Below are 229,144 nucleotides of genomic sequence, written 5' to 3'. Positions count from 1 at the left end.
GCGCTGTACAGCGGCCTGCTGGCGGCGGGCGTGGCGGCGCTGCTGTACGCCCTGGCCGAGCGCGGTTTAAACCATCTGTTCGTGCAGGCGCCGGGCGAATACGCCAGCCGCCTGTTGCCTGTGCATTACGCCATCGCCCTGGCCGCCGTGCTCGGCGCCAGCGCCTGCGCCGCGGCCTTGGGCGGCTGGCGCGTGGCGCGTATCGACCCTTCGCAAGGAATCCGAGATGTCTGAATGCCGTTTGCGGGCCATGGCCCTGCTGCTCACCGCCTTGGGTTTGGGCGCCTGCTCGCCGGGCGACGAGGCCCAAGCGCCGAAGGTCAAGGCTGCGGCCGCCACGCCGTCGGCCTCGGCGGCAACGCCTGGCGCCGCATCGCCGGCGGCGCCGGCCGTGGACGGCGAAAAGCTCGACAACCCCAAGCCCCTGGCCGACGACATCAGCCTGCCGCTGCCGTGTGGCGGGCAAATGGTGTTCCGTCACGTCTACGTATTGGCCGAAGGCACCCTGGACGACCGTGAGGTCAACCTGGGCTACCCGTTCAGCGAAGGCGAGCCTGGCTACAAACAGTCGTTCATTTCCGGCTACCGGCGCGACTTCATCAACGGCCAGTTCAGCCTCGACGACCTGGCGCCGCAGTGGCGCAAGCGCATCGGCGCCAGCTTGCCGAGCCTGGAGGCCGGCAGCCCGCTCAAGCCGATGATGTACTTCATCGGCAAGTACGAAGTGACCGCCCGCCAGTACGCCCAGGTCATGGGCCAGGCGCAGTCGCTGGCCAGCGGCGCGCCGGCCCCGGCCTGCGAGGCCGACGGCGGCATGGCCGGGCGCCTGCCCAAGGTCGATCTGTCGCGCTTCGAGGCCGAGCGTTTCTCGGCGGTCTACAGCGCCTGGCTGCTCAAGCACCACCGCGACCTGCTGCCGGTCAGCGGTCGCGGGCAGAACGCCGAGGAGGGCGGCATCGGCTTCGTCCGCCTGCCCACCGAAGTGGAGTGGGAGTTCGCCGCCCGCGGCGGTTCGGCGGTCAGCCGCCAGGACCTGGAAGGGCGGCTGTTCCCGCGCAGGCTCGAAGGCAGCGACAGCGACGGACCGCTGGCCGACTGGGCGGTGTTCAACCAGGTGGCCGGTGGTAGCGGCCAGGCCGCGCGGCTGATGCCGATCGGCACGCGCCAGCCCAACCCGCTGGGGCTGTTCGACGTCATCGGCAACGCCGCCGAAATGGTCCAGGAGTCGTTCCAGCTGGTGCATGCCGGGCGTCGCCAAGGCGCCTATGGCGGTTTTGTGGTCAAGGGCGGCAATTACCTCGAAGGCGAGGGCACGCTGTTCACCGGCATGCGCCGCGAGTACCCGCTGTTCGCCGCCGACGGCAGCGAGCAGCACAACGCCACCACCGGTTTCCGCGTCGCCATCGGTGCGCTGTCGGCGCCGCGCTCGCGCTACCCGGAGCTGTTCGAGCAGTGGCAGAAGGAGGGCCGGCTGGCCAACCTGACCGACGACATCCAGGCCGCCGACGATCCCACCCAGCGTCTGGACAGCATCATCGCCACCACCACCGACCCGCGCTTGCAGGCCGAGCTGGGCGTGGTCAACGAAGAGCTCAAACGCACCGTGTCGCTGATCGCCCGCCAGCGCGAGGACGCCGCCGGCAACCTGATCCAGTCGGCTGCCCTGGTGGCCGAAACCATCAACAACTACAACATCCGCCTGAGCAACATGCGCAAGAGCCAGGCCGATGCCCAGGCCGCCGGCGACCAGCCCACCGCACGCATGTTCGGCCTGGCCATGAGCAACGGGCAGACGGCACTCAACGGCGCCGTCGCGATCTACATCGACAACCTGGCCAGCGGCACACGCTACACCGATGCCGTGATCCAGGCGCAGTTCCAGCGGGTCAAGGCGGAGTTGGCCCGCAACCCGGTGCTGGGCAAGAGCCTGACCGCGCGCGCGACGCTGTTCGTCAAGCACGTGGGCGAGTATCGGCAGAACCGCCGCGCAGACCCGGCGACGGTGCTCAAGGAGCTGTTGGCGTCGGCCACCCGCTGACGTGCAGGGACCGTGTCATTGAAAGGAACACCGGTCGGCATGAGGCTGACCGGGCATCTAAAAACCCAAGAGAGAACTGACCATGCTTTTCACCCGTAACCCGCTGTTCAACGTCACTCACGCCCGCAGCGCACTGCTGCTGGCTGCTGGCTTCAGCACCGTGTTGTTGTCGGGCTGCGCCACGTCGGCCGCCGACAAGGTCGGCGCCACCACCAAGGTCGAGTACTACCCCAGCTGCTACGAGCCGGTGCAGCACCTGCGCTCCACCGATGGCGACATGACCAAGTCGGTCGCCACCGGCGCCATGCTCGGTGCCGTCGGCGGTGCCCTGGCCGGCGCGTTGACCGACAAGGACAACCGTGGCCGCAATGCCGCCATCGGCGCCGCCGGTGGCGCGTTGGCCGGTGGCGCGGCGGGTTACTACACCGAGCGTCAGAAGCAGATCAGCGACGACAAGCAGCGCATCGCTTCGTACGCCGTGGACATCGACAAGAGCAGCGCCGACCTGGACCGCACCAGCGCCTACGCCCAGGCTTCGCAAACCTGCTACCAGCGCGAGTTCACCAACCTGATCCAGGGCCGCAAGGCCAACCGCATCGACGCCGCCGAAGGCCGCAAGCGCCTGGCCGAGATCGTCTCGGGCCTGCAGGAGTCGAACAACCTGCTGGCAGCCGTCAATGGCCGGGTCGGCGAAGACCTGAACAACTACACCCAGGCCTACGAGCAGGACCTCAAGCAGGTCGGCGTGCAGCGCACCGACGTGGCCCAGGTCGCCAAGACCAACAAGGCCACCACAGCCAAGGCCAAGGCCGTGCCGAAAGAGGCGGTGAATACCGAGAAGACCCTGCAGCAGGCCAGCACCAAGAAAGCCCAGGCCACCGCCGTGGCCAAGGCCGGCCAGAGCAAGGTCGAAGGCATGTGCCGCAGCGCCGACGTCGGCGACTGGGCTCCGGTGCCTTGCCCGAACGTGTAAGGGCGGATGCGCCGCGCCGCTTTCTGGCGGCGCACATCCTGCGGTGGGGGCGGATCGGTCCGTCCCCATCGGGCCTATGGTCGGCGCATGGCGCTGATCTGAACCCTTGCAAGGACATCCTGTGTGGAAAGCCTGCTACCTGACTCGATGAATCCCTACTCGCGATTCGGCGCACGTCAGCGTGTCGAGTCGCTGATAAATCTGCCAAAACTGTTTGCCGCCATCGATGCCGACCCAGCCATCGTCGGTGCGGGCGTCGTCTATATCGATGCCGAGTTCAACATCGTCACCCTGCGCGAATTCCGACCGATCTGCAGCATTCGTCCCAAGCGAGTGATTCTGCGTGAGATCAAGAAGTACCAGACGCCCGATCAGTACACCGAGCAATTGCAGAACAACGCTCGGGAGTCAAAGGTCATCAAAGAGGCGGTGAACACCTCACTGGCCTGTGCTGGCGCGGTATTGGGCTGGATCGTCGTGGTCAGCGGTAGCATCGCCGCGCCCTTTTCCGCGGGTGCCAGCCTGGTACTTACCTATATCGGTACCGCTGCAGCCGCCGCCAGTACTGTGCAATGTATTGTCGGTGGTGTACGCACTGTGCGTGAGGTCACCGATCCTGCCGCCAACGACAAATTGGACGGCGAGGCATGGTACCAGTCGGTGTCGCTGGTGCTCGATGGCGTGTCACTGCTTGGCGTCGGCGCTTCGACGTTAACGACCATCAAGTATTTGAGGGTGTTGAAGGCCCAAACGGGTCGTAGTTGGTATGAACTGGGCAAGACCTTGAGCCGGCAGCAACGTAAAGCGCTCACCGACGAGCTTTTATCCCTCAAGTACCCTGAACTTACTGCTAAGCAATTGAAGCTGGCGCAAGCCGCTGGCACTTTGACCAAGCGCTATACCCCCACGCAAGTCAGCCATGCTACTCAAACGATGATCAAAGACTCGGTAAGCGCGTTGTTTGGGTTTGTCGGCAATAGTCAAATACAGAGTGTGGTAGTGGGTCTCTATGAGGAAATGGAATGAAGGTTACTGAGCTTTCTACATTCATGAGGCGGTACTTTCCTACATTTCTGGCGGGTTATTTCTCCGCACTATTCGGGATGGCCATCGTCACGGCGTTGTGGGGGAGCATGTATCGGCGCAGCGTACCTAGTGTTGATCAATACGACGTGATTCTAGGTGCGGTATGGGCACTGGTCTGGTGTCTAGGCCACTTTGTAGTGGTGCGCGGCTACAGTTGGGGCATGTGGGTGAACTGGACGGCCGTGGGCCTAGGTCTGCTACTAGGCCTAAGCATGCTGGGCTCAGGCCGGTTCCTCGTATTGTTGGGCGTCGGCCTGGTGCTACAGCTGGTTTCGCTGCTGATCTTCAACAGCCGCCGCCACCGCGAGATGCGTGCCCGCTTGATCGAAATAGGCATCGAGCGGCGCCGCTCTTAGCCGTGCTCAGCCCCCACGACTCAACTCGCCCAACCGCCCCGATATCGACTGCATGCCCTTGCCCAGTTCGCGCAACGCATTGGCATCCCGCGCGCCCTGCTCGCTGGACGCATGGATGCGCACGGCAAGCTCGTTGATCTCATGGGTCACATGGCTCTGTTCCTGGGCCGCCACGGCGATCTGCTGCGCGCGCTGGACGATGTCGTCGAAGCTTTTGACCGTCGTCCCCAAGGTGGACGCCACACCGACCGCCTGCTGCACCGACGATCGCGTGCGTTCGGCACCGTTCTGCATCGTGGCCACCGCCGAGCTGGATGCCTGACGCAGTTGGGCGATCATCTCCTGGATTTCGTTGGCAGAGGTCTGCGTGCGGCCGGCCAGGGTTCTGACTTCGTCGGCCACGACGGCGAAGCCGCGCCCTTGCTCGCCGGCACGTGCCGCTTCGATGGCCGCGTTGAGGGCCAGCAGGTTGGTCTGCTGCGAGATGGACTTGATGACTTCCAGCACGCTGCCGACCCGCTCGATGTCCGCACCCAGTTGCGTGATGGCGTCGGCCGCCCCGGAGATGTCGGTGGCCAGGCCGCCGATGAACTCGCGGTTGGCGTTGACCTGGTTCTGGCTGTGCTGCGCCTCGCCCAACGAGCGCTGGGCCGTGTCGGAGCAGTCGGAGGTGTTGTGCGCGACCTCGTTGGCACTGGCCGACATTTCGGTGATGGCCGCCGCCAGCAGGGTGTTGTCCTGCCGTTGCGCTTCCGCGCGCTCGGCCAGGCCGTGCGACAGCTGCGCCAGATCGTCGGCCTGGCGCTCCAGGGAAACGGCTTCTTCGGCGATACGGTGCAGCATGTCGCGCAGCGAGCCGGCGTAACGATTGACCGAACCGCGCAGTGCCCCGATTTCGTCGGCGCGCAGGATCTCCAGGCTTGCCCCGGCCTGGCCGCCCTGGCCCAAGGTGTCGATCTGTCGGGTGGTTTCTTCGAGCTGCACCAACAGCCGTTTGCCGGCCAGCCAGGCGAGGCCGAGCAGGATGCCCATCAGCGGCAACAGGAACAGCAGAATCTGCCCGGTCAGCTGGTTCGCCAAGCCCACGACACGGGCTTCGGGTGTCACCAGGCCGATCCGCCAGCCCGTGCCGTCCATCGTCGCCAGCGTGACGTAGGTCGCCGTTTCCAATCGCGCGTCGTAGTCGAGCTTGAAGGTCGAGAGGGCCGGCGACTGGCCGGCCAGGCGCTCGGCCACGGGTTTGAGCCAGGCTTGCTCCTGGCTCAAGGCGGCGACGCTCAGCAGCCCCTTGCCGGCTTTGGCATCGGGAAAGAACAGCACGTTGCCCGAGGCGTCGACCGCGAACGCATAGCCGTCGGTGATGCCGCCTTTTTCCTTGAGGAAGGTCGCCAGGCCATCGAGCTTCAGGTCGATGGTGGCGACGCCTGCGAAGGCGGCGCCGTTGCGGTAGGGGACGCTGCAGGTGGTCATCGCCACGCCGCTCACCGCGTCCTGGTAGGCATCCGACCAGACGCAACGACCGGGCGCCGTGGCTTTGACCCCGGTGTACCAGGACTCCGCCTGATAGGGCGGCGTACCGGCATTGTTGTACTCGTCGGAAAAGATCAGCTCGTTGCCGGCGTTGCGCGACCAGAAGAAGCTGCGCCGTTCGGTACCCGCTTCGAAGGCGTTGGGCTCCGGCCAGATGCCGCCGCCGGCGATGGCCGCATTGCCTTGGCTGTCGATGATGCCCGGCAGGTTGCTTTGGAAAAGGGCTGCGTCGTGGGGCAGGGTCTGGGCCAGCAGCGCCATGGCCGAGGCGGTGCCTTCAATGCGGCTCAGCGGCAGCGCCAACTCGTTGGTCAGGGCCTTGGCCGACTGCTCGGCCGCCTCGGTTCCGGCCGCCAGCAATCGGGGTTTGCCGCCCAGGGTAATCACGGTGAAGATCGCGACTGCGGTGAGGGCCAGCAGGGCCAGGATGGCCAACGTCATGCGCTGCGAGATACGGACAGGAATCAAGGTCATCGTGAGGCCCCGAAAGTGGCGGTTGGCTAATGGGCTATCGGCGGGGCCTGAAGGGACTTGAACAGGGGTGTCGCGTTTGGATAAGTGCAGTGGCGCGTGTGGTTGCCCGCTACGCTGCCGGCAACCACACACTGACCCGCAACCCACCCCCCGCGCGGTTGTCCACCCGCAAGCCACCGCCATGGCTGCCCGCAATCCGCTGCACGATGCTCAGGCCCAGGCCGTAACCGCCCAAGGCCTGGCTGCGCGAGGCTTCGCCGCGCACGAAAGGGTCGGCGATGGTCGCCAGCAGCTCGGGCGCGATGCCTGGCCCTCGGTCCTCGACATGGACGTACACCGCCCCGGCATCGCGCTCGAGCCGCACCGACACGTGGCGGGCGTAGCGCAAGGCATTGCCCAGCAGGTTCTGCAGGCAGCGTTGCAGCATCAGCACGTCGGCCCGCACCGGGCCGGCCTGGCCATGGACGGGGAGGGGTTCCGCGTCGCTGGCCAGCTCCGCGCACTGCCGTGCGACCAGGCGGTCCAGGTCGACGTCCTGCCACTGCAATCGCTCACCGGCGTGCAGGTAATCGAGCACCTGCTGGATCATGTCGTCCATCTGCGCGATGTTGTGCTGCAAGCGCGCCTTGTCGGTGCCCTCGGGCAGCCGCTCCAGGCGCAGGCGCATGCGCGTCAGGGGCGTGCGCAGGTCGTGGGAGACGGCGGCGAGAAAATAGGCCTTGTCGTTGACCAGGGCGATCAGCCGTTGCTGCATGACGTTGAACGCGTGCGCCGCCTGGCGCACCTCCTGCGGCCCATCCAGCGGCAGCGGCGCCTGCTTCAGGTCGTCGCCCAGCCCGCGTGCGGCCTCGGCCAGGCGGCGCAGCGGGCGCAGGCACAGACGCACCGCCACCAGGCACACCAGCAGCACCGCGACGATGCGCAGGGCATACACCCGCAGCACGTAGTCGCTGATCAGCACCCAGGCCGACTCACCGCTCCAGCCCTGCATCTCCTGACCGTCGATGGTCAGCCAATGGCCGTCGGCCAAGGGGACGGCGAACTGGATATGCGCCTGCGCGGTGCGCAGCCCGAACAGGCTGCGCCACACCAGCGGCTGGCCCAACTCGTCGGTCAGTCGCACCTTGAGCAGCCGTGCGTGCTGGCTGTGCCCCAGCTCGACGCGCAAGGCCTGGTGCAGCAGTAGTTCGATGCGCCGTCGCCCACGGCGCTCGTCCACCGGCACTTCGGGCGGCGCTTCGGTGCAGCGCAGACGGTAGCCGCGCGGCACCTGGATCGGGTCGGCATGGCACTGCGCCTGGGCGATCAGCGGCGCGCTGCGCGCGGCCATCAGCCGGACCGGCGCCTCCAGCACCTGGGCGAAGCGCACGTCGAACCAGATGCTGCTGGACATCAACTGCACCAGCAGCGTGCCGCTGACCATGATCAGCAGCAGTTGGCCGAACAGCGTACCCGGCCACAGCCGGCGCAGTCGGCGCACCTCAGGTGCCTGCGCCGCTGCGCTCTAGGCTGAGCAGGTAGCCTTCGTTGCGGATGGTGAGGATCTGCGCCGCCGCCCCCGGCGCCTTGCGCAAGTACTGGCGCAGACGGCTGACGCACATGTCCACCGAACGGTCGTCGGGCAAGTGGTCGCGGCCGAAGGCGCTGCGCGTCAGGTGGTCGCGCGAGACCACGCGGTTGTTCGCCTCGAGCAGTTCGCACAGCACCCGGTAGTCGGAGCGCGGCAGGCTCAGCGCCTCGCCGTCGGGGCAGGTCAGCACGCGCTTGACCGGGTCGAGGCTGAAGCCGGCGAAGGCCTGCACCTGGGTCGCCGTTTCCGGGGCCTGCGCTTCCAGACGTTGCGGGCGGCGCAGTACGGCCTTGATGCGGGCGATCAGCTCGCGCGGCTCGAAGGGCTTGCCGAGGTAGTCGTCGGCGCCCACCTCCAGGCCGATGATGCGGTCGAACGCGCTGCCCTTGGCCGACAGCATGATCACCGCCAGGCCCGGCTGGGCCTGCAACTGCCGACACAGGCTAAGGCCATCCTCGCCGGGCAGCATCACATCGAGCACCACCAGGCGCACGGGGTGCGCGGCCAGGTGCTGGCGCATCTCGTCGCCGTTGGCGGCGGCGAGCACCTGGTAGCCGGCGTCGCTGAGGTAGTCGCACAGCAGTTCGCGGATCTCGTCGTCGTCGTCGACGACCAGCAATGTCGTAGCCATCAAGTCAGTCCCTGTGTGTGGAGCAGCGCCTGGCGCTGCCCGTTACGTTCGATTACATGCGCGTACAAAGCGGATATGGAGCGGGCAGGGCAGGTGCCTAGAATCGCAGCCAAAATTATCTGCGAATAAGACGCTTTCCCAAATGACAGTCAAGAGCATCATGAACCCGACGAACGCTTCCCGCACGCATGGCAAGCGCCTGACACCGCTCGCCCTGGCCGTCGCCTTCGGCATTTGCGGCACCGCCCAGGCCGGCGAGCCCGCCGTGCTGGAACTCGACGCCACCACCATCGACGACAGCGCCCTGCGCGCCGACCCCAGCGGGCAGCTAGGGTACACCGTCGAGAGCACCCGTAGTGCCACCGGCCTCAGCTTGACCCCCCGGCAGACGCCGCAATCGGTCACCACCATCACCCGCCAGCAGATGCAGGACCGCGACATCCACAGCATCGAGCAGGCCCTGGAAACCACACCGGGCGTCAGCGTCAGCAAGATGGAAGTGGGCGGGCGCACCGAGTTCCGCGCGCGGGGTTATGGCGTCACCAATTGGAAGGTCGACGGCCTGCAGTTTCCTGGCGGCACCGACTTCAGCGGTGGCGGTGCGGCGCTGAACACCGACCTGTACGAGCGCATCGACATCGTGCGCGGCGCCAACGGCCTGCTCGGCGGCACCGGCGACCCCTCGGCCACGGTCGACCTGATCCGCAAGGCACCGACCCGCACCTTCGGCGGCAGCGCCTACGCCACCTATGGCAGCTGGGACCGCCGCCGCCTGGGCGCCGACCTCAACCTGCCGCTGTCCGAAGACGGCCGTTTGCGTTCGCGGTTCGTGGTCACCCAGCAAGAGGCCAATTCGTTCCGCGACAACCAGTCCGAGCGCTCACGCGCAGCGCTGGCCAACTTCGCCTTCGACCTCGACGACGCCACCACCTTGGGTGCGGGCTTCCAGTACGAGTACAGCAAGACGGTGGGCAGCGGTTGGGGGGCGAACATTCCGATCTGGTACGGCGACGGCCGCAAGACCGACCTGCCGCGCAGCACCAACCTGGTGCCCAGCTGGAGCTATGGCGAAGTCGATACGCGTACCGCCTTCGCTTCCTTGCAGCATCGCTTCGACAACGACTGGACCCTCGACCTCAAAGGCTCGCAGAGCACCATCGATGCGGTGGGGCAGCGCGGCCTGGCCAAGGTCAACTCGACCGGGCGCGGCATGTACGGCGGCTACTGGAACCAGGACGGCAGCGGCGCGGTGCTCAATGGCTTGTACAGCTCGACCGACACCACCCAGCAGAGCGCGCAGGTCGACCTGTCCGGGCCGTTCCAGTTGCTGGGCCGCAGCCACCAGGCCATGTTCGGCTATAGCGACAGCCGCACCGTGGCCTGGACGCCGCAGTACGAGTGCAACCTGATCAGCGACGCCGGGGTCGGCCGCACCACCCCTGGCTGCATGTACCGCGCGAACAACGGCCCGGCGATCGGCAACTGGCACGACGGCGTGGACGACGACTTCGCCCTGCTGGTATCCAGAACTGGCCTGCACAGCAAGACCACCACACGCCTGCAAGGCCTCTACGCCGCCACGCGCCTGAGCATCACCGAGCCGCTGTCGGTGATCGTCGGCGCGCGCACCAGCGACTATTCGGCGACCACCCGCGACGTCAACGGCGGGCGCAGCAGCCAGCGCAACAGCGGCGTGGTCACGCCTTACCTGGGCGCGGTCTACGACCTGGACGACACCTATTCGCTGTACGCCAGCTACACCGACATCTTCACCCCGCAAAGCCAGGAAACCGCCAGTGGCGGCAGGGTCGAGCCGATCCGTGGGCAGAGCTACGAAACCGGCGTCAAAGGGGCGTGGTTCGACGGGCGTCTGAATGCGTCCGCCGCCTACTTCCTGACCAAACAGGAAAACAAGGCCGTGATGGACGGCGACCTGACCACGCCGACCAACGCGCAGGCGTACAAGGCCGGCACCGGCCAGGAAACCGACGGTATCGACCTGGAACTGGCGGGCTCGCTGACGCCGGACTGGAACGTCTACGCCGGCTACACCTACCTGCATTTCCGCCGCGTCGACAGCGACGGTCGGCAAGACCCGTCGCACCTGTTCAAGGCATCGACCACCTACCGCTTGCCAGGCCCGTTGCAGCGTCTGACCCTGGGCGCCGGCGTCACCGCGCAGAGCAACATCCGCGCGCTGTCTTCGCCGGCGGGGCAGCCGGTCGATGGCGTCAGCCGTGGTAGCACGGACGTGAACTGGTCGGGCTATGCGATCTGGAATGCGCTGGCCAAGTACCAGGTCACCGACGACACCAGCGTCAGCCTCAACGCCAACAACCTGTTCGACAAACACTACTACAGCCGTTACGGCTTCTACGCCGGCGCCATCTACGGCGATCCGCGCAGCCTGTCGTTGACGGTGAACACCGCGTTCTGACGCAAACGAAAATGGCCCGCAGAAGCGGGCCATTTTCTTGTTTGCGTAGACTCAGCGCTTGGCGACCCGCAGGTCCTGGCTGTTGAGCGGCTCTTTTGGCAGAACGCGCTTGGCGACGACGTAATGCTGCTGCCAGTAAGGCTTCTTCAGGGTGTCGATGCTCACCTTCTTGCCACGGCGCGGGGCGTGGATGAAACGATCATTGCCCAGGTAGATGGCCACATGGTTGACGCGGCGGCTCTTGATGTTGAAGAAGATCAGGTCGCCGGGCTTGAGGTCGCTTTTCGCCACTTTCACGCCATGCCCTTGGGCCATGGCGCTGGAGGTGCGTGGCAGGTCGACGTTGGCCACGTCGTTGAAGGCGTATTGCACCAGACCGCTGCAATCGAAGCCCTTCTTCGGGCTGCTACCGCCCCAGCGATAGGGCGTGCCGATGACGTTGACGGCGCGGCTGAGCACGGCGCTGCTTTGCTTGGGCGCGAGGGCGGCGGTGGTCAGGCCCTGTGCTTTGCCGCTGACCGGGCGGGCACGAAAGGCGGTGACATGCTTGACCTGAGGACGTTTGACCGCAGCGCTTGCGCTGTGCACGGTTTGCCCGGTGAAGCCGTTGGGAAGACGTTGCTCACGGTTGGTGGCGTGGGCGGCCAGGGGTAATAACAGACAGAGGGTCAGCCATGTCTTGAAAAGAGTTGGCATAGATGAAGCTCATATGAAAAGTTGTATTGATTGGCGCGCAACTTTATAACAGCTTTTTCCTCCAACCTGACCCCGTTGGTCGAATCGGGCACTACCGTCTGTCGGTCATCCCGAAAAAAGTCACAACTTTTTTTAGAAAATTTTTTGCATAAGCGGCGAGGTTCAACGAATGAATGGTTATGGAAATGGGCAGCCGGCCCACGATACCCACAGCAAAGTGCTGGGTTATCTGCTGTGGATCTTCGGTTTTCTGGGTTCGCACCGCTTCTATTACGGCAAACCGGTCACGGGTGTGATCTGGTTCTTCACCTTCGGGCTGCTGGGCATCGGCTGGCTGATCGACCTGTTCCTGATTCCGTCGATGGACCGCGAGGCCGACCAGCGCTTCGTGCCGGGGCGGGTGGATTACAGCGTGGCCTGGTTGCTGCTGACCTTCCTGGGCTTCTTCGGCGTGCACCGTTTGTACCAAGGCAAATGGATCACGGCGCTGATCTACCTGTGCACCGGCGGTCTGTTCCTGCTGGGCGTGCTGTACGATTTCCTGACGCTGAACCGACAGATTTCCGAGCTCAACGCCCGCCGCGGCTAAAGCGGCCAGGTAGAAAAAAGGCCTTGTCTGCGTGTGCGGACAAGGCCTTTTTCGTTACTGGCGGATCTGCCTTTGCTGCAACAGCAAGTTGCTGAAGCCGGCGCCGCCCAACTGCTTCTGCGCCACGGTCAGTTGCTCGCGGTTGCTGAACGGGCCGACCAGCACGCGGTACCAGGTCTCTTCCTTGACCGTGCCCGACTCCACCTTCACCGCCTGGCCGAGCAGGATGATCTGCGCGCGCACCTTGTCGGCATCGGCCTGCTTGCGGAACGAGCCAGCCTGCAGGAAGTACTGGGTGGTCGCGGCCGGCTTGAGCACGGGCGGGGCGGGCGGTGGCGTCTGCCCCGACAGCGCGGCCTGGGCGCGGGCGGTGTCGATCTTCGCCGCTTCGGTCGGCGTCACCGGGGTGACCGGTTGCGCCGGCACCGGCGGGGTCTTCTCCGGCACCGCTTCGGGCGGGACGATCACTTCCGACTCGGGCAGCAGGGTATAGAAGTCGTACTTGGGCTTGACCGGTTGCTGCGGCGACGGCGCGGTCTGATTGGCTTCGGCGGTCTTGCTCGGCTTCTGCTGCTCGGGCTTGGCGCGCTGGATGTCGCCCGAGCCCGGCTCGAGCTTCATCAGGAATACTACGAAGGCGCCTATCGACAGACCGACCGCCAGCCAGATCCAACCTGGGATCGGCTTCTTGCTCGGCGCTTGCTGGCGGCTGGCGCCGCGCTTGGGGGCGGGTTTCTTCTTGGCAGCCAAGTTACATGCGCTCCAGGGTTTCCAGGCCAAGCAGTTCGAGGCCCTGTTTGAGGGTGCGACCGGTCAGGGCGGCCAGGCGCAGGCGGCTTTGCTGTTGCTCGGCGGTGTCGGCCGAGAGGATCGGGCAGTTTTCGTAGAAGCTGGAGAACAGCCCGGCGATGTCGTACAGGTAGCTGCACAGCACGTGCGGCGTGCCTTTGTCGGCCACGCTGTTGAGCACTTCGCCGAACTGCGCCAGACGTGCGGCCAGCTCCTGCTCGTGCGGCGCTTGCAGGACGATGGTGCCGGTGACTTCTTCGAAGCCCTTGCCCAGCTTGCGGAACACGCTGGCCACGCGGGTGTAGGCGTACAGCAGGTAAGGCGCGGTGTTGCCGTCGAAGTTGAGCATCAATTCGAAGTTGAAGCTGTAGTCGCTGGTGCGGTGCTTGGACAGGTCGGCGTATTTCACCGCGCCGATGCCCACCACCTCGCCGATGCGGCGCAGTTCGTCTTCGGGCAGCGTCGGGTTCTTGTCCTTGACCAACGCGTAGGCGCGCTCCTTGGCTTCGTTGAGCAGGTCGATGAGCTTGACCGTACCGCCGTCGCGGGTCTTGAACGGCCGGCCGTCGGCGCCGTTCATGGTGCCGAAGCCCATGTGCTCCATGCGCATCGGGTGGCCGACGAAGCCTGCGCGGCGCGCCACTTCGAACACCTGGTTGAAGTGCAGCGCCTGGCGTTGGTCGACGAAGTACAGCGCACGGTCGGCCTTGAGCACGTTGCTGCGGTAGCGCACGGCGGCCAGGTCCGTGGTGGCGTACAGGTAGCCGCCGTCGGCCTTCTGCACGATCACCGGCAGCGGGTCGCCTTCGGCGTTCTTGAATTCGTCGAGGAACACGCACTGCGCGCCCTGGTTCTCCACCAGCAGGCCGCTGTGCCTGAGGTCGGCGACCACGTTGGCGAGGTCGTCGTTGTAGGCGCTTTCGCCCATGACGTCGGCCATGCTCAGCTTGACGTTGAGCAGCTCGTAGGTCTTCTGGCAGTGCGACAGCGAGATGTCCTTGAAGCGGGTCCACAGCGCCAGGCAATCGGCGTCGCCGGCTTGCAGCTTGACCACCAGGCTGCGCGCGCGGGTGGCGAAGGCTTCCGATTCGTCGAAGCGTTTCTTGGCGGCACGGTAGAAGTTTTCCAGGTCCGACAGCTCGTCGCTGGTGATCGGGTTTTCTTCCAGGTAGGCCAACAGCATGCCGAACTGCGTGCCCCAGTCGCCGACGTGGTTCTGGCGGATCACCCGGTCGCCGAGAAACTCGAGGATGCGCGCCACGCTGTCGCCGATGATGGTCGAGCGCAGGTGGCCGACGTGCATTTCCTTGGCCAGGTTCGGTGCCGAGAGGTCGACCACCACTTTTTCCGCAGGGCCGCTCTTGCGCACGCCCAGGTGCGCGTCGGCCAGCGCGGCGTCCAGGCGGTTGGCCAAGGCGGCGGTGTTCTGGAAGAAGTTGAGAAAGCCCGGGCCGGCGATTTCGACCTTGCTGACGTCGTCGCTGGCCGGCAGCGCCTGGATCAGCTTTTCCGCCAGGTCGCGCGGCTTCAGGCCCGCAGGCTTGGCCAGCATCATGGCGATGTTGCTGGCGAAGTCGCCGTGGGTCTTGTCGCGGGCGTTTTCCACCTGGATCGCCGGCGACAACCCTTCAGGCAGCACACCGTCGGTGACGAGTTGGGTGAGGGCTTGCTGGAGCAGCTGGCGGATGGTGTCTTTCATCGGGATCTCTTTTCGACCGCAAGCGCGGCGGGGCGCTTGGAGGCGCAGGTGGAAAAACTGCGCATTATCCGTGGCTCGGCGCGGGTTGCCAACCTCTGCCGGGCAACCGCTCGGCGGGGTCAGTACAAGTCGACCGGGTCGACGTCCAGCGACCAGCGCACCTGGCGCCCGCTAGGCAGTTGTTCGATCTGTGCCAGCCAAGCGCTGAGCAGGCGGTGCAAGGCCGCGCGGCTGGCGGCCTGTACCAGCAGTTGTGCGCGGAAACGCCCGGCTCGGCGTTCCATCGGCGCCGGCACCGGGCCGAGCAGCTCCAGGCCCGGTTGCGGGTATTGCGCCAGCCAGGCTTCGGCGGCGCTGCAAGCCTGGTCGAGGAAGCCCTCGGCCTGGCCGGGCTTGTGCGCTTCGGCGCGCAGCAGGGCCAGGTGCGAGAACGGCGGCAGACCGGCGGCACGGCGCTCGCTCATGGCCTGCTCGGCAAAAGCGAAATAGCCCTGTTCGGTGAGCTGTACCAGCAGCGGGTGTTCGGCCAGGTGGGTCTGGATGATCACCTTGCCCGGCTCTTCGGCGCGCCCGGCGCGGCCGGCCACTTGCAGGATCAGTTGCGCCATGTGTTCGCTGGCGCGGAAATCGCCGGAGAACAGCCCACCGTCGGCGTTGAGCACGGCCACTAAGGTGACGCGCGGAAAGTGGTGCCCCTTGGCCAGCATCTGGGTGCCGACCAGGATGCTCGGCTGGCCGCGGCCGATGGTGGTGAACAGGGCCTGCATGGCGTCCTTGCGGGCGGTGCTGTCGCGGTCGACGCGCAGCACCGGGAAGTCCGGGAACAGCACCTTCAGGCGCTCTTCGGCGCGCTCGGTGCCGGCGCCGATGGGGCGCAGGTCGACATGGTCGCACTGCGGGCACTGGTGCGGCAGGCGCTCTTCGTGGCCGCAGTGGTGGCAGCGCAGCATGGCCGAGCGCTGGTGCACGGTCATGCGCGCGTCGCAACGCGGGCAGCCCGACAGCCAGCCGCAGTCGTGGCACAGCAGGGTCGGGGCGAAGCCGCGTCGGTTGAGGAACACCAGTACCTGCTGGCCGGCTTCCAGGGTTTGCCGGATGGCCTGTTGCAGCGGCCCGCTGATGCCGCTGTCCAGTGGCAGGCTGCGCACGTCCAGACGCAACAGGCGTGGCTGCTTGGCGCCGCCGGCGCGCTGCTGCATGCGCAGCAGGCCGTAGCGGCCGGTGTGGGCGTTGTGCAGGCTCTCCAGCGACGGGGTGGCCGAGCCGAGCAGGATCGGCACCTGTTCCTGGTGCGCGCGCACCACCGCCAGGTCGCGGGCGTGGTAGCGCAGGCCTTCCTGCTGTTTATAGGAGCCGTCGTGCTCTTCGTCGATGATGATCAGCCCAGGGTTCTTCATCGGCGTGAACAGCGCCGAACGCGTGCCGATGATGATGTCGGCCTCGCCGTCGCGCGCCGCCAGCCAGGCATCGAGCCGCTCGCGGTCGTTGACCGCCGAGTGCAGCAGGGCGATGCGCGCGTTGAAGCGCTGTTCGAAGCGCGCCAGGGTCTGCGGCCCCAGGTTGATCTCCGGGATCAGCACCAGGGCCTGCTTGCCGGCCTCAAGGGTTTCGCGGATCAGTTGCAGGTAGACCTCGGTCTTGCCGCTGCCGGTCACCCCGGCCAGGAGAAACGCATGGAAGGCGCCGAAGCCCGAACGTACGGCATCGAAGGCGGCCTGCTGCTCGGGGTTGAGCGCCAGTTCCGGTTGCGCCAGCCAGTGTTCGTGGCGCGGGGCCGGGCCTTGGCGGCGCACTTCCACTTCGACCAGGGCCTTGGCCAGCAGCAAGTCGAGGCTGTCCTTGTTCAGTTTGAGCTTGCTCAGCAGGCCATGGGCCACGCCGTGCGGGTGCTGGGCGAGGGTTTGCAGGGCTTCGCGCTGGCGTGGTGCGCGGGCGATGCGCGGGTCGTCGAGGCTGGCGCCGGGCGCGGCATGCCAGAAGCGCTCCTGGCGCGCCTGTGCCGCCTCGCCCTGGCGCAGCAGGTTGGGCAAGGCCCAGTTGAAGGTGTCGCCCAGACTGTGCTGGTAATACTGGGCGGTCCACAGGCACAGCCGGAAGAACGCCGGTGGTAGCGGCGACACCTCGTCGAGCAGGGCGCTGGCCGGTTTGAGCTTGTCGGCCGGCACCTCGGTGCGGTCGGTGACCTCGACCAGCACGCCGATCATCTCGCGTCGCCCGAACGGCACGCGTACGCGCATGCCGGGGGCGAGGGGCTGCTTGGCCATGCGCGGCGGCGCTTGGTAGTCGAACAGGCGGCGCAGCGGCGAGGGCAGGGCGATGCGCAGGATGACGTCGGACACGCGGGAGGTCTCTGGGAGGGGGTGTAACAGAATGCAGCGAGCCTATCAGACGACCGCCGGTGCAAGCGACAACTTGCGCTCATCCGCCGCTCTGGTATTATTCCCCGCCTAATTACGTGCGGTATTCAACAATGGTGTTGGGTGGCGGCACGCAGCTCGAGGAAATGACGATGAAAGAAAATATCCATCCGAATTACGAAGCAGTTGCAGTCACTTGCAGCTGCGGTGCGAAGTTCGAAACCCGTTCGACCCTGGCCAAGCCTCTGTCGATCGACGTTTGCTCGTTGTGCCACCCGTTCTACACCGGTAAGCAGAAAGTGCTGGACACCGGTGGTCGCGTACAGAAGTTCGCAGATCGCTTCGGCATGTTCGGTGCCAAGAAGTAAGACTGCGTATGGCGAAGCCTTCGGGATTCGCGTCGTGGCAGAAAAAGGCGTCCCTGGTGGGCGCCTTTTTTGTGGGCGCGTTTTGGCAGTGTGCGGCGCTGGCGCTGTGTCCGAGCCCCATTGCGGCTGCGACGTACAAGGTCGCGCAGGTCGTCGATGGCGACACGTTGCGCCTGGGCAACGGCCGCAGCGTGCGTCTGATCGGCATCAACGCCCCGGAGCTGGGCCATGCCGGGCGCGCCAGCGAACCTTATGCCGAAGCTGCCAGGCGTCGCTTGGCGGCGCTGGTCGAGGCCAACGGTGGAGTGGTGGGGCTGGTGCGCGGGGCCGAAGCCCGTGACCGCTATGGTCGACTGTTGGCCCATGCCTACGGGCGCGATGGCGACAATCTGCAAGCGCGGCTGCTGCGCGAGGGCTTGGGCTACCACACGGCCATCGCCCCCAATGGCCGTTTCGCCACCTGCCTGGCACAAGCCGAACAGGCCGCGCGCCGCGCTCGTCTCGGCCTGTGGCAGGGCAGCCCGGTGCTGCCGGCGCGGTCGCTGCGGCGTTCGGGCTTCGCCCTGGTCAAAGGCCGGGTGACGCAGGTGCGGCGCAGCAACGGCGCGGTCTCGCTGCTGCTCGACGACACCCTGCGCGTGCGCCTTCCCGCCCGTCTGCTGCGCAGCGCACCGCGCGGCCTTATGGATAACCTCGAGGGGCGCACGTTGGAAGTGCGTGGCTGGATCACCCGCACGCGGCAGGCACCGGGCACGGCATCGGGCAAGCTCCGCTGGCAGGTGCTGGTCAGCAATTGGAACATGCTCGAACGTGCGCCTGGCTAGAAAGTTGTAGACACTGATTCGCTAAATTGTACACACTCCCCGGCTCGTCCACCGTGGGGCCTAGCGCAAAGTCGTAGATCGAGGGCCTTGACAGTCGTGACCGGGCAGTCTTGTCGCTCCCAGGCACATTGCGTATCCTCGGCGGCCCGTCAGAACAGTTAACAGCGGAATGCCTACAATGTCAGATCTTAAAACCGCCGCTCTCGAATACCATGCCCAGCCCCGTCCGGGAAAACTGAGCGTCGAGCTCACCAAGCCCACCGCCACCGCCCGCGACCTGGCGCTGGCCTACAGCCCAGGTGTGGCTGAACCGGTACGCGAAATCGGCCGTGACCCGGAGCTTGCCTACAAGTACACCGGCAAAGGCAATCTGGTCGCCGTGATCTCCGATGGCACCGCCATTCTCGGCCTGGGCGACCTCGGCCCGCTGGCGTCCAAGCCGGTCATGGAAGGCAAGGGTGTTCTGTTCAAGCGTTTTGCCGGGATCGATGTGTTCGACATCGAAGTCGAGTCGGAAAGCCCGCAGGCCTTCATCGACACCGTCCGTCGCATCTCCATCACCTTCGGCGGCATCAACCTCGAAGACATCAAAGCCCCCGAGTGCTTCGAGATCGAGAAGACCCTGATCGAGCAGTGCGACATTCCGGTCTTCCACGACGACCAGCACGGCACTGCCATCGTCACCGCAGCCGGCATGATCAACGCCCTGGAAATCGCGGGCAAAACCCTCGAAGAAGCGCAGATCGTCTGCCTGGGTGCCGGCGCCGCCGCCATCTCCTGCATGAAGCTGCTGATCAGCATGGGCGCCAAGGTCGAAAACATCTTCATGATCGACCGCAGCGGCGTGATCCATGCCGGCCGTAGCGACCTGAACCAGTACAAGGCGCAGTTCGCCCACCCGACCGACAAGCGCACCCTGGCCGATGCCCTGCAAGGCGCCGATGTCTTCGTCGGCCTGTCCGGCCCGAACCTGCTCAGTGCCGAAGGCCTGAAGTCGATGGCGGCCAACCCGATCGTGTTCGCCTGCTCGAACCCCGATCCGGAAATCAAGCCGGAGCTGGCCCATGAAACCCGCAGCGACGTGATCATGGCCACCGGTCGTTCCGACTACCCGAACCAGGTCAACAACGTCCTGGGCTTCCCCTTCATCTTCCGTGGTGCCCTGGACGTTCGCGCCAAGCGCATCAACGAAGACATGAAGATCGCCGCCGCCATCGCCCTGAAGGACCTGGCCAAGCAGCCCGTACCGAAGGAAGTCTGCGATGCCTATGGCGTCGACGCCCTGGAGTTCGGCCGTGAGTACATCATTCCCAAGCCGATGGACCCACGCCTGATCACCCTGGTGTCCGATGCCGTGGCCAAGGCCGCCATCGAATCGGGTGTCGCGACCCTGCCGTATCCGAAGCACTACCCGCTCAAGAGCGTGGACGACGTGTTCAACGGCTGATCCTGCGGCAAGAAAAAACCGGCTCCCATGGGCCGGTTTTTTTGTGCCTGGAAAAGCGCCCTGGAGCGGGCGCCAGGCGGTGCCTGCCTCTAGAACAGGTCCATCGGCGTCGCTTCGTCAGCCGGCAGCGGGCTACCGGGCGCAGCGCCGTTGCCCAGTTCGTCGCCATTGGGCGGCGAGTCTTCGGCCTTGAACAGCTCGTAGTAGGCGTTGGGCGTGCCGGCCGAGGCGGCGCGGCCGCTGACCGGGTCGACGCGCAGGCTCATGATGCCAGGCGGCTCGGCCGGGGCATGGCTGGGCTTGTCCTTGAGCGCGGCGCCCATGAACTTCATCCAGATCGGCAGCGCCGCCGTACCGCCGTATTCGCGGCGGCCCAGGCTTTCGGGTTGGTCGAAACCGACCCAGACGGTGGTCATGTAGTCGGCGTTGTAACCGGAGAACCAGGCGTCCTTGGACTCGTTGGTGGTACCGGTCTTGCCCGCCAGGTCCGTGCGGCCCAGCGCCAGCGCGCGGCGACCGGTGCCGCGCTTGATGACGTCCTGCAGCATGCTGGTGAGGATGTAGGTGGTACGGGCATCGACGATGCGCTCGGCCACGGCCGGCGCTCCGGGCGCGGCGATGGCGGCTGCGCCTTCGCCCGTGGCGGTGGGCGCTTCGCCCGGCAGGCCGGTGGTATCGATCGGCTGCTCCGGCGCGGCGATGCCGGCCTGGTCCTCGGCGCCTTGTGGCACCCGCGGCGGGTTGGCGGTGAACAGCGTCTCGCCGCTGCGGCTGTCGATACGCTCGATCAGGTACGGGCTGATCTTGTAGCCGCCGTTGGCGAAGGTGCTCCAGCCGGTGGCGATTTCCAGCGGCGTCAGCGTGGCGGTGCCCAGGGCCAGCGACAGGTTGCGCGGCAGGTCCTGCTTGTTGAAGCCGAAGCGGGCGATGTAGTCGATGGTGCGGTCCACGCCCATGGCTTGCAGCAGGCGGATCGATACCAGGTTGCGCGACTTGTACAGGGCCTCGCGCATCCGGATCGGGCCGAGGAAGGTGTTGGTGTCGTTCTTCGGACGCCAGACCTTGTCGACCGATTCGTCGACGAACACGATCGGCGCGTCGTTGACCAGGCTGGCGGCGGTGTAGCCGCTGTCCAGCGCCGCGCTATAGACGAACGGTTTGAAGCTCGAGCCGGGCTGGCGCTTGGCCTGGGTGGCGCGGTTGTAGTTGCTCTGCTCGAAGGAGAAGCCGCCCACCAGCGCGCGGATGGCGCCGCTGGTCGGGTCGAGCGACACCAGCGCGCTCTGCACCACGGGCACCTGACTGAATTTCAAGCTGCCATCGGTGAGGCGCTGCACGCGCACCAGGTCGCCGACCTGGGCGACGTCGGCCGGCGATTGCGGTGCGCGGCCCTGGGCATTGGTATTGATGTAGGGGCGCGCCCACTTCAGCGTGTCCCAGGCGATGTGTTCGTCGCGGCCGGCGCGGGTCATGACGGTCAGGCCGGTCTTCTCGACCTGGGTGACGATGGCCGCTTCCAGGCCGCCCAGGGTGCGCTGCTTGCCCAGTTCGGTCAGCCACTCGCTGCGGCTCTTGCCGGGGAAGCGTGCGGCCGGGCCGCGGTAGCCATGGCGTTCGTCGTATTCGGAGAGGCCGTCGAGCACGGCGCGGCTGGCCATGTCCTGCATGTCGCTGGAGACGCTGGTGGTGACGCGGAAACCTTCGGTGTAGGCGTCGCTGCCATAGCGGCCGACCATTTCGGCTCGGGCCATCTCGGCGATGTACGGCGCGTACACCTCAGGCGTCGGCACGTGGTAGCTGGCGTTGAGCGGCTCGGCCAGCGCGTTCTGGTAGCTGGTCTGGTCGATCTTGCCCAGGCGGTACATGCGCCCCAGGATCCAGTCGCGGCGCTCTTTGGCGCGTACCGGATTGGCCAGCGGGTTGAAGCGCGACGGCGCCTTGGGCAGGCCGGCGATCATGGCCATCTGCGCCAGGCTGACGTCGCGGATCGATTTGCCGTAGTAGACCTGCGCGGCAGCGTCGATGCCGTAGGCGCGGTTGCCCAGGTAGATCTTGTTGACGTACAGCTCGAGGATCTCGTCCTTGGTCAGCTCGCGCTCGATCTGCAGGGCCAGGAGGATCTCGTTGGTCTTGCGCGAGAAGCTGCGCTCGCTGGTGAGGAAGAAGTTCTTCGCCACCTGCATGGTGATGGTGCTGCCGCCGGTCTGGATGTGCCCGGATTTGAGCAGCTGGGTGGCGGCGCGCATGAGGCTGGCCGGGTCGACGCCATAGTGGTTGAGGAAATTGTCGTCCTCAGCTGACAGAAGCGCCTGGATGAACTGTGGGGGAATTTCCGCAAAACGGATCGGAGAGCGCCGCATTTCGCCGAATTCGGCAATCAGCTTGTCGTCGCTGCTGTACACCCTCAGGGGTATCTGCAACTGGATGCTTCTCAGCGATTCGACCGACGGGAGGTTGGGACTAAGATACAGAAACGCGCCGCTCAGGCCGAGCACGAGCGAACAGGTCACTGCAACGAAAGACCACCAGCAGAACTTCAACAGGCGTATCAAGGCTTTGGGGTGTCCAGGTTGAGGGATGGATTGCGCGCACCGGCGGACAGGAAAAAACGCCGCGCATTATAAGCATTTTTCGCTTGACCGGGTGACCGCCCGGGCGGTCTGCGGGTCAAGCCGTGCCGCATCATCGGCCCCGGTGGATGGGCGCCGCACCGACTATAAAAGGAAACAGCAATGCTTGGACGCATAGGCAGGGATGCCAGTTCACCCTTGGCGGTACAAATCGCCCCGGATTCCATACGAATCCTGCAATTGAGCCGCCGTCACGGCCGGCCCAGAGTCAGTGCCTGGGCGCTCGAACCTTTTGATCGACCGGCTCCGGCCGTTGGCGCCGAGCAATGCCTCGCGGCCCTTGAGGCGCCACTGCGGCGGGCGGTGCAACGCTGCGCCAGCCGGCAGCGCAAGGTGGCCATGGCGCTGTCGGCGGGGCAGGTGATGTGCAAGCGCTGCGTTCTGCCCGCCGGTCTGCAGGATGACGCCCTCGAGCGGCAACTGCTGGCCCAGGCCGAGCAATTGTTTCCCGTACCGCTGGACGACCTGGCGTTGGACTTCCAGGTGCTTGGGCCGGCCGCTACGCCCGGCGAGCTGGACGTGCTGGTCGCGGCCTGCCGGCAAAGCGTGCTGGACCCGTTCGAGCAGCTGTGCGCATCGACCGGCCTGCAGGTGGTGGCCATGGAAATCGACAGCCTGGCGTTGCGCCGCCTGATGCCCGCGCCGGGCGGGGCGCTCCTGGCGCTGGAAAGGGGCAGCGTCGTCCTGCACAGCTGGCCGGAGGCTGCGGCGCCCGTGCATCGGTATCTGCTCCAAGCGCCGTTCGACCCGGACGACAGGGCCTGGAGCGCACACCTGGGACGCGTGCTGGGTGGCGATACACAGCGCCTGTACCTGACCGGTGCGCTGGCTTCGGGCGATCTTGCCAAGCGACTGGCGGGTGAGCTGGCAATGCCGTGCGAACCGCTCGCGCCCCCACAAGGCCTCGACCTGGGCGTGGATGTGGACGAAGCCCAAGTGAGGTGCATGGCATTGCCCTACGGCTTGGCGCTGGGAGGTCTGCGGTGAGCGTGCGCTTGAACCTCATGCCGTGGCGTGACCGCCGACGTGCGGCGGCGGTGCGGCGTTTCCAGGCGTCGTTGCTGGGCAGCGCTGTGGCGGCGCTGGCGTTGGTGTTGGTGGTCGATCAGTTAGCCCAGGCACGCCTGCGCGAACAGCTATCGGCCAACCTGGCCCTGCGTTCGCAGGTGGAGGCCGCCGAGCAGCCGTTGCGCCAGCTCGACGAGGTGCTGGAAGCGCGCACGCAGATCGAGCGGCGGCATGCCGCGCTGGTTCGGCTCAGGGCAGGCCAGCAGGCGGTGCCCGGTGTGCTGGCCGCGCTAGAGCAAGCGGCGCCAGTCGGCCTACAAGTGAGCGGGCTGCGCGTGCAGGAGGGCCAGTTGACCTTGACCGGGCTGGCGGCCAATGCAGCGCTGGTCGCGCGGCTGGCGCGCGACATGCAACGGCTGGCAGTGCTGCGCGATGTCGAAGTCAGGCACATCCGCAGCAGTGCCGAGGGCGATCGTTTCGAGCTGGTGGCCAGGCTGCCGCTGCACGGCTCATGAAGGCGGCACTGCCAGTGGACTGGCCCGCGCTGGCGACGCTGCACGGAGCGCTGCGGGCCGGCCTGATGATCGGGTTGATGCTGTCGATCGCGCTAGGCGGCTATTGGGCGCGCCTGTACGGCTTGCAAGTCGCCATCGACCAGGCACAGATCGAGGCCGACGAACTGGGCCAGCGCCAGGCACAGATCGGCATCCGCCTACAACACTTGGCTCAGGAACGGCAACGCCTCGAGCAGGCCCAGGCGCACTTGCGGGACGTACGCTGGCGGCTGGCGGCGGGCGAGGAGGTTGGCGATCTGGTCGAGCGCCTGACCCTGGCCGCGCACGAGCATGGGTTGCTGTTCGAGCGGATCGGCGTCACGCCCCAGCCACCTGCCGACGAGTACCGCCGCGCCTTGCTGCAATTGCGTGTGCGCGGCGCCTATCCCGCGCTACGCACTTGGTTGGATGACTGGCTGGCGCAGAAGCGCGTGCTGCGCGTGCGCACGCTGGAGTTGACCCAGGCGGCACCGGCGGGTCGACAAGTCGAGGCGCAGTTCGAGGTGGAGCTTTTCGACCCCGGTGAGGACCTCCCCGTGCCACGCTCGGTGGCCCATGAACCGGCGCGCGGCGTCGCGCAAACGGCCGCACGCGACCTGTTCGCGCCTTGGCCTGCCCAGCAGCCGGGCCTCGACCTCGCCCACGTGCCGCTGGAGCAGATCGAAATGGTCGGCAGCCTGCTGCAGGGCGGGCGGCGCCATGCGCTGCTGGCCTCGGCGGGGCGGTTGTACCGGGTGGGTCTCGGCGATCGCCTGGGCCGGCACGAGGGCAGGGTGGTGGCGCTGGAGGAGCGGCATGTGCGGGTGCGCAAGCGGCTGTATGTGGGCGACACCTGGCAGGAGCGCAGCAGGACGCTGTCGCTTCGTAACGTTGCAGCGCGAGGAAAGGACGATGTCGAAGACAAGGATGGGATGGGTGCTGGCCTGGTTGCTGGCGATCACTAGTGTGCAGGCGAGCAGCGCCGACGACGAGCGACTGACGCTGAACTTCCAGGACATCGAGGTGCGTTCGGTGCTGCAGGTTCTGGCCGAACACGCCGGCGTCAATCTGGTGGCCAGCGACAGTGTGCAGGGGCGCATCACCCTGCGCCTGGAGCAGGTGCAGTGGGATCAGGCGCTGGACCTGGTGCTGCGCAGCAAGGGTTTGAGCCGACGCCTGGAAGGCAACGTGCTGCTGGTGGCGCCCACTGCGGAACTGATCGAGCAGACCAAGGAGACGCGCCTGGGGCAAGTGCTGGAGGCGCAGGTGCAACCCATGCAGCGCGAACTGCTGCCGATTCGCCACGCCAACGCCGCAGACCTCGCCGACCTGCTGCTGACGACCCTGGCGAGCGAGCCTGAGGCGGCCGGTGCCGGCAGCCTGAACGTCGATGCGCGCACCAACACGCTGATCCTCCATCAACCTGTCGAGCGCATGGAGGCGTTGCGTTCGCTGATCGCGCGGCTCGACGTGCCGGTGCGGCAGGTCATGATCGAGGCGCGCATCGTCGAGGTCAGCGTGGACCATGAACAGGGGCTCGGCGTGCGCTGGGGCGGCGGTTTGTACAAAGCCGATGTGCGGCCCGGCAAGGAACTGTTCGTCGACCTGGGTGTGCAGCGGCCGGCGGCGGTGCTGGGCGTGGGTTTGCTGCGCAGCGACATTCTGCTCGATCTGGAGTTGAGCGCCATGGAGAGGAACGGCACCGCCGAGATCATCTCGCAACCCAAGGTGTTCACCGCCGACAAGGAAACGGCGCGCATCCTCAAGGGCACAGAGGTGCCTTACCAGGAGACCAGCAAGAGCGGTGCGACTTCCACTTCGTTTCGCGAGGCTTCGCTGTCGTTGGAAGTCACGCCGCAGATCACGCCCGACGGCAGCGTCATCATGACCGTGCGGGTGACCAAGGACGAACCGGATTTCGTCAACGCCTTGAACAACGTACCGCCGATCCGTAAGAACGAAGTCAATGCCAAAGTTCGTGTGGCCGATGGCGATACGGTCGTGATTGGCGGTGTATATTCGACCTCGCAAAACAAAACGGTCGACAAGGTGCCATTTCTCGGCGATCTGCCGTATGTTGGGCGGCTGTTTCGACGCGATGCATTACAAGAGAAAAAATCCGAGCTGCTGGTCTTTCTGACTCCGCGTATCATGGGAGACCAGGCGATTGCTGTGAGTCGTTGATCCTGTGCGAAATATGATACTTGTAGGCCCCATGGGCGCTGGAAAGAGCACCATCGGACGCTTGTTGGCCAAAGAATTGCGCCTGTTGTTCAAAGATTCCGATAAGGAAATCGAATTGCGCACAGGTGCCAATATTCCGTGGATCTTCGACAAGGAAGGCGAACCGGGTTTTCGCGATCGCGAGCAGGCCATGATCTGCGAACTCTGCGAACTCGAAGGCGTGGTGCTGGCCACTGGCGGTGGCGTGGTGATGCGCGATGCCAACCGCGCCGCATTGCGCAAGGGCGGCCGGGTCATCTATCTGCATGCTTCGGTCGAGCAGCAGGTCGGGCGCACCGCCCGTGACCGCAACCGGCCGCTGCTGCGCACCAGCAATCCCGAAGCCACGCTGCGCAGCCTGCTCGAGCTGCGCGACCCGCTTTACCGCGAGATCGCGGACGTTATCGTGGAAACCGATGAACGGCCACCGCGCATGGTCGTGCTCGACATCCTCGAGCGCCTTGAAAAGTTGCCGCCCCGGTAAGCCGGGTCTATGCTCGGCGGCCACTGCCAGGACGGGTCAAACGCTATCGCGCGAGTCGCCTGGGCGATACCGCGCACTACAACTTGTGGGGATACATGCAGACATTGAAGGTCGACCTGGGCGAGCGTAGCTACCCGATCTATATTGGCGAGGGTCTGCTGGACCAGTCCGAACTGCTCGCGCCGCACATCGCCGGACGGCAAGTGGCGATCGTCACCAACGACACCGTCGCGCCGCTGTATCTGCAACGCCTCACCCAGACACTGGGCGCCTACAAGGTCTTGCCGGTGGTGCTGCCCGACGGCGAAGCGCACAAAAACTGGGAAACCCTGCAACTGATCTTCGATGCCCTGCTCACCGCGCGGCACGACCGTCGGACCACGGTCGTGGCCCTGGGCGGCGGCGTGATCGGCGACATGGCCGGCTTCGCAGCGGCGTGCTATCAGCGCGGCGTCGACTTCATCCAGGTGCCCACGACCTTGCTGTCCCAGGTCGACTCGTCGGTCGGCGGCAAGACCGGCATCAACCACCCGCTGGGCAAGAACATGGTGGGCGCCTTCTACCAGCCCAACGCCGTGCTGATCGACACCACCAGCCTCAAGACCCTGCCCGCGCGCGAGTTGTCCGCCGGCCTGGCCGAGGTCATCAAGTACGGCCTGATCTGCGACGAACCCTTCCTCACCTGGCTCGAACGGCACATGCCGGCCCTGCGCGACCTCGACCCGCTCGCGCTGACCGAAGCCATCGGCCGCTCCTGCGCAGCCAAGGCAGCGGTAGTGGGCGCCGACGAACGCGAGTCGGGCGTGCGCGCCACGCTCAATCTCGGCCACACCTTCGGCCACGCCATCGAAACCCATATGGGCTACGGTGTGTGGCTGCATGGCGAAGCCGTGGCGGCCGGGACGGTCATGGCGCTGGAGATGTCCATGCGCCTGGGCTGGATCGAGCGCGCCGAGCGCGACCGCGGCATCCGCCTGATGCAGGCTGCCGGGCTGCCGGTGGTGCCCCCTTCGGAAATGACCCCTGCCGATTTCATGCAACACATGGCGGTCGACAAAAAGGTGCTGGATGGACGTCTGCGCTTGGTACTGCTGCGCCGCATGGGCGAAGCCGTAGTGACCGACGACTATCCGACAGAGATTCTCCAGGCCACCCTGGCGGCGGATTACCGCGCCATCGTGTCCCAGCTTTGAGGTTGTGACAGCGCAATGACCAGTTTGCATGCCGACGAGGCCTTCCTCGACCATTACCAGTTGAGCCACGATCCCTTCGCACCGCGGGTTCCAGGCTTCAAGTTCTTCCCAGCCCAGCGCAAGCCGGTGCTGGGCCAACTGCACCACCTGGCCCGTTACAGCCACCTGCTGCTGGTGGTCACCGGCCCCCTGGGCAGTGGCAAGACCCTGCTGCGCCAGGCGCTGGTCGCCAGCACCAACAAACAGTCGGTGCAGAGCGTGGTGGTCTCCGCCCGCGGCGCGGCGGATGCCGCCAGCGTATTGGGGCAGGTGGCGCAATCGCTCAATGTGGCCAAGGTCGAAGTCCAGGCCATCCTGTCCAAGGTCGTGCAATTGGCGCAGACCGGCCAGGAAGTCTATCTGCTGGTGGACGATGCGGAACAACTCGACGAGTCGGCACTCCAAGCGTTGCTGGAGTTGGCCGCCGGTGTCTCTCAAGGTCGTCCCCACGTGTTTCTGTTCGCCGAGCCGTCGCTGATCGCGCGCCTCGACGAATTCAGTGCCGAGGAAGAACGCTTCCATGTCATCGAGCTGGAGCCGTACAGCGAAGACGAGACCCGCGAATACCTGGAGCAGCGTCTGGAAGGCGCAGGCCGAGGTATCGACGTGTTCACCCGTGAACAGTTGGCCGATATCCATGAAAACTCGGACGGCTGGCCTGGCGCTATCAACCAGGTCGCCCGCGATACCTTGATCGAAGCCATGATCGCCAGCCGCACTGCGGTGAAGCGACCAACCATGGGGTTCACTATGCCGAAGAAACATGTCCTGGCGCTGTCCGCCGTCGTCGTGGTTGCGGTCGCCGCCGCAGTCCTGATGCCGAAGAAGGGCGACAAGCCGACCGAAGAACCGGTCGCCCAGAGCCAGCAGCAAGATGCAGCGGGCAACCCATCCATCGAATTTTCCGGCACCACCAAGCCGCTGCCGCTGGGCGGCCAGCAGCCGGTCATGCGCGAACCCTTGGCCGAAGCCGCCGGCATGGGCGACGGCGAAGAAGGTGGGCCTGCCAGCGACACTACGCTGCAGCCGTCCAATCCGCCGACGGTCACCACCACCGCGCCACCCCAGGGCATGGCCGCCGGGCCGGCGCCAACGCCAGCCCAACCTGTGACCACCGCACCTGCGCCCAAGCCGGTCGTGACCCAGCCGGCCCAGACCGCTCAGGCCACCAAGCCTGCCACCCCAGCCGCCAAGCCGGCGCAGCCATCGGCACCGGTACAAGTCGCCAAGGCCGCGCCTGTCGCCAAACCCGCCGAGAAGCCTGCCGCGGCCACCGGTGGCAATGGTAATAGCAGCTGGTACAGCGGCCAGAAGGCCGGCAACTACGTCGTGCAGATTCTGGGCACCAGCTCCGAAGCCTCGGCGCAGGCGTTCGTCAAGGCCCAGGGCGGCGAGTACCGCTACTTCAAGAAAACCTTGCAGGGCAAGCCGCTGTACGTGGTCACCTACGGCAACTTCGCCAACCGCGACGCCGCCGTTGCCGCTATCAAGAACTTGCCAGACAAGGTCCAGGCTGGTAAACCTTGGCCTCGTTCCGTCGCCAGCGTCCAACAAGAGCTGGCCTCGGCCCGCTGATCCTTCCGGGCGGCTCCACCCCGCCGCCCAGTTGCTGAGCGACGCCTGAATCCTCCAAGCCTGCTGCATGCACATGCGGCAGGCTTTTCCGTCCCAGACTGCCGGCCACAAGCCTCCACGCAGCTCCCGACTGAAGCGTTTCAGGCCTTGCCGTGCCCGACCCGGGCTATTCGAGCAAAAACATTCAAATTAGCGACATAAATTTTCAATGAAGAGTCATGAAAATTTGTGGGCGTTACTGTCGCTGTGCAACAATGGATTTCAATGACCCCACGAAAAAAGCTGGCAATCGACCAGAGTGGCGGCCAAGTGATTGTTCTAAGAAGAGTTTAGCCTTCGTCGAGAGGCGAACCTGGTGAGAAAGTGTCTATGAAAACAGGTCTGTACCGCCCCGAAGAATTCAAGGACAACTGTGGTTTTGGCCTGATCGCCCATATGACGGGCGAGCCCAGCCACCACCTGCTGCAAACCGCCATGCAAGCCTTGACTTGCATGACCCACCGCGGCGGCATCAACGCCGACGGCAAGACCGGCGACGGTTGCGGCCTGCTGATGCAGAAGCCCGACCAGTTCCTGCGGGCCATGGCCCAGCAGCATTTCGCGGTCGAACTGCCCAAGCAATATGCCGTGGGCATGGTGTTCTTCAACCAAGACCCAGTCAAAGCCCAAGCCGCGCGCGCCAACATGGACCGCGAGATCCAGGCGGCCGGCCTGCAATTGGTCGGCTGGCGCAAAGTCCCCATCGACACCCGCGTATTGGGTCGTCTGGCCCTGGAGCGTCTGCCGCAGATCGAGCAGGTGTTCATCGGTGGCGAAGGGCTGAGCGATCAGGATTTCGCCATCAAGCTGTTCAGCGCCCGTCGTCGCTCGTCGGTGGCCAACGCCCACGACAGCGACCACTACATCTGCAGCTTTTCGCACAAGACCATCATCTATAAAGGCCTGATGATGCCGCGCGACCTCGCGGCCTTCTATCCAGACCTCGGCGACGAGCGCCTGCAAACCGCCATCTGCGTGTTCCACCAGCGCTTCTCCACCAACACCCTGCCGAAATGGCCGCTGGCCCAGCCGTTCCGCTTCCTGGCGCACAACGGCGAGATCAACACCATCACCGGCAACCGCAACTGGGCCATGGCCCGGCGCACCAAGTTCGCCAACGACCTGATCCCCGACCTCGAAGAACTCGGCCCGCTGGTCAACCGCGTGGGGTCGGACTCCTCCAGCATGGACAACATGCTCGAACTGATGGTCACCGGCGGCATCGACCTGTTCCGCGGCGTGCGCATGCTGGTGCCGCCGGCCTGGCAGAACGTCGAGACCATGGACGCCGACCTGCGCGCCTTCTACGAATACAACTCCATGCACATGGAGCCGTGGGACGGCCCGGCCGGCATCGTCATGACCGAAGGCCGCCATGCGGTGTGCCTGCTCGACCGCAACGGTCTGCGCCCGGCGCGTTGGGTCACCACCAAGAACGGCTACATCACCATCGCTTCGGAAATCGGCGTGTGGGGCTACCAGCCCGAAGACGTCGTCGCCAAGGGCCGCGTAGGCCCAGGGCAGATCTTCGCCGTCGACACCGAAACCGGGCAGATCCTCGACACCGACGCGATCGACAACCGCTTGAAGTCGCGCCACCCCTACAAGCGCTGGCTGCGCCAGCACGCCACGCGCATCCAGGGGACCCTGGAAGGCGACGAGGGCGTGGCCAGCTACGACGCCGACCAGCTCAAGCAGTACATGAAGATGTTCCAGGTCACCTTCGAGGAGCGTGACCAGGTGCTGCGCCCGCTCGGCGAGCAGGGCCAGGAGGCGGTCGGCTCGATGGGCGACGACACGCCCATGGCCGTGCTGTCGCAGCGCGTGCGCTCGCCCTACGACTTCTTCCGCCAGCAGTTCGCCCAGGTCACCAACCCGCCGATCGACCCGCTACGCGAAGCGATCGTCATGTCCTTGGAAATCTGTCTGGGCGCCGAGCGCAACATCTTCCAGGAATCCCCCGAGCACGCCTCGCGGGTGATCCTCAGCTCGCCGGTCATCTCGCCCGCCAAGTGGCGCACGCTGATGACGCTCGAACGCGAGGGCTTCGAGCGCCAGCACATCGACCTCAACTACGACGCCAGCCTCGGCCTTGAAGCGGCCGTGCGCAACATCGCCGACCAGGCCGAAGAAGCGGCGCGCGGCGGCAAGACCCAGCTGGTGCTGAGCGACCGTCTGATCGCCCAGGGCCGTCTGCCGGTGCATGCCGCCCTGGCCGTCGGCGCGGTGCACCACCGTCTGACCGAAAAAGGCCTGCGCTGCGACAGCAACATCCTCGTGGAAACCGCCACCGCCCGCGACCCGCACCACTTTGCCGTGCTGCTGGGCTTCGGTGCCTCGGCCGTGTACCCGTACCTGGCCTATGAAGTGCTCGCCGACCTGATCCGCACCGGCGAGGTGCTGGGCGATCTGGACGAAGTGTTCAAGTACTACCGCAAGGGCATCTCCAAGGGCTTGCTGAAGATCCTGTCGAAGATGGGCATTTCCACCGTCGGTTCCTACCGCGGTGCCCAGCTGTTCGAGGCCATCGGCCTGTCGAGCGAAGTGGTCGACCTGAGCTTCAAGGGCGTGCCGAGCCGTATCCAGGGCGCGCGCTTCGTCGACCTGGAAAACGACCAGAAACTGCTGGCCGCCGAAGCCTGGAGCGCACGCAAGCCGATCCAGCAGGGCGGTTTGCTCAAGTTCGTGCACGGCGGCGAATACCACGCCTACAACCCCGACGTGGTCAACACCCTGCAAGCGGCCGTGCAGCAGGGCGACTTCGCCCGCTTCAAGGAATACACCGCGCTGGTCGACAAGCGCCCGGTGTCGATGATCCGCGACCTGCTCAAGGTCAAGGTCGCCGAACAGGCGCTGGACCTGGCCGAGGTCGAGCCGCTGGAAGCCATCCTCAAGCGCTTCGACTCGGCGGGCATCTCGCTCGGTGCGCTGTCGCCCGAGGCCCACGAAGCCCTGGCCGAAGCCATGAACCGCCTGGGCGCGCGCTCCAACTCCGGTGAGGGCGGCGAAGACCCGTCGCGCTACGGCACCGTGCGCAGCTCGAAGATCAAGCAGGTGGCCACCGGCCGCTTCGGCGTCACCCCCGAGTACCTGGTCAACGCCGAAGTGCTGCAGATCAAGGTGGCGCAGGGCGCCAAACCGGGCGAAGGCGGGCAACTGCCGGGCGGCAAGGTCAACGGCCTGATCGCCAAACTGCGCTACGCCGTGCCCGGCGTGACGCTGATCTCGCCGCCGCCGCACCACGACATCTATTCGATCGAAGACCTGTCGCAGCTGATCTACGACCTCAAGCAGGTCAACCCGCAGGCGCTGGTGTCGGTCAAGCTGGTCGCCGAAGCCGGCGTGGGCACCATCGCCGCCGGCGTGGCCAAGGCCTATGCCGACCTGATCACCATCTCCGGCTACGACGGCGGCACCGGCGCATCGCCCTTGACCTCGATCAAGTACGCCGGCGCGCCCTGGGAACTGGGCCTGGCCGAAACCCACCAGACCCTGCGCGGCAACGACCTGCGCGGCAAGGTGCGGGTGCAGACCGACGGCGGCCTGAAGACCGGCCTGGACGTGATCAAGGCGGCCATCCTCGGCGCCGAGAGCTTCGGCTTCGGCACCGCGCCGATGATCGCCCTGGGCTGCAAATACCTGCGCATCTGCCACCTGAACAACTGCGCCACCGGCGTGGCCACGCAGAACGAGAAGCTGCGCAAGGACCACTACATCGGCACCGTCGACATGGTGATCAACTTCTTCACCTTCGTCGCCGAAGAGACCCGCGAATGGCTGGCCAAGCTGGGCGTGCGCAGCCTGGGCGAGCTGATCGGTCGTACCGACCTGCTCGACGTGCTGCCGGGCGACACCGAACGCCAGCAGTATCTGGACCTCACGCCGTTGCTGGGCAGTTCGCACATTCCGGCCGACAAGCCGCAGTTCTGCGAAGTCGACCGCAACCCGCCGTTCGACAAGGGCGAGCTGGCCGAACGCATGGTCGACATGGCCCTGCCGGCCATCCGCGACCAGGCCGGCGGCGAGTTCGCCCTCGACATCTGCAACTGCGACCGCTCCATCGGCGCCCGTATCTCGGGCGAGATTGCCAAGCTGTACGGCAACCAGGGCATGGCGGCCAAACCCGTGACCTTCCGCTTCAAAGGCACGGCCGGGCAGAGCTTCGGCGTCTGGAACGCCGGCGGCCTGGACATGCGCCTGGAAGGCGACGCCAACGACTACGTGGGCAAGGGCATGACCGGCGGCAAGCTGACCATCGTGCCGCCTGCGGGCAGCCCGTTCGAGACGCAACACAGCGCCATCGTCGGCAACACCTGCCTGTATGGCGCCACCGGCGGCAAGCTGTTCGCCGCCGGCACCGCGGGCGAGCGTTTCGCAGTGCGCAACTCCGGTGCCCACACCGTGGTCGAGGGCACGGGCGACCATTGCTGCGAATACATGACCGGCGGTTTCGTCTGCGTGCTGGGCAAGACCGGTTACAACTTCGGATCCGGCATGACGGGCGGTTTCGCCTACGTGCTCGACATGGACAATTCCTTCGTCGACAAGCTGAACCATGAACTGGTGGAAATCCAGCGCATCAGTGGCGAAGCGATGGAGGCCTACCGCACCCATCTGGCGCGTGTCCTTGCCGAATACGTGGAAGAAACCGGTAGCGAGTGGGGGCGCGAGCTCTCCGAGAACCTGGACGACTACGTGCGGCGCTTCTGGTTGGTCAAGCCCAAGGCGGCCAACCTCAAGCAACTGCTGTCCAGCACCCGCGCCAACCCGCAGTAAGAGCAGCTGCACGTGGCGCCCCCAAGCCGCTATCAGAAGCGGCACGGGGTGCGCCCGGCTTACGTGATCGTCTTGCAGCTTGCAGCGTGTAGCGCGCAACTGCCGTGAAGAGGTTTTGAAAAATGGCTGAACGTCTGAGTAACGACTTCCAGTTCATCGAAGTAGGGCGCAAGGATCCGAAGAAGAAGCTGCTGCGCCAGCGCAAGAAAGAGTTCGTGGAGATCTACGAACCGTTCAAGCCGCAGCAGTCGGTCGAACAGGCCCACCGCTGCCTGGGCTGCGGCAACCCGTATTGCGAGTGGAAGTGCCCGGTGCACAACTTCATTCCCAACTGGCTGAAGTTGGTGTCGGAGGGCAACATCCTCGCGGCCGCCGAACTCTCGCACCAGACCAACACCCTGCCCGAAGTCTGTGGCCGCGTGTGCCCTCAAGACCGTCTGTGCGAAGGGGCCTGTACCCTGAACGACGGCTTCGGCGCGGTGACCATCGGCTCGGTCGAGAAGTACATCACCGACACCGCATTCGCCATGGGCTGGCGCCCGGACATGTCCCAGGTCAAGCCGACCGGCAAGCGCGTGGCCATCATCGGTGCCGGCCCGGCCGGCCTGGGCTGCGCCGACGTGCTGGTGCGCGCCGGTGTGACCCCGGTGGTGTTCGACAAGAACCCCGAGATCGGCGGCCTGCTGACCTTCGGCATTCCGGAGTTCAAGCTGGAAAAGAGCGTGCTGAGCAACCGCCGCGAAGTGTTCACCGGCATGGGCATCGAATTCCGCCTCAACACCGAGGTGGGCCGCGACGTCACCCTCGAACAGTTGCTGGCCGAGTACGACGCGGTGTTCATGGGCATGGGCACCTACACCTACATGAAAGGCGGTTTCCCCGGTGAAGACCTGCCAGGTGTGCACGACGCGCTGGACTTCCTCATCGCCAACGTCAATCGCAACCTCGGTTTCGAGAAGTCGCCGCAAGACTTCGTCGACATGCAGGGCAAGACCGTGGTCGTGCTCGGCGGCGGCGACACGGCGATGGACTGCAACCGCACCTCGATCCGTCAGGGTGCGAGCAGCGTCACCTGCGCCTACCGCCGCGACGAGGCGAACATGCCCGGCTCGCGCAAAGAGGTGAAGAACGCCAAGGAAGAGGGGGTGAAATTCCTCTACAACCGCCAGCCGATCGCCATCGTCGGCGAAGACAAGGTCGAAGGCGTCAAAGTGGTCGAAACCCGTCTGGGCGAGCCCGACGCCCGTGGCCGTCGCAGCCCCGAGCCGATCCCTGGTTCCGAGCAGATCCTGCCGGCCGATGCCGTGGTCATCGCCTTCGGTTTCCGCCCAAGCCCCGCGCCCTGGTTCGAGCAGTTCGAGATCCAGACCGACAGCCAAGGCCGTGTGGTCGCGCCCGAGCAGGGCCGCTTCAAGCACCAGACCAGCAACCCGAAGATCTTCGCCGGCGGCGACATGGTGCGCGGCTCGGACCTGGTGGTCACAGCCATCTTCGAAGGCCGCACCGCCGCCGAAGGGATTCTGGATTACCTGGAGGTCTGATGCGGCTCGTGCGGGAGCGCCCGGTTCGGCGCTCCTGCCTCCTGCCACCCCTTGATCCAGCGCACCCAACAGACGAAACCCCCCGTCCCATCCGTGCCTTTTGCGTTGGCGTCTGACAAGATGCCCACACTCTGTTTTCGGATGCCGACATGACTCCCCTGAAGAACGATCGTTTCCTGCGCGCCCTGCTCAAGCAACCCGTGGACGTCACCCCTGTCTGGATGATGCGCCAGGCCGGTCGCTACCTACCCGAATACCGTGCCAGCCGCGCCAAGGCCGGTGATTTCATGAGCCTGTGCATGAACCCGCAGTTCGCCTGCGAAGTCACCCTGCAGCCGCTGGAGCGCTACCCGCTCGACGCCGCGATCCTCTTTTCCGACATCCTCACCATCCCCGACGCCATGGGCCTGGGCCTGTACTTCGAAACCGGCGAAGGCCCGCGCTTCAAGAAGGTCGTGCGTACCCTGGCCGACATCGAAGCGCTGCCGGTGCCCGACGCGCAGAAAGACTTGGGCTATGTGATGGACGCAGTCAGCACCATCCGCCGCGAGCTCGACGGCCGCGTGCCGCTGATCGGCTTCTCCGGCAGCCCCTGGACCCTGGCCACCTACATGGTCGAAGGCGGCTCGTCGAAGGACTTCCGCAAGATCAAGGCCATGGCCTATGACACGCCGGAGGCGCTGCACCTGCTGCTCGACAAGCTCGCCCAGTCGGTCACCGCGTACCTCAACGGGCAGATCCTGGCCGGCGCGCAAGCCGTGCAGATCTTCGATACCTGGGGCGGCAACCTGTCTTCGGCGGCGTACCAGGAGTTCTCCCTGGCCTACATGCGCAAGATCGTCAGCGGCCTGATCCGCGAACACGACGGGCGCAAGGTACCGGTGATCCTGTTCACCAAGAACGGCGGCCTGTGGCTGGAAAGCATCGCCGACGCCGGTGCCGATGCCCTGGGCCTGGACTGGACCTGCGACATCGGCGAAGCGCGGCGCCGGGTCGGTGGCCAGGTGGCCTTGCAAGGCAACATGGACCCGACCGTGCTGTACGCCAACCCTGCCGCGATCCGCAAGGAAGTGGCGCGCATCCTGGCCAGCTACGGCCAGGGCAGCGGCCATGTGTTCAACCTCGGCCATGGCATCACGCCGGAAGTCGATCCGGCCCATGCCGGCGTGTTCATCGAAGCGGTGCACGAGCTGTCGGCCCAGTACCACGGCTGAAGCTCGCCACTATGCGCGCCTTGCCAGTCTGCAATGGGCTGGCAAGGGGTTTTCACCAGCTGGCGAACAATCCCTCCTGCGAAGTTATTTTCCCCTACGGCCCACATCGACCACTCCTCATAAGCTGCCGCGCCATTGGCCCACGCGCCCTGTGCCGTGTTGGCGCCGTTCGACGGCGCAGCTCACAGCGTGCGCACCGTTTACGAGGAATTGGCATGAGCGCAAGCGAGATGGAGCGTTACAGCTGGGAGCAGGTGCTGCTGCATTGGATATCGGCGGCCGTCATCCTTTGGGTATTGGTCAGCGGTTTCTATGTGGCCTATGCCGAAGTCGATGAAGCCATCCGTACGTGGGTGGGCTGGGTGAATGTGTCGGCTACCACCCTGTATATCCCGATCTTCGTACTGCGCTGTGTGGTACGCGCGTTCAAGCCAGTCCCCGCCAGCATCGATCGGAACCCCTTGGGCCGCCTGGCGGCCCATGTCGCGCACCAAGCGCTTTATTGGCTGACAGCGGTGGTTCTGCTATCGGGCGTATTGATGATGGACCACGCCATCGATGTGTTTGGCTGGTGGCAGATTCCAGGGCCAGCGTTCGACGCCGTTTGGCACGCACGCTGGTTCACGCTGCATATCGCCAGTTGTTTCGCCCTGGCGGCCGTCGTGCTGTTGCACATCGCCGCCGTGTGCCTGCACCAATGGCGCGGGCACGCCATCGTGCGCCGCATGTGGCTATGACGCTCAGCTTTTGGGTGGCAGGCGGCTCAGGTGGACGGCGATGCCCAGCGCGACCGCCAGCAGGCTGCCGATGAACAGGCCGATACCGTTCCAGCCATAGTGGTGCCAGAACACCCCGCCCACCGTACCCGCCACACTGGAGCCGGCGTAATAGCTGAACAGATACAGCGACGACGCCTGCCCTTTGGCCCGTAGCGCCCGGCGGCCGATCCAGCTGCTGGCCACCGAGTGCGCGCCGAAGAAGCCGAAGGTGAAGATCAGCATGCCGACCACGATCAGCGTCAACGGCGCCATCATGGTCAACGCCATGCCCGCCGCCATCACCAGGATGCTGGCCCAGAACACCTTGCGCCGGCCCAGCTTGTCGGCCAGCGCACCGACCTGCGCGGAGCTGTAGATGCCCGACAGATACACCACCGACAGCAAGCCCACCAGCGCCTGATTCATGTGGTACGGCCCCGCCAGCAGGCGGTAGCCGATGTAGTTGAACAGCGTGACGAAAGCGCCCATCAGCAGGAAGGCTTCGAGGAACAGCCAAGGCAGGCCGGCGTCCTTGAAGTGCAGCACGAAGCCGTCGAGCAGGGTGCGCGGCTTGAGCGACTGGGCGCGGAAGTTGCGCGATTCGGGCAGCACCCGCCAGAACACCAGCGCCGCCACTAGGGCCAGGCCGCCCATCACCAACAAGGCGGTGTGCCAGCTGACGAAGTCGATCAGCACCCCGGTGATCAGCCGGCCGCTCATGCCGCCGATGGCGTTACCACCGATGTACAGCCCCATGGCCAGGCCGATGTGTTGCGGCGCGATTTCTTCGCTGAGGTAGGTCATCGCCACGGCCGCCAGCCCGCTGAGCGACAGGCCCACCAACGCGCGGGTGGCGAGCACCGTTTCCCAGGTCGGCATGACGGCGCTGGCCAAGGTCGCCAGCGCCGCGCACAGCAGGGCGAAGACCATCACCGGCTTGCGCCCGACGCGGTCGGAAATGGGGCCGGTGATCAGCAGGCCGATGGCCAGCGTCGCGGTGGAAATCGACAGCACCAGGCTGCTCTGCGCCGCGTTGATGGCGAACTCGTGCGACAGCAACGGCATCATCGGCTGCACGCAATACAGCAGCGCGAACGTCGCGAAACCGCCGCTGAACAGCGCCAGCACGGTGCGCATGAAAGCGGGGGTACCTTTTTCGATCCACAACGAAGGGTGCGGCTCGGCCTGGGCAACTGCGGGGCGGGTGGATAGGGGCGCGACAGCGGGTTTCACGGAACGGGGACCTCAAGTAGCGATGGCTGCCAATGCAGTAGGAAAAAGCATATAGCTGGCTAATGATTACTTCCAATATATTGTTCGACCTATTTAAGAGCTTTAGCGACCTATTCGGAGGGCGAGCATGGAACTGCGTCATCTACGTTATTTCATCGCCGTGGCCGAGGAACTGCACTTTGGCCGCGCCGCACAGCAACTGGGCATTTCCCAACCGCCGCTGAGCCAGCAGATCCAGGCATTGGAGCAGGAGCTGGGCGCACGCCTGTTCGAGCGTACCAACCGCCGCGTCGAGCTGAGCGAAGCCGGGCGCTTGTTTCTCGAAGAAGCGCGGCAAGTGTTGGCTCAGGTGGAGAAAGCGGCCGACGTCGCCCGCCGCGCGCAGTTGGGCGAGCTGGGCGAAATGAAGATCGGCTTCACCTCTTCGGCGCCGTTCACGTCGAAGATTCCCAAGGCGCTGCATGCCTTTCGCCAGCGCTTCCCTGCCGTGCACCTGAACCTCAAGGAGCTGAGCAGCCGCGACGTGGCGGCAGGGGTGTTCGACGAATCCATCGAAGTAGGCCTGATGCGGCCGATGCCGCTGCCCGAAGGGCTGGTCGCCACCGAGCTGCTGCGCGAACCCCTGGTGGCGGTGATCAACGCGTCCCATCCCCTGGCGGCCGGCAGCGAGGCTGGGCTGTACATGGCGCAATTGGCCGACGAGCCGTTCGTGTTCTTCCCGCGCAGCTACGGCAGCGGCCTGCATGCGCAGTTGCTGAGCCTGGCGCGCAGTGCCGGCTTCAGCCCGCATTTCGCCCAGGAAGCTGGAGAGGCGATGACCATCATCGGCCTGGTTTCGGCGGGGTTGGGGGTGTCGGTGCTGCCGGCGTCGTTCCAGCGCATGCGCATCGAGGGCGTGGTGTACCGCACCTTGCTGGACGAAGCGGCGGTCACCGCCGTGTGGCTGGTGCAGCGCGAGCGAGGCGGCTCGGCGATGGCCAAGGCGTTCGCCGAGCTGCTGCAGGAGGGCTTGGGCACGCCGTGAGGGCGCGCCCGGGCAGGGTCAGACGTGGCTGAGCTGGGCCCGCTCTTCGCTGGCCAGCACCTGCGTGTCGGTCTGCTTGAGCAATTGGCTGGTGACCATGCCTGCGGTCATCGAACCGTTGACGTTGAGCGCAGTGCGGCCCATGTCGATCAGCGGTTCCACCGAGATCAGCAGCGCCACCAGTTCTACCGGCAGCCCCATGGCCGGCAGCACGATCAGCGCCGCGAAGGTCGCGCCGCCGCCCACACCGGCCACGCCGACCGAGCTCAGGGTGACGATGGCCACCAGGGTCGCGATCCATAGCGGGTCGAAGGGGTCGATGCCCACGGTGGGGGCGACCATCACCGCCAGCATGGCCGGGTACAGCCCGGCGCAACCGTTCTGGCCCAGGGTGGCGCCGAACGAGGCGCTGAAGCTGGCGATCGACTGCGGCACGCCCAGGCGCAGGGTTTGCGCCTCGATGTTCAGCGGAATGCTGGCGGCGCTGGAGCGGCTGGTGAAGGCGAAGGTCAGCACTGGCCAGACCTTGCGCAGGAAGCGCAGCGGGCTGACGCCGGTGGCGGCGAGGATCACACCGTGCACCACGAACATCAGCCCCAGGCCCAGGTACGACACCAGCACGAAGCTGCCCAGTTTGAGGATGTCTTCCAGGTTGGAGCTGGCCACCACTTTGGCCATCAACGCCAGCACACCATAGGGCGTGAGCTTCATCACCAGGCGCACCAGACGCATCACCCAGGCTTGCAGGGTATCGATGGCCGACAGCGCCCGGCCGCCTTTCTCGGCGTCGTCGCGAATCAGCTGCAAGGCGGCCATGCCGACGAACACGGCGAAGATCACCACGCTGATGATCGAGGTCGGTTTGGCCCGCGCCAGGTCGCCCACCGGGTTGCTGGGGATGAACGAGAGCAGCAGTTGCGGGATGTTGAGGTCGGCGACCTTGCCGGCATAGTCGCTGTGGATGGCTTGCAGCCGCGCGCTTTCCTGCACACCCGCGATCAGGCCGTCGGCGGTGAGGCCGAACAGGTTGGTCAACACGATGCCGATCAGGGCGGCGATGGCCGTGGTGATCAGCAGCGTGCCGATGCTCAGCACGCTGATCCGGCCCAGGGACGAGGCATTGTGCAGGCGCGCCACGGCGCTGAGGATCGAGGCGAAGATCAGCGGCATGACGATCATCTGCAACAGGCCCACATAGCCGTTGCCGACCAGGTCGAGCCAGCCGATGGTGGCCTTGAGCACGGGGTGGCCGGCGCCATAGAGGGTGTGCAGCACCAGCCCGAACAGCACGCCGAGCACCAGGCCCAGCAACACTTTTTTCGCCAGGCTCCAGTCGGTGCGGCGGGTCTGCGCGAGACCCAGCAGCAGCGCGAGGAACGCCAGCAGGTTGAGAGACAGCGGAAGATTCATTGGGGCTCCAGTTCGAGCGAGACGTGGCCGACGCTGGCATGAGCGAAGGCAATCGCGAATGCTAACAGGCTGAAAACACAGGAATTTATACCCAAATGTTATTTCGATAGTCGTTTTGGAAATAACGACACGCCTGATGCGTCCGCGACAACTGTGGCGATGCGATCCTCGTTCGTCACACAAGCGGTCTAGTCTTTAGCGCCCATGCCTCTGGAGCGCCTCACGATGCCTGTTTCGAACTACCTGATCGGCGGTCTTGCCCTGATGCTCAGCGCCAGTACCTGGGCGGCGACCGAACTCAAGCACTGGCCGGTCGAGGCCGCCAAGCAATTGGACGCGATGATCGCCGCCAACGCCAACAAAGGTAACTACGCGGTCTTCGACATGGACAACACCAGCTACCGCTACGACCTCGAAGAGGCGCTACTGCCGTTCATGGAGAACAAGGGGCTGCTGACCCGCGACAAGCTCGACCCTTCGCTCAAGCCCATCGCCTTCAAGGACAGCGCCGAGCACAAGGAGAGCCTGTTCAGCTACTACTACCGGCTGTGCGAGATCGACGACATGGTCTGCTACCCGTGGGTCGCGCAGGTGTTCTCCGGTTTCACCCTCAAGGCGCTGAAGGTGCAGGTCGACGAGTTGATGGCCTCGGGCAAGCCGATTCCCACTACCTACTTCGAAGGCGATCAGGTCAAATCCATGGACGTACAGCCGCCCAAGGTCTTCGTCGGGCAGGCCGAGCTGTACAACAAGTTGATGGAGAACGGCATCGACGTCTATGTGGTCAGTGCTGCCAGCGAAGAGCTGGTACGCATGGTCGCCTCCGATCCGCAGTACGGCTACAACGTCAAACCGCAGAACGTCATCGGCGTCAGCCTGCTGCTCAAGGACCGCGCCTCCGGCAGCCTGACCACCGCGCGCAAGCAGATCGCCGCCGGCCACTACGATGCCCAGGCCAACCAAGACCTGGAACTGACCCCTTACCTGTGGACGCCGGCCACCTGGATGGCCGGCAAACAGGCCGCCATCCTCACTTACATCGATCAGTGGAAGCGCCCGGTACTGGTCGGTGGCGACACGCCCTCGAGCGATGGCTACATGCTGTTCCACGGGGTGGACGTGAGCAAAGGCGGCGTCCACCTGTGGATAAACCGCAAGGCCAAGTACCTGGACCAGCTCAACGGCATGATCGCCAAGAACGCTGCGGCCCAGGCCAAGGAGGGGCTGCCGGTGACGGCCGACAAGAATTGGGTGGTGGTGACGCCGGAGGAGATTCAGTAGGCGCCCGGCCCGGACTGTTTTCCAAGGCACAAAAAACCGGCGCACCAGGCGCCGGTTATTGCGCATGCCAGCCGAACCTCACAGCCCGTCGAGCATCGCCTTGTTGCGCACCGCGCCCTTGTCGGCGCTGGTCGCCAGCAGGGCGTAGGCCTTCAGCGCCGTGGTCACCTTGCGCGGACGCACTTCCACCGGCTTCCAGCCTTTCTTGTCCTGCTCGATGCGGCGGTGCGACAGCTCTTCGTCGCTGACCAGCAGGTTGATCGAGCGGTTGGGGATGTCGATCAGCACCTTGTCGCCATCGCGCACCAGGCCGATCGCGCCACCGGCGGCGGCTTCCGGGGAAGCGTGGCCGATGGACAGGCCCGAGGTGCCGCCCGAGAAGCGGCCGTCGGTGAGCAGGGCGCAGGCTTTGCCCAGGCCCTTGGACTTCAGGTACGACGTCGGGTAGAGCATTTCCTGCATGCCCGGGCCGCCTTTCGGGCCTTCGTAACGGATGATGACGATGTCACCGGCCTGCACTTCGTCGGCGAGGATGCCACGCACGGCGCTGTCCTGGCTCTCGAAGATCTTGGCGTTGCCTTCGAACACGTGGATCGACTCGTCGACACCGGCGGTCTTCACCACGCAGCCGTCCTGGGCGATGTTGCCGTACAGCACGGCCAGGCCGCCTTCCTTGGAGTAGGCGTGCTCGAAGCTGCGGATGCAGCCGTTCTCGCGGTCGTCGTCCAGGGTCTCCCAACGGGTCGACTGGCTGAATGCGGTTTGCGTCGGGATGCCCGCCGGGCCTGCCCTGAAGAAGGTGTGCACGGCCTCGTCGTCGGTCTGGGTGATGTCCCACTGGGCGATGGCGTCGGCCATGCTCAGGCTGTGTACGGTCGGCAGGTCGGTGTGCAGCAGGCCGCCACGGGCCAGCGAACCGAGGATGCTGAAGATGCCGCCGGCGCGGTGCACGTCTTCCATGTGGTACTTCTGGATGTTCGGCGCCACCTTGCACAGCTGCGGCACGGTGCGCGACAGGCGATCGATGTCGCGCAGGTCGAATTCGACTTCGCCTTCCTGGGCTGCGGCCAGCAGGTGGAGGATGGTGTTGGTCGAGCCGCCCATGGCGATGTCGAGCATCATGGCGTTCTCGAACGCCTTGAAGTTGGCGATGCTGCGCGGCAGGACCGACGCGTCGTTCTCGCCGTAGTAGCGCTTGCACAACTGCACGATGGTGCGCCCGGCGGTGAGGAACAGCTGCTCGCGGTCCGAGTGGGTGGCGAGCGTCGAGCCGTTGCCGGGCAGGGCCAGGCCCAGGGCTTCGGTCAGGCAGTTCATCGAGTTGGCGGTGAACATGCCCGAGCAGGAACCGCAGGTCGGGCAGGCGCTACGTTCGTACTCGGCGACCTTTTCGTCGGAGGCCGAGGAATCGGCGGCGATGACCATGGCGTCGACCAGGTCCAGGCCGTGGCTGGCCAGTTTGGTCTTGCCGGCTTCCATCGGGCCGCCGGAGACGAAGATCACCGGGATGTTCAGGCGCAGCGCGGCCATCAGCATGCCGGGCGTGATCTTGTCGCAGTTGGAGATGCAGACGATGGCGTCGGCGCAGTGCGCATTGACCATGTATTCCACCGCGTCGGCGATGATCTCGCGGCTGGGCAGCGAATAGAGCATGCCGTCGTGGCCCATGGCGATGCCGTCGTCGACCGCGATAGTGTTGAATTCCTTGGCCACGCCACCGGCGCGCTCGATCTCGCGGGCGACCAACTGGCCCATGTCCTTGAGGTGCACATGCCCCGGAACGAACTGGGTGAAGGAGTTGGCGATGGCGATGATCGGCTTCTTGAAATCGTCGTCTTTCATGCCGGTGGCGCGCCACAGGGCACGGGCGCCGGCCATGTTGCGGCCGTGGGTGGAAGTCTTGGAACGATAATCAGGCATGAAGCACTCCTGGCGGCTTGATCAGGTCACGTAAAGGGGAAGTGAGCTTCTCTTGTCCATTGCGCCGAAAGTCGGTTGCCATTGGCACGGATGAGGTCGACGACAGCACGGGATCGCCGCGTGCTCGACCAGAGCTCATAAACCCGCCGGGGGATGACTGGCGATGAATAGGGCCGATTCTACACCGCTGGCGCAGGGAGGGAACGGCGAGTTGGACCGCTGGCCGCGGTGGTGCCTTGGCGCCTTGGGTCAGGGATTGGGCGGCCGTCCTGTAGGACGCTTCCGAAACTGCACGAATTGGCAAGCTAGGGGCTGACTTCGACCCTACCCCTTCCTATGATTGCCGCGCCGTATGTGCGGCTCGACGAGAAACACCCCCAATGGACCTTCCCAGTTTCGGTTCCCCCGGAATCTGTCATCTGGCACTGAGCGCGCCGTCGCCAGGGCTACCGCAGGCTTGAGCCCGGCTGGGTGAGGTCCGCAGGTGCCTGGACGGCGCCTGGAGACTTTCATGCACTACGATATGTCCGCTACCCCTTCTCCCAACGATCTGCGCCAAGCCGCCCAAGCCCGCCGCGACCAGTTCCTGCAACTGGGCCATTACCGTGAAGGTACTGCCGGCGCGCTCATGACGAGCCAGTACTCGAGTCTCGACCATGGGCTGTACGCCAGCCAGGCCATCGACATGTTGCGCCGCGAGGCCGCCGATGCCGAAACCATCTATCAGTCCTATGTCCTGGACGCTGCCCGCAATCTGCTCGGCACCGTGTCCCTGCGCGAGTTGATCCTGGCTCTGCCGGACTGCCCCGTGGAGCGGATCATGACGCGCGAAGTGCTCAGCGTGAGCGTTTCCACGCCACAGGAGGAAGTGGCGCGGTTGATCCGCGCGCACGACTTGCTGGCGGTACCGGTGCTCGACGAAGCCGGGCGTCTGGTGGGGATCATCACCTGCGACGAAGCGATGGACGTGGTGGTCGACGCCGCCACCGAAGATTTCCACAAGGGCGCATCCATCACCAACCACATCGGCAACCTCAAGGACGCCACCCTTGGCCTGCTGTACCGCAAGCGAGTGCTGTGGCTGGTGTTGCTGGTTTTCGGCAACCTGTTCTCCGGCGCCGGGATCGCGGCATTCGAAGACACCATCGCAGCGCACATCGCACTGGTGTTCTTCCTGCCGCTGCTGGTCGATAGCGGCGGCAACGCCGGTGCGCAGTCCGCTACCTTGATGGTTCGCGGCCTGGCGACGGGGGAAGTGGTATTGCGCGACTGGCTGCAGTTGCTCGGGCGCGAATGCGGGGTCGCCTTGGCACTGGGCGCTACGATGGCCGTGGCGGTGGCCGGGCTCGGCATCCTGCGCGGCGGTGCGGATATCGCATTGATCGTCGCCAGCAGCATGGTGGTGATCGTGCTGATGGGTAGCCTGATCGGCATGAGCCTGCCGTTCCTGCTCAGCCGACTCAAGCTCGACCCTGCCACTGCGAGCGGTCCATTGGTCACATCGATCGCCGATGCAGTGGGGGTGCTGGTGTATTTCGGGATTGCGTCGCAGGTTCTGGAGATTTAGGAGGAAGAGGCCGCAGCGACCACCGTCGGGGGTGGTCGCAAGCGTCGCTCCTCAGCTGTTGGGCAACAACCGGCAAGTAATGCTCTTGATGTAACGCGTCTCCGGAATCGCCGGGTGCACCGGGTGGTCCGGCCCCTGACCGCCGCGTTCGAGCAGTTGCAGGTTGCGGTCCAGGTGGCGGGCGCTGGTCAGCAGGATGCCGTTGAGGTCGTCTTCGGGCAGGTGCATCGAGCACGAGGCGCTGACCAGGATGCCGTCCTTGTTCAGCAGGCGCATGGCCTGCTCGTTCAGGCGGCGGTAGGCGCCTTCGCCGTTCTTCAGGTCTTTCTTGCGTTTGATGAAGGCGGGCGGGTCGGCGACGATCACGTCGAAGCGCTCTTCGGCGGCCTTGAGCTCCTTGAGGGCTTCGAACACGTCGCCTTCGATGCAGGTCAGCTTCTCGCCGATGCCGTTCAGGGCCGCGTTGCGCTCCACACCGTCCAGGGCGAAGCCCGAAGCATCGACGCAGAACACTTCACTGGCGCCGAACACGCCGGCCTGCACGCCCCAGCCGCCGATGTAGCTGAACAGGTCGAGCACGCGCTTGCCGGCGACGTAGGGCGCCAGGCGCGCGCGGTTCATGCGGTGGTCGTAGAACCAGCCGGTCTTCTGCCCTTCGCGCACCGGGGCTTCGAACTTGACGCCGTTCTCTTCCAAGGCGACCCAGTCCGGCACTTCGCCGTAGACGGTCTCGACGTAGCGCTGCAAGCCTTCGGCGTCGCGCGCGGCCGAATCGTTCTTGAACAGGATGCCGCTGGGCTTGAGCACCTGCACCAGCGCGGCGATCACTTCGTCCTTGTGCGCTTCCATGGTCGCCGAAGCCAGTTGCACCACGAGGATGTCGAAGAAGCGGTCCACCACCAGGCCCGGCAGCAGATCTGAATCGCCATATACCAAACGGTAGCAGGGCTTGTCGAACAGCCGCTCGCGCAACGACAGCGCCACGTTGAGGCGGTGCACCAGCAGCGACTTGTCCAGCGCCAGCTTGGCGTCGCGCGACAGCAGGCGGGCGCAGATGAGGTTGTTGGGGCTCACCGCCACCACGCCCAGGGGCTTGCCGCTGGCCGTTTCGAGGATGGCCTGCTGGCCGGCGCTCAGGCCTTGCAGCGGGGTGGCGGCAACGTCGATCTCGTTGCTGTAAACCCACAGGTGGCCGGCGCGCAGGCGGCGGTCGGCGTTGGCTTTGAGGCGAAGGCTGGGCAGGGACATGACGTCGCTCCGGGAAAAAAGAGCGGGAGTATAGCCTGTCGGCCGGACGAGGTGCTGCCCTGAGGCCGGGTCGTGACAAATGGTTAATCCAGCGAAGTTCGTACTCAACCGGCTTTGCCAACAGGTAGAATCGACGCATCTTTCCGAGTATCCCTCCATGTCCCACGAACTCACCCCCGAGCAGATCCAGCAAGCCTTGCAAGGCATCAGCATTCCCCCGCAACCGCAGATCCTGGTCGACCTGCAGTTCGAGCAGTACATGCCGGACCCGGACCTGGGCACCATCGCCCGTCTCATCGCTCAAGATCCGGGGCTTTCCGGGGCCTTGCTCAAACTGGTCAACTCCACGCAGTTCGGCCTGAGCAACAAGATCGGCTCGATCCAGAAGGCGGTGAACCTGCTCGGCAGCCGCTCGATCATCAACCTGATCAACGCCCAGTCGATCAAGGGCGAGATGAGCGACGAAACCATCGTCACCCTCAACCGTTTCTGGGACACCGCCCAGGACGTGGCCAACACCTGCCTGACCCTGGCCAAGCGCACCGGCATCCAGGCGGTCGATGAAGCCTATGCCCTGGGCCTGTTCCACGATTGCGGCGTGCCGCTGATGCTCAAGCGCTTTCCCAACTACATGGACGTGCTGGTCGAGGCCTATGCCGAGGCCAACGAGGGCTGGCGCGTGGTGGACACGGAAAACCGTGCGCTCAACACCAACCATTCGGTGGTCGGCTACTACACTGCACGTTCCTGGCGCCTGCCCGAGCACCTGAGCATGGCCATCGCCAACCACCACAATGCCCTGGCGGTGTTCAGCGACGAGTCGTCGCACAATGCCCAGCCGCAGTTGAAGAATCTGCTGGCGGTCCTCAAGATGGCCGAACACATCTGCGCCTCGTACCGCGTGCTGGGCGACCAGACCGTCGACCATGAGTGGAACGCCATCGCGCCGCTGGTGCTGGACTACATCGGGCTGTCGGAATACGACTTCGACAGCCTCAAACAGAACCTCCGAGAGTCGAGCGGGCACTGATTCATGCCGGAACTGCCAGAAGTCGAAACCACTCGGCGCGGGATTGCGCCATTTCTCGAAGGCCAGCGTGTCAGCCGCGTGGTGGTGCGCGACCGCCGCCTGCGTTGGCCGATCCCCGAAGACCTGGACACGCGGCTGTCCGGGCAACGCATCGTCACCGTGCAGCGCCGCGCCAAATACCTGTTGATCAATGCCGAGGTCGGCACCTTGATCAGCCACCTGGGCATGTCGGGCAACCTGCGGCTGGTCGAGGGCGGCTCGCCGGTAGGCAAGCACGAGCATGTGGACATCGAGCTGGAGTCGGGGCTGATCCTGCGCTACACCGACCCGCGGCGTTTCGGCGCCATGCTCTGGAGCCTGGATCCGCACAACCACGAACTGCTGCTGCGCCTAGGGCCGGAGCCGTTGACCGACCTGTTCGACGGCGAACGGCTGTACCAGCTCTCGCGCGGCCGTTCGATGGCGGTCAAGCCGTTCATCATGGACAACGCCGTGGTGGTGGGGGTCGGCAACATCTATGCGAGCGAGGCGCTGTTCGCGGCGGGCATCGACCCGCGGCGCGAGGCGGGCGGGGTTTCACGGGCGCGATACTTGAAGCTGGCCGAAGAGATCAAGCGCATCCTGGCCGCCGCCATCGAGCGCGGCGGCACCACGCTGCGCGATTTCATCGGCGGCGATGGGCAGCCGGGGTACTTCCAGCAGGAGCTGTTCGTCTACGGGCGGGGCGGCGAACTGTGCAAGGTCTGCGGCACGACCCTGCGCGAGGTCAAGCTGGGGCAGCGCGCGAGCGTGTACTGCCTGCGCTGCCAGCGCTGAGCGCGACATCGGCCTGACCTAGAACTTGCCGGTGATCTGGCGGTACTTGGCCATCAGCTGTTCTTCGGTTTCCGGGTGGGCTTCATCCAGCGGGATGCAGTCGACCGGGCAGACCTGCTGGCACTGCGGCTCGTCGTAATGGCCCACGCACTGGGTGCACAGGTTGGGGTCGATCACGTAGATCTCTTCGCCTTGGGAGATCGCCGCGTTCGGGCACTCGGGTTCGCAGACGTCGCAGTTGATGCAATCGTCGGTGATGATCAGGGACATGGGGACTCCGACCGGGGGCATCGCGCCCGGACCTGTAGCTAACTGAGCAAGGGCGCAATTGTGCCGTATTCGCGCCCGCAGTGCACGCGGGCGCGTCGAGCGGCGCGGTAGGTCAGCGCTTGAAGCGCTCGGTCAGCGCGTCGGCCACCGCCGGGTGCACGAACTTGGTGATGTCGCCGCCCAGCGCGGCGATCTCCCGGACCAGCGTCGAGGAGATGAACGAATAACGCTCGGAGGGGGTGAGGAACAGGCTTTCCACATCCGGAGCCAATTGCCGGTTCATGTTCGCCAGCTGGAATTCGTATTCGAAGTCCGACACGGCGCGCAGCCCGCGCAGCAGCACGTTGGCGCCCTGTTCCTTGGCGAACGCCGCCAGCAGCGTGGAGAAACCGAGCACAGTGACGTTGGGCAAGTGGCCGGTTACCTCCTGGGCCAACGCCACGCGTTGCTCCAGCGGGAACAGGGGGTTCTTCTTCGGGCTGGCCGCCACGGCAATGATCACGTGGTCGAACAGCCGTGAAGCGCGCTCGACCAGATCGCCATGGCCCTTGGTAATCGGGTCGAAAGTACCCGGGTACAACACTCGGTTCATCGCTTGATCCTGGCAGGAGTGCGTTAGGGAGTCGGATGGTAGCGCAGCGACTGCGCCCGGCCAAGTCGCGTGGAGCAACGATGGCACTGTAGACCGTGCGGTCATTGCCTGGCGGCGCGCCAGCCGGCCGAAGCGCGCGCCCGCACGCAGGTCGGACAGGCGCGCCTCGGGGCTCTGTGCGGGTACCCAGCGCCCGTCGGATGACCGTAAGATGACAACGGCCCACGTCCATCCCGTCATCGATAAGGAGTTAGTCATGCCGCTTGCGCAATTGATCACCCCGCAGCAGTTGGCCGAGCGTCTGGAGACGCCGGGGGTGGTGATCCTCGACTGCCGTTTCGCCCTGGACGATGCCGACTACGGGCAGCGCAGCTACGCCGAAGGGCATATCGCCGGCGCACAGTTCGCCGACCTGGAGCGCGATCTGAGCGGGTCAGTGAGCAAGGGCCGTACCGGGCGCCATCCGCTGCCCGACCCCGCTCGGCTGTCGGCCCGTCTGCGCGAGTGGGGCATCGATGTCGACAGCGAGGTGGTGCTGTACGACGACGGACCGGGGCTGTTCGCGGCGCGGGCCTGGTGGTTGCTGGCCTGGCTGGGCAAGCGCGACGGTGTGGCGCTGCTCGATGGCGGCCTCAAAGCGTGGCATGCCGCGCACCTGCCGCTGAGCCTCGATCCGCCGGCCAAGCGCGAGGGCACGTTCGTCGGCGAGCCCGACCCAAGCCTGGTGATCGACGCCGAGCACTTGCTCAGACGCCTGCGCAGCCCCGACCTGACCCTGATCGACGCCCGCGCGCTGCCGCGTTTTCGGGGCGAGGTCGAGCCCATCGACCCGGTCGCTGGGCACATTCCCGGCGCCCAGTGCCAGGCCTTCAACGACAACCTCGACGCCGAGGGGCGCTTCCTGCCCGTGGAGCAGCTGCGTGCGCGCTTCGCCAAGGCTCTGGCGCAGCGCCCGGCCGAGCAGTTGGTGGCCTACTGCGGCTCTGGGGTGTCGGCCTGCCACAACCTGTTCGCCCTGGCCCTGGCTGGCTATCCGCTGGGCCGCCTGTACGCCGGTTCCTGGAGCGAATGGATCACCGATCCGCAGCGTGCCATCGCTACGGGCGACTGACCCGAGACGCTACTGGAGCGGATGCTCGAACGCCTCCAGCAGCCACTGCGGGATGCGCCGCTCCAGGTAGTAGCTGGGCTTGCGCAGGCTGCCCTCGACGAACCCCACATGCCCGCCGCGCCGATGCAGTTCGAACTGCGTCAGCGGCGGCAGCGCCTGGGGATCGGGCAGGCTGTGGGTGAACACGAAGGGGTCGTCGCTAGACTGGATGATCAAGGTCGGCGTGCGATTGTCCGCTAAGTAGAAGCCGCTGGACGCGCGTCGGTAGTAGTCGTGGGCATCGCGAAAGCCGTTGAGCGGCGCGGTGACCTTGCCGTCGAATTCCCAAAAAGTTTTGAGATTGCGCAGCGAACCCAAGCCGTCGAGGGTCCGCACCGCATCGTGATGGCCGCCTGCGCGCAGGTGACGCTGCTTGTTCTGCACATAGGCGAGCATCTCGCGCATGAAGTGCGCCTGGTACACCTTGGAGAACCCCTGGCCCATGCGGTCGGCACATTGGTCGAGGCGAAACGGCACCGACACCGCCACGGCGGCCTGCAACTGGCTGGCGCTGCCGCTTTCGCCCAGGTATTTGAGCAGCACGTTGCCGCCCAGGGAATACCCCACCGCATACAGCGGCGCCAGCGGGCGCTTGGCATGCAGCAGGGCAATGATCTCGGCCAGGTCTTCGCTGGCGCCGGAGTGGTAGCTGCGCGGCAACAGGTTCGGTTCGCCCGAGCAGCCGCGCCAGTTCACCGCCACGCTGGCCCAGCCTTGGTCGCCGAGCGCCACTTGCAGGCCTTTGACGTAAGGCGAATCGGACGAGCCGGTCAGACCGTGCAATACCAGCACCAGCGGCGCTTCGGCCTGGTGCGGGCCGTACCAGTCGAGGTCGATGAAGTCGCCATCGGCCAGCCACAGCCGCTCGCGCTCCCGCGGCAGGGGCGCGAGCTTGCGCCACAGCGGGCCCCAGAGGGTTTGCAGGTGCGGGTTGGACAGGCCGGTGGCGGGGCGGAAGGCGGCGGTGCGGGTGGGCATGTCGAAAGGCTCCAGGTAAGCCTGCGCAGCTTGCCACGAAACACCGCCTTTGCGTGCCGCTAGGCGTCGTCCAGATCCGGCAACCGCTGTTGCGCCGCCCGCGGTCCGATGCTGAAGAAGCTCATGCGCCGTGTGTCGATCCAGCGCCGTAGCGCAGGCGCCACCTGTTGCGGTGTGACCGCAGCCAGCCGGTCGAGGTGCTCGGCCAGATAGTCGGCGGGCAAGCCCCACTGGCCATGCTCGGTCAGCCAGGCGGCGCGTTGGTCGTTGCGTGCTGCCTTGAGCAGTAGCTGCACGACGCGCAGGTTGAGCACGCGCAGCAGCTCCGCCGAACTCGGGCCTTGCTCGAGCAGGCAGTCGATCAACTCCAGTACCAGGCGCCGCGAGGCTTCGGCGTATTCGGCAGCGACGTCCCATTCCACTTTCAGCATGCCGCCTGCGCGCCACAGGGTAGGCGTGGCGCGGATGCTGTAAGTGAGGCTGCGGCGTGTACGCAGCTCGCCCATCAGGCGCGAGTCGAGACTCGAACCCAGGACGTCACACCCGAGCAGGACAGCTTCATAGTCGGCATCGTCCGGCCGCAACAGTAAGGGCATGGCGAGCACCGCCTGGGTGCTGCCGACGCCCGCCCATTCGCGGCGGGTCGCTTCGTAGGTTTGCGGCGGTGCTGGCGGCAACGCGGCCCAGTGCTGGGGCAGGGCATCACTCAAGGTCTGCGCCAATGCCTGGGCCTGGTCGGGGGAAAGGTTGCCGACCAGGGCGATCTCGACGTTGTTGGCGCTGTAGGCACGACTGTAGAAGGCGTGCAGGTCTTGCGCGGCGAGTGCCTGAACCCCAGCGGTGGTGCCGTGGACGTGCGCTGCATAAGGATGGTCGGCAAAAACGTGAGTCATTACCGCTCGTTGCATCACGCTGGCTGGATTACCGTCGAGCTGGCTCAGGTGGGCGAGCAGACGCGCCTTGATCTTGTCCAGCGCCGGCGCCGTGAAGTGCGGGCGGCCGAGCAGGGTGGTCAGCAGGTGTACGGCAGGCTCACGTACCGCTGCGGTAGCCAGGCAACGCAATGACAGCGTGGCATGGTCGAGATGCACCTCCCGGTTGAACTGGGCGCCCAGCTCCTCCAGTGCGGTGGCCAGGCCTTGGGCGTCGTAGTCGCCGGCGCCCTGATCGAGCATGTACAAGGTGGCTGCGGCCAGGCCAGGCGAATCGCCGTCCAGGCGGCTGCCTGCGTCAAAGCGCAGCACTACGTCGAGAATGTCCAGCTCGCGGGCCTCGACGAAGCTGACCCTGCTGCCGTGGGCGGTTTGCCAACGACGCACGATGCGTTCCAGTGCAGGCAATTGCGCAAGGTCGATACGCTGGGCCGAGGCCAACGTGCCGAAGTCGAGCGGGTCGTCGGTTGGCGCGGCTGGGCAGGACGATGCCTGCTTCGTTGCGGGGGAGGGCTGATCGGTATTCATTGGGCCGTGGCCTCCGGCTGCGAGTAGGTCAAGGTCAGGTGGTCGCGATTCAGGTAGTGCCGGGCCACGCGTTGCAGGTCTTGGACGCTGACGGCTTCGAGGCTCTGACGCGCACGCATCAGGGATGCCAGGCTGGCGCCGCCGAGCACATGGCGGCCCACGTCGTAGGCGCGCTGTTGCAACGAGTCATGGCTAAACACCTGTTCAGCCGACAGTTGGGTTTTGGCGCGTTGCAGCTCGGCAGGCGACACGAGTTGGTCGCTCAAGCCTTCGATGAGGGCCAACACACGCTCGCTGGCGTGCTGGACGGTTTGATCGGGGCTGACCAAGGCGCGCAGGGTCAGCAGGGTGTCGCCGCGCATGTTCAAGTCGAACTCGCTATACACCCCGCGCAGCAGCGGTCGCTCGCGTACCAGCGCCGCATACAGCCGCGAACTGGTGCCTGTGCTCAGCACCGCCAGCGCCACTTGCAGCGCGTGCACGTCCTGCGCCGAGGCCGCGCTGCCCAGGCTGGGTACGTTGAAGCTCAACGCCAAGCCGGGGCGCAGGCCCGGGAGGCGTACGGTCTGACTGCGTTCGCCCAGCGCGGCGGAATGCCGGAAGGGCAGTGCGCGTTCCAGCGACGCCTTCGGCAGAGGTGCAAAGTGACGTTCGACCAGCTCGCGCAGCGCCGCCAATTGCAGATCGCCCGCCACTACCAGCGTGGCGTTGTTGGGATGGTAATGGCGCGCATACCACGCCTTGACGCTGTCCAGAGTCAGCGATTGGAGGTCGTCGAGCACATCGTGATGTGAACGCGCGTAGGGGCTGGCACCGTGGGCCAAGTGCAGGTGCTGCTTGTTGGCCTGTTCGTCGAGCACGCTGTCCACGCGCAGGCGGTATTCGTTTATCAGGGTCGTGCGCACGCCTGCGAAGGCCTGCGCGCTCAGGTGGGCGTTGACCATGATGTCCGCCTGCGCTTCGAGGACGATTTCCAGGCGGTTTACCGGCACCGTGGCCAGGTACAGCGTGGCATCGTCCAGGGTGAAGGCACGGGGGGCGGCGCCGAGGCGCGCCAGCACGCGGCTGTACTGGCCTTGGGGGAGTTTTTCGCTGCCCTCGAACACTAGGTGCTCCAGCGCGTGGGACAACCCCGCCTGGCCGAGCGGCTCGTCACTGCCTCCGACGTGGTACCACAGTTGAGCGGTGACCAAAGGCGCGCGGTGGTCTTCCAGCAGAATGACGGTGAAGCCGTTGTCGAGGGTGAACTGCTGGAGGGGTGGGGCGGTAGCGGGCTGTAAGGGCAGCTTGGAGGTTGGTGAAATAGGCATGGGCCGAAGTGCTCCTTGAGCGGATTCAAGGCGGAGCAGCTTCGGTCATGCGCTGGAGGCGGTAGCGTTAATTAAGTCAGTACAGGGCAGGCTTTGCTCGATCGCCTGCCGCTTCAACGCAGGATCGAGGGCTACCCGATTCTGCGCTGGAGGCTCAACCGCGTTGCCAGAGCGCGTAATGCACCTGGCCGGTCTTCTTCTCGCGGTGCAGACGCCAGCTAGCCGGCATCTGCAAGGTGGACGGCGCGGCCTCGCTCTCGGTGTAGATCCACGCCTGTTCGCGCAACCACTGCTGGCTCTCCAGCAGTTCGCAGGTGTTGGCCAGCAAGTCCTGATGGAAGGGCGGGTCGAGGAACACCACGTCGAACTGCTGCTTGGCCGGGCCTTGCAGGTAGCGCAGGGCGTCGGTCTGCAGGATCTGCCCGCACGGGCAGCGCAGCAGTTCGAGGTTATCCTTGAGGTTGGCGATGGCGGCGGGGTTGCTGTCCAGGGCCACTGCGTTTTCGGCGCCGCGCGACAGCGCTTCGAGCACCAGCGCGCCGCTACCGGTGAAAGCGTCCAGCACGCGGGCGCCTTCTATGTGCGGCGCCAACCAGTTGAACAGGGTTTCGCGCACCCGGTCGGGGGTGGGGCGCAAGCCCTCGCCGTCGGGCACGGCGAGGCGGCGGCTGCGCCACTCGCCGGCGATGATGCGTAGCTGGCCCGAGCCTTTGCTGGCAGCGGCCGGCCGGGAGGGGGGAGTGGTTCGTGCCATCAATGCTCCGGTACGCCCAGGGGCTGGTCGGCGGGTTTTTCGGTGGGCGGCGGCAGGGGCTTCTGCGGCACTTTCGGGCCGATGGTGACGATCACCAGCTTGTCGGCCGACAGGTGCTTGTTCATCGCCGCCTTGACTTGTTCGACGGTAAGGGCCTGGGACTGCTGCATGAAATCTTCCAGCCAGGTCAGTGGCAGGTTGTAGAAGCCGATCGCGCCCAGTTGGCCGACGATGCTGGCATTGCTGGCGGTGGACAGTGGGAAGCTGCCGGCCAGTTCACGCTTGGCGTCGTCGAGCTCTTTCTGCGTAGGGCCGGTTTTGAGGTAGTCGCCGAGCAGGTCCTGCACCAGCTTGAGCGTGCCTTCGCTGAGTTCGGCGCGGGTCTGCAGGTCGATGGTGAACGGGCCGCGCACCTGCATGGGGGTGAAGGAGGAATACACGCCGTAGGTCAGGCCGCGCTTTTCCCTGACTTCGGTCATCAATCGGGTGCCGAACGCACCGCCGCCGAAGATCTGGTTGCCCATCGACAGCGCGGCCCAGTCCGGATCCTTACGGTCGATCCCCAGCCCGGCCAGCATCAGGTGGGTCTGTTTGGACGGGAAGTCGATGTGCTGCACGCTCGCCTTAGGCTCGCTCGGCTGGGCCGGGGCCGGCAGCGCTGGGCCTTTGGGCAGGTTGGCCGACACCTGGGCGGCGATGGCTTCGGCTTCTCTGCGGCTGAGGTCGCCGACCAGCGCGATCACCGCATTGCCCGCGGTATAGGCCTTGGCGTGGAAGTCGCGCAATTGCGCTTGGGTGATGCCGGGGATGCTTTCGGCCGTACCTTCGCTGGGCGTGCCGTAGGGGTGGCTGCCATACAGTTTGCTGGACAGGACTTTGCTGGCGATCTTTCCGGGATTCTGCTTTTCGTATTCGAAGCCGGCCAGAAACTGATTCTTGACCCGTTGCAGGGAGTCTTCGGGGAAGGTCGGCTTGCCCACCACGTCGGCGAACAGCGCCAGGGCCGGAGTGCGCTTGTCGCTGGCGCTCAGGCTGCGCAGGCTGGCCGCAGCCATGTCGCGGTACGAGCCGCCGCTGAAGTCGGCACCGAGATCTTCAAAGCCTTCGGCGATGGCGGTGACGTCCTTGCCCTTCACGCCTTCGTTGAGCATGGCGTTGGTCAGCGCCGCCAGACCCTGGGTGCCGGCGTCCTGGCTGCTGCCTGCGGCGAAGGTCACGCGCAGGTCGAACATTGGCAGCTCGCGGGCTTCGACGAACAGTACGCGCGCGCCTTCGGCGGTTTTCCAGTCCTGCACGTTCAGTTTGCGACCATTGGGCGCCTTGCCGTTGAGCTCGGCGAGCGATTGCAGGGCGGGTTGGGCGGGTTGGGCGCTGTCGGCGGCCCGAGCCGGATTGGCCAGCACGGCGGACACGGCCAGGGCCAGGGCGATCAGGCCGGCACCGATAGAGGTGTGGCGCGGTGCGCTGCGATCACTCATGAGCGGACTCCTCAGGCAGTACGTGGGCGACGCTCAGGCGTTCGCGGGTGAAATAGGTGCGGGCGGCTTCCTGGATGTCCTTGGGCGTCACGCGTTCGAGGGCGGACAGTTCGCTGTCGATGAGCTTCCAGGACAAACCGACCGTTTCCAGTTGACCGATGATGCTGGCCTGGCTGCTGATGGAATCGCGATCGTAGACCAGGCCGGCGATGACCTGAGCGCGGACGCGCTCGAGCTCCTGGGCGCTGGGCGGTTTGTTCTTGAGGTCGTCGAGCTGCTCCCAAAGACCTTTTTCGAGATCGGCAAGGGTTTTCTGCTTTTGCACGTTGGGCGTCGCCGAAATGAAAAACAGGCTGTCGCCACGGGTGAAGGCGTCGTAGCCGCTCGACGCGCCGGCCGCCAGTTCCTGGCCGCGCTCCAGGCGCGATGGCAAGCGGGCGCTGTAGCCGCCGTCGAGCAGGGCCGAAATCAGGCGCAGGGCATGCACGCTGCGGGCGTCTTCGGCAGTGGCCAGGCCCGGCACATTGAAACCGAAGATCAGGCTCGGCAGTTTTGTGGCGACATGCACGGTGAGCTGGCGTTGGCCCGGTGCGGCCAGTTCCAGCGGTAGCTTGGCCGGCGGCACGGCGCGCTTGGGTATGGCGCCGAAGTACTTCTGCGATAGGGCCTTGACCTCGTCGACGGTAACGTCGCCCACCACTACCAGCGTGGCGTTGTTCGGCGCATACCAGGATTCGTACCAGTGGCGCAGCTCTTCGACCTTCATGCGTTCCAGGTCGGCCATCCAGCCAATGGTCGGCGTGTGGTAACCGCTGGCGGGGTAGGCCATGGCGTTGAAAAGCTCGACGGCCTTGGCGCTGGGATTGTCGTCAGTGCGCAGGCGCCGCTCTTCCTTGATGACCTCGATTTCCTTGGCGAACTCGTTGGCCGGCAGGCGCAGGCTGGACATGCGGTCGGCTTCGAGTTCAAACGCGACCGGCAGGCGGTCGCGGGCTAGAACCTGGTAATACGCGGTGTAGTCGTCGCTGGTGAAGGCGTTCTCTTCGGCGCCGAGGTCGCGCAGGATGCGCGAGCCCTCGCCGGGGCCGACCTTGGCGCTGCCTTTGAACATCATGTGCTCGAGGGCGTGGGACAGGCCGGTCTGGCCTGGCGTCTCGTAACTGGAGCCGACCTTGTACCAGATCTGCGAGACCACCACCGGCGCGCGATGGTCTTCACGCACGACTACTTTCAGGCCGTTGTCGAGGGTGAATTCATGGGTGGCTTGAGTGTCGGCGGCCAGGGCGGTGAACGGCAAGCAAAGGGTGCCGAGCAGCAGGCCGGCAGCGCGGCGGGCTAGAGCATTCATAGGGGGTTCAACCTGTTCGGCGGCCCGCTAGGGTTTAGCGTCGGCGGGCCTGGAGGTGCTAGGATACTGATCCGGTCGCCTGGCGACCATGCCTGTCGCCGTTCTGGCCTGTGGGCCTTTAAGACAAAACGTTGCGCATGAACCAGTCGGATCGAAGATAGTCTGTTCTGCGTCTATTGAATTCCTGATGCGCCATCGCTGGCGCATCGCTGCCTTGAGATAGCCGTCTCCATGTTTGGTTCCAACGACGACAAGAAAGCGCCGGCCGAGGCTGGTCAGAAGAAAGGCCTGTTCAGCTGGTTCCGCAAGAAGCCGCAGGCACCTGCCGCCGACGAACCCAGCGCCGTCGAGCCGCCAGCCGATGAGGCCGTAGCGGTCGAAGGCGCGCCGGCCCCGGTCGTGCCCGAGCCGCAGGTCGCGCCAGGCGTCGAGGCGCCTGCCAACCATCTGGTGTTGCCGGTGGCCGAAGAGCCTGTGGCCCTGGTGCCTGACTTGGAGCCTGCTGCGCCGCCTGTGATTCCCGAGCGTGAAGACACGCCTTCGCTCGCACCGACTCCAGCGCCTGTTGTGACGCCAGCGCCAGCGCCTGCACCGGCTCCGACTCCAGCGCCTGAACCGACGCCTGCACCGACGCCTGCACCGGCTCCGACTCCAGCGCCTGCACCGACGCCTGCACCGGCTCCGACTCCAGCGCCTGCACCGATGCCTGCACCGGCTCCGACTCCAGCGCCTGCACCGACGCCTGCACCGGCTCCGACCCCAGCACCGGCGCCAACCCCCGCTCCAACGCCTGCGCCCTCCGAAACCGCCCTTCCTGTCGAGCCGCCCGCCCCGGCACTGGACACCCCCGCCGCCGAGCCCTCCAAACCCGGCTTCTTCGCCCGCCTCAAGCAAGGCCTGACCAAGACCAGCGCCAGCATCGGCGAAGGCATGGCCAGCCTGTTCCTGGGCAAGAAGGTCATCGACGACGAACTGCTCGAAGAAATCGAAACCCGTCTGCTCACCGCCGACGTCGGCGTCGAAGCCACCTCGGTGATCGTGCGCAACCTCACGCAGAAAGTCGCGCGCAAGCAGCTGACCGACGCCGACGCCCTGTACAAGTCGCTGCAGGAAGAACTGGCCGCCATGCTGCGCCCGGTCGAGCAGCCGCTGACCGTGACCTCGCAGAGCAAGCCTTACGTGATCCTGGTGGTCGGCGTGAACGGCGCCGGCAAGACCACCACCATCGGCAAACTGGCCAAGAAACTGCAGCTCGAAGGCAAGAAAGTCATGCTGGCGGCCGGCGACACCTTCCGCGCCGCCGCGGTCGAGCAGTTGCAGGTGTGGGGCGAGCGCAACAACATTCCGGTGATCGCCCAGCACACCGGTGCCGACTCCGCGTCGGTGATCTTCGACGCCGTGCAGGCCGCCAAGGCCCGTGGCGCCGACGTGTTGATCGCCGACACCGCCGGCCGGCTGCACACCAAAGACAACCTGATGGAAGAGTTGAAGAAGGTCCGCCGGGTCATCGGCAAGCTCGACGCCGAAGCGCCCCATGAGGTGCTGCTGGTGCTCGATGCCGGCACTGGGCAGAACGCCATCAGCCAGGCCAAGTACTTCCACCAGAGCGTGGAACTGACCGGCCTGGCCCTGACCAAGCTCGATGGCACTGCCAAAGGTGGGGTGATCTTCGCCCTGGCCAAGCAGTTCAACCTGCCGATCCGCTTCATCGGCGTCGGCGAAGGCATCGACGACCTGCGTACCTTCGAGGCCGAACCCTTCGTCAAGGCGCTGTTCGCCGAACGGGATGCTCCATGATTCGCTTCGAACAGGTCGCCAAGCGCTACCCCAACGGCCACATCGGCCTGCACGAGTTGAGTTTCCGGGCGCGCCGGGGCGAATTCCTGTTCGTCACCGGCCACTCCGGCGCCGGCAAGAGCACCTTGCTGCGCCTGCTGCTGGCGATGGAGCGGCCCACCAGCGGCAAGCTGCTGCTCGCCGGGCAGGACCTGGGGCAGATCAGCAACGCGCAGATTCCGTTCCTGCGCCGGCAGATCGGCGTGGTGTTCCAGAACCACCAGCTGTTGTTCGACCGCACCGTGTTCAACAACATCGCCTTGCCGCTGCAGATCCTCGGCCTGTCCAAGCCCGAGATCGCCAAACGCGTCGATTCGGCGCTGGAGCGCGTGTCGCTGTCCGACAAGGGCGAGCTGTTCCCGGCCGACCTGTCCACCGGTCAGCAGCAACGGGTCGGCATCGCTCGCGCCATCGTGCACCAGCCTGCGCTGCTGCTGGCCGACGAACCCACCGGCAACCTCGACCCGCGTTTGGCTGCGGAGATCATGGGCGTATTCGAAGACATCAATCGCCTCGGCACCACGGTGCTGATCGCCAGTCACGACCTGGCCCTGATCGCGCGCATGCGCCACCGCATGCTGACCCTGCAACGCGGCCGATTGATCGGCGACGGGGAGGCCGGCCAATGAGCAGCACATCCACGCGTAAAGTATCCGAACGCGTCGCGCCTAAAGGCGCCGAGGCACCGAAGAAAAAGCCTGGCCAGCACGACGACGACGGCCCGGACCTGCGCACCCTCATGCGTGCCTGGGGCGAAAGCCACCGTGCGAGCCTGGCCGACAGCCTGCGCCGCCTGGCCAAGCAGCCGATCGGCAGCTTCTTCACCTGTCTGGTGATGGCGGTGGCGCTGAGCATGCCCATGGGCCTGTCGCTGCTGCTCAAGAACGTCGAAGTGCTCGGCGGTTCCTGGCAACGCGCGGCGCAGATTTCCCTGTACTTGAAGATGGACGCCAGCAGCGCGGACGGCGAAACCCTGCGCGGTCAGATCGCCGACATGCCGGGCGTGGCCCAGGCGCAGTACATCAGCCGCGATCAGGCACTGGAAGAGTTCAAGCACCAGTCAGGCCTGGGCGAAGCGATCCGCGAACTGCCGGAAAACCCACTGCCCGGTGTGGTGGTAGTGACCCCGGAGGAAGTCGACAAGCCGACCCTCGAAGCCTTGCGCCAGCGCCTTTCGGAGCTGCCACGGGTCGAAGTGGCGCAGCTGGATCTACTCTGGGTCGAGCGCCTGGCGGCGATCCTCAAGCTGGGCGACCGCTTCGTGTTCGGCATGGCGGTGATGCTGATTTCGGCTTTGCTGTTAGTAATTGGTAACACTATTCGTCTACATATCGAGAACCGCCGTACCGAGATCGAGGTGATCAAGCTGGTGGGCGGTACCGACAGCTACGTGCGCCGGCCTTTCCTGTACATGGGCGCGCTCTATGGCCTGGGTGCCGGCCTGCTGGCGTGGGGCATCCTCGCCTTCGGCCTGAACTGGCTGAACGAGGCCGTGGTAGGGCTTTCGGGCTTGTACGGCAGCGATTTCGGCCTCGCAGGTGTACCAGGGTCGGATGGACTCTCACTCTTGATCGGTGCTGTACTGTTGGGGTATATCGGTGCGTGGATCGCCGTGGCTCGCCATCTGAACGAGCTGGCGCCACGCTAGTCGCCATCATGGTAGTAACAATCGCCAACGTTGCATTTCGTTCATCTTGGAACTCGAACCTGGATTTACGGGTCAATGTAGGCAGTGCTCACGAGGCACAATTTCGAAAGCTGGAGGTTCTTGAATGACCACATCGTTGCAACCTGCGTATGCCTTGGTACCGGGTGCGAACCTGGAAGCCTATGTGCACACGGTCAACAGCATCCCGCTGCTGACGGTCGAGCAGGAGCGTGATCTGGGCGAGCGTCTCTATTACCAACAGGATGTCGAGGCCGCCCGCCAGATGGTGATGGCCCACCTGCGTTTCGTTGTCCATATCGCCCGCAGCTATGCCGGTTACGGTCTGGCCCAGGCGGATCTGATCCAGGAAGGCAACGTCGGCCTGATGAAGGCGGTCAAGCGCTTTAACCCGGAAATGGGTGTGCGCCTGGTCTCGTTCGCCGTGCACTGGATCAAAGCCGAGATCCACGAGTTCATCCTGCGCAACTGGCGCATCGTCAAGGTGGCGACCACCAAGGCGCAGCGCAAGCTGTTCTTCAACCTGCGCAGCCAGAAGAAGCGCTTGGCGTGGCTGAACAACGACGAAGTGCATCGCGTCGCCGAAAGCCTGGGCGTGGAGCCGCGCGAAGTGCGCGAAATGGAAAGCCGTCTGAGCGGCCACGACATGGCCTTCGACCCGGCCGCCGAGGCCGACGACGACAGCGCTTTCCAGTCGCCTGCGCATTACCTGGAAGACCACCGCTACGACCCGGCTCGTCAGATGGAAGACGCCGACTGGAGCGACAATGCGTCGAGCAACCTGCACCAGGCACTGAGTGGCCTGGACGACCGTAGCCGCGACATCCTCTACCAGCGTTGGCTGGCAGAAGAAAAGGCTACGCTGCACGAGCTGGCCGACAAGTACAGCGTCTCGGCCGAGCGCATTCGCCAGTTGGAGAAGAACGCGATGAACAAGGTCAAGGCTCTGATCGCCGCCTGATCCACGTTCCACGCTCGCAAAAAAGCCGCTGCCCGCAAGGGCTGCGGCTTTTTCGTGTGTGGGTATCTAGGCTTTCAAGCAATGCCTAGAAACGTTCGCCCGCTTCCAGACGCTTGAGGTACTCGTCGCCGCCCAACTGGCTCATCTGCCGGTTGATCCAGCTGGCACGGCCCGCCACATAGGCGCTGGGGCGACCGGCGCTCCAGCGGATCGGGCTGGGCAGCACCGCCGCCAGCTGGGCCGCCTGCTGGCGCGTCAAGCGGCTGGCATCGACGCCGAAGTGGTAACGCGCTGCCGCCTGGGCGCCAAACACGCCCGGCCCCCATTCGGCGCTGTTGAGGTACACCTCGAGGATGCGCTCCTTGGACCACAACAGCTCCATCCACCCGGTGAACCAAGCCTCCAGGCCCTTGCGCAGCCAGCTGCGGCCCGGCCAGAGAAACAGATTCTTGGCCACCTGCTGGGTCAGGGTACTGGCGCCACGCACGCTGCCACCGCGCTCGTTGTGGCTGATGGCGGCCTGGATGGCCGACACGTCGAAGCCCCAGTGGCTGGCGAACTTCTGGTCTTCGCCAGCGATGACCGCCACTTTCAAGTCGTCTGAGATCGCTTCCCAGGGTTGCCAGTCGCGCTGCAGGTCGATGGCCTCGCCACCGAACCACGACTGCACCTTGCGCTCGACCATCAGCGCCGTGCCCGGTGGCGGCACCCAACGAAACAGCAGCACCAGCAGGACGCTGCCGACGGCACACCACAACAGGACCCGCGCGAGGCGGCGGATGATCGATGACAACATGAGGATGGCTTGGCCCGACCGAGGGAAGCGGCCATTATACAGACCCCTTCGCAGGAGTCGTCCCATGCTTCGCAGCTTCCTCATGCTCGCCGCTTTCTTCGGCTTCACCGGTGTCGCCTTGGGCGCCTTCGCCGCCCATGGTCTGAAGAATCGCCTGAGCGCCGAGTACCTGGCCATCTTCCACACCGGGGTCACGTACCAGTTGGTGCACGCGCTGGCCTTGCTCGCGCTGGCCGTGCTCGCCGTGCATCTGCCCGGTCGCCTGGTGGGCTGGGCCGGTGGGCTGTTCGCGATGGGCATCGTGCTGTTCTCCGGCAGCCTCTACGCGCTGACCCTGAGCGGCATCGGCAAGCTGGGCATCGTCACTCCCATCGGCGGCGCGTGCTTCCTGGCCGGCTGGCTGTGCCTGGGCCTTGCGGCCTGGCGCCTGGGCTGACCGAGCGGTCGCCATTGGGCCGAATGCAGGCCATCAGGCTTGGGTAAAAACCCTGTCAGGGGCTAGAATGCGGGCCCCCAAAGCACAACGGTGGCCGTGCGCATGCGCATTCAACTGAACGGTGAACCTTACGAATTGCCCTCCGGCGAGAGCGTGGCGGCCTTGCTGGCCCGGCTCGAGCTGACCGGGCGCCGCGTCGCGGTGGAGCTGAACCAGGACATCGTGCCGCGCAGCCAGCACGATGGCACGCTGCTCGTCGAAGGCGACCAGGTCGAGGTGGTCCACGCCATCGGCGGCGGCTAGCCGCAGCCTGCGTTCCCTTCGCAAGCCCCGCAACCTTTACCCGAGGAGTCCCGATGAGCAACGTTCGCACTGACAAGCCCTTCACCCTGGCCGGCCGTACCTTCGCCTCGCGCCTGCTGGTGGGCACCGGCAAATACCGCGACCTGGACGAAACCCGCCAGGCCATCGAAGCCTCGGGCGCCGAAATCGTCACCGTTGCCGTGCGCCGCACCAACATCGGCCAGAACCCCGGCGAGCCGAACCTGCTCGACGTATTGCCGCCGGACCGCTACACCATCCTGCCGAACACCGCCGGTTGCTACGACGCGGTCGAAGCCGTGCGCACTTGCCGCCTGGCCCGTGAGCTGCTCGACGGCCACAACCTGGTCAAGCTCGAAGTGCTGGCCGACCAGAAGACCCTGTTCCCCAACGTGATCGAAACCCTCAAGGCCGCCGAAGTGCTGGTCAAGGACGGTTTCGACGTGATGGTCTACACCAGCGATGACCCGATCATCGCCCGCCAGTTGGCCGAAGCCGGCTGCATCGCCGTCATGCCGCTGGCCGGCCTGATCGGTACGGGCCTGGGCATCTGCAACCCCTACAACCTGCAGATCATCCTCGAAGAATCCAAAGTGCCCGTGCTGGTCGACGCCGGCGTGGGCACCGCCTCGGATGCCACCATCGCCATGGAAATGGGCTGCGAAGCGGTGCTGATGAACTCGGCCATCGCCCACGCGCAACAGCCGGTGATGATGGCCGAGGCCATGAAGCACGCCATCGTCGCCGGTCGCCTGGCCTACCTCGCCGGGCGCATGCCGAAAAAACTCTATGCCAGCGCCTCGTCGCCGCTGGATGGTCTGATCAAGTAAGAGCCCCTGATGACTGAATCGCAAGAAACGCCGATCCCCGCCGACGGCGAACAACGCCCGCACCGCCGCATCAAGAGTTTCGTAATGCGCGCCGGGCGCATGACCGAAGGCCAGCAACGCGGCCTCGACATCGGCGGCCCGCAGTTCGTCCTGCCGCTGGCCGATGCGCCGGTGGACTACGACCAGGTGTTCGGCCGCAGTGCGCCGCGCACCTTGGAAATCGGCTTCGGCATGGGGCACTCCTTGCTGGAGATGGCCGCCGCTGCGCCCGAGCAGGATTTCATCGGCGTCGAAGTGCACCGTCCGGGTGTGGGCGCGCTGCTCAACGGCGTGCTCACCGAAGGCCTGAAGAACCTGCGGGTCTACGACTGCGACGCCATCGAGGTGCTCAACCGCTGCGTGGCCGACAACAGCCTCGACCGCCTGATGCTGTTCTTCCCCGACCCCTGGCACAAGGCGCGCCACCACAAGCGCCGCATCGTGCAGCTGGAATTCGCCGAACTGGTGCGCAGCAAGTTGAAGCCCGGTGGGATTTTCCACATGGCCACTGACTGGCAGCCCTACGCCGAGTACATGCTCGAAGTGATGAGCGCCGCGCCCGGCTACCGCAACCAGGCGGCCGACGGTGCTTACGTGCCGCGCCCGGAAGAACGCCCGATCACCAAGTTCGAACGCCGCGGCGAGCGGCTGGGGCATGGGGTGTGGGATTTGAAGTTCGAGAAGCTGGCTTGATGTGATGGCGAGGCGGCCGATCCAAGGCCGCTTCGCGCCCCATCGCGGCTAATCGGAGCGCCGAACCGGCCGCCCCCACAAGTTCGGCTGCGACTAAAACTGCTTCTACAGCAATCGCAGTTGCGCCTGCTTCCACTGTGGGAGCGGCTTTAGCCGCGATGGCCGGCCAAGCCGGCCCATGTCCGTTACCGCGTGCTACAAATGCTGCGCGGCAGTTGTGCAAAGCGCGCTTCGCAGCCCTATAGGCATACTGGAGCGGCAGCCCAAGATCTAAAGGCCAACCCTCAACCCCGCCGATCCGCCACGATCCCCACCAACGCCAACACCACCAACAACACCGGCGCCAGCGCGTAGTTGTTGAACTGGCTCAATCCCTTCATCACCCAGGGCGTCGCATAGATCAGCGCAGCGCCGCTGCCGATCATCACCAGCAGGGCCATGGCCGGTACGCGCAAGGCGCCCGCCACGCTGCCCAGGCGCTGTTCGGCCCAGGCCTTGATGTCGGTGCCGAACAGCACCAGCAGGCAACCGACGAACGCCAGCGAAATCTCGGAGAGATTGCCGCGGCTCCAGCGGGAAACGGTCGCGAGCAGGTCAAGTACCATGTCCATGGATCAGCCTCAGGTCAGGAAGTATTGCAGCAGGTCGTTGAGGAACAGTTGGCCGCGCGCCGTGGCGGCCAGTCGATCCGGTTCGACCCGTAAAAGGCCCTTTTGTTCGGCATTGCGGCGGGCGTCGGCCAACTGCGCCAGGGGCTGTCCGGTACGGCGGGTGAACAGGTCGGCTTCCACGCCTTGGGTCAGGCGCAGGGCGTTGATCAGGAACTCGAACGGCAGCTCGTCGATGGGCAAGGCCTTTTCCCCGGCCTTGTATGGCTTTTCGGGGTTGAGGTAGTCCTTCGGCAGGCGCGTCTTCCAGGTGCGCACGATGCGCCCGTCGGCCAGCGACAGCTTGCCGTGGGCGCCGGCGCCGATGCCGATGAAGTCGCCGAAGCGCCAGTAGTTGAGGTTGTGCCGCGCCGGTTTGCCGGGCTGGGCATAGGCCGACACCTCGTACTGGGCGAAACCCTGGCTGGCGAGCAGCGCCTGGCCGGCTTCCTGGATGTCCCAGAGGATGTCGTCTTCGGGCAGCTCCGGCGGCTGGTTCCAGAACACCGTGTTGGGCTCGACAGTGAGCTGGTACCACGACAGGTGCGTCGGCCCCAGGTCGATGGCCTGGCGCAGGTCGCCCAAGGCGTCGTCCAGCGACTGCTCGGGCAGGCCATGCATGAGGTCGAGGTTGAAGTTGTCGAAGCCCGCCGCCCGCGCCATGCCGGCCGCACGCACCGCTTCGTCGCCATTGTGGATGCGCCCCAGGCGCTCGAGTTTTTCCGGCTGGAAGCTCTGCACGCCGATCGACAGGCGATTGATGCCCTGTTGCCGGTAGGCCTTGAACTTGTCCTGCTCGAAGGTGCCGGGGTTGGCCTCCAGGGTGATCTCGATGTCGGCGGCGAAGGGAATGCGCTGCTCCACGCCGCGCAGCAGGCGGCCCAAGGCGGCTGCGCTGAACAGGCTCGGCGTCCCGCCGCCGAAGAAGATCGAGCTGATCGCCCGGCCTTGTACGGCGGGCAGCTCCTGGTCGAGGTCGGCCAGCAGCGCATCGACATAGGCCGCTTCCGGTATCTCGGGCCCGGCCTGGTGCGAATTGAAGTCGCAATACGGGCATTTGCGCACGCACCACGGGATGTGGATGTACAGCGCCAGCGGCGGAGGTTCCGGCAGTGCGATGCGCGCCGCTGCGGGATAGAGCAAAGACGCGGACGGCTGCTCGGTCATGCCAGGCCCAGACGCTGACGCAGCAAGGCCATGGCGCGGGCGCGGTGGCTCAACTGGTTCTTTTCCAAGGGTGCCAGCTCGGCGCTGGAGCAGTCGCGCTCGGGCACCCAGAACAGCGGATCGTAGCCGAAGCCGTGCTCGCCACTGGCGGCGGTGAGAATGCGCCCGTGCCACAAGCCTTCGCAGAGGATCGGCAGCGGGTCGTCGGCATGGCGCACCAACGCCAGCACACAGACGAACTGCGCGCCGCGCTGCTCGGCCGGTACGTCCTTCAGCGCATCGAGCAGCTTGGCGTTGTTCGCCGCATCGCCCTGACCGTCGGCGTAGCGTGCCGAGTAGATGCCCGGCGCACCGCCGAGGAAGTCCACCGCCAGCCCGGAGTCGTCGGCCAACGCTGGCAAACCGGAAATGCGTGCCGCATTGCGCGCCTTGAGGATGGCGTTCTCGACGAACGACAGCCCGGTTTCCTCGGGTTCGACCTGGCTGAACTCGCCGATCGAGCGCAACCGCACCGATTCGCCGAGCATGGCCTGGAGTTCTTTGAGTTTGCCGGCGTTGTGGCTGGCCAATACGAGCTGCTGGAGATTCATCATTCGCCTGGGAATACGTCCTGGTTGAAGCTGAGGGAGTGGCTGACGCCGCCGGTTTCGATATCGAGGTCGAAGACCATGCGCTGCGCCTGCTCGACCTTGAACTGGGCCACGTAGGAGATCGCACCCTGGCTGCTGGTCTGGCGGAACGACAACGGGCTGCTGCGCCCGGTGAGGTCTTTCACCGTGCCGCTGACCACCGCCATGCCGGGTTTGTCGGCCTTGAGCACGGCCACGGTCAGCACACCGAGCTGCTTGCTGCGGGTCAGGCCCGTGTCGGCGGCCACCTGCGCTTGCAGCATGCTCGAAGAAAAAGCGTTGTAGAACACCGTCACGTCACCGAACGCCTGCTTGCGCTCGGGGCGGGCGGCCTCGGCGGCGAACAGGGGGGCGGTCAGGCACAGGCTGAGCAGGAATACGGCTAGACGACGCATGGGTCAGTCACTCCAGTGGGAAGCGCGCGGTGAGGGGGAAACCGCCACCGCGTCTCGATCAGACGGCGACCCGATGGGCGTCCAGGCCGGGGCCGCTGACACGGTAGATACCGATTTCCCCAAGCAGGTTAGGCCAGATCCTACCCCCCAAGCCATTGCGATGCAGCCGGTCGACCGCCAGACGGTCGATGACCTTGGCATCGCGCTCCAGGCACAGCGCCTCGAAGTCGGCGAAGGTGCAGAAGTGGATGTTGGGCGTGTTGTACCAGGTATAGGGCATGAAGTCCGACACCGGCATGCGGCCCTTGGTGGCCAGGTACCAGCGGCAGCGCCAGTGGCCGAAGTTGGGGAAGGTGATGATGCACTGGCGGCCCACGCGCAGCATCTCTTCGAGGATGCGGTCGGGGTACTCCACGGCCTGCAAGGCCTGGGTCATGACCACCACATCGAAGCTGTTGCTGGCGAAGTTGCCCAGGCCCTTGTCCAGGTCCTGCTCGATGACGTTGACGCCCTTGGCCACGCACGCGGCGATGTTGTCGGCGTCGATTTCCAGGCCGTAGCCGTGCACCTGCTTGCGGTCGCGCAGCGAGGCCAGCAGTTCGCCGTTGCCGCAGCCCAGGTCGAGCACGCGGCTGCCGGCGGGGATCCAGTCGTGGATGATTTCCAGGTCGGCTCTCATGCGGTCCTCAGATGACGATGCGGTTCATGTAGTTGGCAAACCCCTGCATGTAGCGCGGTGTGGGGATGAGGAAGGCATCGTGGCCATAGGGCGAGTCGATTTCCAGGTAGCAGACGTTCTTGCGCGCGGCCATCAGCGCATCGACCATTTCCCGCGAACGGGCCGGGGAGAAGCGCCAGTCGGTGGTGAACGACATGATGCAGAACTCGGACTTGACCCCGGCCAGGGTCGCGGCCAGGTCGCCGTGGTGGTCGGCGGCCGGGTCGAAGTAGTCCAATGCCTTGGTCATCAGCAGGTAGGTGTTGGCGTCGAAGCGGCCGGAGAACTCTTCGCCCTGGTAGCGCAGGTAGCTCTCGACCTGGAACTCGACGCTGTGGAAGTCGTAGTTGAGCTTGTCGCTCTTGAGTTCGCGGCCGAATTTCTCGCCCATCGAATCGTCCGACAGGTAGGTGATGTGGCCGACCATGCGTGCCAGCATCAGGCCGCGCTTGGGGATCACGCCTTGGTCCTGGAACGAGCCGCCATGGAATTCCGGGTCGGTGAGGATGGCCTGGCGCGCCACTTCGTTGAAGGCGATGTTCTGCGCCGACAGCTTGGGCGCCGAGGCGATGTCGACGCAGTGGCGGATGCGCTCGGGGTAGGTGATGGTCCATTGCAGCGCCTGCATGCCGCCCAGGCTGCCGCCGACCACCGCCGCCCATTGCGCGACGCCCAGGCGATCGGCCAGGCGCGCCTGGCTGTGCACCCAATCCTGCACTGTGAGCACCGGGAAATCGGCGCCGTAGGGCTTGCCGGTGAGCGGATTCAAACTGCTGGGGCCGGTGCTGCCATTGCAGCCGCCGAGGTTGTTCAGGCTGACCACGAAGAAGCGGTTGGTGTCGATCGGCTTGCCGGGGCCGATGCAGCTGTCCCACCAGCCCGGCTTGCGGTCGCTGGCGCTGTGGTAGCCCGCCGCGTGGTGATGGCCGGACAGGGCATGGCAGATCAGCACCGCGTTGCTCGCGTTGGCATTGAGCGTGCCGTAGGTTTCGTAGATCAGTTCGTACGCGGCCAGGGAGCGGCCACAGGCCAGCGGCAACGGCTCATCGAATCGGGCAACCTGCGGGGTTACCAGACCGACGGAGTCTTCGGGAAAGGCAATGGACATCGACCCTGCTCACGCGTGAATGAGGCGTAAGTCTAAAGAGCGCCACCCCCAGCGGCAAGCCGCCGGGGGCTGCGAGGGTCAGATCATGCGGAACAGTTCCTGCGGCATGCCGATCTGGGCGGCCAGCGGCGGCAGCACGAACGATTGGAGCACCTGGATCGCCAGGAAGGCGAAGATCGGCGAGATGTCCAGGCCGCCGAGGTTGGGTACGATGCGGCGGAAGGGCGCCAGTACCGGCTCGGCGATCTGGTAGGCCAGTTCGGCCGCCGGGTTGTGGCTGTTCGGCGCGATCCACGAGACGATCACCATGACGATCATCGCCACCCAGAAGATCTTCAGGAACAGCGAGGCCACGCCCAGCAGCGCCCACAGGAACAGCTGCAGGACGTTGCCGAATGTGCCGTAGGTGACCATCAGCACGAAGGCCATCAGCAGCGCCTGCAACACCACCGCCAGCAGCAGCGACGAGGTGTCGAGGCCGCCGATGCTGGGGATGATGCGGCGGATGGGCTTGAGCAGCGGCTGGGTGGCGCGCACCGCGAACTGGCTCAGCGGGTTGTAGAAGTTGGCCTTGACCAGTTGCAGCACGAAGCGCAGCAGGACGATCACCAGGTACAGGCTGACCAGGGTTTGCACCACGAAGATCGCGGCGCCGGACAGTGCATTCATCGACAGCTCCTCATTTGCCCAGTTGTTCGGCCAGTTCCGCGGAGCGCTGCGCCGCAGCCTCCAGGGCCTTGTCGACCAACGCTTGGAAACCATTGTTCTGGAAAGCGTCGATCGCCGCCGCCGTGGTGCCGCCGGGGGAGGTGACGCGACGGCGCAGCTCGGCGGCATCGTGCTCGCTGGCCGCTGCCATGTGCGCGGCGCCCAGGGCGGTTTGCAGCGTCAGTTGCGAGGCCGCTTCGCGGCTCAGGCCGAGCTTCTCGCCGGCGGCGGTCATGGCTTCGATCATCAGGAAGAAGTACGCCGGGCCGCTGCCGGACACCGCCGTCACGGCATCGATCTGCTGCTCCTGCTCCACCCACAGCACGGTGCCGACGGCCGACAGCAGGGTTTGCGCCTGATCGCGTTGTTCGGCCGACACCTCTGCCGTGGCGTACAGGCCGCTGGCGCCCTTGCGCAGCAGCGACGGCGTGTTGGGCATGCAGCGCACCACCGGCACCTCGCCCAGCCAGGCTTGCAGGCTGGCGCAGGTGATGCCGGCGGCGATGGAGACGACCAGCTGGTGCTTGCCCAGCGCCGGGGCCAGGGCTTGGCACACGGCTTTCATGACCTGTGGCTTGACCGCCAGCACGACCACGTCGGCGTCGGCCACGGCCTGGGCGTTGTCTTCGAAGACCTCGATGCCATGCTCGGCCTGGAGGCGGGTACGGGTTTCGGCACCGGGGTCGCTGGCGCGGATCTGCGCGGCGTCCAGGCCTTGGGCGCGCAGACCGCCGATGAGGCTGGCGGCCATGTTGCCGGCGCCGATGAAGGCGATACGTGTCTTGCTCATGTCAGGTCCTTGCGGGAAAGGGTGAGTGAAGCATGGATTCAGACGGGCCCATAGTCGCGGGCGCCGAACAGGGCGGTGCCGATGCGGACCCAGGTCGCTCCCTGGGCGATGGCCGCTTCCAGGTCGTGGCTCATGCCCATGGACAGCGTGTCCAGGGCCGGGTCGAGCCGTTCGAGCAGTTCGCGCAACTGGGCGAATGCCTGTTCCTGGGCGGCACGGTCTTCGGTGGGTTCGGGAATCGCCATCAGGCCGCGCAGGCGCACACCGGGCAAGGCCTTCACCGCTTCGGCCAGCGCCGGCAGCTCGTGCGGGCTGCAACCGGACTTGCTGGCTTCGCCGCTGACGTTGACCTGCAGACAGATGTTCAACGGCTCGCGGCCGGCGGGGCGTTGCTCCGACAGGCGCTGGGCGATCTTCAAGCGGTCCACGGCATGTACCCAATCGAAATGTTCCGCGATGGCGCGGGTCTTGTTCGATTGGATGGGGCCGATGAAGTGCCAGGTCAAGGGCAGGTCGGCCAATTCGGCCTGTTTGCCGAGCGCTTCCTGCAAATAGTTCTCGCCGATGTCGCAGGCGCCGGCGGCATGCAGCTCGCGGATGGCGCTGGCCGGTTTGGTCTTGCTCACCGCCAGCAGCTTCACGCTGGCAGGGTCGCGCCCGGCCGCTTGGGCGGCGTCGCGGATGCGCGCTTCGAGGGCATTCAGGTTGTCTGCTAGGGTGGACATGGTTCAACGCCGGCGGCTCGAGGGTCGACGCATTCTACCTGCTCTGTTGCCATTGGGGAGTCTCATGGACGTGACTGCACACTTGGCCGAAGCCGCCCGCGCGGGCGCCTCCGACCTGCACCTGGCGGCGGGCCAACCCCCGCTGCTGCGCATCGACGGCGAGTTGCAACGCCTCGACCTGCCCGCGCTGGGCAGCAATGATTTGTATCAAAGCATCGACCCCTGGCTCGGCGAAGCGCAGCGGCGCCAGTGGCGCGAGGGCGACGAACTCGATCTAGCGCTGGACCTGCCGGACGGACGCCGCGCTCGCCTCAACCTGTTCCGCCAGGCCCACGGCCCCGCCGCCAGCCTGCGGCTGATCGCCAGTACCATCCCCAGCCTCGATCAGCTCGATCTGCACGCGGTCTATCAGACCGTGTCCACGCTGGGCGACGGTCTGGTGATCGTCGGCGGCCCCACCGGCAGCGGCAAGTCCAGCACCCTCGCCGCACTGATCGACCAGCTCAACCGCGAACGCCCGCTGCACATCCTTACCCTCGAAGACCCTATCGAGATCGTCCACACCAGTCAGCGCAGCCTGATCAACCAGCGCGAAGTGGGCCGCCACAGCGCTGGCTTCACCCAGGCATTGCGCAGCGCCCTGCGCCAGGACCCGGACGTGATCATGCTTGGCGAGCTGCGCGACCTGGAATCGATCCGTCTGGCCCTGCGCGCCGCCGAAACCGGGCACCTGGTGCTGGCCACGGTACATACGCGCTCGGCGGTGAGCAGTATCGAACGTTTGGTGGAGGTGTTCGCGGCGGAGGAAAAGGCGCTGGTGCGCGCCATGCTGGCCGACTCGCTGCGGATGGTGGTGGCGCAGGTGCTGGTCAAGCGCAAGGGCGGTGGGCGTGTGGCGGCAAGGGAGGTGCTGATCGGTACGCCGGCGGTGCGCAATCTGATTCGCGAAGGGCGGCTTGCGCAGGTGCAGTCGGCGATGCAGATGGGGGCAGGGGTGGGGATGGTGACGATGGAGGGGGCGATGGCGCGGTTGCGCGAGCGGGGCGAGATATGAGGTGATCGTTGCCGAGGCTCGACATTCCAATCTCAGAGGAGCGGCGCAAACCGATGGCCACCACAGCGTTTCGTGCAACCACCGTGGAGCACTACGAAGAAGATGGGGTGCAGGTGCTGGCACTGGGGGACGACCCGGCAGCGCCTGAACGGTTTCTGATCATCGCCCGGCTGGACGAAGACGAGCATGCCACGGTCGACGACGGCATTGGGTTGCAAACCAGCGAGTCGGACTACGAAGCGGCCCATGCGATCAGCGCCGTTAAGCTTGTGGGAAACCGCTTGCAAGTGCAGGTGAAGGAGGCGTTTGTGGCGCACTTCGGCGCTTCGACGATCGAGGCGGACATAGCCGGCGACGCCGAGACGGTGGCGACGCACCTGGCCGTTGTCAGACAAGCGCTTGAGGTGATTTTCGAGGGCAGTGCGGTACTGCCGAGCGTCGATGGAGCGCGGGTCTGAGTGGAAAGGGGTCGACGCTTGGCGTTCGGCCATGGAAAGGTCATGCAGCGAGCGACAGGGGCGAGACACATGCTAAAGACGAACCACCGTCACACACTTGGCGAAATCATCGAGGGCGTCAAACAAGACCCGGATCTGGGCGACGATTTCTGCCTCTACGGGGAAGATCAGGACGAACTCGACCTGCACGGCGTCTACCTGATCGCCGATTACCCCGACGTGGTCGATGATCAGGAAGTGTACCCCGAGCCAGTCCAGGTGGCGGGTCTGAATTATCTGTATTCCGGGCAGCAGTTCGCCGATGTGGTCATGGTGCTGATGGCGCAAAAGCCGGCGGCTGAGCACGGCGACTATGTGCGTGCGCTGAATTTCTACATGGACAACGACACGTTTCTCGACGAGTGATGGGGTGAGCGCGCGCGGCCCACGCCTTGCGCCCTACGCTCGCAATGGGCCGCACGGCAGCCCTAAAGGCCTTTGCGTAGCTGAGAAGGTGACAGCGGCCATCGACGTGGCCACTACGCGAGCCCTTCAGAAAACTTGCCTTCCGATGCGTCTTATCAGTACCCGAGCACTCCATATCCAGCCCATGGGCATTGGGGCGTCCCTCCTGATCGGAATAGAACCTGAACCCATGATTCGCCAATTCTTCGCACTGCTAGGCACCTACCTGCTCGCCGCCACCACGCTCTGCCACGCCACCCCCGTCATCCTCGACGGCACCGAGCAATGGCAGATGCAAAGCGCCGCCGGCCGCGACTACCGCATCATGGTCAGCCTGCCCGAAGGCGAGGTGCCCTACACCGGCGGCTACCCGGTGATCTACCTGCTCGACGGCAACGCCTACTTTCCCGCCTTCCACGCCGCCAAACGCGCGCAGCCCAAATTGCGCGGCGCCATCCTAGTCGCCATCGGCTACCCGAGCGACACGCCGCTGGACTTCACCCGCCGGGCCTTCGACCTGACGCCGCCCGCGCCGCCCGAGCGCAACACCCCACCCCAGGGCGGCCAGGACCTGTTCCTCGACTTCATCGAGCAACGGCTCATGCCCAAAGTGGCCGAGCGCTTCAAGGTCGACCCCGACCAGCGCAGCCTGGTCGGGCATTCGTTCGGCGGCATGTTCGGCCTCTACACGCTGTTCACCCGGCCCACGCTGTTCCAGCACGTGGTGGCGGTGAGTCCCAGCCTGTGGTGGCGCGACCAACACCTGCTGGCGCCCGAGCGGGCCTTCACCCAACGCGCGCTCGCCGGGCAACTCGCGCTGACCCATACCAGCCTGAGCATCGTCATGGGCGAACGCGATTCGGTGCAGATGGTCGACGATGCCCGTGCCTTGTCCGTGCGTTTGCAGGCGTTGTCCGGCACGGGCCTGCGTACGGGCTTTCGTATCGAAGCCGGTGAAGACCACACTTCGGTGCCGTTTCGCATCCCGAATCAGGTGCTCGGCGAGTTGATGGGCAACCGGCGTTATTGAGCGGTTCGTCAGCCGTCGGAAGAGGGCGGCTGACCCCTCCGAACACAAGCGCAAATGATTCTCTTTTGTGATACTTTCCTGCGCCTGCTTCCCTGCCTCCCAAGGTCGCTTTCATGTCCGGCTCAGATCTCAAGGCGTTGTACCTCGCCCACCGTGGCGAGATTCAGGATTACCTGGACCGCCGCCTGCGCTGCAAGGAAACCGCCGCCGACCTGACCCAGGACACCTTCATCCGCCTGTCCGAGCAGATGACCCGCACCCCGATCGGCAACTTCCGGGCCTACCTGTTCTCCGCCGCGCGCAACCTGTTCATCGACCACACCCGGCGCCAGGCCCACCGCAAGGGCAAGCCGCTGGACGAGCCCACCGTGGCTGCCTTCGAACCGGCCACCCCGACCCTCGAACAGGCCGCCATCGCCCATCAGCAATTGGCTGCGCTGAATGCCGTGATCGAAAGCATGCCGGCTCCGTGTCGCGAAGTATTTCTGTTGGTGCGTGTGGAAGGCCTTACCTACGCCGAAATCAGCCAACGCTTGGGCATCCCCGCACAAACCGCCTACAGCCGTATGGTCCGTGCGCTGGACCTGCTCAAGAGCGGCATGCCCGAATGAGTAAGGTGTTCGCCCAAGCGGCAGGCGCACACGGCCGCCCTGCATTACACTCTGCCGCCCGAGACCACCGCAGCCCATCGCCAGCCCTATGAGCGCCGAACCACCCCAGGCCCCGCCGCCGCATGCCGATGACGTCAGCCATCAGGCGAGCCGCTGGTTCGCCCTGATCCAGGGCGGCGCGGCCACCGACGCCGAGCGCGCGCGCCTGGCCGCCTGGCTCGACGCCGACCCCCGGCACCGCGCGGCCTACGCTCGACTTGAACAGCTATGGGCAGCGACCGCGCAGCTGCACCCACCTGTGCCCAAGGCTGCCACGCCACTGTCGCGCCGGCGCTTCGTCGGCCTGGGCATCGCCGCCAGCGCGGTAGCGGTCACCGCTTCGACCTCGGCCTGGTGGTTCAGCGGCATGGGCTCGCCGTTCGCCGACGTGCGCAGCGGTGTGGGCGAGCGGCGCAGCGTCGCGCTGCCCGACGGCTCGACGGTGGAGCTGGCTGGCAACACCGCGCTGAACCTGGATTTTTCGTCCGGCAAACGGTCGGTGGAGTTGCTGCAAGGCGAAGCCTATTTCAACGTGCAACCCCGTGCCGGCAGCGAATTCGCGGTCAGTACGCCTTACGGCCAAGTGCTGACGACCGATGGCGAGTTCTGCCTGTCATGCGACAGCACTTCGGCGCTGCTGGCCGTCAGCCGCAAGACGGCCAGCGTAGTCACTGCCAACCAGCGCACCGATCTGGACGAAGGGCTGTCCTTGCGGTTCACCCGCCACCACGCCGGCCCCATCCAGCACGCCGAGCTGGAGCAGGTGCTCGCCTGGCGCAGCGGGCGCCTGGTGTTCTTCGACAAGCCGCTGGCCAGTGTGGTCGAGCAACTGCAACGCTGGCGCCCGGGTCGCATCTTCGTCATGGACGAACGGCTCGCCGCACGCCGGGTGAGCCTGATCCTCAACCTCGACAAGCCCGAGCAACTGCTCGACGCCATGACCACGGCGCTGTCGATCCGCGCCCAGCGCTACACCGACCTGATCACCCTGATCTACCCCGCCTGATCGTTCACGCAGAAATAATTCACCACGCCTCCAGAAATCCCGCGCGCTCGTGCGTCTTCGCCTGACTGATTGGTATTCGCATCCCGCGCCTTTTCCGAGGAACACCCGCAATGGCCCTGCACCCCACCCCTGTCTTGAAAACCGATGGCCGCTGGCAACGCAGCGCCCTGAGCACCGCATTGGCGTGCAGCCTGCTCGTAAGCACATTGCAGGCTCAGGGGGCGACGGCGCCGGCCACCACCACCGCGATGCAAAAGCTCGCGCTGGACATCCCGGCGCAGCCGCTGCGCCAGGCGCTGTTGCAGTTCAGCCAGCAGTCGGGCCAGAACGTCATGCTCGACGGCGACCTCGACGCCGCCCTGCGCAGCCCGCGGGTGGTGGGCCAGTACTCGGCCGAAGAGGCCTTGGGCCAGTTGCTGCGCGGCAGCGGCTACAACTTCGCGCGCACCGACGCGGTCACCCTGTACCTGGTGCCGGCTCAAGCCTCGGGCGCAGGCACCGAAGTCATGCTGGCGCCCACGCAAATCCAGCAACAACTGAGCGGCAGCATCGTCCCCGTACGCAGCTACCGTGGCGAAGCTGCCTCCAGTACCACGCGCCTGGGCCTGACCGACAAGCAAACCCCGCAGGCCATCACCGTAGTGACCCGCGAGCAGATCGACGACTTCAAGCTCAACAGCGTCAAGGACGCCCTGCGCAACGCGCCCTCGGTCACCGTCGAGCAGTTCGAGACCGACCGCACCGCCTTCACCTCGCGCGGCTTCAAGATCGAGAACTTCGAGTTCGACGGCATGAGCCTGCCGTTCTCCGGCGGCGTGCTGGTCGGCGACCAGGACCTGACCGAGTTCGAACAGGTCGACGTGCTGCACGGCGCCAACGGCCTGATGAGCGGCACCGGCGACCCCTCGGCCACCGTCAACCTGGTACGCAAACGCCCCACCGACACCTTCCAGGCCCGCGTCGACTCGAGCATCGGCTCGTGGGACAACCGCCGCCTGGCGCTCGACCTGTCCGGCCCGCTGACCGAGAGCGGCAACGTGCGCGGGCGCTTCGTCACCTCCCACGACAAAGGCAATTCCTACCTCGACCAGTACGGCCACGAAGTCAACGTCGCCGCCGGCCTGCTGGCCTTCGACCTGACCGACGCCGACACCCTGACCGTGGGTTTCACCCAGCAGAACAGCTACTCCAACGGCAGCACCTGGGGCGCCTTGCCCATCGCCGACTACGCCGGCAACCGCATCCACTACAGCAGCCGCAGTTCCAGCGTCGGCCAGCCCTGGACCTACTGGGACGTGCACACCCAGCGCGCCTTCGCCGAGCTGACCCACGCGTTCGACAACGGCTGGAACAGCACGCTGACCCTGACCGGCATGAAGCAGGATTCCGACACCAAGATGCTGTACGCCATCCCGGCGACCGCCGACAGCGTCTATGCCTACGTCAACCGCACCACCAGCAAGGAACACCAGGTGACCGGCGAGGCGAAGCTGTCCGGGCCGTTCGCGCTCCTCGGGCGCGAACACGAGCTGACCCTGGGCGCCAACTACGGCCGCACCCACCACGACGAGCGCGGCCATTACTTCAGCCAGGCGGGCTCTATTTCGGCCACCCTCGCCGACGTCCTGGCCGGCAACGTCGTGCAGCCGCCCTTCACCTACACCGACGACATCAACACTCAGCTGTTCACCGACCGGCAAAAGAGCCTGTTCGCCGGCGCCCGCTTCAGCCTGGCCGACGACCTGCACTGGATCGCCGGCGCGCGCATGCTCAGCGCCGACGGCGACGGCGCAGGCTACGGCTCGCCCCACGACACCCGCGTGCATGGCAAGGTCACGCCCTACACCGGCCTGGTCTACGACCTGACCCCGCAGTGGAGCCTGTACACCAGCTGGACCAAGATCTTCAAACCGCAGTACGTGCGCAGCACCAGCGGCGGCGTGGTCGAGCCGCTCGACGGTAAGAGCCTGGAAGTGGGGGTGAAGGGCCTGCTGCTGGACGAGCGCCTGACGCTGACGGCGGCGGCGTTCAAGACCGAGCAGGACAACGTCGCCGAGCTGACGGGGGAATTCGTCGGTGGGCAGTACCTGTACCGCGGCACCAACTTCAAGAGCCGTGGTGTGGAGCTGGGGGCGTCGGGTGAAGTGCTGACGGGGTTGGACCTGTCGGGTGGGTATACCTATGTCGATATCGAGAACGACGACGGGGACCATGCGCGCAAGTACATTCCCACCCATTCGCTGCGTGGGAGTTTGACGTACCGGCTGCCGATGCTGCCCAAGGCCAAGGTGGGGACGCGGGTGCAGTGGCAGAGTGGGACGGAGCTGGACACCAACAGCCGGGTGAGCCAGGAGGCGTATGCGTTGGTGGATGTGATGGCGAGTTATGAGGTGGACGAGCATTGGACGTTGGGGTTGAACGTGAACAATGTGACGGATCGGAAGTATCTGCTTTCGTTGTATCAGTCGGCGGGGTCTACCAATTACGGGGCGCCGCGGAATTTGATGGCGACGGTGAGTTGGAAGTATTGAGGTATTTGCCAGGTTGAGGATGGTTGCCGCAGGCAGGGGGTGCGGCGACCGGAAGTCCGGAAAGGCGATTTCAAGTGCGTCTGAACGGAAGAGCGTGCAATCAGGATATGCCCAGCAGTGGGAAATCGAAGGCTTTGTTCTTGATGATTTTCTTGCAGAATTTCAGCCGCTGTCTTAACGCGTCGTTCAACAGCGACGGGTTGCAGGTAGTCGCGCAATGAATGAATACGGCCGGGTAGGCGTAGTCGGTAGGTGAGGCGATGACATCACTGATGGTACGTTCGCTAGGCAATACACAACCGACCAACCAAGGGATGTAATGCGTTTCGAGCGCATGCCGAATGGCCTCGCACGTTTCGCTGGCGTGCTCAGGGCGGGGGACGTCGACCTTGCCGTAAATGTCGAAGCCGGGTTTCTTGTCCTGCCTGCCCGAGGTGGTGAACGACAGGACCGCGTCACAGAACAGGTTGCTTCTGTAGGGCGCCTCGATCTTCGACATGGCTTCATGAAGGGGGCCGCCGACCACTCGCCCGAGCAGGGTGAAGGCGTGGGCCTTGGTGAGGTACTGAAAGTCCAACTCCGCGACGAGCTTCTTTTCGAAGCGCAGTTTCAGGCCTCGTTTGACTGCGGTAATGGCCAGGTGATCGCACTCGATCTTCTTGAGCTCCTGCTGCAAGGTTTCTTCAAAATGAATGCGGTGTGCCTTGTTCACGCGTCCTCCCGTATCGAAGCGTAGGGGCGGCCGGTTCGCTGCTTCGCTCGGCCGCGAAGGTCTGCAACCCGCCATCCAGATAAACCCTCTAATGTGTCCTTCAACGAGCTAATTCAGCCTTCACACGCGCTTTCTTGGCCGCACCCTCTCTGATGGCTTTGGTCTTGCCATGCTCGGCCAACAACGCCAACGCCTGCCCGTTCACCTCGGGGTGTTCAAGTATGTACGCCTGTATAAGCTTGGAGCCGCCTTCGATCATCGCCGAGACGATGTGCATATCGTCACGATGCCGATCGAAACGCATCATCTGCGCTTCCAGCCGATAATGGTCCTCCGCCGTTTGCTGCGAGGTGTCCTGGGCAAAGATCTGCACATGAAGCTCGTCGTGTTCGGCGATGCACACGAACAGGAACAGACTCTGCGAAAACGTCAGGTATTGGCGGGTGGTTGGCGTTTCCGGCAAATAAACCTGTGTGAGGAAATGATAAAGCTGCCCGTCATGGCATGGGATGCTGGCATCCGATGCCTTCCACTTGGGTGGCCTGCGCAAGAAGCGGATGTCTTTCTTCTTGAGCATGTCGACGCATGCACGGCCCCCGCTTTCATCTTCGCGGCTGTACATCACGCTTTGGTGCTGGGCGAGCGCATGAGCCATGACTTCTGTGCCGTTTTCCGGCTTTTCGATGACGAGAAATTCGATGCGCTCCAACTCGCCGTATTGCGGGTGGACTTCGCCCGTCTTTACGCCGGCACCGAACAAATAGAGTTCGCGGGCAGTATGGCTCCCCAGCACCTCGGCTTCTGATCGAGTCAGCGCGATCCGTTCGATGAATACGGCTTGCCGGCCTTTGATCGACGGCCAGGGGATGTCCAGTTGCGGGTCTTTGCCTTGCAGGTTCATGGGGTTCAAGTCCGTTCGCTCGGTGGTGCTCATAAAATGCCGGTCTCCCAGTCTTCCGCCCAACCCCACACGCGTTTCTTCTTCGTGTCCACGCGCCAGACACCGCCTTTTTTGACCAGGCTGAACAACGTTTCGTAACGCACCGGCGCGTCGGGCGCTTGGCGGGTCATGAGTAGCGTGCGGCGAGGTAAGGGCTCGATGCTGATGAGCATGTCTTCGGGTGCGTAAGTAGGGGGAAAACCGAAGCTGCCCAAGCGGCCGTAGGTGCGCGGTTTGGGGGTGCAGAAACGTTCGAAGATTCGGTTTTGGCTGTCTTGTATGGCTGACCAGTCCAATGGATTGTCGTCGGTCTGGCTTTTGCTGAGTTCATACCAGCCCGTTTCCCAGCGGTGCATGGCTAGTAGAAAACCGCGCAGTACGCTGGCAGGGTCTGTGTCATCGATATCCGACAGGTCAGGTGAGACGCTGGGCCAGGGTAAGTAAGACTCTTCGGGCATGACCGGTGCCACTGCTCCGTGTTCCAGCAAGAGAGCTACCACAGATGCATGGCCCCGCTCTTGCGCGATCGACAGTGCATTGCGCCCGTCACCCGTTTGCAGGTGCACCTTTGCGCCGGCTGACAATAATGCGGCCACGATCATGTCATGGCCACCGGATGCGGCGTCCATCAAGGGTGTTCGACCGGCTATGGAAGTTGTCAGATCTACGGATGTACCGGCTTCCAGCAAAAAGTGGACGAGGGGTGTATGGCCTTCGCTAGCGGCCCAGCCGAGGACGGTGTAACCCATCACATCGTCGGTGGCGTCGCGGTCTGCGCCGTTTTCGATTAGGACTTTCACCGCTTCGGTGTGCCCTTTGATGGCGGCTTCGATTAGGGCGGTGCGGCCGGTGGCTTTGTCGGTGAAGTCGATGTGGGTGCCATTGGCCAGTAGGGTTTGTAGTTGAGGGGTTTGGCCGGAGGCTGCGGCTTTGAGGAGGGCTTTGCTCATGAGGTCCGTCTCCTTATGGTGCTGCTGTCTTGGCAAGGGGTCGATGGAGCTGTAAATCACTCAGGTTGTAGGCGCTGGATAGCGGACAAGACGTATTTACCAGGTAGAGAACGTGTTTAGCAGACACGGTACCGAATTGGAGGGACTGCGGTTAGTGATTGATTACATTTACTGCTTCGATACCTACCTACCTCCGATGATTCATGCTGGTGGTTATGGTGTTGACAGTACATCTTTTGGTGGGTACGGTAACCACTAGCGGCAGCGCAGAGGAAGTCAACATTGAATAGCCGTGAGCTCATAGCAAAAATTATGGCTGACGGGTGGTATGAGGTGAGAGCAAAAGGTAGCCATCACCATTTCAAGCACCCGACAAAAAAAGGACTGGTAACGGTTCCGCACCCAAAGAAGGATCTGCTTCTCAAAACAGTTAATAGTATTTTGAAACAGGCCCAGCTTTGAGAAAACGTCTTTTGGTTACATCAGACTACTCGCGCTAGGTGGTCAAATGCGATAACGCTGATTTCAACGTTAGATGTTCGTACAGCGTCCGAGGAGGACATGCCAATGCTCTACCCAATTGCGATTCATCAAGGTGACGAGCAACACGCTTGGGGTGTTGAAGTTCCAGATATTCCTGGCTGCTTCTCGGCTGGTGAAGATCTCGACGATGCCATGGCCATGGCTAAAGAAGCGATGGAGGGTCACTTGGAGTTGTTGGCCGAGGAAGGAGCGGTGATTCCTACAGCCTCTAAAGTGACTGTGCATTCGGCCAAGCCTGATTATGCAGGCTGTATTTGGGCCGTTGTCGATATTGATATAACTAAGTATCTGGGTAAGGCTGAGAAATTAAATATCACCCTGCCTGGCTATTTGCTCAATCGAATCGATGAGTACGTAAAGTATCATCCTGAGCAGAAAAGCCGCTCTGGTTTTCTAGCCTCGGCTGCGCTTAGGGTTTTGCAAGGGGCTTGAGGTCTAGGCTCTGTACGGAATCTGAGAAATCTAGTCATTGCCCCACAGCCTCAAGGATTTTGTAGATTCCTCAGCCATCAATGGAAAGGAATCCTGTGATGGCGAAGCGGTACGAAATTTCGGGCGAGGCCTGGGATATGGTCTCCGATCTTTTCACCGAAACATGTAGGCGTGGCCGGCCTCGGGCTTGTGATCGGCTGATGCTCGATGGCGTGCTGTGGGTACTTTGCTCCGGCGCTGCCTGGCGTGACATGCCGGAGCGTTTCGGCCCGCGGTCAATCGTGTACCAACGGTTCCGCGGTTGGCGAAATCATATGCTCAAGCGTTTGCACCTAAAGCTGAATGAGCAAGGTTTGATCGACTTGCAGACCTGGATGATTGACTCAACCCCACTGCGCGCCATTCGTGCCTCATCAGACGCTCGGAAAAAAAGGGGGCTGACGAGCCTGCCGATCACGCTCTAGGCCGCAGCCGCGGTGGCCTGACGACCAAGATCTATATGCTCTGTGACGCCAATGGAGTTCAGTTGCATTGTCTTCTTTCTGGCGGTTAAGCCAGCTATGCGCAGCCGCTGCTAGAAAGCGTCAGCATTCCTTCAGCTCAGCGCGGATGCCCTCGCAAGCGCTGCAAGTGCCTACTAACCGACAAGGGCTATGACGCAGAGGCTTTGCGCCAATACTGCGACCGCTGCCGTATACAGTCTGTTATTCCGAAGCACGCAATGAAACGCAAGCCTAAGCCCGGCTTGCCCAGGCTATTAGACCGGCCCAAGTACCGACAGCGCTACATTATTGGGCGTATGTTCGGCTGGCTGCAAGAAACCGCCGGCTCGTGACGCGCTTCGATAAGCTCGCAAAAAGTTATGCAGCAATGGTCTTACTGGCTTGCTCCATGAGTTGTCTACGTTGCCTGATTTCGTACAGTGCCTAGGTGGAATCTATGTTGTTGGCAAGCTGTTGCTTGATCTCGAAGCGCTTGCAGCGTGCGTCGCTCAGTCCGATTGCCGGATAGCTGCCCGAGGCAGTTAGGCCTTCGAAGCCATCGAGGCCATCGAGGCCATCGAGTTTCACTTACCTAAGCCGCTAGCCTTTGCGGCCGTTAGGTTGTACAAGCAGATAAAAACCGTCGCCGTCGAAAAGCTTGTACCCGCGCGCGCTAGGCTTTGCCGTAAGGCAGGCGATATCTGTGAGCAGGACAGTGCTGTGGGCCATAACAGCAGTCTCCGATATCGAAACGGATCTCTACCCTCGAACCACCCTCATTAGCGCTGGCTAGCCTCGAAATTCAACAAGGGGCCAAAACGAAAAAACCCGCCAGAAGGCGGGTTTTCCGTGGTTTCCAGAGATTTTTAAAGCCTTCTCTGAAACCTTATATGGTGCCGGCACCAGGAATCGAACCCGGGACCTACTGATTACAAGTCAGTTGCTCTACCAGCTGAGCTATACCGGCAATGGGGCGTCATTATAGCCATCGCGGGGCGGGTGTAAACCACTTCCTCGCATTCCGGCGAAATTAACCTAACCCCGCGTTAGAAAAGGAGAATTTTCTTACCAGCCGCGGTGCAGCGTAGTAGGGCTTGGCTCGGGTTGGGCCGGGTTGAAGAAGAGCTTGTTGTTGTCGCAGCCGCGCTTGCGGCAGGGCTCGAAGCCTTGCGGAAGGCCGCGTTTGTCGCCTAGCTGCATGGTAGGCACGGGCCAGTCGGCCGAGGTGCCGGGGTTGTGAGGCGCCGGGGCAGCGCAGGCGGTGAGCAGAAGGGCGAAGAGGGGGAGCGCGAGGGCTTTGAGAGTAGTCACGGTGGCGATTCTTCGAACGATAGCGGGAATGACGGCGATTTTACGGTGTTTTGTCCGGTCTTTGCAGGCCGTCGCGACATTTTGTGGGTGCAATCGTTTCTTTTATATTCAGATTATTTCAACCAATCTTTAGGCCTTTTCGACGTATCACCTGACCTGGTTATTCACAAGGGGTGTGCCAAAGTTACGCACATCACGTACCGTTGGTCGCAGGCGATCGATGCTGCTCAAGTGTCTGATTTTACTGATCTAAAGCCGGAATTTTGGCTAACGGGTCACTCGATAAATCGATGTGTGCAATAGCTCCGCCATTTTTCATCACAAGCTTTTGCACAGACTTATCCACAGGATTTGTTGTTTCTAACGCTCAGCAAGCACCATTAGGTTTCTTGGAGTCAGGTCGTACTCACAGAAATCTCCTACCCGCACGCGATAGTGGTTCTGCTCCATAAACAACGCTCGATCCAGCACCAGCCACAGCTCCAGCGGCCGTCGGAACAGGTTGCGCACCCGCTCCAGATTGCGCACTTGGGCCAGGCGCTGCCAGCCGGCGGCTTCCAAGGCCGTCCAATCGACGCCGCCCGTAAGCGCCACCCCCTTGAGCGCGGCTAAATCCTGGCAGTACTCGGCGAAAGGCTTGTGCAGCCATTCGACCGGCAACGAAGGTGTCGGCAGGTACTCGTCGACGCCACGCTGCTCGCGCTGCAACAGGTCGAACGCCAAGCGCCGGCTCATGGACGCATCTCGCTGCCGTCGTACGCGCGCGCTGGCGGTGACGGCTTCGCTGAGGGGCAGGGCGAGGTCGTCGAGGCTCAGGGCCAATGGGCTGGCTTGTGCGGGCGCGGAGATCGGCTGGTAGCGCTGGCCGGCGATGCGGTTGTAGCAGCACGGTGCGATGGCGATCTGTGGGCAACCGCGTTCGCTGGCCAGGTGCAGCAAGCGTATGTGCAGGTCGCCGCAGGCGTGTAGGGCGACCACGCTGGCCTCGTCGGAAAGTTGTGCTGCGCAGTCGGGGGCCATGACGTCTTGCTGGCGGTGCTCGGCCGGCAATCGGTGGTGAGTGCTCAGTGCGAGGCCGGCCTCTACCAAGGCGGGGTCGTATTCCAGGCAGGTGAGGCGTTGGCCGGGTTGCAGCAGGCGGCGGCCGAGGTGGCCTTTGCCGGCGCACCAGTCGATCCAGTGGGTTGGCGTGGTGCGGTAGTCGAGGCGGCGGCCGAAGGCCTCGATCTGCTGCCATTTGCGGCCGGGGACGTTGACGTCGAGGCGGGGGATGGCGGGAGGGAGGCCGATGTCGGGGAGGTCGGGGGTGTGGGAGAGGTGGCGGGCTTCGTCGGCCCATTGGGGGAATGGGGTGGGTGGTTGTGAAGCGGCCGGGTCAGTCTCGGCGGCTTCGGCCTGTGCGAGGGTGCAGTGGCGCAGGTGGTTGGCCAACGTTGGATGGTCGGCTTCCCAAGGGAGTTGCAGGTGGTGGAAGGGGCGGGGGCGCCATAGTGCTTGGTGGCGTACCAGGAAGCGGTCCAGGGCCTGGAAGCGGGTGAGGAGTTGGGGGCCTTGGAGGGTTTGGGGGTTGGTCATGGAGTGTCTGGAAAGGGCGAGGGTGGTGTGCGATAGCTTACCTGCGATGGGCGACAGTGCGGTTCCGACGGACCAATCGCGGTACAAGCGGGGGCAGAAGGTGATAACAGGGTTGGGGCCGCTTTGCGGCCCATCGCGGCTGAAGCCGCTCCCACAGGGCTCACTTCCCAGGGGTCGTGCGTTGTGCCTCAAGAGTGGGACGGTGATCAGCGTTTGGGGAGCCACTCATGGGGGCTTGTGAGTCGCCTGCCGAGGTTAAGGGCAGGGGACCCACGCAGACTATAGGCCAAGCGCAGACCAGCTCACCGCCCCTGACACGCATCCACCCGCAACCACCGCTCCAGCACCTTGAACCCTTGCACCAGCACGAACGAGATCACCAGGTAGAACACCCCCGCCGCAAAGAAGATCTCCACCGGCAGATACGTCCGCGCGATGATCGTGCGCGCCATGCCGGTCAGCTCCAGCAGGGTCACCGTACTGGCCAGCGCGCTGGCCTTGAGCATCAGGATCACTTCGTTGCTGTACGCCGGCAGGCCGATCCGTGCCGCGCGTGGCAGCAGGATGTAGTACATGGCCTTGGCCTTGGACATGCCCAGCGCCCGCGCCGCTTCCACCTCGCCACGGGGGATGGCCTGCAAGGCCCCGCGCAGGATCTCGGCGATGTAGGCGGCGGTGTGCAGGGTCATGGTCAGCACGGTGCACCAGAACGGATCGCGCAGGTACGGCCACAAGGCGCTGTGGCGCACGGCGTCGAACTGCGCAAGGCCGTAGTAGACCAGGAACAGCTGCACCAGCAGCGGCGTGCCGCGGAAGAAGAAGATGTAGCCGTAGGGCAGGGCGCGCAGCCAGGGTTTGTGCGAAGCGCGGGCGATGCCCATGGGGATCGCCAGGATCAACCCGGCCACCACCGCGATGGCCACCAGCTCCAGGGTCAGCAACGCGCCGTCGGCCAGGCGCGGCAGGTACTTGATGATCACATCCCAGTTCATTGCCCGGCCCTCATGAAGCCGCGAGCGGCGCGTTTTTCCAGGAAGTGCATGCCGGTCATGGCCACCACGGTCAGGGCCAGGTACATGCAGGCGGCGACCATGTAGAAGGTGAACGGCTCCTTGGTCACGGTCACGCCGATCTGCGCGTGGCGCATGATCTCTTCCAGGCCGATCACCGACACCAGCGCGGTGTCCTTCATCAGGATCATGAACAGGTTGCCCAGCCCCGGCAGGGCGATACGCCACATCTGCGGCAGGATGATGCGCGAGAGGATGCGCCCGCGCGACAGGCCCAGGGCCAGGCCCGCTTCGCGGTGGCCCTTGGGGATGGCCAGGATGGCACCGCGGAACACTTCCGTGGCGTAGGCGCCGAAGCACAGCCCCAGGGCGATCACGCCGGCGGCGAAGGCGCTCAGCTCCAGATCGGGCATGTTCAGGGCTTCGCCCAGACGGCTGACCAGGTTGACGGTGCCGAAGTAGATCAGCAGCACCCAGAGCAGTTCGGGTACGCCGCGGACCAGGGTCGAGTAGGCGCCGCCCAGCCATTGCAGGGGCTTGGCGGGGGAAGTCTTGGCCAGGGCGCCGAGCAGGCCGAGCACCAGGCCCAGCAGCAGCGCGCAAAGCGCGAGTTTTACGGTCATCAGCATGCCAGCCAGCAGGGCCGGGCCGAATCCGTGCAAGTCGATATTCATGGGCAGGTGCTTTCCAGATACCCGCGCGCCCTCAGGCGCGCAGGTCGGGGAGGATCATTCGATGCTGAACGGGAAGTACTTGTCGTTGATCTTCTTGTAGGTGCCGTCGGCCTTGATTTCCTTCAGCGCGGCGTTCAGGTCGTTGCGCAGGCGGTCGTCGCCCTTGCGCACGGCGATGCCGATCTTGTCGCTTTCTTCCACCGGCTCGCCCTTGAACTCGAAGCCTTGGCCTTCCTTGCCCTTGAGCCACTCGTACTGCACGTACTTGTCGGCCAGGATGCCGTCGATGCGCCCGGCGACCAGGTCGAGGTAGGCGTTCTCCTGGGTGTCGTACAGTTTCACTTCGACGTCGCTGCCGTAGTGGTCTTCGAGCCATGTGCCGGCCAGGGTGGCGCGCTGGGTGCCGATCACCTTGCCCTTGAGCGAGGCTTTGTCGGTCTTGAAGTCGACGCCTTTGGGGGCGATGAACTGCAGCTTGTTGGAGTAGTAGGGGTCGGTGAAGTCGACGGCCACCTTGCGCTCGTCGGTGATCGACAGCGACGACACCAGGAAGTCGAACTTCTTGGCGTTCAGGGCCGGGATGATGCCGTCCCAGTCGGAGGTGACGACCGAGCACTCGACCTTCATCTTGGCGCACAGGGCGTCGCCGATGTCCTTGTCGAAGCCCACCACGTTGCCGCTGGCGTCCTTGTTGTTGAACGGCGGGTAGGCCGCTTCGATACCCATGCGCAGTTTTTCCGCGGCCATGGCGTTGGCGGAGAAGACCAGCGTGGCGGCAGCGGCCAGGAGGAATTTCTTGTAGGTCTGCATGTGTTGCTCCGTTAGCGGTGGCTGGACATGAATTGCTTGCAACGCGCCGAGGTCGGGTTCTCGAAGACCTGCTGCGGCGATCCTTGCTCTTCTACCAGGCCGTGGTGCAGGAAGACGACTTCACTGGACACCTGGCGGGCGAAATTCATTTCGTGGGTCACCAGCAGCATGGTGCGGCCTTCGTCGGCCAATGCGCGAATGACACTAAGCACTTCCTGGACCATTTCCGGATCGAGCGCCGAAGTCGGCTCGTCGAACAGGATGACCTTGGGCTTCATGGCCAGGGTGCGGGCGATCGCGGCGCGTTGCTGCTGGCCGCCGGAGAGCTGCGCGGGGTAGCTGTGGCGTTTGTCGTAGATGCCGACCTTGTTCAGCAGCGCTTCGGCTGCTTCCACCGCCTCGGCCTTGCTCTGGCCGAGCACGCGGCGCGGGGCTTCGGTGATGTTGTCGAGCACCGACATGTGCGGCCACAGGTTGAAGTTCTGGAAGACGAAGCCGATCTCGCTGCGCAGGCGGTTGATCTGGCGGTTGTCGGCGGCGATCAGGTCGCCGTTCTTGGCGGCCTTGAGCTTGAGCGATTCGCCGGCCAGGAGGATCTCACCCTGGTGCGGGTGCTCCAGCAGGTTGATGCAGCGCAGCAGCGTCGACTTGCCGGAGCCGGACGAGCCGAGAATCGAGATGACGTCGCCGTCGCGGGCGGTCAAGGAGATGCCTTTGAGAATCTCCTGGTCGCCGTAGCGTTTGTGCAGGTTGCGGATTTCCAGCGCGGGCGTGGCCTGAGCCATGTGCGGTCCTCATGTGTTCGGGTGCAGTCCCAGCTGTTTGGCGGCCTTCCGGGCCTGCGCAACGCTAGCATGTGGCGCTGTGACAGCCAACCAGGGTGCGGGGGACGAAGCGCGTCGGCGCGGCAGTGTGTCGCATCGTTGCAGCGGACTGTCGCGAGGATGACCGCACGCACAGTGCCGGCGCCTCGACCTCGACGGAAAAAAGGCGCGATGTTGCCAGTTTTGGTCAGGCCTGGGAAGCGCTTTGATACCGGGTGGTACCTATACCCGATCGTAGAGGCTCGGAGGGTTGCAACCTGCGGTTGCTCCCCTGTGCTGCCTTTAGGTGCGGCGGTGTTACCAAGGGGCACCTTTGGTGCAGTTGTAAGTGGGTATTTCTGTAATCCCAACGGTTTGCGTGGATTTGAGGGGCTTTCGGTCATTGCATGGCCGAAGCCCGGTAAACCGAGGGTGGCCGCAGGTTCCACGATGTCGCAGGCGTACGAATGCATGCGTTGGCCCGCTTATTGCCCCTTGCACCTCAACCGAACACGGCTGCGCCTAAATCGCACAGAACGCCTCGCGTTCTCCAGGTTCGGGTTGGTCCACTCCTTACAAAGGTAGTTTTATGAGCGGTAAGCACAATTCCAACGACCTCGCTCAGGGGCTCAAACCACGGCATGTGACCATGCTGTCGATCGCCGGCGTGATCGGCGCTGGTCTGTTCGTCGGCTCCGGCCACGCCATCGCAGCGGCAGGCCCTGCGGTGCTGCTGTCCTACGCGGCGGCCGGCACGCTGGTCATTCTGGTCATGCGCATGCTCGGCGAGATGGCCATCGCCTCGCCCGACACCGGGTCGTTCTCGACCTACGCCGACCGCTCCATCGGCCGCTGGGCCGGTTTCACCATCGGCTGGCTGTACTGGTGGTTCTGGGTGCTGGTGATTCCCCTGGAAGCCAACGCCGCGGCGGCGATCCTGCACGCCTGGTTCCCGGCCGTCGAGCTGTGGGTGTTCTCGCTGCTGATCACCCTGGCCCTGACCGGCACCAACCTGTTCAGCGTGAAGAACTACGGCGAGTTCGAGTTCTGGTTCGCCCTGCTCAAGGTGCTGGCGATCATCGCCTTCATCGTCGTCGGCTGCGTGGCCATGTTCGGCCTGGTGCCGGACAGCCAGGTCAGCGGCGTCAGCCATCTGTTCGACACCCAGGGCTTCATGCCCAACGGCCTGGGCGCGGTGCTCGCGGCCATGCTGACCACCATGTTCTCGTTCATGGGTACCGAGATCGTCACCATCGCGGCGGCCGAATCGAAAGACCCGGCCAAGCAGATCACCCGCGCCACCAACTCGGTGATCTGGCGGATCTGCCTGTTCTACCTGGTGTCGATCTTCCTGGTCGTGGCCCTGGTGCCGTGGAACGACCCGGCGCTCGCCGAGACCGGTTCCTACCAGACCGTACTCAGCCGCATCGGTGTGCCGAACGCCAAGTTGATCGTCGACATCGTGGTGCTGATCGCCGTGACCAGCTGCCTGAACTCGGCGCTGTACACCTCCTCGCGCATGCTCTTCTCGCTGAGCAAGCGCGGCGACGCCCCGGCCATCGCGCAACGCACCACCCGTGCCGGTACGCCGCACTGGGCCGTGCTGTTGTCGACCGCCGCGGCCTTCCTGACCGTGTTCGCCAACTTCGTGGCGCCGGCGCAGGTGTTCGAGTTCCTGCTGGCCAGCTCCGGGGCCATCGCCTTGCTGGTGTACCTGGTGATCGCCGTGTCGCAACTGCGCATGCGTAGCCAGCGCGAAGCGCGTGGTGAGCGGATCGAGTTCAAGATGTGGCTGTTCCCCGGCCTGACCTGGCTGACCATCGCGTTCATCGTCGCGGTGCTGGTGGTGATGGCGCTGCGCGAGGACCACCGTGCCGAGATCATCGCCACGGCCTTGCTGAGCATCGGTGTGGTAGCGACCGGGTTGTTGTTGCACCGCAAGCGCGGGGTGGCGGGCAAGGTGGCGATGGAGCGCTGATTCGCCAGCATGTGAAAACGTAGAAACTGCAAAGGCCGCGTCCCGTGAGGGGCGCGGCCTTTTCGTTGGGCGGCCCTGGCGGCCTTAACCGAACTGCTTCTGCTGTTGCTGCAAGCGCGCCACCCCTTCCGAGGCCTCCACATATGCCGCCTGGAATTCGTCGCTCTCCAGCCAGGCCATGGTGGTGTCGGCGTCGGTGCCGTCGAGCCAGTCGCGGTAAGCGGTGAAGACCATGACGATGTAGTCGGTAGCGTGTTCTTCCTTGTGGCCCTTGAGCACCAGCGCCAGCAATGGGTCGACCAGGAACACCGAGATCATCGGCACCAGGCCGTCCTGCTGGGCAGCCTTCATCTTCTCGAACAGCGCGTCGTAGCTGCCCGAATCCATGGCCTTGGTGTACACCTGCTCGACGCTGGCGCTGTCGCCGCTGCTGGCCTTGACCGCCTGGCCGCTGCGCACCATGCGGTTCTGCTTGGCCTTGCTGGCGGCGCGCTTGGCGCGTTTCTGTTGTTTGCTGGAGGTGGCCATCGGGCGAATCCTTAAGGGGGGCGGGCGTGAGGGCGCGTATTGAAGCGCAGCGCCTGCGCGGATTCAACCTGCCGTCGTCGGTGCCTCGTCCTCTTCGAAGCCCCGCGAGGCGCGGCCGACCAAGAGCGGGTCGGGTGCGTGGGCCACACTGAGGTCTTTGTCGGGATAGTCCAGCGAGTGCAGGAAGTGGCGGATGCAGTTGATCCGCGCGCGCTTCTTGTCGTCGGACTTGACCACCGTCCACGGCGCATCGGCGGTGTCGGTATGGAAGAACATGGCCTGCTTGGCGGCGGTGTAGTCGTCCCACTTGTCCAGCGACTTGATGTCGATGGGCGAGAGCTTCCAGTGCTTGAGCGGGTCGTCGCGGCGCGAGATGAAGCGGCGCAGCTGCTCTTCGCGGTTGACCGAGAACCAGTACTTGAACATCAGCACGCCGCTGTTGCACAGCATGCGTTCCAGTTCGGGGGCCTGGCGCATGAACTCCAGGTATTGCGGCGGGGTGCAGAAGTCCATCACCCGTTCGACGCCGGCGCGGTTGTACCAGGAGCGGTCGAAGAACACCATTTCCCCGGCCGTGGGCAGGTGCTGGATATAGCGCTGGAAATACCACTGGCCCTTTTCCTGGCCGGAGGGCTTCTCCAGCGCCACGATCCGTGCGCCACGCGGGTTGAGGTGTTCCATGAAGCGCTTGATGGTGCCGCCTTTGCCCGCCGCGTCACGGCCCTCGAACAGGATCACCACCCGCTGCCCGGTTTCCTTGACCCAGTTCTGTACCTTGAGCAGTTCGATCTGCAGGGCGTGCTTGGCTTTCTCGTACTCGGCGCGGCGCAGGCGGGTGCGGTAGGGGTAGTTGGCGGGCAGGCGGGCGGAGCTGCTGTCTTCGTTGCTGCCTTTGCGCGCCGTGGCGACTTCCAGGGCGGTGGGCTGCTGGCTGACCTGGACGATGGTGGCGTCGGGTTTGCGCTGGCGTGGGCGGCGCGTGCGCGGTGTGGCGGGGAGGGGGGATTGGCTGGGGGTGGCTTCATCGCTCATGTAGGGTCCTCGTACGGGCAGGGTGGACCTGACAGTCTAGGGACGTGCGATTGATGGCCATATGACATCGATCAAGAAAATCGAGACAACAAAAAACCCGCACTGGGCGGGTTTCTTGTGTCGCTTCGAGTGACGTTGGAACCACCGGAAGCTGAAGGTGGTGCCCAGAGACGGAGTCGAACCGCCGACACGAGGATTTTCAATCCTCTGCTCTACCGACTGAGCTATCTGGGCGACGGGGCGAATTAAAAAGGTTTTCAGAGGAGGCGTCAACGACTTTTTGAAAATTTTTTAAATTAATTCCGTCGCTTACGGTTTTTCCGCTCACTCGCTTGGCGGTACGTAGCCTTCGGCCTGGGCGTATTCTTCGCCGGCGAAGAACTTGTCCATTTCCGTCTGGAGGAATTTGCGGTCCTCGCCGTTCATCATGTTCAGGCGCTTCTCGTTGATCAGCATGGTCTGGTGCTTCTGCCAGTCTTCCCAGGCCTGCCGGGAGATGTGCTCGAAGATGTCCTGGCCCTTGGCGCCGGGGAAAGGTGGGCGATCCAGGCCGGGCAGTTCCTGCTTGAGCTTGCGGCACGTCACGGTGCGAGTCATGGGGCGTCTCCTGCAGCCAGTCGGTCGGCTGCGCGTTTGAGCAAAGTCTTGACCGGGGCGGCGAGGCCCAGGCGCGGCGGGGTGGCGAGGTTATACCAGAGCCAGTCGGGCTCGGCCACGTGGCCCACGGCCTGCTCCACCTCGATCAGCCAAGGCTCGATGGCCAGCTGGAAGTGGCTGAAGGTATGGGTCAGGCCGGGCAGGGCGTGGCGTTGGCGCAGGTCCAGGCCGTGCTGGTAGGCGAGGTCGTCGAGCTGGGCCAGGTCGTCCAGCTCCGGCAGGCTCCACAGCCCGCCCCACAGCCCGGTGGACGGGCGGCGGTAGAGCAGGATGGCGCCTTCGGCGTTGGCCAGCAGCGGCATCACTGTGCGGCGCTGCGGCAGCGTCTTGCGCGGCTTGGGTTCGGGGTAATGGGTCTCCAGGCCCAGCAGGTGCGCTTCGCAACCCTGTTGCAACGGGCAGATCAGGCAGCTGGGGCGGCTGCGGGTACACAGCGTGGCGCCCAGGTCCATCATCGCCTGGGTGTAGTCGTTGACCCGGGTCATGGGCGTGAAGCGCTCGGCGGCGGCCCACAGCGCGTTGGCCACCTTGGGTTCGCCGGGGTAGCCGCCCTGCGCAATGTAGCGTGCCAGCACGCGCTTGACGTTGCCGTCGAGGATCGGCGCGCGCATGTTCATGCTGATGCTGGCGATGGCACCCGCCGTGGAGCGGCCGATGCCCGGCAGCGCGGTCAGCTGCTCGACGCTGCGCGGAAACTCGCCGCCATGCTCGGCCATGACGATCTTCGCCGCCTTCTGCAGATTGCGCGCGCGGGTGTAGTAGCCCAGCCCCGTCCACAGGTGCAGCACTTCGTCTTCCGGCGCTTCGGCCAGCGCCTGCACGGTGGGCAGTGCCTGCATGAAGCGGTCGAAGTAGTTGAGCACGGTGCTGACCTGGGTCTGCTGCAACATGATTTCCGACACCCACACCCGATACGGGTTGATGCCCTGTTGCCAGGGCAGGTCGTGCCGGCCGTGACGGTCGAACCAGTCCAGCACGGCGCTGGAGAACTGCGCAGGGGTCATCGCTTGAACAGCCCCTTGAGCGCGTCTTTGAGTTCAGGGCTCACTTTGTCTCCCAGTTTTTCGTCGAGTTTTTCGTCCAGCTTGTCCTTGAGGCGGTTGCCGGCCAGTTGCGCGGCGACCTTGCCCAGGCCTTCCTGGTCCAGGCGGCAGGCCTTGGCGCCGAGCTCCAGCGGGCCGCGGCAGCGCAGCGGCAGTTCCACGCCCACGAAGCGTTCGTTGACCTGGCAGGCCGGGTCGGGCATGGCACGCTGGTCGCCTTCGACGAGCACGCCGACGCGGTAGTCCATGCCCAGCACGCGCAGGTCGACGTCGCCGTGGCCGTTCAGGGTCAGGCCGGGTACGGCGACTTTCAGGTCGGGGTTGCTGGCCACGCCATTGCGCAGCACCAGGCTGCCGCGCAGGGTGTTGAACGGCGTGTCCTTGCCGCGCGGCTCACCGCTCAGTTGCTTGCGGTTGAGGGTGGCGATGCCCTGGCACAGCTGCTGCTCGATGTTGGCGTCGACCAGCACACCGTTGTCGATGTTGAAGCGGGTGTTGCCGTTGAGGGTGTCGATCAGCGCCTTCTGGCTGTTGCCGCTGGCGGTGAGGTCGCTCGACAGGGTCAGCAGGCCCTTGAGCGGCGGGGTCTTGTCCGGGTGCTGGGCCTTGATGAAGTGCTCGACCGGCACGCGGGTGATCTGCGTATCGAAGCCGATCTGCGGCACGGCCGGGCGCACGTCGACGTTGCCGTGGGCCAGGAAGGTGCCGTTGTAGAGGTTGCCGCTCAGGTTCTGCACGGTCAGCAGGCCGCCTTGGCCGCTGGCCTTGAGCTGCGCCTGGGTGATCGGCAGGGTGTTCAGGGTCAGGGCACCGAAGGCCAGGTCCGCTTGCAGGTCCAGAGCGCGCAGGCGATCAACCGGCAGCAGCTTGTCGGTGCTCCAGGCCACCTGAGTCGGCGCGTCGGGCAACGGCGTAGTGCCAGCACCGGCGACGGCGCCGGCTTCCTGCTGCTGCACCTGGGCGTCGCGCGCGGCCTTGGCGCCCTTGGCCTGGTCGCTCTTGGCCGGCAGGTAGCGGTCGGCGTCGAAGCGGTCGGCCTTGAGGTTCACGCGCAGGGCCTGGCGGGAGAAGTCTTCCACGGCCACCTGGCCGCTGAAGGTGCTGTCGTCCAGCTTCACGTTCAGGTCGCTCAGCGTCAGGCTGGTAGGGCTGCCTTGCACACGGGTGACCACCTCCAGCTTGCCGAACGCGCTGGGGTCGGTGCTGGCGGGCAGCGGGTGGCCGATGCCGTCGAGGAAGGTGCGCAGGTCGAACTGGGCGATGGACAACCCGCCGCTGACCTGCGGCGTAGTGTTCAAGTCGCGGGCGCTCAATTCGCCGAGGGCACGCAGTTGGTTGGCCGATACTTTCAAGCCGGTCCATTCGGCGACGTTTGCCGCCAGATCGACCAGCACCTGGCCTTGGGCGACGAAAGCCAGGGTCTTGCCCGACAACGGCTCGCCCGAGGTCTCGCCCGACAGGCGCAGGTCGTCGAGGTTGTAGCGCTTGGCCTTGCGGTCGAAGCGCAGGTCGCCGGTCAGCTCGCTGCGCACCTTGAGATTGGGCTGGCCGATGGTGAAGAAGCCACTGGCCTTGAGCGGAATGGTCGCACCCTGGTGCACCGCGCCGGTGCTCAGCTGGATGCTCTCGGCACTGACCGTTTGCCCGCTCTTGGCGTCGGTGTACTGCACGCGCGCGTTGTTCACCGTGAGGCTGTCGATGTCGAGCTTGACCTGGCGGTCGTTGCTCGGCTCGCCGGATTCGGTCGGGGCCGGGGTGGGCGCCGGGGCGCCGTCGCCGCCGGCCGTGGGCAGCGGCTTGCCGATGTCTTCCCAGTTGCCGTGGCCGTCGGCGTCGCGGCTCAAGGTCAGGTTCAGGCCCTCCACGCGTACGTCGCTCATCTGCACTTCTTTGGTCAGCAGCGGCAACACACGCACCGACAGGCCGAGCATCTGCAGGTCGGCGAAGGGCGTGGTCGGGGCGTTCAGGGTGGCGATGCTGGCGTCGTGCAGCTCCAGGCCCAGCCAGGGGAACAGGCTCCAGCCGATGTCGCCGTTGAGCGTCAGCTCCACATGCGCCTTGTCCCGGGCCAGTTGGCGGATTTCGTCTTTATAGTCGTTGGGATCGAAAAGGTGGGTCAGGGCAAAACCCAGCGCCACGATGATCAGCAGCAACCCGAGCAGCCCCAATCCCAGGATTTTGCCGAACGCTTTCATGGGCAAGTCCTTGTAGTTCAGTGTGTGAAAAGTGAAGCGGCAGAGTATAGCGCCGTGGCAAGCGTCTTCGGGCATCGGGTGCAGCCGGCGACCCGTTCGATGGACAGCAGCGGCGCAACCGACGTGCGGTTTTCACGACCCAGACCTGACGAGGGGTGCATGTTCGTCCGCTGGATCGATAAACGACGATGGCAAGGTGATTCCACCGCAGCCGTTAACTGCTACCCTTGCCACGCGTTCGCAGCGAATGCGGCGAGATGTCGCAGACGTTGCCCTAAAAGGCCGGTGCCGCCTTGCATGCAAGCACCCAGAGCCGGGCATTCAATCGACGAACGCAGCCCACTTACGAAAGGAACGACCTATGTCTCGCAGCACCACTGCAGGAGCCCCGGCGCACGCGCCGAGCTTCCTGTCCAAGGAGCGGATCATCGCCCGGCCCGGTTTCAACCGCTGGCTGGTCCCACCGGCCGCGCTGGCCATCCACCTGTGCATCGGCATGGCCTACGGCTTCTCGGTGTTCTGGCTGCCGTTGTCGCAGTCGCTGGGGATCACCGCGCCGATCGCCTGCTCGCCAGACATGGGCTTCATCGCCAAACTGTTCACCAACGAGTGCGACTGGCCGATCTCGATGCTCAGCTGGATCTACACCCTGTTCTTCGTCTTCCTCGGTTGCTCGGCGGCCGTGCTCGGCGGCTGGCTTGAACATGCCGGTCCGCGTAAAGCCGGCCTGGTTTCGGCGCTGTGCTGGTGCGGCGGCATGCTGATCTCGGCGATCGGCGTGAAAACCCACCAACTCTGGCTGATGTGGCTGGGTTCGGGCGTGATCGGCGGTATCGGTCTGGGCCTGGGCTACATCTCTCCGGTCTCGACCCTGATCAAGTGGTTCCCGGACAAGCGCGGCATGGCCACCGGCATGGCGATCATGGGCTTCGGCGGCGGCGCGATGGTCGGCGCACCCCTGGCCACGGCGCTGATGGGCCACTTCGGCAATGCGCAAGAGGTAGGCGTCTGGCAGAGCTTCATGGTCATGGCGGCGATCTACTTCGTGTTCATGACCGCCGGCGCGCTGACCTACCGCGTGCCGCCGACCGGCTGGAAACCCGAAGGTTGGGTGCCGCCAGCCAAGAAAGCCGGCAACGGCATGGTCACCGACCGCCACGTGCACGTCAGCGTGGCCTGGAAGACCCCGCAGTTCGTCCTGGTGTGGCTGGTGCTGTGCCTGAACGTCTCGGCCGGTATCGGCATCCTCGGCATGGCCTCGCCGCTGTTGCAGGAAGTGTTTGCCGGCAAGCTGCTGGGCAACGGCCTGAGCTTCAGCGAGCTGAACGCCGCGCAACTGGCGCAGATCGCCGCCATCGCCGCCGGCTTCACCGGGCTGCTGAGCCTGTTCAACATCGGCGGGCGCTTCTTCTGGGCGTCGTTCTCCGACTACATCGGGCGCAAGAACACCTATTTCGCCTTCTTCGCCTTGGGCGTCGCGCTCTACAGCCTGGTGCCGAACATGGGCCACCTGGGCAACGTGGCGCTGTTCGTCGCGGCGTTCTGCATCATCCTGTCGATGTACGGCGGCGGTTTCTCCACGGTGCCGGCGTACCTGGCCGACCTGTTCGGCACGCAGATGGTCGGCGCCATCCACGGTCGCCTGCTCACCGCCTGGGCCGCAGCCGGCGTGCTGGGGCCGGTGCTGATCACCTACCTGCGCGAGTCGCAGCTGGCGGCGGGCGTCGCGCGGGCGGCCGCCTACGACATGACCCTGTACATCCTCGCCGGCCTGCTGGTGCTGGGCTTCGTCTGCAACGCGCTGATCCGCCCGGTCAACGAGAAGTACTTCATGACCGACGCAGAGCTGGCCGCCGAGCGCGCCCTGAGCCACGACAAGGGCGCCGACGGCGCGCAGTCGCTGGAATGGCGCGCCGCGCCGGGCAGCGCGCCGCTGGTGGCGCTGGCCTGGGCCGTGGTGGTGATTCCGCTGGCCTGGGGCGTGTGGATCACCCTGCAGAAAACCGCCGTCCTGTTCCATTGACCTGTCGGAGCGGCCGCTCGGCCGCTCCACACGGCGCCTTCGGGCTATGGCCGTCGTAGACGGCCTGTTCAATCCGTGCCGGGCGGCCGAGCCGCCCAGGCACAGCCTGCTTACTTTCGCCTTGCCATATGTCATCCGCGTTTCAAGCCGGCGCGTTCTGCGCCTATACTGTGGCCCTTTTCGCCCAATGATTCTGCGGAGCTGGTGATGGTTGAACGTATGGCGTCCGTCGAGCGCAACACCCTGGAAACCCAGGTCAAGGCCTCGATCAACCTGGATGGCACGGGTACGGCCCGATTCGATATCGGCGTGCCTTTCCTTGAACACATGCTCGACCAGATCGCCCGGCACGGGCTGATCGACCTGGACATCGCGTGCAAGGGCGACCTGCACATCGACGACCACCATACCGTCGAAGACGTCGGCATCACCCTCGGCCAGGCCTTCGCCAAAGCCGTCGGCGACAAGAAGGGCATCCGCCGCTATGGCCATGCCTACGTGCCGCTCGACGAAGCGCTGTCGCGCGTGGTCATCGACTTCTCCGGCCGTCCCGGCCTGCAGATGCATATCCCCTACACCCGCGCCAGCGTGGGCGGCTTCGACGTCGATCTGTTCCAGGAATTCTTCCAGGGCTTCGTCAACCACGCCCAGGTGACCCTGCACATCGACAACCTGCGCGGGCACAACACCCACCACCAGATCGAAACCGTGTTCAAGGCCTTCGGCCGCGCGCTGCGCATGGCCGTGGAGCAGGACGAGCGCATGGCCGGGCAGATGCCCTCGACCAAAGGGTGCCTGTAAATGCAGACGGTAGCGGTAATCGACTACGGCATGGGCAACCTGCACTCGGTGGCCAAGGCCCTGGAGCACGTGGGCGCCGGCAAGGTGCTGGTCACCAGTGACGCCGATGTGATCCGCGAAGCCGACCGCGTGGTGTTTCCGGGCGTCGGTGCGATCCGCGACTGCATGGCCGAGATCCGCCGCCTGGGCTTCGACAGCCTGGTGCGCGAAGTCAGCCAGGACCGCCCGTTTCTCGGCATCTGCGTCGGCATGCAGGCCTTGCTCGACCGCAGCGAGGAAAACCACGGCGTGGACTGCATCGGCCTGTTCCCCGGCCAGGTGCGCTTCTTCGGCAAGGGCCTGGAAGAGCAGGGCGAGCACCTGAAGGTGCCGCACATGGGCTGGAACGAAGTCAGCCAGGCCAACGCCCACCCGCTGTGGCACGACATTCCCGAGCGTGCGCGCTTCTATTTCGTGCACAGCTACTACATAGAAGCCGGCAAGCCCGGGCAGGTGGTCGGCCGCGGCCACTATGGCGTCGACTTCGCCGCCGCCCTGGCCGAGGGTTCGCGCTTCGCCGTGCAGTTCCACCCCGAGAAGAGCCATACCCATGGCCTGCAACTGCTGCAGAACTTCGTCGCCTGGGACGGACGCTGGTAGATGGCGGCCTCGCGCAACAAGGCCCCCGCACTGACCCTCGCGCCCGAAGAGGAACGCGAGGCGCTCGACACCCTCAAGCGCTTTCTCGAAGACCGCTTCGAGCTGCAGCTGGGTTCGTTCGAGGTGGCCGAGGTGCTCGAGGTGTTCGCCAAGGACATCGCACCGCATTACTACAACCGGGCTGTCGCCGACATCCAGCTGCACCTCAAGGAGCGCTTCGAAAGCATCGAAAGCGACCTGTGGGCACTGGAAAAACGTTGAGCGCCGTGCGCTTGGCGTGAACGCCCGACCACCGATTTGATAGACAACGCGCACGCTTGCGGCTTGCCGCGACGTGCCGCTCGAAAGGACCGCACATGCTGATCATCCCCGCTATCGATTTGAAGGACGGTGCCTGCGTGCGCCTGCGCCAGGGCCGTATGGAAGATTCCACGGTGTTTTCCGACGACCCGGTGAGCATGGCCGCCAAGTGGGTCGACGGCGGTTGCCGGCGCCTGCACCTGGTCGACCTCAACGGCGCCTTCGAAGGCCAGCCGGTCAACGGTGAAGTGGTCACCGCCATCGCCAAGCGCTACCCGCACCTGCCGATCCAGATCGGCGGCGGCATCCGCTCGCTGGAAACCATCGAACACTACGTCAAGGCCGGCGTCAGCTACGTGATCATCGGCACCAAGGCGGTCAAGCAGCCCGAGTTCGTCACCGAAGCGTGCAAGGCTTTCCCCGGCAAGGTCATCGTCGGCCTGGACGCCAAGGACGGCTTCGTCGCCACCGACGGCTGGGCCGAAGTCAGCAGCGTGCAGGTGATCGACCTGGCCAAGCGCTTCGAGGCCGATGGCGTGTCGGCGATCGTCTACACCGACATCGCCAAGGACGGCATGATGCAGGGCTGCAACGTGCCCTTCACCAAGGCCTTGGCCGAAGCCACGCGCATTCCGGTGATCGCCTCGGGCGGCATCCACAACCTGGGCGACATCGAGGCCCTGCTGCAGGCCAAAGCGCCCGGCATCGTCGGCGCCATCACCGGCCGGGCGATCTACGAAGGCACTCTGGACGTCGCCGAGGCCCAGGCCTTCTGCGACGCCTATAAAGGCTGAGGAGCGAACCATGGCACTGGCCAAGCGCATCATCCCTTGCCTGGACGTGGACAACGGCCGGGTGGTCAAGGGCGTCAAGTTCGAGAACATCCGCGACGCCGGCGACCCGGTGGAAATCGCCCGCCGCTACAACGAGCAGGGCGCCGACGAAATCACCTTCCTCGACATCACCGCCAGCGTCGATGGCCGTGACACCACGCTGCACACCGTCGAACGCATGGCCAGCCAGGTGTTCATCCCGCTGACCGTGGGCGGCGGCGTGCGCAGCGTGCAGGACATCCGCAACCTGCTCAACGCCGGTGCCGACAAGGTTTCGATCAACACGGCGGCGGTGTTCAACCCCGAGTTCGTCGGCGAAGCCGCCGAGCGCTTCGGTTCGCAGTGCATCGTGGTGGCCATCGACGCGAAGAAGGTTTCCGCACCGGGCGAGACGCCGCGCTGGGAAATCTTCACCCACGGCGGGCGCAAGCCGACCGGCTTGGACGCCGTGGAGTGGGCGAAGAAGATGGAAAGCCTGGGGGCGGGGGAGATCCTGCTGACCAGCATGGACCAGGACGGCATGAAGAGCGGCTTCGACCTGGGCGTGACCCGCGCCATCAGCGACGCGCTGGGTATCCCGGTGATCGCCTCGGGCGGCGTCGGCAACCTGCAGCACCTGGCCGACGGCATCACCGAAGGCCACGCCAGCGCGGTGCTGGCGGCGAGCATCTTCCACTTCGGCGAATACACCGTACCGGAAGCCAAGGCCTACATGGCCGCACGCGGCATCGTCGTACGCTGAACCTAAGCCTGTGGGAGCGGCTTTTAGCCGCGATGGGCCGCAACGCGGCCCTAATTCAGGCGCCGCGCAACCCCTGATAGGTCGGTGTTGGGGCCAATGGGCCGCAATGCGGCCCTGACGCGGGCCTCACCCGTGGTTCTTGCCGAGCAGGGCATGGTATAGCTCGGTGTCCCCCAGAATCCCCACTACCTGGTCGTTCTCCTGCAACACCAGCTTGTTGCCGGTGTGGTAGCGGATCTGCAACGCCTCGCGCATGCCGATATCGGCGTGCACCAGGGTCGGCCGGCGGCCCAGCGCTTCGACCGCCTGCCCCGGCGCCCAATGCTGCATGTCCAGGCCGTTCTGGCCCTGGCGCGCACGCTGCAGCGAACCGCCTTCGCCGAGGTCGAGCCAGGCATCGTCGCCTGGGTCCAGGCATACCGAACCGTTGATGCGCTTGCATTGGTCGAGGGTGCGCATCAAGCTGCGTCCGCACAGTACGTTGAGCGGGTTGGTGTGGGCGACGAAGGTCCGTACGTACTCGTCGGCCGGGTTGAGCACGATCTCTTCGGGCTTGCTGTACTGGATGATCCGCCCGTCTTTCATGATGGCGATGCGTGTGCCGAGCTTGAGCGCCTCGTCCAGGTCATGGCTGACGAACACGATGGTCTTGTTCAGCTTGCGCTGCAGCTCCAGCAGCTCGTCTTGCAGCCCCTGGCGGATCAGCGGGTCGAGCGCCGAGAAGGGCTCGTCCATCAGCAGAATGTCGGCATCCATGGCCAGCGCCCGGGCCAGGCCCACGCGCTGCTGCATGCCGCCCGAAAGCTCGTCGGGGCGTTTGTTGCGCCACTGCGTCAAGCCCACCAGTTCGATCTTGTCGTCCACCAGCTTGCGCCGCTCCTTTTCGGGGCGGCCCTGCATTTCCAGGCCGAAGCTGATGTTTTCGCGCACGGTCAGCCAGGGCATCAGGGCGAACTTCTGAAACACCATGGCGATGCGCTTGGTGCGCATCATCTTCAGTTCGGCCGCCGAACAGTGGGCGATGTCGATGTGGTTGCCTTCGTGCTCGACGAACAGCTTGCCGCGGCTCACGGTATTAAGGCCGTTAATGCAGCGCAACAGGCTCGACTTGCCCGAGCCGGACAGGCCCATCAGCACACAGATCTCGCCCTTGTTGATGTCCAGGTTGGCCTTTTCCACACCGACCACCAAGCCCGTCTGCTTGAGGATCTGTTCGCGGGTCTTGCCTTCGTCGAGCAGGCTCAGGGCTTCGCGCGGCTTGTTGGTGAAGATGACGTCGACATCTTCGAATCGGATGATGCTCATGCTTCACTCCTTGCCGGCAGCTCGGGTTGCTTGCAGATACGGTCGAGCATGATCGCCAGAAGGACGATCGCCAGGCCTGCTTCGAAGCCCAGGGAAATATCGGCGGTGTTCAAGGCGTTGACCACCGGTTTGCCCAGGCCATCAGCGCCGACCAGGGCGGCGATCACCACCATCGACAGCGACAGCATGATGCACTGCGTCACGCCGGCGGCGATGCTCGGCATGGCGTGCGGCAGTTCGATGCGGGTCAGCAGTTGGCGGCGCGAGCAGCCGAAGGCCTTGCCGGCGTCCATCAGCTCTTGCGGTACGTCGCAGATGCCCAGGTAGGTGAGGCGGATGGGCGCGGCGATGGCGAACACCACCGTCGAGATCAGGCCGGGCACCACGCCCAGGCCGAACAGGGTCAGGGTCGGGATCAGGTAGACGAAGGTGGGCACGGTCTGCATCAGATCGAGCACCGGGCGCATGGCGGTGTAGAACATCGGCTTGTGCGCGGCGAGGATGCCCAGCGGCACGCCGATGGCCACGCAGACCACGGTGGCGAAGGTGACTTGCGCGAGGGTTTCCATGGTTTCCTGCCAGTACCCCAGGTTGAGGATCAGCAGAAACGACAGGGCGACGAAGAGGGTCAGGCCGATACGGCGCTGGATCAGGTGCGCCAGCGCCGCGAACAGGGCGATGAGCACCAGCGGGTTGAACCAGGTCAGGGCGTTGGTGACCCCGAAAATCATGAACTCCAGGCCCTTGGCGATGGCGTCGAAATAGTTGGCGCCGACTTGCGTCAGCCACTCGACGAACGACGCCATGTACTGGCCTAGCGGTATTTTCTGATCGATGAGCATGATAGCGAGCTTCCACCTGCAAAGATTGAAATCAGTCCGGGGCGGGCACGGTCCCACCCCGCGGTAGTGCCTGGCGGCCGGGGCGGCCGCCTGCTATTGCGTGGGTCGTTACTGCGTGAGTTTGGCCTTGGCCGCCTCCAGCCCCGGTTTGCCATCGACGGCCGTCACCCCGGCCAGCCAGGTGTCGAGCACATCCGGATTGTTCTTCAGCCAGGCCTTGGCGGCCGCGTCGGCTTTCATCTTGTCGTCCAGGACATTGCCCATCAGGGTGCTTTCCATCGGCAGGGTGAACGCCAGGTTCTTCAGCAACTGGCCAACGTTGCTGCATTCCTGCGCGTAGCCCTTGCGCGTATTGGTGTAGACGGTCGCCTTGCCGTAGTCGGGGCCGAAGAATTCGTCGCCGCCGGTGAGGTACTGCATCTTGAAGCGGTTGTTCATGGGGTGCGGTTCCCAGCCGAGGAACACCACGTCCTCGCCGCGTTTGCCGGCACGGTCGACGGCCGCGAGCATGGCCGCCTCGCTCGACTGCACGACCTTGAAGCCGGCGTCTTTGAGGCCGAAGGCGTTCTTGTCGATCATGCTCTGGATGGTGCGGTTGCCGTCGTTGCCTGGCTCGATCCCGTAGATCTTGCCGTCGAGTTCGTTCTTGAACTTGGCGATGTCGGAGAAATCCTTCAGGCCCTTGTCGTACAGCGCCTGCGGGACGGCGAGGGTGTACTTGGCGTTTTCCAGGTTGGCGCGCACGGTGTCGACGGTGCCGGCCTCGCGGTAGGGCTTGATGTCGTTCTCCATGGTCGGCATCCAGTTGCCGAGGAAGACGTCCAGGTCCTTGCCCTTGGCCAGCGACTTGTAGGTGATGGGGACGGAGATCATGGTGGTCTTGGTCTGGTAGCCAAGGGCTTGGAGCACGGCACTGGTCACCGCAGTGGTCACGGTGATGTCGGTCCATCCGACGTCCGAGAAGCGCACCGTGTGGCACTGCTCGGGTTCGGCGGCCTGGGCCAGCAGCGGTGCGCACAGCACGGCGGCCAGCAACAGCGAGGGTGAGGCTTTCATGGGTGGACTCCTGTAGTTTTTTCTTCGGGTTCGCGTGGATCGCCGCGCCTTCTGTCGGGCGCCGGTCGTCCGGGCCTGCCGGGTGCAGGGTGCGGGGCCGTGCAATACGAGTCGGTTTCGATAATCCACCAGCGCTGGGCATTCGCCTACTGCCAGGGTCGCAACCAGTGCAGCATAGGTCGCATCCAGTACGCGCAATGTCGCTTAGAGATTTTTCCACCGCCGCAGCGGTTGTTTTGCGTCGCCGAGCGCCTTGAAAGCGGCCGTTTCAGGCCTGTGCGGGGTGCGCCGCAGAGGGCGCTGGCGGACAAAACTACGTCCGTTGCAGACGGCGAGCGGGTGGGTAAAAGCTTGATGATGCACGCCTCTCCAGTAGCCCCCGCCGAGCCTGACGGGTGCGCCGCGCCGCGCATGACGCGCACAGACAAGCCCATCAAGAGGTGATCCGACAATGGCCATCAGCGTGTTCGACCTGTTCAAGATCGGTGTCGGGCCTTCCAGCTCCCACACCGTCGGCCCCATGCGCGCCGGCGCCCTGTTCGTGCAGGGGCTGCGCGAGCGGCACCAGTTGGCACAGGTACGGCGCATCGAAGTGCGCCTGTACGGTTCGCTGTCGGCCACAGGCGTAGGGCACGGCACCGACAACGCCACGCTGATGGGCTTGATGGGCGAATGGCCCGACCAGATCGACCCCACCCAGATCGGCCCGCGCATCGCCGCGCTGCGCGAAACCCACACCTTGCAGCTGGACGGGCGTCTGCCGATCGGGTTCGTCTGGGCGCGCGACATGCTGCTGCTCGACGAGAACCTGCCGTACCACCCCAACGCCATGACCCTGGTCGCCTACGACGAGCAGGGCGAGTTGCACCAGGACACCTACTACTCGGTCGGCGGCGGCTTCGTGGTCGATGCCGCCCAGGCCGCCAGCGGTGTGCTCGACGCCGACCAGACCGTGCTGCCCTACGACTTCAACAGCGCCGCCGAGCTGCTGGCGCTGTGCAAGCAAAACGACATGCGCGTGTCGCAATTGATGATGGCCAACGAGCTGACCTGGCGCAGCGAAGCCGACATCCGCGCGGGCCTGCTCAAACTCTGGCACGCCATGCAGGAATGCGTGAGCAACGGCCTGAAGTACGAAGGCACGCTGCCCGGCGGCCTCAACGTGCGCCGCCGCGCCGCCAAGCTGCACCGCAACCTGCAGGAAATCGGCAAGCCCAACGTCATCGGCTCGACCATGAGCGCCATGGAGTGGGTCAACCTGTTCGCCCTGGCGGTCAACGAAGAGAACGCCGCCGGCGGGCGCATGGTCACCGCGCCCACCAATGGTGCGGCCGGCATCATTCCGGCGGTGCTGCACTACTACGTGCGCTTCTCCGATGTGGTCGACGAAAGCAACGTGGTGGATTACCTGTTGGCCGCAGCGGCGGTGGGCATCCTGTGCAAGAAGAACGCTTCGATCTCCGGCGCCGAAGTGGGCTGCCAGGGCGAAGTCGGCTCGGCCTGCGCCATGGCCGCAGCAGGCTTGGCCGACATCCTCGGCGGCACCCCGGCGCAGGTGGAGAACGCTGCGGAAATCGCTCTCGAACACAACCTCGGCCTGACCTGCGACCCGGTCGGCGGCCTGGTCCAGGTGCCGTGCATCGAGCGCAACGCCATCGCGGCGGTCAAGGCGATCAACGCCGTGCAGATGGCCTTGCGCGGCGACGGCGAGCACTTCATTTCCCTCGACCAGGTGATCCGCACCATGCGCGACACCGGTGCCGACATGCACGACAAGTACAAAGAAACCTCTCGCGGCGGCCTGGCCGTCAGCGCCATCGAGTGCTGATGCCCGGTAACGGGTCCGCACCCCTGTGAATTGCCCCTTTTTGGCACATATCCGGCACGCGCCGAGCGGTGTTCGTTACCGCGCTCGACACGTGTGCCGGTGACAGTCGGGATGTCGTTTCTGGACACGTCTGCCGGCAGTGATACCGAAATGCTCAGTGCCTATAAGCAAACGCGCTAACTCAGTGCTTTCCGATTTCCTACAAGCTCTTAGGAAAGCACCTAATCCACTGACTTGGAGGTCGTTTTTCGACTTTGTTGAACGCTCGACCAATTCAGGCATGCCAATTGCGTTGTAATTGGCAAAAGCTCCGCCAACGAATCGGGGCCATTACAAGAACCAGTGCTCGCCTGAAGCACACCCCTGCATTTGTGTGAGGAGAAATCACGATGACATCGTCCACCTCCGGGCCTCAATCCCAGAACCGCACAACGCCGCAATCCATCGGGTTCCTCCTGTTGGACAACTTCACCCTCATTTCCCTGGCCTCGGCGGTCGAGCCGCTGCGCATGGCCAACCAGCTGTCGGGTCGCGAGCTGTACCGCTGGCACACCCTGACCCTCGACGGCGGACAGGTATGGGCCAGCGACGGCCTGCAGATCACCCCGGACGCGGCCATGCACGCCGCGCCGACCATGGACACCGTGATCGTTTGCGGCGGGGTGGGCATCCAGCGCACCGTGACCCGCGAACACGTGACCTGGCTGCAGGCCCAGGCCCGCCAGTCGCGCCGTCTGGGCGCGGTGTGCACCGGCAGTTGGGCGCTGGCCTGCGCCGGCCTGCTCGACGGCTTCGATTGCAGCGTGCACTGGGAGTGTCTGGCCTCGATGCAAGAAGCCTTCCCGAGGGTGAACATGAGCACGCGCCTGTTCACCCTCGACCGTAACCGCTTCACCAGCTCCGGCGGCACCGCACCGCTGGACATGATGCTGCACCTGATCAGCCGCGACCACGGCCGCGAACTGTCGGCGGCGATCTCGGAGATGTTCGTCTACGAGCGCATCCGCAACGAACAGGACCACCAGCGCGTGCCGCTCAAGCACATGCTCGGCACCAACCAGCCGAAGTTGCAGGAAATCGTCGCGCTGATGGAAGCCAACCTGGAAGAGCCGATCGACCTCGACGAACTGGCCGTATACGTCGCCGTCTCGCGCCGTCAGCTCGAACGCCTGTTCCAGAAGTACCTGCACTGTTCGCCGTCGCGCTACTACCTCAAGCTGCGCCTGATCCGCGCGCGGCAGCTGCTCAAGCAGACGCCGATGTCGATCATCGAGGTGGCGTCGGTGTGCGGCTTCGTCTCCACGCCGCACTTCTCCAAGTGCTACCGCGAATACTTCGGCATTCCGCCGCGCGACGAGCGGGTCGGCTCCAACACCACCCAGCAGGTGGCGATGATGCCGATTCCGCAGGCCATGGTGCTGTCGCCGCACAGCGGCCCGATGGCGGCCCTGAGCCAGGCGCGCAACGAATCGACCTTCGCCAGCGTTCGTCTGTAGACCCTGGAGGCCCGGCTGCGGCGCTCGCTGCGGGCGCCGGGCCAAACGTCGTCGTTCAGGCCTGTTGCGGCTTGAACTGCGCCAGCGCAGGCAACAGTTGCTTGTCGATGGCCTGGCGCACGGCCGGCAGGATCGTCGCGCTGCCGGTGTACATCTCCTCGACCATGCTCTTGAGCGACCTGGCGTTGGGGGCGTTCAGCCCACGCACCGCCGCGTCGCAGGCCTGCTCGGCGCTGGCGCCGGCCGGCACGTCGAAGCCGCGTGCCCGGAGGAAGCCTGCCAGGTCGTCCTGATCGATCAAGTCCGCATGCATCATGGTCGTGGTTCCTTGTTATGGGGTTCGCGACCGATTCTGGGTCGGGTGCGGCAGGCTAGCAAGGGCTGCGGCGGTGCATGGCCGCTTTGGCTAAGCACAGGTCGTTTCCGGCTAAATCGAGCGCCCTGCAAATCGGCCACACTGAACCCATTCACAGTCCCCGGCAGGTTTGGTCACCCGCCTTCACGCACAGTGGATGCTCGCGCTTGGCCCCGGATGCTCACGGCTTTCCGGGGCCGTTTTTTTTGCGCGGCACTGCGTTGGACGATGCTGCGCAGGGCCGGCCGGCCCAGCCCCGCGCAGCCGCCGCCCGCTGCCCGTCGTCCCGGGCGATGGCCACGCTCAGCGTGAAAGGCTCAACGCCCGGGCGCGCCATTGGAGCGCGGCTTGCTCAGGCTGCTGCTCCGCCAGCGCGCGCAGGGCTTGAAGGCTGCGCTCGCCGAACGGCGCCGATTTCGGCCCGGCCAGGTCCACGTGCAGCAGCATCTGTTCACTGGCTGCCAGCGTTTCGTCGAAACCCTCGCGGTGCAGCGTGTGGTAGACCAGCAGGCGCTTGTGGTCGAACTCGACGAGGTGGGTCTGCACCCAGACCTGCGCGCCGAGCTTGACCTCGTGCAGGTAATTGACGTGCGCCTCCAACGTGAACAGCGAATGGCCGTTTTGCCCTCGGCTGTCGGCATCCAGGCCGATACGCTCCATCAGCGCATCGGTGGCGTAGCTGAAGATCAGCAGGTAATAGGCGTCGCGCAAGTGGCCGTTGTAGTCGACCCAGTCTTCGTGGATGGCGGTGCGGTAGGTGATCGCTGCGCTCATGTCGCCTTCCTCACTCGTCGAAGGCCAGGCCGTGCTTGGCCTTGCTGGTTTTCACGGCGTCCAGCACGGCCAACAGGGTGTCGTCGCGGTAGCGTTCCAGCGCGGCGATGCTGCGCTCGCCCAGTTGCGCCGAGGTGCCGTCGACCACGTCGTCGATCAGGCGCTCGGTGAGCTCAGGCGCCGGCAGGTAGGTCCAGGGCAACTGCAAGGCCGGGCCGAACTGCTGCATGAAGTGGCGCATCCCGGCATCGCCGCCGGCCAGGGTGTAGGTCAGGAAGGTGCCCATGAACGACCAGCGCAAGCCGGCGCCGAAGCGGATCGCGTCGTCGATCTCGCCCGTGCTGGCCACGCCGTCGTTGACCAGGTGCAAGGCCTCGCGCCAGAGCGCTTCGAGCAGGCGGTCGGCGATGAAGCCGGGCACTTCTTTGCGGACGTGTAGCGGGCGCATGCCGAGTGCGGTGTAGACCGTCTTGGCGGCTTCGATGGCTTCGGGTGCGGTGTGCCGGCCGCCGACCACTTCCACCAGCGGCAGCAGGTATACCGGGTTGAACGGGTGGCCGACCACGCAGCGCTCGGGGTGGGTGGCCGATTCGTAGAACTCGCTGGGCAACAACCCCGAAGTGCTGGAGGCGATGATCGCGTCGGGTTTGGCCGCGGCGCTGATGCGGGCGTGCAGGTCGAGCTTGAGCTCCAGGCGTTCGGGAGCGCTTTCCTGGATGAAGTCGGCGTCGCGTACGCAGGCTTCGACGGTGTCCACGAAGGTCAATCGGCTTTGTGCGGCGCCGGGGGCCAGACCTTGTTTCTCCAGCGCCGGCCAGGCGTTGGCGATGCGCTGGCGCAAGGCTCGTTCGGCGCCAGGGGCCGGGTCCCAGGCCACGACGTCCAGGCCGTGGGCCAGCGCGCGGGCAACCCAGCCGCTGCCGATGACCCCGCTACCCAGGGCGGCGAAGGTGTTGATCGTGGAAATGAAAGGCATGGCGAATCCTCTAGCGAAGCGGTAGCAGGGACGAGCGCTGGCCGAACGGGCGCAGGCCCGCTCGTGCGGCAGGTTCGTCGGTCAATGGGGGCGAGTAGCGTTCAGCGGCGCTTGAGGCGCATCTTTTCCCGGCCTTCGGCAGGGCTGAGCACGCGGGCGCCCAGGCGCGAGACGATCTCTACGGCGCGCTCGACCAGCTGGCCGTTGCTGGCCAATACGCCGCGGTCCAGGTACAGGTTGTCTTCCAAACCCACCCGCACGTTGCCGCCGAGCAGCACGGCCTGGGCCGCCATCGGCATCTGCATGCGGCCGATGCCGAAGCCTGCCCAGGTGGCGCCGGCCGGCAGGTTGTCGACCATCGCCTTCATGGTCGCGGTGTCGGCCGGCGCGCCCCAGGGGATGCCCAGGCACAGCTGGAACAGCGGGTCGTCGAGCAGGCCTTCCTTGATCATCTGCTTGGCGAACCACAGGTGGCCGGTGTCGAAGATCTCCAGCTCGGCCTTGACCCCCAATTCCGTGATCCGCTTGGCGCCGGCGCGCAGCTGCGCGGGGGTGGAGACGTAGATCGAGTTGCCGTCGCCGAAGTTGAGGGTGCCGCAGTCGAGGGTGCAGATGTCCGGCAGCAGCGCCTCCACATGGGCCAGGCGCTCCAGCGGGCCGATCAGGTCGGTGCCGCTGCCGAAGTCCATGGGCGATTCGCCCGGGCCGATTTCCAGATCGCCACCCATGCCGGCGGTAAGGTTGACGATGATGTCCACGTCGGCTTCGCGGATGCGTTCCATGACCTCGCGGTACAGCGCCACGTCGCGGCTGAAGCGGCCGGTGTGCGGGTCACGCACGTGGCAGTGCACCACGGTGGCGCCGGCCTTGGCCGCTTCCACGGCGGCGGCGGCGATCTGTTGCGGAGTGACGGGCACCAGGTGGCTCTTGCTCGCGGTGTCGCCAGCGCCGGTGAGGGCGCAGGTGATGATGATGTCGTGGTTCATGGGGCGGGTTCCTTGGCGCGGTCGGGCGCGTGTCCGGGGAAGGTGGTCGTGGTTCGTTCGGGTGCGTTGCCGAAGGTGGCCGTAGTGCGGCTGTGGGTTTCAATCTGCCATCGGTGACGTACCTCAAAACCTTGTAGGAGCGGCCGGTTCGGCGCTCCGATTGGCCGCGATGGCCGGCAACGCCGGCCCCCTCGACCACTGCGATCCATCTGAAGAAATGCACTGCTTGAACTGGGCCGGCGTTGCCGGCCATCGCGGCTAAAGCCGCTCCCACAGGTGGGGCGTTGCTGGCTGTTGGGTGCGATCCCGGGAGCGGCGAGCTACAGCGCCGGTTTGCCGTCGAAGGTGGTGACGCCTTCTAGCCAGCGGGTCTTGTCCTGCGGGTGGTCCTTGAGCCACTGGCGGGCCGAGTCGAGCGCGTTCTTGCGGTCGAGCAGCGGCTGCATCATGCGGCTCTCGTCTTCGGCGCTGAAGGTCAGGTTGCTCAGCAGGCGGTAGGCGTTGGGGCAGCGCTCGGCGTAGTCCGGCGCGGTGACGGTCCACACCGTGGCGCGGCCCTCGTCAGGCCCCATGGCGCCTTCGCTGTCGGCCAGGTAGACCATGCCGCCCTTGACGTTGACGTTCATCGGGTGCGGCTTCCAGCCGAAGAACACCACCGCCTCCTGGCGCCGAATCGCACGGTCCACTGCCGCGAGCATGCCGGCCTCGCTGGACTCGACCAGGGTGAAGCCGCCCAGGCCGAACTGGTCCTTGTCGATCATCGCCTTGATCTGCGTGTTGGCCCCCGAGCCTGGCTCGATGCCGTAGAGCTTGCCGCCCAGCTCCTGCTTGAACTTCTGGATGTCGGCGAAGCGCTTCAGGCCCTTGTCGGCCAGGTACTGCGGCACGGCGAGGGTGGCGCGGGCATCGTCGAGGTTGGGTTTGTCGAGCACCTTCACCTGGCCGGCATCGACGAAGGGCGTGATGGTCTTGGTCATGATCGGGTTCCAGTAGCCCAGGAACAGGTCCAGGCGCTGGTCGCGGATGCCGGCGAAGATGATCTGTTGCGAAGCGCTGGTCTGCTTGGTGCGGTAGCCCAGGTCGTCGAGCAGCACCTGGGCCATGGCGCTGGTGGCGATGACGTCGGTCCAGTTGACCACGCCCAGGCGCACGTCCTTGCAGACGGCGGGCTCGGCGGCGTACAGCGGGGCGGACAGCAGGCTGGCCAGGGCGAAGGGTAGCGAAAGGCGGCGGATCGAGCGGTGCATGGTGGCTCTCCATCGGCAGGGCATTTTTGTGCGGCCGGTCTCTACGGACCGTGAATACACGCTACGCTGGCGACTCGCCGGGCAAGCGCACGTTGGCGACGAGGATTTGCACTGTGGCGACCACTTGCGTTTTAGGTGTCGCCCGGATGGGTCTTCGGACTACGCTGGCAGGGCGCCGGGCGAGCGCTCGCTGGCGACCAGGATTTGCACCGTAGCGGCTACCTGCGTTCTCGATGTCGCCCGAAGGGCTCTTCGAACGCAGCGGCGCTACGGCAGCGCACGGCCCTTACAAACGTGGCCAGGGATTCCAACGCGCGGCGGCGCCCCTCCATCGACACACCCCAGAGGCCGAGATGCCCGACACCATCGACTTGCTGCTATTGCCGGGCTTCTCGGCCATGGGCTTCATCAGCGCCATCGAACCGCTGCGCGTGGCCAATCGCTTTCGCCAGGATCTGTACCGCTGGCGTGTGCTGAGCCTGGACGGTAGCGCCGTGCAGGCCAGCAACGGCATGTCGGTGAATGCCGACCAAGCCTTGGAGGAAGGCGAAGCCGGGCGTCTGCTATTGGTGGTGGCCGGCTTCGAGCCGCTGCGCAGTTTCGGTCCGGCGTTGCAGCACGCCTTGCGCAAGCGCGAGCACGCCGGGGTGACGTTGGGTGGTATCGACACCGGCGCGATGGTGCTTGCCGAAGCCGGGTTGCTGGACGGTTATCGGGCCACGGTGCACTGGGAAGCGCTGGAGGCTTTCCGCGAACGCTATCCCACCACGCAAGCCACCCAGGAACTGTTCGAAATCGACCGCCGGCGCATCACCTGTGCCGGCGGTACGGCGTCCATCGACCTGATGCTCGACCTGATCGCCCAGGCCCACGGCAGCGAGCTGGCGGTACAGGTGTCGGAGCAGTTCGTGCTGGGGCGCATCCGCCCCCGACAAGACCACCAGCGCATGGAGATCGCCGTGCGCTATGGCCTGCGCAACAAGAAGCTGGTGCAGGCCATCGGCGCCATGGAAAAACATCTGGAAACGCCGCTCGACACCTTGGCCCTGGCCCAGGCGGCGGGTGTCACCCGGCGTCAGCTCGAACGCCTGTTCCGCCTGCACTTGGCGCAGACCCCGAGCGGCTTCTATCTGGCGCTACGCCTGGACAAGGCGCGGCAGCTGCTGCGCCAGAGCGACTTGAGCGTGACCCAGGTGGGCTTGGCGTGCGGGTTCGAGCTGGGGTCGTATTTCACCCGCTGCTATAAACGGCGCTTCGGCCATTGCCCGCGCGAAGCACGGCGGGGTGAGTGACGGGTGGAGAAAGGGGCGCTGGGGTGGTAATCGAGGGGTAGTGAGTTGCTGGGCCAGGGCGACATCGTTGCCCGCCGCGGCTGATCGAAGCGCGAGTCGGCTATTCCGACAGGCGCCCCATGAGCAATTTTGGAGTTATAGGCAATCGTCTCAGGCGACCGTCGTATAGGAGCGGTGGTTCGGCATTCCGATCCAGCCGCGATGCGCGGCAGCGCGGCCCTGTCTCGGGCACCGCCAAGCACCTGACGGAAAGCGATCGCAGCCATTGACACTGCTGCGCAGGCTATCTCACTGCTGAACCAGCGACTGCAAATATTCGGAACGGTCGTCGCTGCGCTGCGCCAGGCAGGTGTTCCACGCCGCTTCGAAGGCCTTGCTGCCCGGCTTCTCGGCGTAGGTCTCGACCTTGCAGTCGGCGTCGCGCAGTTGTGTCCACAAGGTCTGCGCCGCTTGCAGGCGGGCGGTCAGCTCATGGGCCTGCGCGGTTTGCCCGGCAGCCTGCTCGTCGACGCGTGCGAGCAACTCGTCGAACGCCGCCTTCAATTCACGCTCGGCTGTCTGCCGGTTGAAGGCGGCGCAGGCCTGGGCCTGCTGCTCGGTGTCGACGGTGTCGCACGGCGTGCTGTCTTCCTCGCCGGCCTGGGCACCCATCATCACGCCCATCAGGACCAGCCATGCCATCGCTTTCATCGGGTTTCTCCAGGTCCATCGGTGAGCGGTCGGACGATTCTCGCAGAGGGTCGGCAAGGCCGGTAGACGGCGCGGCCAATCTTCATCGAAAACGACCTCCGGCGGCGTTATCGAGACTGGCTCTCATCGCCGCAGCCCGCGCCAGAGCGCTCTTCGTCGGGCCTTGACGCTTTCGGCAAACCCCCTGTCGTTTTTGTATCGGGGCGTCGCAAGTGACAGGCATATGCTGCCCCCAAAGCGCCGGCACAAGCCTTGGCGCCAACATTCGATAAAAGGGGACAGCCTGATGAGCCCAGCCGAACTTCACGCCGACAGCATCGTCATCGACGGCCTGATCATCGCCAAGTGGGATCGCGAACTGTTCGAAGACATGCGCAAAGGCGGCCTGACCGCCGCCAACTGCACGGTATCGGTTTGGGAAGGCTTCAAGGCGACCGTCGACAGCATCGCCGCCAGCCAGAAACTCATCCGCGAGAACAGCGACCTGGTGATGCCGGTGCGCACCACCGCCGACATCCGCAAGGCCAAGGAACAGGGCAAGACCGGCATCCTCTTCGGCTTCCAGAATGCCCATGCCTTCGAAGACCAGATCGCCTACGTGGAGATCTTCAAGCAGCTGGGCGTGGGCATCGTGCAGATGTGCTACAACACCCAGAACCTGGTCGGCACCGGCTGCTACGAGCGCGATGGCGGGCTGTCGGGCTTCGGTCGCGAGATCGTCGCCGAGATGAACCGCGTCGGCATCATGTGCGACCTGTCCCATGTCGGTTCCAAGACCAGCGAGGAAGTCATCCTCGAATCCAAGAAGCCGGTCTGCTATTCGCACTGCCTGCCGTCGGGGCTCAAGGAGCACCCGCGCAACAAGTCCGACGCAGAGCTGAAGTTCATCGCCGACCACGGCGGTTTCGTCGGCGTGACCATGTTCGCGCCCTTCCTGGCCAAAGGCATCGACTCGACCATCGACGACTACGCCGAGGCCATCGAGTACACCATGAACATCGTCGGCGAAGACGCCATCGGCATTGGCACCGACTTCACCCAGGGCCATGGCAAGGAATTCTTCGAATACCTGACCCACGACAAAGGCTACGCCCGCCGCCTGACCAGCTTCGGCAAGATCATCAACCCGCTGGGCATCCGTACCGTGGGCGAGTTCCCCAACCTGACCGAAACCCTGCTCAAGCGCGGCCATTCCGAACGTGTGGTGCGCAAGATCATGGGCGAAAACTGGGTCAACGTGCTCAAGGACGTGTGGGGCGAGTGAGGCACCTCCGGGGCTGCGCAGCGGCCCCGATCCAGCCACCTCGACATCCCCCTCCGAACCCTCCCCGACAACGATTCGAAACAAGAGCCACTGCGGCTTTTGCCTCCCAATAAAAATTTCTGGAGTTGAGTTTCCATGGCCAAGATCGCCCCGCAATTGCCAATCGAAGTCGACAGCGAGACCGGTGTCTGGACCAGCGACGCCTTGCCGATGCTGTACGTGCCGCGGCATTTCTTCGTCAACAACCACATGGGCATCGAAGAAGTCCTGGGCGCCGAGAAGTACGCCGAAATCCTCTACAAGGCCGGCTACAAGTCCGCCTGGCACTGGTGCGAGAAAGAAGCCGAATGCCACGGCCTGGAAGGCGAGGCGGTGTTCGAGCACTACATGAAGCGTTTGAGCCAGCGCGGTTGGGGCCTGTTCGAGATCCAGTCCATCGACCTCGACAAAGGCACCTGCGAAGTCAAGCTCAAGCACTCGGCGTTCGTGTACGTGTACGGCAAGTGCGGCCGCCAGGTCGACTACATGTTCACCGGCTGGTTCGCCGGCGCCATGGACCAGATCCTCGCTGCCCGTGGCAGCAACATCCGCACCGTGGCCGAACAGGTCTATGGCGGATCCGAAGAAGGCCACGAAGATGGCCTGTTCGTTACAAAGCCGTTGTAAGCCGGAGAAACCGTCATGGCCTTCGAAGCAATGTTCCAGCCGATCCAGATCGGCAAACTGACCATCCGTAACCGCGTGCTCAGCACCGCCCACGCCGAGGTGTACGCCACCGACGGCGGGATGACCACCGACCGTTACGTCAAGTATTACGAAGAGAAGGCCAAGGGCGGCATCGGCATGGCGATCTGCGGCGGCTCGTCCGTCGTGGCCATCGACAGCCCGCAGGAATGGTGGGCCTCGGTCAACCTCTCGACCGACCGCATCATCCCGCACTTCCAGAACCTCGCCGACGCCATGCACAAGCATGGCGCCAAGATCATGATCCAGATTACCCACATGGGCCGTCGCTCGCGCTGGGACGGCTTCAACTGGCCGACCCTGATGTCGCCCTCCGGCGTGCGCGAGCCGGTGCACCGTGCCACCTGCAAGACCATCGAGCCGGAAGAGATCTGGCGGGTGATCGGCAACTACGCCCAGGCCGCGCGCCGGGCCAAGGAAGGCGGCCTGGACGGCGTCGAACTGTCGGCCGTGCACCAGCACATGATCGACCAGTTCTGGAGCCCGCGGGTCAACAAGCGCACCGACGAGTGGGGCGGCAGCTTCGAAGGCCGCATGAAGTTCGGCATGGAAGTGCTCAAGGCCGTACGTGCCGAGGTCGGCGACGACTTCTGCGTGGGCATGCGCATCTGCGGTGACGAGTTCCACCCCGACGGCCTCAGCCACGAAGACATGAAGCAGATCGCCGCGTATTACGACGCCACCGGCATGGTCGACTTCTTCGGCGTGATCGGCTCGGGTTGCGACACCCACAACACCCTGGCCAACGTCATCCCCAACATGAGCTACCCGCCGGAGCCGTTCCTGCACCTGGCGGCCGGCATCAAGGAAGTGGTCAAGGTTCCGGTGCTGCACGCGCAGAACATCAAGGACCCGAACCAGGCCCAGCGCATCCTCGAAGGCGGCTACGTCGACATGGTCGGCATGACCCGCGCGCACATGGCCGACCCGCACCTGATCGCCAAGATCAAGATGGGCCAGGTGGACCAGATCAAGCAGTGTGTCGGTGCCAACTACTGCATCGACCGTCAGTACCAGGGTCTGGACGTGCTGTGCATCCAGAACGCCGCGACCTCCCGTGAATACCTGGGCGTGCCGCACATCATCGAGAAGAGCACCGGCGCCAAGCGCAAGGTGGTGGTGGTCGGTTGCGGCCCTGCCGGCATGGAAGCCGCCCGTGTGGCGGCCGAGCGCGGCCACGACGTGACCGTGTTCGAGAAGAAGGAACAGATCGGCGGGCAGATCATCACCGCCTCGAAAGCACCGCAGCGCGACCAGATCGCCGGCATCACCCGCTGGTACCAGCTAGAGTTCGCCCGCCTGAAGATCGACCTGCGCCTGGGCACGGCCGCCGACGTGGCGACCATCCAGGACCTGCGCCCGGACATCATCGTGCTGGCCAACGGCGGCCATCCGTTCGTCGAGCAGAACGAGCACTGGGGCGCCGCCGAAGGCTTGGTGGTGAGCAGCTGGGACGTGCTCGACGGCAAGGTCGCGCCGGGCAAGAACGTGCTGGTCTACGACACCATCTGCGAGTTCACCGGCATGTCGGTGGCCGACTTCATCGCCGACAAGGGCAGCCAGGTCGAGATCGTCACCGACGACATCAAGCCGGGCGTGGCCATGGGCGGTACGACCTTCCCGACCTACTACCGCAGCATGTACCCCAAGGAAGTGATCATGACCGGCGACATGATGCTGGAAAAGGTCTACCGCGAGGGCGACAAGCTGGTGGCAGTACTGGAGAACGAGTACACCGGCGCCCGCGAGGAGCGGGTGGTGGACCAGGTGGTGATCGAGAACGGCGTGCGTCCCGACGAGCAGTTGTACTACGCGCTCAAGGAAGGTTCGCGCAACAAGGGCCAGATCGACGTCGAAGCCCTGTTCGCGATCCAGCCGCAGCCGATCCTCAGCCAGCCGGGCGAGGGCTACCTGCTGTATCGCATCGGCGACTGCGTGGCCCAGCGTAACGTGCATGCGGCGATCTACGACGCGCTGCGCCTGTGCAAGGACTTCTGATCGGGCCTGCTCGAAAGCCGCCGTCGCTGGCGGCCCTGGCCCTTATGGAAACCCGCACGAGCACCGCCTTCCCAGGTGGGCTGGTTCCCGTATGGACCTGCATGAACGCCGCCATCATTGGCGGGACTGGCCCCCTGTAGGAGCGGCTTGAGCCGCGAAGGCGTCAGCACTGAAAACGGTGTTGTCTGATCTGGCGCTTTCGCGGCTCAAGCCGCTCCCACAGGGTCCGCGCCGCGCTTGATAGCGGCGCAAGAATCCAGCTGTTGTGGGAGCCTCCCATGTTGAATACCCTGATACCCATCCTGCTGTTCGCGGCGCTCGCCCTGGCCGTGCTCGGCGCCGTGCGCCGGGTGCGCATGTGGCGCCGCGGCAGGCCTTCGCCGGTCAACCTGATCGGCGGCCTGCTGGCCATGCCGCGCCGCTACTTGGTCGACCTGCACCATGTGGTCGGGCGCGACAAGTACATCTCCAACACCCACGTCGCCACCGCCGGCGGCTTCGTGCTCTCGGCGGCGTTGGCGATCCTGGTGCATGGCTTCGGCCTGCAGAGCAGGATCCTCGGCTACGCGCTGCTGGTGGCCACGCTTGTCATGTTCACCGGTGCCGTCTTCGTCTACCGCCGCCGCATCGACCCGCCCGCGCGCCTGTCCAAAGGCCCGTGGATGCGCCTGCCGAAGAGCCTGCTGGTGTTCGCCGCGAGCTTCTTCATCGCCACGCTGCCGGTCGCGGGCATCCTGCCGGCCAACACCGGCGGCTGGATCATGGTCGCCGTGCTCGGCCTGGGCGTGCTGTGGGGCGTGTCGGAACTGTTCTTCGGCATGACCTGGGGCGGGCCGATGAAGCATGCCTTCGCCGGTGCCCTGCACCTGGCCTGGCACCGCCGTAGCGAGCGCTTCGGCGGTGGCCGTTCGACCGGTCTGAAGCCGCTCGACCTGGAAGACCCGAACGCGCTCCTGGGTGTGGAAAAACCGGCCGATTTCACCTGGAACCAACTGCTGGGCTTCGACGCCTGCGTGCAGTGCGGCAAGTGCGAGGCCATGTGTCCGGCCTTCGCCGCCGGCCAGCCGCTGAACCCGAAAAAACTCATCCAGGACATGGTCGTGGGCCTGGCCGGCGGCACCGACGCGAAGTTCGCTGGCAGCCCGTATCCGGGCAAACCCATCGGCGAGCACGGCGGCCACCCGCACCAGCCGATCGTCAACGGCCTGGTCGATGCCGAAACGCTGTGGTCGTGTACCACTTGCCGCGCCTGTGTCGAGGAATGCCCGATGATGATCGAGCACGTCGATGCCATCGTCGACATGCGCCGCCACCTGACCCTGGAAAAAGGCGCCACGCCGAACAAGGGCGCCGAGGTGCTGGACAATCTGATCGCCACCGACAACCCCGGCGGTTTCAACCCCGGTGGGCGGATGAACTGGGCGGCCGATCTCAACCTGACGCTGCTGGCCGACGTGCAGAGCACCGAGGTGCTGTTTTGGGTCGGCGACGGCGCCTTCGACATGCGCAACCAGCGCACCCTGCGCGCCTTCGTCAAGGTGCTCAAGGCCTCGGGCGTGGACTTCGCCGTACTCGGCCTGGAGGAGCGCGACAGTGGCGACGTGGCCCGCCGCCTGGGCGACGAAGCCACGTTCCAGCTGCTGGCCAAGCGCAACATCCAGACCCTGGACAAGTACCGCTTCAAGCGTATCGTCACCTGCGACCCGCACAGCTTCCACGTGCTGAAGAACGAATACGGCGCGCTGGGCGGCGAGTACCAGGTACAGCACCACAGCACCTACATCGCCGAACTGATCGCGCAGAACAAGCTCAACCTCGGCCAGCACAAGGGTGGCAGCGTCACCTATCACGATCCGTGCTACCTGGGCCGCTACAACGGCGAGTACGAAGCCCCGCGCGAGGTGCTCAGAGCGCTGGGCATCGAAGTGCGCGAGATGGAGCGTTCGGGCTTCCGCTCGCGCTGCTGCGGCGGTGGCGGCGGCGCGCCGATCACCGACATCCCCGGCAAGCAGCGGATTCCCGACATGCGCATGGACGACATCCGCAGCACCGAAGCCGAAGTGGTCGCCGTGGGTTGCCCGCAGTGCACGGCCATGCTCGAAGGGGTGGTCGAGCCACGCCCCCTGATCAAGGACCTGGCGGAGCTGGTGGCCGACGTGCTGCTGGAAGAACCTGCCGCCGCGGCCAAGCCGCAAGCGGCCAAACGCGAACCTGCGGAGGTGCATTGATGAGCGACCTCATCCGCCGCGACCCACGTGCCGAGTGGATCGCCCGTAACCGTCTGCATCCGCTGCACGCGGCGATGCAGACGCAACAGACCTCGTGGATGGGCCCCAACGGCCTGATGCGCAAGAACACCCACGCCATCGCCGCCGGTTTCATGGGGCCCAACGGCCTCAAGCGCATCGACCGCAGTGGCGCCCAGCAGGGCACAGCCACCGGGGGCCGGCGCAGCGCCGCCGCCGAGGTGCAACTGCCGCTGCATCAGGTGCTCGAACCCGCCTTCTACATCGCCGTGGTGCCGGACATGGTCGGCGGCCGCCTCGGCCCGCACGACCGCGACCTGCTGGGCCTGGCCCACAGCCTGGCCGGCCGGGACGGCGCGGTGCTGGCCATCGTCTTCGGCGAACACAAGGAAAGCGCTTTCGACACTGCCGGTGTGGACCGCCTGCTGGTGCTCGACGGCGATGCCTACAAGGGCTATGCCCCCGAACAACTGGTACAGGGCCTGCGCGCCGTGGACACGCAATTCGCGCCGCGCCACTGGCTGCTGCCCGACACCCGCAACGGCGGCGGCGAGCTGGGTCGGCGCCTGGCCGCGGCCATGGGCGAGCGCCCGGCCACCCGCGTGTGGCAGGTCAAGGACGGCGAATGCATCGGCCGTGCCGGTGCCGGCCAGCAAGACCTGCAACGCGGCATCGCACGGATCATCCTGGCCTCGTCGGAATGCTCGGATCCGGTCAGCGACACCCGCCACGAAGCCTTGCCGGTCGAGCTGTCGGCTTCGGTGGCGCGCAGCCTGTCGCGCATCGAAGACCTGGGCTCGGTGGCCGTGGACCCGGCCGCCATCGCAATGGCCGAAGCCGAGTTCATCGTCTCGGGCGGCAGCGGCATCAAGGACTGGGACCTGTACCACCGTGCCACCGCCGTGCTCGGTGCCACCGAAGGCGCTTCGCGGGTGGCGGTGGACGATGGCTTCATGCCGCGCAACCGCCAGGTCGGTGCGACCGGCACTTGGGTCACGGCACGGGTCTATGTGGCGGTCGGCATTTCCGGCGCCGTCCAGCACCTGCAGGGCATCGCGGCCTGCGACAAGGTGGTGGCGGTGAACATGGACCCGGCCTGCGACATGATCAAACGCGCCGACCTGTCGATCATTGGCGACAGCACGGCGATTCTCCAGGCACTGATCGAGGCGGTGGAACACTTCCGCAGCGGCGGCCAGCGCGACGCGGCTTGAGGGCATGAGCATGGGTACGAAAGTCATCAGCCTGGTTTCCATCGGCGCGCATCCCGGCTCAGGGCGCACGCGCCGCGCCGATCAGGATGCGCGCGCGGTAGAGCTGGGCCTGCAACTGGCCGGCGAGCATCTGCAAGTGGTGCACGCCGGCGATCCTCACGAAGAAGCCCTGCGCGCCTACCTGGGCATGGGGCTGGACCACCTCGATGTGCTGGAGCAGCCGGCCGGCGCCGATGTCGTCGGCGTGCTCGGCGATTATCTGCGCGATGCCGGCGCTCAACTGGTGCTGACCGGTAGCCAGGCGGAAACCGGCGAAGGCTCCGGGATGCTGCCGTTCCTGCTGGCCGAGACGCTGGGCTGGCCGTTGATCGTGGGCCTGGCGGCCGTCGAATCCATCGACAACGGTACCGCCTTGGTGCTGCAAGCCTTGCCACGCGGGCAGCGGCGTCGCTTGAAGGTGCGCTTGCCATTGCTGGCGACCGTCGACAACGCCGCACCGACGCCACGGCAGAGCGCTTTCGGCCCGGCGCGCCGTGGTGTGCTAGCGGCGCGGGAGGTGGAGGTGGTCGAAGACGACCTGCTCGCCGACGCGCAACTGCAACCGGCTCGCCCACGGCCCAAGCGTCTGAAGGTGATCAAGGCCAAGAGCGGCGCGGACCGGATGAAAGCGGCCACGGCCAAGGCCAGCGGAGGCAGCGGCAAGGTCTTGAAAGGCGTGACGGCGCAGGAAGGGGCCGAGGCGATTCTGAAGTTGCTGGTGGAGGAGGGGGTGTTGCGCTAATCGACCAACTTGCCAAGGGTCAATCATCGCGCCGGCCTGGAGGCCCGCTTTTGGCTGTCAGTTTTACCAGTATCTTAAGTACGTGGTCCTGGTCTAACGTCATTGCGACTTAGAGACAGGTAGACAAACGTGAAACGAGCCATTTCATCGCTGACAGGACAAACGCCCACACGTTTGGCGCCTTCCTCATCCGGGCGGGCGTATACGCCGTATGGCTATCGTCCGTCTAGTGACAGCTCGCTGACCGCTTTCGCAGGTGAGCGTTGTGACGCGATCACCGAGGGTTACCACTTGGGGCAGGGCCATAGGCTGTATCTGCCTCGACTGAAGCGGCTCAATTGTCCCGATAGCTTAAGCCCCTTCGGCAAGGGTGGCATCAACGCTTATGCCTATTGCGCTGGCGATCCTGTGAATCGCAGCGACCCCGCTGGCAGATTTCCTATTAATGCGAACTTTTTGACTTCGATCGAGCTAACCCGGGCTTCTACAGTCGCGGCTTATGCCGCAGCGACCATGGTGGCCTTAGGGACTCGGATCAAAAGCCGTTCGGCTGTTTGGGGCACTCGACAGCTATTAGCCGAAGCAGGGTTGGCGATAACAGGCGTGGGTATCCTGTTCAGCGGCTCGTCGCGGCTGGAACCCTTAGCACTTGGCTTGCTGACTCTGGGCAACGCGACGTCCCTAGCCAAGTCGGCAATCACGCTCGTGTCGGCTGTGCGTCGAGGGGCGCGCGAGTTCGTCAGCGCGGCTCGGCACAATATAGGTGCGGTGTTCGCCAACCGCGGATTGTCGCCCGATGTGCAACTCAACTCAGTCACTGTTTTATCTTTAAGCACTTTGTCTTCATCCTCGGTATCGCCGAGAACGGAACACCGTACGAATCAGGTTAACCCAGCCAACATCATCCGAGGCGTGTCCTTACCAAGGTCTACCTCCAATCCCGAACTTTCGTCGCACTCATGAACATTTCCAACCGCTCCTACGGCTACGCGGCTTATGGAACGGGCTCTGCGTACAACGGCACCGCCTTGGCCTACTGCGGTGAGTACCGTGACCGAGTAAGTGGTCAGTACCTGCTCGGTCATGGCCGGCGCGTCTACAACTCATCGCTCATGCGCTTCCACAGCCCGGACTCGCTGAGCCCATTTGGCCAGGGCGGCCTCAACCCCTACGCGTACTGTATGGGGGACCCCATCAACCATGTGGATCGCACAGGGGCCAACCCTGTCAGGGTTTCGCTCATCGCGCTGAGTTTTCTGGACAGTGGCCTCAACGTCCTCGATGGCTTCGTCAGCACACTCAAGACTGTCGTGACGTCGCGTATCCAGGGAGTGCCTCCACGTTTGTCCGCGCAGGCGAAAAACTACTTCAAGTTCAACAAGGGAGTTTTGAAGGCCGCAGCTTCGGCGATGGCATGGTACGAGCAGGACGGCTTCTTGCCGCTGGCCATCAAGGGCAGCGAAATTACCCAAGCGAACGCTAGAGGCTTCAGTATTTTCGAGCGTCTGTTGAATCTGAAAGAGGATGGCCAAGTCGTCTGGGCCTATCTTCGGGACAATCCCGGGCAGATCGGAGGCGTCGTGAAAGACGCGGCAGGCATCGTGACCGGTATAACGCCCTTGAAAACCGCCGTCGCGAACGCTCTGCGGTCCATTCGCCAACCGCGCGAAGTGGATATGGAGAGTACATCGAATCCAATGCGGAACCTGGCAGCCAACCCAGGCTCGAACGCCTTTCCAAACAGTCGGCAACGACGTCGCATGTCCATCTAGACAGCTGTGCTTGAATGCATGGGCCGACAGCGTTGAGCGGTGCGACAGCGCGTGCGACGGCCCAGGCCGCTCCACGCGCTGCCGGTTGCATCACTGTGCGTTGATTTCCTTCAGATAAGGCGCAGGCTCGGCCCCCAGGTTGTTCAATACCCGCTGGCTGTACCAATCGATGAAGTTCACCACGCCGAACTCGTAGGTCTTGGAATACGGCCCAGGCTGGTAGGCGGTGGAATTGATCCCGCGCTGGTTCTCTTCGGCCAGGCGACGGTCCTGGTCGTTGGTGGCGTCCCACACCTTACGCATGTTGGCCGGGTCGTAATCGACGCCTTCCACGGCGTCCTTGTGCACCAGCCACTTGGTGGTGACCATCGATTCCTGGGCGCTGATCGGCCACACGGTGAAGACGATCATGTGGTCGCCCATGCAGTGGTTCCAGGCGTGCGGCAGGTGCAAGATGCGCATCGAACCCATGTCCGGGTTCTGGATGCGGCCCATCAGCTTCTTGCACGCCGCCTTGCCGTCCATGGTCATCGATACGGTGCCCTTGAGCAGCGGCATGCGCACGATGCGGTTACGCAGGCCGTGGCTCTTGTGCAGGTACGGGATCTTTTCGGCTTCCCAGGCGGCCGAGCAGGCGGCGACCTGGTCCTTGAACTCCTGGCTGGCGCGCGGATCGTTGGTGTCGTCGAACTCCAGCAGGGTTTGCAGCAGCTCCGGGTGCGAGCCGTTGCAGTGGTAGCACTCGCGGTTGTTTTCCAGCACCAGCTTCCAGTTGGCCTTCTCGAACAGTTGGGTCTGCACCGCGACCTTGGTGTTCTCCATGTCGTACGGTTCCATGTAGTGGTCCAGGGTGGCCAGGAACTCGTCGATGGCGGGCGGGTTCTCCGCCAGGCTGATGAAGATGTAACCGCCGGCGGTCTTCACGTTGACCGGCTTGAGGCCGTATTCCTTCATGTCGAAGTCCACGCCCATCTCGGTGCCGGCGAACAGCAGGCGACCGTCGAGCTCGTAGGTCCACTGGTGGTACGGGCACACCAGCTTGGCCACCTTGCCCTTGTCGTGTACGCACAGGCGCGAACCGCGGTGGCGGCAGACGTTGTGGAAGGCGTGCACCTTACCTTCGGTGCCGCGCACCACGATGATCGGGTTCTTGCCGATCTCGAGGGTCAGGTAGTTGCCCTTCGCCGGAATTTCGCAGGTCATGCCGGCGATCAGCCACTCCTTGTGGAAGATCTCCTGCATGTCGATCTGGAACAGACGCTCGTCGGTGTAGAAAGGCTGGGGCAGCGAATAGGTACGCTCGCGGTTCTGCAGCATCTCGGCGGTGGCCTTGCGTGCAGGTTCGAGTGGATCGCCCAGGCTCAGGGTTGCGGTGACGTCCATCATGTGGTTCCTCATGGCCTGATACGGCCGGCGAAAGGTGGCTAATCGTTGTGGTGCTGCGGTGCCGTCGGCCCGGCTGTCATTCGTGTCGAAGCAGCCGGTGCATTTGCGGTGGAGTGTGCGATTACTGTAGGCGCGAACCGTATCCATGGGCGACATGGCCCAATCTGATTCCGACGCGCCAAGCCTTGTCTTACGGGGCTGGTCGCGATAAGCACGCCGATGTCGCAGATAGGAAAGTGCGACCCTCCGGGCTTGAGCATCATCGCAACCATAAAAAGGCCGGTAGTCGGCCGCTGGAGATGATCATGTCCGAAACCTTCCTCAATCCGGTCACCACGCAGACTTGGGTCAACGGTCGCCACACCGTGCGCTGCGTCAAGGTCATCCAAGAGACGTGGGACGTGCGCACGTTCTGCTTCATGGCCGACGCGCCGATCATGTTCTTCTTCAAGCCCGGACAGTTCGTCACCCTGGAACTGGAGATCGACGGCAAGCAGGTGATGCGTTCCTACACCATCTCCAGTTCGCCCTCGGTGCCCTACAGTTTCTCCATCACCGTCAAACGTGTGCCGGGCGGGCATGTCTCCAACCACCTGCACGACACCTTGCACGAAGGTCAGGAGCTGGCCGTGCACGGCCCGGTGGGGCTGTTCAACGCCATCGACTTCCCGGCCAACAAGGTGCTGTACCTCTCCGGCGGCGTCGGTATCACCCCGGTGATGTCCATGGCGCGCTGGTTCTACGACACCAACGCCAACGTCGACATGGTCTTCGTGCACAGCGCGCGTACGCCCAAGGACATCATCTACCACCGCGAACTCGAACAGATGGCTTCGCGCATCCCCAACTTCGGGCTGCACATCATCTGCGAGAAGCACGGCTTGGGCGAGCCGTGGGCCGGCTACCGCGGCTACCTGAACCAGCGCCTGCTGGAGCTGATGGCGCCCGACTATATGGAGCGCGAAGTGTTCTGCTGCGGTCCGACGCCGTACATGAACGCGGTCAAGCGCATGCTCGAAGGCGTCGGCTTCGACATGAGCCGCTACCACGAGGAATCCTTCGGTGCCACGCCGGCCGAAGACAAGGCCAATGCCGTCGAGAACGCCGAGCAGGCCGCCGATGCGCCGGAAGTGGACGAATCCGACCTCAACCTGGTGGAGTTCATCGGCAGCGAGAAGAGCATTCGCATAGCCCCCGGCGAAACCGTGCATGCGGCGGCGGCGAAAGTCGGCCTGATGATCCCCAAGGCCTGCGGTATGGGCATCTGCGGCACCTGCAAGGTGCTCAAGCTGGGCGGCGAGGTGGAGATGGAGCACAACGGCGGCATCACCGAGGACGATGAGGCCGAGGGCTACATCCTGTCGTGTTGCAGCGTGCCCAAGGGCGATGTGCGCATTGACTATTGAGCGCAGCGGCAAGGCGCAGACAGAAGCAGGCCCACGACGGGCCTGTTTTCGTTGCGGCCTGGCAAGCAGGGCAAGGCATTCGGATCGACGGCAGGTTTTTCGGGAACATGTCGCGCGCTGTCGGGTCAATGGGCCGCTTGAGCCCGTCGTACCGATATTAATTGGCGGGGGCGCGCAGTTTTCTTTATCGTGAGCGCCCTCTGCAACAACCCCGAGATAGAGCCATGTTGGAAGCCTCCCTTAATCAGATCGAGCAACTGGTCAACGACCTGCTGCACAAGAACACCCAACTGACCGAGCAGAACGCCGCGCTCGGCCAGGAACTGGCCCAGGCCAAGGAAGAGAACGAAACCCTGCAGCTGTCGCTGATGGAGCAGGAAGAGAAGCAGGGCGCCACCACCTCGCGCCTGCAAGCGTTGCTCGAGCGCGCAGGTGCCGGCACCGTCGGCGCATGAGCTACTACTCGCGTCAGGAACAGCCGGTCAATGTCGTGTCGATTCTGGGCGTCGACTATTCGATCAAAGCGCCGGAAGGCCAGGAAGACACCCTCAGCCAGGCGGCGCGCATGCTCAATGCAGCCTTGAGCGACACCAAGCGCCAGTACCCGACGTTGATCGGCGACAAGCTGCTGGTCCTGGCGGCGTTGAACCTATGCTCGCGGCAGATCGAGTTGCAGGACGAGCACCAGCAAGCCCTGGCGCGTGCCCAGGCGAAGGTGGAGGCTACGGTCGAAGCGATTGCCAAGACTATTGGCGATTCTACGCGCCCCTCCGTATGACCTCCGCCGTGATCGCAGGCGGGCGTTGCCCTCCCTGCGCCGAGAGAATGTTTTCGTAGACGTAGTTCCAGGCCCAATCGCTGGCATGGGTTATGATTTCCCGGGCCGGGTTGACTAATGTCACCTCGCCGGCCGCATACAGTAGCGAGGGTGCGGTCGGCACAAGTCCCGAGAAACCTTCGGTGCGAACGGTCGAAATCAATGCTACGCCTCCTTCGGCTATGAAAAAAACAGAACCGCTCAGCCCGAAGTTGTCGACCACGCCAACGCGGCCTGCTGCTTCGGGTGACAAGAACAACTCGATGAAGTCGGCGAAAGTAGGGTGGAGGAGTGCGTGGAAACCAAGGATTCGGCGTAACCGATGCGCAGCTGGGAAACTTGCACCTGGCTGATCGCGCTGCAATTGCGTGTACTCGGCCGCCATTCCGGCGAAAGCCATGGCAGCGCCCGTCAGCGAACCAACGGCATTCCCCAGCCGTGCAAAGTAATGTTTGACAAGTTCGCCAGAAGATTGCATGGCCATCGTCTGAGGCCACGGCAGCCGACCCGAAGGATCGACCCGGTTGACGGGATCGTTCGCGCAGTAGGCATACGCATTGATGCCGCCTGCCCCCATGGGGCTGAGCGTATCCGGAGATCTGAAACGCATCAGGACCGGGTCGTAGGCACGGTGGCCGTTGCCCAGCAGGTAGCTGCCGCTCGCGCTGTCCAAATGCTGGCCTGCGAAGGCCATGTGCGCGTGGCCCATCGAAGCGTGATACCCAAACGGCGTGAATGCTCTCCGCCCGCAAGGAGCGGCCGAGCGCATGCGTGATGAGCGGGGAGGGGGGAGTGGCACGGCAAGACACCGGTTCAAGGGGACGGCCCTCGACGCTAGCTGCCAGTCGCATGCGTGCGCAACTGACAGTTTTGCCAGGCCGCGCGTCAGCCCGCGACGATCGCGCGGATGTCTGCCGCCAACTCCCGCACGCGTTCCTCCCGCGTATCCCACGAGCACATGAAGCGCGCGCCGCCGCTGCCGATGAAGGTATAGAAGCGCCAGCCGCGTTCGCGCAGCCGTTCCAGCGCCGCTTCTGGCATTTGCAGGAACACGCCGTTGGCCTCCACCGGGAACATCAGCTCCACACCCGGCAGGTCGCTCACCAGCGAGGCGAGCAGCTGCGCGCACTGGTTGGCGTGGGTGCCATGGCGCAGCCAGGCGCCGTCTTCCAGGATGCCCACCCAAGGCGCGGATAGGTAACGCATCTTCGAGGCCAGCTGCCCGGCCTGCTTGCAGCGGTAGTCGAAGTCCCGCGCCAGGTCGTGGTCGAAGAACAGGATCGCTTCGCCCACCGCCATACCGTTCTTGGTGCCGCCGAAGCACAGCACGTCGACCCCAGCCTTCCAAGTCAGCTCGGCCGGCGAATGGCCGAGGAAGGCGCAGGCGTTGGTGAAGCGTGCGCCGTCCATGTGCAGGTGCAGGCCCAGCTCTTTGCAGGTGGCGCTGATCGCCGCCAGTTCGTCGGGGCGGTAGACGGTGCCCACTTCGGTGGCCTGGGTGAGGGTCACCACGCGTGGTTTGGGGTAGTGGATGTCCTGGCGCTTGAGGGCGACTTCGCGGATCGCCTCGGGCGTCAGCTTGCCGGCCACGGTGCGTGCGGTGAGCAGCTTGGAGCCGTTGGAGAAGAACTCCGGTGCGCCGCATTCGTCGGTCTCGACGTGGGCGGTTTCCGAGCAGATCACGCTGTGGAAGCTCTGGCACAACGAGGCCAGGGCCAACGAGTTGGCGGCGGTGCCGTTGAAGGCGAAGAACACTTCGCAGTCGGTTTCGAACAGGCGGCGGAAGTGGTCGGCGGCCTGTTGCGTCCACTGGTCGTCGCCGTAGGCGCGTTCGTGGCCCTGGTTGGCCCGGTCCATGGCGGCCCAGGCTTCGGGGCAGATACCGGAATAGTTGTCGCTGGCGAATTGTTGGCTGTTGTCTGGCATGGCCTTGTCCTGTGAGCGAGGCAGCCAGCACTCTAAACCATCCATAGCGCGTGCACGCGCGGCCCCTTCAAAAAAGGTTCCGCTCGGCAATGTCGTAAACGCGCCATTGCAAGGCGTGCGCAGGCATCTGATTCCCCCCGCCCGGCCCTACCATCGCCACAAAGGGTCATTGAACCCAGAAGACAAAAAACGATCGCTGCCGGGAGATACACGATGTTCAGCAAGCAAGACCAGATCCAGGGTTACGACGATGCGCTGCTGGCGGCGATGGATGCCGAGGAGCAGCGTCAGGAAGACCACATCGAGCTGATCGCCTCGGAAAACTACACCAGCAAACGTGTGATGCAGGCCCAGGGCAGCGGTCTGACCAACAAGTACGCCGAAGGCTACCCGGGCAAGCGCTACTACGGCGGTTGCGAGCACGTCGACAAGGTCGAGGCGCTGGCCATCGAGCGCGCCAAGCAGCTGTTCGGCGCCGACTACGCCAACGTCCAGCCGCATTCGGGTTCCTCGGCAAACAGCGCCGTGTACCTGGCCCTGCTGCAGGCCGGCGACACCATCCTGGGCATGAGCCTGGCCCACGGCGGCCACCTGACCCACGGCGCCAAGGTTTCGTCCTCGGGCAAGCTGTACAACGCCGTGCAGTACGGCATCGACACCGCCACCGGCCTGATCGACTACGACGAAGTCGAGCGCCTGGCCGTCGAGCACAAGCCGAAGATGATCGTCGCCGGCTTCTCGGCCTATTCGAAAACCCTCGACTTCCCGCGCTTCCGCGCCATCGCCGACAAAGTCGGTGCGCTGCTGTTCGTCGACATGGCCCACGTCGCCGGCTTGGTCGCCGCAGGCCTGTACCCCAACCCGATTCCGTTCGCCGACGTGGTCACCACCACCACCCACAAGACCCTGCGCGGTCCGCGCGGTGGCCTGATCCTGGCCAAGGCCAACGAAGCGATCGAGAAGAAGCTCAACGCCGCCGTGTTCCCCGGCGCCCAGGGCGGCCCGCTGATGCACGTCATCGCCGGCAAGGCGGTGTGTTTCAAGGAAGCGCTGGAGCCAGGCTTTAAAGCCTACCAGCAGCAAGTGATCGACAACGCCCAGGCCATGGCCAAAGTGTTCATCGACCGCGGCTACGACGTGGTCTCCGGCGGCACCGACAACCACCTGTTCCTGGTCAGCCTGATCCGTCAGGGCCTGACCGGCAAAGACGCCGACGCTGCCCTGGGCCGCGCCCACATCACCGTCAACAAGAACGCCGTACCCAACGATCCGCAATCGCCGTTCGTGACCTCGGGCCTGCGCATCGGCACCCCGGCGGTCACCACCCGTGGCTTCAAGGTCGACGAATGCGTGCGCCTGGCCGGCTGGATCTGCGACATCCTCGACCACCTGGGTGACGCAGACATCGAAGCCGACGTGGCCAAGCGCGTCTCCGACCTGTGCGCCGATTACCCGGTTTACCGCTGAGGGAGCAAGACACCATGAAACGTTACTCAGGCTTCGGCCTCTTCAAGCACTCCCTCAGCCACCACGAAAACTGGCAGCGCATGTGGCGCACGCCGACCCCTAAAAAGGTCTACGACGTGGTCATCGTCGGCGGTGGCGGGCACGGCCTGGCAACCGCCTATTACCTGGCCAAGGAACACGGCATCACCAACGTCGCGGTGATCGAGAAGGGCTACCTGGGCGGCGGCAACACCGCCCGTAACACTACCATCGTGCGCTCCAACTACCTCTGGGACGAATCGGCCAAGCTCTACGAACACGCCATGAAGCTGTGGGAAGGGCTGTCGCAGGACATCAACTACAACGTGATGTTCTCCCAGCGCGGCGTCTACAACCTGTGCCACACCCTGCAGGACATCCGCGATTCCGAGCGCCGGGTCAACGCCAACCGTCTCAACGGCGTGGACGGCGAGTTGCTCAATACCGAACAGGTGGCGGCCGAGATCCCGTACCTGGACTGCTCGAAGAACACCCGTTACCCGATCCTCGGCGCGACCATCCAGCGCCGTGGCGGCGTAGCCCGTCACGACGCCGTGGCCTGGGGCTATGCCCGTGCCGCCGACGCCTTGGGCGTCGACCTGATCCAGCAGACCGAAGTGATCGGCTTCCGCAAGGAAAACGGCGCGGTGATCGGCGTGGAGACCAACAAAGGCTTCATCGGCGCCAAGCGCGTCGGCGTGGTCACCGCCGGTAACTCCGGGCACATGGCCAAACTGGCCGGCTTCCGTCTGCCGCTCGAATCGCACCCGCTGCAGGCGCTGGTTTCCGAGCCGATCAAGCCCATCATCGACAGCGTGATCATGTCCAACGCCGTGCACGGCTACATCAGCCAGTCCGACAAGGGCGACCTGGTGATCGGCGCCGGCATCGACAGCTGGGTCGGTTACGGCCAGCGCGGGTCGTATCCGGTGATCGAACACACCATGCAGGCGATCGTGGAGATGTTCCCCATCCTCTCGCGCGTGCGCATGAACCGGCAGTGGGGCGGCATCGTCGACACCTGCCCGGACGCCTGCCCGATCATCTCCAAGACCCCGGTCAAGAACCTGTTCTTCAACTGCGGTTGGGGCACCGGCGGCTTCAAGGCCACGCCCGGCTCGGGCAACGTCTTCGCCGCGAGCCTGGCCAAAGGCGAGATGCACCCGCTGGCCAAGCCGTTCTCCATCGACCGTTTCTACAACGGTGCGCTGATCGACGAACACGGCGCTGCGGCCGTCGCCCACTAATTCGGAGACAACCTTCATGTTGCACATTTTCTGTCCCCATTGCGGCGAGCTGCGCTCCGAGGAAGAGTTCCACCCGGCCGGCCAGGCGCACCTCGCCCGTCCGCTCGACCCCAACGCCTGCACCGACGAGGAGTGGGGCACCTACATGTTCTTCCGCGACAACTTCCGCGGCATCCACCATGAACTGTGGGACCACGTCGCGGGCTGTCGCCAGTACTTCAACATGACCCGCGACACCGAGACCTACGAGATCCTGGAAACCTACAAGATCGGCGAACAGCCCAAGGTGACCGCGCGCGAACACACACCCGCGAAATCGGCGGCCGTCAACGAACGGGGAGAAAACGCATGAGCCAGACCTATCGCCTCTCCAGCGGTGGCCGCGTCGACCGCAGCAAGGTGCTGAACTTCACCTTCAACGGCAAGAGCTACCAGGGCTACGCCGGCGACAGCCTGGCCGCCGCGCTGCTGGCCAACGGCGTCGACATCGTCGGCCGCAGCTTCAAGTACTCGCGTCCGCGCGGCATCATCGCCGCCGGCACCGAAGAGCCGAACGCCATCCTGCAGCTGGGTTCGAGCGAAGCCACCCAGGTGCCCAACGTGCGCGCCACGCAACAGGCGCTGTATTCGGGCCTGGTCGCCACCAGCACCAACGGCTGGCCGAACGTCAACAACGACATGATGGGCATTCTGGGCAAGGTCGGCGGCAGCATGATGCCGCCGGGCTTCTACTACAAAACCTTCATGTACCCCAAATCCTTCTGGATGACCTACGAGAAGTACATCCGCAAGGCCGCGGGCCTGGGCCGCTCGCCATTGCAGAACGACCCGGACAGCTACGACTACATGAACCAGCATTGCGACGTGCTGATCGTCGGCGCCGGCCCGGCTGGCCTGGCCGCCGCCCTGGCCGCCGCACGCAGCGGTGCGCGGGTGATCCTCGCCGACGAACAGGAAGAGTTCGGCGGCAGCCTGCTCGACAGCCGCGAGACCCTCGACGGCAAGCCTGCCAGCGAGTGGGTCGCCAGCGTCGTCGCCGAGCTGCAAGGCCTGCCCGACGTGACCCTGCTGCCACGCGCCACGGTCAACGGCTACCACGACCACAACTTCCTGACCATCCACGAGCGCCTGACCGACCACCTCGGCGACCGCGCGCCGATCGGCCAGGTGCGCCAGCGCGTCCACCGCGTGCGCGCCAAGCGTGTGGTGCTCGCCACCGGCGCCCACGAGCGTCCGCTGGTCTACGGCAACAACGACGTGCCGGGCAACATGCTCGCCGGCGCCATCTCGGTCTACGTGCGCCGTTACGGCGTGGCGCCCGGCCGCAAGCTGGTGCTGTCGACCACCAACGACTACGCCTACCGCGCCGCGCTGGATTGGCACGACGCCGGCCTGCACGTGGTGGCCATCGCCGACGCGCGCCATAACCCACGCGGTTCGCTGGTCGAGGAAGCGCGCGCCAAAGGCATCCGCATCCTCACCTCCAGCGCCATCATCGAAGCCAAGGGCACCAAGCACGTCACCGGTGCGCGCGTCGCCGCCATCGACGTGGCGGGCTACAAAGTGACCAGCCCCGGCGAATGGCTCGAATGCGACCTGATCGGCACCTCCGGCGGCTACAGCCCGGTGGTCCACCTGGCTTCGCACCTGGGCGGCCGCCCGGTGTGGCGTGAAGACATCCTCGGCTTCGTGCCGGGCGACGCCCCGCAAAAACGCGTGTGCGTCGGTGGCATCAACGGCGTGTACCCGCTGGGCGACGCCCTGGCCGACGGTTTCGAAGGCGGCGTGCGCGCTGCGAGCGAAGCCGGTTTCCAGCCCACCACCGGCAGCCTGCCGAACACCGTGACGCGTACCGAAGAAGCCGGCGTGGCACTGTTCCAGGTGCCGCACGACAAGACCACTGCCCGTGCGCCCAAGCAGTTCGTCGACCAGCAGAACGACGTCACCGCCGCCGCCATCGAGCTGGCCACCCGCGAGGGCTTCGAATCGGTCGAACACGTCAAGCGCTACACGGCGCTGGGCTTCGGCACCGACCAGGGCAAGCTGGGCAACGTCAACGGCCTGGCCATCGCCGCCCGTTCGATCGGCGTGACCATCCCGCAGATGGGCACTACCATGTTCCGCCCCAACTACACGCCGGTGACCTTCGGCGCTGTGGCCGGCCGCCACTGCGGGCACATCTTCGAGCCGGTGCGCTTCACCGCGCTGCACGCTTGGCACGTGAAGAACAACGCCGAGTTCGAAGACGTCGGCCAATGGAAACGTCCGTGGTACTTCCCCAAGCCGGGCGAAGACCTGCACCGCGCCGTGGAGCGCGAGTGCAAGGCCGTGCGCGCCAGCGTGGGTCTGCTCGACGCCTCGACCCTGGGCAAGATCGACATCCAGGGCCCGGACGCCCGCGAGTTCCTCAACCGCGTGTACACCAACGCCTGGACCAAGCTCGACGTGGGCAAGGCCCGTTATGGCCTGATGTGCAAGGAAGACGGCATGGTCTTCGACGACGGCGTCACCGCCTGCGTCGCCGACAACCACTTCATCATGACCACCACCACCGGCGGCGCCGCCCGTGTGCTGCAATGGCTGGAGCTGTACCACCAGACCGAATGGCCGGACCTGAAGGTGTACTTCACCTCCGTGACCGACCACTGGGCCACCATGACCCTGTCCGGCCCCAACAGCCGCAAGCTGCTGGCCGAACTGACCGACATCGACCTGGACAAGGACGCCTTCCCGTTCATGACCTGGAAGGAAGGCAACGTCGGCGGCGTGCCGGCGCGCGTGTTCCGCATCTCGTTCACCGGCGAGCTGTCGTACGAAGTCAACGTGCAGGCCAACTACGCCATGGGCGTGCTGGAGCAGATCGTCGAGGCGGGCAAGAAGTACAACCTGACCCCGTACGGCACCGAGACCATGCACGTGCTGCGCGCCGAGAAGGGCTTCATCATCGTCGGTCAGGACACCGACGGCTCGATGAACCCGGACGACCTCAACATGAGCTGGTGCGTGGGCCGCAACAAGCCGTTCCCCTGGATCGGCCTGCGCGGCATGAACCGCGAGGACTGCCTGCGCGAAGACCGCAAGCAGCTGGTGGGCCTCAAGCCGGTGGACCCGAAGGTCTGGCTGCCCGAAGGCGCCCAGCTGGTCAACGACCCGAACCAGCCGATTCCGATGGACATGGTCGGCCACGTGACCTCCAGCTATGCGTTCAACTCCCTGGGCTATTCGTTCGCCATGGGTGTGGTCAAGGGCGGTCTCAAGCGCATGGGCGAGCGGGTCTACTCCCCGCAGGCCGATGGCAGTGTGATCGAGGCGGAAATCGTGTCTTCGGTGTTCTTCGATCCGAAGGGTGAACAGCAGAACGTCTAAGCCCCGGACCGCAGGTTGTGCGGACCTGACACCCCCTGTAGGAGCAGCCGGCCGGCCGCTCCTACAGGGAACAGGTATGTCCCGACGCCCGCATCGCAAGCGCACCCCAGAATTCAAGGCAGGTAACCCATGAGCGCCATCAACGTTTTCGAGCAAAACCCCAGCGGCTCCGCCAAGGCCGAGTCGCCGCTGCACCACGCCGACCTGCGCAGCCTGGTCGGCAAGGGCCGGCAGAACGCCGGCGTGACCCTGCGTGAACGCAAGTTCCTCGGTCACCTGACCCTTCGCGGCGACGGCCATGACGCCGCCTTCGCCAGCGCCGTACAGACGGCCGTCGGCCTCGAGCTGCCCGGCCCCTTGAAAGTGGTCTCCAGCGGCGACACGTCGCTGCAATGGATGGGCCCGGACGAGTGGCTGCTGATCGTGCCGCAAGGCGAGGAAGTGGCCTTCGAGCAGAAACTGCGCGACGCCGCCGCCGGCCTGCACATCCAGGTGGTCAACGTCAGCGGCGGGCAGAGCCTGCTGGAACTGCACGGCCCGAACGTGCGCGACGTGTTGAAGAAATCGACCAGCTACGACGTGCACCCGAGCAACTTCCCGGTCGGCAAGGGCGTAGGCACCGTGTTCGCCAAGTCGCAGCTGGTGATCCGCCGCACCGGCGAGGAAAGCTGGGAACTGGTGATCCGCCGCAGCTTCGCCGACTACTGGTGGATGTGGCTGCAAGACGCCTCGTCCGAGTACGGTCTGGCCATCGAAGCCTAGGGGGAACGCGCATGAGTCGGGCACCGGACACCTGGATCCTCACCGCCGATTGCCCGAGCATGCTCGGCACCGTCGATGTGGTTACGCGTCACCTGTTCGAGCAGCGTTGCTACGTGACCGAGCACCATTCCTTCGACGATCGGCTGTCGGGGCGCTTCTTCATCCGTGTCGAATTCCGCCAGCCGGACGACTTCGACGAAGCGGCGTTCCGCGCAGGCCTGGCCGAGCGCAGCGAAGGTTTTGGCATGGCCTTCGAGCTGACGGCGCCCGACCACCGCCCCAAGGTGGTGATCATGGTGTCCAAGGCCGATCACTGCCTGAACGACCTGCTCTATCGCCAGCGCATCGGTCAACTGGGCATGGACATCGTCGCGGTGGTGTCCAACCACCCCGACCTCGAGCATCTGGCGCAGTGGCACAAGATTCCCTACCACCACTTCGCCCTCGACCCCAAGGACAAACCCGGGCAAGAGCGCAAGGTGCTGCAGGTGATCGAGGACACCGGTGCCGAGTTGGTGGTGCTTGCGCGCTACATGCAGGTGCTGTCGCCCGAGCTGTGCCGGCGGCTGGACGGTTGGGCGATCAACATCCACCACTCGTTGCTGCCCGGTTTCAAGGGCGCCAAGCCGTACCACCAGGCCTACAACAAAGGGGTGAAGATGGTCGGCGCCACGGCGCACTACATCAACAACGACCTGGATGAAGGGCCGATCATCACCCAGGGCGTGGAGGTGGTGGACCACACGCACTACCCCGAAGACCTGATCGCCAAAGGCCGCGACATCGAATGCCAGACTCTGGCTCGGGCGGTGGGGTATCACATCGAGCGGCGGGTGTTCTTGAATGCCAATCGGACGGTGGTGCTGTAGCAGCCACGCACCGTTCAGCCGCGATGGACGGCTTCACCAGGCAGCCATATCACCCCTGTGGCAGCGGCCGGTCCGGCACTCGGTTCAGCCGCGATGGACGGCGCAGCCGGCCCAATCCAGGCAACCGTTGTCGACCCGTTTCCAACCAAGCGAAGCCCTTGCGCTCGCGGTTCAACGCCTCAGGGCTGATCACGTCGCCGGGCTGGCTGTACTTGCACCATCGGCCTCCCCCCACTGACGTGAAAAGACATCCCTCTGTCGTTTCCAGTCAGGGCCACCCCCTCCGACAAGACCACAATCAATCACAGTTCAAAGGGCTGCCTGGCCCTGTCGTTCCCGCAACACATGCCGTCCACGATGGCCGGCGCTACCCAACGCGACATAAGTACAAATCAAGCGAGGTATGAGCATGTCTGGTAACCGCGGAGTGGTGTACATCGAGCCTGGCAAGGTCGAAGTACGGACGATCGAGTACCCCAAGATGCAAGATCCCCGTGGCAGGAAGATCAACCACGGCGTAATCCTCAAGGTGGTCTCCACCAACATCTGCGGTTCCGACCAGCACATGGTGCGCGGCCGTACGACCGCGCAGCTCGGCCTGGTGCTGGGCCACGAAATCACCGGTGAGGTGATCGAGAAGGGCAGCGATGTCGAGCGCCTGCAGATCGGCGACCTGGTGTCGGTGCCGTTCAACGTCGCCTGCGGCCGCTGCCGCTCGTGCAAGGAACAGCACACCGGCGTCTGCCTGACCGTCAACCCGGCCCGTCCGGGTGGTGCCTACGGTTACGTCGACATGGGCGACTGGACCGGTGGCCAGGCCGAGTACGTGCTGGTGCCCTATGCCGACTTCAACCTGCTGAAGCTGCCGAACCGCGACAAGGCCATGGAGAAGATCCGTGACCTGACCTGCCTGTCCGACATTCTGCCGACCGGCTACCACGGCGCGGTCACTGCAGGTGTCGGCCCAGGCAGCACCGTTTATGTCGCAGGTGCCGGCCCGGTCGGCTTGGCTGCTGCCGCCTCGGCCCGCCTGTTGGGTGCCGCCTGCGTGATCGTCGGCGACCTCAACCCATTGCGCCTGGCCCACGCCAAGTCGCAAGGCTTCGAAGTGGTCGACCTGTCCAAGGACACCCCACTGCACGAGCAGATCGTCGACATCCTCGGCGAGCCGGAAGTGGACTGCGCGGTCGATGCCGTCGGCTTCGAAGCCCGTGGCCACGGCCATGAAGGCGCCAAGCACGAAGCGCCGGCCACGGTGCTCAACTCGCTGATGCAGGTGACTCGCGTGGCCGGCCAGATCGGTATCCCAGGCCTTTACGTGACCGAAGACCCAGGTGCAGTGGATGCTGCGGCCAAGCAAGGTTCCTTGAGCGTACGCTTCGGTCTGGGCTGGGCGAAGTCGCACAGCTTCCACACCGGCCAGACCCCGACCATGAAGTACAACCGCCAGCTGATGCAGGCGATCATGTGGGACCGCATCAACATCGCTGAAGTGGTGGGGGTGGAGGTGATCAGCCTGGACAAAGCGCCGGAGGGGTATGGCGAGTTCGATAAGGGTGTGCCGAAGAAGTTTGTGATCGATCCGCATAAGACGTTCAGTGCGGCGTGATGTGAGCCATTGAACGAAGCCCCTAGTGTAAGGGGCTTCTTTTTCCATGAACGCCAGGAAAGTCGTAAACAGGGTAGGTGCAACAGGGCGTCCCATTGCGACAGCTTGGAGTTCAGGTTAGCAGCAGGCGGTGACGAGCTTTGGGGTGTTGGAGCAAGTTTTGACGGCGACACGCCTTGGCCCTGAAGTGACAAGGAAGCCTAGGGTCGGTTATTGGCGAACGCTTCCAATCTCGCTAAATAGGTTTGTGTGTCGAGTACCCTGTTTCGACGGAATCCATTTGCCACGCCGTGAGGTTTTCCAGTGCCTTGCAGGACCAATAGGTTTCGTTATTCAGTTTTTTGTATTCCGGGCCTCCAGGCTGAGTGCAACACTCAGCTATCGAGTCAAGCATAGACGCTGATGATAGTAAGAGGTCTTCACCCTGAATCTCATCGTCCGAGCAGGTCACGTATCTGGTCTCGTCTGAATGCCATGTCACTGCGTTGTTGCAGGTACTTGGGCGGGACATACATGTTTTTGGTCTCCAAACTATTGATGACACGGTCAAGTTTTTCGTAATCTTCCGTCAGTTTCTTCAGCTTGCCTTCATAAGCCGCTTGCTGAGTGGGTGGTAACGAATGCTGTTGTTCGATTCGACCTTTGAAGGCTTCGTATTTAGGAGGGGCATCAGGTTGTACGAGATCGAGGCGAGAGTCGACAGTAAACGATATAGACTTGGTATGACCAGGTGGTAGGGTTTTTGAATAGCTCGGAAGTTTTCCGCGATTATAGCTTGGGGGTGATCCTGCGCCAGAAAAAGCTTGGGGGTGAGATTGGTAGGGGGGCGGCGCATCGCGTCTGTTTGGCGCTTTGACATAGGCTGGGGCGTCCAGACGGATCAATATTTTAGAGCGCGTCGTGAGCGGTGGGTGCGACTGCCTGTTTTGTAGGTTGATCCGCACCCCAGCCCTACCAGAGGGATCCACGCTGTTGATCGGATCATTATTACAGTAGCTATACGGGTTGAGACCGCCATCCGCAAACGGGCTTAAGCTGTCCGGTGATACAAAACGCATCAAAATAGGGGAGAAGCCTCGGTGGCCTGCTCCCAAATGATAAAGCGCTGACAGCGAATCAAAGCGTTCGCTAGTAAATGCAGGTCGCTCAAATGGACAGTAGCCATAGGGGTTATAGACTTTAAAGCGATTGAGATGTGGCATGTGAGCCTCAAGAAGGGATGGGCGGAAATCCATGTTCAAGCGTGCCGATATCAAGAGTGGTGATTTGCCGTTGTATTTTCATGATGTCGTCTACCTGCACCGGCGCGTGCTCCGCCCATCCGGCTTGTATTGGCTAGGCTGCTCCTTGAAATGGAATTTCAGGTAGCAGGCCTATGAGGCTTCAGCTGTGGCGTGACTCAAGGTGTCTGCTATGGCCGTGCAGAAGATAATGCATGGTTTGTCTCGGTGGATACTGGTAAAACTGCTAGGTGTAAAAATATGTTTGAGCGTACAGGTCATCCAAATCGCCTGCGCGGAGTGCCCGCTGCACTATGCCCTGGCAGTTTCGATCTGAAGTTCCGCCCTCGCAGGATCTCACAATGAACTTAGCGGAACACGCCATGCAACCTGTCTAGTCGCTCATCCTTTTGCGCCCACAACTGATTCACCCACCCCTGCACCGTCTGCCGAAACGCCGGATCATTCTCGTAATCCCCTTCCCATAAGGCCGGGTCCAACTCACGTACTTGGATGTCAACGATCACCCGGTCGATGCTGCCATTGAGCAAATCCCAAAATCCCGGCGCCTTGTTTCCCGGATAGACGATGGTCACATCGAGCAAGGCGTCGAGCTGCTCACCCATTGCCGCCAATACGAACGCAATGCCGCCCGCTCTAGGCTTGAGCAGGTGGCGATAGGGGGACTGCTGGTGTGCATGCTTTGCCTGAGTGAAGCGGGTACCTTCGAGGTAGTTAACGACGTTGACCGGCTGCCGTTTGTACAGCTCGCAGGCTTTTTTGGTGATTTCCAGATCTTTGCCCTTTAATTCTGGGTGCTTCTCTAAAAACGCCTTGCTGTACCGCTTCATGAACGGATAGTCCAACCCCCACCAAGCCAACCCCAACAACGGCACCCAGATCAGCTCTTTCTTGAGGAAGAACTTGAAAAACGGCGTACGCCGATTCAGCGCTTCCATCAGCGCCGGAATGTCCACCCAACTCTGGTGATTGCTGATGGTCAGGTACGACGTATCGCGCCGCAGGTTTTCCGCGCCGCGGATGTCCCACTGGGTCGGCACGCAGGCGGCGAAGATGCGCTTGTCGATTTCGGCCCAGGTCTCGGCCACCCACATCACGCCAGCAGAGGCGTAATCGCGATAGCGGCCCTTGAGCACCAGCTTGATCAACGCGCAGACCAGCAGCGGTACGATCATCACAACGGTGTTGAGCAGCAGCAGAAGGGCGACACAGGTGCCGGTCAGCAGGCGACGCATAAGTGAACCTTGTTGTAGGAAAGTGGCAGGGCGCAATGATAAGCAGCAGCATGCCATCCGCCAAATGTGCAGAGACGGTTATCGCCCGTAAATGTTTCAGACTATGTTTTTGCCAAGGACGCGCCGAACCTCTAAGGTCTCGGCACTCTAAGCCTGCAACCCCTTCAAGGAAGCCTGCCCCGTGAAACCACTGCTCGCCCTGTTGTCGCTGATGGCCCTGCCAGCGTTCGCTGCCGACCCCACCCTGTACGGCCGCTACGAGAACATCACCGTGTCGGACATCGGCCAGACCTTCCAGGCCAAGATGGACACCGGCGCCTACACCGCGTCCCTGTCGGCCAAAGACATCGAGCGTTTCACCCGCGATGGCGAGCAATGGGTGCGCTTCCGTCTGGCCACCGAGGATGCCGACGGCAAGGTCTACGAGCACAAGGTCGCGCGCATCAGCAAGATCAAAAACCGCACAGAAGAGGACAGCGAAGGCGATTCGCCCGAGACGTCGAGCCGCCCGGTCGTCGACCTGGAGCTGTGCCTGGGCGAGGTGAAGCGCACGGTGGAGGTCAACCTGGTCGACCGCAGCAGCTTCAACTACCCGCTGCTGATCGGCGCCAAGGCGCTGCGCGAGTTCAAAGCGGCGATCAACCCGGCCGAGAAATACACGGCGGGCAAGCCAAGCTGCTGACCCTACCGAGCTGCACGTGCCGGCGGATTCGTGGTAAAGCATGCGATCTGCTGCGACGTGCAGCGCCCCCGATAGACACCTGACATGCCCCACATCCTCATCGTCGAAGACGAAGCCGCCATCGCCGACACCCTCATCTACGCCCTGCAGGCCGACGGCCACAGCACCGAGTGGGTGACCCTGGGCAGCGCCGCCGTCGAGCGCCAGCGCGCGCAGCCGGCGGACCTGATCATCCTCGACATCGGCCTGCCCGACATCACCGGCTTCGACACCTGCCGGCAACTGCGCCGCTTCACCGAGGTGCCGGTGATGTTTCTCACCGCCCGTAACGACGAGATCGACCGCGTGGTGGGCCTGGAGATCGGTGCCGACGACTACGTGGTCAAGCCCTTCAGCCCGCGCGAGGTGGCAGCGCGGGTGCGGGCCATCCTCAAGCGCATGGCGCCGCGGGCAGATGCCGCCATCGAAACGACCAAGACTGCGCCGCTGCACCTCGACACCCTGCGCATGCAGATCAGTTACCACGGCCAGCCCCTGGCCCTGACCCGCCACGAGTTTCGTCTGCTGCAATGCCTGATCGAGCAGCCGCAGCGGGTGTTCAGCCGCGAGCGGTTGCTCGATGCACTGGGCGTCGCCGCCGATGTGGGGTACGAGCGCACCATCGACAGCCACATCAAGAGCCTGCGCGCCAAGCTGCGCCAGGTGGCCGAAGCCGGCGAAGCGATCCAGACCCATCGCGGCCTGGGCTACAGCTACAACCCGGAGCAGGCCTGAATGCGCCTGGGGATACGCATCTTCCTGGTGTATTTCCTGTTCGTCGGGCTGGCCGGTTACTTTCTGCTCAGCACCGTGCGCGAGCAGATTCGTCCGGTGGTGCGGCAGTCGTCGGAAGAGACCCTGGTCGACACCGCCAACCTGCTGGCCGAAATCCTCCACGACGACCTCAAGGCCGGCACCCTGGCCCAGGGTCGTTTGCCCGAAGTGCTCAAGGCCTATGGCCTGCGCAGTCCCGACGCGCAGATCTGGGGGCTGGGCAAGCATCAGGTCAGCCACCGCATCTACGTCACCGACGCCCACGGCGTGGTGCTGCTCGACTCCAGCGGCGAGGCAGTGGGCAAGGACTATTCGCGCTGGAACGACGTGTACCTGACCCTGCGCGGGCAGTACGGGGCGCGCTCCACGCGCAGTGACGAGCGCGACGAAAGCAGTTCGGTAATGCATGTGGCCGCGCCCATTGTCGACGAAGGGCAGATCATCGGCGTGGTCACCGTGGCCAAGCCCAACAGTTCGCTGCAACCCTACATCGACCGCTCCGAGCGCCACCTTTTCACCCTGGGGCTGGCGTTGATCGTACTGGGGTTGCTGGTCGGTGCGGCGCTGTCATGGTGGCTGGCACGCTCGCTGCGCAGGCTCACCCACTATGCGCAGACCGTCAGCGCCGGCGAACGCGCCGAGCTGCCGTACTACAAGGGCGGCGAGCTGGCGCAACTGGCCCACGCCGTGGAGCGCATGCGCACCGAACTCGAAGGCAAGGCCTATGTGGAGCGTTACGTCCACACCCTGACCCACGAGCTGAAAAGCCCGCTGGCGGCGATCCGCGGCGCGGCCGAGCTGTTGCAGGGCGACATGCCGCCAGCGCAGCGCGCCCGTTTCGCCAGCAACATCGAGGGCGAGAGCGAGCGTTTGCAGCAGATGATCGAGCGCTTGCTGGACCTGGCCCGGGTCGAGCAGATGCAGCGCCTGGAAGACGAGCAGCAGGTGGCCTTGGGCGAGGTGCTCGACGAACTGCTGTTGGCCCATGCGCCGCGTATCGCCATGGCGGGCGTGCAGGTGCGTCAGCAGGTGCCGGTCGACGCACGGGTATGGGGCGATGGCTTCCTGCTGCGCCAGGCGCTCAGCAATCTGCTGGACAACGCCTTGGACTTCACACCCCCAGGCGGCAGATTGGTGTTCGAACTCAGCCGCGACGGCCAACGCGCCGCCTTGAGCCTGTTCAACCAAGGGCCGGCCATTCCCGACTACGCCCTGGGCCGCGTCAGCGAGCGCTTCTACTCCTTGCCGCGCCCGGCCAGCGGGCGCAAGAGCACTGGCCTGGGGTTGAATTTCGTGGCCGAAGTGATGCAACTGCACGGCGGCGAGCTGCGGGTCGAGAACGTCGTCGAGGGGGTACGGGTAAGTCTGTGCCTGCCGCTGCGCCGGGTGAGCTGAAGCGCTGGCGCGCACAATCTCCACGTAGTCTCCACACACGCTGCGCAAAGGCTCCATACGGGCGAGGCATGCTGCGCTCATCGCCCCCACAGAGCCATTGCCATGACCAGGACCCTAGGATTCAAACTCGGCACCATTGCCTTGCTGATGTTGTTGCTGCTGATCCCGCTGTTGATGATCGGCGGTCTGATCGGCGAGCGGCAGGACCAACGCGACAACGTCTTGCGCGACATCGCCCAGAGCGCCAGCTTCGAACAGCAGGTCGCCGGGCCCATGATCGTGGTGCCCTACCGCAAGCTCGAACGGCGCTGGGTGGAGAAGGACGGCCAGCGCGTGCCCGACGTACAGACCGTCAGCGGCCAGTTGTACGTGTTGCCGGAAACCTTCGACAGCACGTTGAAGGTCGACACCGAGCTGCGTTCGCGCGGCATCTATCAAGCGCGGCTGTTCCATGCCAAGGGCACGCTCAGCGGCCGCTTCAAGCTGCCGGCCAACTGGGGTGTGGAAGGGGACCGCGACGACTATCGTTTCGACACGCCGTTCCTGGTGGTCGGTATCAGCGACATCCGTGGCATCGCCAACCTGCCCGTGCTGCGCGTAGGCGAGCGAAGCGTGCCGTTCGAGGCCGGTACGGGGCTGGACTGGTTGCAGGGCGGTATCCACGCGCCGTTGCCGACGGTGGATGTCGAGCGCGGCGCAGAGTTCGACTACGCCCTGGACCTGGCGCTGCAAGGCACCGGCCAGTTGCAGGTGGTGCCGGTCGGGCGCAGCAGCACGGTCGCCATGCAGGCCGATTGGCCGCATCCGAGCTTCATCGGCAGTTACCTGCCCAACCGCCGCGAGGTGGGCGCCGACGGCTTCACCGCCCAATGGCAGACCTCGTTCTTCGCCACCAACCTGGAAGACGTGCTGCGCCGCTGCACCGCGCAACAGGAATGCGCCGGCTTCGAAGGCCGCACCTTCGGTGTGAGCTTCATCGACCCGGTGGACCAGTACATGAAGAGCGAGCGGGCAATCAAATATGCGGTGCTGTTCATTGGCCTGACCTTTGCCGCCTTCTTCCTCTTCGAAGTGCTCAAGCAACTGAGCGTGCACCCGATGCAGTACGCGCTGGTTGGGGTGGCGCTGGCGTTCTTCTACCTGCTGTTGCTGTCGTTGTCCGAGCACCTGGGCTTCACTGCCGCCTATGGCTTGTCGGCCAGCGGCTGCGTGCTGTTGATCGGTTTCTACCTGAGCCATGTGCTGCACAGCCTGTGGCGCGGGGTGGGCTTCGCGGCGGGGCTGGCTCTGCTGTATGCGCTGCTGTACGGGCTGCTGGGCGCGGAAGACTACGCGCTGCTGATGGGCTCGCTGCTGTGCTTCGCGCTGCTGGGCGTGTTCATGGTGCTGACCCGACGGCTGGACTGGTCGCGGGTGGGGAGGGCGGCGTGAGGGAGGACAAGGCGGTGGGGCGGTGGTTGGCGGTGAGGATAGCGGCGTTGCTGGCTCCAAGGCGGCTTTGCCGGCCATCGCGGCTAATCGGAGCGCCGAACCGGCCGCTCCTACAGATGAGCTGCGTGGGAGCGCCGAATTGGCTGCTGGTCTGTGAACATTTGTAGGCGCGGCCGCTTCTATTGGGGCACGGTGGCCAGCATCGAAGGCCGCTGGGCGACCTCGGCGTACCAGGCGGCCAGCCCCGGTTGCCGTTCGCGCCAGCCGAACGCAGGTTGGCGCAGGTCGAGGTAGCCCAGGGCGCACGCCAGGCCGATGGCGGCCAGGTCGAAGCCGGAGGCGAGTTCTGCGAGGTGCTCGCGCTCGAAGTTGTCCAGGCTGCGGCGGATCTTCTCGCTTTGCGCGTCGAGCCAACCGTCCCAGCGCTTGTCTTCGGGGCGTACAGCCACTTCATAACGACTCGACACCGCAGCGTCGAGAATGGCGTCGGCTTGCGACGCCAAGGTCAGGCGCCGCCAGCGCGCCGAGCCCTCGCGGGGCAAAAGCGGCTGGCCGACGTGTTGCTGGTCGAGGTATTCGCAGATCACCCGGCTGTCGTGCAGCACCGTGCCGTCGGCCAGGCGCAGGGCCGGGATCTTGCCGATGGGGTTGCCCTGTTCGAGCTGCGGGTCGCCCTGCACGGGGCTGATGTTCACCCCGTGCAGGGTCACGCGGCCGAGCTGACCAGTCTCGTGCAGCACCACCATGACCTTGCGCACGAAGGGCGAGAGCGGCGAATGGAACAGCGTCATGCCGGCCATGGCTCAGTTGCCTTGCAGGCTGGGCGGCAGGCACACGCCGGTGCCGCCGATGCCGCAGTAGCCTTGCGGGTTCTTGGCCAGGTACTGCTGGTGGTAGGCCTCGGCGAAGTAGACGGTCGGCGCCTGGTCGATTTCGGTGGTGATGGCGCCGAAGCCGGCCTTGTCCAGTTCGGCCTGATACGCCGCCTTGCTGGCCTGGGCCTGCTCCAGTTGCTCGGGGCTGGTGCAGAAGATCGCCGAGCGGTACTGGGTGCCGACATCGTTGCCCTGGCGCATGCCCTGGGTCGGGTTGTGCAGCTCCCAGAACATCGCCAGCAGTTCGCGGTAGCTGACCTTGGCCTTGTCGAACACCACCAGCACCACTTCGGTGTGGCCGGTCAGGCCCGAGCAGACTTCTTCGTAGGTGGGGTTGGGGGTGATGCCGCCGGCATAGCCGACCACGGTGCTGACCACGCCTTCACGCTGCCAGAAGCGCCGCTCGGCGCCCCAGAAGCAGCCCAGGCCGAAGATGGCGAAGTCGACATCCTCGAAGAAGGGGCCGAGCAGCGGGGTGTCTTCGAAGACGAAGTGCTTCTCGGGCAGCGCCATCGGCGTTTCGCGCCCTGGCAGGGCTTGCTCGGCGGTGGGCAGGACGTTTTTGTTCACCAGGATTTCCGAACGCAGGACCATGGATGTACCTCTGGAAAGTTGTGCTGGGAGGAAAGGCTCGTCGGCCGCAGCGCAGCGGCGGGCGGCTGTGCTGCCGAAAAGCGTTTGCGTGAGTGTGCCCGAGTCGATGGGCCGCTGTCAGGTCATCGGACCGCGCGGGTAGCGTTTGAGGCGCGCTTCGAGCTCGCGGCCGGGGATCGGCCGGTCGAACAGGTAACCCTGGCCGACGTCGCAGCGGTGCCGGCGCAGGAAGGCCAGTTGCTCGGGGGTCTCGATGCCTTCGGCGACCACTTTGAGCTTGAGGTTGTGGGCCATGGCGATCACCGCCGAGGTGATTTCCATGTCGTCCTGGTTGCCCGGAATGTCGTTGATGAAGCTGCGATCGATCTTGAGGATGTCGATGGGAAACTTCTTCAGGTAGCTGAGCGAGGAGTAGCCGGTGCCGAAGTCGTCCATGGCCAGAGTCAGGCCCAGCTGCTTGAGCTCGTCGAGCTGGCGGCGGGTGTCTTCGGTGGCTTCGAGCAGCAGGCCTTCGGTCAGCTCCAGTTCCAGCAACTGCGCCGGCACCGCTTCCTGTTCGAGGATGCTGGCGACCGAAGCGACCAGTTCCGGGTCGGAGAACTGCTTGGGCGACAGGTTGATCGCCACCTGCAAGGCGCCCAGGCCTGCGCCTTGCAAATGGCGCGTCAGGCGGCAGGCTTCGCGCAGCACCCATTTGCCGATGGGGATGATCAACCCGGTCTCTTCGGCCACGCTGATGAACTGGTCGGGGCGGATCATGCCACGCTCCGGGTGGTTCCAGCGCAGCAGCGCCTCCAGCCCCAGCAGGCGCCCGCTGCGCAGGCACAGCTTGGGCTGGTAGAACACCTCCAGCTCGTTCTGCGCCAGGGCGCGGCGCAGGTTGTTCTCGACGAACAGCTTGTAGCTGGCCTCGGCGTTCAGCACCTCGGTGAACACCTGCAACTGGTGCTTGCCGGCCGCCTTGGCCTTGTGCAGGGCCAGGCCCGCGTTCTTCATCAGGGTCTGCGGGTCGCTGCCGTGCAAGGGCGCGCAGGCCAGGCCCACGGACGCGGTGATGTTGATCAGCTGGTTGTCGACGAACATTGGCTTGTCGAGGGTGTGCAGCAGGCGCTGGGCCAGGTTCTGCCCGTCGGCGATGCTGGTGTCGTCGAGCAGCACGGCGAACTCGTTGCTGGCCAGGCGCGCCAGGCTGCTGGCGCCGTCGAGGCTGTTGCGCAGGCGCCGTGCCAGGCTCACCAGCAGCTTGTCGCCGGTGTGGTGGCCAAGGCTGTCGTTGATGCGCTTGAAGTTGTCGATGTCCACCAGCAACAGGCAGATGGGGCTGGCGTCCTCACGCGACAGACGCTGGTCCAGGCTGCGGATGAAGGCCGCACGGTTGCCCAGGCTGGTGAGGTTGTCGGTATAGGCCAGGCGCTCGATGCGCTGCTGCGCCAGCTTGCTCTCGGTGATGTCTTCGTAGATGCCGATGTAGTGGGTCAGCTCGCGGTGGTCGCCATACACCTTGGAGATCGACAGTTGACCCCAATAGGGCTCCAGGCTCTTGCGCCGGCTTCTGAACTCGCCCTGCCAGCTGTTGCCCAGCTCCAGGCTCGATGGCGAGGCGAAGAGGATCTCGTTGAGGTTCTCCAGGGCCGGCAGCTCGCTGACATGGCGCCCCTGCACCTCTTCGGTGGTGTACTGGGTGATGGCGGTGAAGCTGGGGTTGACGTACTCCACCACGCCCTCGCGATTGACCAGCAGGAAGGCGCTGGCGCTCTGCTCCACGGCGCGCTGGAACAGGTGCAGGGCATTGGCGGCGGTGCGCCGGTTATGGTTGGTGATGACCTGCGCGAACTGGTCGGCCAACTCCCCGGCAAAGGCGATTTCGTCGGCCTGCCAGACCCTGGGCTTGCCGGTCTGCTCCAGGCACAGCACGCCGACCACCTGGCCGTCGACGCGAATGCTGGCGTCGAGCATGGCGTTGTTGTCGCTGTACAGCGTATCGACCAGATCGCGGGTGCGCGGGTCGTGGCTGGCATTGTGCGCGTCGATGGCGCGGCTGGTGTGCAGGGCGTCGAGGTAGTCGGGGAAGCGGCTGGCGTCGATGGGTGCCAGCACGCGGTGCTGCGCTTCGGCCTGGTGCCAGGCGCTGATCGGCTCCAGGCGTTGCTCGTTGAGGTACCAGATGCTCGCCGAATCGACCTGGTAGATCTCGCAGGCGCTGCGGGTGATCAGCTCGGCCGCCTCCAGCTGGGAGTTGCCGACGCTGTAGCGCTGGCGTGCCAGGCGCAGGATGAGGTCTTGCTGGGCACGCACCCGGTCGAGCTGTTCGAGCTGTTCCTGTTGCGCCCGCTGGTTCAGTTGCAGGGCCAATTGTAGACGGTTGTTGCGCGTTTCCAGCGCCTGCGCGTCGAGGTCGGCATCGTCTTGCAGGTCGTCGAGCACGGTCAGGTAGCCGCGCAACAGCTGGCGGTTGCGTTGCTTGAACGCTTCGCCCACCTCCAGCACGCGCAACGGCCCCGGCTGGCCGTGCAGGGTGTAGCGCACGCGGTAGTAGGCGCGGCTGCCCAGTTGCAACTGGATTTCATCGTGCAGGCGATAGCGGGCTTCGGGTTCCATGAAGCTGGCGAAGGGCGAGCCGATCATGCTGCCAAGTTCGCCATCGACCAGGCCCAGCAGACGTTCGCAGGCGGGGTCCAGATAGAGCATGGCCCAGTTCGCTTCGTTGAGCCGTTCGAAACGCAGCATGCCCAGCCGCGAGGGCACGGGCAGTGGCGTGACGACCTCGGCCACCATACGGCTGGCGGCATCGGGTTGGCTTTTCATCGAAGACTCACTTCAGGAGGGTACGCCTTGGCGGCAGGGCATGTGGCAAGGTTGCATCATAGTGCCATGAGCTGGCAAGCAGCCAGGTGTCGCTTGGCGTGCTGTCTGTCGGCATGTGGTACGCCATTGCCTAGAGGAGGCGGCCGACAAAAAAATCCCCGCCAAGAGGCGGGGTTGAGGTACGAGCGTGGCAGCTCGATGAAGCGATTCGGGCGGCTGTCGGGCAAGTCCCGGCAGCCGCCCTGTTGCAGCGTTACAGCAGCAGCGTGCGGATGTCGGTCAGCACGTCGCCCAGACGCTTGGTGAAACGCGCGGCGGCGGCGCCGTTGATCACGCGGTGGTCGTAGGACAGCGACAGCGGCAGCATCAGCTTGGGCTGGAAGGCCTTGCCATCCCAGACCGGCTGCATGGTGGCCTTGGACACGCCGAGGATCGCCACTTCGGGTGCGTTGACGATCGGCGTGAAGCCGGTGCCGCCAATGTGCCCAAGGCTGGAGATGGTGAAGCACGCACCCTGCATGTCGTCGGCCGACAGCTTCTTGGTGCGGGCTTTCTCGGCCAGGGCCGCAGCCTCGGCAGCCAATTGCAGCAGGCTCTTCTGGTCGACGTTCTTGATCACGGGGACCAGCAGGCCATCCGGGGTGTCCACGGCGAAACCGACGTTGACGTACTTCTTGCGGATGATCGCTTTGCCGCTTGGCGCCAGCGAGCTGTTGAAGTCCGGCATTTCCTTGAGCAGGAAGGCGCAGGCCTTGAGCAGCAGCGGCAGCACGGTGAGCTTGACGCCGGCTTTCTCGGCGACGGCTTTCTGCGCCACGCGGAAGGCTTCCAGCTCGGTGATGTCGGCCGAGTCGAACTGGGTCACGTGCGGCACGTTCAGCCAGCTGCGGTGCAGGTTGGCGGCGCCGACCTGCATCAGGCGGGTGAGGGCGACTTCTTCGACTTCACCGAACTTGCTGAAGTCCACGGCCGGAATCGGCGGAATGCCCGCGCCACCGGTAGCGCCGGCAGCAGCGGCCGGTGCTTCCTTGGCCTTCTGCATCATGGCCTTGACGTAGACCTGCACGTCTTCCTTGAGGATGCGACCGTGCGGGCCGCTGGCGCTGACCGCGCCCAGGTCGACACCGAACTCGCGGGCCAGCTGGCGCACGGCGGGGCCGGCGTGGACCTTGGCGTTGCTGCCGGCCGCAGGCGCGGTGGCGGCTGGCGCTTCAGCGGCAGGGGCCTTAGCCTCGGCGGCGCTGTCGGCCTTGGCTGGAGCCTCGGCCTTGGCCGGTTCGCTGGCAGCTTTTTCAGGCGCGGCGGCAGGGGCTGCGCCGGCCACTTCCAGCTTGAGGATCAGGTCGCCGGTACCGACTTCGTCGTCCAGCTTGCAGATCACTTCCTTGACCACACCAGCAGCAGGCGACGGAATCTCCATGGAGGCCTTGTCGGACTCCAGGGTGATCAGCGACTGGTCGGCTTCGACGGTGTCGCCGGCCTTGACCAGCACTTCGATGATCTTGGCCTTGCCCGACGAGCCGATGTCCGGCACGTGGATGTCCTGCACGCTCGCCGCAGCCGGGGCTGCCGCTTGGGCAGGCGCGGCTTGCTCGGCCGGTTTGTCGGCAGGCTTTTCAGCGGCGGCCGGTTTTTCTTCGGCGGCAGGTGCCTCGGGCGCCGAATCGGCGCCCTCGGCTTCCAGCACCAGCAGTTCGTCGCCTTCTTTCAGGCGATCGCCCAGCTTGACCTTCAGTTCCTTGACCACACCGGCCTTGGGCGCGGGGATCTCCATGGAGGCCTTGTCGGACTCCAGGGTCAGCAGGCTCTGGTCGGCCTCGATGCGGTCGCCGACCTTGACGAACAGCTCGATGATTTCACCTTCACCGCTGCCGATGTCAGGTACGCGAATGAGTTCGCTCACTTATAGATACTCCTCAGCAGTCCAGTGGGTTGCGCTTGTCCGGGTCGATGCCGAACTTGGTGATGGCATCGGCCACCACTTTGGGTTCGATCTCGCCACGGTCAGCCAGGGCTTCCAGGGCAGCCAGCACCACGAAGTGGCGGTCGACTTCGAAGAAGTGACGCAGCTTCTTGCGGCTGTCGCTGCGACCGAAGCCATCGGTACCCAGGACCTTGAACTCCTTGCTCGGCACCCACTGGCGGATCTGCTCGGCAAAGATCTTCATGTAGTCGGTGGACGCCACCACCGGGCCTTTGCGGCCGCTCAGGCACTGCTCGACGTAGGTCTGCTGTGGCTTCTGGCCAGGCTTGAGGCGGTTGGCGCGTTCCACGGCCAGGCCGTCGCGGCGCAGTTCGTTGAAGCTGGTGACGCTCCACACGTCGGCGCCGACGTTGTAGTCCTCGCGCAGGATCTTCGCCGCTTCGCGGACTTCGCGCAGGATGGTGCCCGAACCCATCAGCTGCACGTGGTGCGCGGCTTCGCGGGTGTCTTCCTCGAGCAGGTACATGCCCTTGACGATGCCTTCCTCGGCGCCGGCCGGCATGGCAGGCTGCTGGTACGACTCGTTCATCACGGTGATGTAGTAGAAGATGTCCTGTTGCTCTTCGGTCATCTTCTTCATGCCGTCCTGGATGATCACCGCCAGCTCGTAGCCGTAGGTCGGATCGTAGGTGCGGCAGTTCGGGATGGTCCCGGCCAGCAGGTGGCTGTGACCGTCTTCGTGCTGCAGGCCTTCACCGTTCAGGGTGGTACGGCCGGCGGTGCCGCCGATCAGGAAGCCCCGGGTGCGGCTGTCGCCGGCGGCCCAGGCCAGGTCGCCGATACGCTGGAAGCCGAACATCGAATAGAAGATGTAGAACGGCAGCATCGGCTGGTTGTGGTTCGAGTACGAGGTACCGGCGGCGATGAACGACGACATGGCGCCGGCTTCGTTGATGCCTTCCTCGAGGATCTGGCCCTTCTTGTCCTCGCGGTAGAACATCACCTGGTCTTTGTCGACGGGCTCGTAGAGCTGGCCGACCGACGAGTAGATGCCCAGCTGGCGGAACATGCCTTCCATACCGAAGGTACGGGCTTCGTCCGGGATGATCGGTACGATGCGCGGGCCGATTTCCTTATCCTTGACCAGCTGCGCCAGGATGCGCACGAAGGCCATGGTGGTGGAGATTTCACGGTCGCCCGAACCGTCCAGGATGGCCTTGAGGGTATCCAGGGACGGGGTCGGGACGCTGAAGCTCTTGGCGCGGCGCTGTGGCACGCTGCCGCCCAGGGCCTGGCGGCGCTTGGCCAGGTACTTGGCTTCGGCGCTGTCGGGCTCGGGTTTGAAGAACGGCAGGTTTTCCAGCTCTTCGTCCTTGACCGGAATGTCGAAGCGGTCGCGGAAGTGGCGCAGGCTGTCGACGTCGACCTTCTTGGTGTTGTGCGCGGTGTTCTTCGCTTCGCCGGCACCGGTGCCATAACCCTTGATGGTCTTGGCCAGGATGACGGTCGGCTGTTCCTTGTGGTTCACCGCCTGGTGGTAGGCCGCGTAAACCTTGTACGGGTCGTGGCCGCCACGGTTGAGCTTCCAGATCTCGTCGTCGGACAGGTGCTCGACCATGGCCTTGAGTTCTGGCGAATTGAAGAAGTGCTCACGCACGAAGGCGCCGTCTTTGGCCTTGTAGTTCTGGTACTCGCCGTCGATGACTTCGTCCATGCGGCGCTGCAGGATACCGTCGGTGTCCTTGGCCAGCAGTGGGTCCCAGAAGCGGCCCCACACGACTTTGTTGACGTTCCAGCCACCGCCGCGGAACACGCCTTCGAGTTCCTGGATGATCTTGCCGTTGCCGCGAACCGGGCCGTCGAGGCGCTGCAGGTTGCAGTTGATGACGAAGATCAGGTTGTCCAGCTTCTCGCGGCCGGCCAGGGAGATCGCGCCCAGGGATTCGGGCTCGTCGCACTCGCCGTCGCCCATGAAGCACCAGACCTTCTGCTTGCCGGCCGGGATGTAGCCGCGCGCTTCCAGGTACTTCATGAAGCGTGCCTGGTAGATGGCCTGGATCGGGCCCAGACCCATCGACACGGTCGGGAACTGCCAGAAGTCCGGCATCAACCAGGGGTGCGGGTAGGACGACAGACCGTTGCCATCGACTTCCTGGCGGAAGTTGTTCATCTGGTCTTCGCTGATGCGGCCTTCCAGGAAGGCGCGGGCGTAGACGCCAGGCGAGGCGTGGCCTTGGTAGAAGATCAGGTCGCCGCCGTGCTCTTCGGTCGGGGCCTGGAAGAAGTAGTTGAAGCCGATGTCGTACAGCGTCGCGCTGGAGGCGAAGCTCGAGATGTGTCCGCCCAGGTCCGAGTCTTTCAGGTTGGTGCGCACGACCATGGCCAGCGCATTCCAGCGAACCAGCGAGCGAATGCGGCGTTCCATGAACAGGTCGCCAGGCATGCGTGCTTCGTGGGTCACGGGAATGGTGTTGCGGTACGGCGTGGTGATGGCATACGGCAGCTGCGAGCCACTACGGGTGGCCAGCTCGCCCATACGGGTCATCAGGTAATGAGCGCGGTCTTCGCCTTCTTTGTCGAGGACCGACTCCAGGGCATCCAGCCATTCCTGGGTTTCGATTGGATCGAGGTCTTGCATGGCTTGCTCCAGGGCGGAAAGGCAACCAGAATCGGGAGCCTGAGTTTGCGACTGGCCTTATGGGCAGACGTCGTGAATTCTTGGATTGCCGGGGGTCTGATCCGGCGGCGTGTAGTTTTACTACAAATGCATTTTGATTTCATGCTTTTGCAGCGCAGGGGTAGTAGCGAAACTACAGATAAGCGACATTCGGTCGCACTTTGGCTTGTAGGAAAAATCGTTTCTGTGCGTGAAAAATACGAGACCATTGGCGGTTTATTGATGATTGATGCCGCTATTCAGGGTTTTTAAGCTATTTAAAACTTTTGTATACAATTTCTTCCGTCAAGCCTTCTTCACGGCTGCCGACGTCCCTCCGCCAAACGCCGATCAAGGATAGCCCATGCGCCAGCCTTTGCCGCCCGATCTGCCCGCTGCCTTCCAACCGGTCGTCGCCCGCAATCGACAAGCCTTGCACGATGCCGTCGCCAGCCACCCGGCACTCGATCCCACGACCTGGAGCGCCGTGCAGCGTGGGCAGTTCGAGCAGGTCACGGCGGCCAGCGACTTCGTCATGGAGCAGGTGCTGCGCGAGCCGGCCGTCTTCTGCGAGTTGCTAGGCAGCGGCGAGTTGGAGCGGCCGCTGGCGCCGGGCGAGTTGTGCGCGCGCATCGCGGCGACGGCCGCTGCCGCTGCCAGCGAAGAGGCGCTGGCGCGGCAGTTGCGCCGCGAGCGCAACCGCCAGCAGGTGCGCATCGTCTGGCGCGACCTGACCCGCCAGGCCGAGCTCAAGGAAACCTGCCGCGATTTGTCGGACCTGGCCGACGCGTGCATCGACCAGGCCTACCAATGGCTCTACCCACGCCACTGCCAGCAATTCGGCACGCCTGTCGGTGCACGCAGCGGCGAGGCCCAGCACATGGTGGTGCTGGGCATGGGCAAACTGGGCGCGGTGGAGCTGAACCTGTCGTCGGACATCGACCTGATCTTCGCCTTCCCCGAAGGCGGCGAAACCCAGGGCATGAAGCGCGCGCTGGACAACCAGGAATTCTTCACCCGTCTGGGCCAGCGCCTGATCAAGGCGCTCGACCCGGTCACGGTCGACGGCTTCGTGTTCCGCGTCGACATGCGCCTGCGCCCCTACGGCTCCTCCGGCGCCCTGGTGCTCAGCTTCAACGCGCTGGAACACTACTACCAGGACCAGGGCCGCGACTGGGAGCGCTACGCCATGATCAAGGCCCGCGTGGTGGCCGGCGACCAGACGGCCGGCGCGCAGTTGCAGGCCATGCTGCGACCGTTCGTGTACCGCCGCTACCTGGACTTCTCGGCCATCGAAGCGCTGCGCACCATGAAGCAGTTGATCCAGCAGGAGGTGCGGCGCAAGGGCATGGCCGACAACATCAAGCTGGGCGCCGGCGGCATCCGCGAAGTGGAATTCATCGCCCAGGCGTTCCAGCTGATCCACGGCGGGCGCGACCTGAGCCTGCAACAGCGGCCGTTGCTCAAAGTGCTGGCGACGTTGGAAGGGCAGGGCTACCTGCCGCCGGCGGTGGTCGCCGAGCTGCGCGACGGCTATGCCTTCCTGCGCTACACCGAGCACGCCATCCAGGCCATCGCCGACCGCCAGACGCAGATGCTGCCCGACGATGCCCTGGACCGCGCGCGCGTGGCCTACATGCTCGGCTTCGCCGACTGGGACGGTTTCCATGCGCAATTGATGCAGTGGCGCGAGCGTATCGACTGGCATTTCCGCCAGGTCATCGCCGACCCGGACGAGGACGAAACCGAGGGCGAGCTGGTGGTGGGCGGCGAGTGGTCGCCGTTGTGGGAACAGGCCCAGGACGAAGAGGCGGCCTGTCGACAATTGCAGGAAGCCGGCCTGCGCAACCCCGCCGAAGCCCTGCGCCGGCTCACCGCCTTGCGCGCCAGCCCGTCGCTGCGTTCGATGCAGCGCATCGGCCGCGAGCGTCTGGACGCCTTCATTCCGCGCCTGCTGGCCCAGGCGGTCGAACACGACCACCCGGACCTGGTGCTGGAGCGGGTGCTGCCCCTGGTCGAGGCGGTGGCGCGGCGCTCGGCCTACCTGGTGCTGCTCACGGAAAACCCCGGCGCCCTGCGCCGCCTGTTGACGCTGTGCGCGGCCAGCCCGTGGATCGCCGAGCAGATCACCCGCTTCCCGCTGCTGCTCGACGAATTGCTCAACGAAGACCGGCTGTTCAGCCCGCCGCTGGCCCCGGAGCTGGGCTCGGAACTGCGCGAGCGGCTGATGCGCATTCCCGAGGACGACCTGGAGCAGCAGATGGAAGCGCTGCGCCATTTCAAACTGGCCCACAGCCTGCGCGTGGCGGCCTCGGAGATCACCGGCAACCTGCCGCTGATGAAGGTCAGCGATTACCTGACCTGGTTGGCCGAGGCGATCCTCGATCAGGTGCTGGCCTTGGCCTGGCGGCATACGGTCGCCCGACATGGCCAGCCCAGGCGCAGCGACGGCAGCCTGTGCGACCCGGCGTTCATCATCGTCGGTTACGGCAAGGTCGGCGGCATCGAATTGGGCCATGGCTCGGACCTGGACCTGGTGTTCATCCACGACGGCGACCCGCATGCCGAGACCGACGGCGACAAACCCATCGACGGCGCACAGTTCTTCACCCGTCTGGGCCAGCGCATCATCCATCTGCTGACCACGCAGACCAACTCCGGGCAGCTCTACGACGTCGACATGCGCCTGCGCCCCTCGGGCGCGGCCGGCCTGTTGGTCAGCTCGTTGGGCGCGTTCGAGCGCTACCAGCGCAACGAAGCCTGGACCTGGGAGCACCAGGCCCTGGTACGGGCGCGGGTGCTGGTGGGTTGCAAGCAGGTGGCCGAGGCTTTCGAGGCCGTGCGCGCCGGTGTCTTGGGGCAGGCGCGCGACATCGCCACCTTGCGCACCGCCGTCAGCGACATGCGCGCCAAGATGCGCGCCAGCCTGGGCAGCAAGGGCACCGCGGCCGGTACCGCGGCCAACGCCTATGAACCAGGCTTGCCGTTCGACTTGAAGCAGGACGCCGGGGGCATCGTCGACATCGAGTTCATGGTGCAGTACGCCGCCCTGGCCTGGTCCCACGACCATCCGGCGCTGTTGCGCTGGACCGACAACATCCGCCTGCTCGAAGAGCTGGAGCAGGCCGGACTGATGCCCGCAGGCGACGCCGCGTTGTTGCGCGAGGCATACAAGACGTTCCGCTCGGCCTCGCACCGCCAGGCGTTGCAGAAGCAGGCCGGCGTGGTGGACGCGAGCCAGTTCGCCGAGGAGCGCCGCGAGGTACGGCGGATCTGGGGGGCGTTGGGGTTGGAGTGACGATGGGGACCGTGCTGGGCAGCGCTGCGTATCACTGTGGCGTATCCGCGATCGACTGCGCGGCGGCGACATATCCGTCATCCGGGTGTGTTGCGCCGAGTGGGTGGTACACTGTGCGCCACACAGCCTGAATATAAAGAAAGAAGACCGGCGCCTAGCCGCCGTGCCATCCGTGGCGCGGCATGTCCGCCGACTTCTCCAAGGGCCGGCATCCCAAGTGCCGGCCCTTTCGAGTTCTGGAAAACGCATGAGAATACTGATCATTGGGCCTAGCTGGGTCGGCGACATGGTGATGGCGCAGACGCTGTTCCAGGTTCTGAAACAGCGTCACCCCGACTGCGTCATCGACGTGCTGGCCCCCGACTGGAGCCGGCCGCTGCTCGAGCGCATGCCCGAAGTGCGCCAGGCCTTGAGCTTTCCACTCGGCCACGGCGCGCTGGAGCTGGGCACCCGCAGGCGCATCGGCAAGTCGCTCAAGGGCCAATACGACCAGGCCATCCTGCTGCCCAACTCGCTCAAATCGGCCCTGGTGCCGTTCTTTGCCGGGATTCCCACCCGCACCGGCTGGCGTGGCGAAATGCGCTGGGGCCTGCTCAACGACGTGCGCACGCTCGACAAGGCACGCTACCCGCTGATGATCGAGCGTTTCATGGCCCTGGCCTACGCGCCGGGCGCCGAGCTGCCGCAGCCTTACCCCAAGCCCGCCTTGCGCATCGAAACGGCCAGCCGCGACGCTGCCCTGGCCAAGTTCGGTCTAGCCCTGGACCGTCCGGTGCTGGCGCTGTGTCCCGGTGCGGAGTTCGGCGAGTCCAAGCGCTGGCCGACCGAGCACTACGCCGAGGTCGCCGAGGCCCTGGTGCGCCAAGGCTGGCAGGTCTGGCTGTTCGGCTCGAAGAAGGACCATCCGGTCGGCGAAGCGATCCGCGAGCGGCTGATCCCCGGCCTGCGCGAAGAGTCGGTGAACCTGGCCGGCGAAACCTCCCTGGCCGAGGCCATCGACCTGATGTCGTGCGCCGACGCGGTGGTGTCCAACGATTCGGGCCTGATGCACGTCGCCGCCGCCCTCGACCGCCCCTTGGTGGCGGTCTACGGCTCGACCTCGCCAGGCTTCACACCGCCTCTGGCCGACCAGGTGGAAGTGGTGCGCCTGGGGCTGGAGTGCAGCCCCTGCTTCGACCGTACCTGTCGTTTCGGCCACTACAACTGCCTGCGCCTGCTCGAACCCCAGGCCGTGATCGCGGCCCTGCAACGCCTCGACGGCGCACAGCCGATCAACCTGCTGGCCGAGGTCGACTAAGTGCGGGTACTGATCGTCAAGACGTCGTCGCTCGGCGATGTGATCCATACCCTGCCGGCCCTCACCGACGCCGCGCAGGCCATTCCCGGCATCCGCTTCGACTGGGTGGTCGAGGAGGGCTTCGCCGAGATTCCGACCTGGCACCCGGCGGTCGATCGAGTGATTCCGGTGGCCATCCGCCGTTGGCGCAAGAGCCTCTGGCAAACGCTCAAGAGCGGCGAGTTCAAAGCGTTCAGGCAGCGCCTGCGCGAGCACACCTACGACTTGGTGATCGACGCCCAGGGCCTGCTCAAGTCGGCCTGGCTGACGCGCCTGGTCAAGGCCCCGGTGGCCGGGCTGGACCGCTATTCGGCGCGCGAAGGGCTGTCGAGCCGCTTCTACGACCGGCGCCTGTCGGTCGCGGTCGGCCAACATGCCGTCGAACGCACGCGGCAACTGTTCGCCATGGCCCTGGCCTACGACCTGCCCGAAGGCCTGGGCGACTACGGCCTGGACCTGGCCCGTCTGCAACTGCCGCCCGCCGCGCCCTACGTAGTGTTCCTGCATGGCACCACCTGGGCCACCAAGCATTGGCCGGAGGCCTACTGGCGCGAGCTGGCCGAGCGCATGGGGCGGCGCAAGCTGCAAGTCTGCCTGCCGTGGGGCAACGAGGCCGAGAAGGCCCGCGCCGAACGCATCGCCCAGGGCTTGAGCCACTGCCAGGTGCTGCCGCGCCTGAACCTGGTCGGCGTGGCCCGCGTGCTGGCCGCGGCCAAGGCCTGCGTGGCGGTCGATACCGGGCTTGGGCATCTGGCCGCGGCACTGGACGTGCCGACCATTTCCCTGTTCGGCCCGACCAACCCCGGCTTGACCGGCGCCTACGGCCGCTCCCAAGTGCACCAGGCCAGCGATTTCCCCTGCGCCCCGTGCCTGCAAAAGAAGTGCACCTACAAACCGAGCGCCGAAGACCTGCGCCGGTTCGATCTCAAACGCGAGTGGCCCCTGTGCTTCACTCGCCTGAATCCCGAGCATGTGGCGAGCCGCCTGAGCGCGCTGCTGCTGGCTGAGGATGTTCGTTGATGCAACTGGCTTTCGTGCTCTACAAATACTTTCCCTTCGGCGGCCTGCAGCGCGACTTCATGCGCATCGCCCTGGAGTGCCAGCAACGCGGGCACCAGATCCGCGTCTACACCCTGATCTGGGAAGGCGACATCCCCCCTGGCTTCGAAGTGCTGGTGGCGCCGGTCAAGGCGCTGTTCAACCACCGCCGCAACGAGAAGCTCAGCGCGTGGATGGCGGCCGACTTGGCGAGGCGCCCGGTCGACCGCCTGATCGGCTTCAACAAGATGCCGGGCCTGGACGTGTACTACGCCGCCGACGGCTGCTTCGAAGACAAGGCCCAGACCCTGCGCGGCAACCTGTACCGTCGCTGGGGCCGCTATAAGCATTTCGCCGACTACGAGCGGGCAGTGTTCGTCCGCGAGTCCAAGACCCAGGTGCTGATGATCTCCGAGGTGCAGCAGCCGCTGTTCGTCAAGCACTACGGCACCCCGGCCGAACGCTTCCACCTGCTGCCGCCAGGCATCTCCCAGGACCGCCGCGCACCGGCCAACGCCCAAGACATCCGGGCTGGCCTGCGCCAGGAGTTCGACGTCGGCGCCGACGAACTGCTGCTGGTGCAGATCGGCTCGGGCTTCAAGACCAAGGGCGTGGACCGCAGCCTCAAGGCGCTGGCCGCCTTGCCCGGCGACTTGCGCAAGCGCACGCGGCTGCTGGTCATCGGGCAGGACGACCCCAAGGTGTTCCAGCTGCAAAGCGCCGCCCTGGGCCTGGGCGAGCAGGTGCAGTTCCTCAAGGGCCGCAGCGACATCCCGCGTTTTCTGCTCGGCGCCGACCTGTTGATCCACCCCGCCTACAACGAAAACACCGGCACCGTGCTGCTCGAAGCTCTGGTGGCCGGCTTGCCGGTGCTGGTGTCGAAGGTGTGTGGCTATGCCCATTACATCGAAGAAGCCGACTGCGGCCTGGTGCTCGACGAGCCTTTCGCCCAGGCGCAGCTCGACGACTACCTGGCACGCATGCTCCAGGCGCCCGACCGGCGCGCCGCCTGGTCGCGCAACGGCCTGGCCTTCGCCGACAGCGCCGACCTCTACAGCATGCCGCAGCATGCCGCCGACGTGATCCTCGCGGAGCCCCGCCCATGAAGCTGATTCTGGCTGAGCCATTCAAGCAACTGTGGGCCGGGCGCGACCCGTTCGAGGCCGTCGAGGGGTTGCAGGGCGAGGTGTACCGCGAGCTCGAAGGGCGCCGCACGCTGCGTACCGAAGTCGACGGCGCTGGTTACTTCGTCAAGATCCACCGCGGCATCGGCTGGGGCGAGGTGTTCAAGAACCTGTTCAGCGCCAAGCTGCCGGTGCTTGGCGCCGGCCAGGAATGGCGCGCCATCGAGCGCCTGCACCAGGCCGGCGTGCCGACCATGACCGCCGTGGCCTACGGCGAGCGCGGCAGCAATCCGGCACACCAGCATTCGTTCATCGTCACCGAAGAACTGGCGCCGACCGTCAGCCTGGAAGACTTCAGCCTGGACTGGCGCCAGCAGCCACCGGCGCCGGCCCTCAAGCACGCGCTGATCGCCGAGGTGGCGCGCATGACCGGCACCATGCACCGCGCCGGGGTCAACCACCGCGACTGCTACATCTGCCACTTCCTGCTGCACACCGACCGGCCCATCGCCCCGGGCACGCTGAAGCTGTCGCTGATCGACCTGCACCGCGCGCAGACGCGCACGCGCATCAGCCGCCGCTGGCGCGACAAGGACCTGGCCGCGCTGTACTTCTCGGCGCTGGACATCGGCCTGACCCCGCGCGACGAGCTGCGCTTCCTGCGCGGCTACTTCCAGCGCCCGCTGCGCCAGATACTGCGCGACGAGGCCGCCTTGCTCGCCTACCTGCAACGCAAGGCGCACAAGCTCTACGCGCGCAAGCAGCGTTACGGGGATGCACTCTGATGGCCGGCTGGACCTTGGAGCCGGGTTATCGACACCTGGCTGCGGACTTCGGCAGCCTGGAGGCGGTGTTCGCCCTGCAAGGCGAGCGCCTGACCCGCGACCCGCTCAGTGAAGTGGTGCGCGTCGAGCGTGACGGCGTCAACTACTACGTCAAGCGCTACACCGGCGCCGGCAAGGGCCTGCGCCGCTACCTGGGCCGCCCGCGGATCAAGGCCGAGTGGCAGAACCTCAAGCAGTTCGCCAAGTGGGGCATCCCCACCGCCGAAGTGGTCGCCTGGGGCCTGGAGCGCAAGGGCCTGGCCTTTGGCCGTGGCGCGATGATCACCCGCGAGCTGCCGCGCACCGAAGACCTCTCGGTGCTGGCCGAGCGCAACGATCCGCGCCTGGCCGACCGCGCCTGGGTGGCGCACCTGTGCCGGCAGGTGGCCCGCCACACGCGGGTGATGCACGACCACCACTTCACCCACAACGACCTCAAGTGGCGCAACCTGCTGGTCGACGATCAGGGCACGGTGTTCTTCATCGATTGCCCGACCGGCGACTTCTGGCGTGGCTTCATGCTGCGCCATCGGGTGATCAAGGACCTGGCCTGCCTGGACAAGGTGGCCAAGTACCACCTCTCGGCGACCCAGCGCCTGCGCTTCTACCTGCACTACCGCGGCCATGCGCGGCTCAATAGCAAAGACAAACGGCGCATCGCCCAGGTGCTGAGCTTTTTCGAGGGAAGGGAATGACCGATTACCTGGCCAGCGAGGACGTCGCCTTGTTGCAGCGTCACGGCCTGAACGATTTCGAAGCGTTGTGGAGCTTGCAGCTCGAGGCCGTCGACGAACCCAATACCGGACGTGGCGGCTGGAGCAGCGTCTATCGCCTGGAGCTGGAGGGCAAGGGCTACTACCTCAAGCGCCAGGCCGACTACCTGACCCGCACCCTGCACGCACCCTTCGGCGAGCCGACCTTCAGCCGCGAGTTTCGCAACATCCGCCGTTATCAGACGCTCGGCATCCCGGCGTTGCAGGCGGTGTTCTACGGCCAGCGCAAAGATCGTGAGGCGCATCGGGCGATGCTGCTGACCCGCGCCCTGGACGACTGGCGCGACCTGGACGGCCTGCTGGCGCAGTGGCCCGAATTGGGCGACGCGCAGCGCGACGGCATCCTGCGAGCCTGCGGCCAGTTGGCGCGCACCCTGCACGGTGCCGGGCAAGTGCATGGCTGCTTCTACCCCAAGCACATCTTCTTGCGCGAACGGCGCAGCGGCTGGCAGGCGCAGTTGATCGACCTGGAGAAGACCCGGCCGCTGTTGTTCGGCCGCCGCGACCGCCTCAAGGACCTCGAGCCGCTGATGCGCCGCGCCCGCGTCTGGAACGAAGGCGAGTTGCGCCTGCTGCTGGCCGCCTACCTCGACCAACCCGCCGACAGCGCGGTGGTGGGCGACTGGCAACAGCATCTGCTGCGCCGGCACCGTGAAAAGGGAGCGCGCTGATGCAATTGGCCGAACTCAAACAGGCCGGGCGCAACCCGAGCCTGCCGCTGACCTTGACCCTGGCCGATGCCGCCGGGCCTGCCGACCTGCAATTGCTCAGCCTGCTGCGCGTGTTGCCGGGCCAGCGTTACGTGGGCGCGGCCCTGTGGCGCGGCACGCCAGTGCTGGCCAAGCTGCTGGTCGGTGGCAACGCGGCGCGGCATTTCCAGCGCGAGCTCGAAGGCGTGCGTCTGCTGGCCGCGCAAGGCCTGACCACGCCGACCCTGCTCGCCGACGGTCTGGTCGAAGGCCAGGGCGGCTGGCTGCTGTTCGAATTTCTCGGCCAGGCGCAAAGCCTGGACGATGCCTGGCAGCAGGTGGCGACCCAGCCCGCATTGAGCGACGGCCAACAGCAGGTGATCGGCGAGGCCCTGGCGGCCGTGGCGCGCATGCATGCGGTAGGCCTGTGGCAAGACGACCTGCACCTGGACAACCTGCTGCGCCAAGGTGAGCGCCTGTACCTGATCGACGGCGCCGGCATCAAGGCCGAAACCCCAGGTAAGCCCCTATCGCGCCAGCGCGTGCTGGAAAACCTCGGGGTGTTCTTCGCCCAGTTGCCCAAGCGTCTGGAGCCGTTCCTCGAAGAGCTGCTGGTGCATTACCTGCTGGCCAACGCCGAACATGCGCTGCCGCTCGAGGCGTTGCAGAAACAAGTCGACAAGGTGCGCGCCTGGCGGCAGAAGGATTACCTGGACAAGGCCGGCCGCGAATGCAGCCTGTTCAGCGTCGAGCGCAGCCTGTCGAAGTTGCAGGCGATTCGCCGCAGCGAAGTGGACGCCCTGTCGCCGGTGCTGGAGCAGGCCGACTCGCTGATCGACCAGGGCCACCTGTACAAGACCGGCGGCGCCGCCAGCGTGGCGCGCGTCGAGGTGGGCGGCCGGGCGCTGGTGATTAAGCGCTACAACATCAAGAACACCGCACACTGGTTCAAGCGCTTCTGGCGCCCCAGCCGGGCCTGGCATTCCTGGATCGAAGGCCAGCGCCTGGCCTTCCTCGACATCGCCACCCCGCGCCCGCTGGCGGTGCTGGAGCGGCGCGTGCTGGGCCTGCGTGGCCGCGCCTACCTGATCACCGACTACGTCGACGGCCCGGACCTGACCGAGTGCTTCGCGCCCTATGTGGACGACGGCCAGGCGCCGCAGGCGCAGGTCGATGCGCTGGTCAGCCTGATGCGACAGCTGATCCGCGAACGCATCAGCCATGGCGATTTCAAGGGACACAACCTGTTCTGGGTCGACGGGCAATGGTCGCTGATCGACCTCGACGCCATGTGCCAGCATGCCACCCAGCGCAGCTTCGCCGCCGCCTACGCCCGCGACCGGGCGCGCCTGCTGCGCAATTGGCCGAGCGGCAGCGCCTTGCATCAGCGCCTGGACGCGCTGCTCCCGCGCCTGACCGAGTAAGCGGCCGGTAGCGCCAGCCAATCGCTGCTGCGCCCGGCCTGACGCACCCGGATGCGCCACTGCCCGTCGCGCCAGCGCAGGATCGCCCAGGCCGTAGCGGGACCATTCGGCTGGTTCGGAATCAGCAGGTGGTAGTGATGGTCGAGCAAGTGCGCACGCAGCGGTAACGCCTGTTCCCCCGCCAGTAGATACAGCTGCCCCTCGTATTGGAACAGGCCGTCCCCACCAGGGGGCTCGACGCCCATCGGCCGTTCCGGCAATCGGCACTCGGTCAACAGCGTCTCCAGATCGGGCAAGCCGTCGTACCACAGCACAGGCGAATCCACGACCCACTCGCCATCCGCGCGCCGTTTGACCGGTACCTTGATGTACGCGTCGGGCATACGCGGGTCGAGCACTCGCCAGCGGTAGCCATCGAACGCGACCTGATAGTTCACGCCGGCCGCGTCCTTGATGTAGTACAGCGACAAGCCCGCATAAGGCGACGGCTGCTCGTAGATGCCTTCCTTGTGAATGCCGTCGACCCGGTAACGCAGCTTGTCGGTGTCGATGTTGATGGCTGCGGCGGGCGGCAGCTTCAATGGTGGGGTCGGGGGAATGGCGCGAATGGCCCGACGCATCACGGTGGTGCCGCCGATGTTGTTGATCGCATCGTTGATGTGGGTGAAGGATTCGACCAGGTGTTTGAGCACGCCGACGCGGTCGTCTTCCTTGAACGCCGTATTGGCGTCGATCACCGACAGTATCGAACGCGCCAGTGCCACCGGCACCAAAGTGCGCGCTGGGATCACCAGGCTGATCAGGTCGAGCAGGATCGACAGCGCATGCAAGGTCAGCTCGCCCAACAGTTCGAGCTTGGTGTTGGTGCTGGCATCGACGCGCGCCAGAGTGGCGTTGACTTCGGCCAGATAGCGGGCGCTCTGGAAGTCGTCGTCGATTTCCGGGCGTTGCGCGATGGCGCCCAGGCCGCCCTTGGTCAGCCAGCGTTCGACCTGCTCGGGGTCGAGCAGCGGCAGACGTTCCTTGACGTATTTGCGTAGTGCGGGCTTGCTGCGCAGCGTCCGGAGCAGGTGGCGGGTGTTGCGAAATTCCCGCCAGGCGCGTCTATCTGGCGCATCCGGGGTGTACGCCAGGAAGCGCGAGAAGCCAGCCCCGTCGGGCGTGACAAGCATGACATCGTGCAGGGTATGCCCGCCCAGCAGTAGCTGGCGCACGCTCAGACGCTGCACGGGCAATTGCTGGCGCGCTTGGGCGTGCGGGTGGTCCAGCACCAGCGTCGCCCACGCGAAACCGCGCTCGAACGGATCTTCCAGCAGGTGCCCGGCGTGGTGCGCCTTGGCCAGCTCCGCACGCATGCGCGCGCGGCTGATGTCGATGTAGCGATCCCTGCGCCACTGCGCCTGCGTCGAGGTCAGCAGGTGGGTACGCAGGTATTGGCTATAGCTCTCGCCGACGTTCAGTTCGCGCACCATGGCACGGATCTGAATGGGGGTGATGCCGGACACAGTGTGGTCGTCCGCGTCGTGCACCCTGGCGGTGAGCCAGTAGTCGATGTCGAGCAGGCTGACATTGATCAGGGCCAGTTCGTCGAGGCGGTAGGTGCGGCGCACCAGCTCGACGCTATCGCCCACTTGCGGACGGCTGGCGGCAGGAATCCAGGCGGTGGTGATGCCCGGGTGCAGCACCGGGCCCTTCTGCCTGGCCAGGGTCACGCTGACGTACACATGGAGCGGGTCGAGATCCAATTGGTGGCGCTGGCGCAAGGTACTGCGCAGACGGTCGCGGGTCCAGGCCAGCAAACTGTTGCGCTCGAGGAACTGCTCGGGGTTGAGGATGCCTGGAGCCGATGCCTGGTCGATGGCGACCACCAGCTCCTGCACGGTCTGCATGATGTGGGTCAGACCCTGGGCCGACGCATGGCGCAGCCAGGCCGGCGAGTTGCGTTCCAGGAGCAGACCATAGCGAGTTTGCAGGCCCGAGCGGCTGTCGATCCAGGGCACGACATCGGCGGCCGTTTGTAGGTCTTTGGCCAGGACCGACAGATCTGCCAGCGACCGTCGCGCGGCGTTTTCCCAGAGGGCGATGAGGGCGGTGCGTTGCCCGTCGATCAAGTCCTGAACCTGGGCCTGGACCAAGTCGTCGTTGAACCACTCATAGCGCAGGCGCTCGGCATTGCAGGCCCGCTCGCGATCCTCGTCGCTGTGCAGATGGCGCAGGAGCGGACGGCTCTGTTGCGGGTCGTCGAGCCGTTCGCACAGCTCGACGTGCAGTTCGGCCAGGCTGTCGAAGGCCTCGATGCCATGGGGCAGGCTGCAGAGCAGGGCGTATTCGCCGGGTTGGCGAGGATCGGGCATGCCGCCTTCGGGGCCGCCCTCGACGATCACGAAAGCGCCGCGCAAGGGGCAGCGCCAATGCGGCGTGGTGATGCTCAGCACCGGCCGGTACACCTGCGGACGCTGCGCCGCCGGCAGATGCTGGCGTTGCGAGGGCAGGGGCAGGTTCACGCAGCAGGCCATCAGCTCGGCATGGTTGGAACCCAGCGTGTGGTCGCCTTCGCGCATAGCGATTTGCGCCAGCAGTTGTCGCCGCAGAATCTCGCCCAACTGGGCTTGGCGGCTGCTCGCAGACGATGTGCCGGAGAGCCAGTAGTCGGCCAGGTCGGCGAAGTAGCGTTGGCGCGCGTTCAGCAGCGGCAAGGTCGGGTCGGGTGGCGGCGGCGGGGTGAGCAGAGCGCTCAAAGGCAGATCGAAGGATTTGAAGTGTTCCAGGCTCATGGGGTGGCTCCGCTTTGGATGAGCGGGTCACGCTGGCGCTTTTGCGACGGTTGGGTGCGGTAATGGGGTCTGTAGGTGGGGTGGGTACTCGCCGCAGCAGCCAATCATCGCGTCGCCTGACGAAGGTTGCGCGCGAGCTGGTTGTGGTCGATCACCAGTGGCGCTGACTGCCCTCACAAGCCCTGGTGGTGGGCCTTGCGTCGACGCCAGGCGTGCAAGCGCTGGAGCAGCGCCTGAGGGCTGTCGAGCTGTTGGCGACGCGCCTGGCTGAACAGGATCAGGGTCAGTTCGGCCGTCACCTGGGCGTCGGCGCTGGCGTGGTGACGCTCGGCCACTTCCAGCCCGAAGTGCGCGACCCAGGCGTCCAGCCCGGCTTCGCGCATGGCCACGTCGGGATTGAGCATCGGCGCCAGGTCGGCCACATCGACGAAGGGCGATTGCAGCCGGTGGCCCAGGCTGTGCTTCAAGGCGCGCGTCAGCATGTGCTGGTCGAAGGGGGCATGGAAGGCCAGCACTGGGCTGTCGCCGATGAATTCGAGCAGTTCCACGAAGGCCGTGGCCGGGTCGCAGCCGGCGGCCAGGGCGCTGGGCCCCAGGCCATGGATGAGCACGCTGGCGGTGGTCTTCTGCTCGGGGCGGTGCAGGGTGCGTTCGAATTGCTGGCTGAAGTCTATGGCGCCCTCGTCGATGGCCACCGCGCCGATCGACAGCACCTGGTCGCGGTTCAGGTTCAGGCCGCTGGTTTCCAAGTCGAGCACCACCCAACGCTGTTCGCGCAGGCTGCAAGTGCGCCAGGGCGTGGGCTGCGGCAAGCGTGCCAGGCGCGTTTTCAGGGCCTCCTGAACGAGGGGCGTGGCCGGCCGCAGCCAGGCGAACGGGTTCATAGCTGATACCGCAGCGCCAGGCTGCTTTGCAGACGCTGCGCTTGGCGCAGGGATTCGCGCAGGATGCGCCGGTCGAGGTGGTTGAGGCTGTCCGGGTCGAGGCGGTTGCTGTAGGGCTGGTTGTCGCGGCTCTGGCGTTGGTGCTGTTGCATGCGGGTCTGCTGGATGAAGTGGTAGGCCTCTTCGAAGGCGGCGGCGTCCAAGGCGTCGATGACCTCGCGCTGGGCCAGTTGGCGCAGGCGCTCGAGGGTGTTGTTGGCGCCGATGCCATGGGCCAGGGCCAGCAACCGTGCGCCGTCGACGAAGGGTGTGAGGCCCTGCACCTTGAGGTCGAGGGTGGCGGTCTTGTCGTTGCCCTGGCGGGTCAGCACGAAGTCGCGCAGCCGGCCCACGGGCGGGCGCTGGCGCAGGGCGTTTTCGGCCAGCATGCGCTGGAACAGGCGATTGTCCGCGACCTGAGCGAGGATGCCCTGACGCAGTTGCTCGCAGCCCTGCTCGTCGCCCCACACCGCGCGCAGGTCGAAGTAGATGGTCGAGCCCAGCAGGTGTTCCGGGCTGGCCTCGCGCACGAACCCGGCGAAGCGTCGTGCCCACTCTGTACGCGACAGGCACAGTTCCGGGTTGCCGGCCATCACATTGCCGGGGCACAGGCTGAAGCCGCAGCGCGCCAGCTGCTGGTTGATCAGCCGTGCCAGCGGCAACAGGCGGAGGCGTACGGCCTCGGCCTCGCTCGCATCGGCCGCTTCGAAGAGGATGCCGTTGTCCTGGTCGGTGTACAGCGTCTGTTCGCGCCGTCCCTCGCTGCCGAAGCACAGCCAGGTGAAGGGCACGCCGGGGTCGCCCTGTTCGGCCAGGGTCAGCTCGATCACCCGGCACACGGTGTGGTCGTTGAGCAGGGTCACGATCTGGGTGATCTGCGTCGAGGACGCGCCATGGGCCAGCATGCGCTCGACCAGTTGGCCGATCTCGCCACGCAGCGCGATCAGGGTCTCCAGCCGTGGGGCATGGCGGATGGTGCGCGCCAGGTGCACCAGGTCGACCCGCTGTAGGGAGAACAGGTCGCGCTCGGAGACCACGCCGCACAGGCGCCCGTGGTCGACCAGGCAGACGTGGGCGATGTGCCGCTCGGTCATCGCCAGCGCCGCGTCGAAGGCGCTGGCCTGGGCACTGAGGCAGAACGGCGCGGCGGTCATGTAGCGGGCGATGGGCGCGTCCAGCTCGGCGTTGGCCTCGGCCACCACCTGGCGCAAGTCGCGCAGGGTGAAGATGCCACAGGGGGTACGCTGCCCATCGACGATGACGATGCTGCCTACCTGTTGCTCGTGCATCTGCCGCACGGCCTCGCGCACCGGCGTGTCGGCGGCGCACATCACGGGATGACGCATGGCCAGCTCGGCCAGGGGCGTATTCAGCGAATATTGCGTGCCCAGGGTCTGCGCCGCGCGTTGGCGCACCTGCTGGTTGATCTGGTCGAGCAGGCTGCTGACCCCACGTAAAGCGAAATCGCGGAACGCCTCCGACAGCGAGAACACGCGGACGAACGCCGCCTTGTGCAGTTGCAGGCAGAAGGTGTCCTCGCCGGCCAGGTGCTCGGTGCGCGTGGCGCGCTCGCCGAGCAGGGCGGCGAGCGGAAAGCATTCGCCGGCGGTGATCTCGAAGGTGGGTGTGGTGTCGGCGCCCCGCGCGTGCTGGCGTTCGCCGACCACACGGCCTTGCTTGACGATGAAGAAATGCGTCACCGGGCCATCGGCAGGCTTGACGATGGTTTCGCCGCTTGCGTAAAAGCGCAGCTGGCACTGTTCCACCAGGTAGGCCAGGTGGCCGTGTTCCATCTGGTTGAAGGGTGGGAAGCGTTGCAGGAATTGCAGCATGCCCAGGATGTTCTGGCGCACGGCGGTCTTGCCCGCTTGATCGAAGGCGTCCTGTTGGCTCATGGCATCGGTCGCAGGGTGAGACGGCGCACTTGGCACAATCCTTGTTATTGCTTGTTGCTGTAAGGCCCATGGTCGGACGATGTGGGCAAGCTTTACATTGGACGTAAGTCTATGCCTGCCATATAAGGCCGCGCAGCGCCGCATTGCCTGCTGCGGCGCGCTGGCCGAGGGCTATCAAGGCTTGCTGCTGTACTGACCTGCACGCAAACCATCGTCGATCACCTGCAAGGTGTGAAGGGACGCATAACCCAGCCATAGACCTGCAGTCGTGATGTGGCGCAAACATCGCTGCCTTGTGCGTCAAATTTCCGACGAAAGGCAGTCGGTTATAGCTATGACTGCGGTCTTAACTGTTTTGAAGGGATTTTTTTGACGAGATGAGCATGGCTGAGCAAGACGACATCCTGAGCGACGCCGAGCGCCGTGCGCTGGCCGATGTCAGCGCGCCGGCGGGCCCGGCTCCTTCCGTGTTGGTCGTGGACGACAACGCGATCAACCGCGAAGCGCTGGCGGCGTACCTGAGAAGTCGTGGCTGGGAATGCAGCGTGGCCGACAGCGTGCAGCAGGCGCGTGCGGCTTTGAGGATGCGGCCTTCGATCGGCCTGATGATCACCGACCTGCGCATGCAGCCCGAAGACGGCCTGGCGCTGATCCGTCACGTGCGGGCGTCGGAGCGGGCGGAGTTGCCGATCATCGTGGTGTCGGGCGACACCGATGTGCAGGAAGCGGTCAAGGCGATGCACTTGGGTGTGCTCGATGTGCTGCTCAAACCGGTCGACCTGACCCGTTTGCTGGAATTGGTGAGCAAAGAGCTGAGCCTGTAGGCGCGCCTTCGCGCACCCACAGGCCGGCGCGGCGGCTTACAGCCCGTTACGCGCCTTGAACTCCCGACGACGACGATGCAGCACCGGCTCGGTGTAGCCGTTGGGCTGCTTGGCGCCTTCGACCACCAGTTCCACCGCCGCCTGGAAGGCGATGTTGCTGTCGAAGTCGTCGGCCAGTGGGCGGTACAGCGCATCGCCCGCGTTCTGCCGATCGACCACGGCGGCCATACGCTTGAGGCTCTCCATCACCTGCTCCTGGCTGACCACGCCATGGCGCAGCCAGTTGGCCAGCAGCTGACTGGAGATCCGCAGCGTGGCGCGGTCTTCCATCAGGCCGACATCGTTGATGTCCGGCACTTTCGAACAGCCCACGCCCTGGTCGATCCAGCGCACCACGTAGCCGAGAATGCCCTGGGCATTGTTGTCCAGCTCGTTGCGGATTTCTTCGGCCGACCATTGCGTGTCGCCGGCCAGCGGAATGCGCAGGATGTCGTCGACCGACGCCGGGGTGCGCTTGGCCAGTTCGGCCTGACGCGCCTGCACGTCGACCTTGTGGTAGTGCAGCGCGTGCAGGGTGGCAGCGGTGGGCGACGGCACCCAGGCGGTATTGGCGCCGGCCAGGGGGTGGGCGATCTTCTGTTCGAGCATGGCCGCCATCAGGTCCGGCATGGCCCACATGCCCTTGCCGATCTGCGCACGGCCTTGCAGACCGGTGGCCAGGCCCACGTCGACGTTGTTGTCTTCGTAGGCGGCGATCCACGGTTGGTTCTTCATCACGCCCTTGCGCACCACGGCGCCGGCTTCCATGGAGGTGTGGATTTCGTCGCCGGTACGGTCGAGGAAACCGGTGTTGATGAACACCACACGCTCGGCTGCGGCCTTGATGCAGGCCTTGAGGTTGACCGTGGTGCGGCGTTCCTCGTCCATGATGCCGACCTTCAGGGTGTTGGCCGGCAGGCCCAGCAACTGCTCAACGCGGGCGAAGATCTCGGCGGCGAAGGCGACTTCTTCAGGGCCGTGCATCTTCGGTTTGACGATGTACACGCTGCCGCTGCGGGTGTTCTTGCGCTGGGTGTTGCCGTTGAGGTTGTGCACCGCGGCCAGTACGGTGAATAGCGCGTCCTGGATGCCTTCGGGCACCTCGTTGCCCTGGGCGTCGAGGATGGCCGGATTGGTCATCAGGTGGCCGACGTTGCGCACGAACAGCAGCGAGCGGCCGTGCAGGGTGACGGTGCCGCCGTTGGGCGCGCTGTACTCGCGGTCCGGGTTCATGGTGCGGGTGAAGGTCTTGCCGCCTTTGCTGACGTTCTCCGCCAGATCGCCCTTCATCAGGCCCAGCCAGTTGCGGTAGACCAGCACCTTGTCGTCGGCATCGACGGCGGCGACCGAGTCTTCGCAGTCCATGATGGTGGTCAGCGCCGACTCCATGAGGATGTCCTTCACGCCGGCGGCATCGGTGCTGCCGACCGGGGTGCTGGCGTCGATCTGGATTTCGAAGTGCAGGCCGTTGTGCTTGAGCAGGATCGCGGTGGGCGCGGCGGCGTCGCCGTGCAGGCCGAGCAGTTGCTCGGGGTTGCGCAGGCCGCTGCTGCCGCCTTTGAGGGCGACCACCAGCTGGCCGGCTTCGATGCGATAGGCCGTGGCGTCGGCGTGCGAGCCGTTTTCCAGCGGCGCGGCTTCATCGAGGAAGGCGCGGCCGAAGGCGATGACCTTGTCGCCGCGGACCTTGTTGTAGCCCTGGCCCTTTTCCGCGCCGCCTTCGTCGTCGATGGCGTCGGTGCCGTACAGCGCGTCGTACAGCGAGCCCCAGCGGGCATTGGCGGCGTTGAGGGCGAAGCGGGCGTTCATCACCGGCACCACCAGCTGTGGGCCGGCCATGTGGGCGATTTCTTCGTCGACGTTTTGCGTGGTGGCTTGGAAGTCGTCCGCTTGTGGCAGCAGGTAGCCGATGTCCTGAAGGAAGCGTTTGTAGGCAGCGGCGTCGTGGGCCTGGCCTTGACGTTCCTGGTGCCAGGCGTCGATACGGGCTTGCAGCTCGTCGCGCTTGGCCAGCAGGGCTTTGTTCTTTGGAGCGAGGTCGTTGATGATCTTTTGCGCACCGTCCCAGAACTGCTCGGCGACGATACCGGTCCCGGGAATGGCCTCGTCGTTGACGAAGTCATACAGGACCTTGGCGACCTGAAGGCCACCGACTCGAACGTGTTCAGTCATTGCTTGCCTCACTCTGCTCAGCGATATCGCTCATCGTAAAAAGCCTGTAAGCGCTTGCTCCGGCTCGCGTCCGTACATGCCCGGCAGGCGGCGGGGCGAGGGCTGGAGGTTGGGCACAGGCACCTCGGCAGACCACCGGACGACGTCTTGTAGTCCAGTTCGGCGCATACTACATGAAGCCGTACGCGAGTGAACATGCGACCAAGAACGCCGTTCTGCACCCCTCGGGCTGCAACAGGTCACGCTAGGAAAACGCATGTTCGCAAAAAATGAGTGAATTGTTCCAGATAAATATAAAAACGGTACACGATTTTAGGTGCAGCTCGCTCTGCGGCAGGTTGTCGCGTAGCGCCTATACTCCGGCCTCTATCGCTATGCCCATTCACCGTGCGGGCTTGCCGCACCGCTTGCAGGAGCACGCCGTGGACACTCTCGTACTGACCGTGATCGCCCCCGACCACCCGGGGCTGGTCGAGCGCATCGCCCAGTGCATCGCCGACCAGCAAGGCAATTGGCTCGACAGCCGCTTGTCGCGCATGGCCGGGCAGTTCGCCGGCATCCTGCGCGTAGCGGTGCCCAGCGACCGCCACGACGCGTTGGTGCAGGCACTGGAAGGTTTGCAGGGGCAGGGCATTCGGGTGCAGGTGGCTCGCAGCGGCAGCGATCCGCTGGCCGGCGGCACGCCGATCGCCCTGGAGCTGGTCGGCAACGACCGACCGGGCATCGTGCGCGACATCACCCGGGTGCTGGCCGAATTGGGCGTCAATGTGGAGCGCCTGAGCACCCAGGTGCAGCCCGCGCCGATGAGCAACGAGCCGCTGTTCAAGGCCGAGGCCTCGCTGGCCTTGCCGCCGATGCTCGCCCTCGAACGCTTGCAGCAGCGTCTGGAAAGCCTGGCCGACGACCTGATGGTGGAGTTGCACCTGCGTGCGGAGGGTTGAGCGCGGGAACCTGGCTTATACACAGGCAGGTTATGCAGTTTTCGCGGGGATGAGCCTGTGCATAACCTTGGGAGATGTTTCTGCAGGCCAGCATGTATGTGGCCTGCAGGGTTTCGATCATTTATTGATCAGCGTTTGCGCAGGTTCAGCCAGATATCGACGCTGTACAGCGCCAATCCTGCCCAGATGAACATAAAGGCCACCAATGTGCTGGGGCTCAGGTGTTCGTCAAACAGCCAGACCGCTTGCAGCAGTACCAAGGTCGGCGCCAGGTACTGCAAAAAGCCCAGCGTGGTGTAGGGCAAGTGCCGTGCCGCCGCGTTGAAACACACCAAGGGCACCAGCGTCACGGGCCCGGCCGCCATCAACCACAGCGCTTCGGAGGTGGTGTAGAAGCCCGGCTCCGCACTGACGGCGTTCGGGTGCAGCAACAGCCAGCCGAGCGCCACTGGCACCAGCATCCAGGTTTCCACCACCAGGCCCGGTAGCGCCGCGACCGGCGCCTTCTTGCGGATCAGCCCGTAGAAACCGAAGGTCAGCGCCAGCACCAGCGACACCCACGGCAGGCTGCCGACCTGCCACACCTGCTGCGCCACGCCCGCCAGCGCCAGGCCCACGGCCAGCCATTGCAGGCGGCGCAGACGCTCGCCCAGCAGCAGCATGCCCAGCAGCACGTTGACCAAGGGGTTGATGTAGTAGCCCAGGCTGGCTTCGAGCATGCGCCCGCTATTCACCGCCCACACGTAGGTCAGCCAGTTAAGCGCGATCAGGCTGCCGCTCAGGGCCAGGATTGCCAGGCGCTGCGGGTGCTGGCGCAGCTCGCGCCACCAACCCGGATGCTTCCAGAGCATCAGCAACACGCCACCGAACAGCGCCGACCACAGCACGCGATGAACGATGATTTCCAGTGCCGGCACGCTCTGGATGGCTTTGAAGTACAGCGGGAACAGGCCCCAGATGATGTAGGCGGTCAGGCCCAGGAAATACCCGCGTCGCAGGTTTGCAGCGTGCATGGTGGATCCTTGCAGAGATTGGGTGCAAAACGCCGACGTATTGTAGACGGTTTGTGGGTCGGTCCGGAGCATTGCCTGACAGCGATGCGGCAGGTCGGCTTGCCGGTGTGCCATTCCTCGGCGTGGCGGCAAGGACGCCTGAACGGACGGGGCATCGAGGTCGGGCCCGTTCGGCGTCCGTGGCGCGACCCGCCGTGTGTTCAAGGCTTGGGCGCAGGCTTCAGAACAGCTTCAGCGGCGCCTCGTCCAACGCCGCGCATTGCTCGCGCAATGCCAGGATCTGGTCGCCCCAGTAACGCGGCTGGCCGAACCAGGGGAAGCTGCGCGGGAAGGCCGGGTCGTCCCAGCGCTTGGCCAGCCAGGCGCTGTAGTGCAACTGGCGCAGGGCGCGCAGCGGCTCGATCAGGGCCAGTTGGCGCGGGTCGAAGTCGTGGAACTCGTTGTAGCCGTCGATCAGTTCGGCCAACTGCCCCAGGCGCTCTTCACGGTCGCCGGCGAGCATCATCCACAGGTCCTGCACCGCCGGCCCCATGCGGCAGTCGTCCAGGTCGACGACGTGGTAGGCCTCGTCGCGGTGCATGAGGTTGCCGGGGTGGCAATCGCCGTGCAGACGGATAACCTGATGGGGCGTGCGGGCGTAGACGGCTTCCACGCGTTGCAACAGGTCGCGCGCCACCGATTCGAAGGCCGGCAACAGTTCCTTGGGCACGTGGTTGCCGTCGAGCAGGGTGCGCAGCGAAGCGTGGCCAAAGCCCTCGACGCTCAAGGCTTCACGGTGCTCGAAAGGGCGCGTGGCGCCGACCGCATGCAGCCGCCCGAGCAGTTGGCCGAGGCGGTAGAGCTGGTCGAGGTTGCCCGGTTCCGGCGCATGCCCGCCGCGGCGTGGGAACAGGCTGAAGCGAAAGCCTTGGTGCTCGAACAGGGTGCGCCCTTCGTGCCGCATCGGCGCCACTACCGGTACCTCGCACTCGGCCAGTTCCGCCGTGAACTGGTGCTCCTCGAGGATGGCGGCGTCGCTCCAGCGGTCTGGGCGGTAGAACTTGGCGATCAAGGGTTGCGCTTCGTCGATGCCGACCTGATAGACGCGGTTTTCATAGCTGTTCAGGGCCAGCACCCGGGCATCGCTGAGAAACCCCAGGCTTTCCACAGCGTCCAGGACCAGGTCGGGGGTCAGTGCATCGAAGGGGTGGGACATGGTGGGCTCCTGAACTGAACGGCGGGGCGCCATGGTAACGCTTCTGCGCTATGCAAGGGCGGACGGCGCGTCTGGCTACGCTGGAGTACCGATCAGCACATAGGAAGGGTGGAACTGCGCCCGTACGGTTCGGCCCACCTCGATGGCCTGCGCGCTCAGCCACTCGGCCTCGGCCAGCGCGCACAGCGTCTGCCCATTGCCCAGCGCCAGGCGCACCTCGGCGCTGCCGTCGTCCTCCACCTGCACCTGTTCGACCTCGGTCTGCAAACAGTTGCAGCCCGGCTCGGCGGTTTCGTCTTCGGCCAGCAGGCGCACCCAGCCGGCCTTGAGCAGGGCCACCGTCGTGCGCCCCAGGGCCAGCGCCAAGCGCTCGGTGCTGTCGGGGGTGATCAGCGCGTCGATCTCCACCCCGCCGCCCAGTGCCAGGCTGACCCGGTCGTGGCGCCCTTCGCGGCGCAACCCGCTGACCCGACCTTGCAACTGGTTGCGGGCGCTGGTGCGCAGCATCAGGCGGCCCAGCAGGTCGAGGTCGTCGCCGCTGTCGGCCGCTTGCAGAAACTGCGCCTGCAACCTCTGCAGGCGTTGGTACAGGCCCAGCACCCGCGCCCCTTCGCTGGACAGGCGCGCGCCGCCGCCGCCACGCCCGCCGGTGCTACGTTCGACCAACGGCTGGCTGGCCAGGTTGTTGAGCTCGTCGATGGCGTCCCATGCCGCCTTGTAACTGACGCCGGCCGCCTTGGCGGCGCGGGTGATCGAACCCTGTTCGGCGATGTGCTGCAGCAGGGCGATGCGTTGCGGACGGCGGGCGATGTGCTGGGTCAGCGAAGGTGGCAGGGACATGGCGGGGCCTGGCGGGACGAAGGCAGGAGCGGCGACGGTGCCTCCGCCGTTCGGGCAAGTCAAGTTCGGCTGCGGCCAGGAGGGCTATGACATGGTGGAAGACGATAGGGCCGGCCGATCGCGCCACATAGGCCTTCAAGCTCGGGCAGGCTGCGGCGTGCGCGCCAGGCAATAGACATCGACGCGGCTGGCCCCGGCCTGGCGAAGCAGGGTCGCCACGGCCTGGGCAGTAGCGCCGGTGGTGAGCACGTCGTCGACCAACGCCAAGTGCAGGCTGGCCGGCGCCGCCTGTGGCGTCAAGGCGAAGGCGCCGCGCAGGTTGCGCCGGCGCGCTTGGGCGTCGAGCCCTTGTTGCGCGGCCGTTTCCCGCGCGCGCAGCAACCAGCCTTGCTCGCAGGGCACGCGCAGTTGCCGCGACAACCAGCGTGCCAACATCGCCGCCTGATTGAAGCCGCGCTGGCGCAGGCGGCGCTTGGCTAAAGGAATCGGTAGCAGCAGGTCAGGACGTGGCAGGCCGTCGCTGTAGCGGTGGCTCAGTGCCTGGGCCAGCGAATCCACCATCATGCGGCCCAACGGCCACTGGCGCTGGTGCTTGAAGCGGCTGATCAAGGTGTCGAGGGGAAAGGCGTACTGCCAGGGTGCGACCACGTTGTCGAAGGCCGTCGGCGCCAAGGTACAGCGCAGGCAAGTCAGCCCCGGCCCCGGCAAGGGCAGGGCGCAATGGCTGCAAGCTTGGGTCAGCCAAGGCAGGTCGGTTTCGCAGGCGTGGCACAACGGTCGCGGCTGCACGGCCTGCGCGTTGCATAACAGACAAATCTGGTTGTTATTTAAACACTTGTTGACCAATCGTTTTGCGTTGAGTTGACAGTTCATAGGCCATCCATGACTATGCGCGCTATCCGTGAGGCGCCGCCGTTCCGCCGTGTGGCGGCGCCAGCAACACCCTAGACAAGGAAACGCCGATGAGCGCGCGCACAACTGTAACCACCCGTCACGACTGGTCCCTGGCCGAGGTCAAGGCGCTGTTCCAGCAACCGTTCAACGACCTGTTGTTCCAGGCGCAGACCGTGCATCGCGCGCATTTCGACCCCAACCAAGTGCAGGTCTCCACGCTGCTGTCGATCAAGACCGGCGCCTGCCCGGAAGACTGCAAGTACTGCCCGCAGTCCGGCCACTACAACACCGGGCTGGAAAAGCAGAAGCTGATGGAAGTGCAGAAGGTGCTCGAAGAGGCGGCGCGGGCCAAGGCCATCGGCTCGACGCGCTTCTGCATGGGCGCGGCCTGGAAGCATCCTTCGGCCAAGGACATGCCCTACGTGTTGCAGATGGTCAAAGGCGTCAAGGCCCTGGGCCTGGAAACCTGCATGACCCTCGGCAAACTCGACCAGGAGCAGACCGCCGCCCTGGCCCAGGCTGGCTTGGACTACTACAACCACAACCTCGACACCTCGCCCGAGTTCTACACCAGCATCATCACCACCCGCACCTACGGCGAGCGTCTGCAAACCCTGGCCTACGTGCGCGACGCGGGCATGAAGATCTGCTCCGGCGGCATCCTCGGCATGGGCGAGTCGCTGGACGATCGCGCGGGCCTGTTGATCCAGCTCGCCAACCTGCCCGAGCACCCCGAATCGGTGCCGATCAACATGCTGGTGAAAGTGGCCGGCACGCCCCTGGCCGACGAGCAGGACGTCGACCCGTTCGACTTCATCCGCATGCTCGCCGTGGCCCGCCTGCTGATGCCCAAGTCCCACGTGCGCCTGTCGGCCGGTCGCGAGCAGATGAACGAGCAGATGCAGGCCCTGGCCTTCATGGCTGGCGCCAACTCGATCTTCTACGGCGAAAAGCTGCTCACCACCGGCAACCCCCAGGCCGACAAGGACATGCAGCTGTTCGCCCGCTTGGGGATCAAGCCCGAAGCCCGCGAAGAGCACGGCGACGAGGTGCACCAGGCGGCCATCGAGCAAGCGCTGGTCGAGCAGCGCAGCAGCGAACTGTTCTACGACGCAGCGTCGGCCTGAGCATGGCGTTCGACCTCACGGCGCGCCTGGCCCAACGGCGCGCCGCGGACCTCTATCGCCAGCGCCCGCTGCTGCAAAGCCCGCAAGGGCCTGAGGTGGTGGTCGACGGCCAGCCGCTGTTGGCCTTCTGCAACAACGACTACCTGGGCCTGGCCAACCACCCCGAGGTGATCGCGGCCTGGCGTGCCGGTGCCGAACGCTGGGGCGTGGGCGGCGGCGCCTCGCACCTGGTGATCGGCCACAGCGCGCCGCACCACGCCCTCGAAGAGGCGCTGGCCGACCTCACCGGACGGCCGCGGGCCCTGCTGTTTTCCACCGGCTACATGGCCAACCTGGCGGCCATCACGGCCTTGGTCGGGCAGGGCGACAGCGTCCTGCAAGACCGCCTCAACCACGCCTCGCTGCTCGACGGCGGGCTGCTCAGCGGCGCCCGCTTCGGCCGTTACCTGCACAACGACCCCGCCAGCCTGGGCAAGCGCCTGGACAAGGCCGTGGGCGATGCGCTGGTGGTCACCGACGGCGTGTTCAGCATGGACGGCGATGTCGCCGACCTGCCGGCGTTGGCCGCGGTGGCCAAGGCGCGCGGGGCCTGGCTGATGGTCGACGACGCCCATGGGCTCGGCACCCTGGGCCGGCAAGGCGGCGGCGTGGTGGAGCACTTTGGCCTGGGGGTGGACCAGGTGCCGGTGCTGGTCGGCACCCTGGGCAAGGCCTGCGGCACGGCCGGGGCGTTCGTCGCCGGGAGTGAAGAACTGATCGAAGCGCTGGTGCAGTTCGCCCGTCCGTACATCTACACCACCAGCCAGCCGCCGGCGCTGGCCTGCGCCACGCTCAAGAGCCTGGAACTGCTGCGTCGCGAGACCTGGCGCCGCGAGCACCTGGCGGCGTTGATCGCGCAGTTCCGTCAAGGTGCCCAGGCCATCGGCCTGCAACTGATGGACAGCCATACGCCGATCCAGCCGATCCTGGTCGGCGACAGCGCGCGGGCCCTGGAACTGTCGCGGCGCCTGCGCGCGCGCGGTGTGCTGGTCACCGCCATTCGCCCGCCCACGGTGCCGGTCGGAGGCGCGCGGTTGCGCGTCACCTTGAGTGCGGCCCACAGCGCGGCGCAGGTGCAGCTATTGTTGGAGGTATTGGCGCAGTGCCATCCAACGCGGGAGGCTGACCATGCGTGACCGACTGATGCTTCTACCGGGCTGGGGGCTGGGCACCGCCTCCCTGGAACCCTTGGCGGCGAGCTTGCGCGGGCAAGACCCGCGCCTGCACGTCGAATTGGTGCCACTGCCGGAGCTGGCCGAAAGCGAGCCCGACGCCTGGATCGAGTACCTCGACAAACGCCTGCCCAAAGACGTCTGGCTCGGCGGCTGGTCGCTCGGCGGCATGCTCGCCAGCGTATTGGCGGCGCGGCGCGACGAGCACTGCTGCGGGCTGCTGACCCTGGCCAGCAACCCCAGCTTCGTCGCCCGCGGCGACTGGCGCCACGGCATGGCCCCCGACACCTTCGGCACCTTTCTCGACGGTTGCCAGCACCACCCCCAGGTGACCCTCAAACGCTTCCGCACGCTGTGCAGCGATGGCGCTCTGCAGCCGCGCACGCTGCTGCGCCAGTTGGGCGTCGGCGTGCCGGACACCGACCCGCTGTACCTGGCCAATGGCCTGAAGGTGCTGGAACTGCTCGACACGCGCCTGGCCTTGCAGGCGTACAGCGGGCCGCAACTGCACCTGTTTGCCGGCAGCGACGCGCTGGTGCCGGCCGAGGCGGCCCAGGCGCTCAGCGAGCTGCTGCCGGATGTCGAGGTGGGCCTGGTGGAAGACAGTTCCCATGCCTTCCTGCTGGAGTATCCAGAAGCGCTGGCCGAGGGCATCAAGAGTTTCCTGCATGAGAGTGGCGATGACTGACCTATCCCAGCCGCACCTGCCCGGCCAACTGCCGGACAAACGCCAGGTGGCGGCTTCGTTTTCCAAGGCGGCGAGCACCTACGACAGCGTCGCGGCGCTGCAACGGGCGGTCGGGCTCGACCTGCTCGCGCGCTTGCCGGGCGATATTGCAGTCGACCGCTGGCTCGACCTGGGCAGCGGCACCGGCTGCTTCAGCCGGGCCTTGGCCGAGCGCTACCCAGCCGCCAACGGCATCGCCGTGGATTTGGCCGAGGGCATGCTGCGCCACGCCCAGGCCCTGGGCGGCGCCCGTCACCATGTGGCCGGCGATGCCGAGCGCCTGCCGCTGCGCGACGCTTGCGTCGATCTGTTGTTCAGCAGCCTGGCGGTGCAGTGGTGCAGCCAGTTTTCCAGTGTGCTGAGCGAGGCGGCACGGGTGTTGCGCCCAGGCGGCGTGCTGGCGTTCAGCAGCCTGTGCGTGGGCACCCTGGAGGAGCTGCGCGCCAGCTGGGAGGCGGTAGACGGCAGCGTGCACGTCAACCGCTTCCGGCATTTCGCCGATTACCAGCGGCTGACCGCCGCCAGTGGTTTGCAGGTGCTCGACCTGCAACGCCAACCCCATGTGTTGCATTACTCCGAGCTGCGCAGCCTCACCCATGAGCTCAAAGCCCTGGGCGCACACAACCTCAATCCAGGGCGACCTGCGGGCCTGACCGGGCGCGCCCGCCTGCAAAGTCTGCTACAAGCTTATGAAGGCTGGCGCGACGAGCGGGGACTGCCCGCCACCTATCAAGTAGTCTACGGCGTGCTGCGCAAACCCGACGAGTAAGGACACTGACATGCATCCCGCCTACTTCATCGCCGGTACCGATACCGACATCGGCAAGACCACCATCGCCGCCGGGCTGTTGCAGGCTGCGCGGGCCGGTGGCCTGACTACCCTGGGCGCCAAGCCGGTGGCCTCCGGCTGCGAACGCACCGCCGCCGGCTTGCGTAATGCCGATGCCCTGGCGCTGATCGAGCAGAGCACGCTGCGGCTGCCCTACGAGCAGGTCAATCCGTTCGCTTTCGAGCCGGCCATCGCGCCGCACCTGGCAGCGCTGGAAGCCGGGATGACGCTGGAGGTCGAAACCCTCGCCACGGCGATGCGCCACGTGCTGGCGCAGGGCGCCGATTTCACCCTGGTCGAGGGCGCCGGCGGTTGGCGGGTGCCGCTGTCGGCGCAGGCCTCGCTGTCGGACCTGGCCGTGGCCCTGCAACTGCCGGTGATCCTGGTGGTGGGTGTGCGTCTGGGCTGCATCAACCATGCGCTGCTCAGCGCCGAAGCGATCGCCCGGGACGGCCTGCACCTGGCCGGTTGGGTCGCCAATGTCATCGATCCGCAGACCTCGCGCCTCGAAGAAAACCTCGCCAGCCTGGCCGACCGCCTGGGCGCGCCGTGCCTGGGGCGGGTGCCGAGGTTGCAGCAGGCCAGTGCCAAGGCGGTGGCCGGCCATCTGCACCTGCACCTGTTGGCCTGAACCTGGACAAGATCGACCCTGTCTATGATGTGGCACTGGGCCATTAGGGATTTGTACGGGTGTTTTTGCCGCCACACTGCTTTAATGGTTCGTGTTCGTCCATCCAGCGTCATGGAGTCCTGACATGGAAATCACTGGCAATTCCGCGTTCTACGCAGGGCTGGGTGCCATCCAGGCCGGGCAGAACCGTTTCGACCAGGCTGCCAGCCAAGTGGCCAACCTCAGCGCCGAGCGCGCTGCGACCAGCCAGTCGAGCGACTACCAGGCCGAGCGCCTGCGCAGTGTCGACCGTAGCCAACAGATGGACCTGCCCACCGCAACGGTGGAGCAGGCGCTCGCGGCGCAGCAGATCGAGCTGGGTGCCAAAGTGGCCAAGGCTTCCGACGAAATGCTCGGCCGTCTGATCGATACCTGGGCGTAGGCCGCCTCCCAAACCCCCTAGCCCAACCCAGGGCTCTGGCGTGCACAACGCGCCAGAGCCCTGCGGCTTGGTGCGTCCAAGAGATGGCATATTCGTCATCATCGGCGGCGTAAATGGCACCGGTGTGCCACCTTGACAAGCTTTCCCTCTAAACGTAAGTTTCAAACACTTGTTTGACCGAGAGCCCGCCGGCTTTCTTCGGTACTGAACGCATAACTAGAGGTCGATCGCCATGCCTGATTACAAAGCCCCCTTGCGTGATATCCGCTTCGTGCGCGACGAGCTGCTGGGTTACGCAGCGCACTATCAAAGCCTGCCAGGCTGCGAAGACGCCACGCCCGACATGGTCGATGCGATCCTCGAAGAAGGTGCGAAGTTCTGTGAGCAGGTACTGGCGCCACTGAATCAGGTGGGCGACCGCGAAGGCTGCACCTGGAGCGAGAGCGGGGTGAAAACCCCTACCGGCTTCAAAGAGGCCTACCAGCAGTTCGTCGAAGGCGGCTGGCCGAGCCTGGCCCACGACCTGGCCCACGGTGGCCAGGGCCTGCCCGAGTCCCTGGGGCTGGCGGTCAGCGAGATGGTCGGTGAGGCCAACTGGTCCTGGGGCATGTACCCCGGCCTGTCCCACGGCGCGATGAACACCTTGTCGGCCCACGGCACCCCCGAGCAGCAGCACACCTACCTGAGCAAGCTGGTCACCGGCGAATGGACCGGCACCATGTGCCTGACCGAAGCCCACTGCGGCACCGACCTGGGCATGCTGCGCACCAAGGCCGAACCTCAGGCCGACGGCAGCTACAAGATCAGCGGCACCAAGATCTTCATCTCCGCTGGCGAACACGACATGGCCGAGAACATCGTGCACATCGTGCTCGCGCGCCTTCCCGACGCGCCGGCCGGCACCAAGGGCATTTCGCTGTTCATCGTGCCCAAGCACCTGCCAAACGCCGAAGGCGGCGTCGGCGAGCGCAACGCCGTGCAGTGCGGTTCGCTCGAGCACAAGATGGGCATCCACGGCAACGCCACCTGCGTGATGAACTTCGACGGCGCCACCGGCTACCTGATCGGCCCGGCCAACAAAGGCCTGAACTGCATGTTCACCTTCATGAACACCGCACGCCTGGGCACCGCCCTGCAAGGCCTGGCCCACGCCGAAGTGGCGTTCCAGGGCGGTTTGAAATACGCCCGCGACCGCCTGCAGATGCGCGCCCTGACCGGCCCCAAAGCGCCCGAAAAAGCCGCCGACCCGATCATCGTGCACCCTGATGTGCGGCGCATGCTGCTGACCATGAAAGCCTTCGCCGAAGGCACTCGGGCGATGGTCTACTTCACTGCCAAGCAGGTCGACATCCTCAAGTACAGCCAGGACGAAGAGGCGCGCAAGAAAGCCGATGCATTGCTGGCCTTCATGACCCCGATCGCCAAGGCCTTCATGACCGAGGTGGGCTTCGAAGCCGCCAACCATGGCGTGCAGATCTACGGCGGCCACGGCTTCATCGCCGAGTGGGGCATGGAACAGAACGTGCGCGACAGCCGTATCTCCATGCTCTACGAGGGCACCACCGGCATCCAGGCCCTCGACCTGCTCGGGCGCAAGGTGCTGATGACCCAGGGCGAGGCGCTCAAGGGCTTCACGCGCATCGTGCACAAGTTCTGCCAGGCCCAGGAGGGCAACGAAGCGGTCAAGGAGTTCGTCGAGCCGCTGGCCGCGCTGAACAAGGAGTGGGGCGAGCTGACCATGAAGATCGGCATGGCCGCCATGAAGGACCGCGAAGAAGTCGGCGCCGCGTCGGTGGACTACGTCATGTACTCGGGCTACGCGTGCCTGGCCTATTTCTGGGCCGACATGGCCCGCGTGGCGGCCGAGAAGCTTGCGGCCGGCACCAGCGAAGAGGCGTTCTACACCGCCAAGCTGCAGACCGCGCGCTTCTACTACCAGCGCATCCTGCCGCGCACCCGCACCCATGTTGCCGCCATCCTGTCCGGCGCCGGCAACCTGATGGCGATGGACGAAGAGGCCTTCGGCCTGTCGATCTAAGCGGTCGGTCGAGTCGAACCAGGCGCCTGCCCATGTGGCAGGCGTTTTTTTGAGCGAAGATGCGCTATGACCATAACTGTCTTGCCAGTCTGTTTTCGTCCCGATCGGTCGCTTTTTTCTTGAGTTAGACTCTATTCCATTCCCGCGCAACGGCCCCTTGCCGCTGCCGCCCCTACAGCGAGAGGTTGTCATGGCTGACTACAAAGCGCCCGTGCGCGATATGCAGTTCGTCCTCAACGAAGTGTTCCGTGCCGCCGAGCAATGGGCCGAACTGCCGGCCCTGGCCGAGCTGGTCGATGCCGATACGGCCATGGCCGTGCTGGAAGAGGCGGGCAAGGTGGCTGCGCGCAGCATCGCGCCGTTGAGCCGCGCCGCCGACGAAGAAGGCTGCCATTGGGACAACGGCGCCGTGCGCACGCCGGCAGGCTTCATCGACGCCTACAACACCTATGCCGAAGGTGGCTGGGTGGGGGTCGGCGGCGACCCGGCCTTCGGCGGCATGGGCATGCCCAAGGCCATCTCGGCCCAGGTCGAGGAAATGGTCAACGCCGCCAGCCTGTCGTTCGGCCTGTACCCCATGCTCACCGCCGGGGCCTGCCTGTCGATCCATGCCCATGCCAGCGAAGCGCTCAAGCAGGCCTATCTGCCGAATATGTACGCCGGTGTCTGGGCCGGCTCGATGTGCCTCACCGAACCCCATGCCGGCACCGACCTGGGGTTGATTCGCACCCGCGCCGAACCCCAGGCCGATGGCAGCTTCAAGGTCAGCGGCACGAAGATCTTCATCACCGGCGGCGAGCACGACCTTACCGAGAACGTCATCCACCTGGTGCTGGCCAAGCTGCCCGATGCGCCGGCCGGTCCCAAGGGCATTTCGCTGCTGCTGGTGCCCAAGTTCATGGTCGATGCCGACGGCAGCCTGGGCGCGCGCAACGCGGTGAGCTGCGGCTCGATCGAGCACAAGATGGGCATCCAGGCTTCGGCCACCTGCGTGATGAACTTCGACGGCGCCACGGGTTACCTGGTGGGCGAGGCCAACAAAGGCCTGGCAGCCATGTTCACCATGATGAACTACGAACGTCTGGGCGTCGGCATCCAGGGCCTGGCCTCGGCCGAGCGCTCGTACCAGAACGCCGTCGACTACGCCCGCGAACGCCTGCAAAGCCGTTCGCCGAGCGGTGCGCAAGCCAAGGACAAACTGGCCGACCCGATCATCGTGCACCCCGACGTGCGGCGCATGCTGCTGACCATGAAGGCCCTGATCGAAGGCGGTCGGGCGTTCTCCACCTACGTGGCCATGCAGCTCGACAGCGCCAAATACAGCGCCGACCCCGAACAGGTCAAACGCAGCGAAGCGCTGGTGGCCTTGCTCACGCCGGTGGCCAAGGCCTTCCTCACCGACCTGGGCCTGGAGTGTACGGTGCATGGCCAGCAGGTGTTCGGCGGCCATGGCTACATCCGCGAATGGGGTCAGGAGCAGCTGGTGCGCGACGTGCGCATCACGCAGATCTACGAAGGCACCAACGGTATCCAGGCGCTGGACTTGATGGGGCGCAAGGTGGTCGGCAGCGGTGGGGCGCTGTACCGGGTGTTTTCCGAGGAGGTGAAAGCCTTCGTCGAAACCCACGGCGCCGAACTGGGCGAGTTCACCCAACCGCTGGCCACTGCGCTGCAGCGCTTGGACGACTTGACCGCCTGGGTGCTGCAACGGGCCAAGAACGACCCTAACGAAATCGGTGCCGCGTCGGTGGAGTACCTGCACGCCTTCGGCTACGTAGCCTATGCCTATATGTGGGCACGTATGGCCGGCGCCGCGCAGCAAGGCACGGGCGACGAGGCGTTCTATGCCGCCAAACTGGGCACGGCGCGCTTCTATTTCGCCCGTTTGCTGCCGCGGATGGATTCGTTGGTGGCGTCGGTCAAGGCCGGCAGCGAGTCGCTGTATCTGCTCGAGGCCGAGCAGTTCTGAGCAGGAAGGACGCTACGCCAGCGTAGCGTCAGATGCGAAAGGCTGTTGTTTGTAAGCCTTTTCCTACATAACGCGGTGACTTTTCGCCACTATGTTCAGATTCGTTCCAGGCGTAATCTTTATCACATGGACGTAGCGCAGGAAGCGCAAAGGACAGAACAAGGACTACGAAGGATTGCTCGCCAGGATCGCGAGTCGAAATGGATGTCAGGGAAACAGTCTGAAAGCCCCGCCTAGGCGGGGTTTTCTCTGTGCGCGCGATTTGTCTTTGGGCACAGGGCGGAACCTCTGCCAAGCGCCGCGAGTCTGTGTTGAAACCCCCTTCACGGAGCATTTCGCATGGACCTGATCCGCATCATCTTCGCCATCCTCCTGCCCCCGCTGGGCGTGTTCCTGCAAGTGGGCTTCGGCGGCGCGTTCTGGCTGAACATCCTGTTGACCTTGCTCGGTTACATTCCAGGCATCATCCACGCGGTGTACATCATCGCCAAGCGTTGAGGCCGAGCGCCCGGCCCTGATCCAGGGCGGCGGGCGTCCTTATTGCGCCAGGACCCGGCAGTAGAACGCCCATTCCGCTTCCAGCGCATGGGCCAGGTGCCGGGCCTGGCGGAAGCCGTGCCGTTCCCCAGCATAGAAATGCCCTTCGGCTTCGATGCCATTGGCCTTAAGCGCTGCCAGCATGGCGCGGGTCTGCTCCGGCACCACCACTGCGTCCAGCTCCCCTTGGAAGAAGATCACCGGCACTTCGATGTCGGCCGCGTGCAGCAGCGGCGTGCGCTGCCGGTAGCGCTCGACATCCCGCTTGGGATCGCCGATCAGCCAGTCCAGGTAATCGCCCTCGAACTTGTGCGTCGCCTTGGCCAGCGCCTGCGGATCGCTGACGCCGTACAGGCTGGCACCGGCGCGGAACACCGAGCGGAACGCCAACGCGCACAGGGTGGTATAGCCCCCCGCGCTGCCGCCACGGATGAACGCCTTGTTCTGGTCGATCAAGCCACGTTCGGCCAGATGCGCGACGGCGGCGCAGGCATCTTCAACATCGCTCTCGCCCCATTGCAGGTGCAGGGCCTGGCGGTAGGCACGGCCATAGCCGGTGCTGCCGCGATAGTTGAGGTCGGCCACGGCGAAACCGCGTTGGGTCCAGTACTGGATGCGCGGGTCGAGCGCCGGGTGGCAGGCCGAGGTCGGTCCGCCGTGGACGAACACCAGCAAGGGCGAGGGGCCTTCGCCGTTCAACGCCGGATAGAAAAAGCCATGGGCGGTCGCCTCGCCGCTGGGGTAGCTGATCGGCTGCGGCGGACTGATGCGCGCGGCCGCCAGGCTGCTGGCGCCACCGGCCAGTACCTGTACGGCGCCGTCGACGCGGGCGATGCGCAGCACGGCAGGCAATTGGCTGGGCGAGGCGGCCACGGCGTAGACCGCTTCGGCGTCGGCGGCCAGGCAGCGGAAGCGGCTGTAGCCTTCGGCCAGCCGCTGCGGTGCGTGACCTGCGCGTTGGATGCCCAGCCGGCCGAAACCCTTGTCGAACCAGGCGGCGAGAAAACCTTCTCCCTCCAGCGGCAGCCAAGTGCAGGCGCCCAACTGCCACGGCGCGCCTGCGTGGTCGGCGGGCAGGGCCTGCACCGCTTGCCACTGGCCGTCGATCTCGCCCCAGGGTTGCCAGAAGCCGTTCAGGTCGCTGAGCGCCCACAACCGGCCCGCACCGTCGAAGCGCGGTTGTTGCAAGGATTGTTCGGCGCCCAGATCGGGCGAAACGGGACTGGGCGTCAGCCCGTCGCTGTACGCCGGATTCGCGTCGAGCGACAAACCGTCCTGACCAGCGGCGGGGCAGCCCGGCTGTGGTCCGCCCCCTGCCACGCAGACTGCTGGCGCCCACGTGCCATCGGCACTGCGTGAGCGGCTCAACAGGCGCGTGCGCGTCCAGGGCTGTTCGGGGCGGTCCCATTCGATCCAGGCCAGGCGCTGGCCGTCTTCGCTCAAGGTCGGCGCCGCGTAGAAGTCGGCGCCTTCGACCAGCACCTGGCGCTGCCCGTCGGCGAAGCGCACCAGACGGTGGCGCACCGGCGAGCCCGCGCTTTCCTCCACGGCCAGCACCGTGCCGTCGTGCCAGTGCAGGTCGCCGTAGCGGCGCTCCGGCTCGTGGCTCAACGGCTGCGGCGCGCTGCCGTCCAGGCGCTGGGTATACACCTGTTGGTCGCTTTCGTTGACGAACACCACACCGTCGTCGCTCAAGCAAAAGCTGCCGCCGCCGTACTCATAGACCCGGCTGCGCACGCTGAAGCCGTCCGGCGTCAGGCAGTGCGCCTGATGCCGCTGCCAGTGCCACAGCCGGCAGGCGCCGTCGGCCGGCCGGAACTCGTTCCACACCAAGCCTGCCGGCCCGCACTTGAGGTCGGCGAAGTCGGTGCCGGCAGCCACCGCATCGGCGGCGCTGAACTCAGCCACGGGCGATCACCTGCGAGTTGCGTTCGTTACGGAAGGTCAGCTGTTCGATGGTCAATGCACTGTGCTCCGATTCTTCGCGGGCCTTGAGGATGATGCCGTGGTCCGGCGACTTGGCGCAGACCGGGTCGGCCTTGCTGGCGTCGCCGGTGAGCATGAAGGCCTGACAGCGGCAGCCGCCGAAGTCCTTTTCCTTCTCGTCGCAACTGCGGCACGGCTCGGGCATCCAGTCGAAGCCGCGAAAGCGGTTGAAGCCGAACGAGTCGTACCAGATGTGCTGCAAGTCATGGTCGCGTACGTTGGGGAACTGCACCGGCAACTGCCGCGCGCCGTGGCAGGGCAGGGCCGTGCCGTCGGGGGTGACGGTCAGGAACACGCTGCCCCAGCCGTTCATGCACGCTTTGGGACGTTCTTCATAATAGTCGGGGGTGACGAAGATCAGCTTGCACGGATGGCCCTGGGCCTTGAGCCGCGCGCGGTACTCGTTGGTGATGCGCTCGGCGCGCTGCAACTGTTCGCGGGTCGGCAGCAGCCCCAGGCGGTTGAGCTCGGCCCAGCCGTAGAACTGGCAGGTGGCGAGCTCGACGAAGTCGGCTTCCAGCGCCAGGCACAGCTCGATGATGCGGTCGATGCGGTCGATGTTGTGCTTGTGCGTGACGAAGTTGAGCACCATCGGGTAACCGTGGGCCTTGACCGCGCGGGCCATCTCCAGCTTTTGCGCGAAGGCCTTGCGCGAACCGGCCAGCAAATTGTTCACCTGCTCGTCGCTGGCTTGAAAGCTGATCTGGATATGGTCGAGGCCAGCGTCCTTGAACGCGGCGATCTTGCTCTCGGTAAGGCCGATGCCCGAGGTGATCAGGTTGGTGTAGAAGCCCAACCGGCGCGCTTCGCGGATCAGCTCGGCCAGGTCCTGGCGCACCAGCGGCTCGCCACCGGAAAAGCCGATCTGTGCGGCGCCCATCTCCCGCGCCTCGGCCATGACCTTGAACCACTGCGCGGTACTCAGCTCCTCGCCCTGGCGGGCGAAGTCCAGCGGGTTGGAGCAGTAGGGGCACTGCAACGGGCAGCGGTAGGTCAGCTCGGCGAGCAGCCACAGGGGCAGACCGACCTCGGCCTTGCCGGCCGCGTCAGGCGAGGACGATCCAGTGTTCGGCACGGGCCACCTCCATGAACTGTTCGATGTCCTCGGCCACTTCCGGGACATCGGCGAACTGCTGCTGGAGCTGGGCGATGATGCTGGCGACGTCGCGCTGGCCGTCGATCAGCCCGCCGATCAGCGCAGCGCTCTCGTTGAGCTTGATCATGCCCTCGGGGTAGAGCAGCACGTGACCCTTCTGCGCCGGCTCGTACTGGAAACGGTATCCGGGGCGCCAGGTGGGGATCAGGGTGCGGTCCAGGCTCATAGTGAAATTCCTTTATGCCAGACCCGATCCCGGGTCACGGAGTGGTAAGGCGGACGGTGCAGCTCATAGGCCATGCTCATGGCATCGAGCATGCTCCAGAGGATGTCCAGCTTGAACTGCAGGATCTCCAGCATGCGCTGCTGGCCGTCCCAGGTGGTGTAGTGCTGCAAGGTGATCGCCAGGCCGTGCTCGACGTCGCGCCGGGCCTGGCCCAGGCGGGTGCGGAAATAGGCGTAGCCGGCCGGGTCGATCCAGGGATAGTGCTGCGGCCAGCTGTCCAGGCGCGATTGATGGATCTGCGGGGCGAACAGCTCGGTCAGCGAACTGCTGGCCGCTTCCTGCCAACTGGCGCGGCGGGCGAAGTTGACGTAGGCGTCGACCGCGAAGCGCACGCCGGGCAACACCAGCTCCTGGGAGCGCAACTGGTCGGGGTCCAGGCCCACGGCCTGGCCCAGGCGCAACCAGGCTTCGATGCCGCCGTCTTCACCGGGGGCACCGTCGTGGTCGAGCAGGCGCTGGATCCATTCGCGGCGGACCTCGCGGTCCGGGCAGTTGGCCAGGATCGCCGCATCCTTCATCGGGATGTTGACCTGATAGTAGAAGCGGTTGGCCACCCAACCCTGGATCTGCTCGCGGCTGGCGCGGCCTTCGTACATCGCCACGTGGTAGGGGTGGTGGATGTGGTAGTAGGCGCCTTTGGCGCGCAAGGCCTGCTCGAACTCGGCAGGGGACAGCGGCGTACGCTCGCTCATCGAAGCTCCGGCAATGGCTGTCACAACGCGATGCTCATGCCGTCGAAGGCCACTTCCACGCCGCGGCGCAGCACTTCGGCACGTTCGGGGGAGTCTTCGTCGAGGATCGGGTTGGTGTTGTTGATGTGGATGAGCACCTTGCGTTGGCGCTGGAAACCGTCCAGCACGTCGAGCATGCCGCCCGGGCCGTTCTGCGCCAGATGGCCCATCTCGCGGCCGGTGCGGGTGCCGACGCCGCGGCGCTGCATCTCGTCGTCTTCCCACAGGGTGCCGTCGACCAGCAGGCAGTCGGCGCCGTGCATCATCTCCAGCAGCGCGTCGTCGACCTGGCCCAGGCCCGGCGCGTAGAACAGCTTGCCGCCGGTGCGCAGATCCTCCACCAGCAGGCCCAGGTTGTCGCCGGGGTGCGGGTCGAAGCGGTGTGGCGAATAGGGCGGCGCGGCGCTGCGCAGGGGGAAGGGCGTGAAGCGCAGGTTCGGGCAGGCGGGGATGACGAAACGGCGGTCGAGTTCGATGCGGTTCCAGTCCAGGCCGCCGTTCCAGTGGCTCAACATGGTGAACAGCGGAAAACCGGTGGTCAGGTCCTGGTGGACCATGTCGGTGCACCACACCGCGTGCGGGCAGCCTTCGCGCAGGCTGAGCAGGCCGGTGGTGTGGTCGATCTGGCTGTCGAGCAGGACGATCGCGTCGATGCCGCTGTCGCGCAGGGCACGGGCCGGCTGCATGGGCGCGAAGGCCTGCAACTGGGCGCGGATGTCGGGGGAAGCGTTGCACAGGATCCAGTGCTCGCCGTCGTCGGACAGGGCTATGGACGATTGGCTGCGCGCCGTGGCCTTGAGCGTGCCGTCGCGGTAGCCCTTGCAGTTGACGCAGTTGCAGTTCCATTGCGGAAAGCCGCCGCCAGCGGCGGAGCCGAGGATCTGGATGTACATGACTACTCCTAGGCAAAAACGAAAACGCCCCGGCAGGCCGAGGCGTCGAACCGCATGACGGCTCAGCGGTTGGCGAAGTACATGGTCACTTCGAAACCGATGCGCAGGTCAGTGTAGGCAGGTTTGGTCCACATGGGCGTACTCCTTGGAAAGGGGGCGGCGAGGTGTCGCCAGTCATTGGGTGGCTATTGGAGCGCGAGGTTCCCACAACCTTGAGGCAGATATCCTACAAGAAATGTCTGTTCCAAACGGTTAATTATTGGATAAGGCCTCTTGCAGCCTAGGTAACAATCGGTCGCAGCCAGCTAGGGTCGGGGGCTGGGCGGTTCGCCAGGCACAGCCAGGGGGCGGCGGGATCGAGCAGGGCGGCCAGCAGGGCGTCGAGGTCGGCCTGCTCCAGGTCGCCGATGGCTGCCCGTAGCCGCCCAAGATCGCTGGCTTCGCCTGACAAGTAAGCCTGCCAGGCGTGGTGGGCGAGGTCTTCGGGTGGCATGTGGTTGGGTTCGAATTGCGCCACGAGGTCTTGGCGAGCCGCCGGGGTCAGCGTCACGCCAGCCTTCAGCACTGCTTGCAGGTGCGCAAGAATGTGCCGGACCTCAGTCTGGGGCGACTGCACGCCGAACAACAGCCCGGCCACGCCCTCGACCTGACGAAAGGCACTGAACACCGCATAGCCCAGCTGCAATTCGACGCGCAGGCGCTGGTACACCGACCCTTGCAGCAGATGGCCGAGCAGGCGCGCGGCGGGTTGCTGCACGGGGTCGACCGGGCAGAACAGCAACAGTGCGGGTTCGCCGCTGGCCGCGAGCGATGGCGACCAGCGGCGGTGTTGGCTGGGCGGGGGCCAGGTTTGGACCGTCGGCTGGCCAGGCACGGCATGCAGCGCATGGTTGAGCGCGCGCAGCCCGTCGCGATCGAAGCCGGTGGCCTGGCCTTGCCAGCGCGCGGCGCTCCATAGCGTTTCGAGCGCGGTCACGCTGGGCGGTGCGTCGTCGTTCGGCGGTAGTGATACTCCGCCGACTGCTTGGGGCAACTGCGCGAGCAGGGCGCGGATCGGCATCGGCGGCAGCGTGTCTTCGGGAGTTGTCTGCCAAGCGTCGGCGGCGGGCTGGCGCAAGGCTGACAATGCCAAGGCCGTGGTGCGGACCACGGCAGCGGGCGGGCCGCTGCACGCCAGGTCCAGGCAAGGGCCTACACCGTCGAAGCGCAGAGCGACTGCGGCACGCTCGGCGCGGGCTTGCAAGGGCGCCAGTGCCCGTTGCAGAACGCCTTTCAGGGCGGGCGCCGGTTCGGGCAAGCGCCAGCGCAGACGCAGGCTGGCGAAATGGGGCTGGGCGGGGAGGGTGGGGTCGATGTGCAGTGCTGCGTTCGAAGCTGTACCCGCCGGCGGCGTGCTAGTCGCTTGGATGCTAGCTACCGGGGTGCCTGCCCCTGCGGGGCCCGTCACCGCAGAGCCGGCCACCCACCTATCGTCCAACGGGAAGGCGACTGCCGCGACCCCGGTCGCCTCGGGCAAAGTGTCGAGCAGCAAGGGTTCGGGGGGCGGCAGTTGCCAGTGCTCCTGATAATGGCCGGGCAGGGCATGGAGCAGGCGCGCCAGCGCCGTGAAGCCGTCGGCATCCAGACCGGCGAACGGCAGGCCGCCGCTGTCGCTGCGGGCCCATTGCAGAGCGCCGGCGGTCAGGCCTTTGCGCGCCTGCAGCGCGCCGAACTGCGCGTCGAGCTGGGCGGGCTCGACTTCGCGCAACCAGGCCAGCCAGTCGCGCAACGCGCCTTGCACTTGGTTGGCGGTTGCGTCCGGATACGCATCGATTTGCACATGCCAGAGCGCCTGTCCGGCAAAGGCGTACAGCGGTTGAACCTGGCAGCCGCGCAGCCAGCGCCGCTGTTGCAAGGTGGCCAGCCAGCCGCCGAGGTGCGGCTCGTTCAGGTGGCTGCACAATAGCGCCACGGCCTGCTCGGCGCCTGGGCCAAGCCCTTCGTGGGCCAACAGCAGGCCCTGGGCGAGGGGCGTCGGTGTCGGCAAAGGCCGGTCGAGCAACGCCGGTGGTGCGGCCTGATCGTAGGCCGGGCCTGGCGCGAACAGGCTGCCGAACCGCTCGGCCAACGCTTGCAATGCGTCCAGCGGCTGCGGGCCGCACAGGCTCAAGGTCATCTGTGCGCCGCGATAGAAGCGCTGGTGGAACTGCCGCAAGGCCTGCTGGAAGGCCGGCGCCCGAACGTTCAGGGTATAGCGGTTGCCGGCGTGGAAACCGCGCAGCGGATGGCGCGGCGACAGTGCTTGTAACAAGGCGAACTGGCGCTGCGCCTGCGCATCGCGCGACCAGGCGATGAATTCGGCATGGATCACCTCGCGCTCGGCCTGTTGCCGCGCCACGCCCAGCTCGGGCTCGGCGAGCATCTGGCACAAGCGCTCCAATGCCCCGGCAAAGGCCGGACAGGGCACTTCGAAAAAGAAATCGGTGGTGCGCTCGCGCGTGGTGGCGTTGACCTGTCCACCCACACCCTGGACGAAGCGCATCAGACCGTCGGGTAATGGAAAGCGCGCGGTGCCGAGAAACAGCAGGTGTTCGAGCAGGTGCGCCAGACCTGGCCAACGCCCCGGTGCGTCGTGGCTGCCGGCGCGCACCCGTAGCGCCGCCGCGGCACGGGTGAGATGCGGCGCATGGCGCAGGGTCACGCGCAGGCCGTTGGGCAGGTGCAGGTGGCGGGTGGTGTCGGGCATGCGGCCTCCTGGGCGAGAGCCACATGCTAGCGCATCGGCTTTACGGCGCCGATGAATTCACAAAGACCGCGCAGCCTCAGTGCTCTTCGCCGTCCTCCTCTTCGCCACCGGCGACGTTCATTTCCAGTTCCTTGATCTTGCGGGTCAGGGTGTTGCGCCCCCAGCCCAGCAGCTGCGCGGCGTCGCGGCGCCGGCCGGCGGTGTGCTTGAGGGCGGTCTCGATCATGATCCGCTCGAAGCTGGGCACGGCGCTGTCCAGCAGGCTGGTCTGGCCACGGGTCAGGGCTTGGTCGGCCCACTGGCGCAGCGCCTGCTCCCAGTTGGTCACAGGCGATGCGTCCTGCGGCAGGTTGAGCAGCTCGGGCGGGAGGTCGCCGATCAGCACTTCGCGGCTCGACGCCATGACGGTGATCCAGCGGCAGGTGTTCTCCATCTGCCGCACGTTGCCCGGCCATGGCAGGTTGCTCATGAAGGCCTCGGTTTCAGGCTTGAGCAGCTTGGGTTCGACGGCCAGCTCCTGGGCCGCGCGGGCGAGGAAGTGGCGGGCCAGGGCCGGAATGTCTTCGCGGCGGTCGGCCAGGCGCGGAATGTGGATGCGGATCACGTTCAGGCGGTGGAACAGGTCTTCGCGGAATTTGCCGGCTTGCACCAACGATTCCAGGTTCTGGTGGGTGGCGGCGATGATGCGCACATCGACCTTGACCGGCACATGGCCGCCGACGCGATAGAACTCGCCGTCGGCCAGCACCCGCAGCAGGCGGGTCTGGGTGTCGGCCGGCATGTCGCCGATCTCGTCGAGGAACAAGGTGCCGCCATCGGCCTGCTCGAAGCGGCCGCGGCGCAGGTTGGCCGCGCCGGTGAAGGCGCCTTTCTCGTGGCCGAACAGCTCCGACTCCATCAGGTCCTTGGGGATCGCCGCCATGTTCAGCGCGATGAACGGCGAGGCCGCGCGCGGACTGTGGCGGTGCAGGGCATGCGCCACCAGTTCCTTGCCGGTGCCGGACTCGCCGTTGATCAGCACGGTGATGTTGGAGTGGCTCAAGCGGCCGATGGCGCGGAACACCTCCTGCATGGCCGGTGCCTCGCCGATGATCTCGGGGGTACGGGTCAGCGGTTGCGGCGCGGCCAGACCTTGCTGTTCCTGGGCGTGCTGGTTGGCGCGCTGGACCAGAGCCACGGCTTCGTCGACGTCGAACGGCTTGGGCAGGTACTCGAAGGCACCGCCCTGGTACGAGGCCACGGCGCTTTCCAGGTCGGAATGGGCGGTCATGATGATCACCGGCAGACGCGGGTGCTGCTCGCGGATCTGCGCCAACAGATCGAGGCCGCTGGTGCCCGGCATGCGGATGTCGGAAATGATCACGTCCGGTTGCTGCCGGGCCAGACGGCCCATCACACCTTCGGCGCTGTCGAAGCTCTGGGTGGCCATGCCGGCCTGTTGCAGGGCTTTTTCCAGGACCCAGCGGATGGAGCGGTCATCGTCGACGATCCAGACGGTTTCACTTCGGCTCATGAGGCGGTGGCTCCTTGTTCCAGCGGCAGGAATATCGAAAAGGTGGTGTGGCCGGGATGGCTCTCGCATTCGATCAGGCCCTGGTGCTGGCTGATGATGTTCTGCGTGATGGCCAGGCCCAGCCCGGTGCCGTCCGGGCGCCCACTGACCATAGGGTAGAAGAGGGTGTCTTGCAGTTCGGCGGGGATGCCCGGGCCGTTGTCGGTGATCTCGACCCGCGCCACCAGACGGTGGCGCACATGGCCGATGGTGAACTGGCGCATGGCGCGGCTGCGCAGGCTGATGCGGCCCAGGCGCAGTTCGTTCTTGTGGCCGATGGCCTGCATGGCATTGCGCATGATGTTGAGCACCGCCTGGATCATCTGCTCGCGGTCGATCAGCACATCGGGCAGGCTCGGGTCGTAGTCGCGCACCAAGGTGATGCCACCTTGGCTTTCGGCGTCGATCAGGCTGCACACGCGTTCCAGCACCTCGTGGATGTTGGTCATCGACAATGAGGGCAATTTGTTCGAGCCGAGCATGCGGTCGACCAGGTTGCGCAGGCGGTCGGCCTCTTCGATGATCACGTCGGTGTAGTCGCGCAGGCCGTCTTCGGGCAGCTCGCGGGCCAGCAACTGCGCCGCGCCACGGATGCCGCCCAGGGGGTTCTTGATCTCGTGGGCCAGGCCGCGCACCAGCATCTTGGTGGTTTCCTGCTTGCTCAGCTGGGCCTCTTCCTTGGTGATGCGCAGCAAGCGGTCGCGCGGGTGCACTTCGAGCAGCAGCAGGGTGGTGCCCTGGTGCAGGATGGGCGTCACGGCATAGTCGACGGTGATGCTCTGGCCATTGAGCGAGGTCAGCAGCGCTTCGCGCTTGGTGAACGGGTGCGCGTGCTCGACCGCCTGGCGCAGGGCGCTGAGGGCTTCGGCGGATTCGGTGAACAGCTCGCTGATGAATTGCCCGTGGCTGCGCTGACCGCTGACGGCCAGCAGCATTTCGGCCGCCGGGTTCATGTACTCCAGGCGCAATTCGGCATCGAGCAGCAGCGTGGCGGTGGTCAGGTTGTCCAGCAACAGTCGGTGCTGCGCGTCGCTGATGGTCATGGCAAGGGTGACCTCTATTACCGCAGTGCGGGCGCATTGGGCGCGTGATGCCCCGATCGGGCCAAGGTGAGAGCGCAGAGGCTCGGCATGTAGCTGCAAAATGCAAGAAACAAACCAAGGCTCTGAAAAGAAGCGGTACTTTCTGAGTCAAGCCCTGAAAACGGGCGATTCGAACCGGGAATCAGGCGGTCGATGCGGCAAGATGGACCGTCTGCCCCGGTCATGCACCCTAGGATGCACCAATGTAGGGCGTATTGTCAGGCAGGGTCGCAGAGCCTGCCCGCTGCGCGTTGCAGGGCCAGTTGATGCAGTGCGGTGCCCGCACGTTCGGCCAGCGCATCGGCGACCACTCGCTTGCAGTCGCCCGGCCGTTGCCGATCGAAGCGTTGCAGGCCGGCGAGCAGTTGATGCTGCAGGTTGTCGAGCTGCGGACGCAGGGCGTTCTTGAGGTCCAGGCGCGGCGTGTCGGGCGCCCGTTGCTCGCGTTCCCAGCGGTTGAGCAGGGCATACTGCACCAGCTTGCCGGCTTCCATCTGGTCGGCGAAGAAGCCCGCCGCCCGCTGTTCGTCGAGGGCGTGGTCGGCGGCCGCTTCGCGGACCTGGGCCAGGATCTGCTGCTCGCGCGGTAGGTCTTGCACGGGCAGGTTCTGGTCCCATTTGAGCAGGGCTACGCCGTCGGCCAGGGCCAAGCGGCGCTCGATGGTGTCGAGCAGGATGTCCAATGGTGTCTTGGTTTTGGTCGAAGAGGCACAGCCGGATAGGCTGAGGGCCAGGAGCAAGGTGAGGGTGATGAAACGCATGAAAGGCTTCCTCGAGTGGGGGGCATCGAGTGTGCCTTGTTCTTCCAGAGCGCCTTTGTAGGAGCCTTCCCATATGCGTGACAGCTGAAACAACAACGGCCTTCCGAAGAAGGCCGTTGTGGATGAACGTGTCGACGCCAGGCGTCTAACGCATCAAACGCTGTAGTACAGGTCGTATTCCAGCGGGTGGACGAAGGTGCGGACCTTGATCTCTTCTTCGGACTTCAGCTCGATGTAGGCATCGATGAAGTCGTCGGAGAACACGCCGCCCTTGGTCAGGAACGCACGGCCCTTGTCCAGCTCTTCCAGGGCTTCTTTCAAGCTGCCGCAGACCTGTGGGATTTCCTTGGCCTCTTCGGGCGGCAGGTCGTACAGGTTCTTGTCGGCGGCGTCGCCTGGGTGGATCTTGTTCTGGATGCCGTCCAGACCGGCCATCAGCAGCGCAGCGAAGCACAGGTACGGGTTGGCCGCTGGGTCCGGGAAGCGCGCTTCGATACGGCGGGCTTTGGGGCTCGACACGTAGGGAATGCGGATCGAAGCGGAACGGTTGCGGGCCGAGTAAGCCAGCATCACTGGGGCTTCGAAGCCTGGCACCAGACGCTTGTAGGAGTTGGTGGCCGGGTTGGTGAAGCCGTTCAGGGCCTTACCGTGCTTGATGATGCCGCCGATGAAGTACAGGGCGATGTCGGACAGGCCGGCATAGCCTTCGCCGGAGAAGGTGTTCTTGCCGTCTTTGGAGATCGACATGTGCACGTGCATGCCCGAGCCGTTGTCGCCGTACAGCGGTTTAGGCATGAAGGTGGCGGTCTTGCCGTAGGCGTCGGCCACGTTGTGCACGCAGTACTTCAGGGTCTGGACTTCGTCGGCCTTGGTGACCAGGGTGTTGAACTTCACACCGATTTCGTTCTGGCCGGCAGTGGCCACTTCGTGGTGGTGCACTTCGATGACCAGGCCCATCTCTTCCATGGCGTTGCACATGGCGGTACGGATTTCGTGGTCGTGGTCGCATGGCGGAACCGGGAAGTAGCCGCCTTTGACGGCAGGGCGGTGGCCCTTGTTGCCGCCTTCGACGTCCTGGTCGGTCATCCACGAGCCTTGCTCGGAGTAGATCTTGAACATCGAGCCGGAGATGTCCGACTTGAACTTGACCTGGTCGAAGATGAAGAACTCCGGCTCCGGGCCAACGAACACGGTGTCGCCGATGCCGGTGGTCTTGAGGTATTCCTCGGCGCGCTTGGCGATGGCGCGTGGGTCGCGGTCGTAGCCCTGCATGGTGGACGGCTCGATCACGTCGCAGACCAAGATCAGGGTCGGCTCTTCGGTGAACGGGTCCAGCACGGCGGAGGTGTCGTCCGGCAGCAGGATCATGTCGGAGGCTTCGATGCCTTTCCAGCCTTCGATGGAGGAGCCGTCGAACATCTTGCCAGCTTCGAAGAAGTCGTCTTCCAGCGCGTCGCGAGCCGGCATGGTGACGTGATGCTGTTTGCCTTTGGTGTCCGTGAAACGCAGATCAATCCATTTGACGTCATGATCTTTGATGAGTTGAACCGACTTCGACATGCTGTCCTCCGGTGGGTCTGGAACGCGGTTGGCCGCGACCTGGAAAAGGGTGTTGCCGGGCACGGATAGTCGGCCAAGCTTACCTGCCTCACAAGGGAGCAATTTGCATGCCAGTGCCCGAAAATGGCGAGGGTGGGATAAAAGGCGGCGGATTGAGGCATTAGGGAGCGGATAAAGAGTGGCTTATGCACCCCTTCGAGGCACAAATCGCGCCCATTGCACCAATAAAGTGCATGTACAGCGGCTTCAGCTGCGATGGCCGCAAAGCGGCCCTGATCCAAGCACTATGGGAAATCCCCCTGTCGAATAGAGTTGAGGCCATAGGGGGCCGCCATGCCGCCCATCGCGACTGAAGTCGCTCCTACAGGTCACCTCGTTTGCATAGGGTTCTGTTACTTCCTTCGAGTGCTCTCGCTTGCACAGGGTCGTCCCATCGTGCCGTGTGAAAACAGATTTTGTGCAAAAAATGCTCAAACATCGGAACATTTCCGATATAATCCGCGCCCCTCATTTTTCGGTGAGCCCATCGCGCGCTGTGACCATGAAACTGATCGTCAAAGTCTTCCCAGAAATCACCATCAAGAGCCGGCCGGTGCGCATGCGCTTCATCCGCCAGCTCGCGAAGAACATCCGCGCCGTGCTCAAGGACCTCGATCCCCAGCTGGTGGTGGAGGGTGTCTGGGACAATCTCGAAGTGGTCACCCGCCTCGAGGACGAGAAGGTCCTGCGTGAAATGATCGAGCGCCTGAGCTGCACGCCGGGCATCGCCCATTGCCTGCGCATCGAGGAATACCCGCTGGGCGACTTCGACGACATCGTCGCCAAGTGCCGCGCGCATTTCGGCCACCTGCTGGCCGGCAAGCGCTTCGCCGTGCGCTGCAAGCGCGGTGGGCACCATGACTTCAGCTCCATGGACGTCGATCGCTACGTCGGCAGCCAACTGCGCCAGCAGTGCGGCGCCGCCGGCATCGACCTGAAGAACCCCGAAGTGCTGGTGCGCATCGAAATTCGCAACCAGCGCCTGTACATCATCCACGGCCAGCACCAGGGCATGGGCGGCTACCCGCTGGGCGCCCTGGAGCAGACCCTGGTGCTGATGTCCGGTGGCTTCGACTCTACCGTGGCCGCCTACCAGATGATGCGCCGCGGCCTGGTCACGCACTTCTGCTTCTTCAACCTCGGTGGCCGCGCCCACGAACTGGGCGTGATGGAAGTCGCGCATTTCCTGTGGAAGAAGTACGGCAGCAGCCAGCGCGTGCTGTTCATCAGCGTGCCGTTCGAGGAAGTGGTCGGGGAGATCCTCGGCAAGGTCGACGACCGTTACATGGGCGTGACCTTGAAGCGCATGATGCTGCGCGCCTCGAGCCGCATCGCCGACCGCCTGGAGATCGATGCGCTGGTCACCGGCGAGGCGATTTCCCAGGTCTCGAGCCAGACCCTGCCCAACCTCTCGGTGATCGACCAGGCCACCGACAAGCTAGTGCTGCGCCCGCTGCTGGCCAGCCACAAGCAGGACATCATCGACACCGCCTACCAGATCGGCACCGCCGACTTCGCCCGGCACATGCCCGAGTACTGCGGCGTGATCTCGGTGAACCCGACCACCCGCGCCAAACCGGACCGGGTCGTCCACGAAGAACAGCATTTCGACATGGCCGTGCTCGACAGCGCGCTGGAGCGGGCCCGCTTCGTCTCGATCGACAACGTCATCGACGAGCTGGGCAAGGACATCGAGATCGAGGAAGTGGCCCAGGTATTGCCTGGCCAGATCGTCATCGACATCCGCCATCCCGACGCCCTGGAAGACCAGCCGCTGGAAATCGACGGCATCGAGGTGCAGGCCATGCCGTTCTACGCAATCAACAGTCGCTTCAAGCAGCTCGACGAGACCCGTCAGTACCTGCTCTATTGCGACAAGGGTGTGATGAGCCGTTTGCACGCACACCACCTGCTCAGTGAGGGACATGCCAATGTGCGTGTTTATCGTCCGGCATAAGACCCCAGGGCTGTATGGCGGCAGCATCCGCCATCGCCCTCCCGACCAACGGGCCCACTGAGTCATATCGCTTCATATTTGGCCGCTAAGCTGGCGGCAACCGAATCCTCTGCTCGAGATGCTTTTGTGATCGAAAATCTGCGTAACATCGCCATCATTGCCCACGTCGACCATGGTAAGACCACCCTGGTAGACAAACTCCTGCGTCAGTCCGGCACCCTGGAGCGCGGCGAGCTCAACGACGAGCGCGTCATGGACTCCAACGACCAGGAAAAAGAGCGCGGCATCACCATTCTGGCGAAGAACACCGCCATCAACTGGAACGGCTACCACATCAACATCGTCGACACCCCCGGCCACGCCGACTTCGGTGGCGAGGTGGAGCGTGTGATGTCGATGGTGGACTCCGTGCTGCTGCTGGTCGACGCGCAAGACGGCCCTATGCCGCAAACCCGCTTCGTGACCAAGAAGGCCTTCGAAGCCGGCCTCAAGCCGATCGTCGTGATCAACAAGGTCGACCGTCCGGGCGCGCGTCCTGACTGGGTGCTGGACCAGATCTTCGACCTGTTCGACAACCTCGGCGCCACTGACGAGCAGTTGGACTTCCAGGTCGTCTACGCCTCGGCCCTGAACGGCATCGCCGGTCTGGACCACACCGCCATGGCCGAAGACATGACCCCGCTGTACCAAGCGGTCGTCGACCACGTTCCAGCGCCAAATGTCGACCGTGACGGCGCGTTCCAGATGCAAATCTCCGCCCTGGACTACAACAGCTTCCTCGGCGTCATCGGCGTCGGCCGCATCGCCCGTGGCCGCATCAAGCCGAACACCCCGGTGGTCGCCATCGATGCCAGCGGCAAGAAGCGCAACGGCCGTATCCTCAAGCTGATGGGCCACCACGGTCTGCACCGTGTGGACGTCGAAGAAGCCCAGGCCGGCGACATCGTCTGCATCAGCGGCTTCGACGAGCTGTTCATCTCCGACACCCTGTGCGACCCGACTGCCGTTGAGGCCATGAAGCCGCTGACCGTCGACGAGCCGACCGTTTCCATGACCTTCCAGGTCAACGATTCGCCGTTCTGCGGTAAGGAAGGCAAGTTCGTCACCAGCCGCAACATCAAGGACCGTCTGGACAAGGAACTGCTCTACAACGTGGCCCTGCGCGTTGAAGAAACCGATTCCCCAGACAAGTTCAAGGTCTCGGGCCGTGGCGAGCTGCACCTGTCGGTACTGATCGAAACCATGCGCCGCGAAGGCTTCGAGCTGGCCCTGGGCCGTCCTGAAGTGATCATCCGTGAAGTGGATGGCGTGAAGCAGGAACCGTTCGAAAACGTCACCATCGACATCCCTGAAGAATCCCAGGGCAAGGTCATGGAAGAGATGGGTCTGCGTAAAGGCGACCTGACCAACATGGTCCCGGATGGCAAGGGCCGTGTGCGCCTGGAATACAACATCCCGGCTCGCGGTCTGATCGGTTTCCGTAACCAGTTCCTGACCCTGACCAACGGTGCGGGCATCCTGACGTCGATCTTCGATCGCTACGACACTGTGAAGTCCGGCCACATGTCCGGCCGTCAGAACGGCGTACTGGTTTCGGTCGAAACCGGCAAGGCACTGACCTACTCGCTGGAAACCCTGCAAGCGCGCGGCAAGCTGTTCGTCGAGCACGGCCAGGAAATCTACGGCGGCCAGATCATCGGTCAGAACAGCCGCGACAACGACCTGGGCGTCAACCCGACCAAGGGCAAGAAGCTCGACAACATGCGCGCTTCGGGTAAAGACGAAGTCATCGCCCTGGTGCCGCCGGTCCGCTTCACCCTGGAGCAGGCGCTGGAATACATCCAGGAAGACGAGCTGTGCGAAGTCACGCCCAAGTCGATCCGTCTTCGCAAGAAGATCCTCGACGAAAGCGAGCGTACCCGCGCTGCGAAGAAAGCCAAGAACTAAGTGAGTTCTGGCTGAATGAAAACGCCCCCGGTCGAAAGGCCGGGGGCGTTTTTGTTTGTCCGGGTTTTGCCGCTCGCCTCAGGCGGCGCAGCGGCGACCGGATGCGCCCGTCCTCAGCGCACCTGCGCTTTGGGCTTGTACGCACAATACCCCGGCCGCGGCCCCACCCGCGGGTGGTTGCGGCACGTATCCGGGCGCTTGTCGTAGATGGTGCACAAGCGGCTCTTGCGGTCCAGATACAGGCAATCGTCGTTGCTCATGCGGGTCAGGGTGAAGATGCCGGACTTCTGGTTGAAGCGCTCGACGATGCCATCTTTCTGCAACCGTTTGGCGATAGCCTTGGGCGGCTCGCTCTTTTCGAACTCGTCGACCACGCCGATGCGCACCAGGTCGTTGATCTTCACTTCCACGGGTAGGGTGCAGCAGGTCGAGTGGCAGCCACCGCACATGTGGCTGGTGTAGCGCTGCCAGGTTTCCAGGCGGTCGACTTCGGCGGCGGCAATCAGGGTGCTTTTCATTGGGTCAGGGCGTACAGGTAGGCGGATCGGGGTCCAGGGCGCGCGATCATACCGGAGTTGCTCAAAATGTGAACAACCTTTCGCCCGAATGGCCTCAAGCCATCAACCCGGACGAACCGTCGGCGGCGCTCTGGGTCGAAGCGTCTAGTCTCATCACTCTTCCTTTCTCGAAGCCTCCGTCAATCTTTCCGAGGATGTCGTATGCCCCAGGAACCCCAGGACCGCGCAACACGTGACGCCGAGGTGGCCGAATTCCGCGCTGCCGTACTGGCCAAACTGACCTATTCGGTCGGCAAGGACCCCGAGCACGCCTTCGAGCACGACTGGTTCGAAGCCGTGGCACTGGCCGCCCGCGACCACATGGTCGAGCATTGGATGGACCACACCCGGCGCGCCTACCGGCGCAACCAGAAGCGGGTGTATTACCTTTCCCTGGAATTCCTCATCGGCCGGCTGCTCTACGACAGCCTGAGCAACCTCGGCCTGCTCGACATCGCCCGCGAGGCCATGGCCGGGCTGGACGTGGACCTGGAGCGCATCCGCCTGCTCGAACCCGACGCGGCGCTGGGCAACGGTGGCCTGGGCCGCTTGGCGGCCTGCTTCATGGAAAGCATGTCCACGTTGGGCATCGCCGCCCACGGTTACGGCATCCGCTACGAACACGGCCTGTTCCGCCAGGCCATCGTCGACGGCTGGCAGCAGGAACAGACCGAGAACTGGCTGGATTTCGGCAACCCCTGGGAGTTCGAACGCCCTGAGGTGATCTACCCGATCAGCTTCGGCGGTGGGGTGGAAACCCTGACCGACGACAACGGCGAGCAGCGCCAGGTCTGGACGCCGGGCGAAACCGTGCGCGCCGTGGCCTACGACACGCCCGTGGTGGGCTGGCGCGGGTCGAGCGTCAACACCCTGCGCCTGTGGCGCGCCCGCGCCCTCGAAGAGCTGCACCTGGAGCGCTTCAACGCCGGCGACCACCTGGGCGCCGTGGCCGAAGTGGCCCGCGCCGAAAGCATCTCGCGCGTGCTGTACCCGGCCGACAGCACCGAGGCCGGCCAGGAACTGCGCCTGCGTCAGGAATACTTCTTCGTCTGCGCCTCCCTGCAAGACCTGCTGCGCCGGCACCTGAACATGCACGACAGCCTGCTCAACCTGCCCGATTCCGCAGCGATCCAGCTCAACGACACGCACCCGTCCATCGCCGTGGCCGAGCTGATGCGCCTGCTGGTCGACCAGCACGAAATCCCGTGGGACAAAGCCTGGGAAATCACTGTCGGCACCCTGGCCTACACCAACCACACCCTGCTGCCCGAAGCCCTGGAAACCTGGCCCGTGGCACTGATGGAGCGCATGCTGCCGCGGCACATGCAGATCATCTACCTGATCAACGCCCACCACATCGATTCGCTGCGTGCCCAAGGGCAGCACGATTTCGACGTGTTGCGCGCGGTGTCGCTGATCGAAGAAGACAACGGCCGGCGCGTGCGCATGGGCAACCTGGCGTTCCTCGGTTCGCACAGCGTCAACGGCGTGTCGGCGTTGCACAGCCAGTTGATGAAAAGCACGGTGTTCGCGCAACTGCACAAGCTCTACCCGGACCGTATCAACAACAAGACCAACGGCATCACCTTCCGCCGCTGGCTGTACCAGGCCAACCCGCAGCTCACCGAGATGCTGGTCGACACCCTTGGCCCGGAGCTGCTGGACGATCCGCAAACGCACCTGCCCAAGCTCGCGCCCAAGGCCGACGACCAGGCCTTCCGTGCCCGCTTCGCCGCCCAGCGTCTGCACAGCAAGAACGCCCTGGCCAGCATCATCCAGGAACGTGTCGGCGTCACCGTCAGCCCTGAGGCGCTGTTCGACGTGCAGGTCAAGCGCATCCACGAGTACAAGCGGCAACTGCTCAACCTGTTGCACACCGTGGCGCTGTACCAGGCCATCCGCGCCGAGCCGAGCGGCGACTGGGCGCCGCGGGTGAAGATCTTCTCGGGCAAGGCGGCGGCCAGCTACCACCAGGCCAAGCTGATCATCAAACTGACCAACGACATCGCCCGGGTGGTGAACAACGACCCGACCGTGCGCGGCCTGCTGAAAGTGGTGTTCTTGCCCAACTACAACGTCAGCCTGGCCGAAAGCATCATTCCGGCGGCGGACCTGTCGGAGCAGATCTCCACCGCCGGCTACGAGGCGTCGGGCACCAGCAACATGAAGTTCGGCCTCAACGGCGCGCTGACCATCGGCACCCTGGACGGCGCCAACGTCGAGATGTGCGAGCACGTCGGCGCCGAGAACATGTTCATCTTCGGCCTGACCGCGCAGCAGGTGCAGGCGCGCAAACGTGACAACGACTTCGGTGCCGGCGCCGCGCTCAGCGCATCGCCCCGGCTCAACGAGGTGTTCCAGGCGATCCGCAGCGGCGTGTTCTCGCCCGACGACCCTTCGCGCTACGCCGGTTTCATGGACGCCTTGCTCGACTACGACCGTTTCCTGGTCTGCGCCGACTTCGATGCCTATTGGGACGCCCAACGCCGCGTCGACGCGCTCTGGAACACGCCCGAAGACTGGTGGCGCATGGCGGTGCTCAACACTGCGCACATGGGCTGGTTCTCGTCCGACCGCACCATCGGCGAATACGCCAGCGAAATCTGGAAGGCGCTGGACTGAACCGTTTCACCCTCGCAGCCCCGTGCCGTGGGGGTGGATGAACTCCCTCCGCGAAGCGCCGTCTGATCGCCCAGGCGCGTCGCTTTGCTCGCTAGCGTGCCGCTCTCCCTGTAAACTGCGGGGGTTTTTCTCCCCCAATCCCGTCGGAGCCATACATGTCTCGCGTTACCCTGAGTCGCTATTTGATTGAGCAGACCCGCAGCAACAACACTCCTGCCGATCTGCGCTTCCTGATCGAAGTGGTGGCGCGTGCGTGCAAGGAAATCAGCCATCACGTCTCCAAAGGTGCTTTGGGCGGTGTGCTGGGCAGCATGGGCACCGAAAACGTGCAGGGCGAGGTGCAGAAGAAGCTCGATGTCATCTCCAACGACATCCTGCTCGAAGCCAACGAATGGGGCGGCCACCTGGCCGGCATGGCGTCCGAGGAAATGGACAACGCCTACCAGATCCCGGGCCGCTACCCCAAAGGCGCCTACCTGCTGGTCTTCGACCCGCTCGACGGCTCTTCGAACATCGACGTGAACGTCTCGGTCGGCACCATCTTCTCGGTGCTGCGTTGCCCGAACGAATACCTCAGCCAGAACGAAACCCTCAACGAAAACGCCTTCCTCCAGCCGGGCACCGAGCAGGTGGCCGCCGGTTACGCCATCTACGGCCCGCAGACCATGCTGGTGCTGACCCTGGGCAACGGCGTCAAGGGCTTCACCCTGGACCGCGAGCTGGGCAGCTTTGTGCTCACCCACGAAGACATCAAGGTGCCGGAAACCACCGCCGAGTTCGCCATCAACATGTCCAATCAGCGCCACTGGGAAGCCCCGGTCACGCGCTATGTGGGCGAGCTGCTGGCCGGCGAGACCGGCCCGCTGAAGAAGAACTACAACATGCGCTGGATCGCCTCCATGGTGGCCGACGTGCACCGCATCCTGACCCGTGGTGGCCTGTTCATGTACCCGCGCGACTCGCGCGAGCCGAGCAAGCCGGGCAAGCTGCGCCTGATGTACGAAGCCAACCCGATGTCGTTCATCATCGAGCAGGCCGGCGGCGCCTCCACCAACGGCTACGAGCGCATCCTCGACATCAAGCCCGAGAGCCTGCACCAGCGCGTTTCGGTCATCCTCGGCTCGAAGCAAGAGGTCGAGCGCGTCACGGCCTACCACAAGGAATAAGTCATGCTCGCACCTTGGCAGCCGTTGCTGGAATGGTGGTTCGGTTGGGGCACCACGGCCCAGGCCGTGGCGGATGAGAAAAGCCTGCTGTGGTTCGGCAAGCAGCACGACGAAGAAGCCGGCGCGTTGTTCGGGCCGCTGATGGAGCAGGCGCTCGAAGGCGGCTTGGACGAATGGCAGCAAAGCCCGCAAGGCTGGCTGGGCCTGATCCTGTTGCTCGACCAGTTGCCGCGCATGCTGTACCGCGACACCGCCCGCGCCTTCGACGGCGACCGGCGTGCCCAGGTGGTGGCGATGCAGGGGCTGCAAAAGCAGCTCGACTATCAGTTGCTGCCCATCCAGCGCGTGTTCGTGCTGCTGGTGCTGCAACACGCCGAGGTGCTCGACTGGCAGAACCTCAGCGTCGAGCGTTACCAGACGCTGCTCGACGAACAGCCCGAGGCCAACCGCAAGCTGTTCGAAGGCTTTCTCGATTACGCCCAGCAGCACCAGCGGGTGATCGAGCGGTTCGGGCGTTTTCCGCACCGCAACCTGCAGCTCGACCGGCCCAGCACCGACGAGGAGATGGATTTCCTGCTCGAGCCAGGTTCGCGTTTCTAAGGCGTCACGTTAGCCAAGCGTCACCCCAGGCCAGGCCGCCTCTTTCGATGCGGCCTGGTCTTTTGCTTTGCGCCTTCTGGCCATGGCGACCGGTGGCGTCTGCGGATCGGTCGGCGCTTAGGGAACCGGATCGACTTTTCGCCCTCCAAGCACTCCGCAGGTTTCCAGCCTGAGCCCTTGTCCAGGAGTTGCCCCGTCATGTCGTTTCGTCGTTTCGCCTTGCTGACCCTCTGCGTGGTCTTGACCGCCTGCAGCAAGATCAACCAGGAAAACTATGCCCGGCTCCAGGCCGGCATGAGCAAGGCCGCCGTCGAGCAGTTGCTGGGCGCGCCTACCGAATGCTCGGGCGCCTTGGGCATGTCCAGTTGTACCTGGGGCGACGAAAGAAGCTTCATCAGCGTGCAGTACGCCGCCGACAAGGTGGTGATGTATTCGGGGCAGGGCCTCAAATGAGGGCGTTCGCAGCGTTGGCTGCCGTCTGCTGCCTGGCCGTGCTCGGCGGCTGCGCCAGTACGGCCAGCGACCCGCTCGCGCCCAAGACGGCGGGCAATGTCAGCCTCAAGCGTTACCAGGGCACCTGGTACGAGCTGGCGCGCCTGCCCCTGGCCCATCAGGACGCCTGCGCCCAGTCCGAGGCGCACTACAACCTCAAGCCCGACGGCAGCTTCGACGTGCTCAACCGTTGCCGCACCCTAGGCGACGAATGGCTACGGGCGCAGGGGCATGCCAACGTGCAGGCCAGCGGCCACACCGACAAGCTGTGGGTCGAGTTCGACAACAGCCTGAGCCGTCTGCTGCCGGGCGTGACCCGGGCCGATTACTGGATCCTCTACGTCGACGAACGCTACCGCACGGCCATCGTCGGCAGCCCCGACCGCAAACACCTGTGGATCCTGTCGCGCGCCCAGCACCTCTCGGCCTGGGAACGCGAGAGCCTGCTGGCCAAGGCACGCCAGCAGGGGTATGACACCACCCGCCTGATCTGGCGCATGGCCGACCGCAACATCGCCAGGATGCATTGATCGGTACCATGCGCCACGGTGCCCCACGCGCAGCCTTGCACCAGGGCCGCGCTCAGGGCCGATCTGGATTGGCGGCGATGGTCAGGTCACGGATCAGTCTCTGTACGCGCATCTTCTTTTCCCGTTCCAGGGCGGCAGTGGCCTTGAGGAGTTCCTCCAGGGAGAGATCCTTTCTTTCCTCCAGCGCCCTGACCTGGTCACGGAACTCCTGCTCGATGGCGGCGAAGGCGTGCGCATGCTCTTGGCGCAGCCGTTCCACCCACTGGCTGTTGCCGGCCGCATAGCGCAGGAAATCCTCGCCTCGCTCGGCGCGCTGCACGCTGCCCATGACCCTGGTCAGCTCATCGCCTTGCAAATGCGCCCACGGGGCGTAGAGCATGGCGTCCTTCGGTACGCCCAGGTCCAGGTCGCGGTTGAGGCCGCTGCGATAGATCAGGCGCACTTCGGCCTCATCGCGGCGCTCGGCATTGGCCAAACCGAGGCGTTCCAGCTCGTGCAGGCGAAACAGCCGTCGCAACTCGTTGTACAACTGCTCCGTGGTATCGGCACCTCGACTGCCCAGGTGCTGGCTGGAAATCAGCAGCTCGATGTTCTGGAATACCAGCAATACGCCATCGTGGCAGGTCTGGTTGCCGGTGTCGGGCTGCAACAGCGCTTCTTCGGCAATGGCGTTGATCAGCTGGCGGTCATGTGGGTCTACCAGTGCCTGCACCAGGACCTTGCGTACCCGCTCGGCGAAAGCGGGCCGGGTTTGGCCGTCGCGGTAGGGCGCCGCCTGTCTCAGGCGACCTACCAGGCTCAGCAGGTTTCGCGCGTCGTCCATGCCGCTCAAGGTATGCCAGGCGTCTTGCAGGGCTTCGTTTTGCAGGTCGTTGCCAAGCAGCCAATCTTCCAGGCGGGGCGCGTCGGCGGCGGGGTCCAGAAGGGGGTTGTGCAAGTGGCCGTTGACCGAGCCTTCGTCGGAAGAACCCACCCTCAAGAGATGCTCGGGAATGTCCATGGCGAAGGTGTAGCTGTGCTGACTGGTGGACGAGGTTCGCGCGCGCAGGATCGAGTCGTCCGTCAGTGGGTTGCCGAACAGCGAGATCGAGGAGATGGGGAAATGGTTGTCCAGGTTGCTCAGCACGTGTTCGGGCAAGGTGGTCAGATGGTTGTCGCTCAAGTCGAGCATTTCCAGCGGCAGCAGGCTGTCCACCCACTCCGGCCATTGCTCCAGTTGCAAGTTGTTCAGGTCGAGCCGCTGCAGACTGCGCAACGACGCCGGCACCTGCTCTATATCGCCCAGGCGATTGCCCGATAGGTCCAGGCACGAGAGCTTGGTGAGCGGTGCCAGTTGGTCGAACAGCGCCTGGTCGATGACCACCTCGCTGTCGCGCACGGTCAGCTCGCTCAGCTCGGGCAGGTGCGCCACCGCGCTGAGCAGGTCGGCCGGTGCCGCCACGTATTCGTCCAGGGTCAGGCGGGTGAGGTGGGGAAAGCGGTTGAGCCAATGGCGCAATTGCTCGGTCGAGCCGCTGACGCGGCTCAGGATCAGGGTCCGTACGCTGTCGCAGAAAAAATCTGGCAACTGCGGGGGCAAGTGCGCGAGGTCGATGCTGTCCAGGCGCAATGGCGCGTGGCTCAAGCCTTGCTCGATGTCATGCCAGAAACGGTTGATGGCGCTGCTGATGCGCTGACGGCTGAGCATCAGCTCCGTGCTCACCGTGTTGCGCGAACTGGAAGCCGACGCCCAGTCATCCAGTGCTCCACGCAACTGCTGGCGTCGCTGGTGCAGATGGCTCAGGCGCGACTGCAGCTCGGGCGCCAGGTCGATGTGGAAATGGGTGGCGCGCCCGTCTTCGTTCATCAGCACCCGCTGCAGATGGCTGCTGTCGATGGGGTTGCCCTGCAAAGAAATATGCGGGTGCTGGTTCGGTGGCAGTTCGTTTTCCAGGAGAAAGGCCGGCAGCGAACGGATCTGGTTGCCGCGTAGCGAGAGTTCGCCGACCTGGGTGAGGGTCTGCTGGTCGAGCCCCTCGGGCCAATGATCCAGGTTCATCTGGTCCAGACCCAGGTAATCGAGGGTCAACCCGGAGAATTCGGGTGGGTAGACGGGCGACAGACGATTGCCGCTCAGGTTCAGGCGACGCAAGTGTGGCAGCTGTCGCAGGCTGTCGATGTCGCTGCTGCTAAGGCTGATGGACTGGTGCGTCAGGCTCAAGACTTCCAGCTCGGGCAGGTTGGCTGCGATCAGCGGCAGACTCAACAGAAAGGCCGAAGGTCCGGCATCGACCGATGGCGTGCGGCGGATGTCGAGCACGCGCAGGGCGGGGAACTGGCGCACCAGGTGGGCCAACTGTTGCTCGTGCTGGTGCCAGCCGGCGAAGGTTGCCGGGCGCGAGTCGACCAGTTCCAGATGGCGCACGGTCGAGGTATAGGCGCTGGGCAGGTGGAGAGGGAAGTCCGCCAAGTCGATGCTTGTCAGTCGCAGCGGCAAGGTCGGCCCATCGATTGGAGCCAGCATGCTGTCATACCAGTGCTGACGGATGTGCGCCAACTGTTGCTCCAGGTCTGGCGGTGCCTGGTCGGGGTTGTGCCGGGCCGCCTGTCGCCATTGTTCGAACCGGTCGTCGAGGGTGTTGCGTTGCACCAGCAGTTCCTGCAACCGGGCCAGGATATCGGCGCGGTTGAGGCCGCGTTCTTCGAGCGTGGAGATGATCTGGCGAATGGAGTGGGTGTTGGCCACTCCCTCGTTGAGCTGGCGGATCAGGTCGACCAAGGCGCGTCGCGACGGGCCTACGCCTGGCGGCATGGTGTGGCCCAACGGATAGCCTAGGCGCCCATCTGCCAAGCGCATGGGCGAGCGGTAGCCGGGGCGCGCCGGGCGCATGCCCAGTACCTTGCGCAGGTCTTCGCGTGGCAGCTCGGGCCCTTGCTGCAGGCGCTGCCTGAGCGCTGTCGGGGCATCGCCGGTGGGCAGGCCCAGCGCCTCGCGCTGGATAGGGTGCAGGCCCTCGTACAGTGCCGCTTCGAGGCTGGGGTGCAGAGGTTCAGGCTCGTCGAGCAGGCGATAGCCATCGGTGCTGGCGATCAACGTCAGGCGCCGAGGCGCATCGTCGGCGCCCACACGCTCGATGGGAATTGCGGCATGGTCGCTGATCAGTTCGACCGACAGATCGATCGGCCAGTCGGGCCACCGCGCCAGGCTGTGCAGTGCCAGCCGGTCGCTGTCAGGGTTGCGTACGCTGTCCAGGTACAGCCCTTCGTAGGCTCGGGCCAGGCGTACCTGCTGCTGATAGGCGCGCAGCTCTTCGCCCAGACGCGCAGGGACGCGGTTGTCGTTGAGCCTCTGGCGCTCATCGGCGTTGGCCTGGCCCAGCACTTCCTCGCAAACGGCGCTGGGCAGATCTGGGTAGAGGCGTTGCAGCAAGGCGACGCCCGGTGTCTGGCTGGCGCTGCGCGCGCGGTAGCGTTCGGCGAACAGGCGCAGGCGGGTCTGGCGGTCGGTCTCTGATTGGGTAAGGCGAAGGTCCCGGTCGAGTTCGAAGCGCAGCAGGGTATCGCGCAGCAGGCCCGGCAATGGGCGCTGTTCGCTCAGCACGCCGCGCAGTGCGGTCTCGGAGAGATCGCTGACGCTGAGGATGCGCGCGGCGGTCTGCTCGTCGAAGCGGGCCGCCGATGCGCCGAGCCGACGAAATAGGTCATGGCCCTGCCATTGCTGCGGACGGTCGAGCGGGTGCAGCCACGTACCGTTGCCGTTATGCCGCAACTGCGGTTCGTGGCTTCTGGCCTTGGTGGGGTGGGCCAAGCGGTACTGGCCGGTAGCCGCGTCCTGCTTGACGCAGTACAGGCGGTCCTCGAAGGCCAGCCAGGTTTTGTCCTGATAATGGTAGAGACCGTCCGCGCCAGGCTGCAGGTCGGCCGGCAGCACCGCATCGTGGGCGAAAGGGCGCAGGTCGGGACGCCACAGCACGGTAGCGCCGTCGCTGCGTTCGACCGGCTCGAGGTCTTCGATGAACGCGGGAGCGGGCAGCGCCTCCTGCGTCAGTGCGGGATGACCGATTTCGGCACCTGCCGCGCCCAGCACCGCAGCCTGCGCCACGTTTTCCAGCACGTCCATCAGGTAGTCGAACGCTTGTTCCTGCTCGTTCTGCGCCCAACTCTCCAAGCCTTCGTACACTTCATAGCTCAATTGCACCACGCTCAGGCCGAGCATCAGCGGGCCCAGCCCCGGCACGGTGAAGGCGAGCAGGCCGACGGTCTGCAGGGCCAGGTTGGTGAAATAGGCCTGGCGCCTGGCTGCGCTCTTGCGATCCTCCAGCGCGGTAGGCACGGCGTGGAACAGGGCGTCGTCCTGGAGGCGCTGGCGCTTCTGCCACGCCAGTTCGGTCAGGAACGCGTGTTGAAACGGTTGTAGCCTTACCTCCACCCAGGCTTGCTCATCGATCACCGGCTGATAAACGCCCGCTTCGGCGTTCCAAGTCAGCGGCTTCAGGGTCTGTTCCAGCTTTTGCAGGAATGCTTGGGTTCGCTCGGCGGGGAGCAGGCGCAGCAAGGCGGACTTGTCCATGCGCAGCAACTGTTCGCGCAGATAGGTCTGCATGGCGAACACCGATTCATGTGCCTTGAGCGCAACGTCCGCGCCGGGCAGGTAGGTGACCAACAGGTCTTTGTAGGGCACGAAACCGAGTTCGTAGTGCATCTGGTCGCTCGGATAGCGCACGGCCCCGATGACCAAAGCGTCGAGCAGAGGCGTGGAGAACAATTGCAGAATATTGCATCGCACCGGGCTTTCCTGGTACTCGGCCTGGTCGTGTTCGGCCAGGTCGAGCAGGCTCCGGTGCTGCTCCGGGTCGATATGGCCCTGGAGCAGCGCCAGGTGCACCTGCTGTCGCCAGGTGGCGCGCTCCACCTGCTCGAACGGATCGTCCCCCTGCACGACCGGTGCGCACGCCGCTTCGACCAGACTTTGGTAGCCACCGCCCAGGTCCAGTTCGCGGCACAGCGCCGCAAAGGCGTGCGGCGTCAGCGCCACCGTCTGGCCCGTTGCCGTGAGCCCGATGAACTCATCGCTGTCGAGAACCACCGCCTTGAGCGCACCCTCGTCCATGCCACCGGGCTGCGCTTCACTGGCTTCGAAGTTCTGCAACGCGCAGTGCAGCAACGATTGCGTGGCCAGTTTGAGGGCACGTTGACCGGCGACGAGGGGGTCGCCGTCCAGGCTCAGTTTGTAGGCCACTGCCTTGGCGGCGTTGAGCAGATAGGTCTTGCCCACGTCCAGCGTCAGGCCGAAGCGCTCGGCGAGGGCGTGGCTCAGGCGTTCGCGTGCATGGCGCTCGAGGTTCGGCAGCGCGGCCAGGCGGTCGCGCAGTGCGGTCTGTGCGGCGCGCCCTTCGGCATGGTCGGCCATCAACGCAGCGGTGATGGTCGGCTGGGTCAGACAGGCCTGCTCGAACCAGGGCTGGCGCTGGCGCCCGGCCTGGCGCATGTGGGCCAAGGTGGCGGGCGATGCCTGCCGCATCCAGTCGGGCTGGACGTTGACGGCCAGTTGCTGGGCATAGGGCAGAGCATCGTGCAGGGCGGAAGGTGTGGCTGGGGTTGGGGGGGTCATGGCGGAGCCTCCGTAACGGGAGGCGCAATGCTATTTTTCGTGTCGTCGCGCGGGCAGTAGCATGATCTGCCCGAAGGCGATCACGGTGTGATCCTCAAAGCCGCGATTCGGGTTTATGATTGCCGCCGGATGGCCTACGCGGTATACGAAACATCGCCATACTCGGCCATACTGCATGAAGCCGCGAGCCCGGCCCAAGGCCTGTCCGAAGCGCTGCAAGGCACCGCTCTGTGGCCGACGGCTTCATCCGCTTACCCTGTTCGGCCCTGGCATAGACAGGTTCGTACCCAGCCCGATTCCCACACGGAGTGCGCAATGCAGACCCTGTACCCGCAGATCAAACCCTACGCCCGGCACGATCTGGCCGTGGATGCGCCGCACGTGCTGTACGTCGATGAAAGCGGCTCGCCCGAAGGCCTGCCGGTGCTATTCATCCACGGCGGGCCGGGGTCGGGCTGCGATGCCCAGAGCCGCTGCTACTTCGACCCCAACCTGTACCGCATCGTCACCTTCGATCAGCGCGGCTGCGGGCGCTCCACGCCGCACGCCAGCATCGAGAACAACACCACCTGGGACCTGGTCGCCGATATGGAGCGCATCCGCGAGCACCTGGGCATCGACAAATGGGTGCTGTTCGGCGGCTCATGGGGCTCGACCCTGGCCCTGGCCTATGCCCAGACCCATCCCGAGCGCGTGCACGGGTTGATCCTGCGCGGCATCTTCCTGTGCCGCCCGCAGGAGATCCAGTGGTTCTACCAGGCCGGTGCCAGCCGTCTGTTCCCCGACTACTGGCAGGACTACGTGGCGCCGATCCCGGCCGAGGAACGCAACGACCTGGTCAAGGCCTTCCACAAGCGCCTGACCGGCAGCGACCAGATCGCCCAGATGCATGCCGCCAAAGCCTGGTCGACCTGGGAAGGGCGCACCGCCACCCTGCGACCCAACCCGCTGGTGGTCGACCGCTTCGCCGAACCGCAGCGGGCACTGTCGATCGCGCGCATCGAATGCCACTACTTCATGCACGACGCCTTCCTCGAACCCGACCAACTGATCCGTGATGTGCCGAAGATCGCCCACCTGCCGGCGGTGATCGTGCATGGCCGCTACGACGTGATCTGTCCGCTGGACAACGCCTGGGCCTTGCACCAGGCCTGGCCGAACAGCGAGTTGAAGGTCATCCGCGACGCCGGCCACGCCGCGTCCGAACCGGGCATCACCGACGCCTTGGTGCGCGCCGCCGACCAGATGGCTCGGCGCTTGCTCGACCTGCCCTTGGAAGAAGCATGAAGGGCCTGCTGCAACGGGTGCGTTCGGCCCGCGTCGAGGTGGCGGGGGAGGTGGTCGGTGCCATCGACCAGGGCTTGCTGGTGCTGGTGGCGGTAGAGCCGCACGACACCCACGAGCACGCCGACAAACTGCTGCACAAGCTGCTCAACTACCGGGTGTTCAGCGATGCCCAGGGCAAGATGAACCAGTCGCTCAAGGACGTGGCCGGCGGCCTGCTGCTGGTCTCGCAGTTCACCCTGGCCGCCGACACCCGCAGCGGCCTGCGCCCGAGCTTCTCCAGCGCCGCGCCGCCGGCTTTGGGCGCGGAGCTGTTCGACTACCTGGTGCAGCAGGCGCAGGGTCGACACGAAGGTGTGGCGACCGGGCGATTTGGTGCGGACATGCAGGTTCATCTGGTCAACGATGGCCCGGTGACGTTCATGTTACAAATCTGATCGGAAAAAACCCCTTGTTTATAGGAAAACACGGGGTTTCCTACGATAAATAGTTCTGCTGGCCTGATGCGTTGTAACGCGGCCTGCTAGATAATCGCGCGCTGTAAGAATCCGCGTCCGCGGGTTCGTTTGACTTTGACTCGAGTGCTGTCTGGAATCCGTCTGGGGAATCATTGCGCCCTTACGGGGTCCGAACAGTGCTCGCCAACCCGGCAATTGTCGCTGGCCGTTGGTTTCATGATCTGTTTTCGGCGAGGGTTGCTCGTGATCGTAAGTCCCTGTGGTTCACCCAGAATTTCCAGCAAACGGTTGCGCCAGGTCGTCATGGCCGGTGCCGCTTTGGTCGGCCTGATGAGCGCCGGCCAGCTGTGGGCCTTCAACCTGGACGACGTAGCGTCCAAGGCCAAGGACCTGGCCGGTCAGAAGTACGAAGCACCGAAGAGCAATCTGCCGGCGGTGTTCCGCGACATGAAGTTCGCTGACTACCAGAAGATCCGCTTCCTTCAGGAAAAGGCCGAGTGGAGCGCGGACAAGACCCCCTTCAAGCTGTCGTTCTACCACCAGGGCATGCACTTCGACACGCCGGTGAAAATCAACGAAGTCACCGCCAGCACGGTTGAGGAAATCAAGTACGACCCGAGCCGCTTCGACTTCGGTGACGTGCAGCACGACGCCAAGAGCACGGAAAACCTCGGCTACGCCGGTTTCCGCGTGCTGTACCCGATCAACCAGGCCGACAAGCAGGACGAAATCATGACCCTGCTCGGGGCCAGCTACTTCCGCGTGGTCGGCAAGGGCCAGGCGTATGGCCTGTCGGCCCGTGGCCTGGCCATCGACACCGCACTGCCGTCGGGCGAAGAATTCCCGCGCTTCACCGAGTTCTGGGTCGAGAAGCCCAAACCGACCGACAAGCACCTGGTTATCTACGCGCTGCTCGACTCGCCGCGTTCCACCGGCGCCTACAAGCTGACCCTGCGTCCGGGCACCGACACCGTGGTCGACGTCAAATCCCGCGTGTTCCTGCGTGACCAGGTCACCCGCCTGGGCATCGCGCCACTGACCAGCATGTACCTGTTCGGCCCCAACCAGCCGTCCAAAGTGCTCAACTACCGCCCGGCCCTGCACGACTCCGAAGGCCTGGCGATCCATGGCGGCAACGGCGAGTGGCTGTGGCGCCCGCTGAACAACCCCAAGCACCTGGCCGTCAGCAACTTCAGCGTGGAGAATCCGCGCGGCTTCGGTCTGATGCAGCGTCACCGCGACTTCAAGGACTACGAAGACCTCGACGACAACTACCACAAGCGTCCTAGCGCCTGGATCGAACCGGTAGGCGATTGGGGCAAAGGCACCGTCGATCTGGTCGAGATCCCCACCGCCGACGAAACCAACGACAACATCGTCGCCTACTGGAGCCCGGAAAAACGTCCTGAGCCCGGTACTTCGATCGACCACGACTATCGCCTGCACTTCACCATGGACGAGCCCAAGTTCCAGGCTCAGGACCTGGGCCGGGTCGAGCAGACCATGCGTTCGACCGGCGACGTCAAGCAGTCCAACCTGATCCGCCAGCCCGACGGCAGCGTCGCGTTCCTGGTCGATTTCGCCGGTCCCACCTTGGCGGCCTTGTCTGAAGACAGCGGCGTGCGCAGCCAGGTCAGCGTCGGCGACAACGCCGAAGTGGCCGAGAACAACCTGCGCTACAACCCTGAAACCAAGGGCTGGCGCCTGACGCTGCGCCTGAAGGTCAAAGACCCGAACAAGTCCACCGAAATGCGCGCGGCGCTGGTACGTGACGTGCCGGTCGAAGCGCCCAAGCCGGCCAAGGACACCAAGCCGGCCAAAGCCACTGGCAAGCACGTCAAGGCTGCCGAGCAACACGCGGCCGCCGAACAGCCTGCCGCCGATGCCGCCGCTCAAGAAGCACCGGCCACCACCGAGAAGGTGTTGACCGAGACCTGGACCTATCAGTTGCCTGCCGATGAGTAACCCGAACGCAACACCGGTACCGCTGAGCGAGTACCTGGCGCACCTGCCGTTGAACGATGAGCAGCGGGCCGAACTGGCCGGCTGCACCTCCTTCAGCGAGCTGCATCAGCGCCTCGCCGAGCAGCCTCTGGCCGAACCTGGCGAAGCCGCCCAGGCCTCGGTCGCCGCGCGCCTGACGGCGGGCAGTGCAGCCGAACTGGAAGACGCCGAGATGCTCGGCGTCGACGCCAATGGCCGCTTGAGCCTGAAGATCGCGCCGCCCATCCAGCGCACGCGGGTACTGCCCGAGCCCTGGCGCACCAACATCCTGGTACGCATCTGGCGGCGCATGACCGGTCGCACCAACGCCCCGCAGCCGCCCAAGCGCGAGCTGCCGGTGGCGCGCTGGCGCACGGTCGGCTCGATCCGCCGCTACATCCTGCTGACGCTGATGATCGGCCAGACGCTGGTCGCCGGCTGGTACATGAAAGGCATCCTGCCTTACCAGGGCTGGTCGTTCGTCGATCTCGACGAGATCACCTCGCAGCCGATCTGGGACACCATCGTCCAGGTCTGGCCGTATGCCTTGCAGACCTCCATCCTGATCCTGTTCGGCATCCTCTTCTGCTGGGTGTCGGCGGGCTTCTGGACGGCGCTGATGGGCTTCCTGGAGCTGCTCACCGGGCGCGACAAGTACAAGATCTCCGGCAGCAGCGCCGGCAACGAGCCGATCGGCGCCGAGGCACGCACCGCCATCGTCATGCCGATCTGCAACGAAGACGTGCCACGGGTGTTCGCCGGTCTGCGCGCCACCTTCGAATCGGTGGCTGCTACCGGCAACCTTGACCGCTTCGATTTCTTCGTACTCAGCGACACCAACGACACCGACATCGCCGTGGCCGAACAGAAGGCCTGGCTGGAAGTCTGCCGCGAGGCCAAAGGCTTCGGGCACATCTTCTATCGCCGCCGTCGCCGCCGGGTCAAACGCAAGAGCGGTAACCTCGACGACTTCTGCCGTCGCTGGGGCGGCGCCTACAAGTACATGGTGGTGCTTGACGCCGACAGCGTAATGAGCGGCGATTGCCTGACCAGCCTGGTGCGCCTGATGGAGGCCAACCCGGACGCTGGCATCATCCAGTCGGCGCCGCGTGCCTCGGGCATGGACACGCTGTACGCGCGCATGCAGCAGTTCGCCACCCGCGTCTACGGCCCGCTGTTCACCGCCGGTCTGCACTTCTGGCAGTTGGGCGAATCGCACTACTGGGGGCACAACGCGATCATTCGCATGAAGCCCTTCATCGAGCACTGCGCCCTGGCGCCGTTGCCGGGCAAGGGTGCCTTCGCCGGTGCGATCCTGTCCCACGACTTCGTCGAAGCCGCGCTGATGCGCCGCGCCGGCTGGGGCGTGTGGATCGCCTACGACCTGCCGGGCAGCTACGAAGAACTGCCGCCGAACCTGCTCGACGAGCTCAAGCGCGACCGGCGTTGGTGCCACGGCAACCTGATGAACTTCCGCCTGTTCCTGGTCAAGGGCATGCACCCGGTACACCGTGCGGTGTTCCTCACCGGCGTGATGTCGTACCTGTCGGCGCCGCTGTGGTTCTTCTTCCTGGTGTTGTCCACCGCCTTGCTGGCGACCAACACGTTGATGGAGCCGCAGTACTTCCTCGAACCCTTCCAGCTCTATCCGCTGTGGCCGCAATGGCACCCGGAGAAAGCCATCGCGCTGTTCTCCACCACCGTGGTGCTGCTGTTCCTGCCCAAGCTGCTCAGCGTCATCCTGATCTGGGCCAAGGGCTCGGTGGGCTTCGGTGGGCGGATCAAGGTCACCTTGTCCATGCTGATGGAGATGCTGTTCTCCATGCTGCTGGCGCCGGTGCGGATGATCTTCCACACGCGCTTCGTGCTGGCCGCGTTCCTCGGCTGGGCCGCGACCTGGAACTCGCCGCAGCGTGACGACGACTCCACCCCTTGGAGCGAAGCGATACGTCGGCATGGTCCACAAACCCTGCTGGGCTTCGCCTGGGCCGGGCTGGTGGCGTGGCTGAACCCGAGCTTCCTGTGGTGGCTGGCGCCGATCGTCGGTTCCCTGGTGCTGTCGATCCCGGTGTCGGTGATCTCCAGCCGTACCAACCTGGGTCTGAAGGCCAAGGACGAGAAGCTGTTCCTGATCCCCGAGGAATACGCCACGCCTGCCGAACTGCTGGCCACCGACCAGTACGCCCACGAAAACCGTTGGCACGCGTTGCGTGACGGCTTCGTGCGCGCTGTGGTCGACCCACGCCAGAACGCCTTGGCCTGTGCCATGGGCACGGCGCGTCACGGGCAGTCGGCCGCCATCGAACGACTGCGCGGCGAGCGCATCGCCAAGGCGCTGGAGGCCGGGCCCAAAGGCACCGACCTGGCGACCCGCCTGGCCTTGCTCAGCGACCCGGTCGCCCTGTCGCGCCTGCACGAGCGGGTCTGGGCCGAGCAGAACGCGGCTTGGATCGACGCCTGGCGCAGCTCGGTCGCCAGCGACCCGCACGCGCTGCCTTCGCAAGCGCAAGCCGGCCTGGTCGGCGCCTGATCCACAGCGGTCGTACCCAACGCCTGGGGCCTGCACATGCAGGCCCCAGGCGTTTTTGCATGCGGGCCGGCGAAAGCGGCCGCCCATCGCAGCCAAACACGCGTGCCGGCCGGCGGCTCTTGCAGTGACTTGCAGGCCCGCCATGCGTTAGCATCGCTGTCCGTCGCGCCGCGCGGGTTTACGGCCGCGCCAACAATAAGACTCGCTTCTTTTCTCGCTGGGGAACCTGGTAATGATCAAGCACTATCTTTCGCGCCTGCTCGTGGGCGTCACGGCGCTGGCCGCAGTGGCCTGTGCGCAGGCCGGCGCCATCGACGACGCGGTCAAGCGCGGCACGTTGCGGGTGGGCATGGACCCGACCTACATGCCGTTCGAGATGACCAACAAGCGCGGCGAGATCATCGGCTTCGAAGTCGATATCCTCAAGGCCATGGCCAAGTCCATGGGCGTCAAACTGGAAACCGTCTCCACGGCCTACGATGGCATCATTCCAGCGCTGATCACCGGCAAGTTCGACATGATCGGCAGCGGCATGACCCTGACCCAGGAACGCAACCTGCGCCTGAACTTCAGCGAACCCTTCATCGTGGTGGGCCAGACTCTGCTGATCCGCAAGGAGCTGCAAGGCGAGATCAAGTCCTACAAAGACCTCAACAGCGACAAGTACCGCCTGACCTCCAAGCTCGGCACCACCGGCGAAATGATCGCCAAGAAGCTGATCGGCAAGGCCCAGTACCACGGTTACGACAACGAACAGGAAGCGGTCATGGACGTGGTCAACGGCAAGGCCGATGCCTTCGTCTACGACGCGCCGTACAACGTGGTCGCGGTGGAAAAGGCCGGCGCCGGCAAGCTGCTGTTCCTCGAAGAACCCTTCACCTTCGAACCGCTGGCCTTCGGCCTGAAGAAAGGTGACTACGACAGCATCAACTTCATCAACAACTTCCTGCACCAGATCAAGCACGACGGCACCTACGATCGGATCCACGACAAGTGGTTCAAGAACAAGGACTGGCTGAAGGAAATGGAATAAGCGCCGCGCGCTGGCGGCAGGCAATCTGCGGCGCGTCACCCACAGAGGCGAATTGCCCCCTGTGGGTGCGTGCCACTCGCCGCTAACCGCCGAGCCCCGCTCGGCGTCTCGTTTTTTGGAGCACCTTTTTGATCAAACATAAAAAAGCCCAGTGGCCCTGGCATGGGCTCACTGCGCTCGTGCTGGTGGGTCTGGCGATCAGCCTGTACCTGGCCACCTCGATGATGTCCTACGAATGGCGCTGGAACCGGGTGCCGCAGTATTTCGCCTACCAGGCCGAAGAAACCCAACGCGCTACCGGTTTCGGCACCGTGCAGGACATCGCCGTGTCCGGCAGCCAGGCCACACTGACGGTGAAGACCGAAGACGGCGAGGTGCAGCACGTGCAGGTGCAGGCCGACAGTGTGCTGCTCAGCCGCGGCGACGACGTGGCCGAGGGCGATGCCTTGGGCGTGACCCGCCACTGGGCGGCCGGCCCCTTGGCCTGGGGCCTGTGGACCACCCTGTGGCTGTCGGTGGTGTCCGGGGCGTTCGGTCTGGTGATCGGCCTGTTCGCCGGGCTGTGCCGTTTGTCGAACAACCCGACCCTGCGCGACCTGTCGACGGTGTACGTGGAGCTGGTGCGCGGCACGCCGCTGCTGGTGCAGATCTTCATCTTCTATTTCTTCATCGGCACGGTGCTGAACCTGTCCCGCGAGTTCGCCGGAGTCGCTGCGCTGGCACTGTTCACCGGCGCCTACGTGGCTGAGATCGTGCGTGCCGGCGTGCAGTCGATCGCCCGCGGGCAGAACGAAGCGGCGCGCTCGCTGGGTCTGAACGCCAGCCAGTCGATGCGCCACGTGATCCTGCCCCAGGCGTTCAAGCGCGTGTTGCCGCCGCTGGCGGGGCAGTTCATCAGCCTGGTCAAGGACACCTCCCTGGTGTCGGTGATCGCCATCACCGAGCTGACCAAGAGCGGGCGCGAGGCCATCACCACCTCGTTCTCCACTTTCGAGATCTGGTTCTGCGTGGCCGGTCTGTACCTGCTGATCAACCTGCCGCTGTCGCACCTGGCCAGCCGGCTCGAGCGGAGGCTTGCGCAAAGTGATTGAAGTCCGTGACCTGCTGAAAGTGTTCGATACCCGCGGCCAGGTGGTACGCGCGGTCGACAACGTCACCACCCAGGTGAGCAAGGGCGAAGTGGTGGTGGTGCTGGGCCCGTCGGGCTCGGGCAAGTCGACCTTCCTGCGCTGCCTCAACGGCCTGGAGAGCTTCGACGCCGGCCATGTGGCCATCAACGGCGTGCAGCTCGACGACCCGAAGACCGACATCAACGCCTACCGCCGCGAGGTGGGCATGGTGTTCCAGCATTTCAACCTGTTCCCGCACATGACCGTGCTGGAAAACCTCTGCCTGGCGCAGAAGGTGGTGCGCAAGCGCAGCAAGGTCGAGCGCGAGGACCGGGCCCGCGCCTTGTTGCTCAAGGTCGGCATCAGCGAGAAGGCCAACGAGTATCCCTCACGCCTTTCGGGCGGCCAGCAGCAGCGGGTGGCCATCGCTCGCGCCCTGGCCATGGACCCGAAGGTGATGCTGTTCGACGAGCCGACCTCGGCGCTCGACCCGGAGATGGTCGGCGAAGTGCTGGACGTGATGAAGACCCTGGCCCTGGAAGGCATGACCATGGTCTGCGTGACCCACGAGATGGGCTTCGCCCGCGAAGTGGCCGACCGCGTGCTGTTCTTCGACCACGGCCGCCTGCTGGAAGATGCCGCGCCCAACGCTTTCTTCGACGCCCCGAAGGATCCGCGCGCGCAGAGCTTCCTGCGCCAGGTGCTGTGATCGACCCGAACGCCGGCCCAGACCGGTCGGCGTTCGAAAACAAAGCCCATAGAGCATCGCCCATCGTCCACGCCCTCCACGCGTGCGGTTCCGCCGTCAATTCGGCAAGCCTTCGCCGACCCACCTCGGCGCTCACAAGCTGAACTTGCCGACCATCGCCCGCAACTGCTGACCGAGCATCTCCAACGCGCCGCTGGCCGCAGCGGTCTGCTCGCTGGTGGCGCTGGTGCGGTCGGCGCCTTCGCGCACGCCCATCACGCTGCGGTTGATCTGCTCGGCCACCACGCTCTGCTCTTCGCTCGCGGTAGCGATCTGCTGGTTCATGCCCTGGATGCTCGACACCGTTTCGGTGATCTGCCCCAGAGCCTCGCCCGTCCGGCGGCTGAGGGCCACGCTCTGCTCGGTCAGGCGTTTGCTGTGGTCGAGCAGGTGGGTGACGTTCTCGGTGCCGCTGTGCAGGCTGGCGATCAGTTGGCCGATTTCCTCGGTCGATTGCTGGGTGCGCTGGGCCAGGCCGCGCACCTCGTCGGCGACCACGGCGAAACCGCGCCCGGCCTCGCCGGCGCGCGCGGCTTCGATGGCGGCGTTGAGGGCCAGGAGGTTGGTCTGCTGCGACACGGCGGTGATGACCTCGAGGATGCTGCCGATGCGCTGGCTCTCGTCGGCCAAGTGGCGCATGGCCGCCAGGCAGGCGTCCATGTGCCCGGCCAACTCCTCGATCTGCGCGATCGACTGCGTGACCACCTGATCCCCGGCCTGCGCCTGCTGGTCCGCACGGCTCGCCGCCAGCGCCGCCTGCTCGGCGTTCTGCGCCACTTCGTGCACGGTGGCGCTCATCTGGTTCATGGCCGTGGCCACCTGTTCGGTTTCCTCGCGCTGTTGGCTGGCCTGCAACTGCGTGGCTTCGCTGACGGTGGCCAATTCGTGCACGGCCCGCGACAACTGCTCGACGCCGCCCTCAAGCCCACCGATCAGCTCGCGCAGGCCGCCGGTCATGTCGCCCATGCTGTGCTGCAAGCGGCCCAGCTCGTCGCTGCGCGGGCCGCTGTGCAGCGGCGCCAAGTCGCCTTGGGCGATGCGTCCGGCCTGGGCCAGGGCCACATCGAGAGGGCGGGTGATCTGCAAGCTGATGATCCATGCCGCCAGCAGCCCGATGGCCAGCGCCAGCACGGCGATCACTGTCATCAGGCTGCGCGCGGCCACCGCCTCCTGGTCGCGCAACTGCGTCTGCAGCTCGCCCATGCTCCTGTTGTAGTCCATCAACTGGATGCCCAGGGTTTCCAGGTTGTTGTGGACGCGCTCCACATCGATGGCCTTGCGGGCGTAGGCCAACAAGGCGGCGCGATAGGCTTCGATGGCGGCGGGCAGGGTGGCCGCGTTGGGCAGCTCCAGATGGGTCTGGGCCAAGGCCGCCTCGATCTGCTGCATCTGCGTGACGGCACTGGTCAGAGCCGCTTGGCCGACATGCTCGAAGGTGTCCAGTGGGTCGCTTAGGTAGGCGGCGGCCAGGCTCTGCTCGTTGGCCACTTCCAGATGGCGGGCCAGCCCGTCGATCAGGTTGGTGGCTTGCTCC

At 65.1% G+C, this 229,144-nt stretch carries 195 protein-coding genes, 2 tRNA genes and 3 pseudogenes (2 of these 200 cut by a window edge); 111 read left to right on the top strand and 89 right to left on the bottom strand.

Annotated features, from left to right (window positions below):
• The 5 genes from B4M43_RS10075 to B4M43_RS10055 form a co-directional block, all read left to right on the top strand.
• Positions 1 to 234, top strand: partial view of an FtsX-like permease family protein gene (locus tag B4M43_RS10075; RefSeq protein WP_296266595.1) — the end only. Its footprint begins 972 nt before the window's first position; only the last 234 of its 1,206 coding nucleotides appear in the window; the start codon falls outside the window, past its left edge; the stop codon is at positions 232 to 234.
• The gene (locus tag B4M43_RS10070; protein ID WP_296266594.1) at positions 227 to 2,038 is read left to right on the top strand and encodes a formylglycine-generating enzyme family protein; all 1,812 of its coding nucleotides are present in this window, start codon (positions 227 to 229) and stop codon (positions 2,036 to 2,038) included. The genes B4M43_RS10075 and B4M43_RS10070 overlap by 8 nt, the downstream gene beginning before the upstream one ends.
• A gap of 82 nt (positions 2,039 to 2,120) precedes the next feature.
• Positions 2,121 to 3,011, top strand: a complete 891-nt coding sequence (gene tagQ / locus B4M43_RS10065) for a type VI secretion system-associated lipoprotein TagQ (protein WP_296266592.1) — start codon at positions 2,121 to 2,123, stop codon at positions 3,009 to 3,011.
• A gap of 147 nt (positions 3,012 to 3,158) precedes the next feature.
• The gene (locus B4M43_RS10060) at positions 3,159 to 4,037 is read left to right on the top strand and encodes an NAD synthetase (RefSeq protein WP_296267309.1); all 879 of its coding nucleotides are present in this window, start codon (positions 3,159 to 3,161) and stop codon (positions 4,035 to 4,037) included.
• Positions 4,034 to 4,453: a hypothetical protein gene (locus B4M43_RS10055; protein WP_296266590.1), complete on the top strand. Its 420-nt coding sequence runs from the start codon at positions 4,034 to 4,036 to the stop codon at positions 4,451 to 4,453. Before B4M43_RS10060 ends, B4M43_RS10055 begins: the two co-directional genes overlap by 4 nt.
• A gap of 6 nt (positions 4,454 to 4,459) precedes the next feature.
• Here the strand turns inward: B4M43_RS10055 and B4M43_RS21130 are convergent, their stop codons facing one another.
• From B4M43_RS21130 to B4M43_RS10040, 4 genes and pseudogenes are all read right to left on the bottom strand, one after another.
• A complete protein-coding gene (locus B4M43_RS21130) occupies positions 4,460 to 5,158 on the bottom strand; it encodes a methyl-accepting chemotaxis protein (protein WP_409522327.1) in 699 nt (232 codons plus the stop codon).
• A gap of 417 nt (positions 5,159 to 5,575) precedes the next feature.
• Positions 5,576 to 6,244 (bottom strand): annotated as a pseudogene (locus tag B4M43_RS21125) (cache domain-containing protein); the annotation flags it as partial.
• Between the two features lie 322 nt (positions 6,245 to 6,566).
• The gene (locus tag B4M43_RS10045; protein WP_296266587.1) at positions 6,567 to 7,937 is read right to left on the bottom strand and encodes an ATP-binding protein; all 1,371 of its coding nucleotides are present in this window, start codon (positions 7,935 to 7,937) and stop codon (positions 6,567 to 6,569) included.
• A gap of 1 nt (position 7,938) precedes the next feature.
• Entirely contained in the window at positions 7,939 to 8,658 is a 720-nt protein-coding gene (locus B4M43_RS10040; protein WP_296266585.1) for a response regulator, read from the bottom strand.
• A 160-nt stretch (positions 8,659 to 8,818) separates the two neighbouring features.
• Here B4M43_RS10040 and B4M43_RS10035 point away from each other — a divergent pair, with 160 nt between their 5' ends.
• Positions 8,819 to 11,095, top strand: a complete 2,277-nt coding sequence (locus tag B4M43_RS10035) for a TonB-dependent siderophore receptor (protein ID WP_296266584.1) — start codon at positions 8,819 to 8,821, stop codon at positions 11,093 to 11,095.
• 51 nt (positions 11,096 to 11,146) lie between these two features.
• Here the strand turns inward: B4M43_RS10035 and B4M43_RS10030 are convergent, their stop codons facing one another.
• Complete coding sequence (locus B4M43_RS10030) at positions 11,147 to 11,791, bottom strand: C40 family peptidase (protein WP_296266583.1); 645 nt, start codon at positions 11,789 to 11,791, stop codon at positions 11,147 to 11,149.
• A gap of 169 nt (positions 11,792 to 11,960) precedes the next feature.
• Here B4M43_RS10030 and B4M43_RS10025 point away from each other — a divergent pair, with 169 nt between their 5' ends.
• Complete coding sequence (locus B4M43_RS10025) at positions 11,961 to 12,380, top strand: NINE protein (protein ID WP_296266582.1); 420 nt, start codon at positions 11,961 to 11,963, stop codon at positions 12,378 to 12,380.
• 54 nt (positions 12,381 to 12,434) lie between these two features.
• Here B4M43_RS10025 and B4M43_RS10020 read toward each other — a convergent pair whose 3' ends face one another.
• From B4M43_RS10020 to B4M43_RS10010, 3 genes are all read right to left on the bottom strand, one after another.
• Complete coding sequence (locus B4M43_RS10020) at positions 12,435 to 13,130, bottom strand: SPOR domain-containing protein (RefSeq protein WP_296266580.1); 696 nt, start codon at positions 13,128 to 13,130, stop codon at positions 12,435 to 12,437.
• Position 13,131: 1 nt separating this feature from the next.
• Complete coding sequence (gene argS / locus B4M43_RS10015; RefSeq protein WP_296266578.1) at positions 13,132 to 14,868, bottom strand: arginine--tRNA ligase; 1,737 nt, start codon at positions 14,866 to 14,868, stop codon at positions 13,132 to 13,134.
• A 119-nt stretch (positions 14,869 to 14,987) separates the two neighbouring features.
• Entirely contained in the window at positions 14,988 to 17,207 is a 2,220-nt protein-coding gene (locus B4M43_RS10010; RefSeq protein ID WP_296266576.1) for a primosomal protein N', read from the bottom strand.
• Between the two features lie 170 nt (positions 17,208 to 17,377).
• Between B4M43_RS10010 and rpmE the strand changes: the two genes are divergently transcribed.
• The 3 genes from rpmE to B4M43_RS09995 all read left to right on the top strand — a co-directional run bounded on the left by rpmE (position 17,378) and on the right by B4M43_RS09995 (position 19,864).
• Positions 17,378 to 17,593 carry a 50S ribosomal protein L31 gene (gene rpmE / locus B4M43_RS10005; RefSeq protein ID WP_296266574.1) on the top strand — a complete coding sequence of 72 codons (216 nt, stop codon included), beginning with the start codon at positions 17,378 to 17,380 and terminating at the stop codon, positions 17,591 to 17,593.
• A gap of 2 nt (positions 17,594 to 17,595) precedes the next feature.
• On the top strand, positions 17,596 to 18,417 hold the full coding sequence (locus tag B4M43_RS10000; RefSeq protein ID WP_296267307.1) for a thermonuclease family protein: 822 nt from the start codon (positions 17,596 to 17,598) through the stop codon (positions 18,415 to 18,417).
• Positions 18,418 to 18,595: 178 nt separating this feature from the next.
• Positions 18,596 to 19,864, top strand: coding sequence for a malic enzyme-like NAD(P)-binding protein (locus tag B4M43_RS09995; RefSeq protein ID WP_296266572.1), 1,269 nt, complete (start codon positions 18,596 to 18,598; stop codon positions 19,862 to 19,864).
• 89 nt (positions 19,865 to 19,953) lie between these two features.
• Here the strand turns inward: B4M43_RS09995 and B4M43_RS09990 are convergent, their stop codons facing one another.
• A complete protein-coding gene (locus B4M43_RS09990) occupies positions 19,954 to 22,416 on the bottom strand; it encodes a penicillin-binding protein 1A (RefSeq protein ID WP_296266570.1) in 2,463 nt (820 codons plus the stop codon).
• Between the two features lie 180 nt (positions 22,417 to 22,596).
• On the opposite strand from B4M43_RS09990, the gene pilM reads away from it, so the two are divergent.
• From pilM to B4M43_RS09935, 11 genes are all read left to right on the top strand, one after another.
• Positions 22,597 to 23,481: a type IV pilus biogenesis protein PilM gene (gene pilM, locus B4M43_RS09985; protein WP_296266568.1), complete on the top strand. Its 885-nt coding sequence runs from the start codon at positions 22,597 to 22,599 to the stop codon at positions 23,479 to 23,481.
• Positions 23,478 to 24,017: a PilN domain-containing protein gene (locus B4M43_RS09980; RefSeq protein ID WP_296266567.1), complete on the top strand. Its 540-nt coding sequence runs from the start codon at positions 23,478 to 23,480 to the stop codon at positions 24,015 to 24,017. Before pilM ends, B4M43_RS09980 begins: the two co-directional genes overlap by 4 nt.
• The gene (locus B4M43_RS09975) at positions 24,014 to 25,000 is read left to right on the top strand and encodes a pilus assembly protein PilP (RefSeq protein WP_296266565.1); all 987 of its coding nucleotides are present in this window, start codon (positions 24,014 to 24,016) and stop codon (positions 24,998 to 25,000) included. The genes B4M43_RS09980 and B4M43_RS09975 overlap by 4 nt, the downstream gene beginning before the upstream one ends.
• Entirely contained in the window at positions 24,948 to 26,219 is a 1,272-nt protein-coding gene (locus B4M43_RS09970; RefSeq protein ID WP_414707828.1) for a type IV pilus secretin PilQ, read from the top strand. The genes B4M43_RS09975 and B4M43_RS09970 overlap by 53 nt, the downstream gene beginning before the upstream one ends.
• Before the next feature lie 4 nt (positions 26,220 to 26,223).
• Complete coding sequence (gene aroK, locus B4M43_RS09965) at positions 26,224 to 26,742, top strand: shikimate kinase AroK (protein WP_296266563.1); 519 nt, start codon at positions 26,224 to 26,226, stop codon at positions 26,740 to 26,742.
• 95 nt (positions 26,743 to 26,837) lie between these two features.
• Positions 26,838 to 27,935, top strand: coding sequence for a 3-dehydroquinate synthase (gene aroB / locus B4M43_RS09960; RefSeq protein ID WP_296266561.1), 1,098 nt, complete (start codon positions 26,838 to 26,840; stop codon positions 27,933 to 27,935).
• Positions 27,936 to 27,950: 15 nt separating this feature from the next.
• Complete coding sequence (locus B4M43_RS09955; protein ID WP_296266559.1) at positions 27,951 to 29,549, top strand: AAA family ATPase; 1,599 nt, start codon at positions 27,951 to 27,953, stop codon at positions 29,547 to 29,549.
• A 369-nt stretch (positions 29,550 to 29,918) separates the two neighbouring features.
• On the top strand, positions 29,919 to 34,364 hold the full coding sequence (gltB, locus tag B4M43_RS09950; RefSeq protein WP_296266558.1) for a glutamate synthase large subunit: 4,446 nt from the start codon (positions 29,919 to 29,921) through the stop codon (positions 34,362 to 34,364).
• A 122-nt stretch (positions 34,365 to 34,486) separates the two neighbouring features.
• On the top strand, positions 34,487 to 35,905 hold the full coding sequence (locus tag B4M43_RS09945; RefSeq protein ID WP_296266556.1) for an FAD-dependent oxidoreductase: 1,419 nt from the start codon (positions 34,487 to 34,489) through the stop codon (positions 35,903 to 35,905).
• A gap of 149 nt (positions 35,906 to 36,054) precedes the next feature.
• Positions 36,055 to 37,119 carry a uroporphyrinogen decarboxylase gene (gene hemE, locus B4M43_RS09940; protein ID WP_296266554.1) on the top strand — a complete coding sequence of 355 codons (1,065 nt, stop codon included), beginning with the start codon at positions 36,055 to 36,057 and terminating at the stop codon, positions 37,117 to 37,119.
• A gap of 215 nt (positions 37,120 to 37,334) precedes the next feature.
• Positions 37,335 to 37,856: a cytochrome b gene (locus B4M43_RS09935; RefSeq protein ID WP_296266552.1), complete on the top strand. Its 522-nt coding sequence runs from the start codon at positions 37,335 to 37,337 to the stop codon at positions 37,854 to 37,856.
• Between the two features lie 3 nt (positions 37,857 to 37,859).
• Here B4M43_RS09935 and B4M43_RS09930 read toward each other — a convergent pair whose 3' ends face one another.
• Complete coding sequence (locus B4M43_RS09930; RefSeq protein WP_414707827.1) at positions 37,860 to 39,110, bottom strand: MFS transporter; 1,251 nt, start codon at positions 39,108 to 39,110, stop codon at positions 37,860 to 37,862.
• A 127-nt stretch (positions 39,111 to 39,237) separates the two neighbouring features.
• Here B4M43_RS09930 and B4M43_RS09925 point away from each other — a divergent pair, with 127 nt between their 5' ends.
• Entirely contained in the window at positions 39,238 to 40,134 is an 897-nt protein-coding gene (locus tag B4M43_RS09925) for a LysR family transcriptional regulator (protein ID WP_296266550.1), read from the top strand.
• Positions 40,135 to 40,152: 18 nt separating this feature from the next.
• On the opposite strand, the gene B4M43_RS09920 is transcribed toward B4M43_RS09925, so the two are convergent.
• Positions 40,153 to 41,544, bottom strand: coding sequence for an L-cystine transporter (locus B4M43_RS09920; protein WP_296266548.1), 1,392 nt, complete (start codon positions 41,542 to 41,544; stop codon positions 40,153 to 40,155).
• Between the two features lie 264 nt (positions 41,545 to 41,808).
• On the opposite strand from B4M43_RS09920, the gene B4M43_RS09915 reads away from it, so the two are divergent.
• Positions 41,809 to 42,825 (top strand): haloacid dehalogenase-like hydrolase, encoded by a 1,017-nt coding sequence (locus tag B4M43_RS09915; RefSeq protein WP_414707834.1) that lies wholly within the window; start codon positions 41,809 to 41,811, stop codon positions 42,823 to 42,825.
• A 78-nt stretch (positions 42,826 to 42,903) separates the two neighbouring features.
• Here the strand turns inward: B4M43_RS09915 and ilvD are convergent, their stop codons facing one another.
• Positions 42,904 to 44,745: a dihydroxy-acid dehydratase gene (gene ilvD, locus B4M43_RS09910; RefSeq protein WP_296266544.1), complete on the bottom strand. Its 1,842-nt coding sequence runs from the start codon at positions 44,743 to 44,745 to the stop codon at positions 42,904 to 42,906.
• Positions 44,746 to 45,256: 511 nt separating this feature from the next.
• On the opposite strand from ilvD, the gene mgtE reads away from it, so the two are divergent.
• Complete coding sequence (gene mgtE, locus B4M43_RS09905) at positions 45,257 to 46,312, top strand: magnesium transporter (protein WP_296266541.1); 1,056 nt, start codon at positions 45,257 to 45,259, stop codon at positions 46,310 to 46,312.
• A 51-nt stretch (positions 46,313 to 46,363) separates the two neighbouring features.
• Here mgtE and B4M43_RS09900 read toward each other — a convergent pair whose 3' ends face one another.
• Positions 46,364 to 47,560: a class I SAM-dependent rRNA methyltransferase gene (locus B4M43_RS09900; RefSeq protein WP_296266540.1), complete on the bottom strand. Its 1,197-nt coding sequence runs from the start codon at positions 47,558 to 47,560 to the stop codon at positions 46,364 to 46,366.
• A 211-nt stretch (positions 47,561 to 47,771) separates the two neighbouring features.
• Between B4M43_RS09900 and B4M43_RS09895 the strand changes: the two genes are divergently transcribed.
• Positions 47,772 to 48,590: an HDOD domain-containing protein gene (locus B4M43_RS09895; protein ID WP_296267302.1), complete on the top strand. Its 819-nt coding sequence runs from the start codon at positions 47,772 to 47,774 to the stop codon at positions 48,588 to 48,590.
• A 3-nt stretch (positions 48,591 to 48,593) separates the two neighbouring features.
• Positions 48,594 to 49,406 (top strand): bifunctional DNA-formamidopyrimidine glycosylase/DNA-(apurinic or apyrimidinic site) lyase, encoded by an 813-nt coding sequence (gene mutM / locus B4M43_RS09890; RefSeq protein WP_296266538.1) that lies wholly within the window; start codon positions 48,594 to 48,596, stop codon positions 49,404 to 49,406.
• Between the two features lie 18 nt (positions 49,407 to 49,424).
• On the opposite strand, the gene B4M43_RS09885 is transcribed toward mutM, so the two are convergent.
• Together B4M43_RS09885 and coaD are read right to left on the bottom strand one after the other, a co-directional pair.
• Complete coding sequence (locus B4M43_RS09885) at positions 49,425 to 49,676, bottom strand: YfhL family 4Fe-4S dicluster ferredoxin (RefSeq protein ID WP_296266537.1); 252 nt, start codon at positions 49,674 to 49,676, stop codon at positions 49,425 to 49,427.
• A 112-nt stretch (positions 49,677 to 49,788) separates the two neighbouring features.
• Entirely contained in the window at positions 49,789 to 50,268 is a 480-nt protein-coding gene (gene coaD / locus B4M43_RS09880) for a pantetheine-phosphate adenylyltransferase (RefSeq protein WP_296266534.1), read from the bottom strand.
• A gap of 256 nt (positions 50,269 to 50,524) precedes the next feature.
• Between coaD and B4M43_RS09875 the strand changes: the two genes are divergently transcribed.
• Positions 50,525 to 51,379, top strand: a complete 855-nt coding sequence (locus tag B4M43_RS09875) for a sulfurtransferase (RefSeq protein ID WP_296266532.1) — start codon at positions 50,525 to 50,527, stop codon at positions 51,377 to 51,379.
• A 9-nt stretch (positions 51,380 to 51,388) separates the two neighbouring features.
• Here the strand turns inward: B4M43_RS09875 and B4M43_RS09870 are convergent, their stop codons facing one another.
• The 6 genes from B4M43_RS09870 to B4M43_RS09845 all read right to left on the bottom strand — a co-directional run bounded on the left by B4M43_RS09870 (position 51,389) and on the right by B4M43_RS09845 (position 58,746).
• Complete coding sequence (locus B4M43_RS09870; protein ID WP_296266531.1) at positions 51,389 to 52,396, bottom strand: hydrolase; 1,008 nt, start codon at positions 52,394 to 52,396, stop codon at positions 51,389 to 51,391.
• Between the two features lie 59 nt (positions 52,397 to 52,455).
• Positions 52,456 to 53,856 carry a M16 family metallopeptidase gene (locus B4M43_RS09865; protein ID WP_296266529.1) on the bottom strand — a complete coding sequence of 467 codons (1,401 nt, stop codon included), beginning with the start codon at positions 53,854 to 53,856 and terminating at the stop codon, positions 52,456 to 52,458.
• Entirely contained in the window at positions 53,853 to 55,166 is a 1,314-nt protein-coding gene (locus tag B4M43_RS09860; protein ID WP_296266528.1) for a M16 family metallopeptidase, read from the bottom strand. Before B4M43_RS09860 ends, B4M43_RS09865 begins: the two co-directional genes overlap by 4 nt.
• A 154-nt stretch (positions 55,167 to 55,320) precedes the next feature.
• Positions 55,321 to 55,920 carry a 16S rRNA (guanine(966)-N(2))-methyltransferase RsmD gene (rsmD, locus tag B4M43_RS09855; protein ID WP_296266527.1) on the bottom strand — a complete coding sequence of 200 codons (600 nt, stop codon included), beginning with the start codon at positions 55,918 to 55,920 and terminating at the stop codon, positions 55,321 to 55,323.
• Positions 55,920 to 57,398 (bottom strand): M16 family metallopeptidase, encoded by a 1,479-nt coding sequence (locus tag B4M43_RS09850; RefSeq protein ID WP_296266526.1) that lies wholly within the window; start codon positions 57,396 to 57,398, stop codon positions 55,920 to 55,922. Before B4M43_RS09850 ends, rsmD begins: the two co-directional genes overlap by 1 nt.
• Complete coding sequence (locus tag B4M43_RS09845) at positions 57,391 to 58,746, bottom strand: M16 family metallopeptidase (RefSeq protein ID WP_296266525.1); 1,356 nt, start codon at positions 58,744 to 58,746, stop codon at positions 57,391 to 57,393. Before B4M43_RS09845 ends, B4M43_RS09850 begins: the two co-directional genes overlap by 8 nt.
• A gap of 231 nt (positions 58,747 to 58,977) precedes the next feature.
• On the opposite strand from B4M43_RS09845, the gene ftsY reads away from it, so the two are divergent.
• The 4 genes from ftsY (at position 58,978) to rpoH (ending at position 63,209) form a co-directional block, all read left to right on the top strand.
• The gene (gene ftsY / locus B4M43_RS09840) at positions 58,978 to 60,543 is read left to right on the top strand and encodes a signal recognition particle-docking protein FtsY (RefSeq protein ID WP_296266524.1); all 1,566 of its coding nucleotides are present in this window, start codon (positions 58,978 to 58,980) and stop codon (positions 60,541 to 60,543) included.
• The gene (ftsE, locus tag B4M43_RS09835; RefSeq protein WP_296266523.1) at positions 60,540 to 61,211 is read left to right on the top strand and encodes a cell division ATP-binding protein FtsE; all 672 of its coding nucleotides are present in this window, start codon (positions 60,540 to 60,542) and stop codon (positions 61,209 to 61,211) included. The genes ftsY and ftsE overlap by 4 nt, the downstream gene beginning before the upstream one ends.
• Entirely contained in the window at positions 61,208 to 62,230 is a 1,023-nt protein-coding gene (ftsX, locus tag B4M43_RS09830; protein WP_296266522.1) for a permease-like cell division protein FtsX, read from the top strand. The genes ftsE and ftsX overlap by 4 nt, the downstream gene beginning before the upstream one ends.
• Before the next feature lie 124 nt (positions 62,231 to 62,354).
• Entirely contained in the window at positions 62,355 to 63,209 is an 855-nt protein-coding gene (rpoH, locus tag B4M43_RS09825; protein ID WP_296266521.1) for an RNA polymerase sigma factor RpoH, read from the top strand.
• Between the two features lie 85 nt (positions 63,210 to 63,294).
• Here the strand turns inward: rpoH and mtgA are convergent, their stop codons facing one another.
• A complete protein-coding gene (gene mtgA, locus B4M43_RS09820; RefSeq protein WP_296266520.1) occupies positions 63,295 to 64,005 on the bottom strand; it encodes a monofunctional biosynthetic peptidoglycan transglycosylase in 711 nt (236 codons plus the stop codon).
• 64 nt (positions 64,006 to 64,069) lie between these two features.
• Here mtgA and B4M43_RS09815 point away from each other — a divergent pair, with 64 nt between their 5' ends.
• The 4 genes from B4M43_RS09815 (at position 64,070) to trmB (ending at position 66,324) form a co-directional block, all read left to right on the top strand.
• Positions 64,070 to 64,441 carry a DUF423 domain-containing protein gene (locus B4M43_RS09815; RefSeq protein WP_296266519.1) on the top strand — a complete coding sequence of 124 codons (372 nt, stop codon included), beginning with the start codon at positions 64,070 to 64,072 and terminating at the stop codon, positions 64,439 to 64,441.
• A 102-nt stretch (positions 64,442 to 64,543) separates the two neighbouring features.
• Positions 64,544 to 64,744 carry a sulfur carrier protein ThiS gene (gene thiS / locus B4M43_RS09810; RefSeq protein ID WP_296266518.1) on the top strand — a complete coding sequence of 67 codons (201 nt, stop codon included), beginning with the start codon at positions 64,544 to 64,546 and terminating at the stop codon, positions 64,742 to 64,744.
• Between the two features lie 53 nt (positions 64,745 to 64,797).
• Positions 64,798 to 65,592: a thiazole synthase gene (locus tag B4M43_RS09805; RefSeq protein ID WP_296266517.1), complete on the top strand. Its 795-nt coding sequence runs from the start codon at positions 64,798 to 64,800 to the stop codon at positions 65,590 to 65,592.
• 9 nt (positions 65,593 to 65,601) lie between these two features.
• Positions 65,602 to 66,324 (top strand): tRNA (guanosine(46)-N7)-methyltransferase TrmB, encoded by a 723-nt coding sequence (gene trmB, locus B4M43_RS09800; RefSeq protein WP_296266515.1) that lies wholly within the window; start codon positions 65,602 to 65,604, stop codon positions 66,322 to 66,324.
• Positions 66,325 to 66,608: 284 nt separating this feature from the next.
• Here the strand turns inward: trmB and B4M43_RS09795 are convergent, their stop codons facing one another.
• From B4M43_RS09795 to B4M43_RS09755, 9 genes are all read right to left on the bottom strand, one after another.
• Complete coding sequence (locus tag B4M43_RS09795; protein ID WP_296266513.1) at positions 66,609 to 66,935, bottom strand: DUF3392 domain-containing protein; 327 nt, start codon at positions 66,933 to 66,935, stop codon at positions 66,609 to 66,611.
• 9 nt (positions 66,936 to 66,944) lie between these two features.
• Positions 66,945 to 68,138 (bottom strand): radical SAM family heme chaperone HemW, encoded by a 1,194-nt coding sequence (hemW, locus tag B4M43_RS09790; RefSeq protein WP_296266511.1) that lies wholly within the window; start codon positions 68,136 to 68,138, stop codon positions 66,945 to 66,947.
• Positions 68,135 to 68,731 (bottom strand): RdgB/HAM1 family non-canonical purine NTP pyrophosphatase, encoded by a 597-nt coding sequence (gene rdgB, locus B4M43_RS09785; protein WP_296266509.1) that lies wholly within the window; start codon positions 68,729 to 68,731, stop codon positions 68,135 to 68,137. Before rdgB ends, hemW begins: the two co-directional genes overlap by 4 nt.
• Positions 68,728 to 69,162 (bottom strand): DUF4426 domain-containing protein, encoded by a 435-nt coding sequence (locus tag B4M43_RS09780; RefSeq protein WP_296266507.1) that lies wholly within the window; start codon positions 69,160 to 69,162, stop codon positions 68,728 to 68,730. Before B4M43_RS09780 ends, rdgB begins: the two co-directional genes overlap by 4 nt.
• 58 nt (positions 69,163 to 69,220) lie before the next feature.
• Positions 69,221 to 69,841, bottom strand: coding sequence for a methionine biosynthesis protein MetW (gene metW, locus B4M43_RS09775; protein WP_296266505.1), 621 nt, complete (start codon positions 69,839 to 69,841; stop codon positions 69,221 to 69,223).
• Positions 69,842 to 69,848: 7 nt separating this feature from the next.
• The gene (gene metX / locus B4M43_RS09770; protein ID WP_296266503.1) at positions 69,849 to 70,988 is read right to left on the bottom strand and encodes a homoserine O-succinyltransferase MetX; all 1,140 of its coding nucleotides are present in this window, start codon (positions 70,986 to 70,988) and stop codon (positions 69,849 to 69,851) included.
• A gap of 78 nt (positions 70,989 to 71,066) precedes the next feature.
• Positions 71,067 to 71,657 (bottom strand): YggT family protein, encoded by a 591-nt coding sequence (locus B4M43_RS09765; protein WP_296266501.1) that lies wholly within the window; start codon positions 71,655 to 71,657, stop codon positions 71,067 to 71,069.
• 10 nt (positions 71,658 to 71,667) lie between these two features.
• Positions 71,668 to 72,486, bottom strand: a complete 819-nt coding sequence (gene proC / locus B4M43_RS09760; protein WP_296266500.1) for a pyrroline-5-carboxylate reductase — start codon at positions 72,484 to 72,486, stop codon at positions 71,668 to 71,670.
• A 38-nt stretch (positions 72,487 to 72,524) separates the two neighbouring features.
• Entirely contained in the window at positions 72,525 to 73,211 is a 687-nt protein-coding gene (locus tag B4M43_RS09755) for a YggS family pyridoxal phosphate-dependent enzyme (protein WP_296266498.1), read from the bottom strand.
• A gap of 64 nt (positions 73,212 to 73,275) precedes the next feature.
• On the opposite strand from B4M43_RS09755, the gene B4M43_RS09750 reads away from it, so the two are divergent.
• From B4M43_RS09750 to B4M43_RS09720, 7 genes are all read left to right on the top strand, one after another.
• On the top strand, positions 73,276 to 74,265 hold the full coding sequence (locus tag B4M43_RS09750; RefSeq protein WP_296266497.1) for a type IV pilus twitching motility protein PilT: 990 nt from the start codon (positions 73,276 to 73,278) through the stop codon (positions 74,263 to 74,265).
• 53 nt (positions 74,266 to 74,318) lie between these two features.
• Positions 74,319 to 74,723, top strand: a complete 405-nt coding sequence (locus B4M43_RS09745) for a hypothetical protein (RefSeq protein WP_296266495.1) — start codon at positions 74,319 to 74,321, stop codon at positions 74,721 to 74,723.
• A 69-nt stretch (positions 74,724 to 74,792) separates the two neighbouring features.
• Positions 74,793 to 75,128 carry a DUF7716 domain-containing protein gene (locus B4M43_RS09740; protein WP_296266493.1) on the top strand — a complete coding sequence of 112 codons (336 nt, stop codon included), beginning with the start codon at positions 74,793 to 74,795 and terminating at the stop codon, positions 75,126 to 75,128.
• 229 nt (positions 75,129 to 75,357) lie between these two features.
• Entirely contained in the window at positions 75,358 to 76,197 is an 840-nt protein-coding gene (locus B4M43_RS09735) for an alpha/beta hydrolase (protein ID WP_296266491.1), read from the top strand.
• A gap of 113 nt (positions 76,198 to 76,310) precedes the next feature.
• Positions 76,311 to 76,808 (top strand): RNA polymerase sigma factor, encoded by a 498-nt coding sequence (locus tag B4M43_RS09730; RefSeq protein ID WP_296266489.1) that lies wholly within the window; start codon positions 76,311 to 76,313, stop codon positions 76,806 to 76,808.
• Between the two features lie 88 nt (positions 76,809 to 76,896).
• On the top strand, positions 76,897 to 77,853 hold the full coding sequence (locus B4M43_RS09725; protein WP_296266487.1) for a FecR family protein: 957 nt from the start codon (positions 76,897 to 76,899) through the stop codon (positions 77,851 to 77,853).
• 110 nt (positions 77,854 to 77,963) lie between these two features.
• Positions 77,964 to 80,384 (top strand): TonB-dependent siderophore receptor, encoded by a 2,421-nt coding sequence (locus tag B4M43_RS09720; RefSeq protein WP_296266485.1) that lies wholly within the window; start codon positions 77,964 to 77,966, stop codon positions 80,382 to 80,384.
• 100 nt (positions 80,385 to 80,484) lie between these two features.
• Here the strand turns inward: B4M43_RS09720 and B4M43_RS09715 are convergent, their stop codons facing one another.
• The 3 genes from B4M43_RS09715 to B4M43_RS09705 all read right to left on the bottom strand — a co-directional run bounded on the left by B4M43_RS09715 (position 80,485) and on the right by B4M43_RS09705 (position 82,986).
• Entirely contained in the window at positions 80,485 to 81,096 is a 612-nt protein-coding gene (locus tag B4M43_RS09715; protein ID WP_296266483.1) for a hypothetical protein, read from the bottom strand.
• A gap of 100 nt (positions 81,097 to 81,196) precedes the next feature.
• Positions 81,197 to 81,997, bottom strand: coding sequence for a hypothetical protein (locus tag B4M43_RS09710; protein WP_296266481.1), 801 nt, complete (start codon positions 81,995 to 81,997; stop codon positions 81,197 to 81,199).
• Between the two features lie 29 nt (positions 81,998 to 82,026).
• On the bottom strand, positions 82,027 to 82,986 hold the full coding sequence (locus tag B4M43_RS09705) for an ankyrin repeat domain-containing protein (RefSeq protein WP_296266479.1): 960 nt from the start codon (positions 82,984 to 82,986) through the stop codon (positions 82,027 to 82,029).
• A 282-nt stretch (positions 82,987 to 83,268) separates the two neighbouring features.
• Between B4M43_RS09705 and B4M43_RS09700 the strand changes: the two genes are divergently transcribed.
• The 3 genes and pseudogenes from B4M43_RS09700 (at position 83,269) to B4M43_RS09690 (ending at position 84,891) form a co-directional block, all read left to right on the top strand.
• The gene (locus B4M43_RS09700) at positions 83,269 to 83,448 is read left to right on the top strand and encodes a type II toxin-antitoxin system HicA family toxin (RefSeq protein ID WP_296266476.1); all 180 of its coding nucleotides are present in this window, start codon (positions 83,269 to 83,271) and stop codon (positions 83,446 to 83,448) included.
• A gap of 105 nt (positions 83,449 to 83,553) precedes the next feature.
• A complete protein-coding gene (locus B4M43_RS09695) occupies positions 83,554 to 83,961 on the top strand; it encodes a type II toxin-antitoxin system HicB family antitoxin (RefSeq protein ID WP_296266474.1) in 408 nt (135 codons plus the stop codon).
• Positions 83,962 to 84,059: 98 nt separating this feature from the next.
• Positions 84,060 to 84,891, top strand: a pseudogene (locus tag B4M43_RS09690) (IS5 family transposase).
• A gap of 5 nt (positions 84,892 to 84,896) precedes the next feature.
• On the opposite strand, the pseudogene B4M43_RS09685 reads toward B4M43_RS09690, so the two are convergent.
• The 8 genes and pseudogenes from B4M43_RS09685 to B4M43_RS09650 form a co-directional block, all read right to left on the bottom strand.
• Positions 84,897 to 85,172, bottom strand: a pseudogene (locus tag B4M43_RS09685) (Arm DNA-binding domain-containing protein); the annotation flags it as partial.
• Positions 85,173 to 85,334: 162 nt separating this feature from the next.
• Positions 85,335 to 85,410: transfer RNA gene (locus B4M43_RS09680), tRNA-Thr, on the bottom strand.
• Positions 85,411 to 85,508: 98 nt separating this feature from the next.
• Positions 85,509 to 85,754, bottom strand: a complete 246-nt coding sequence (locus B4M43_RS09675) for a hypothetical protein (protein ID WP_296266471.1) — start codon at positions 85,752 to 85,754, stop codon at positions 85,509 to 85,511.
• 360 nt (positions 85,755 to 86,114) lie between these two features.
• On the bottom strand, positions 86,115 to 87,329 hold the full coding sequence (locus tag B4M43_RS09670) for a methyltransferase (RefSeq protein ID WP_296266469.1): 1,215 nt from the start codon (positions 87,327 to 87,329) through the stop codon (positions 86,115 to 86,117).
• 302 nt (positions 87,330 to 87,631) lie between these two features.
• Complete coding sequence (locus B4M43_RS09665) at positions 87,632 to 88,321, bottom strand: ABC transporter permease (RefSeq protein ID WP_296266467.1); 690 nt, start codon at positions 88,319 to 88,321, stop codon at positions 87,632 to 87,634.
• Positions 88,318 to 89,013: an ABC transporter permease gene (locus B4M43_RS09660; RefSeq protein ID WP_296266466.1), complete on the bottom strand. Its 696-nt coding sequence runs from the start codon at positions 89,011 to 89,013 to the stop codon at positions 88,318 to 88,320. The genes B4M43_RS09665 and B4M43_RS09660 overlap by 4 nt, the downstream gene beginning before the upstream one ends.
• 54 nt (positions 89,014 to 89,067) lie before the next feature.
• Positions 89,068 to 89,823 carry an ABC transporter substrate-binding protein gene (locus tag B4M43_RS09655; RefSeq protein ID WP_296266464.1) on the bottom strand — a complete coding sequence of 252 codons (756 nt, stop codon included), beginning with the start codon at positions 89,821 to 89,823 and terminating at the stop codon, positions 89,068 to 89,070.
• An 11-nt stretch (positions 89,824 to 89,834) separates the two neighbouring features.
• The gene (locus B4M43_RS09650; RefSeq protein ID WP_296266462.1) at positions 89,835 to 90,608 is read right to left on the bottom strand and encodes an ABC transporter ATP-binding protein; all 774 of its coding nucleotides are present in this window, start codon (positions 90,606 to 90,608) and stop codon (positions 89,835 to 89,837) included.
• 607 nt (positions 90,609 to 91,215) lie between these two features.
• On the opposite strand from B4M43_RS09650, the gene gabP reads away from it, so the two are divergent.
• On the top strand, positions 91,216 to 92,604 hold the full coding sequence (gabP, locus tag B4M43_RS09645) for a GABA permease (RefSeq protein ID WP_296266460.1): 1,389 nt from the start codon (positions 91,216 to 91,218) through the stop codon (positions 92,602 to 92,604).
• An 84-nt stretch (positions 92,605 to 92,688) separates the two neighbouring features.
• On the opposite strand, the gene B4M43_RS09640 is transcribed toward gabP, so the two are convergent.
• The 6 genes from B4M43_RS09640 to B4M43_RS09615 form a co-directional block, all read right to left on the bottom strand.
• Entirely contained in the window at positions 92,689 to 93,132 is a 444-nt protein-coding gene (locus B4M43_RS09640) for a hypothetical protein (protein WP_296266458.1), read from the bottom strand.
• A 63-nt stretch (positions 93,133 to 93,195) separates the two neighbouring features.
• Positions 93,196 to 94,164 (bottom strand): polyphosphate kinase 2, encoded by a 969-nt coding sequence (gene ppk2 / locus B4M43_RS09635; RefSeq protein ID WP_296266456.1) that lies wholly within the window; start codon positions 94,162 to 94,164, stop codon positions 93,196 to 93,198.
• A gap of 158 nt (positions 94,165 to 94,322) precedes the next feature.
• A tRNA-Phe gene (locus tag B4M43_RS09630) sits at positions 94,323 to 94,398 on the bottom strand.
• Between the two features lie 90 nt (positions 94,399 to 94,488).
• Positions 94,489 to 94,761 carry an oxidative damage protection protein gene (locus tag B4M43_RS09625; protein ID WP_296266455.1) on the bottom strand — a complete coding sequence of 91 codons (273 nt, stop codon included), beginning with the start codon at positions 94,759 to 94,761 and terminating at the stop codon, positions 94,489 to 94,491.
• The gene (gene mutY / locus B4M43_RS09620; protein ID WP_296266454.1) at positions 94,758 to 95,825 is read right to left on the bottom strand and encodes an A/G-specific adenine glycosylase; all 1,068 of its coding nucleotides are present in this window, start codon (positions 95,823 to 95,825) and stop codon (positions 94,758 to 94,760) included. The genes B4M43_RS09625 and mutY overlap by 4 nt, the downstream gene beginning before the upstream one ends.
• Positions 95,822 to 98,059 (bottom strand): AsmA family protein, encoded by a 2,238-nt coding sequence (locus B4M43_RS09615; RefSeq protein ID WP_296266452.1) that lies wholly within the window; start codon positions 98,057 to 98,059, stop codon positions 95,822 to 95,824. The genes mutY and B4M43_RS09615 overlap by 4 nt, the downstream gene beginning before the upstream one ends.
• A gap of 361 nt (positions 98,060 to 98,420) precedes the next feature.
• Here B4M43_RS09615 and B4M43_RS09610 point away from each other — a divergent pair, with 361 nt between their 5' ends.
• The 6 genes from B4M43_RS09610 to hisF all read left to right on the top strand — a co-directional run bounded on the left by B4M43_RS09610 (position 98,421) and on the right by hisF (position 103,397).
• Positions 98,421 to 100,082, top strand: coding sequence for an OFA family MFS transporter (locus tag B4M43_RS09610; RefSeq protein WP_296266450.1), 1,662 nt, complete (start codon positions 98,421 to 98,423; stop codon positions 100,080 to 100,082).
• Between the two features lie 207 nt (positions 100,083 to 100,289).
• Positions 100,290 to 100,883: an imidazoleglycerol-phosphate dehydratase HisB gene (gene hisB / locus B4M43_RS09605; protein WP_296266449.1), complete on the top strand. Its 594-nt coding sequence runs from the start codon at positions 100,290 to 100,292 to the stop codon at positions 100,881 to 100,883.
• Positions 100,884 to 101,522 (top strand): imidazole glycerol phosphate synthase subunit HisH, encoded by a 639-nt coding sequence (gene hisH / locus B4M43_RS09600; RefSeq protein WP_296266446.1) that lies wholly within the window; start codon positions 100,884 to 100,886, stop codon positions 101,520 to 101,522.
• Positions 101,523 to 101,783 (top strand): DUF2164 domain-containing protein, encoded by a 261-nt coding sequence (locus B4M43_RS09595; RefSeq protein WP_296266444.1) that lies wholly within the window; start codon positions 101,523 to 101,525, stop codon positions 101,781 to 101,783.
• A gap of 95 nt (positions 101,784 to 101,878) precedes the next feature.
• A complete protein-coding gene (gene hisA / locus B4M43_RS09590) occupies positions 101,879 to 102,616 on the top strand; it encodes a 1-(5-phosphoribosyl)-5-[(5-phosphoribosylamino)methylideneamino]imidazole-4-carboxamide isomerase (RefSeq protein ID WP_296266442.1) in 738 nt (245 codons plus the stop codon).
• Positions 102,617 to 102,626: 10 nt separating this feature from the next.
• A complete protein-coding gene (gene hisF / locus B4M43_RS09585) occupies positions 102,627 to 103,397 on the top strand; it encodes an imidazole glycerol phosphate synthase subunit HisF (RefSeq protein WP_296266440.1) in 771 nt (256 codons plus the stop codon).
• Between the two features lie 126 nt (positions 103,398 to 103,523).
• Here the strand turns inward: hisF and choV are convergent, their stop codons facing one another.
• The 3 genes from choV to B4M43_RS09570 form a co-directional block, all read right to left on the bottom strand.
• Positions 103,524 to 104,702: a choline ABC transporter ATP-binding protein gene (gene choV / locus B4M43_RS09580; RefSeq protein ID WP_296266439.1), complete on the bottom strand. Its 1,179-nt coding sequence runs from the start codon at positions 104,700 to 104,702 to the stop codon at positions 103,524 to 103,526.
• Positions 104,699 to 105,547, bottom strand: a complete 849-nt coding sequence (gene choW, locus B4M43_RS09575) for a choline ABC transporter permease subunit (RefSeq protein WP_296267299.1) — start codon at positions 105,545 to 105,547, stop codon at positions 104,699 to 104,701. Before choW ends, choV begins: the two co-directional genes overlap by 4 nt.
• A gap of 105 nt (positions 105,548 to 105,652) precedes the next feature.
• Positions 105,653 to 106,600, bottom strand: a complete 948-nt coding sequence (locus B4M43_RS09570) for a choline ABC transporter substrate-binding protein (protein WP_296266438.1) — start codon at positions 106,598 to 106,600, stop codon at positions 105,653 to 105,655.
• Positions 106,601 to 107,051: 451 nt separating this feature from the next.
• Here B4M43_RS09570 and B4M43_RS09565 point away from each other — a divergent pair, with 451 nt between their 5' ends.
• Entirely contained in the window at positions 107,052 to 108,428 is a 1,377-nt protein-coding gene (locus tag B4M43_RS09565; RefSeq protein WP_296266435.1) for an L-serine ammonia-lyase, read from the top strand.
• Positions 108,429 to 108,817: 389 nt separating this feature from the next.
• Complete coding sequence (locus B4M43_RS09560; protein WP_296266432.1) at positions 108,818 to 109,924, top strand: GlxA family transcriptional regulator; 1,107 nt, start codon at positions 108,818 to 108,820, stop codon at positions 109,922 to 109,924.
• Positions 109,925 to 109,979: 55 nt separating this feature from the next.
• Here the strand turns inward: B4M43_RS09560 and B4M43_RS09555 are convergent, their stop codons facing one another.
• The 5 genes from B4M43_RS09555 to choX all read right to left on the bottom strand — a co-directional run bounded on the left by B4M43_RS09555 (position 109,980) and on the right by choX (position 114,262).
• On the bottom strand, positions 109,980 to 110,240 hold the full coding sequence (locus B4M43_RS09555) for a hypothetical protein (protein WP_296266430.1): 261 nt from the start codon (positions 110,238 to 110,240) through the stop codon (positions 109,980 to 109,982).
• A 342-nt stretch (positions 110,241 to 110,582) separates the two neighbouring features.
• Complete coding sequence (locus B4M43_RS09550; RefSeq protein ID WP_296266428.1) at positions 110,583 to 111,053, bottom strand: thioesterase family protein; 471 nt, start codon at positions 111,051 to 111,053, stop codon at positions 110,583 to 110,585.
• Between the two features lie 10 nt (positions 111,054 to 111,063).
• On the bottom strand, positions 111,064 to 112,029 hold the full coding sequence (locus B4M43_RS09545) for an L-carnitine dehydrogenase (protein WP_296266427.1): 966 nt from the start codon (positions 112,027 to 112,029) through the stop codon (positions 111,064 to 111,066).
• A gap of 101 nt (positions 112,030 to 112,130) precedes the next feature.
• Complete coding sequence (locus tag B4M43_RS09540) at positions 112,131 to 113,015, bottom strand: 3-keto-5-aminohexanoate cleavage protein (RefSeq protein WP_296266425.1); 885 nt, start codon at positions 113,013 to 113,015, stop codon at positions 112,131 to 112,133.
• A gap of 320 nt (positions 113,016 to 113,335) precedes the next feature.
• Entirely contained in the window at positions 113,336 to 114,262 is a 927-nt protein-coding gene (gene choX / locus B4M43_RS09535) for a choline ABC transporter substrate-binding protein (protein ID WP_296266423.1), read from the bottom strand.
• 353 nt (positions 114,263 to 114,615) lie between these two features.
• Here choX and B4M43_RS09530 point away from each other — a divergent pair, with 353 nt between their 5' ends.
• Positions 114,616 to 115,554, top strand: coding sequence for a GlxA family transcriptional regulator (locus B4M43_RS09530; RefSeq protein WP_296266421.1), 939 nt, complete (start codon positions 114,616 to 114,618; stop codon positions 115,552 to 115,554).
• 288 nt (positions 115,555 to 115,842) lie between these two features.
• Here B4M43_RS09530 and B4M43_RS09525 read toward each other — a convergent pair whose 3' ends face one another.
• Positions 115,843 to 116,244, bottom strand: coding sequence for a lysozyme inhibitor LprI family protein (locus B4M43_RS09525; protein ID WP_296266420.1), 402 nt, complete (start codon positions 116,242 to 116,244; stop codon positions 115,843 to 115,845).
• A gap of 286 nt (positions 116,245 to 116,530) precedes the next feature.
• Here B4M43_RS09525 and B4M43_RS09520 point away from each other — a divergent pair, with 286 nt between their 5' ends.
• The 8 genes from B4M43_RS09520 (at position 116,531) to B4M43_RS09485 (ending at position 126,263) form a co-directional block, all read left to right on the top strand.
• Positions 116,531 to 117,508, top strand: a complete 978-nt coding sequence (locus B4M43_RS09520; RefSeq protein WP_296266418.1) for a dipeptidase — start codon at positions 116,531 to 116,533, stop codon at positions 117,506 to 117,508.
• A gap of 135 nt (positions 117,509 to 117,643) precedes the next feature.
• Entirely contained in the window at positions 117,644 to 118,174 is a 531-nt protein-coding gene (locus tag B4M43_RS09515) for a DUF5943 domain-containing protein (RefSeq protein ID WP_296266416.1), read from the top strand.
• A gap of 15 nt (positions 118,175 to 118,189) precedes the next feature.
• Positions 118,190 to 120,250: a dimethylglycine demethylation protein DgcA gene (gene dgcA, locus B4M43_RS09510; protein WP_296266415.1), complete on the top strand. Its 2,061-nt coding sequence runs from the start codon at positions 118,190 to 118,192 to the stop codon at positions 120,248 to 120,250.
• A 278-nt stretch (positions 120,251 to 120,528) separates the two neighbouring features.
• Complete coding sequence (gene dgcB / locus B4M43_RS09505; RefSeq protein WP_296266412.1) at positions 120,529 to 122,478, top strand: dimethylglycine demethylation protein DgcB; 1,950 nt, start codon at positions 120,529 to 120,531, stop codon at positions 122,476 to 122,478.
• Positions 122,478 to 123,710, top strand: coding sequence for an electron transfer flavoprotein subunit alpha/FixB family protein (locus tag B4M43_RS09500; protein WP_296266410.1), 1,233 nt, complete (start codon positions 122,478 to 122,480; stop codon positions 123,708 to 123,710). The genes dgcB and B4M43_RS09500 overlap by 1 nt, the downstream gene beginning before the upstream one ends.
• Positions 123,711 to 123,720: 10 nt before the next feature.
• A complete protein-coding gene (locus B4M43_RS09495) occupies positions 123,721 to 124,491 on the top strand; it encodes an electron transfer flavoprotein subunit beta (RefSeq protein WP_296266408.1) in 771 nt (256 codons plus the stop codon).
• Between the two features lie 129 nt (positions 124,492 to 124,620).
• A complete protein-coding gene (locus B4M43_RS09490; protein ID WP_414707826.1) occupies positions 124,621 to 125,454 on the top strand; it encodes an RHS repeat-associated core domain-containing protein in 834 nt (277 codons plus the stop codon).
• On the top strand, positions 125,451 to 126,263 hold the full coding sequence (locus B4M43_RS09485; RefSeq protein WP_296266407.1) for an RHS repeat-associated core domain-containing protein: 813 nt from the start codon (positions 125,451 to 125,453) through the stop codon (positions 126,261 to 126,263). The genes B4M43_RS09490 and B4M43_RS09485 overlap by 4 nt, the downstream gene beginning before the upstream one ends.
• A 90-nt stretch (positions 126,264 to 126,353) precedes the next feature.
• Here B4M43_RS09485 and gbcA read toward each other — a convergent pair whose 3' ends face one another.
• A complete protein-coding gene (gene gbcA / locus B4M43_RS09480) occupies positions 126,354 to 127,646 on the bottom strand; it encodes a glycine-betaine demethylase subunit GbcA (protein ID WP_296266405.1) in 1,293 nt (430 codons plus the stop codon).
• A gap of 308 nt (positions 127,647 to 127,954) precedes the next feature.
• Between gbcA and gbcB the strand changes: the two genes are divergently transcribed.
• The 3 genes from gbcB to B4M43_RS09465 all read left to right on the top strand — a co-directional run bounded on the left by gbcB (position 127,955) and on the right by B4M43_RS09465 (position 129,833).
• On the top strand, positions 127,955 to 129,055 hold the full coding sequence (gbcB, locus tag B4M43_RS09475) for a glycine-betaine demethylase subunit GbcB (RefSeq protein WP_296266403.1): 1,101 nt from the start codon (positions 127,955 to 127,957) through the stop codon (positions 129,053 to 129,055).
• A 224-nt stretch (positions 129,056 to 129,279) separates the two neighbouring features.
• Complete coding sequence (locus tag B4M43_RS09470; RefSeq protein ID WP_296266401.1) at positions 129,280 to 129,510, top strand: hypothetical protein; 231 nt, start codon at positions 129,280 to 129,282, stop codon at positions 129,508 to 129,510.
• Positions 129,507 to 129,833 carry a cell division protein ZapA gene (locus B4M43_RS09465; protein ID WP_296266400.1) on the top strand — a complete coding sequence of 109 codons (327 nt, stop codon included), beginning with the start codon at positions 129,507 to 129,509 and terminating at the stop codon, positions 129,831 to 129,833. The genes B4M43_RS09470 and B4M43_RS09465 overlap by 4 nt, the downstream gene beginning before the upstream one ends.
• Here the strand turns inward: B4M43_RS09465 and B4M43_RS09460 are convergent.
• Both B4M43_RS09460 and B4M43_RS09455 read right to left on the bottom strand, forming a co-directional pair.
• Positions 129,814 to 130,641 carry an RHS repeat-associated core domain-containing protein gene (locus B4M43_RS09460; protein WP_296266398.1) on the bottom strand — a complete coding sequence of 276 codons (828 nt, stop codon included), beginning with the start codon at positions 130,639 to 130,641 and terminating at the stop codon, positions 129,814 to 129,816. The two genes, B4M43_RS09465 and B4M43_RS09460, sit on opposite strands and share 20 nt — an antisense overlap.
• Positions 130,642 to 130,757: 116 nt before the next feature.
• Entirely contained in the window at positions 130,758 to 131,798 is a 1,041-nt protein-coding gene (locus B4M43_RS09455) for a threonine aldolase family protein (protein ID WP_296266397.1), read from the bottom strand.
• 213 nt (positions 131,799 to 132,011) lie between these two features.
• Here B4M43_RS09455 and B4M43_RS09450 point away from each other — a divergent pair, with 213 nt between their 5' ends.
• The 7 genes from B4M43_RS09450 to fdhA all read left to right on the top strand — a co-directional run bounded on the left by B4M43_RS09450 (position 132,012) and on the right by fdhA (position 141,136).
• The gene (locus tag B4M43_RS09450) at positions 132,012 to 133,265 is read left to right on the top strand and encodes a serine hydroxymethyltransferase (protein WP_296266395.1); all 1,254 of its coding nucleotides are present in this window, start codon (positions 132,012 to 132,014) and stop codon (positions 133,263 to 133,265) included.
• Between the two features lie 14 nt (positions 133,266 to 133,279).
• Positions 133,280 to 134,530 (top strand): sarcosine oxidase subunit beta family protein, encoded by a 1,251-nt coding sequence (locus tag B4M43_RS09445; protein ID WP_296266392.1) that lies wholly within the window; start codon positions 133,280 to 133,282, stop codon positions 134,528 to 134,530.
• A 16-nt stretch (positions 134,531 to 134,546) separates the two neighbouring features.
• Positions 134,547 to 134,882, top strand: a complete 336-nt coding sequence (locus B4M43_RS09440; protein ID WP_296266391.1) for a sarcosine oxidase subunit delta — start codon at positions 134,547 to 134,549, stop codon at positions 134,880 to 134,882.
• Positions 134,879 to 137,896: a sarcosine oxidase subunit alpha gene (locus B4M43_RS09435; RefSeq protein WP_296266390.1), complete on the top strand. Its 3,018-nt coding sequence runs from the start codon at positions 134,879 to 134,881 to the stop codon at positions 137,894 to 137,896. The genes B4M43_RS09440 and B4M43_RS09435 overlap by 4 nt, the downstream gene beginning before the upstream one ends.
• Before the next feature lie 129 nt (positions 137,897 to 138,025).
• On the top strand, positions 138,026 to 138,658 hold the full coding sequence (locus B4M43_RS09430; protein ID WP_296266388.1) for a sarcosine oxidase subunit gamma: 633 nt from the start codon (positions 138,026 to 138,028) through the stop codon (positions 138,656 to 138,658).
• A gap of 11 nt (positions 138,659 to 138,669) precedes the next feature.
• Positions 138,670 to 139,527: a formyltetrahydrofolate deformylase gene (gene purU / locus B4M43_RS09425; protein WP_296266386.1), complete on the top strand. Its 858-nt coding sequence runs from the start codon at positions 138,670 to 138,672 to the stop codon at positions 139,525 to 139,527.
• 409 nt (positions 139,528 to 139,936) lie between these two features.
• A complete protein-coding gene (gene fdhA, locus B4M43_RS09420; protein ID WP_296266384.1) occupies positions 139,937 to 141,136 on the top strand; it encodes a formaldehyde dehydrogenase, glutathione-independent in 1,200 nt (399 codons plus the stop codon).
• A 431-nt stretch (positions 141,137 to 141,567) separates the two neighbouring features.
• Here fdhA and B4M43_RS21120 read toward each other — a convergent pair whose 3' ends face one another.
• Positions 141,568 to 142,338 carry an RHS repeat-associated core domain-containing protein gene (locus tag B4M43_RS21120; protein ID WP_296266382.1) on the bottom strand — a complete coding sequence of 257 codons (771 nt, stop codon included), beginning with the start codon at positions 142,336 to 142,338 and terminating at the stop codon, positions 141,568 to 141,570.
• Between the two features lie 386 nt (positions 142,339 to 142,724).
• The gene (locus tag B4M43_RS09410; protein ID WP_296266380.1) at positions 142,725 to 143,612 is read right to left on the bottom strand and encodes an acyltransferase; all 888 of its coding nucleotides are present in this window, start codon (positions 143,610 to 143,612) and stop codon (positions 142,725 to 142,727) included.
• Positions 143,613 to 143,793: 181 nt separating this feature from the next.
• On the opposite strand from B4M43_RS09410, the gene B4M43_RS09405 reads away from it, so the two are divergent.
• The 4 genes from B4M43_RS09405 to creD all read left to right on the top strand — a co-directional run bounded on the left by B4M43_RS09405 (position 143,794) and on the right by creD (position 147,933).
• The gene (locus tag B4M43_RS09405) at positions 143,794 to 144,294 is read left to right on the top strand and encodes an ATP-dependent zinc protease (protein WP_296266378.1); all 501 of its coding nucleotides are present in this window, start codon (positions 143,794 to 143,796) and stop codon (positions 144,292 to 144,294) included.
• An 84-nt stretch (positions 144,295 to 144,378) separates the two neighbouring features.
• Positions 144,379 to 145,068: a two-component system response regulator CreB gene (gene creB / locus B4M43_RS09400; protein ID WP_296266377.1), complete on the top strand. Its 690-nt coding sequence runs from the start codon at positions 144,379 to 144,381 to the stop codon at positions 145,066 to 145,068.
• Complete coding sequence (gene creC, locus B4M43_RS09395) at positions 145,069 to 146,502, top strand: two-component system sensor histidine kinase CreC (protein ID WP_296266376.1); 1,434 nt, start codon at positions 145,069 to 145,071, stop codon at positions 146,500 to 146,502. It begins immediately after the preceding gene.
• Positions 146,503 to 146,604: 102 nt separating this feature from the next.
• On the top strand, positions 146,605 to 147,933 hold the full coding sequence (gene creD / locus B4M43_RS09390) for a cell envelope integrity protein CreD (protein WP_296266374.1): 1,329 nt from the start codon (positions 146,605 to 146,607) through the stop codon (positions 147,931 to 147,933).
• 179 nt (positions 147,934 to 148,112) lie between these two features.
• On the opposite strand, the gene B4M43_RS09385 is transcribed toward creD, so the two are convergent.
• The 5 genes from B4M43_RS09385 to aceE all read right to left on the bottom strand — a co-directional run bounded on the left by B4M43_RS09385 (position 148,113) and on the right by aceE (position 156,769).
• Positions 148,113 to 148,733: a glutathione S-transferase gene (locus B4M43_RS09385; RefSeq protein WP_296266372.1), complete on the bottom strand. Its 621-nt coding sequence runs from the start codon at positions 148,731 to 148,733 to the stop codon at positions 148,113 to 148,115.
• 3 nt (positions 148,734 to 148,736) lie between these two features.
• Positions 148,737 to 149,402: a peptide-methionine (S)-S-oxide reductase MsrA gene (gene msrA / locus B4M43_RS09380; protein WP_296266370.1), complete on the bottom strand. Its 666-nt coding sequence runs from the start codon at positions 149,400 to 149,402 to the stop codon at positions 148,737 to 148,739.
• A 117-nt stretch (positions 149,403 to 149,519) separates the two neighbouring features.
• Positions 149,520 to 152,207, bottom strand: a complete 2,688-nt coding sequence (locus tag B4M43_RS09375) for a putative bifunctional diguanylate cyclase/phosphodiesterase (protein WP_296266367.1) — start codon at positions 152,205 to 152,207, stop codon at positions 149,520 to 149,522.
• 253 nt (positions 152,208 to 152,460) lie between these two features.
• Positions 152,461 to 154,110: a dihydrolipoyllysine-residue acetyltransferase gene (gene aceF, locus B4M43_RS09370; protein WP_296266365.1), complete on the bottom strand. Its 1,650-nt coding sequence runs from the start codon at positions 154,108 to 154,110 to the stop codon at positions 152,461 to 152,463.
• Positions 154,111 to 154,123: 13 nt separating this feature from the next.
• Positions 154,124 to 156,769, bottom strand: coding sequence for a pyruvate dehydrogenase (acetyl-transferring), homodimeric type (gene aceE / locus B4M43_RS09365; protein ID WP_296266363.1), 2,646 nt, complete (start codon positions 156,767 to 156,769; stop codon positions 154,124 to 154,126).
• 72 nt (positions 156,770 to 156,841) lie between these two features.
• On the opposite strand from aceE, the gene B4M43_RS09360 reads away from it, so the two are divergent.
• From B4M43_RS09360 to B4M43_RS09320, 9 genes are all read left to right on the top strand, one after another.
• Positions 156,842 to 157,060: a hypothetical protein gene (locus B4M43_RS09360; protein WP_296266361.1), complete on the top strand. Its 219-nt coding sequence runs from the start codon at positions 156,842 to 156,844 to the stop codon at positions 157,058 to 157,060.
• A 91-nt stretch (positions 157,061 to 157,151) separates the two neighbouring features.
• A complete protein-coding gene (gene glnE, locus B4M43_RS09355) occupies positions 157,152 to 160,085 on the top strand; it encodes a bifunctional [glutamate--ammonia ligase]-adenylyl-L-tyrosine phosphorylase/[glutamate--ammonia-ligase] adenylyltransferase (protein ID WP_296266360.1) in 2,934 nt (977 codons plus the stop codon).
• 247 nt (positions 160,086 to 160,332) lie between these two features.
• Positions 160,333 to 161,382: a lipopolysaccharide heptosyltransferase II gene (gene waaF, locus B4M43_RS09350; RefSeq protein ID WP_296266358.1), complete on the top strand. Its 1,050-nt coding sequence runs from the start codon at positions 160,333 to 160,335 to the stop codon at positions 161,380 to 161,382.
• Positions 161,383 to 162,441, top strand: coding sequence for a lipopolysaccharide heptosyltransferase I (waaC, locus tag B4M43_RS09345; protein ID WP_296266356.1), 1,059 nt, complete (start codon positions 161,383 to 161,385; stop codon positions 162,439 to 162,441).
• Positions 162,441 to 163,565, top strand: a complete 1,125-nt coding sequence (locus B4M43_RS09340; protein WP_296266354.1) for a glycosyltransferase family 4 protein — start codon at positions 162,441 to 162,443, stop codon at positions 163,563 to 163,565. Before waaC ends, B4M43_RS09340 begins: the two co-directional genes overlap by 1 nt.
• Positions 163,562 to 164,368, top strand: a complete 807-nt coding sequence (gene rfaP / locus B4M43_RS09335; RefSeq protein WP_296266351.1) for a lipopolysaccharide core heptose(I) kinase RfaP — start codon at positions 163,562 to 163,564, stop codon at positions 164,366 to 164,368. The genes B4M43_RS09340 and rfaP overlap by 4 nt, the downstream gene beginning before the upstream one ends.
• Positions 164,368 to 165,102 (top strand): lipopolysaccharide kinase InaA family protein, encoded by a 735-nt coding sequence (locus tag B4M43_RS09330; protein WP_296266350.1) that lies wholly within the window; start codon positions 164,368 to 164,370, stop codon positions 165,100 to 165,102. Before rfaP ends, B4M43_RS09330 begins: the two co-directional genes overlap by 1 nt.
• Entirely contained in the window at positions 165,099 to 165,851 is a 753-nt protein-coding gene (locus B4M43_RS09325) for a lipopolysaccharide kinase InaA family protein (RefSeq protein WP_296266347.1), read from the top strand. Before B4M43_RS09330 ends, B4M43_RS09325 begins: the two co-directional genes overlap by 4 nt.
• Positions 165,851 to 167,293, top strand: coding sequence for a lipopolysaccharide kinase InaA family protein (locus tag B4M43_RS09320; protein ID WP_296266345.1), 1,443 nt, complete (start codon positions 165,851 to 165,853; stop codon positions 167,291 to 167,293). The genes B4M43_RS09325 and B4M43_RS09320 overlap by 1 nt, the downstream gene beginning before the upstream one ends.
• Here the strand turns inward: B4M43_RS09320 and B4M43_RS09315 are convergent.
• The 3 genes from B4M43_RS09315 to B4M43_RS09305 form a co-directional block, all read right to left on the bottom strand.
• Positions 167,254 to 170,067 carry a dermonecrotic toxin domain-containing protein gene (locus B4M43_RS09315; protein WP_296266343.1) on the bottom strand — a complete coding sequence of 938 codons (2,814 nt, stop codon included), beginning with the start codon at positions 170,065 to 170,067 and terminating at the stop codon, positions 167,254 to 167,256. The two genes, B4M43_RS09320 and B4M43_RS09315, sit on opposite strands and share 40 nt — an antisense overlap.
• A gap of 173 nt (positions 170,068 to 170,240) precedes the next feature.
• The gene (locus tag B4M43_RS09310) at positions 170,241 to 170,951 is read right to left on the bottom strand and encodes a 3'-5' exonuclease (RefSeq protein WP_296266341.1); all 711 of its coding nucleotides are present in this window, start codon (positions 170,949 to 170,951) and stop codon (positions 170,241 to 170,243) included.
• On the bottom strand, positions 170,948 to 172,885 hold the full coding sequence (locus B4M43_RS09305) for a putative nucleotidyltransferase substrate binding domain-containing protein (RefSeq protein ID WP_296266339.1): 1,938 nt from the start codon (positions 172,883 to 172,885) through the stop codon (positions 170,948 to 170,950). The genes B4M43_RS09310 and B4M43_RS09305 overlap by 4 nt, the downstream gene beginning before the upstream one ends.
• Before the next feature lie 377 nt (positions 172,886 to 173,262).
• On the opposite strand from B4M43_RS09305, the gene B4M43_RS09300 reads away from it, so the two are divergent.
• Complete coding sequence (locus tag B4M43_RS09300; RefSeq protein WP_296266338.1) at positions 173,263 to 173,709, top strand: response regulator; 447 nt, start codon at positions 173,263 to 173,265, stop codon at positions 173,707 to 173,709.
• Positions 173,710 to 173,745: 36 nt separating this feature from the next.
• Here B4M43_RS09300 and B4M43_RS09295 read toward each other — a convergent pair whose 3' ends face one another.
• Positions 173,746 to 175,920 (bottom strand): malate synthase G, encoded by a 2,175-nt coding sequence (locus tag B4M43_RS09295; RefSeq protein WP_296266336.1) that lies wholly within the window; start codon positions 175,918 to 175,920, stop codon positions 173,746 to 173,748.
• 422 nt (positions 175,921 to 176,342) lie between these two features.
• Between B4M43_RS09295 and B4M43_RS09290 the strand changes: the two genes are divergently transcribed.
• Complete coding sequence (locus B4M43_RS09290; protein WP_296266335.1) at positions 176,343 to 176,861, top strand: glycine cleavage system protein R; 519 nt, start codon at positions 176,343 to 176,345, stop codon at positions 176,859 to 176,861.
• A gap of 128 nt (positions 176,862 to 176,989) precedes the next feature.
• On the opposite strand, the gene rarD is transcribed toward B4M43_RS09290, so the two are convergent.
• The 4 genes from rarD to B4M43_RS09270 form a co-directional block, all read right to left on the bottom strand.
• The gene (gene rarD, locus B4M43_RS09285; protein WP_296266333.1) at positions 176,990 to 177,874 is read right to left on the bottom strand and encodes an EamA family transporter RarD; all 885 of its coding nucleotides are present in this window, start codon (positions 177,872 to 177,874) and stop codon (positions 176,990 to 176,992) included.
• Positions 177,875 to 178,094: 220 nt separating this feature from the next.
• Positions 178,095 to 179,069: a serine/threonine protein kinase gene (locus tag B4M43_RS09280; protein WP_296266332.1), complete on the bottom strand. Its 975-nt coding sequence runs from the start codon at positions 179,067 to 179,069 to the stop codon at positions 178,095 to 178,097.
• A gap of 75 nt (positions 179,070 to 179,144) precedes the next feature.
• Positions 179,145 to 179,909 carry a TOBE domain-containing protein gene (locus B4M43_RS09275; protein WP_296266331.1) on the bottom strand — a complete coding sequence of 255 codons (765 nt, stop codon included), beginning with the start codon at positions 179,907 to 179,909 and terminating at the stop codon, positions 179,145 to 179,147.
• Between the two features lie 135 nt (positions 179,910 to 180,044).
• Positions 180,045 to 180,782, bottom strand: a complete 738-nt coding sequence (locus B4M43_RS09270) for a ComF family protein (protein ID WP_296266329.1) — start codon at positions 180,780 to 180,782, stop codon at positions 180,045 to 180,047.
• Positions 180,783 to 180,871: 89 nt separating this feature from the next.
• On the opposite strand from B4M43_RS09270, the gene bioB reads away from it, so the two are divergent.
• The 9 genes from bioB to B4M43_RS09225 all read left to right on the top strand — a co-directional run bounded on the left by bioB (position 180,872) and on the right by B4M43_RS09225 (position 190,254).
• The gene (bioB, locus tag B4M43_RS09265; protein ID WP_296266327.1) at positions 180,872 to 181,930 is read left to right on the top strand and encodes a biotin synthase BioB; all 1,059 of its coding nucleotides are present in this window, start codon (positions 180,872 to 180,874) and stop codon (positions 181,928 to 181,930) included.
• A 2-nt stretch (positions 181,931 to 181,932) separates the two neighbouring features.
• Complete coding sequence (gene bioF, locus B4M43_RS09260) at positions 181,933 to 183,105, top strand: 8-amino-7-oxononanoate synthase (protein ID WP_296266325.1); 1,173 nt, start codon at positions 181,933 to 181,935, stop codon at positions 183,103 to 183,105.
• A complete protein-coding gene (locus tag B4M43_RS09255) occupies positions 183,098 to 183,829 on the top strand; it encodes an alpha/beta fold hydrolase (RefSeq protein WP_296266323.1) in 732 nt (243 codons plus the stop codon). Before bioF ends, B4M43_RS09255 begins: the two co-directional genes overlap by 8 nt.
• Positions 183,822 to 184,637, top strand: coding sequence for a malonyl-ACP O-methyltransferase BioC (gene bioC / locus B4M43_RS09250; RefSeq protein ID WP_296266321.1), 816 nt, complete (start codon positions 183,822 to 183,824; stop codon positions 184,635 to 184,637). Before B4M43_RS09255 ends, bioC begins: the two co-directional genes overlap by 8 nt.
• Before the next feature lie 10 nt (positions 184,638 to 184,647).
• The gene (bioD, locus tag B4M43_RS09245) at positions 184,648 to 185,328 is read left to right on the top strand and encodes a dethiobiotin synthase (RefSeq protein WP_296266319.1); all 681 of its coding nucleotides are present in this window, start codon (positions 184,648 to 184,650) and stop codon (positions 185,326 to 185,328) included.
• Between the two features lie 124 nt (positions 185,329 to 185,452).
• Positions 185,453 to 185,749, top strand: a complete 297-nt coding sequence (locus tag B4M43_RS09240) for a pyrroloquinoline quinone biosynthesis protein PqqE (RefSeq protein ID WP_296266316.1) — start codon at positions 185,453 to 185,455, stop codon at positions 185,747 to 185,749.
• A gap of 232 nt (positions 185,750 to 185,981) precedes the next feature.
• Positions 185,982 to 187,787, top strand: coding sequence for a phenylacyl-CoA dehydrogenase (locus B4M43_RS09235; protein WP_296266314.1), 1,806 nt, complete (start codon positions 185,982 to 185,984; stop codon positions 187,785 to 187,787).
• Positions 187,788 to 187,977: 190 nt separating this feature from the next.
• Complete coding sequence (locus B4M43_RS09230) at positions 187,978 to 189,756, top strand: acyl-CoA dehydrogenase C-terminal domain-containing protein (RefSeq protein ID WP_296266313.1); 1,779 nt, start codon at positions 187,978 to 187,980, stop codon at positions 189,754 to 189,756.
• Positions 189,757 to 190,095: 339 nt separating this feature from the next.
• A complete protein-coding gene (locus B4M43_RS09225) occupies positions 190,096 to 190,254 on the top strand; it encodes a YqaE/Pmp3 family membrane protein (protein ID WP_296266310.1) in 159 nt (52 codons plus the stop codon).
• Between the two features lie 39 nt (positions 190,255 to 190,293).
• Here the strand turns inward: B4M43_RS09225 and B4M43_RS09220 are convergent, their stop codons facing one another.
• From B4M43_RS09220 to glnA, 11 genes are all read right to left on the bottom strand, one after another.
• Positions 190,294 to 192,201 (bottom strand): S9 family peptidase, encoded by a 1,908-nt coding sequence (locus B4M43_RS09220; protein ID WP_296266307.1) that lies wholly within the window; start codon positions 192,199 to 192,201, stop codon positions 190,294 to 190,296.
• Positions 192,194 to 193,354 carry a pyrroloquinoline quinone biosynthesis protein PqqE gene (pqqE, locus tag B4M43_RS09215; protein WP_296266304.1) on the bottom strand — a complete coding sequence of 387 codons (1,161 nt, stop codon included), beginning with the start codon at positions 193,352 to 193,354 and terminating at the stop codon, positions 192,194 to 192,196. Before pqqE ends, B4M43_RS09220 begins: the two co-directional genes overlap by 8 nt.
• The gene (gene pqqD / locus B4M43_RS09210; RefSeq protein WP_296266302.1) at positions 193,326 to 193,601 is read right to left on the bottom strand and encodes a pyrroloquinoline quinone biosynthesis peptide chaperone PqqD; all 276 of its coding nucleotides are present in this window, start codon (positions 193,599 to 193,601) and stop codon (positions 193,326 to 193,328) included. The genes pqqE and pqqD overlap by 29 nt, the downstream gene beginning before the upstream one ends.
• Positions 193,598 to 194,353: a pyrroloquinoline-quinone synthase PqqC gene (pqqC, locus tag B4M43_RS09205; protein WP_296266300.1), complete on the bottom strand. Its 756-nt coding sequence runs from the start codon at positions 194,351 to 194,353 to the stop codon at positions 193,598 to 193,600. The genes pqqD and pqqC overlap by 4 nt, the downstream gene beginning before the upstream one ends.
• A 20-nt stretch (positions 194,354 to 194,373) precedes the next feature.
• Positions 194,374 to 195,285, bottom strand: coding sequence for a pyrroloquinoline quinone biosynthesis protein PqqB (gene pqqB / locus B4M43_RS09200; RefSeq protein WP_296266299.1), 912 nt, complete (start codon positions 195,283 to 195,285; stop codon positions 194,374 to 194,376).
• 62 nt (positions 195,286 to 195,347) lie between these two features.
• Positions 195,348 to 195,419, bottom strand: coding sequence for a pyrroloquinoline quinone precursor peptide PqqA (pqqA, locus tag B4M43_RS09195; protein WP_003243383.1), 72 nt, complete (start codon positions 195,417 to 195,419; stop codon positions 195,348 to 195,350).
• A 146-nt stretch (positions 195,420 to 195,565) separates the two neighbouring features.
• Positions 195,566 to 198,010 carry a pyrroloquinoline quinone biosynthesis protein PqqF gene (gene pqqF, locus B4M43_RS09190; RefSeq protein ID WP_296266297.1) on the bottom strand — a complete coding sequence of 815 codons (2,445 nt, stop codon included), beginning with the start codon at positions 198,008 to 198,010 and terminating at the stop codon, positions 195,566 to 195,568.
• 76 nt (positions 198,011 to 198,086) lie between these two features.
• Complete coding sequence (gene ntrC / locus B4M43_RS09185) at positions 198,087 to 199,523, bottom strand: nitrogen regulation protein NR(I) (protein WP_296266295.1); 1,437 nt, start codon at positions 199,521 to 199,523, stop codon at positions 198,087 to 198,089.
• Positions 199,520 to 200,605: a nitrogen regulation protein NR(II) gene (gene glnL, locus B4M43_RS09180; RefSeq protein WP_296266293.1), complete on the bottom strand. Its 1,086-nt coding sequence runs from the start codon at positions 200,603 to 200,605 to the stop codon at positions 199,520 to 199,522. The genes ntrC and glnL overlap by 4 nt, the downstream gene beginning before the upstream one ends.
• A 257-nt stretch (positions 200,606 to 200,862) precedes the next feature.
• A complete protein-coding gene (locus tag B4M43_RS09175) occupies positions 200,863 to 201,405 on the bottom strand; it encodes a chorismate mutase (protein ID WP_296266292.1) in 543 nt (180 codons plus the stop codon).
• A gap of 153 nt (positions 201,406 to 201,558) precedes the next feature.
• A complete protein-coding gene (glnA, locus tag B4M43_RS09170; RefSeq protein ID WP_296266288.1) occupies positions 201,559 to 202,965 on the bottom strand; it encodes a glutamate--ammonia ligase in 1,407 nt (468 codons plus the stop codon).
• A 541-nt stretch (positions 202,966 to 203,506) separates the two neighbouring features.
• On the opposite strand from glnA, the gene thiI reads away from it, so the two are divergent.
• Positions 203,507 to 204,961 (top strand): tRNA uracil 4-sulfurtransferase ThiI, encoded by a 1,455-nt coding sequence (gene thiI / locus B4M43_RS09165; protein ID WP_296266286.1) that lies wholly within the window; start codon positions 203,507 to 203,509, stop codon positions 204,959 to 204,961.
• A gap of 126 nt (positions 204,962 to 205,087) precedes the next feature.
• Positions 205,088 to 206,908: a translational GTPase TypA gene (typA, locus tag B4M43_RS09160; RefSeq protein WP_296266284.1), complete on the top strand. Its 1,821-nt coding sequence runs from the start codon at positions 205,088 to 205,090 to the stop codon at positions 206,906 to 206,908.
• Positions 206,909 to 207,021: 113 nt separating this feature from the next.
• On the opposite strand, the gene B4M43_RS09155 is transcribed toward typA, so the two are convergent.
• The gene (locus tag B4M43_RS09155; RefSeq protein ID WP_296266282.1) at positions 207,022 to 207,426 is read right to left on the bottom strand and encodes a YkgJ family cysteine cluster protein; all 405 of its coding nucleotides are present in this window, start codon (positions 207,424 to 207,426) and stop codon (positions 207,022 to 207,024) included.
• 201 nt (positions 207,427 to 207,627) lie between these two features.
• On the opposite strand from B4M43_RS09155, the gene B4M43_RS09150 reads away from it, so the two are divergent.
• From B4M43_RS09150 to B4M43_RS09130, 5 genes are all read left to right on the top strand, one after another.
• Positions 207,628 to 210,087: a glycogen/starch/alpha-glucan phosphorylase gene (locus tag B4M43_RS09150; protein ID WP_296266281.1), complete on the top strand. Its 2,460-nt coding sequence runs from the start codon at positions 207,628 to 207,630 to the stop codon at positions 210,085 to 210,087.
• Positions 210,088 to 210,242: 155 nt separating this feature from the next.
• Positions 210,243 to 211,253, top strand: a complete 1,011-nt coding sequence (locus B4M43_RS09145; protein ID WP_296266279.1) for a class 1 fructose-bisphosphatase — start codon at positions 210,243 to 210,245, stop codon at positions 211,251 to 211,253.
• Positions 211,254 to 211,256: 3 nt separating this feature from the next.
• Positions 211,257 to 211,853 carry a DUF924 family protein gene (locus B4M43_RS09140; RefSeq protein ID WP_296266277.1) on the top strand — a complete coding sequence of 199 codons (597 nt, stop codon included), beginning with the start codon at positions 211,257 to 211,259 and terminating at the stop codon, positions 211,851 to 211,853.
• 198 nt (positions 211,854 to 212,051) lie between these two features.
• Entirely contained in the window at positions 212,052 to 212,306 is a 255-nt protein-coding gene (locus tag B4M43_RS09135) for a hypothetical protein (RefSeq protein WP_296266275.1), read from the top strand.
• Positions 212,303 to 212,875, top strand: coding sequence for a lipocalin family protein (locus B4M43_RS09130; RefSeq protein WP_296266273.1), 573 nt, complete (start codon positions 212,303 to 212,305; stop codon positions 212,873 to 212,875). The genes B4M43_RS09135 and B4M43_RS09130 overlap by 4 nt, the downstream gene beginning before the upstream one ends.
• A 52-nt stretch (positions 212,876 to 212,927) precedes the next feature.
• Here B4M43_RS09130 and B4M43_RS09125 read toward each other — a convergent pair whose 3' ends face one another.
• Positions 212,928 to 218,465 (bottom strand): dermonecrotic toxin domain-containing protein, encoded by a 5,538-nt coding sequence (locus tag B4M43_RS09125; RefSeq protein ID WP_296266272.1) that lies wholly within the window; start codon positions 218,463 to 218,465, stop codon positions 212,928 to 212,930.
• A gap of 315 nt (positions 218,466 to 218,780) precedes the next feature.
• On the opposite strand from B4M43_RS09125, the gene pip reads away from it, so the two are divergent.
• From pip to B4M43_RS09090, 7 genes are all read left to right on the top strand, one after another.
• Complete coding sequence (gene pip, locus B4M43_RS09120) at positions 218,781 to 219,752, top strand: prolyl aminopeptidase (protein WP_296266271.1); 972 nt, start codon at positions 218,781 to 218,783, stop codon at positions 219,750 to 219,752.
• Complete coding sequence (gene dtd / locus B4M43_RS09115) at positions 219,749 to 220,186, top strand: D-aminoacyl-tRNA deacylase (protein WP_296266269.1); 438 nt, start codon at positions 219,749 to 219,751, stop codon at positions 220,184 to 220,186. The genes pip and dtd overlap by 4 nt, the downstream gene beginning before the upstream one ends.
• Before the next feature lie 324 nt (positions 220,187 to 220,510).
• The gene (locus B4M43_RS09110) at positions 220,511 to 222,172 is read left to right on the top strand and encodes a glucan biosynthesis protein G (protein WP_296266267.1); all 1,662 of its coding nucleotides are present in this window, start codon (positions 220,511 to 220,513) and stop codon (positions 222,170 to 222,172) included.
• On the top strand, positions 222,165 to 224,720 hold the full coding sequence (mdoH, locus tag B4M43_RS09105) for a glucans biosynthesis glucosyltransferase MdoH (RefSeq protein WP_296266264.1): 2,556 nt from the start codon (positions 222,165 to 222,167) through the stop codon (positions 224,718 to 224,720). The genes B4M43_RS09110 and mdoH overlap by 8 nt, the downstream gene beginning before the upstream one ends.
• Before the next feature lie 235 nt (positions 224,721 to 224,955).
• Positions 224,956 to 225,753 carry a transporter substrate-binding domain-containing protein gene (locus B4M43_RS09100; RefSeq protein WP_296267295.1) on the top strand — a complete coding sequence of 266 codons (798 nt, stop codon included), beginning with the start codon at positions 224,956 to 224,958 and terminating at the stop codon, positions 225,751 to 225,753.
• A 128-nt stretch (positions 225,754 to 225,881) separates the two neighbouring features.
• Positions 225,882 to 226,844, top strand: a complete 963-nt coding sequence (locus B4M43_RS09095) for an amino acid ABC transporter permease (protein ID WP_296266262.1) — start codon at positions 225,882 to 225,884, stop codon at positions 226,842 to 226,844.
• On the top strand, positions 226,837 to 227,571 hold the full coding sequence (locus B4M43_RS09090; protein ID WP_296267293.1) for an amino acid ABC transporter ATP-binding protein: 735 nt from the start codon (positions 226,837 to 226,839) through the stop codon (positions 227,569 to 227,571). Before B4M43_RS09095 ends, B4M43_RS09090 begins: the two co-directional genes overlap by 8 nt.
• A gap of 132 nt (positions 227,572 to 227,703) precedes the next feature.
• Here B4M43_RS09090 and B4M43_RS09085 read toward each other — a convergent pair whose 3' ends face one another.
• A protein-coding gene (locus tag B4M43_RS09085; RefSeq protein WP_296266258.1) for a HAMP domain-containing methyl-accepting chemotaxis protein crosses the window boundary here: on the bottom strand, positions 227,704 to 229,144 show its 3' portion. Its footprint extends 512 nt past the window's final position; 1,441 of the gene's 1,953 nt are visible here — the last part of the coding sequence; the start codon falls outside the window, past its right edge — the gene reads right to left on this strand; its stop codon occupies positions 227,704 to 227,706.

Origin of the sequence: Pseudomonas sp. UBA6562 (assembly GCF_002434265.1) — a bacterium.
In the GTDB taxonomy this organism is placed as follows: Bacteria; Pseudomonadota; Gammaproteobacteria; order Pseudomonadales; family Pseudomonadaceae; genus Aquipseudomonas.
Note: the sequence above shows the minus strand (reverse complement) of the source record. Positions and strands in the feature narration are given on the sequence as shown.

Coding starts and splice junctions, on each gene's coding strand:
- pilM (WP_296266568.1), top strand. CDS start 22,597: ATGCTTGGACGCATAGGCAGGGATGCCAGTTCACCCTTGGCGGTACAA.
- B4M43_RS09175 (WP_296266292.1), bottom strand. CDS start 201,405: ATGCGTTTCATCACCCTCACCTTGCTCCTGGCCCTCAGCCTATCCGGC.
- B4M43_RS09465 (WP_296266400.1), top strand. CDS start 129,507: ATGAGCTACTACTCGCGTCAGGAACAGCCGGTCAATGTCGTGTCGATT.
- B4M43_RS09705 (WP_296266479.1), bottom strand. CDS start 82,986: ATGAGCAAAGCCCTCCTCAAAGCCGCAGCCTCCGGCCAAACCCCTCAA.
- creC (WP_296266376.1), top strand. CDS start 145,069: ATGCGCCTGGGGATACGCATCTTCCTGGTGTATTTCCTGTTCGTCGGG.
- B4M43_RS09320 (WP_296266345.1), top strand. CDS start 165,851: ATGCAATTGGCCGAACTCAAACAGGCCGGGCGCAACCCGAGCCTGCCG.
- B4M43_RS09140 (WP_296266277.1), top strand. CDS start 211,257: ATGCTCGCACCTTGGCAGCCGTTGCTGGAATGGTGGTTCGGTTGGGGC.
- B4M43_RS09655 (WP_296266464.1), bottom strand. CDS start 89,823: ATGCAGACCTACAAGAAATTCCTCCTGGCCGCTGCCGCCACGCTGGTC.
- B4M43_RS09315 (WP_296266343.1), bottom strand. CDS start 170,067: ATGAGCCTGGAACACTTCAAATCCTTCGATCTGCCTTTGAGCGCTCTG.
- B4M43_RS09665 (WP_296266467.1), bottom strand. CDS start 88,321: ATGAACTGGGATGTGATCATCAAGTACCTGCCGCGCCTGGCCGACGGC.
- B4M43_RS09695 (WP_296266474.1), top strand. CDS start 83,554: ATGCTCTACCCAATTGCGATTCATCAAGGTGACGAGCAACACGCTTGG.
- choV (WP_296266439.1), bottom strand. CDS start 104,702: ATGAGCATCATCCGATTCGAAGATGTCGACGTCATCTTCACCAACAAG.
- gabP (WP_296266460.1), top strand. CDS start 91,216: ATGAGCGGTAAGCACAATTCCAACGACCTCGCTCAGGGGCTCAAACCA.
- B4M43_RS09745 (WP_296266495.1), top strand. CDS start 74,319: ATGGCCACCACAGCGTTTCGTGCAACCACCGTGGAGCACTACGAAGAA.
- B4M43_RS09945 (WP_296266556.1), top strand. CDS start 34,487: ATGGCTGAACGTCTGAGTAACGACTTCCAGTTCATCGAAGTAGGGCGC.
- metX (WP_296266503.1), bottom strand. CDS start 70,988: ATGTCCATTGCCTTTCCCGAAGACTCCGTCGGTCTGGTAACCCCGCAG.
- creD (WP_296266374.1), top strand. CDS start 146,605: ATGACCAGGACCCTAGGATTCAAACTCGGCACCATTGCCTTGCTGATG.
- bioF (WP_296266325.1), top strand. CDS start 181,933: ATGGCGTTCGACCTCACGGCGCGCCTGGCCCAACGGCGCGCCGCGGAC.
- B4M43_RS09130 (WP_296266273.1), top strand. CDS start 212,303: ATGAGGGCGTTCGCAGCGTTGGCTGCCGTCTGCTGCCTGGCCGTGCTC.
- gltB (WP_296266558.1), top strand. CDS start 29,919: ATGAAAACAGGTCTGTACCGCCCCGAAGAATTCAAGGACAACTGTGGT.
- pqqD (WP_296266302.1), bottom strand. CDS start 193,601: ATGAGCCTGGACCGCACCCTGATCCCCACCTGGCGCCCCGGATACCGT.
- B4M43_RS09850 (WP_296266526.1), bottom strand. CDS start 57,398: ATGAGTGATCGCAGCGCACCGCGCCACACCTCTATCGGTGCCGGCCTG.
- hisA (WP_296266442.1), top strand. CDS start 101,879: ATGCTGATCATCCCCGCTATCGATTTGAAGGACGGTGCCTGCGTGCGC.
- B4M43_RS10040 (WP_296266585.1), bottom strand. CDS start 8,658: ATGGCTACGACATTGCTGGTCGTCGACGACGACGACGAGATCCGCGAA.
- B4M43_RS09430 (WP_296266388.1), top strand. CDS start 138,026: ATGAGCGCCATCAACGTTTTCGAGCAAAACCCCAGCGGCTCCGCCAAG.
- B4M43_RS09485 (WP_296266407.1), top strand. CDS start 125,451: ATGAACATTTCCAACCGCTCCTACGGCTACGCGGCTTATGGAACGGGC.
- B4M43_RS09455 (WP_296266397.1), bottom strand. CDS start 131,798: ATGCCAGACAACAGCCAACAATTCGCCAGCGACAACTATTCCGGTATC.
- B4M43_RS09275 (WP_296266331.1), bottom strand. CDS start 179,909: ATGTCCCTGCCACCTTCGCTGACCCAGCACATCGCCCGCCGTCCGCAA.
- B4M43_RS09935 (WP_296266552.1), top strand. CDS start 37,335: ATGAGCGCAAGCGAGATGGAGCGTTACAGCTGGGAGCAGGTGCTGCTG.
- bioB (WP_296266327.1), top strand. CDS start 180,872: ATGAGCGCGCGCACAACTGTAACCACCCGTCACGACTGGTCCCTGGCC.
- mgtE (WP_296266541.1), top strand. CDS start 45,257: ATGCACTACGATATGTCCGCTACCCCTTCTCCCAACGATCTGCGCCAA.
- B4M43_RS09235 (WP_296266314.1), top strand. CDS start 185,982: ATGCCTGATTACAAAGCCCCCTTGCGTGATATCCGCTTCGTGCGCGAC.
- mutM (WP_296266538.1), top strand. CDS start 48,594: ATGCCGGAACTGCCAGAAGTCGAAACCACTCGGCGCGGGATTGCGCCA.
- B4M43_RS09920 (WP_296266548.1), bottom strand. CDS start 41,544: ATGAATCTTCCGCTGTCTCTCAACCTGCTGGCGTTCCTCGCGCTGCTG.
- B4M43_RS09550 (WP_296266428.1), bottom strand. CDS start 111,053: ATGAGCGCAGCGATCACCTACCGCACCGCCATCCACGAAGACTGGGTC.
- B4M43_RS09870 (WP_296266531.1), bottom strand. CDS start 52,396: ATGCCCACCCGCACCGCCGCCTTCCGCCCCGCCACCGGCCTGTCCAAC.
- ftsY (WP_296266524.1), top strand. CDS start 58,978: ATGTTTGGTTCCAACGACGACAAGAAAGCGCCGGCCGAGGCTGGTCAG.
- B4M43_RS09595 (WP_296266444.1), top strand. CDS start 101,523: ATGGCGGCCTCGCGCAACAAGGCCCCCGCACTGACCCTCGCGCCCGAA.
- gbcB (WP_296266403.1), top strand. CDS start 127,955: ATGTCCGAAACCTTCCTCAATCCGGTCACCACGCAGACTTGGGTCAAC.
- B4M43_RS09445 (WP_296266392.1), top strand. CDS start 133,280: ATGAAACGTTACTCAGGCTTCGGCCTCTTCAAGCACTCCCTCAGCCAC.
- mtgA (WP_296266520.1), bottom strand. CDS start 64,005: ATGTTGTCATCGATCATCCGCCGCCTCGCGCGGGTCCTGTTGTGGTGT.
- choX (WP_296266423.1), bottom strand. CDS start 114,262: ATGCACCGCTCGATCCGCCGCCTTTCGCTACCCTTCGCCCTGGCCAGC.
- B4M43_RS09500 (WP_296266410.1), top strand. CDS start 122,478: ATGAGCGACCTCATCCGCCGCGACCCACGTGCCGAGTGGATCGCCCGT.
- B4M43_RS09640 (WP_296266458.1), bottom strand. CDS start 93,132: ATGGCCACCTCCAGCAAACAACAGAAACGCGCCAAGCGCGCCGCCAGC.
- B4M43_RS09560 (WP_296266432.1), top strand. CDS start 108,818: ATGACATCGTCCACCTCCGGGCCTCAATCCCAGAACCGCACAACGCCG.
- B4M43_RS09615 (WP_296266452.1), bottom strand. CDS start 98,059: ATGAAAGCGTTCGGCAAAATCCTGGGATTGGGGCTGCTCGGGTTGCTG.
- coaD (WP_296266534.1), bottom strand. CDS start 50,268: ATGAACCGAGTGTTGTACCCGGGTACTTTCGACCCGATTACCAAGGGC.
- tagQ (WP_296266592.1), top strand. CDS start 2,121: ATGCTTTTCACCCGTAACCCGCTGTTCAACGTCACTCACGCCCGCAGC.
- B4M43_RS10055 (WP_296266590.1), top strand. CDS start 4,034: ATGAAGGTTACTGAGCTTTCTACATTCATGAGGCGGTACTTTCCTACA.
- dgcB (WP_296266412.1), top strand. CDS start 120,529: ATGTTGAATACCCTGATACCCATCCTGCTGTTCGCGGCGCTCGCCCTG.
- B4M43_RS09530 (WP_296266421.1), top strand. CDS start 114,616: ATGCCCGACACCATCGACTTGCTGCTATTGCCGGGCTTCTCGGCCATG.
- B4M43_RS09525 (WP_296266420.1), bottom strand. CDS start 116,244: ATGAAAGCGATGGCATGGCTGGTCCTGATGGGCGTGATGATGGGTGCC.
- B4M43_RS09610 (WP_296266450.1), top strand. CDS start 98,421: ATGTCTCGCAGCACCACTGCAGGAGCCCCGGCGCACGCGCCGAGCTTC.
- B4M43_RS09135 (WP_296266275.1), top strand. CDS start 212,052: ATGTCGTTTCGTCGTTTCGCCTTGCTGACCCTCTGCGTGGTCTTGACC.
- B4M43_RS09540 (WP_296266425.1), bottom strand. CDS start 113,015: ATGAACCACGACATCATCATCACCTGCGCCCTCACCGGCGCTGGCGAC.
- B4M43_RS09375 (WP_296266367.1), bottom strand. CDS start 152,207: ATGAAAAGCCAACCCGATGCCGCCAGCCGTATGGTGGCCGAGGTCGTC.
- ilvD (WP_296266544.1), bottom strand. CDS start 44,745: ATGCCTGATTATCGTTCCAAGACTTCCACCCACGGCCGCAACATGGCC.
- thiS (WP_296266518.1), top strand. CDS start 64,544: ATGCGCATTCAACTGAACGGTGAACCTTACGAATTGCCCTCCGGCGAG.
- B4M43_RS09150 (WP_296266281.1), top strand. CDS start 207,628: ATGCCCCAGGAACCCCAGGACCGCGCAACACGTGACGCCGAGGTGGCC.
- B4M43_RS09720 (WP_296266485.1), top strand. CDS start 77,964: ATGGCCCTGCACCCCACCCCTGTCTTGAAAACCGATGGCCGCTGGCAA.
- B4M43_RS09230 (WP_296266313.1), top strand. CDS start 187,978: ATGGCTGACTACAAAGCGCCCGTGCGCGATATGCAGTTCGTCCTCAAC.
- B4M43_RS10035 (WP_296266584.1), top strand. CDS start 8,819: ATGAACCCGACGAACGCTTCCCGCACGCATGGCAAGCGCCTGACACCG.
- rarD (WP_296266333.1), bottom strand. CDS start 177,874: ATGCACGCTGCAAACCTGCGACGCGGGTATTTCCTGGGCCTGACCGCC.
- B4M43_RS09725 (WP_296266487.1), top strand. CDS start 76,897: ATGAGCGCCGAACCACCCCAGGCCCCGCCGCCGCATGCCGATGACGTC.
- B4M43_RS09900 (WP_296266540.1), bottom strand. CDS start 47,560: ATGTCCCTGCCCAGCCTTCGCCTCAAAGCCAACGCCGACCGCCGCCTG.
- B4M43_RS09780 (WP_296266507.1), bottom strand. CDS start 69,162: ATGCGTCGTCTAGCCGTATTCCTGCTCAGCCTGTGCCTGACCGCCCCC.
- B4M43_RS09270 (WP_296266329.1), bottom strand. CDS start 180,782: ATGAACTGTCAACTCAACGCAAAACGATTGGTCAACAAGTGTTTAAAT.
- B4M43_RS09765 (WP_296266501.1), bottom strand. CDS start 71,657: ATGAATGCACTGTCCGGCGCCGCGATCTTCGTGGTGCAAACCCTGGTC.
- B4M43_RS09740 (WP_296266493.1), top strand. CDS start 74,793: ATGCTAAAGACGAACCACCGTCACACACTTGGCGAAATCATCGAGGGC.
- B4M43_RS09340 (WP_296266354.1), top strand. CDS start 162,441: ATGCAACTGGCTTTCGTGCTCTACAAATACTTTCCCTTCGGCGGCCTG.
- ftsX (WP_296266522.1), top strand. CDS start 61,208: ATGAGCAGCACATCCACGCGTAAAGTATCCGAACGCGTCGCGCCTAAA.
- B4M43_RS09515 (WP_296266416.1), top strand. CDS start 117,644: ATGGCCAAGATCGCCCCGCAATTGCCAATCGAAGTCGACAGCGAGACC.
- pqqB (WP_296266299.1), bottom strand. CDS start 195,285: ATGTACATCCAGATCCTCGGCTCCGCCGCTGGCGGCGGCTTTCCGCAA.
- purU (WP_296266386.1), top strand. CDS start 138,670: ATGAGTCGGGCACCGGACACCTGGATCCTCACCGCCGATTGCCCGAGC.
- B4M43_RS09795 (WP_296266513.1), bottom strand. CDS start 66,935: ATGGACATGGTACTTGACCTGCTCGCGACCGTTTCCCGCTGGAGCCGC.
- B4M43_RS09815 (WP_296266519.1), top strand. CDS start 64,070: ATGCTTCGCAGCTTCCTCATGCTCGCCGCTTTCTTCGGCTTCACCGGT.
- glnA (WP_296266288.1), bottom strand. CDS start 202,965: ATGTCGAAGTCGGTTCAACTCATCAAAGATCATGACGTCAAATGGATT.
- B4M43_RS09460 (WP_296266398.1), bottom strand. CDS start 130,641: ATGCGCTCGGCCGCTCCTTGCGGGCGGAGAGCATTCACGCCGTTTGGG.
- aroB (WP_296266561.1), top strand. CDS start 26,838: ATGCAGACATTGAAGGTCGACCTGGGCGAGCGTAGCTACCCGATCTAT.
- B4M43_RS09730 (WP_296266489.1), top strand. CDS start 76,311: ATGTCCGGCTCAGATCTCAAGGCGTTGTACCTCGCCCACCGTGGCGAG.
- B4M43_RS09300 (WP_296266338.1), top strand. CDS start 173,263: ATGAGCATGGCTGAGCAAGACGACATCCTGAGCGACGCCGAGCGCCGT.
- ftsE (WP_296266523.1), top strand. CDS start 60,540: ATGATTCGCTTCGAACAGGTCGCCAAGCGCTACCCCAACGGCCACATC.
- mdoH (WP_296266264.1), top strand. CDS start 222,165: ATGAGTAACCCGAACGCAACACCGGTACCGCTGAGCGAGTACCTGGCG.
- B4M43_RS09440 (WP_296266391.1), top strand. CDS start 134,547: ATGTTGCACATTTTCTGTCCCCATTGCGGCGAGCTGCGCTCCGAGGAA.
- ppk2 (WP_296266456.1), bottom strand. CDS start 94,164: ATGAGCGATGAAGCCACCCCCAGCCAATCCCCCCTCCCCGCCACACCG.
- proC (WP_296266500.1), bottom strand. CDS start 72,486: ATGAGCAAGACACGTATCGCCTTCATCGGCGCCGGCAACATGGCCGCC.
- rpoH (WP_296266521.1), top strand. CDS start 62,355: ATGACCACATCGTTGCAACCTGCGTATGCCTTGGTACCGGGTGCGAAC.
- B4M43_RS09755 (WP_296266498.1), bottom strand. CDS start 73,211: ATGTCCACCCTAGCAGACAACCTGAATGCCCTCGAAGCGCGCATCCGC.
- B4M43_RS09975 (WP_296266565.1), top strand. CDS start 24,014: ATGAAGGCGGCACTGCCAGTGGACTGGCCCGCGCTGGCGACGCTGCAC.
- dgcA (WP_296266415.1), top strand. CDS start 118,190: ATGGCCTTCGAAGCAATGTTCCAGCCGATCCAGATCGGCAAACTGACC.
- B4M43_RS09520 (WP_296266418.1), top strand. CDS start 116,531: ATGAGCCCAGCCGAACTTCACGCCGACAGCATCGTCATCGACGGCCTG.
- glnL (WP_296266293.1), bottom strand. CDS start 200,605: ATGACCATCAGCGACGCGCAGCACCGACTGTTGCTGGACAACCTGACC.
- hemW (WP_296266511.1), bottom strand. CDS start 68,138: ATGACCGAGCAGCCGTCCGCGTCTTTGCTCTATCCCGCAGCGGCGCGC.
- B4M43_RS09750 (WP_296266497.1), top strand. CDS start 73,276: ATGGACGTGACTGCACACTTGGCCGAAGCCGCCCGCGCGGGCGCCTCC.
- B4M43_RS09865 (WP_296266529.1), bottom strand. CDS start 53,856: ATGAATACCGATCAGCCCTCCCCCGCAACGAAGCAGGCATCGTCCTGC.
- bioC (WP_296266321.1), top strand. CDS start 183,822: ATGACTGACCTATCCCAGCCGCACCTGCCCGGCCAACTGCCGGACAAA.
- B4M43_RS09735 (WP_296266491.1), top strand. CDS start 75,358: ATGATTCGCCAATTCTTCGCACTGCTAGGCACCTACCTGCTCGCCGCC.
- B4M43_RS09295 (WP_296266336.1), bottom strand. CDS start 175,920: ATGACTGAACACGTTCGAGTCGGTGGCCTTCAGGTCGCCAAGGTCCTG.
- B4M43_RS21120 (WP_296266382.1), bottom strand. CDS start 142,338: ATGCCACATCTCAATCGCTTTAAAGTCTATAACCCCTATGGCTACTGT.
- B4M43_RS09860 (WP_296266528.1), bottom strand. CDS start 55,166: ATGCCTATTTCACCAACCTCCAAGCTGCCCTTACAGCCCGCTACCGCC.
- pqqC (WP_296266300.1), bottom strand. CDS start 194,353: ATGAGCGAGCGTACGCCGCTGTCCCCTGCCGAGTTCGAGCAGGCCTTG.
- B4M43_RS09225 (WP_296266310.1), top strand. CDS start 190,096: ATGGACCTGATCCGCATCATCTTCGCCATCCTCCTGCCCCCGCTGGGC.
- gbcA (WP_296266405.1), bottom strand. CDS start 127,646: ATGGACGTCACCGCAACCCTGAGCCTGGGCGATCCACTCGAACCTGCA.
- B4M43_RS09255 (WP_296266323.1), top strand. CDS start 183,098: ATGCGTGACCGACTGATGCTTCTACCGGGCTGGGGGCTGGGCACCGCC.
- bioD (WP_296266319.1), top strand. CDS start 184,648: ATGCATCCCGCCTACTTCATCGCCGGTACCGATACCGACATCGGCAAG.
- argS (WP_296266578.1), bottom strand. CDS start 14,868: ATGAAAGACACCATCCGCCAGCTGCTCCAGCAAGCCCTCACCCAACTC.
- fdhA (WP_296266384.1), top strand. CDS start 139,937: ATGTCTGGTAACCGCGGAGTGGTGTACATCGAGCCTGGCAAGGTCGAA.
- creB (WP_296266377.1), top strand. CDS start 144,379: ATGCCCCACATCCTCATCGTCGAAGACGAAGCCGCCATCGCCGACACC.
- rdgB (WP_296266509.1), bottom strand. CDS start 68,731: ATGATGAATCTCCAGCAGCTCGTATTGGCCAGCCACAACGCCGGCAAA.
- B4M43_RS09565 (WP_296266435.1), top strand. CDS start 107,052: ATGGCCATCAGCGTGTTCGACCTGTTCAAGATCGGTGTCGGGCCTTCC.
- B4M43_RS10025 (WP_296266582.1), top strand. CDS start 11,961: ATGAATGGTTATGGAAATGGGCAGCCGGCCCACGATACCCACAGCAAA.
- B4M43_RS09495 (WP_296266408.1), top strand. CDS start 123,721: ATGGGTACGAAAGTCATCAGCCTGGTTTCCATCGGCGCGCATCCCGGC.
- B4M43_RS09435 (WP_296266390.1), top strand. CDS start 134,879: ATGAGCCAGACCTATCGCCTCTCCAGCGGTGGCCGCGTCGACCGCAGC.
- B4M43_RS09310 (WP_296266341.1), bottom strand. CDS start 170,951: ATGAACCCGTTCGCCTGGCTGCGGCCGGCCACGCCCCTCGTTCAGGAG.
- B4M43_RS09410 (WP_296266380.1), bottom strand. CDS start 143,612: ATGCGTCGCCTGCTGACCGGCACCTGTGTCGCCCTTCTGCTGCTGCTC.
- hisH (WP_296266446.1), top strand. CDS start 100,884: ATGCAGACGGTAGCGGTAATCGACTACGGCATGGGCAACCTGCACTCG.
- B4M43_RS09330 (WP_296266350.1), top strand. CDS start 164,368: ATGGCCGGCTGGACCTTGGAGCCGGGTTATCGACACCTGGCTGCGGAC.
- glnE (WP_296266360.1), top strand. CDS start 157,152: ATGCGCCAGCCTTTGCCGCCCGATCTGCCCGCTGCCTTCCAACCGGTC.
- metW (WP_296266505.1), bottom strand. CDS start 69,841: ATGAGAGCCGACCTGGAAATCATCCACGACTGGATCCCCGCCGGCAGC.
- B4M43_RS10030 (WP_296266583.1), bottom strand. CDS start 11,791: ATGCCAACTCTTTTCAAGACATGGCTGACCCTCTGTCTGTTATTACCC.
- B4M43_RS09995 (WP_296266572.1), top strand. CDS start 18,596: ATGTCAGATCTTAAAACCGCCGCTCTCGAATACCATGCCCAGCCCCGT.
- rfaP (WP_296266351.1), top strand. CDS start 163,562: ATGAAGCTGATTCTGGCTGAGCCATTCAAGCAACTGTGGGCCGGGCGC.
- B4M43_RS09845 (WP_296266525.1), bottom strand. CDS start 58,746: ATGAATGCTCTAGCCCGCCGCGCTGCCGGCCTGCTGCTCGGCACCCTT.
- pqqF (WP_296266297.1), bottom strand. CDS start 198,010: ATGCCCGACACCACCCGCCACCTGCACCTGCCCAACGGCCTGCGCGTG.
- B4M43_RS21130 (WP_409522327.1), bottom strand. CDS start 5,158: ATGTCGGCCAGTGCCAACGAGGTCGCGCACAACACCTCCGACTGCTCC.
- B4M43_RS09650 (WP_296266462.1), bottom strand. CDS start 90,608: ATGGCTCAGGCCACGCCCGCGCTGGAAATCCGCAACCTGCACAAACGC.
- B4M43_RS09970 (WP_414707828.1), top strand. CDS start 24,948: ATGTCGAAGACAAGGATGGGATGGGTGCTGGCCTGGTTGCTGGCGATC.
- B4M43_RS09710 (WP_296266481.1), bottom strand. CDS start 81,997: ATGAACCTGCAAGGCAAAGACCCGCAACTGGACATCCCCTGGCCGTCG.
- msrA (WP_296266370.1), bottom strand. CDS start 149,402: ATGGTCCTGCGTTCGGAAATCCTGGTGAACAAAAACGTCCTGCCCACC.
- hisF (WP_296266440.1), top strand. CDS start 102,627: ATGGCACTGGCCAAGCGCATCATCCCTTGCCTGGACGTGGACAACGGC.
- B4M43_RS09145 (WP_296266279.1), top strand. CDS start 210,243: ATGTCTCGCGTTACCCTGAGTCGCTATTTGATTGAGCAGACCCGCAGC.
- B4M43_RS10070 (WP_296266594.1), top strand. CDS start 227: ATGTCTGAATGCCGTTTGCGGGCCATGGCCCTGCTGCTCACCGCCTTG.
- B4M43_RS09805 (WP_296266517.1), top strand. CDS start 64,798: ATGAGCAACGTTCGCACTGACAAGCCCTTCACCCTGGCCGGCCGTACC.
- waaF (WP_296266358.1), top strand. CDS start 160,333: ATGAGAATACTGATCATTGGGCCTAGCTGGGTCGGCGACATGGTGATG.
- ntrC (WP_296266295.1), bottom strand. CDS start 199,523: ATGAGCCGAAGTGAAACCGTCTGGATCGTCGACGATGACCGCTCCATC.
- B4M43_RS09240 (WP_296266316.1), top strand. CDS start 185,453: ATGGAAATCACTGGCAATTCCGCGTTCTACGCAGGGCTGGGTGCCATC.
- B4M43_RS09155 (WP_296266282.1), bottom strand. CDS start 207,426: ATGAAAAGCACCCTGATTGCCGCCGCCGAAGTCGACCGCCTGGAAACC.
- B4M43_RS09570 (WP_296266438.1), bottom strand. CDS start 106,600: ATGAAAGCCTCACCCTCGCTGTTGCTGGCCGCCGTGCTGTGCGCACCG.
- B4M43_RS09875 (WP_296266532.1), top strand. CDS start 50,525: ATGCCGCTTGCGCAATTGATCACCCCGCAGCAGTTGGCCGAGCGTCTG.
- trmB (WP_296266515.1), top strand. CDS start 65,602: ATGACTGAATCGCAAGAAACGCCGATCCCCGCCGACGGCGAACAACGC.
- B4M43_RS09670 (WP_296266469.1), bottom strand. CDS start 87,329: ATGACCAACCCCCAAACCCTCCAAGGCCCCCAACTCCTCACCCGCTTC.
- B4M43_RS10060 (WP_296267309.1), top strand. CDS start 3,159: ATGAATCCCTACTCGCGATTCGGCGCACGTCAGCGTGTCGAGTCGCTG.
- B4M43_RS09470 (WP_296266401.1), top strand. CDS start 129,280: ATGTTGGAAGCCTCCCTTAATCAGATCGAGCAACTGGTCAACGACCTG.
- B4M43_RS09625 (WP_296266455.1), bottom strand. CDS start 94,761: ATGACTCGCACCGTGACGTGCCGCAAGCTCAAGCAGGAACTGCCCGGC.
- B4M43_RS09280 (WP_296266332.1), bottom strand. CDS start 179,069: ATGTCCCACCCCTTCGATGCACTGACCCCCGACCTGGTCCTGGACGCT.
- B4M43_RS09545 (WP_296266427.1), bottom strand. CDS start 112,029: ATGCCTTTCATTTCCACGATCAACACCTTCGCCGCCCTGGGTAGCGGG.
- B4M43_RS09110 (WP_296266267.1), top strand. CDS start 220,511: ATGGCCGGTGCCGCTTTGGTCGGCCTGATGAGCGCCGGCCAGCTGTGG.
- aceE (WP_296266363.1), bottom strand. CDS start 156,769: ATGCAAGACCTCGATCCAATCGAAACCCAGGAATGGCTGGATGCCCTG.
- B4M43_RS09555 (WP_296266430.1), bottom strand. CDS start 110,240: ATGATGCATGCGGACTTGATCGATCAGGACGACCTGGCAGGCTTCCTC.
- B4M43_RS09660 (WP_296266466.1), bottom strand. CDS start 89,013: ATGAATATCGACTTGCACGGATTCGGCCCGGCCCTGCTGGCTGGCATG.
- pip (WP_296266271.1), top strand. CDS start 218,781: ATGCAGACCCTGTACCCGCAGATCAAACCCTACGCCCGGCACGATCTG.
- rsmD (WP_296266527.1), bottom strand. CDS start 55,920: ATGGCACGAACCACTCCCCCCTCCCGGCCGGCCGCTGCCAGCAAAGGC.
- B4M43_RS09325 (WP_296266347.1), top strand. CDS start 165,099: ATGACCGATTACCTGGCCAGCGAGGACGTCGCCTTGTTGCAGCGTCAC.
- B4M43_RS09915 (WP_414707834.1), top strand. CDS start 41,809: ATGCTCAGCGCCAGTACCTGGGCGGCGACCGAACTCAAGCACTGGCCG.
- B4M43_RS09955 (WP_296266559.1), top strand. CDS start 27,951: ATGACCAGTTTGCATGCCGACGAGGCCTTCCTCGACCATTACCAGTTG.
- mutY (WP_296266454.1), bottom strand. CDS start 95,825: ATGACCCCTGCGCAGTTCTCCAGCGCCGTGCTGGACTGGTTCGACCGT.
- hemE (WP_296266554.1), top strand. CDS start 36,055: ATGACTCCCCTGAAGAACGATCGTTTCCTGCGCGCCCTGCTCAAGCAA.
- rpmE (WP_296266574.1), top strand. CDS start 17,378: ATGAAAGAAAATATCCATCCGAATTACGAAGCAGTTGCAGTCACTTGC.
- hisB (WP_296266449.1), top strand. CDS start 100,290: ATGGTTGAACGTATGGCGTCCGTCGAGCGCAACACCCTGGAAACCCAG.
- B4M43_RS09125 (WP_296266272.1), bottom strand. CDS start 218,465: ATGACCCCCCCAACCCCAGCCACACCTTCCGCCCTGCACGATGCTCTG.
- B4M43_RS09885 (WP_296266537.1), bottom strand. CDS start 49,676: ATGTCCCTGATCATCACCGACGATTGCATCAACTGCGACGTCTGCGAA.
- B4M43_RS09305 (WP_296266339.1), bottom strand. CDS start 172,885: ATGAGCCAACAGGACGCCTTCGATCAAGCGGGCAAGACCGCCGTGCGC.
- B4M43_RS09925 (WP_296266550.1), top strand. CDS start 39,238: ATGGAACTGCGTCATCTACGTTATTTCATCGCCGTGGCCGAGGAACTG.
- B4M43_RS09385 (WP_296266372.1), bottom strand. CDS start 148,733: ATGGCCGGCATGACGCTGTTCCATTCGCCGCTCTCGCCCTTCGTGCGC.
- thiI (WP_296266286.1), top strand. CDS start 203,507: ATGAAACTGATCGTCAAAGTCTTCCCAGAAATCACCATCAAGAGCCGG.
- B4M43_RS09450 (WP_296266395.1), top strand. CDS start 132,012: ATGTTCAGCAAGCAAGACCAGATCCAGGGTTACGACGATGCGCTGCTG.
- dtd (WP_296266269.1), top strand. CDS start 219,749: ATGAAGGGCCTGCTGCAACGGGTGCGTTCGGCCCGCGTCGAGGTGGCG.